At 71.9% G+C, this 230,686-nt stretch carries 171 protein-coding genes and 5 pseudogenes (2 of these 176 cut by a window edge); 80 read left to right on the top strand and 96 right to left on the bottom strand.

From position 1 onward, the window contains the following. The 6 genes from A4E84_RS31045 to A4E84_RS31020 form a co-directional block, all read left to right on the top strand. Nucleotides 1–797: the 3' portion of a SulP family inorganic anion transporter gene (locus A4E84_RS31045; RefSeq protein WP_062929712.1), read on the top strand. Its footprint begins 685 nt before the window's first position; 797 of the gene's 1,482 nt are visible here — the last part of the coding sequence; the start codon falls outside the window, past its left edge; its stop codon occupies nt 795–797. Nucleotides 798–965: 168 nt separating this feature from the next. Continuing rightward, nucleotides 966–1,850, top strand: coding sequence for a slipin family protein (locus A4E84_RS31040; RefSeq protein ID WP_062929711.1), 885 nt, complete (start codon nt 966–968; stop codon nt 1,848–1,850). A gap of 90 nt (nt 1,851–1,940) precedes the next feature. After that, complete coding sequence (locus A4E84_RS31035; RefSeq protein WP_062929710.1) at nt 1,941–3,323, top strand: alkaline phosphatase PhoX; 1,383 nt, start codon at nt 1,941–1,943, stop codon at nt 3,321–3,323. Nucleotides 3,324–3,409: 86 nt separating this feature from the next. Beyond that, nucleotides 3,410–4,267 (top strand): PPK2 family polyphosphate kinase, encoded by an 858-nt coding sequence (locus A4E84_RS31030; protein WP_062929709.1) that lies wholly within the window; start codon nt 3,410–3,412, stop codon nt 4,265–4,267. A 128-nt stretch (nt 4,268–4,395) separates the two neighbouring features. Then, nucleotides 4,396–5,913 (top strand): FAD-dependent oxidoreductase, encoded by a 1,518-nt coding sequence (locus A4E84_RS31025; RefSeq protein WP_062929708.1) that lies wholly within the window; start codon nt 4,396–4,398, stop codon nt 5,911–5,913. 28 nt (nt 5,914–5,941) lie between these two features. Next, nucleotides 5,942–6,121, top strand: coding sequence for a hypothetical protein (locus A4E84_RS31020; RefSeq protein ID WP_062929707.1), 180 nt, complete (start codon nt 5,942–5,944; stop codon nt 6,119–6,121). Here the strand turns inward: A4E84_RS31020 and A4E84_RS31015 are convergent. Beyond that, complete coding sequence (locus A4E84_RS31015) at nt 6,113–6,784, bottom strand: hypothetical protein (protein ID WP_062929706.1); 672 nt, start codon at nt 6,782–6,784, stop codon at nt 6,113–6,115. The two genes, A4E84_RS31020 and A4E84_RS31015, sit on opposite strands and share 9 nt — an antisense overlap. After that, complete coding sequence (locus A4E84_RS31010; protein WP_062929705.1) at nt 6,781–7,653, bottom strand: ABC transporter ATP-binding protein; 873 nt, start codon at nt 7,651–7,653, stop codon at nt 6,781–6,783. Before A4E84_RS31010 ends, A4E84_RS31015 begins: the two co-directional genes overlap by 4 nt. A 42-nt stretch (nt 7,654–7,695) precedes the next feature. Here A4E84_RS31010 and A4E84_RS31005 point away from each other — a divergent pair, with 42 nt between their 5' ends. Both A4E84_RS31005 and A4E84_RS31000 read left to right on the top strand, forming a co-directional pair. Continuing rightward, nucleotides 7,696–8,457 carry an aminoacyl-tRNA hydrolase gene (locus A4E84_RS31005; RefSeq protein ID WP_062929704.1) on the top strand — a complete coding sequence of 254 codons (762 nt, stop codon included), beginning with the start codon at nt 7,696–7,698 and terminating at the stop codon, nt 8,455–8,457. A 33-nt stretch (nt 8,458–8,490) separates the two neighbouring features. Further along, nucleotides 8,491–8,988: a DUF7144 family membrane protein gene (locus tag A4E84_RS31000; RefSeq protein WP_063827524.1), complete on the top strand. Its 498-nt coding sequence runs from the start codon at nt 8,491–8,493 to the stop codon at nt 8,986–8,988. A gap of 14 nt (nt 8,989–9,002) precedes the next feature. On the opposite strand, the gene A4E84_RS30995 is transcribed toward A4E84_RS31000, so the two are convergent. Beyond that, on the bottom strand, nt 9,003–9,575 hold the full coding sequence (locus A4E84_RS30995) for a potassium channel family protein (RefSeq protein ID WP_079129182.1): 573 nt from the start codon (nt 9,573–9,575) through the stop codon (nt 9,003–9,005). 181 nt (nt 9,576–9,756) lie between these two features. Here A4E84_RS30995 and A4E84_RS30990 point away from each other — a divergent pair, with 181 nt between their 5' ends. Further along, nucleotides 9,757–11,268, top strand: coding sequence for an MbnB/TglH/ChrH family RiPP precursor modification enzyme (locus tag A4E84_RS30990; protein ID WP_062929703.1), 1,512 nt, complete (start codon nt 9,757–9,759; stop codon nt 11,266–11,268). A 21-nt stretch (nt 11,269–11,289) separates the two neighbouring features. Here A4E84_RS30990 and A4E84_RS30985 read toward each other — a convergent pair whose 3' ends face one another. The 3 genes from A4E84_RS30985 to A4E84_RS30975 form a co-directional block, all read right to left on the bottom strand. Further along, a complete protein-coding gene (locus A4E84_RS30985) occupies nt 11,290–11,721 on the bottom strand; it encodes a hypothetical protein (RefSeq protein ID WP_062929702.1) in 432 nt (143 codons plus the stop codon). A gap of 171 nt (nt 11,722–11,892) precedes the next feature. After that, nucleotides 11,893–13,449 (bottom strand): GMC family oxidoreductase, encoded by a 1,557-nt coding sequence (locus tag A4E84_RS30980; RefSeq protein WP_062929701.1) that lies wholly within the window; start codon nt 13,447–13,449, stop codon nt 11,893–11,895. A 37-nt stretch (nt 13,450–13,486) separates the two neighbouring features. Then, nucleotides 13,487–14,953 (bottom strand): aldehyde dehydrogenase family protein, encoded by a 1,467-nt coding sequence (locus A4E84_RS30975; protein WP_062929700.1) that lies wholly within the window; start codon nt 14,951–14,953, stop codon nt 13,487–13,489. Between the two features lie 268 nt (nt 14,954–15,221). On the opposite strand from A4E84_RS30975, the gene A4E84_RS30970 reads away from it, so the two are divergent. Both A4E84_RS30970 and A4E84_RS30965 read left to right on the top strand, forming a co-directional pair. Beyond that, on the top strand, nt 15,222–15,992 hold the full coding sequence (locus A4E84_RS30970; RefSeq protein ID WP_062929699.1) for a TIGR04222 domain-containing membrane protein: 771 nt from the start codon (nt 15,222–15,224) through the stop codon (nt 15,990–15,992). 114 nt (nt 15,993–16,106) lie between these two features. Then, nucleotides 16,107–17,717, top strand: a complete 1,611-nt coding sequence (locus A4E84_RS30965) for an alpha/beta hydrolase (RefSeq protein ID WP_062929698.1) — start codon at nt 16,107–16,109, stop codon at nt 17,715–17,717. Here A4E84_RS30965 and hemQ read toward each other — a convergent pair whose 3' ends face one another. Continuing rightward, on the bottom strand, nt 17,718–18,449 hold the full coding sequence (gene hemQ / locus A4E84_RS30960) for a hydrogen peroxide-dependent heme synthase (RefSeq protein ID WP_062929697.1): 732 nt from the start codon (nt 18,447–18,449) through the stop codon (nt 17,718–17,720). It abuts the gene before it with no gap. A 4-nt stretch (nt 18,450–18,453) separates the two neighbouring features. Next, complete coding sequence (gene hemG / locus A4E84_RS30955; protein ID WP_062929696.1) at nt 18,454–19,899, bottom strand: protoporphyrinogen oxidase; 1,446 nt, start codon at nt 19,897–19,899, stop codon at nt 18,454–18,456. A gap of 157 nt (nt 19,900–20,056) precedes the next feature. Here hemG and A4E84_RS30950 point away from each other — a divergent pair, with 157 nt between their 5' ends. Then, the gene (locus tag A4E84_RS30950) at nt 20,057–21,049 is read left to right on the top strand and encodes a DUF4349 domain-containing protein (protein ID WP_062929695.1); all 993 of its coding nucleotides are present in this window, start codon (nt 20,057–20,059) and stop codon (nt 21,047–21,049) included. Nucleotides 21,050–21,107: 58 nt separating this feature from the next. Beyond that, the gene (locus A4E84_RS30945; RefSeq protein ID WP_062929694.1) at nt 21,108–22,496 is read left to right on the top strand and encodes an FAD-dependent oxidoreductase; all 1,389 of its coding nucleotides are present in this window, start codon (nt 21,108–21,110) and stop codon (nt 22,494–22,496) included. Nucleotides 22,497–22,594: 98 nt separating this feature from the next. On the opposite strand, the gene A4E84_RS30940 is transcribed toward A4E84_RS30945, so the two are convergent. Next, a complete protein-coding gene (locus A4E84_RS30940) occupies nt 22,595–22,927 on the bottom strand; it encodes a hypothetical protein (protein ID WP_078625166.1) in 333 nt (110 codons plus the stop codon). Nucleotides 22,928–23,232: 305 nt separating this feature from the next. On the opposite strand from A4E84_RS30940, the gene A4E84_RS30935 reads away from it, so the two are divergent. Together A4E84_RS30935 and A4E84_RS30930 are read left to right on the top strand one after the other, a co-directional pair. Then, nucleotides 23,233–24,819, top strand: a complete 1,587-nt coding sequence (locus tag A4E84_RS30935) for an MFS transporter (protein ID WP_079129181.1) — start codon at nt 23,233–23,235, stop codon at nt 24,817–24,819. An 82-nt stretch (nt 24,820–24,901) separates the two neighbouring features. After that, nucleotides 24,902–25,876, top strand: coding sequence for an Lrp/AsnC family transcriptional regulator (locus A4E84_RS30930; RefSeq protein ID WP_062929693.1), 975 nt, complete (start codon nt 24,902–24,904; stop codon nt 25,874–25,876). Nucleotides 25,877–25,904: 28 nt separating this feature from the next. On the opposite strand, the gene hemE is transcribed toward A4E84_RS30930, so the two are convergent. Next, nucleotides 25,905–26,972, bottom strand: a complete 1,068-nt coding sequence (gene hemE / locus A4E84_RS30925; protein ID WP_062929692.1) for a uroporphyrinogen decarboxylase — start codon at nt 26,970–26,972, stop codon at nt 25,905–25,907. 102 nt (nt 26,973–27,074) lie between these two features. On the opposite strand from hemE, the gene A4E84_RS30920 reads away from it, so the two are divergent. From A4E84_RS30920 to A4E84_RS30910, 3 genes are all read left to right on the top strand, one after another. Next, a complete protein-coding gene (locus A4E84_RS30920) occupies nt 27,075–27,749 on the top strand; it encodes a DUF3000 domain-containing protein (RefSeq protein WP_079129180.1) in 675 nt (224 codons plus the stop codon). Between the two features lie 345 nt (nt 27,750–28,094). Further along, nucleotides 28,095–28,757, top strand: coding sequence for a response regulator transcription factor (locus tag A4E84_RS30915; RefSeq protein ID WP_003993737.1), 663 nt, complete (start codon nt 28,095–28,097; stop codon nt 28,755–28,757). Between the two features lie 186 nt (nt 28,758–28,943). Then, nucleotides 28,944–30,233, top strand: a complete 1,290-nt coding sequence (locus tag A4E84_RS30910; protein ID WP_079129179.1) for a ribonuclease D — start codon at nt 28,944–28,946, stop codon at nt 30,231–30,233. Between the two features lie 100 nt (nt 30,234–30,333). On the opposite strand, the gene A4E84_RS30905 is transcribed toward A4E84_RS30910, so the two are convergent. From A4E84_RS30905 to A4E84_RS30895, 3 genes are read right to left on the bottom strand one after another with little or no spacing between them, the layout of a single operon-like run. Beyond that, complete coding sequence (locus A4E84_RS30905) at nt 30,334–31,164, bottom strand: carbohydrate ABC transporter permease (RefSeq protein WP_062929689.1); 831 nt, start codon at nt 31,162–31,164, stop codon at nt 30,334–30,336. Then, entirely contained in the window at nt 31,161–32,111 is a 951-nt protein-coding gene (locus A4E84_RS30900; protein ID WP_062929688.1) for a carbohydrate ABC transporter permease, read from the bottom strand. Before A4E84_RS30900 ends, A4E84_RS30905 begins: the two co-directional genes overlap by 4 nt. Then, entirely contained in the window at nt 32,111–33,424 is a 1,314-nt protein-coding gene (locus tag A4E84_RS30895) for an ABC transporter substrate-binding protein (RefSeq protein ID WP_062931668.1), read from the bottom strand. Before A4E84_RS30895 ends, A4E84_RS30900 begins: the two co-directional genes overlap by 1 nt. Before the next feature lie 163 nt (nt 33,425–33,587). Here A4E84_RS30895 and A4E84_RS30890 point away from each other — a divergent pair, with 163 nt between their 5' ends. From A4E84_RS30890 to A4E84_RS30865, 6 genes are all read left to right on the top strand, one after another. Then, on the top strand, nt 33,588–35,957 hold the full coding sequence (locus A4E84_RS30890; protein WP_062929687.1) for a glycoside hydrolase family 2 protein: 2,370 nt from the start codon (nt 33,588–33,590) through the stop codon (nt 35,955–35,957). Further along, on the top strand, nt 35,954–36,988 hold the full coding sequence (locus tag A4E84_RS30885; protein WP_062929686.1) for a LacI family DNA-binding transcriptional regulator: 1,035 nt from the start codon (nt 35,954–35,956) through the stop codon (nt 36,986–36,988). The genes A4E84_RS30890 and A4E84_RS30885 overlap by 4 nt, the downstream gene beginning before the upstream one ends. 130 nt (nt 36,989–37,118) lie before the next feature. After that, nucleotides 37,119–38,336 (top strand): thiolase family protein, encoded by a 1,218-nt coding sequence (locus A4E84_RS30880; RefSeq protein ID WP_062929685.1) that lies wholly within the window; start codon nt 37,119–37,121, stop codon nt 38,334–38,336. After that, nucleotides 38,333–40,462, top strand: coding sequence for a 3-hydroxyacyl-CoA dehydrogenase NAD-binding domain-containing protein (locus A4E84_RS30875; protein ID WP_062929684.1), 2,130 nt, complete (start codon nt 38,333–38,335; stop codon nt 40,460–40,462). Before A4E84_RS30880 ends, A4E84_RS30875 begins: the two co-directional genes overlap by 4 nt. A 162-nt stretch (nt 40,463–40,624) precedes the next feature. Beyond that, complete coding sequence (locus A4E84_RS30870; RefSeq protein WP_062929683.1) at nt 40,625–42,064, top strand: cellulose binding domain-containing protein; 1,440 nt, start codon at nt 40,625–40,627, stop codon at nt 42,062–42,064. 59 nt (nt 42,065–42,123) lie between these two features. Continuing rightward, nucleotides 42,124–43,548: a polysaccharide deacetylase family protein gene (locus tag A4E84_RS30865; protein ID WP_237305021.1), complete on the top strand. Its 1,425-nt coding sequence runs from the start codon at nt 42,124–42,126 to the stop codon at nt 43,546–43,548. A gap of 84 nt (nt 43,549–43,632) precedes the next feature. Here A4E84_RS30865 and A4E84_RS30860 read toward each other — a convergent pair whose 3' ends face one another. The 3 genes from A4E84_RS30860 to A4E84_RS30850 all read right to left on the bottom strand — a co-directional run bounded on the left by A4E84_RS30860 (nt 43,633) and on the right by A4E84_RS30850 (nt 47,904). Then, entirely contained in the window at nt 43,633–45,387 is a 1,755-nt protein-coding gene (locus A4E84_RS30860) for a glycosyltransferase (protein ID WP_062929681.1), read from the bottom strand. Further along, complete coding sequence (locus A4E84_RS30855; RefSeq protein WP_062929680.1) at nt 45,384–46,655, bottom strand: nucleotide sugar dehydrogenase; 1,272 nt, start codon at nt 46,653–46,655, stop codon at nt 45,384–45,386. The genes A4E84_RS30860 and A4E84_RS30855 overlap by 4 nt, the downstream gene beginning before the upstream one ends. A gap of 229 nt (nt 46,656–46,884) precedes the next feature. Continuing rightward, nucleotides 46,885–47,904: a PLL family lectin gene (locus A4E84_RS30850; RefSeq protein ID WP_062929679.1), complete on the bottom strand. Its 1,020-nt coding sequence runs from the start codon at nt 47,902–47,904 to the stop codon at nt 46,885–46,887. A gap of 81 nt (nt 47,905–47,985) precedes the next feature. Here A4E84_RS30850 and A4E84_RS30845 point away from each other — a divergent pair, with 81 nt between their 5' ends. After that, nucleotides 47,986–48,357, top strand: a complete 372-nt coding sequence (locus A4E84_RS30845) for a PIN domain-containing protein (RefSeq protein WP_062929678.1) — start codon at nt 47,986–47,988, stop codon at nt 48,355–48,357. A 362-nt stretch (nt 48,358–48,719) separates the two neighbouring features. Here A4E84_RS30845 and A4E84_RS30840 read toward each other — a convergent pair whose 3' ends face one another. The 9 genes from A4E84_RS30840 to ngcE form a co-directional block, all read right to left on the bottom strand. Beyond that, nucleotides 48,720–50,234, bottom strand: a complete 1,515-nt coding sequence (locus A4E84_RS30840) for an amino acid permease (protein ID WP_062929677.1) — start codon at nt 50,232–50,234, stop codon at nt 48,720–48,722. A gap of 137 nt (nt 50,235–50,371) precedes the next feature. After that, complete coding sequence (dxs, locus tag A4E84_RS30835; protein ID WP_062929676.1) at nt 50,372–52,294, bottom strand: 1-deoxy-D-xylulose-5-phosphate synthase; 1,923 nt, start codon at nt 52,292–52,294, stop codon at nt 50,372–50,374. 180 nt (nt 52,295–52,474) lie between these two features. Then, nucleotides 52,475–53,767, bottom strand: coding sequence for a sugar ABC transporter permease (locus A4E84_RS30830; RefSeq protein ID WP_062929675.1), 1,293 nt, complete (start codon nt 53,765–53,767; stop codon nt 52,475–52,477). Further along, nucleotides 53,764–54,555, bottom strand: coding sequence for an ATP-binding cassette domain-containing protein (locus A4E84_RS30825; protein ID WP_010033972.1), 792 nt, complete (start codon nt 54,553–54,555; stop codon nt 53,764–53,766). Before A4E84_RS30825 ends, A4E84_RS30830 begins: the two co-directional genes overlap by 4 nt. A 189-nt stretch (nt 54,556–54,744) precedes the next feature. After that, on the bottom strand, nt 54,745–55,845 hold the full coding sequence (locus tag A4E84_RS30820; RefSeq protein WP_062929674.1) for an ABC transporter substrate-binding protein: 1,101 nt from the start codon (nt 55,843–55,845) through the stop codon (nt 54,745–54,747). A 133-nt stretch (nt 55,846–55,978) separates the two neighbouring features. Continuing rightward, complete coding sequence (locus A4E84_RS30815; RefSeq protein ID WP_062929673.1) at nt 55,979–57,190, bottom strand: ROK family transcriptional regulator; 1,212 nt, start codon at nt 57,188–57,190, stop codon at nt 55,979–55,981. A gap of 495 nt (nt 57,191–57,685) precedes the next feature. Next, entirely contained in the window at nt 57,686–58,609 is a 924-nt protein-coding gene (locus A4E84_RS30810) for a carbohydrate ABC transporter permease (RefSeq protein WP_062929672.1), read from the bottom strand. A 3-nt stretch (nt 58,610–58,612) separates the two neighbouring features. Beyond that, nucleotides 58,613–59,539, bottom strand: a complete 927-nt coding sequence (locus A4E84_RS30805; RefSeq protein WP_062929671.1) for a carbohydrate ABC transporter permease — start codon at nt 59,537–59,539, stop codon at nt 58,613–58,615. Nucleotides 59,540–59,583: 44 nt separating this feature from the next. Further along, the gene (gene ngcE, locus A4E84_RS30800; RefSeq protein ID WP_062929670.1) at nt 59,584–61,038 is read right to left on the bottom strand and encodes an N-acetylglucosamine/diacetylchitobiose ABC transporter substrate-binding protein; all 1,455 of its coding nucleotides are present in this window, start codon (nt 61,036–61,038) and stop codon (nt 59,584–59,586) included. A gap of 382 nt (nt 61,039–61,420) precedes the next feature. Here ngcE and A4E84_RS30795 point away from each other — a divergent pair, with 382 nt between their 5' ends. After that, on the top strand, nt 61,421–65,218 hold the full coding sequence (locus tag A4E84_RS30795; protein ID WP_079129178.1) for a GH92 family glycosyl hydrolase: 3,798 nt from the start codon (nt 61,421–61,423) through the stop codon (nt 65,216–65,218). Between the two features lie 20 nt (nt 65,219–65,238). Next, nucleotides 65,239–67,230: an alpha-glucuronidase gene (locus A4E84_RS30790; protein WP_062929669.1), complete on the top strand. Its 1,992-nt coding sequence runs from the start codon at nt 65,239–65,241 to the stop codon at nt 67,228–67,230. A 96-nt stretch (nt 67,231–67,326) separates the two neighbouring features. Here A4E84_RS30790 and A4E84_RS30785 read toward each other — a convergent pair whose 3' ends face one another. The 4 genes from A4E84_RS30785 to A4E84_RS30770 are packed head-to-tail and all read right to left on the bottom strand — an operon-like array spanning nt 67,327 to nt 71,616. Further along, the gene (locus A4E84_RS30785; RefSeq protein ID WP_062929668.1) at nt 67,327–68,010 is read right to left on the bottom strand and encodes a hypothetical protein; all 684 of its coding nucleotides are present in this window, start codon (nt 68,008–68,010) and stop codon (nt 67,327–67,329) included. A 37-nt stretch (nt 68,011–68,047) separates the two neighbouring features. Next, nucleotides 68,048–69,703 (bottom strand): ABC transporter substrate-binding protein, encoded by a 1,656-nt coding sequence (locus A4E84_RS30780; RefSeq protein ID WP_062929667.1) that lies wholly within the window; start codon nt 69,701–69,703, stop codon nt 68,048–68,050. 54 nt (nt 69,704–69,757) lie between these two features. Next, nucleotides 69,758–70,630, bottom strand: a complete 873-nt coding sequence (locus A4E84_RS30775) for a carbohydrate ABC transporter permease (RefSeq protein WP_062929666.1) — start codon at nt 70,628–70,630, stop codon at nt 69,758–69,760. After that, entirely contained in the window at nt 70,624–71,616 is a 993-nt protein-coding gene (locus tag A4E84_RS30770) for an ABC transporter permease (RefSeq protein WP_062929665.1), read from the bottom strand. Before A4E84_RS30770 ends, A4E84_RS30775 begins: the two co-directional genes overlap by 7 nt. 232 nt (nt 71,617–71,848) lie before the next feature. Between A4E84_RS30770 and A4E84_RS30765 the strand changes: the two genes are divergently transcribed. Continuing rightward, nucleotides 71,849–72,847 carry an acetylxylan esterase gene (locus tag A4E84_RS30765; protein ID WP_062929664.1) on the top strand — a complete coding sequence of 333 codons (999 nt, stop codon included), beginning with the start codon at nt 71,849–71,851 and terminating at the stop codon, nt 72,845–72,847. A 112-nt stretch (nt 72,848–72,959) separates the two neighbouring features. Here the strand turns inward: A4E84_RS30765 and A4E84_RS30760 are convergent, their stop codons facing one another. Together A4E84_RS30760 and A4E84_RS30755 are read right to left on the bottom strand one after the other, a co-directional pair. Beyond that, the gene (locus tag A4E84_RS30760) at nt 72,960–73,370 is read right to left on the bottom strand and encodes an MmpS family transport accessory protein (protein WP_062929663.1); all 411 of its coding nucleotides are present in this window, start codon (nt 73,368–73,370) and stop codon (nt 72,960–72,962) included. Nucleotides 73,371–73,503: 133 nt separating this feature from the next. Further along, nucleotides 73,504–73,782 (bottom strand): hypothetical protein, encoded by a 279-nt coding sequence (locus A4E84_RS30755; RefSeq protein WP_062929662.1) that lies wholly within the window; start codon nt 73,780–73,782, stop codon nt 73,504–73,506. 322 nt (nt 73,783–74,104) lie between these two features. On the opposite strand from A4E84_RS30755, the gene A4E84_RS30750 reads away from it, so the two are divergent. From A4E84_RS30750 to A4E84_RS30725, 6 genes and pseudogenes are all read left to right on the top strand, one after another. Further along, on the top strand, nt 74,105–75,196 hold the full coding sequence (locus A4E84_RS30750) for a lytic polysaccharide monooxygenase auxiliary activity family 9 protein (RefSeq protein ID WP_418082228.1): 1,092 nt from the start codon (nt 74,105–74,107) through the stop codon (nt 75,194–75,196). A gap of 353 nt (nt 75,197–75,549) precedes the next feature. After that, nucleotides 75,550–78,117: pseudogene (locus A4E84_RS30745) on the top strand (SpoIIE family protein phosphatase); the annotation flags it as partial. A gap of 599 nt (nt 78,118–78,716) precedes the next feature. Further along, complete coding sequence (locus tag A4E84_RS30740) at nt 78,717–79,799, top strand: substrate-binding domain-containing protein (protein ID WP_062929660.1); 1,083 nt, start codon at nt 78,717–78,719, stop codon at nt 79,797–79,799. 15 nt (nt 79,800–79,814) lie between these two features. Continuing rightward, nucleotides 79,815–80,594, top strand: coding sequence for an ATP-binding cassette domain-containing protein (locus tag A4E84_RS30735; RefSeq protein WP_062929659.1), 780 nt, complete (start codon nt 79,815–79,817; stop codon nt 80,592–80,594). Then, complete coding sequence (locus A4E84_RS30730) at nt 80,585–81,886, top strand: sugar ABC transporter permease (protein WP_062929658.1); 1,302 nt, start codon at nt 80,585–80,587, stop codon at nt 81,884–81,886. The genes A4E84_RS30735 and A4E84_RS30730 overlap by 10 nt, the downstream gene beginning before the upstream one ends. Before the next feature lie 93 nt (nt 81,887–81,979). Continuing rightward, nucleotides 81,980–83,335: an ABC transporter substrate-binding protein gene (locus A4E84_RS30725; protein ID WP_062929657.1), complete on the top strand. Its 1,356-nt coding sequence runs from the start codon at nt 81,980–81,982 to the stop codon at nt 83,333–83,335. Nucleotides 83,336–83,433: 98 nt separating this feature from the next. Here the strand turns inward: A4E84_RS30725 and A4E84_RS30720 are convergent, their stop codons facing one another. Beyond that, nucleotides 83,434–86,235, bottom strand: coding sequence for an aconitate hydratase (locus tag A4E84_RS30720; protein WP_062929656.1), 2,802 nt, complete (start codon nt 86,233–86,235; stop codon nt 83,434–83,436). Nucleotides 86,236–86,540: 305 nt separating this feature from the next. Between A4E84_RS30720 and A4E84_RS30715 the strand changes: the two genes are divergently transcribed. The 3 genes and pseudogenes from A4E84_RS30715 to A4E84_RS41405 form a co-directional block, all read left to right on the top strand. Beyond that, nucleotides 86,541–87,293: a TnsA-like heteromeric transposase endonuclease subunit gene (locus tag A4E84_RS30715; protein WP_062929655.1), complete on the top strand. Its 753-nt coding sequence runs from the start codon at nt 86,541–86,543 to the stop codon at nt 87,291–87,293. Nucleotides 87,294–87,655: 362 nt separating this feature from the next. Then, entirely contained in the window at nt 87,656–89,173 is a 1,518-nt protein-coding gene (locus A4E84_RS30710) for a transposase family protein (protein ID WP_237305155.1), read from the top strand. Further along, nucleotides 89,170–89,940, top strand: a pseudogene (locus A4E84_RS41405) (ATP-binding protein); the annotation flags it as partial. The gene A4E84_RS30710 and the pseudogene A4E84_RS41405, both read left to right, overlap by 4 nt. 58 nt (nt 89,941–89,998) lie before the next feature. Here A4E84_RS41405 and A4E84_RS30705 read toward each other — a convergent pair. Beyond that, complete coding sequence (locus A4E84_RS30705) at nt 89,999–90,889, bottom strand: aminoglycoside phosphotransferase family protein (protein ID WP_062929653.1); 891 nt, start codon at nt 90,887–90,889, stop codon at nt 89,999–90,001. Between the two features lie 379 nt (nt 90,890–91,268). Between A4E84_RS30705 and A4E84_RS41400 the strand changes: the two genes are divergently transcribed. From A4E84_RS41400 to A4E84_RS30695, 3 genes are all read left to right on the top strand, one after another. Further along, nucleotides 91,269–91,469, top strand: a complete 201-nt coding sequence (locus A4E84_RS41400) for a DUF4236 domain-containing protein (protein ID WP_078899171.1) — start codon at nt 91,269–91,271, stop codon at nt 91,467–91,469. An 85-nt stretch (nt 91,470–91,554) separates the two neighbouring features. Next, nucleotides 91,555–93,084 carry a helix-turn-helix domain-containing protein gene (locus A4E84_RS30700; protein WP_062929652.1) on the top strand — a complete coding sequence of 510 codons (1,530 nt, stop codon included), beginning with the start codon at nt 91,555–91,557 and terminating at the stop codon, nt 93,082–93,084. Between the two features lie 52 nt (nt 93,085–93,136). After that, nucleotides 93,137–93,682 (top strand): DUF488 domain-containing protein, encoded by a 546-nt coding sequence (locus A4E84_RS30695; protein ID WP_062929651.1) that lies wholly within the window; start codon nt 93,137–93,139, stop codon nt 93,680–93,682. 5 nt (nt 93,683–93,687) lie between these two features. Here A4E84_RS30695 and A4E84_RS30690 read toward each other — a convergent pair whose 3' ends face one another. Further along, the gene (locus tag A4E84_RS30690) at nt 93,688–94,338 is read right to left on the bottom strand and encodes a hypothetical protein (RefSeq protein WP_062929650.1); all 651 of its coding nucleotides are present in this window, start codon (nt 94,336–94,338) and stop codon (nt 93,688–93,690) included. A 127-nt stretch (nt 94,339–94,465) separates the two neighbouring features. Next, nucleotides 94,466–95,539: a type I phosphomannose isomerase catalytic subunit gene (locus A4E84_RS30685; protein WP_062929649.1), complete on the bottom strand. Its 1,074-nt coding sequence runs from the start codon at nt 95,537–95,539 to the stop codon at nt 94,466–94,468. Nucleotides 95,540–95,835: 296 nt separating this feature from the next. Here A4E84_RS30685 and A4E84_RS30680 point away from each other — a divergent pair, with 296 nt between their 5' ends. The 6 genes from A4E84_RS30680 to A4E84_RS30655 all read left to right on the top strand — a co-directional run bounded on the left by A4E84_RS30680 (nt 95,836) and on the right by A4E84_RS30655 (nt 101,549). Next, nucleotides 95,836–97,302 carry an alanine racemase gene (locus A4E84_RS30680; RefSeq protein WP_062929648.1) on the top strand — a complete coding sequence of 489 codons (1,467 nt, stop codon included), beginning with the start codon at nt 95,836–95,838 and terminating at the stop codon, nt 97,300–97,302. Next, nucleotides 97,299–98,618: a pyridoxal-phosphate dependent enzyme gene (locus tag A4E84_RS30675; protein ID WP_062929647.1), complete on the top strand. Its 1,320-nt coding sequence runs from the start codon at nt 97,299–97,301 to the stop codon at nt 98,616–98,618. The genes A4E84_RS30680 and A4E84_RS30675 overlap by 4 nt, the downstream gene beginning before the upstream one ends. Before the next feature lie 5 nt (nt 98,619–98,623). Further along, nucleotides 98,624–99,820 carry an aminotransferase class V-fold PLP-dependent enzyme gene (locus A4E84_RS30670; protein ID WP_062929646.1) on the top strand — a complete coding sequence of 399 codons (1,197 nt, stop codon included), beginning with the start codon at nt 98,624–98,626 and terminating at the stop codon, nt 99,818–99,820. A 90-nt stretch (nt 99,821–99,910) separates the two neighbouring features. Further along, on the top strand, nt 99,911–100,675 hold the full coding sequence (locus A4E84_RS30665) for a class I SAM-dependent methyltransferase (RefSeq protein ID WP_062929645.1): 765 nt from the start codon (nt 99,911–99,913) through the stop codon (nt 100,673–100,675). Between the two features lie 199 nt (nt 100,676–100,874). Next, entirely contained in the window at nt 100,875–101,174 is a 300-nt protein-coding gene (locus A4E84_RS30660) for a hypothetical protein (RefSeq protein WP_062929644.1), read from the top strand. 63 nt (nt 101,175–101,237) lie between these two features. Then, on the top strand, nt 101,238–101,549 hold the full coding sequence (locus A4E84_RS30655) for an ArsR/SmtB family transcription factor (protein WP_062929643.1): 312 nt from the start codon (nt 101,238–101,240) through the stop codon (nt 101,547–101,549). A 4-nt stretch (nt 101,550–101,553) separates the two neighbouring features. Here the strand turns inward: A4E84_RS30655 and A4E84_RS30650 are convergent, their stop codons facing one another. The 6 genes from A4E84_RS30650 to A4E84_RS30625 all read right to left on the bottom strand — a co-directional run bounded on the left by A4E84_RS30650 (nt 101,554) and on the right by A4E84_RS30625 (nt 107,206). Next, on the bottom strand, nt 101,554–102,207 hold the full coding sequence (locus tag A4E84_RS30650; protein WP_062929642.1) for an ABC transporter ATP-binding protein: 654 nt from the start codon (nt 102,205–102,207) through the stop codon (nt 101,554–101,556). After that, complete coding sequence (locus A4E84_RS30645) at nt 102,200–103,177, bottom strand: ABC transporter ATP-binding protein (protein ID WP_079129177.1); 978 nt, start codon at nt 103,175–103,177, stop codon at nt 102,200–102,202. Before A4E84_RS30645 ends, A4E84_RS30650 begins: the two co-directional genes overlap by 8 nt. Before the next feature lie 8 nt (nt 103,178–103,185). Beyond that, nucleotides 103,186–104,085, bottom strand: coding sequence for an ABC transporter permease (locus tag A4E84_RS30640; RefSeq protein ID WP_062929640.1), 900 nt, complete (start codon nt 104,083–104,085; stop codon nt 103,186–103,188). Then, entirely contained in the window at nt 104,075–105,043 is a 969-nt protein-coding gene (locus A4E84_RS30635; protein ID WP_062929639.1) for an ABC transporter permease, read from the bottom strand. The genes A4E84_RS30640 and A4E84_RS30635 overlap by 11 nt, the downstream gene beginning before the upstream one ends. A gap of 20 nt (nt 105,044–105,063) precedes the next feature. After that, nucleotides 105,064–106,653, bottom strand: coding sequence for an ABC transporter substrate-binding protein (locus A4E84_RS30630; protein ID WP_062929638.1), 1,590 nt, complete (start codon nt 106,651–106,653; stop codon nt 105,064–105,066). A gap of 112 nt (nt 106,654–106,765) precedes the next feature. Then, nucleotides 106,766–107,206: a DUF6299 family protein gene (locus A4E84_RS30625; RefSeq protein ID WP_062929637.1), complete on the bottom strand. Its 441-nt coding sequence runs from the start codon at nt 107,204–107,206 to the stop codon at nt 106,766–106,768. 243 nt (nt 107,207–107,449) lie between these two features. On the opposite strand from A4E84_RS30625, the gene A4E84_RS30620 reads away from it, so the two are divergent. After that, nucleotides 107,450–107,644 (top strand): DUF5999 family protein, encoded by a 195-nt coding sequence (locus A4E84_RS30620; protein ID WP_062929636.1) that lies wholly within the window; start codon nt 107,450–107,452, stop codon nt 107,642–107,644. Nucleotides 107,645–107,672: 28 nt separating this feature from the next. On the opposite strand, the gene A4E84_RS30615 is transcribed toward A4E84_RS30620, so the two are convergent. Both A4E84_RS30615 and A4E84_RS41395 read right to left on the bottom strand, forming a co-directional pair. Beyond that, entirely contained in the window at nt 107,673–108,071 is a 399-nt protein-coding gene (locus tag A4E84_RS30615) for a RidA family protein (protein WP_062929635.1), read from the bottom strand. After that, a complete protein-coding gene (locus tag A4E84_RS41395) occupies nt 108,068–109,486 on the bottom strand; it encodes an acyl-CoA dehydrogenase family protein (RefSeq protein ID WP_062931666.1) in 1,419 nt (472 codons plus the stop codon). Before A4E84_RS41395 ends, A4E84_RS30615 begins: the two co-directional genes overlap by 4 nt. A 127-nt stretch (nt 109,487–109,613) precedes the next feature. Between A4E84_RS41395 and A4E84_RS30605 the strand changes: the two genes are divergently transcribed. The 6 genes from A4E84_RS30605 (at nt 109,614) to A4E84_RS30580 (ending at nt 115,873) form a co-directional block, all read left to right on the top strand. Further along, nucleotides 109,614–111,224 carry an AMP-binding protein gene (locus A4E84_RS30605; RefSeq protein ID WP_062929634.1) on the top strand — a complete coding sequence of 537 codons (1,611 nt, stop codon included), beginning with the start codon at nt 109,614–109,616 and terminating at the stop codon, nt 111,222–111,224. Between the two features lie 15 nt (nt 111,225–111,239). Continuing rightward, entirely contained in the window at nt 111,240–112,052 is an 813-nt protein-coding gene (locus A4E84_RS30600) for a PaaX family transcriptional regulator (protein WP_062929633.1), read from the top strand. A 153-nt stretch (nt 112,053–112,205) separates the two neighbouring features. Next, on the top strand, nt 112,206–112,994 hold the full coding sequence (locus tag A4E84_RS30595) for a ribonuclease BN (protein ID WP_062929632.1): 789 nt from the start codon (nt 112,206–112,208) through the stop codon (nt 112,992–112,994). A gap of 145 nt (nt 112,995–113,139) precedes the next feature. Then, nucleotides 113,140–113,955 carry a molybdate ABC transporter substrate-binding protein gene (gene modA, locus A4E84_RS30590; RefSeq protein ID WP_062929631.1) on the top strand — a complete coding sequence of 272 codons (816 nt, stop codon included), beginning with the start codon at nt 113,140–113,142 and terminating at the stop codon, nt 113,953–113,955. Then, nucleotides 113,952–114,803: an ABC transporter permease gene (locus A4E84_RS30585; protein WP_062929630.1), complete on the top strand. Its 852-nt coding sequence runs from the start codon at nt 113,952–113,954 to the stop codon at nt 114,801–114,803. The genes modA and A4E84_RS30585 overlap by 4 nt, the downstream gene beginning before the upstream one ends. Beyond that, nucleotides 114,800–115,873 (top strand): ABC transporter ATP-binding protein, encoded by a 1,074-nt coding sequence (locus A4E84_RS30580; RefSeq protein WP_062929629.1) that lies wholly within the window; start codon nt 114,800–114,802, stop codon nt 115,871–115,873. Before A4E84_RS30585 ends, A4E84_RS30580 begins: the two co-directional genes overlap by 4 nt. A 21-nt stretch (nt 115,874–115,894) precedes the next feature. On the opposite strand, the gene A4E84_RS30575 is transcribed toward A4E84_RS30580, so the two are convergent. The 4 genes from A4E84_RS30575 to A4E84_RS30560 form a co-directional block, all read right to left on the bottom strand. Then, complete coding sequence (locus A4E84_RS30575) at nt 115,895–117,103, bottom strand: NAD(P)/FAD-dependent oxidoreductase (RefSeq protein WP_062929628.1); 1,209 nt, start codon at nt 117,101–117,103, stop codon at nt 115,895–115,897. 115 nt (nt 117,104–117,218) lie between these two features. Further along, the gene (gene sigJ / locus A4E84_RS30570; RefSeq protein WP_062929627.1) at nt 117,219–118,169 is read right to left on the bottom strand and encodes an RNA polymerase sigma factor SigJ; all 951 of its coding nucleotides are present in this window, start codon (nt 118,167–118,169) and stop codon (nt 117,219–117,221) included. Nucleotides 118,170–118,179: 10 nt separating this feature from the next. Then, the gene (locus tag A4E84_RS30565) at nt 118,180–120,555 is read right to left on the bottom strand and encodes a bifunctional salicylyl-CoA 5-hydroxylase/oxidoreductase (protein ID WP_062929626.1); all 2,376 of its coding nucleotides are present in this window, start codon (nt 120,553–120,555) and stop codon (nt 118,180–118,182) included. After that, complete coding sequence (locus A4E84_RS30560) at nt 120,540–121,367, bottom strand: enoyl-CoA hydratase family protein (protein WP_062929625.1); 828 nt, start codon at nt 121,365–121,367, stop codon at nt 120,540–120,542. The genes A4E84_RS30565 and A4E84_RS30560 overlap by 16 nt, the downstream gene beginning before the upstream one ends. Nucleotides 121,368–121,675: 308 nt before the next feature. Between A4E84_RS30560 and A4E84_RS30555 the strand changes: the two genes are divergently transcribed. After that, nucleotides 121,676–122,143: an ATP-binding protein gene (locus A4E84_RS30555; RefSeq protein ID WP_062929624.1), complete on the top strand. Its 468-nt coding sequence runs from the start codon at nt 121,676–121,678 to the stop codon at nt 122,141–122,143. Here A4E84_RS30555 and A4E84_RS30550 read toward each other — a convergent pair. From A4E84_RS30550 to A4E84_RS30490, 13 genes are all read right to left on the bottom strand, one after another. After that, complete coding sequence (locus A4E84_RS30550; RefSeq protein ID WP_062929623.1) at nt 122,100–123,530, bottom strand: amino acid permease; 1,431 nt, start codon at nt 123,528–123,530, stop codon at nt 122,100–122,102. The genes A4E84_RS30555 and A4E84_RS30550 overlap by 44 nt on opposite strands. A 102-nt stretch (nt 123,531–123,632) precedes the next feature. After that, nucleotides 123,633–124,640, bottom strand: a complete 1,008-nt coding sequence (gene argF, locus A4E84_RS30545; protein WP_062929622.1) for an ornithine carbamoyltransferase — start codon at nt 124,638–124,640, stop codon at nt 123,633–123,635. 109 nt (nt 124,641–124,749) lie between these two features. Beyond that, nucleotides 124,750–125,976 (bottom strand): arginine deiminase, encoded by a 1,227-nt coding sequence (locus A4E84_RS30540; RefSeq protein WP_062929621.1) that lies wholly within the window; start codon nt 125,974–125,976, stop codon nt 124,750–124,752. A gap of 100 nt (nt 125,977–126,076) precedes the next feature. Beyond that, nucleotides 126,077–127,819, bottom strand: a complete 1,743-nt coding sequence (locus A4E84_RS30535; RefSeq protein WP_062929620.1) for an HEXXH motif domain-containing protein — start codon at nt 127,817–127,819, stop codon at nt 126,077–126,079. A gap of 96 nt (nt 127,820–127,915) precedes the next feature. Continuing rightward, nucleotides 127,916–128,149: a hypothetical protein gene (locus A4E84_RS30530; protein WP_062929619.1), complete on the bottom strand. Its 234-nt coding sequence runs from the start codon at nt 128,147–128,149 to the stop codon at nt 127,916–127,918. Between the two features lie 100 nt (nt 128,150–128,249). Beyond that, complete coding sequence (locus A4E84_RS30525) at nt 128,250–129,377, bottom strand: effector-associated domain 2-containing protein (RefSeq protein ID WP_062929618.1); 1,128 nt, start codon at nt 129,375–129,377, stop codon at nt 128,250–128,252. Next, on the bottom strand, nt 129,374–130,549 hold the full coding sequence (locus A4E84_RS30520; RefSeq protein WP_062929617.1) for a hypothetical protein: 1,176 nt from the start codon (nt 130,547–130,549) through the stop codon (nt 129,374–129,376). Before A4E84_RS30520 ends, A4E84_RS30525 begins: the two co-directional genes overlap by 4 nt. 66 nt (nt 130,550–130,615) lie before the next feature. Next, the gene (fxsT, locus tag A4E84_RS30515; protein ID WP_470661527.1) at nt 130,616–135,049 is read right to left on the bottom strand and encodes an FxSxx-COOH system tetratricopeptide repeat protein; all 4,434 of its coding nucleotides are present in this window, start codon (nt 135,047–135,049) and stop codon (nt 130,616–130,618) included. Between the two features lie 68 nt (nt 135,050–135,117). After that, nucleotides 135,118–136,209: an AAA family ATPase gene (locus A4E84_RS30510; protein ID WP_062929615.1), complete on the bottom strand. Its 1,092-nt coding sequence runs from the start codon at nt 136,207–136,209 to the stop codon at nt 135,118–135,120. Nucleotides 136,210–136,225: 16 nt separating this feature from the next. Continuing rightward, nucleotides 136,226–137,743, bottom strand: a complete 1,518-nt coding sequence (locus A4E84_RS30505) for a VMAP-C domain-containing protein (protein ID WP_062929614.1) — start codon at nt 137,741–137,743, stop codon at nt 136,226–136,228. A 157-nt stretch (nt 137,744–137,900) separates the two neighbouring features. Continuing rightward, nucleotides 137,901–140,444: a polynucleotide kinase-phosphatase gene (locus A4E84_RS30500; RefSeq protein WP_062929613.1), complete on the bottom strand. Its 2,544-nt coding sequence runs from the start codon at nt 140,442–140,444 to the stop codon at nt 137,901–137,903. Further along, on the bottom strand, nt 140,441–141,904 hold the full coding sequence (locus A4E84_RS30495; RefSeq protein WP_062929612.1) for a 3' terminal RNA ribose 2'-O-methyltransferase Hen1: 1,464 nt from the start codon (nt 141,902–141,904) through the stop codon (nt 140,441–140,443). The genes A4E84_RS30500 and A4E84_RS30495 overlap by 4 nt, the downstream gene beginning before the upstream one ends. A 155-nt stretch (nt 141,905–142,059) precedes the next feature. Next, a complete protein-coding gene (locus A4E84_RS30490) occupies nt 142,060–142,983 on the bottom strand; it encodes an LLM class F420-dependent oxidoreductase (RefSeq protein ID WP_062929611.1) in 924 nt (307 codons plus the stop codon). A gap of 238 nt (nt 142,984–143,221) precedes the next feature. Between A4E84_RS30490 and A4E84_RS43555 the strand changes: the two genes are divergently transcribed. Then, nucleotides 143,222–143,395, top strand: a complete 174-nt coding sequence (locus tag A4E84_RS43555) for a hypothetical protein (RefSeq protein WP_167455423.1) — start codon at nt 143,222–143,224, stop codon at nt 143,393–143,395. Nucleotides 143,396–143,415: 20 nt separating this feature from the next. Here the strand turns inward: A4E84_RS43555 and A4E84_RS30485 are convergent, their stop codons facing one another. The 4 genes from A4E84_RS30485 to A4E84_RS30470 all read right to left on the bottom strand — a co-directional run bounded on the left by A4E84_RS30485 (nt 143,416) and on the right by A4E84_RS30470 (nt 146,017). After that, a complete protein-coding gene (locus A4E84_RS30485) occupies nt 143,416–143,886 on the bottom strand; it encodes a DUF6099 family protein (protein ID WP_062929610.1) in 471 nt (156 codons plus the stop codon). Between the two features lie 198 nt (nt 143,887–144,084). Next, the gene (locus A4E84_RS30480) at nt 144,085–144,408 is read right to left on the bottom strand and encodes a nucleotide pyrophosphohydrolase (protein ID WP_062929609.1); all 324 of its coding nucleotides are present in this window, start codon (nt 144,406–144,408) and stop codon (nt 144,085–144,087) included. Next, entirely contained in the window at nt 144,401–145,537 is a 1,137-nt protein-coding gene (locus A4E84_RS30475; protein ID WP_062929608.1) for an AAA family ATPase, read from the bottom strand. Before A4E84_RS30475 ends, A4E84_RS30480 begins: the two co-directional genes overlap by 8 nt. Nucleotides 145,538–145,621: 84 nt before the next feature. Continuing rightward, a complete protein-coding gene (locus A4E84_RS30470) occupies nt 145,622–146,017 on the bottom strand; it encodes a cell division protein SepF (RefSeq protein WP_031134653.1) in 396 nt (131 codons plus the stop codon). Nucleotides 146,018–146,211: 194 nt separating this feature from the next. Between A4E84_RS30470 and A4E84_RS30465 the strand changes: the two genes are divergently transcribed. Together A4E84_RS30465 and A4E84_RS30460 are read left to right on the top strand one after the other, a co-directional pair. Next, the gene (locus A4E84_RS30465) at nt 146,212–150,243 is read left to right on the top strand and encodes a bifunctional nitrate reductase/sulfite reductase flavoprotein subunit alpha (RefSeq protein WP_062929607.1); all 4,032 of its coding nucleotides are present in this window, start codon (nt 146,212–146,214) and stop codon (nt 150,241–150,243) included. Between the two features lie 277 nt (nt 150,244–150,520). Then, nucleotides 150,521–152,215 carry a hypothetical protein gene (locus A4E84_RS30460; RefSeq protein ID WP_174569523.1) on the top strand — a complete coding sequence of 565 codons (1,695 nt, stop codon included), beginning with the start codon at nt 150,521–150,523 and terminating at the stop codon, nt 152,213–152,215. Nucleotides 152,216–152,223: 8 nt separating this feature from the next. Here A4E84_RS30460 and A4E84_RS30455 read toward each other — a convergent pair whose 3' ends face one another. Next, nucleotides 152,224–152,739 (bottom strand): YceI family protein, encoded by a 516-nt coding sequence (locus tag A4E84_RS30455; RefSeq protein ID WP_062929605.1) that lies wholly within the window; start codon nt 152,737–152,739, stop codon nt 152,224–152,226. 116 nt (nt 152,740–152,855) lie between these two features. Between A4E84_RS30455 and A4E84_RS30450 the strand changes: the two genes are divergently transcribed. From A4E84_RS30450 to A4E84_RS30435, 4 genes are all read left to right on the top strand, one after another. Beyond that, nucleotides 152,856–153,359: a MarR family winged helix-turn-helix transcriptional regulator gene (locus tag A4E84_RS30450; protein ID WP_062929604.1), complete on the top strand. Its 504-nt coding sequence runs from the start codon at nt 152,856–152,858 to the stop codon at nt 153,357–153,359. Nucleotides 153,360–153,548: 189 nt separating this feature from the next. Further along, a complete protein-coding gene (locus tag A4E84_RS30445; protein ID WP_062929603.1) occupies nt 153,549–154,892 on the top strand; it encodes a hemolysin family protein in 1,344 nt (447 codons plus the stop codon). Next, a complete protein-coding gene (locus A4E84_RS30440; protein WP_062929602.1) occupies nt 154,889–155,911 on the top strand; it encodes a hemolysin family protein in 1,023 nt (340 codons plus the stop codon). The genes A4E84_RS30445 and A4E84_RS30440 overlap by 4 nt, the downstream gene beginning before the upstream one ends. Before the next feature lie 387 nt (nt 155,912–156,298). After that, a complete protein-coding gene (locus A4E84_RS30435) occupies nt 156,299–156,529 on the top strand; it encodes a hypothetical protein (protein WP_062929601.1) in 231 nt (76 codons plus the stop codon). Nucleotides 156,530–156,779: 250 nt separating this feature from the next. On the opposite strand, the gene A4E84_RS41390 is transcribed toward A4E84_RS30435, so the two are convergent. From A4E84_RS41390 to A4E84_RS30365, 15 genes are all read right to left on the bottom strand, one after another. Then, the gene (locus A4E84_RS41390) at nt 156,780–157,103 is read right to left on the bottom strand and encodes a DUF3140 domain-containing protein (protein ID WP_079129176.1); all 324 of its coding nucleotides are present in this window, start codon (nt 157,101–157,103) and stop codon (nt 156,780–156,782) included. Nucleotides 157,104–157,109: 6 nt separating this feature from the next. Next, nucleotides 157,110–157,337 carry a hypervirulence associated TUDOR domain-containing protein gene (locus A4E84_RS30425; protein WP_062929600.1) on the bottom strand — a complete coding sequence of 76 codons (228 nt, stop codon included), beginning with the start codon at nt 157,335–157,337 and terminating at the stop codon, nt 157,110–157,112. Nucleotides 157,338–157,393: 56 nt separating this feature from the next. Then, complete coding sequence (locus A4E84_RS30420; protein WP_062929599.1) at nt 157,394–158,515, bottom strand: acyltransferase family protein; 1,122 nt, start codon at nt 158,513–158,515, stop codon at nt 157,394–157,396. A gap of 194 nt (nt 158,516–158,709) precedes the next feature. Beyond that, nucleotides 158,710–159,771: a peptidoglycan recognition protein family protein gene (locus tag A4E84_RS30415; RefSeq protein WP_062929598.1), complete on the bottom strand. Its 1,062-nt coding sequence runs from the start codon at nt 159,769–159,771 to the stop codon at nt 158,710–158,712. A gap of 218 nt (nt 159,772–159,989) precedes the next feature. Beyond that, the gene (locus A4E84_RS45520) at nt 159,990–160,295 is read right to left on the bottom strand and encodes a hypothetical protein (protein ID WP_079129175.1); all 306 of its coding nucleotides are present in this window, start codon (nt 160,293–160,295) and stop codon (nt 159,990–159,992) included. A gap of 3 nt (nt 160,296–160,298) precedes the next feature. Continuing rightward, entirely contained in the window at nt 160,299–160,652 is a 354-nt protein-coding gene (locus tag A4E84_RS45515) for a hypothetical protein (RefSeq protein ID WP_335340840.1), read from the bottom strand. 90 nt (nt 160,653–160,742) lie between these two features. Continuing rightward, nucleotides 160,743–161,780 carry a hypothetical protein gene (locus A4E84_RS30405; protein ID WP_062929597.1) on the bottom strand — a complete coding sequence of 346 codons (1,038 nt, stop codon included), beginning with the start codon at nt 161,778–161,780 and terminating at the stop codon, nt 160,743–160,745. Beyond that, entirely contained in the window at nt 161,773–162,300 is a 528-nt protein-coding gene (locus A4E84_RS30400) for a hypothetical protein (protein ID WP_062929596.1), read from the bottom strand. Before A4E84_RS30400 ends, A4E84_RS30405 begins: the two co-directional genes overlap by 8 nt. A 130-nt stretch (nt 162,301–162,430) precedes the next feature. Continuing rightward, a complete protein-coding gene (locus A4E84_RS30395; RefSeq protein ID WP_062929595.1) occupies nt 162,431–162,928 on the bottom strand; it encodes a pyridoxamine 5'-phosphate oxidase family protein in 498 nt (165 codons plus the stop codon). 120 nt (nt 162,929–163,048) lie between these two features. Next, a complete protein-coding gene (locus A4E84_RS30390; RefSeq protein ID WP_418082269.1) occupies nt 163,049–169,549 on the bottom strand; it encodes a type I polyketide synthase in 6,501 nt (2,166 codons plus the stop codon). Nucleotides 169,550–169,641: 92 nt separating this feature from the next. Continuing rightward, nucleotides 169,642–172,938: a type I polyketide synthase gene (locus tag A4E84_RS30385; protein WP_418082267.1), complete on the bottom strand. Its 3,297-nt coding sequence runs from the start codon at nt 172,936–172,938 to the stop codon at nt 169,642–169,644. 84 nt (nt 172,939–173,022) lie between these two features. Further along, nucleotides 173,023–186,702, bottom strand: coding sequence for a type I polyketide synthase (locus A4E84_RS30380; protein WP_062929592.1), 13,680 nt, complete (start codon nt 186,700–186,702; stop codon nt 173,023–173,025). Nucleotides 186,703–186,926: 224 nt separating this feature from the next. Continuing rightward, entirely contained in the window at nt 186,927–188,348 is a 1,422-nt protein-coding gene (locus A4E84_RS30375) for a flavin monoamine oxidase family protein (protein ID WP_062929591.1), read from the bottom strand. 205 nt (nt 188,349–188,553) lie between these two features. After that, nucleotides 188,554–189,441, bottom strand: coding sequence for an NAD(P)-dependent oxidoreductase (locus tag A4E84_RS30370; protein WP_062929590.1), 888 nt, complete (start codon nt 189,439–189,441; stop codon nt 188,554–188,556). A gap of 87 nt (nt 189,442–189,528) precedes the next feature. Continuing rightward, a complete protein-coding gene (locus A4E84_RS30365) occupies nt 189,529–190,704 on the bottom strand; it encodes an acyl-CoA dehydrogenase family protein (protein WP_062929589.1) in 1,176 nt (391 codons plus the stop codon). Between the two features lie 247 nt (nt 190,705–190,951). On the opposite strand from A4E84_RS30365, the gene A4E84_RS30360 reads away from it, so the two are divergent. The 5 genes from A4E84_RS30360 (at nt 190,952) to A4E84_RS30340 (ending at nt 195,477) form a co-directional block, all read left to right on the top strand. Further along, nucleotides 190,952–191,539, top strand: a complete 588-nt coding sequence (locus A4E84_RS30360; RefSeq protein ID WP_062929588.1) for a maleylpyruvate isomerase N-terminal domain-containing protein — start codon at nt 190,952–190,954, stop codon at nt 191,537–191,539. Between the two features lie 270 nt (nt 191,540–191,809). Beyond that, a complete protein-coding gene (locus A4E84_RS30355) occupies nt 191,810–192,190 on the top strand; it encodes a YybH family protein (RefSeq protein WP_062929587.1) in 381 nt (126 codons plus the stop codon). Nucleotides 192,191–192,297: 107 nt separating this feature from the next. Continuing rightward, the gene (locus A4E84_RS30350) at nt 192,298–193,722 is read left to right on the top strand and encodes a flavin monoamine oxidase family protein (RefSeq protein ID WP_063827523.1); all 1,425 of its coding nucleotides are present in this window, start codon (nt 192,298–192,300) and stop codon (nt 193,720–193,722) included. A 47-nt stretch (nt 193,723–193,769) separates the two neighbouring features. Further along, entirely contained in the window at nt 193,770–194,219 is a 450-nt protein-coding gene (locus A4E84_RS30345; RefSeq protein WP_062929585.1) for a YybH family protein, read from the top strand. Nucleotides 194,220–194,274: 55 nt separating this feature from the next. Then, on the top strand, nt 194,275–195,477 hold the full coding sequence (locus A4E84_RS30340; RefSeq protein WP_062929584.1) for an acyl-CoA dehydrogenase family protein: 1,203 nt from the start codon (nt 194,275–194,277) through the stop codon (nt 195,475–195,477). Between the two features lie 193 nt (nt 195,478–195,670). Here A4E84_RS30340 and A4E84_RS30335 read toward each other — a convergent pair whose 3' ends face one another. After that, nucleotides 195,671–196,216 carry a flavin reductase family protein gene (locus A4E84_RS30335; RefSeq protein WP_062929583.1) on the bottom strand — a complete coding sequence of 182 codons (546 nt, stop codon included), beginning with the start codon at nt 196,214–196,216 and terminating at the stop codon, nt 195,671–195,673. 188 nt (nt 196,217–196,404) lie between these two features. Here A4E84_RS30335 and A4E84_RS30330 point away from each other — a divergent pair, with 188 nt between their 5' ends. Continuing rightward, nucleotides 196,405–198,006 carry an aspartate aminotransferase family protein gene (locus A4E84_RS30330; protein ID WP_062929582.1) on the top strand — a complete coding sequence of 534 codons (1,602 nt, stop codon included), beginning with the start codon at nt 196,405–196,407 and terminating at the stop codon, nt 198,004–198,006. A gap of 189 nt (nt 198,007–198,195) precedes the next feature. After that, nucleotides 198,196–200,946: a BTAD domain-containing putative transcriptional regulator gene (locus A4E84_RS42520; RefSeq protein ID WP_107308398.1), complete on the top strand. Its 2,751-nt coding sequence runs from the start codon at nt 198,196–198,198 to the stop codon at nt 200,944–200,946. On the opposite strand, the gene A4E84_RS42515 is transcribed toward A4E84_RS42520, so the two are convergent. The 4 genes from A4E84_RS42515 to A4E84_RS30305 form a co-directional block, all read right to left on the bottom strand. Next, complete coding sequence (locus A4E84_RS42515) at nt 200,899–201,492, bottom strand: hypothetical protein (protein ID WP_159029638.1); 594 nt, start codon at nt 201,490–201,492, stop codon at nt 200,899–200,901. The two genes, A4E84_RS42520 and A4E84_RS42515, sit on opposite strands and share 48 nt — an antisense overlap. A 352-nt stretch (nt 201,493–201,844) precedes the next feature. After that, complete coding sequence (locus A4E84_RS30315) at nt 201,845–204,610, bottom strand: BTAD domain-containing putative transcriptional regulator (RefSeq protein WP_062929579.1); 2,766 nt, start codon at nt 204,608–204,610, stop codon at nt 201,845–201,847. A 2-nt stretch (nt 204,611–204,612) separates the two neighbouring features. Continuing rightward, nucleotides 204,613–205,416, bottom strand: a complete 804-nt coding sequence (locus A4E84_RS30310) for a thioesterase II family protein (RefSeq protein WP_062929578.1) — start codon at nt 205,414–205,416, stop codon at nt 204,613–204,615. Further along, complete coding sequence (locus A4E84_RS30305) at nt 205,359–206,033, bottom strand: NADPH-dependent FMN reductase (protein WP_062929577.1); 675 nt, start codon at nt 206,031–206,033, stop codon at nt 205,359–205,361. The genes A4E84_RS30310 and A4E84_RS30305 overlap by 58 nt, the downstream gene beginning before the upstream one ends. A gap of 174 nt (nt 206,034–206,207) precedes the next feature. Here A4E84_RS30305 and A4E84_RS30300 point away from each other — a divergent pair, with 174 nt between their 5' ends. The 3 genes from A4E84_RS30300 (at nt 206,208) to A4E84_RS30290 (ending at nt 213,053) form a co-directional block, all read left to right on the top strand. Then, a complete protein-coding gene (locus A4E84_RS30300; protein ID WP_062929576.1) occupies nt 206,208–209,444 on the top strand; it encodes an AfsR/SARP family transcriptional regulator in 3,237 nt (1,078 codons plus the stop codon). Nucleotides 209,445–209,578: 134 nt separating this feature from the next. Next, nucleotides 209,579–209,854 carry a DUF3253 domain-containing protein gene (locus A4E84_RS30295; protein ID WP_079129172.1) on the top strand — a complete coding sequence of 92 codons (276 nt, stop codon included), beginning with the start codon at nt 209,579–209,581 and terminating at the stop codon, nt 209,852–209,854. A gap of 640 nt (nt 209,855–210,494) precedes the next feature. Further along, complete coding sequence (locus tag A4E84_RS30290) at nt 210,495–213,053, top strand: glycoside hydrolase family 32 protein (protein ID WP_062929575.1); 2,559 nt, start codon at nt 210,495–210,497, stop codon at nt 213,051–213,053. Between the two features lie 186 nt (nt 213,054–213,239). On the opposite strand, the gene A4E84_RS30285 is transcribed toward A4E84_RS30290, so the two are convergent. After that, a complete protein-coding gene (locus A4E84_RS30285; RefSeq protein ID WP_062929574.1) occupies nt 213,240–213,539 on the bottom strand; it encodes a putative quinol monooxygenase in 300 nt (99 codons plus the stop codon). A gap of 41 nt (nt 213,540–213,580) precedes the next feature. Next, nucleotides 213,581–214,567 carry a carbohydrate kinase family protein gene (locus A4E84_RS30280; RefSeq protein ID WP_062929573.1) on the bottom strand — a complete coding sequence of 329 codons (987 nt, stop codon included), beginning with the start codon at nt 214,565–214,567 and terminating at the stop codon, nt 213,581–213,583. Nucleotides 214,568–214,828: 261 nt separating this feature from the next. Here A4E84_RS30280 and A4E84_RS30275 point away from each other — a divergent pair, with 261 nt between their 5' ends. From A4E84_RS30275 to A4E84_RS30260, 4 genes are all read left to right on the top strand, one after another. Then, nucleotides 214,829–215,845: a sugar ABC transporter substrate-binding protein gene (locus A4E84_RS30275; protein WP_062929572.1), complete on the top strand. Its 1,017-nt coding sequence runs from the start codon at nt 214,829–214,831 to the stop codon at nt 215,843–215,845. 155 nt (nt 215,846–216,000) lie between these two features. Then, nucleotides 216,001–217,014 (top strand): ABC transporter permease, encoded by a 1,014-nt coding sequence (locus tag A4E84_RS30270; protein WP_062929571.1) that lies wholly within the window; start codon nt 216,001–216,003, stop codon nt 217,012–217,014. Beyond that, a complete protein-coding gene (locus A4E84_RS30265; protein ID WP_062929570.1) occupies nt 217,011–217,844 on the top strand; it encodes an ATP-binding cassette domain-containing protein in 834 nt (277 codons plus the stop codon). The genes A4E84_RS30270 and A4E84_RS30265 overlap by 4 nt, the downstream gene beginning before the upstream one ends. Before the next feature lie 77 nt (nt 217,845–217,921). Next, entirely contained in the window at nt 217,922–218,953 is a 1,032-nt protein-coding gene (locus A4E84_RS30260) for a LacI family DNA-binding transcriptional regulator (protein ID WP_062929569.1), read from the top strand. Nucleotides 218,954–219,081: 128 nt separating this feature from the next. Here A4E84_RS30260 and A4E84_RS30255 read toward each other — a convergent pair whose 3' ends face one another. Then, nucleotides 219,082–219,465 carry a DUF6223 family protein gene (locus A4E84_RS30255; RefSeq protein WP_062929568.1) on the bottom strand — a complete coding sequence of 128 codons (384 nt, stop codon included), beginning with the start codon at nt 219,463–219,465 and terminating at the stop codon, nt 219,082–219,084. A gap of 270 nt (nt 219,466–219,735) precedes the next feature. Here A4E84_RS30255 and A4E84_RS30250 point away from each other — a divergent pair, with 270 nt between their 5' ends. After that, nucleotides 219,736–220,863 carry a sensor histidine kinase gene (locus tag A4E84_RS30250; protein ID WP_062929567.1) on the top strand — a complete coding sequence of 376 codons (1,128 nt, stop codon included), beginning with the start codon at nt 219,736–219,738 and terminating at the stop codon, nt 220,861–220,863. Beyond that, nucleotides 220,860–221,519, top strand: coding sequence for a response regulator (locus A4E84_RS30245; protein WP_062929566.1), 660 nt, complete (start codon nt 220,860–220,862; stop codon nt 221,517–221,519). The genes A4E84_RS30250 and A4E84_RS30245 overlap by 4 nt, the downstream gene beginning before the upstream one ends. Before the next feature lie 237 nt (nt 221,520–221,756). On the opposite strand, the gene A4E84_RS30240 is transcribed toward A4E84_RS30245, so the two are convergent. Then, nucleotides 221,757–222,548: a hypothetical protein gene (locus A4E84_RS30240; protein ID WP_062929565.1), complete on the bottom strand. Its 792-nt coding sequence runs from the start codon at nt 222,546–222,548 to the stop codon at nt 221,757–221,759. Beyond that, a complete protein-coding gene (locus A4E84_RS30235; RefSeq protein ID WP_237305020.1) occupies nt 222,545–223,180 on the bottom strand; it encodes an ABC transporter ATP-binding protein in 636 nt (211 codons plus the stop codon). Before A4E84_RS30235 ends, A4E84_RS30240 begins: the two co-directional genes overlap by 4 nt. Nucleotides 223,181–223,488: 308 nt before the next feature. On the opposite strand from A4E84_RS30235, the gene A4E84_RS30230 reads away from it, so the two are divergent. Next, on the top strand, nt 223,489–224,718 hold the full coding sequence (locus A4E84_RS30230; RefSeq protein WP_062929564.1) for a flavin-containing monooxygenase: 1,230 nt from the start codon (nt 223,489–223,491) through the stop codon (nt 224,716–224,718). 56 nt (nt 224,719–224,774) lie between these two features. Here the strand turns inward: A4E84_RS30230 and A4E84_RS30225 are convergent. From A4E84_RS30225 to A4E84_RS41365, 3 genes and pseudogenes are all read right to left on the bottom strand, one after another. Further along, nucleotides 224,775–225,859 (bottom strand): annotated as a pseudogene (locus A4E84_RS30225) (S-(hydroxymethyl)mycothiol dehydrogenase). A gap of 4 nt (nt 225,860–225,863) precedes the next feature. Next, nucleotides 225,864–226,736 carry a 3-hydroxybutyryl-CoA dehydrogenase gene (locus A4E84_RS30220; RefSeq protein WP_062929563.1) on the bottom strand — a complete coding sequence of 291 codons (873 nt, stop codon included), beginning with the start codon at nt 226,734–226,736 and terminating at the stop codon, nt 225,864–225,866. Further along, nucleotides 226,733–226,933: pseudogene (locus A4E84_RS41365) on the bottom strand (acyl-CoA dehydrogenase family protein); the annotation flags it as partial. The gene A4E84_RS30220 and the pseudogene A4E84_RS41365, both read right to left, overlap by 4 nt. 187 nt (nt 226,934–227,120) lie before the next feature. Here A4E84_RS41365 and A4E84_RS30215 point away from each other — a divergent pair. Both A4E84_RS30215 and A4E84_RS44790 read left to right on the top strand, forming a co-directional pair. Next, nucleotides 227,121–227,879 (top strand): hypothetical protein, encoded by a 759-nt coding sequence (locus tag A4E84_RS30215; RefSeq protein WP_062929562.1) that lies wholly within the window; start codon nt 227,121–227,123, stop codon nt 227,877–227,879. A 240-nt stretch (nt 227,880–228,119) separates the two neighbouring features. Then, nucleotides 228,120–228,675, top strand: a pseudogene (locus tag A4E84_RS44790) (IS5 family transposase); the annotation flags it as partial. 168 nt (nt 228,676–228,843) lie between these two features. Here the strand turns inward: A4E84_RS44790 and A4E84_RS30205 are convergent. The 3 genes from A4E84_RS30205 to A4E84_RS30195 form a co-directional block, all read right to left on the bottom strand. Continuing rightward, nucleotides 228,844–229,542, bottom strand: coding sequence for a nitroreductase (locus A4E84_RS30205; RefSeq protein ID WP_062929561.1), 699 nt, complete (start codon nt 229,540–229,542; stop codon nt 228,844–228,846). A 271-nt stretch (nt 229,543–229,813) separates the two neighbouring features. Next, nucleotides 229,814–230,548 (bottom strand): NADPH-dependent F420 reductase, encoded by a 735-nt coding sequence (locus A4E84_RS30200; protein ID WP_062929560.1) that lies wholly within the window; start codon nt 230,546–230,548, stop codon nt 229,814–229,816. 106 nt (nt 230,549–230,654) lie between these two features. Then, nucleotides 230,655–230,686: the 3' end of a TetR/AcrR family transcriptional regulator gene (locus A4E84_RS30195; RefSeq protein WP_062929559.1), read on the bottom strand. It continues 562 nt past the right edge of the window; the window shows 32 of its 594 coding nt (coding positions 563–594); its start codon lies off the right edge, out of view; it ends in the stop codon at nt 230,655–230,657.

Below are 230,686 nucleotides of genomic sequence, written 5' to 3'. Positions count from 1 at the left end.
CCTTCGGCGGTGTGGGCGTCGGCATCATCGGCACGATCGTCGCCTTCACCCTGATCGCCTCCGCCGAGAGCCTGTTCAGCGCCGCCGCGGTGGACCGGCTGCACGACGGTCCGCGCACGCAGTACGACAAGGAGCTGATGGCGCAGGGCGCGGGCAACACGATCTGCGGTGTGCTCGGCGCACTGCCGATGACCGCGGTCATCGTCCGCAGCTCCGCCAACGTCAGCGCGGGTGCCAGGACCAAGGCGTCCCGGGTGATGCACGGTGTGTGGCTGCTGCTGTTCGCCGCGCTGCTGCCCTCCACGCTGGCCCTGATCCCGCTGCCCGCCCTCGCCGGCATCCTGGTCCACGCGGGCTGGAAGCTGATCCCGTTCGCCAAGATCGTGCCGCTGTGGAAGGAGCACCGCGGTGAGGCGCTCATCCTGGTCGTCACCGCCGTGTCGATCGTCGCGGTGAACATGTTCGAGGGCGTGCTCATCGGTCTGGCCCTGTCGGTCGTCAAGACCGCCTGGGAGGCCTCGCACCTCAAGATGGAGATCATCGACAAGGGCGCCGGCCCGATCCAGGCGTACCTGTCCGGCAACGCGACCTTCCTGCGCCTGCCGAAGATCCTCGACAGCCTGGAGAGCCTGCCGCAGGACCGCCCGGTCGAGCTGGACCTCTCCGGCCTGCACCACCTCGACCACGCCTGCCGTACGGCCCTGGAGAACTGGGCCGCGCGCCACAGCGCGACGGGCACGGAGCCGGTGAAGGTCACGGAGCCCGAGGTGGCCCCGGCGGAGAAGGTCACCGCCTAGCCGCCGGTCCCGGTCGCCCGGGCCCTGGTCCGGGGTGCGCACCCGCGCCCCCCGGACCACGTGCGTCCGCCCCCGTTCCGGCCGGGATCCAGGGGCATGGCCCCACGCCCCATTTCGGGCATATCGTTATGAGCAGACGGATTCGGACCTCTGAACAGGGAGGTCGGCATGGTCGAAGAGCTGGTCGGTGTGGTGGCCGCCGTCGGGGCCGGCGCGCTGGTGTACGTGGCCTCCGCGGCGCGGGTCGTCAAGCAGTACGAGCGCGGGGTCGTCTTCCGGCTCGGGCGCCTGCACGGGGACGTGCGGCGGCCCGGGTTCAATCTCGTGGTCCCCGCGGTGGACCGGATGCGCAAGGTCAACCTGCAGATCGTGACCATGCCGATCCCCGCCCAGGAGGGCATCACCCGCGACAACGTGACGGTACGGGTCGACGCGGTGGTGTACTTCAAGGTCGTGGACCCGGCGGCCGCGATCGTCAACGTCGAGGACTACCGCTTCGCCGTCTCACAGATGGCCCAGACCTCCCTGCGCTCGATCATCGGCAAGAGCGAGCTGGACGATCTGCTGTCCAACCGGGAGAAGCTCAACCAGGGTCTGGAGCTGATGATCGACAGCCCGGCCGTGGAGTGGGGCGTGACCATCGACCGCGTGGAGATCAAGGACGTCTCCCTGCCGGACACCATGAAGCGCTCCATGGCCCGCCAGGCCGAGGCCGACCGCGAGCGGCGGGCCCGGCTGATCAACGCCGACGCCGAGTACCAGGCCTCGAAGAAGCTGTCCCAGGCCGCCCAGCAGATGGCCGACACGCCCTCGGCGCTCCAGCTCCGGCTGCTCCAGACCGTCATGGCGGTGGCGGCGGAGAAGAACTCCACACTGGTCCTGCCCATCCCGGTGGAGCTCCTGCGGTTCCTGGAGCGAGGACAGCAGCCCGCAGCGCAGGCCCCGGGACACGCCGGGGCGGCGGAACAGGCGGAGCTCGCTGAGGGCGCCGTCGACCGCACGGAACAGGCCGAAGAGGCCATGGAGCAGCTGCGGCGCGCCGTAGAGCAGTGACCCGTGCTACGCGCGTGGTTCCCGCCGCCCGCACCAGGTGATAGACACAGCGGGATCACAGTTCCTGTCCGCCAGCAGGAAGGTTTCCCCATGACCGCATCCGGTCGCTCCGCCACACGACGTCAGATGCTCGCCGGAACGGGCGCCCTGGGCGTCGGGATCGCGTTCTCCGGCGCCCTGTCCGAACTCTTCACCGGCACCGCCGCCGCGCAGGGCCTCGGCCGCACCGGCTACGGACCGCTCGTCCCCGACCCGAAGGGCGTTCTCGACCTGCCGAAAGGTTTCGGTTACCGGATCCTCTCCCGCGAGGGAGACGAACTCCGCTCCGGGGAGGGCCGGGTTCCCTCCAACCACGACGGCATGGCGGCCTTCGGAGGCAGAGGCGGCCGGGTCCACCTGGTCCGCAACCACGAGAACCGCGCCGACGGCAAGGTCCCGGTCCCGGCCGTCGAGGGCCTCACCTACGACCCGGCCGGCAAGGGCGGCTGCACGGCACTGACGCTGGACTCCCGCAACAGGGTGCAGTCGGAGCGCGTCGCGATCGCCGGTACGGCCGTGAACTGCGCGGGCGGCCCCACCCCTTGGGATACCTGGCTGACCTGCGAGGAGACCGAGGACAGGGCCGGGACCAACGGCTACACCAAGGACCACGGCTTCATCTTCGAGGTCGACCCGGCCGACCCGCACCGCACCGGGGCCGTGCCGCTGACCGCGATGGGCCGCTTCGCGCACGAGGCGATCGCCGTCGATCCCCGCCGGGGCGTGGTCTACGAGACCGAGGACGCCTTCGAGAAGCCCTTCGGCCTCTTCTACCGCTTCCTTCCGGACCGGCCGCTGGGCGGCAGGGGTTCCCTGCGCGCGGGCGGCCGGCTCCAGGCCATGCGGGTGCCCGGGGTGCCGGACCTGTCGTCCATCCAGGACGTCGGCGCCGAGTTCGACCGCGTCGAGTGGGCCGACGTCCCGGACCCGCAGGCCGCGCAGACGCCGATCCGGTTCCAGGACTTCGGCCGCAAGGGCATCACGCACGCGCAGAAGCTGGAGGGCTGCTACTGGGGCGGCCGTTCGGTGTACTTCGTGTCGTCCTTCGCGCGCCGGTCGGACGGTTCGGCCGCCGACCACTTCGGGCAGGTCTGGCGCTACGACCCGGAACGCCGCCGGCTCACCCTCGTGATCGTCTTCGGCCCGGACACCGATGTGCAACTGCCGGGCGAGTCGCCGGACAACATCTGCCTGGCGGCCGGCGGCGGCCTCATGGTCTGCGAGGACGGCGACGGCGCCCAGCACGTCTACGGGGTCACCCGGCGCGGCGAGGTCTACGCGATGGCGCGCAACCGGCAGAACATCGGCACCGAGCAGGAGCCCGAGTGGGGCGAGTTCGCCGGGGTGACCTTCTCACCCGACGGCGACACGATGTACGTCAACTGCTACCGGCCCGGCACCACGTTCGCGGTGACGGGCCCCTGGCGCCGCTAGCCGGCGCTCCGCCCGGCCGGGGCGGCGGGTGCGACGCCCGGCGCCCCGCCCGGACCATCGAGGCACACGACCGCAAGGGGGCCCCGGTGACACACGAACGCAGCACCTCACTGCGGGACCGGCTGCGCCTGCCCATCGGCGAGCCGGTCGACCTGGCCCGCCACGACGCCGCCGGCACCCCCGCCGGCCCCGACGGCAAGGAGGCCGGCAAGGCCGCCACCGCCCGGACCGGCGAGCGCCTCGCCGTCCTCCAGGAACGCCTGTGGGCGGCCAGCACCAAGGGAGACCGGCGCCGCGTGCTGCTGGTCCTGCAGGGCATGGACACCAGCGGCAAGGGCGGCACGGTCAAGCACGTCATCGGCCTGCTCAATCCCTCCGGCTGCCGGATCACGGCGTTCAAGGCACCCACCGCCGAGGAGCGCGCGCACCCCTTCCTGTGGCGGGTCGAGCAGGCGCTCCCGGTCCGCGGCGAACTGGGCATCTTCGACCGCTCCCACTACGAGGACGTGCTGATCGCCCGCGTCCGGGAGCTCGCCCCCGCCCCCGAGATCGCCCGGCGCTACGAGCAGATCAACCGTTTCGAGCGGTCCCTCGCCGACGACGGCATGACCCTGGTCAAGTGCTTCCTGCACCTGTCCCCCGACGAGCAGCGCCGCCGGCTGCTCAAGCGCCTCGACAAGCCGGAGAAGCGCTGGAAGTTCGCCGCTTCCGACATCGACGACCGCGCCCTGTGGCCCGCGTTCCAGGAGGCCTACGAGATCGCCCTGGAGCGCTGCGGCACCTCCTACGCCCCCTGGTACCTGATCCCGGCCGACCACAAGTGGTACCGCAACTGGGCTGTCAGCACGCTGCTCCTGGAGCACTTCGAGGAGCTGGATCCGCGGTACCCGAAGGCGGACTTCGACGTGGCCGAGTTGCGCAAGCGGTTGCTGGAGCAGCCCTGATCCGTCCGGTCAGGGGGTTCAGGGGCCTCACCACCGACGCGACCCCGCCCCGTCTGTGAAGGGACCCGGCCGATCTGTGGAGCGAACCGCCCGACACTGAAGCGCACGGACCGGGGTACTCGGCGGTCATGAGCGAGAAGCAGCAGGTCAGCAGCTCGTACTGGCTGGAGACGGCCCCGGACGGCCGCCATCCGGCCCTCACGGAGGACCTGGACGTCGACGTGGCGGTGATCGGCGCCGGGATCGCCGGGCTGTCCACGGCGTGGGAGCTGGCGCGGGCCGGGCGGAGCGTGGCCGTGCTGGAGGCCGGGCGGGTCGCGGCCGGCGTCACCGGGCACACCACCGCCAAGGTCACCGCGCTGCACACGCTCGTCTACGACAAGCTGCGGCGCACCCGCGGCCCCGAGGGCGCGCGGCTGTACGCGCGTTCGCAGTCGGAGGCGATCGAGCACGCGGCCCGGATCGCCCGGGAGCTGGGCGTCGACTGCGAATGGGAGACCAGGAGCGCCTACACCTACGCCGTCGGCGCGAGCCGCGTGGAGGAGCTGCGCGCCGAGGCACGGGCCGCGGCCGAGGCCGGGCTGCCCGCCTCGTTCGTCACGGAGACCGGGCTGCCCTTCGAGGTGGCGGGCGCCGTCGAGGTCACCGGGCAGGCCCAGTTCCACCCGCGCAAGTACCTACTGGCCCTCGCCGCCGACCTCGTCGAACGCGGCGGGCGGATCTACGAGGACACCACCGTCCTCGGCCTGGACGAGGGCGAGCCGTGCAGGCTGTCGACCACGACCGGGGCGACGGTCCGGGCCCGGGACGTCGTCGTCGCGACGCACTACCCGATCTTCGACCGGGCCCTGCTCTTCGCCCGTCTCTCCACGCGCCGCGAGCTGGTCGTCGCCGGGACGATCCCCGCGGACCAGGACCCGGGCGGCATGTTCATCACGCCCGACGAGGACACCCGCTCGGTGCGCACCGCGCCCCACGAGGGCGACCGGCGGCTGCTCATCGTCACCGGTGAGCACTTCACTCCGGGCACGAGCGACCCGCGGGCCCGTTTCGAGCGCCTCACCGCCTGGGCGACCGGCCATTTCCCGGACCTGGAGGTCACCCACCGTTGGGCCACCCAGGACACGGAGCCCACGGACACCGTGCCGATGGTCGGCCCGCTGCACGCGGGCACCCGGCACGCCTACGTGGCCACCGGCTTCGGCGGCTGGGGCATGACCGGTGGCATCATGGCGGGCCGGCTGCTGACCGCGCAGATCACGGGCGAGGAGTGCGAGTGGAGCGGGCTGTACGATCCGCGCCGCGTGAAGCCCGCGCTGCGGGAGGCGCCGACGTTCCTCAAGACGCAGGCCAAGGTCGCGGGGCACTTCGTGGGCGACCGGCTGCGGCCTTCGCCGCCCGTGGAGTCCCTGCCACCCGGCGAGGGTGCGGTGGTCCGGGCCGACGGCCACCGTGTCGCGGTGTACCGGGACGACGACGGCGGGCTGCACGCCGTCTCCGCCCGCTGCACCCACCTGGGCTGCCTGGTCGACTTCAACGCCGCCGAGCGCGCCTGGGAGTGCCCCTGCCACGGCTCCCGTTTCGACACGGATGGCAAGGTGATCCAGGGCCCGGCGACAAAGCCCCTGGAACAGAGGGACCTCTGAGGGCTCGCCCCGGGCCTACGCTGGACGTATGAGCGAGGACGACTACTGCCTGATCGACGCGACCAGGCCGCCCCGGGCGGACGGACCGCCGTACGCGGAGTGCGTGCTGTGCCGGGAGCCGACGGAGTACCCCGAGTCGTACAAGGGCATCACGCTCTGCCCCGCCTGCGAGTGGCAGGAGGCGCAGCGCACCGCCTGCTCAGGGTGATCTGCGGGAGGCCAGCGCTCCGGCCAGGGCCAGTGCCGCGGCCGTGAGCAGTGCCGCCGCGGCCAGGGGCAGCAGCGGCAGCGGGACCTCGCCCTGCCGCGATCCGGTCACCAGGCCCTGTACGGCCGCCTGGGCGGGTGAGCCGGTGGCGACCAGGGAGAGCAGCGCCGCGAGCAGCAGGGCGGGGACGGCCCGGCCCGGCGACCGCAGCAGGGGCCTGCTGGTGAGCGCGCCGACGGCCGTGCCGAGCAGGGCACAGGCCAGGGCGGCGAGCAGCCCGGCCCCGCAGGCGGCGGCGAGCGGCACCCGGGTGCGGTGGTCGGAGGCGACCGGGTCACTGAGCAGCGTCACGGCGAGGATCGCGAGCGTGCCGAGCGCCGTCGCACCGGCCAGGGCCACGAGCAGACAGGCCACATGAGCCCGCGCGGGCCCGGCGGCCGCCGCCACACAGCCGCGAGCGGCGTCGGGTTCGCCCGTGACGCAGATCCGCGCCAGCCAGGCGGCGACGGGCAGCAGGGCGGCGGCCGTGTACCCGAGCGAGTCGAGCACCGGCTGCCCGGCCTGGATGCTGATCGCGAGGAAGGCCGCGTACAGCAGGAACGGAGGCAGCCAGCGCTGCGACCGCACCAGCAGAGCGGCGTGGTAGCGCATCAGGGCGGTCATCGCTGTCTCTGTGGAGCCGGCGTCCGCGGGGTCACGCTCACCACGTGCCAGGGCGGACGGGCCGTCAGCAGGGTGCGGAGCAGCACGTCGGAGTGCGGGGCGGGCACGCAGAGGCGGTAGCCGCCCGGCCCGGTCTCCTCGGCCGAGGTGGCCGTCCGGCGCACGTCCTCGGGCAGCCGCCCGTCCGGCGGGCCCTGCACCTCGACGAGCACGTGCGGACCGGACGTGTCCGGAACCTGTGAGGGCTCCTGCCGGACGATGCCCGCGTCGCGCACGGCGTACGTCGCGTCGGGCAGGCCCGCGAGGCGGCGCGGGTCGTGGTCGACGAACACCACGGATCCGCCTGCCGCCGTGCGCTCGGCGACCGCGCGCTCCAACTCGGCGCGGGCCTCGGTGTCCAGGCCGGTCCACGCCTCGTCCAGCACCAGCAGCTCGGGTTCCGCCAGGAGGGCCTGTGCGACCGCGACCTTCTGGCTGCTGCCCTTCGACAGCCGGGCCATCGGCGTCTCGGCGTACGCGGCGGCACCCAGGCGCTCCAACCACTCCCCGGCGGCCCGGGCGGCCGCCTCCCGGGCCAGGCCGTGCACGGTGCCGAGGTGCCTGAGGTAGCCGGCGGCGGTGAAGGGCAGGGCCGGCGGGAACCGCTCCGGGACGTACGCCGTGCGCGCCGGCCGGGCGGTGATCCGGCCCTCGCTCGGCGCGTCGATGCCGGCGACCAGCCGCAACAGCGTGGACTTGCCGCTGCCGTTGGCACCCTCGACGCGGACGAGCCGGCCCGGAGCCACCGCCAGGTCGACACCGCGCAGTACCCAGGGGCCCCGCAGACCGTAACGGCGGCCCGCGTTCCGCAGGCACAGGTCGGGTCGCATGCGGCCATCCTGCACTATCTTCCGGCTGGCACACTGGGATTCGTGAGCGAAGACCCGACGCCCGTGAGCGACAGTCCCTTCCGGTCCGAGCCCTCGGCTCGTGACGAGGCACCGCAGTTCGTGCTGCCGCTCGTCGTGCGGATCGAGAAGGCGGAGCCGCCGGCCCGCACGGACGCGCTGGAGACGGCCGCGCGGGCCGTGCTGACGATCCTGGCCGACGAGCGGTCGGCCGGTGCGGGCGAGTGGGCCGGGGTGATGCGGGACTGGCAGGACGCCCGGATCCGCAAGGTGGTGCGGCGGGCGCGTGGCGCCGAGTGGCGGCGGGCCGAGGCGCTGCCCGGCATCACGGTCACCGGCAAGTCGGCCGAGGTGCGGGTCTTCCCGCCCGTCCCGCTGGACGGCTGGCCCAAGGACCTGGCCAGGCTCCAGGTGTCCGGCACCGACCTGAACGACCCGGAGCCGCCGGTGGACGCGGACCCGGCCGCGCCCGTGCTGTGGCTGAACCCGGACCTCGGCATGTCGGCCGGCAAGGCGATGGCCCAGGCGGGCCACGCCGCCCAACTGGCCTGGTGGGAGCTGTCCGACGAGGAGCGGGCCGCCTGGCACGACGCGGGCTTCCCGCTCGCCGCCCGCACGGCCGATCCGGCCCGCTGGTCCGGACTGACCGGCGCCGGGCTGCCGTTGGTGCGCGACGCGGGCTTCACGGAGATCGCGCCCGGCTCGTGCACGGTGGTCGCGGACCACCCGGCGCTGCGCCGGGAGCCGCACGGGCCCGGCCCCGCGGCGTCCACCCGTTCGGAGTAGCCACAGGCGCGCCGGTCCCGGACGAATGCTCCAGTGGGGTTACCAGCCGAACCGACCCCCGGAGGCAGCCATGACCAGCGCCGCGCCCCCTCCCCCCGCCCCGCCCCCCCCGATGACCGGACGCCCGGCGGCTCCGGCCCGGGCGGTTCCGGTGACCCGCTGGCGGCCGGGGGGATCGCCCTCGGCGGCATCCTGATGGTCGTCTACGGCCTGTTCGCGGTGCTCCAGGGCGTCGCGGCGATCGCCGGCGACGAGGTGTACACGAGCTTCGGCCAGTACTCGTTCGAGTTCGACCTGACCGCGTGGGGGTGGATCCACGTGATCGTCGGCGCGCTCGTGGTGGTGGCCGGGCTCGGCCTGTTCACCGGGGCCGCCTGGGCGCGGGTCGTGAGCGCGGTCGTGGTCGGCCTGGCGCTGATCGCGAACTTCCTCTGGCTGCCGTACCAGCCGTTCTGGTCGATCATCATGATCGTGACCGGTCTGTTCGTCCTCTGGTCGGTGTTCAACTACCGCCCGGCCCGCATGATGTAGGGCACGCCCCTCGGTCAGGGCGGCGGCGGGCGCCGCTCGCGCTCCGCGACCACCGCGTGCATCCGCCGGGACAGCGCGGTGGCCGCCGCCGTGAGGAAGACGAACGTGTACAGGATCTGGGCGACGGCCACCAGCCGGGCCTCCTGCCCGCGCGGGGCGATGTCGCCGTAGCCGACGGTCGCGAGGGTGACGACCGTGAAGTACAGCGCGTCGACCCGGGTGCGCAGGCCGGTGAACTGTCCCGGCTGCTGCGCGAGGGCGTAGTACCCGGACGAGAAGACCAGCACGGCCAGGCACATCAGCAGCGAGATCATGATGCCCGACCGGGCTTGCGGCTTCTCCAGCACGATGTCGCGCACATGGCGCAGCAGCAGCGCGGCCACGAGCGCCAGGCACAGTACGAACAGCGGCCAGCCCAGCCAGGGGCGGTCGGCACCGAGACCCTCCAGCGGCAACAGGAAGTAGGCCGTGACGCCTGCCGCGAGCAGGGCTCCGGCCGCGATCCGCAGCCGGCGGACGGCGGCCGCCCGGGATTCCGGTTCCCGCTCGCGCGCGGCGCGGTGCGGCTGCTCGCTGCCTCCGGACATAGGTCCGGTCTACGGCGTATCGGGCCAGGGCGCGAGTCTTGCGCCTCCGTCGGTGAGGGCGGGGGGCGGGACCGCAAACCTCAAATGTTGCTCTGAAGGAGGGCGGTGCGCGGTTCGGGGGCCGGCGGCTGGGCCATACCCCCCTCACGTTCGAGGAACGGGCCGGGTGGAGGAGGGGACGATGGAGCGACTGGGGACGGGCATCGGGTGGCGGCCGGAGATCGCGGACGCCGTGGAGCGGATGCCGGGGATCGACTGGGTCGAGGCGGTGGCCGAGAACGTCTGCCCCGGACACCTGCCCGACTCGCTGCGGCGGCTGCGCGAGCGCGGCGTCACCGTGGTGCCGCACGGCGTCTCGCTCGGCCTCGGGGGCGCGGACCGGCCCGACGCGGGCCGGCTGACCGCACTGGCCGAGCGCGCTGAGGCGCTGGGTTCCCCACTGGTCACCGAGCACATCGCGTTCGTACGGGCGGGCGGGCCGCTGACGGCGTCCCCGCACCTGGAGGCCGGCCACCTGCTGCCCGTCCCCCGCACCCGGGACGCCCTGGACGTCCTGTGCGAGAACATACGCATCGCGCAGGACGCACTGCCGGTGCCGCTGGCCGTCGAGAACATCGCCGCGCTGATCGGCTGGCCGGGCGAGGAGATGACGGAGGGCCAGTTCCTGTACGAGCTCGCCGACCGCACGGGCGTCCGCCTCCTCATCGACGTGGCCAACCTGCACACCAACCACGTCAACCGCGGCGAGGACCCCTCCAAGGCCCTCGCCGAGCTGCCCCTGGAGGCCATCGCGTACGTCCACGTCGCCGGTGGCTTCGAGCGCGACGGCGTCTGGCACGACAGCCACGCCCACCCGGTCCCCCGGCCGGTCCTCGACATCCTCACCGACCTCGCCTCCCGCGTCCGCCCGCCGGGCGTCCTGCTGGAACGGGACGAGAACTTCCCGGCACCGACGGAGCTGGAGCACGAGCTGAGCACGATCCGCCGGGCGCTGGAGGCGGGCGCTGTCGAACGCGTGAAGGCGGAACTCCGTGCGGCGGCCGGAGCGGCCCCGGAGGGCCGCGGCGATGAGCTGTTCCCGGCTGCCGGGACCGGACGGCGGGAAGCGGCCGGGGATGTCGGCGGCGGGCTGCTCGTGGAGGCCGGCACCGCGCGCCAGGAGGGTGCCCGAGGCGTCACCGGCGGGCCCGGGGCCGGGGCGGTACGGCGGGGCGATGAGACCGGGGCGGCCGAGGCGACACGGGGCGCCTTCGGCCGGCCCCACCAAGAGGACGTCGACGGTGCCCGGCAGCGGCTCGCGCTGGCCCAGGCGGCGCTGCTGTCGGCGCTGGTGGCGGGGACGCCCGTGCCCGAGGGGTTCGACCGGGTGCGGATCGGCGTACAGGCGAGGGCGCTCGCCGCGAAGCGGGCGGACGTCGTGGCGAAGGTCGCCCCCGAACTGCCGGTGATCCTCGGCGACGGGTACCGCACGGCGTTCCTCGGCTACGCCCAGACGCACCCCATGACCTCCGGCTACCGGCGTGACGCCCTGACCTTCGCCGAGCACCTGCTGTCCACCGGGCGCCCGGGGGACGCGGGGGCGCGGCGGGAGCTCCGGCAGTGGTGGCTGGAACGGTCGGGTCCGGCGCCGCGCTCCCGGCGGCCCGCCCACCGGCTCGCCCGCGTCACGCGCAGGGTGTTGTCACGGCGTTGAGGGGTGAGGGGCACGGGCCCCTCACCCCTGCCCCGGAGAGCCGGTCTTGTCCGGCAGGGCGTCCCCCGCGGGGGCGTCGCCGCGGCCGTAGTGGTGCGTGGTGAACATGTGGAGCAGGCCGGTGCCCAGCACGATCGCACCGCACAGCAGCACGATCCAGTTCTCCCACCAGGGCTTCTCCGGGGTGCGGGCCCAGCAGATGTTGACGATGGCGAAGATGCCGTAGGCCAGCGCCCGGATGTTCACCGCGAGGCCCGTCGGCCCAGGGTGACTCTCCCGTCGGACCCCTTGAGCCGGGCGGGCAGTGCCGGCCAGGACCACCGTCTGGAACGAGCCGTAGACGCCGAGGATCGCGAGCGAGACGATGTTGGTGAGGGCGTCCTCGGAGGCCGGTGAGGCGAAGGCGATGAGCAGCGGCACCACCGCGGAGACGAACAGGGCCCAGCTCCGCACCGCACGGGCGTGGACAAGGGCTTTTCGGCAACGCGGCGAGGTGCGGTGCCAGGCCGCGCGCCCCGGACGGGCAGAGTGAAAGGACCCCTCAGGGGCCCATGTCCTTGCGGAACTCGGAGCCCGGCTCGCCGCCGGGGACGCCGGACGCCGGTGCGGGAGGCCGCGTACCGGTCACCTCTGCGCCGCCCGTTCCGCCCGGATCAGGTCCGCGGCCCGTTCGGCGGCGAGCAGCACGGTCACCATCGGGTTGATGGTGGGCATCGTCGGGAACACCGACGCGTCGACGATCCGCACGCCCTCGAAGCCCCGCAGTCTCAGGTCGGGGTCGCAGACGGCCGCCGGGTCGTCAGCTGCGCCCATGCGGCAGGTGCCGGCCGGGTGGTAGACGGTGTGGGCCGCGCGGCGTCCGTACTCCGACAGGTCGGCGTCGGAGACGACGTCCGGGCCGGGCGCGACCTCGCGGACGAGCCAGTCGCGCAGCGGCTCGGTCGCGGCGACCTCGCGGGCCACCTTCAGCCCGTCCACGAGGGTGCGCTCGTCGTGGCCCTCGGGGTCGGTGAAGTACCGGAAGTCCAGGGCGGGATGCTCGGCCGGGTTGTTGCTGCGCAGCCACATGCGGCCGGTGGAGCGGGCCCGCGGCACGTTCGGCGTCATGCACACCCCGTGCCGCGGGACGGGGTAGCCCAGGCGTTCGGTGTTGACGGTGAACGGCACCTGGTAGAAGTGGAACATCAGGTCGGGGCGCGGCTGGCCCTGGTCGCGGCGCAGGAACAGACCGGCGTCGGAGTCCATCGCCGAGTTGGGCGGCAGCGGTCCCGCGGTCTCCCAGACGATCACGGACTCGGGGTGGTCCAGCAGGTTCTCCCCGACGCCGGGCAGGTCGGCCCGTACTTTGATGCCCAGGGCGCGCAGGTCGTCGGCCGGGCCGATGCCGGAGAGCAGCAGCAGGCGCGGGGTGTCGATGGCCCCGGCGCACAGCAGGAGTTCGCGCTCGGCGCGCACGGTCGCGGGTTCGCCGTCGGCGCCCCGGACCGCGACCCGGGTCAGCCGGCCCGACTCGTCGGGGATCAGCCGGTGCGCCCAGGTCTCCAGCTTGAGCGTGAGGTTGGGCCGGTCCAGCACCGGGTGGAGGTAGGCGACGGACGCGGAGGAGCGCAGGTTGCCCTCCGGCTGGTAGGCCAGGGAGAAGAATCCGGCACCGTCGGCGAAGGGTTCGGCGTTGAAGTCGTCGACGACGGGGACGCCGAGGGCGCGGGAGGCCGCGGTGACGAAGTCCCTGGCGATGGGATTGCGGTCGGCCTCGGCCACCGGGACGATCTGCGTGAGCAGCCGGTCGCGGTAGGGCAGGATCGTCGCCGGGTCCCAGCCGGCGCAGCCCTGGCTCACCCAGTCGTCGAGGTCCTGCGGCAGCGGCAGGAAGCTGATCAGCGTGTTGTGCGAGGAGCAGCCGCCGAGCACACGGGCCCGTGAGTGCAGGATGTGCGAGTTGCCGCGCGGCTGCTCGACGGTGGTGTAGCCGTAGTCGAACTCCGAGCCGAGCAGGTTGATCCAGTTGCGCAGGCGCAGGATGCGCTCGTCGCCGACGTCGCTGGGGCCGCCCTCGATGACGCACACGCGGCAGTCGGGGTCCTCGCTCAGCCGGGCGGCGAGTACGCAGCCGGCGGTGCCGCCGCCGACGATGACGTAGTCGTAGGCGGACTCGGCGCCGTGCGCGGGGGTGGTGGCCATGCCGTGCCTTTCCTGGTGGTGAGGTGTGGCGTGCGGGTCAGCCCTTGAACCAGCCGGAGGGGGCGGGGGCGAGGTTCTGGTAGATGTGCTTGGCCTCCTGGTACTCGCGCAGCCCTGTCGGGCCGAGCTCGCGTCCGACGCCGGAGCGGCCGAAGCCGCCCCACTCGGCCTGCGGCACGTAGGGGTGGAAGTCGTTGATCCACACGGTGCCGTGCCGCAGCCGCTGGGCGACGCGCTGGGCGCGGCTCGCGTCGGAGGTCCACACGCCGCCGGCGAGGCCGTAGCGGGTGTCGTTGGCCAGCTCCACCGCCTCGTCCTCGGTGCGGAAGCGCTCGACGGTGACGACCGGGCCGAAGACCTCCTCCTGGACGATGCGCATGGACCGGTCGCAGTCGGCGAAGATCGTCGGCAGCAGGAAGAACCCGCGGCTGAGGGCCGGGTCGTCGGGCCGGGCGCCGCCGGTGACGAGCCGGGCGCCCTCCTCCCGGGCGACGGCGATGTAGCCCTCGACCTTCTCGCGGTGCTCGGCGGAGCTGAGCGGGCCGCTCTCGGTGCCCTCCTCCAGGCCGTTGCCGAGCCGGATCGCCCGGGCGCGCTCGGCGTAGGCCTCGACGAACCGGTCGTGCAGGGAGTCCTCGACGAGCAGGCGTGAACCGGCCGAGCAGACCTGCCCGGAGTGCAGGAAGGCGGCGTCCAGGGCGTAGTCGACGGCGGCCTCGAAGTCGGCGTCGGCGAAGACGATGTTGGGGTTCTTGCCGCCCAGTTCCAGGGCGATGTTCCGCGGCCCGTCGGCGGCACTGGCCATGATGGCCCGTCCGGTGTTCAGGCCGCCGGTGAAGGAGACCAGGTCGACGTCGGGGTGGCCGGTCAGGGCCGCGCCGACACTCGCCCCGGAGCCGAGCACCAGGTTGGCGACGCCGGGCGGGGCGCCGGCCTCCTCGATGAGCCGGATCATGGCGATCGTGGTGAGCGGGGTGGTCTCGCTGGGCTTGAGGACGAAGGTGTTGCCGGCGGCGAGCGCGGGCGCGACCTTCCAGGAGGCCTGCAACAGCGGGTAGTTCCAGGGGGCGATGAGCGCGCACACGCCGACGGGCTGGTAGACGACGCGGCTGAGGACGTCCGGGCCGACGTCGACGACCCGGCCGCCGTCCTTGCCCGCGAGTTCGGCGAAGTAGCGGAAGGCGTTCGCCACGTCCTCCACGTCGATGCGGGCCTCGGTGAGTGTCTTGCCGGTGTCGAGCGTCTCGGTGCGCGCGATGTCCTCCCGGTCGCGCAGCAGCAGGTCGTGCACGCGCAGCAGGAGGTCGGCCCGGCGGCGCGAGGGGGCGTTCGCCCAGTCCTCCTCGGCGAAGGCGCGCCGGGCGGCGCGCACCGCGCGGTCGACGTCGGTGGCGTCGGCCTCGTCGACGGTGGTGACGACCGAGGCGTCATAGGGGTTGATCACGTCCCGGCGCCCGCCGGCCGCCGCCTGTGTCCACTCGCCGTCGATGTACAGCTCACCCACCGCGGGGCCTCCTTCGCGTCCGTCCGGAGCCCGATCGGCTCGACGGTCAGCAACATGGCCCATCGGAGGGGTGGCGGCCACGGGGCACACCGTCGCGACGACGTCCGGACGGCCCAGAGGACCCGGCTGGGCTAGTCGCCCGGCGCACGGCGCCGGCCGTCTACGGACCGCCACCGGAGAGAAACGGAACGTCACATACCGACAACACTGCGTCCGGATCGTGAACGAGGCATGGTGTTTTCGGGATCGTGTCACATACAAACAACATATGCTCTGGGTTCTTTTCCTGCTGGCGGCCTGGGCCGTGGCCGGCACCGCGTGTACGCGCCTGTGTCTGGCCGCCGTTCGGGCCGCGGCCGTGGACGCGGACACCGGCCGGGGTCGTGAACTCACGCTGTACGAGGCGGCGTTCCTCTCCGGCGGCCCCCGGCGGGTCGCCGACGTGACCCTGGTCGCCATGGCGCGCCAGCGCCGTCTGCTGCTGGCCCACACCGGCTGGGCCACGGTCGTCGACCCGCGTGGGCGGGATGAGATGGAGCGCTCGGTGATAGGGGCCATAGGCCCCGAAGGGCAGTCCCGTATCGCGCCGGTGCGGGCCACGGCCGCCACGGCGGAGGCGGTGCGCGGGATCGCCGAGGGGCTGGTCCGCGCGGGGCTCGCGGTGCCGGACAGCGCCCGTACGACGGTCACGGCGGCCGTACGGCAGGTGCGGGTCGCGGCCGTCGCCGTCCTCGGGCTGGGAGTGGCCGCGTTGCTGACGCCCGCTCCGCCGGACATGCCGCGGCACCTGGTCGCCCTGTGGTTCGCGCTGCCCCTGGCCCTGACCCTGAGCTGCCTGACCGTCGCGCGGGTCGAGATCCACCCCTACTCGCGCTGGGCCTCCCCGGCCGGACAGCGGCTGCTCGGCGGGCTGACCCGGACCGCTGACGGCGCCGCCGACGACCGCACGTACCTCACGTCGGTGGCCGTGCGGGGCGTCGGCGCGATCGGCGAACCGGATCTGCGGGCCGCGTTCACGCACCGCGAGTCGCACGACTGACGGACCGGGGGCGCACAGAGGCATCGGGCCCGACACCGGCCGACGGTGCTTGCCTTCCCCCCGCGCCGGACGAAACATCCCTTTCGTCGCCACCGTGCACCGAAGGGATACGCGATGAGAGCCGCCCTCCTCTACTCGGCCGCCGGGTCGTTGCTGCTGAGCACCCTCACCGCGGCGCCGGACACCGAGGACCGCACGGGGGCGGCCGAGCGACGCGGCACCGCCGTGGCCGCCGCGCGCGCGAAGGCGGCCGGTGTCGCCTTCGGCCCGTGCCCCGACGCGCAGGACCTGCCGGGCAGCATGCAGTGCGGCACGGTGAGCGTCCCGCTGGACTACGCCCGCCCCGACGGCCGGCAGATCGAACTCTCCGTCAGCAGGGCCCGGGCCACACAGAAGGACCCCCACAACAGCAAGCACAAGGTCCCCCGGCAGGGCGCCCTCGTCCACAACCCGGGCGGTCCCGGCGCCACCGGCCTGTACTTCCCGCTCATCGGCCTGCTCCCCGGGTGGAAGCGGATCGCGGCCGCCTACGACCTCGTCGGCTACGCCCCGCGCGGCGTCGGCCGTTCGGCGCCGCTGTCGTGCAAGGACCCGAAGCAGTTCTTCGGCGGGCCCTCGCAGGCGCCGTCCCACCCCTCGGAGTCGTACAAGCGGGGACGCATCGCGCAGGCGCGGGCGTACGCGCGCGGCTGCGCCGAGCGGACCGGCGAGGCGCTGCGGCACTACCACTCGCTGAACAACGCCCGTGACCTCGACGTGTTGCGCGCCGCGCTCGGCGAGCAGCGGCTGACCTTCATGGGCTCGTCGTACGGCACCTACTTCGGTGCCCTGTACGCGACGCTGTTCCCCGCGCACGTACGGCGGATGGTGTTCGACTCGGTGGTCCACCCCGGCCCCGGGCGGATCTGGTACCGCAACAACCTCGCGCAGTCGGCGGCGTTCGAGCGCCGCTGGGCGGACTTCCGGGCCTGGATCGCCCGGCACGACGACGTCTACGGGCTGGGCAGGACCGCGCGGGAGGTGCTGCGCAGCTACGAGCGGGCGAGCGCGAGGCTGGCCGCGGAGCCGGCCGGCGGGAAGGTCGGACCGGGACAGTTGCAGGGGGCGTTCCTGCAGGCCGGGTACTACGACGACCAGTGGCCGCACCGCGCGCACGCGCTGTCGGCGTACCTCAGGGGCGACCCCAAGCCGCTGGTCGAGCAGGCGGAGCAGCATCCGGAGGCGGCGGCCGAGGCGGAGAACTCACGCGCGGTCTACCTGGCCGTCGAGTGCAACGACGCCCCCTGGCCGACGGACTGGCGGGTGTGGGACCGGGACAACACCCGGCTCGCGCGGGTGGCGCCCTTCGAGACCTGGGACAACGTGTGGACGAACCTGCCGTGCGCCTACTGGAGGGCGCCCCGGCAGCGGCCGCTCGACGTCGGCACCGGGCCGGGCGAGCTGCCGCCGACGCTGATCCTGGCCGCCGAGCGGGACGCCGCCACGCCGTACGACGGCGCCCTCGAACTGCGCGACCGCCTCGCCGGCTCGGTGCTGGTGACGGAGCGGGACGCCGGCGCCCACGGGCTGGCGGGCGGGCCGAACGCCTGCGTCAACGGCCACATGGAGGCGTATCTGCTGGAGGGCCGGCTGCCGGGACGGCGCGCGGAGTGCGCCCCGCACGCCGAGCCGAAGCCGAAGCCGACGGTCCCGGAGCGGGCCGGGGCCGTCGAACGCATCCGCTGATCAGGCCAGAGAGGCGACCAGCTCGGCGATGTCCTTGCGGCGGCCCGTGTAGAACGGCACCTCCTCGCGGACATGCATACGGGCCTCCGAGGCGCGCAGATGACGCATGAGGTCGACGATGCGGTACAGCTCGTCGGCCTCGAAGGCGAGGATCCACTCGTAGTCGCCGAGGGAGAACGAGGCGACGGTGTTGGCGCGCACGTCCGGGTAGCCGCGGGCCATCTTGCCGTGGTCGGCGAGCATGCGGCGGCGGTCCTCGTCCGGCAGCAGGTACCAGTCGTAGGAGCGCACGAAGGGGTAGACGCTCACGTAATCGCGGGGCGTCTCGTCGGCGAGGAACGCCGGGATGTGCGCGCGGTTGAACTCGGCGGGGCGGTGCAGCGCCATGTTCGACCAGACGGGCTCCAGGGCGCGGCCCAGCTTCGTCCGGCGGAAGAGGTTGTACGCCTCCTGCAGCGCGTCGCTGGTCTCCGCGTGCCACCAGATCATGAGGTCGGCGTCGGCGCGCAGGCCCGAGACGTCGTACGTGCCGCGGATGGTCACGTCCTTGGCGGCGAGCTGGTCGAACAGCTCCTGAACCTCGCCGGCGTACCCGGCGCGGTCCTCGGGGAGCACGTCCTTCAGCTTGAAGACGGACCAGAGCGTATAGCGGATGACCTCGTTGAGGTCCTTGGCCAGCTTGCCCTTGTTCGGGATCCTGCCGGACTCGGGGGAGGGGGCGTCGTTGCTCATGGCCTCATTCTCCTGCTCCGCCGTGCAGACTCTGCACCGGGTGGGCGGTGAGCTCCTGCACACCGCGCAGGTCGCCCCGGATCTGGTCCACGGCCGCGTAGGCGCTCGCGATGCAGGCCGGGATGCCGACGCCGTCGTAGGGGGCGCCGCAGACCGCGAGGCCGGGGAGCCGGGCGATGTGCTCGCGGACGCGGGCCACGCGCGCGTGGTGGCCGACGGGGTACTGGGGCAGGCCGTCGTCCCAGCGGGTGACGCGGGTCGCGACGGGTGTGGCGTCGAGGCCGGTCGCCGCCTTCAGGTCCTGCCGGGAGACGTCGACCAGTTCGGTGTCGTCGCGCTGGAGGATCTCCGTCTCGCCGTACCGTCCGACGGAGGTGCGCAGGACGACGAGGTCCGGGTTCTCGTCGGCGATCCAGCCCCATTTCTGCGAGGCGAAGGTGGACGCCTTGATGGTGCGCCCGTCGACCGGCGGCACGAGGAAGCCGCTGCCGTCGGGCAGGGCCGTCCCGGAGCGGCGGTAGGCGAGGGTGATCAGGGCCATGGAGGCGTACTCGACGCCGTCGAGCTCGGCGGCGGCCGCCGGGTTCTCGGCGCGCAGCAGCCGGGCGGCGGCGGGGGCCGGGGCGGCGAGGACCACGGCGTCCGCGAGCCACTCCCGCTCCCCGGAGCGGACCTGCCAGCCGCCTTCGGGGGTGCGGCGCAGCTCCGTCACCGGCGTCCGGGTCAGGATCTCGCCCCCGCGCGCGCGGACCGACTCGGCGACGGCGAGCGGCAGGGTGCCGATGCCGCCGCGGATGCCCATGAACACCGGGCCGGTCTGCCGATCCGCGGCGGCCCTGGCCTGGAGCTCGCGGACCCCTTCCGTCAGGGAGGTGTGGGTCCGGGCCACCTGGAAGAGCTGCGGGACGGCCGAGCGCATGGAGATGCGGTACGCGTCACCCGCGTACACCCCGCCCAGCATGGGCTCCAGCAGGCGGTCGACGACCTCGCGGCCGAGGCGCTGCGCCACGTACTCCCCCACCGCCACGTCGTCGCCGACCTCGGTGCGGGGCAGCTCGGCGTCCCGCCCGATGCGGGCGAGACCCTCCTCGGAGACCACGCCGGCCAGGGCGGACGCGGTGCCCGGCACGCCCATCACATGGCCCTTGGGGAAGGGGCGCAGGGCGCCGCGGGTCCAGAGCGAGGCGGTCGCCGTGGCCGGGGGCCGGAGGCGGTCGGCGAGGCCCACCTCGCGCGCGAGCGCCACCGCCTCGGGGCGGCGGGCCAGCATCGACTCGGCGCCGAGGTCCACGCGCGCACCCGCGACCTCCCCGGGCAGCAGCTTGCCGCCGACCCGGCCGGAGGCCTCCAGCACGGTCACCCGCGCCCCGCGCTCCAGCAGCCGGTGTGCGGCTGCCAGCCCGGCGATGCCCGCCCCGATGACGACGACCTGCCCTTGAACTTCGCGCATGGCCCCAGCCTCTCAGACCCCACCGACAGCGCCGCCGCGCCCCGGTGTCCTTCACGAGTCCCGACCGTGACCGCATCGGAACCGTCCCGGGCCAAACGTCCGGCCCCGTCCGGGCGTCGAAGAAGCGTCAGCACAATCGACCCTCGGGGGATGCCGCATGCGCACACGACGATCCGTACGACGCCCCGCCCCGGCCCTGGCCGCGCTCCTGCTGGCCGCCGCTCTCGCGGTCACCGGGTGCAGCGCCCAGGACGACGACGGCGGCAGCGGTTCCGCCGCCGACCGCGGGGTCGCCGCGTCCCGGGCGGACGACAAGGCCGGCTCGGCGGAGGCGGCCCCCGAGGGCGCCAAGAGCGGCGCCGGGGCCCCGGCGCCGCCGAAGGTCATCGCGAGCCACATCATCCGCACGGCCTCCCTGACCGTGCAGGTCAAGGACGTCCCCAAGGCCCTGGAGCAGGCCCGCACCGGCACCGAGAACGCGGGCGGCTACGTCGGCAACGAGACCACCACCCGGGACGCCGAGGGCCGCGAGCGCACCCAGGTCGTGCTGCGCGTGCCCGTCGAGAAGTACGACGAGGTCCTCGCCGAACTGGAGGGCACCGGCAAACTCCTCGACCGCAGCGCGAAGGCCGAGGACGTCACCGACCAGGTCGTGGACGTGGAGAGCCGCATCAAGACCCAGCGCGCCAGCGTGGCCCGGATCCGCGAACTGATGGACCGGGCCGGCAAGCTCAGCGACGTGGTGACCCTGGAGGGCGAGCTGAGCACCCGCCAGGCCGACCTGGAGGCGCTGCTCGCCCGTCAGGAGTCCCTGAAGGACCGCACCAGCCTGGCCACCATCACCCTGTCGCTGTCCGAGACCCCGGTGCAGAAGGAGACCAAGGACGACGACCCGGGGTTCGTCGACGCGCTCGCGGGCGGCTGGAACGCGTTCGTGACGATGCTGCGCTGGCTCGCGGTGGCCTTCGGCGCCGTGCTGCCGTTCGCGGCGGTGGCCGCGCTGATCGTCCTGCTCTGGGTGAGGGTCGTACGCCCCCGCCTGCCGCGGCGTCCCGCGCCCGCGCCCGCGACGACCGCCCTGGGCCCGCTGCCGACGGCCCGGCCGGCGCCGGAGGCCGCGCGGCCCCGGACCCCGGACGAGCAGGACTGAGGCAGGTCAGGACTGAGGCGAGCAGGAATGAAATGCCGGTCTCCCGTAGCGTGTTCGCATGAACATGAGCCGTGCACGGGAGCGACTGGTCGTCATCGGCGGCGACGCCGCGGGCATGTCCGCGGCGTCGCAGGCGCGCCGTCTGAAGGGCCCCGACGAGCTGGAGATCGTGGCGTTCGAACGGGGCCACTTCACGTCGTACTCGGCGTGCGGCATCCCCTACTGGGTCGGCGGCGACGTCACCGACCGGGACCGGCTCATCGCCCGCACCCCCGAGGAGCACCGCGCCCGGGACATCGGCCTGCGGCTGCGCACCGAGGTGACGGAACTGGACCTCGACGGGCAGCGGGTACGCGCGCGTGACGTCGACACCGGCGAGGAGTCCTGGACGTCGTACGACCAGCTCGTGATCGCGACCGGCGCCCGGCCGATCCGGCCCGACATGCCCGGGGCCGACGCGGCCGGGGTGCACGGCGTGCAGACGCTGGACGACGGCCAGGCGCTCCTCGACACGCTGGAGGGCACGCGGGGCCGCCGCGCGGTGGTCGTCGGGGCCGGCTACATCGGGGTGGAGATGGCCGAGGCCCTCATCAACCGCGGCTACGACGTGACGGTCGTCAACCGCGGCAGCGAACCCATGTCGACCCTCGACCCCGACATGGGCTGCCTGGTGCACGAGGCCATGGAGGGCCTGGGCATCACGATGGTGAACGACGCCGAGGTCACGAAGATCCTGACGAGCGAGGACGGACGCGTCCGGGCGGTGGTCACCCAGGACCGGGAGTTCCCGGCGGACGTCGTCGTGCTCGGCATCGGCGTCCGCCCCGAGACGGCCCTGGCGCAGGCCGCCGGGCTCCCCCTGGGCCCGCACGGCGGTCTCCTCACGGACCGCTCGATGCGGGTGCGCGGCCACGAGAACATCTGGGCGGGCGGCGACTGCGTCGAGGTCCTCGACCTGGTCTCCGGCCAGGACCGGCACATCCCGCTGGGCACCCACGCCAACAAGCACGGCCAGGTCATCGGCACCAACATCGGCGGCGGCTACGCCACCTTCCCGGGCGTGGTCGGCACGGCGGTCAGCAAGGTCTGCGACCTGGAGATCGCCCGCACGGGCCTGCGCGAGAAGGACGCCCACCGGGTGGGCCTGCGCTTCGAGTCGGTCACCATCGAGTCGACCAGCCGCGCCGGCTACTACCCGAACGCCTCCCCCATGACGGTCAAGATGCTCGCCGAGCACCGCACGGGCCGCCTGCTCGGCGTCCAGATCGTCGGCCGGGAGGGCGCGGGCAAGCGGGTCGACATCGCGGCGGTCGCCCTCACCGCGGGCATGACGGCGGAACAGATGACGACCCTGGATCTCGGCTACGCCCCGCCGTTCTCCCCGGTCTGGGACCCGGTCCTGGTGGCGGCCCGCAAGGCGGCGGCGAAAGTGCTGGGTTCCCTGTGAGACGGGGTGGGTTCGTTGCCCCGGGGCGCGGGGAACTGCGCGAAGGCCACAGCGCACCCGCACCCGGCAACGAACGCCGCACCCCCGGGGCGACCGGCCTACGCGGTCCCGGCCGTACCGGTGATCCGGTCGATCGCCTGCCGCGCCTGCTCCGCCGGCGGCCGTGACGGCAGCGAGGACACGGAAGCCGGCGCAGCCGTCACCGCCGGCGGCTGCTCCCCCGCCGGCTTCGCGTGCGAGGCCACCCGGGTCGACCGCAGCCGATGACTCACCGCCTCCTCCAGCGTCACGGGCCGCCGCATCTGGGTCGCCAGCCGCCCGGCCTCCTGGCCGAGGCGTGCCACGTCCTCCCAGGGCAGCCGCACCACCAGCGTCAGCTCCGCCTCGCCGTCGGGCAGTGCGTGCATCGCGGGAGTAACTCGGTCGTTCATCGCCTGTTCCTCACGTCGGCCCCGCGACCCGCCTTCCCCGCGCCGCGGGCGGTTGCCGAGACATACGCACGCCTGGACGACTGCGTTCACCCACTCGCTCCGGCAGCGCGCAGGTGTCGGAAATCCTTCGGATCCAGCTCCTGGATGTCGATTCCCCGGGCTCCGCGGGCTGTGGCTGGCCCCTGACGTGGACTGGCTGAAAAGTGACACCGTGCCGGCGCCCCCGCCGCACCGGAACGGAGCAACTCGTGAACGTCGGAACAACGGCGACCGGACCACGGCAGAGTCCGAGAGCCACGCTGATCATGGCTTGTGCCGGGGGGTTCGTCGCCTATCTGCCGGTCACCAGCGTCTCGGTGAGTCTTCCTGCCATCCAGCGGGCCCTGCACGCCTCGACCTCGCAACTGTCATGGATATCCGACGCCTTCGTTCTGCCCATGGCGGCCCTCATCATGACCGCCGGTGTCTTCGGAGACGTGCACGGCCGCAAGAAGGTCTTCCAGGCGGGCCTGTTGTCCGCCGCCGTCGGGGCGACCGTGGCGCTGTGCGCGCAGTCGGTCCACGTGCTGTGGGTGGGGCAGGCACTGGCCGGGCTGGGTGCGGCCGCGCTGCTGCCCACGACGCTGGCGCTGATCAGCCACGCGGTGCCCGACCCGCACGAGCGGGCCAAGTTCGTCGGCCTGTGGGCCGCCTCCCTGATGGCGGCACTGGCCGTCGGCCCCCTCCTGGCGGGCGTGATCCTCGACCACGCCGCCTGGCGGTGGATCTACCTGCCGGCCATACCGGTGGCCGTCCTCACCATGGCGGTGGCGGCGCCCCTGGTGGCCGACTCCCGGGCGCCCGGCTCCCGTCGGCTCGACTGGCCCGGCCAGATCACCGCCGCCCTGACGATCACCTCGCTCGTCTACGGCGTGATCGAAGGCGGCGCCGGCTCCTTCTCCGAGCCCAAGGTCGTCGTCGCCCTCGTGCTGGCCGCCGTCGGCGCCCTCGCGTTCGTCCTGGCCGAGCGGCGCAGCGCCAGCCCCATGCTGGACCTGACGCTCTTCCGCAGCCCGGCGTTCAGCGCCACCACGCTGATCGCGATGATCACCTTCCTGGGCCTGATCGGCTTCTTCTTCGTCCTCAGCCTCTACTTCGGCATCGTGCAGCGGCTCGACACACTCGACGCGGGGTACCGGCTGCTGGCCGTGACGGCGGTGTGCCTGCTCGTCGGGGTCGTGGCAGGGCCGTTGATGCGGCACATCCCGGTACGCGTCCTGCTCCCCTCCGGTCTGCTCGTCATGACAGGGGCCCTGCTGTCCCTGACCGCAGTCGACGCCGGGACGCCGTTCGGCGCGCTGGCCTGGCGGCTGGCCCTGCTCGGCCTCGGTCTGGGCCTGGTCGTCACGCCCATGACCGCCACCGCCGTCGCCTCCGTGCCACATCACCTGGCGGGCATGGCGGCAGCGGGCAACAACGCCTTCCGGCAGGTCGGCGGGGCCCTCGGCCCGGCCGTGCTGGGCGTGCTGCTGACCACCAGGGCCACGGACACGCTGCCCGGTCACCTCGCGGACGCCGGCGTGGACGGCGTCACGGCGCAGCGGATCATCGCGGCCGTGGACGCCGGCGGGCTGGGCGTGGTGGCCCGGATGGACCTGGGAGCGGAGACCGGCAGGGCCCTGCGTGCCCTGTCCGACTCGTTCCTCGACGGCCTCTACCTGTGCCTCGTCATGGCCGCCGCGCTCACGCTGCTGGCCGCGGTCGTCGGGATGCTGCTGCTGCGCACCCCGCGGGCCTCGGCCCACGCGGCCCCCGGGAAGGCGAAGCCGCAGCGCGAACGCGAGCCGGAACCGGTGCTCGCGGGTGCGCCCGGCGGTCACGGTGCCGCCCCGGCCCCGCACCGGGGCCGGTGATACTGGGGCCCGGGGCAGTCGGATCCGGTGCGGCGCACGGTCGCGGGAGCGGGGCCCCAGCCGCAGGAGCAGGAGGAACCCGGTGCAGCCCCAGGCACTCGATCCACTCGACCGGAAGCTGCTGCAGGCGCTGCAGCTCGACGGCCGGGCGCCGTTCAACCGGATCGCGGACGTCCTGGGAGTGTCCGACCAGACCGTCGCACGCCGCTTCCGGCGGCTGCGCAGCAGCCTCCAGCTGCGGGTGCTCGGCATCACCGACGAAAGCCGGCTCGGCGGCAACACCTGGCTGCTGCGCCTGGGCTGTACCCCGGACACCGCCGAACAACTGGCGAGCGCACTCGCCCGGCGTCCGGACACCTCCCACATCAGCGTGATCTCGGGCGGCACCGAAGTGATGTGCGCCATGAAACCCCGCACGCGGCAGGCGAGGGACGACCTGCTCCTCGACCGCCTCCAGCGCAGCCCGCGCGTCACGTCGGTCAGCGCGCACTGCCTGCTGCACCGCTTCTACGGAGGCCCGCTCGGCTGGCTCAGCAAGATCAACGCCCTGTCCCCCGACGAGCGGGCCGCCCTGAGCCCGCCGCCCGTCGGTCCGGGCACGCACGGCGTCGTGCTGGACGATGCCGACGAGGCGCTGCTCGCCGTCCTCGCCCGGGACGGACGGGCCCCGCTCACCGAACTCCAGGCGAGCACCGGCCTGTCGGAATCCGCAGTGCGGCGCCGCCTGGACCGGCTGCGCTCCACCGGGGTCCTCTACCTGGCCGTGCAGTTCGACAACGAACACTTCGGCAACGACGTCGTCGCCATGCTGTGGCTCACCGTCGCCCCGGCGGCCCTGGCCGAGGTCGGCCGTGCCCTCGCCTCGCACGTCGAGGTGAGTTTCGCGGCGGCCACCACCGGCCAGGCCAACATCGTCGCCGCCACCCTGCATCCCAGCACCGGCGACCTCTACACCTACCTCAGCGACACCGTCGGAGCCCTGGACGGGGTCCGCTCCGCCGAGACCACCCTCACGCTGCGCCAGGTCAAGCAGCTCGCTTACGAGCCCGGTCGCTGACGGACGGCGAGGGCGACGGGGATGGTCGTCAGCGGGCCGTGCGCGTGTGGACGTACTCCACCAGCCGGGTCAGCGCGTCCGGGTCGGTGGACGGCATGACGCCGTGGCCGAGGTTGAAGACGTGGCCCTCCAGGTCCTTCGCCGAGTCCAGGACCTCGCGGGTCTTGGCCTCGACGGCCTCCGTCGGGGCGAACAGCACGGTCGGGTCGAGGTTGCCCTGGAGCGCCTTGCCGGGGCCGATGCGGCGGGCGGCCTCGTCCATCGGGACGCGCCAGTCGACGCCGACGACGTCCGCGCCGGCCTCGCTCATGAGCGGGAGCAGCTCGCCGGTGCCGACCCCGAAGTGGATGCGCGGGACGCCGTAGCCGGCCACGGCCTCGAAGACCTTCGCCGACGCGGGCAGCACCGAGCGGCGGTAGTCGACGGGGGCCAGCGCGCCGGCCCAGGAGTCGAACAGCTGCACCGCCGAGGCGCCCGCCTCGATCTGCACCTTCAGGAACGCGGCGGTGATGTCCGCGAGGCGGTCGAGCAGGTCGGCCCACAGCTCCGGGTCGCCGTACATCATCGCCTTGGCGTTCTCGTAGGTGCGGGACGGGCCGCCCTCGACGAGGTAGCTGGCGAGGGTGAAGGGGGCGCCGGCGAAGCCGATGAGGGGCGTGGCACCGAGCTCGCGGGTGAGCAGACCGATGGCCTCGGTGACGTAGGAGACGTCCTCGGGGGTCAGGTCGCGCAGCTGGGCGAGGTCGGCGCGGGTGCGGATCGGGTGCTCGACGACCGGGCCGACGCCGGGCTTGATGTCGAGGTCGACGCCGATGGCCTTGAGCGGGACGACGATGTCGCTGAAGTAGATCGCCGCGTCCACGCCGTGCCGGCGCACCGGCTGGAGGGTGATCTCGGTGACCAGTTCGGGCCGCATGCAGGATTCGAGCATGCCGATGCCCTCGCGCACTTTGCGGTACTCCGGCAGTGAGCGCCCGGCCTGCCGCATGAACCACACCGGCGTGTGCGGCACGGGCTCGCGCCGGCAGGCCTTGAGGAAGGCGGAGTCGTATGCGGCGGACGGCTGCTGGGCCCTGGGGGCGTCGTTGGCACTCACGGGGCCAAGTTTCGCACGCCGCCGAACAGCACTATTCAGCCCCTGGAGAGGCGCGGGGTGTCTAGCCCCGCACCCGGGCTCCGGTCCCCGTAATCTTCCCGCATGGCTGCGGCTCAGGGACGACTGTCGGACGGCGCTGGCGGTATGGACGAAGCGAAGGACACCGAGAACGACCGGCGGGAGGCGGACTCCGCCCCGCTGCCCTTCCGGGCCGCCGTCGACGCGCTGAGGGCGGCGCGGCTGCGGCCCCAGATCGAGGTCGAGCCGACGCCCGCGCCGAAGCGGCTCGCCCCGTACTCCTACGCGCTGGAGGCGGCGGTCGTCGACGGCGACCAGGACCTGGCCGACGGCCGGCTGGTGCTGCTGCACGACCCGGCCGGGCACGACGCGTGGCGGGGCACGTTCCGGCTGGTGACGCTGGTGCGCGCGGAACTGGAGCCGGAGATGGCGGCGGATCCGCTGCTGCCGGAGGTGTGCTGGTCCTGGCTGACCGGTGCGCTGCAGACGCGCGGGCTGACGTACGGGGAGCCGAGCGGCACCGTCACACGCGCGAGCTCCCACTACTTCGGCGGGCTGTCCGCGCGCCCGGCCGCCTCGCAGATCGAGATCCGCGCGTCGTGGACGCCGCGCGAGGGCCTGGGCGGAGCCCCGGACACGGCGGCGCACCTGGCGTCCTGGTGCGATCTGCTCGCCCAGCTCGCGGGGCTGCCCCCGGCCGGTCCGGGCGACGCGTCCGTGGTGACGCTGCCCCAGCGGCGAGGGCCGCAGTCCCGCTGACCGACCCCTGGAACAACCCCTGATCGACCCTTGACCGCCCCGCACTGATCGACCTTGTGCGGGGCGGTCAACCATGTCATGCCGACGATCACACCTGAGTACCCCTCTTGGCCGAATCACTTTGTCGATACGGCCACTTTCGACCGCGTACCGACGCAGACCGAAACCGTTCCACCTTCGAATGATCGACCGCGTGTCCGAATTGCACGGATTGTTATCACTGAATCGTGATCATTCTCTAAAGGCGGACGGGTTCGGTGCCGAAGACGACTGTGACCTTGAAAGCACGGTTCGTCCCGGCTTCACCCCCACGAGCCGGCCCCGTCCCGCACCCCAGGAGGCCTGGTGTCCGTTCTCCTCGAGCAGCCCGCAAGCCTGGTCGCCTACCGCCCGAACAAGCCGACCGCCATGGTGGTCGTGGCCGACCCGCGCGTCCGCTCCACCGTCACCCGCCACCTGTGGGCGCTCGGTGTGCGCGACGTCATCGAGGCCTCGTCCATCGCGGAGGCTCGTCCCCGCATCGGCAACCCCCGCGACATCTGTGTCGCCGACGTCCACCTGCCGGACGGTTCCGGCCTCACCCTCCTGTCGGAGACCCGCGCCGCGGGCTGGCCCAACGGGCTCGCCCTCTCCGCCGCCGACGACATCGGCGCCGTGCGCAACGCACTCGCCGGCGGGGTGAAGGGGTACGTCGTCACCGGCACCCGTACCAACGTCGGGCTCCCCACCCGGCCGGGCGCCGCCCCCATCGGCGCCGCCGCCGCACGACTGCACCGCCGCCCTCCGGGTGCCCCGAGCCACCCGGGCGGCTACCGCGAACTGTCCGGCCGCGAGGTCGAGGTGCTGCGGCTGGTCGCGGAAGGCCAGTCGAACAAGGCGATCGGCGTCTCGATGGGCCTGTCCGCCCTGACCGTCAAGAGCCACCTCGCCCGTATCGCCCGCAAGCTCGGCACGGGTGACCGGGCCGGCATGGTCGCGGTGGCGCTGCGGACCGGGATCATCCACTGAACCGCTCCGCCGTGACCCTTCGTGATCCTTCCTTCACGTGAACGGGACCGGCCGTCGGCCCCGTTCACGTCACGCACGGTTCGCGAACCCGCCGCTTCCCCGACATGACTGGTTTGCGACCCTCGGGCGCCCGCCGACGGAACGTTCCGTCGGCGGGCGCTGTCCATACATGGATACCCTTGACAGGTGACCGACGCCCACGACACCGCAGCAGACAGCTCACTGCGAACCACCGGAGGCGCTCCTCCGGACGACGGCGGATCTTCTGCTACGGAGGCGCCGATCCCTTTGCTGGAGCCACGTGAGGGCATTCCGCCCGTCATCGCGGACGAGACCGCCCTGGCCCGGGTGATCGCCGCCTTCGAGGCGGGATCCGGGCCCGTCGCCGTCGACGCCGAGCGCGCGTCCGGCTACCGCTACGGGCAGCGCGCCTACCTCGTGCAGCTGCGCCGCGAGGGCGCCGGAACGGCCCTGATCGACCCCGTGGCCTGCCCCGACCTGTCCGCCCTCGGTGACGCCCTGTCCGGCGTCGAGTGGGTGCTGCACGCCGCCACCCAGGACCTGCCCTGCCTGCGCGAGATAGGCATGGTGCCGACGCGGCTGTTCGACACGGAGCTGGCCGGGCGGCTCGCCGGGTTCCCCCGGGTCGGCCTCGGCGCGATGGTCGAGAGCGTGCTGGGCTTCGTCCTGGAGAAGGGACACTCCGCCGTCGACTGGTCGACCCGGCCGCTGCCCGAGCCCTGGCTGCGCTACGCGGCGCTGGACGTCGAGCTGCTCGTCGACCTGCGCGACGCGCTGGAGAAGGAGCTGGACCGGCAGGGCAAGCTGGAGTGGGCCCACCAGGAGTTCGACGCGATCGCCTCGGCTCCCCCTCCGGAGCCCCGCAAGGACCCGTGGCGGCGTACGTCCGGCATGCACAAGGTGCGCCGCCGGCGGCAGCTGGCCGTCGTACGGGAGCTGTGGCAGACCCGGGACCGGATCGCCCAGCGGCGGGACGTGTCGCCGGGCAAGGTGCTCGGGGACGCGGCCATCGTGGAGGCGGCGCTGGCTCTCCCGGTCAATGTGCACGCACTGGCCGCGCTGAACGGTTTCGGACACCGCGTGGGCAAGCGGCAGCTGGAGCAGTGGCAGGCGGCGGTGGACCGGGCGAAGGCGCTGAGCGAGGCCCAGCTGCCGCAGCCGGGGCAGCCGGTGACCGGGCCTCCGCCGCCGCGCGCCTGGGCCGACAAGGACCCCGCCGCCGCCGCACGGCTGTCCGCCGCCCGGGCCGGGGTGTCGGCGCTGGCCGAGCAGGTCGGCATGCCGCAGGAGAACCTGATCGCCCCGGACACGGTGCGGCGGGTGTGCTGGGAGCCGCCGGCGGTGGTGGACGCGGAGTCCGTCGCGGCGGCGCTGGCCGGTCATGGGGCGCGGCCGTGGCAGGTGGAGCAGGTGACGCCGGTGCTGGTGACCGCGTTGTCCGCCACGGCGCCATGAGGGGCCTTGGCGCGCGGCGGCCGCGAGTGTCCGTGGTGGTACGCGCCCACGCGGCGGAGCCCCACGTCGACACAGCCCCGGGCCCCCAGGCCCAGGGCGTCTACTTCGTGGCGCCCCGGGTGAAGCCGTTGTAGATGAACCGCTGGAGGAACAGGAAGACGACCAGCGTGGGGACGATGACGAGGATCGCTCCCGCCGAGATCGTCTCCCAGTGGGCGCCGAACGGGCCCTTGAAGCGGAACAGCGACGTCGAGATCACGCCAAGATCTTCGGAGGGCATGTAGAGGAACGGGATGTAGAAGTCGTTGTAGACGGTGATCCCCTTCACGATCACGACCGTCGCGATCGCCGGTTTCAGCAGCGGGAAGATGACCTTGCGGTAGACGGTGAAGGCGTTGGCGCCGTCGATGCGGGCCGACTCGTCCAGGGAGACCGGGATCGAGCGGACGAACTGCAGGAAGATGTAGATCGAGACGATGTCGGTGCCCATGTAGAGGGCGATCGGCGCCCAGAGGCTGTCGAACAGGCCGAAGCTGTTGACGATCTGGAAGGTGGCCACCTGGGTGGTCACCCCGGGGACCAGCGCGGCGATCAGGAACAGGGCCAGGACCCACGCGCGGAAACGGAACCGGAAGCGGTCGATGGCGTAGGCCGTCATGGAGCCGATCAGGACCGTGCCGCCGATGGCGACGACCAGGATGACGGCCGTGTTGCCGAAGGCCGACAGCATCCGGCCGTCCTCGAACGCCGTGACGTAGTTGTCGAGGTTGAACGGGTCGTCCGGCAGCGCGAGCGCGCCACTGCCGTCCGCCATCTCCTTCTCCGACTTCAGGGACGTCAGGAACACCGCTGCCAGCGGGAGCAGCACCAGCGCGGTCGCGGCGGTCAGCGACAGGTACACGAGGACGCGGGTCACCGCGCGGCGCGTCATACGAGGTCCACCTTGTCGTCGGGGGCGAGGCGCCGCTGCACCCAGGTCACCGCGAGGACGATCAGCAGCAGTACGACCGCGGCCGCCGAGGCGAGCCCCGTCTTGTTGAACTGGAAGGCCAGCTTCACGGTCTGGATCACGAACGTCTCGGTGCCGGTCGCGCCGCCGGTCATGATGTACGGGATCTCGAAGACCGAGAGCGAACCGGAGATCGAGAGGATCACCGTCAGGCTCAGGACCGGTTTGATGCCCGGCGCGATGATGAAACGGAACTGGTGCCAGCGGTTCGCGCCGTCCAGTTCGGCCGCCTCGTACAGCTCCCCGGGGATCGACTGGATCGCGCCGAGGAAGAGCACGAAGTTCAGGCCCAGGTAGCGCCAGACGGAGACGGCGGCGAGGGAGGTGTTCGCCGACGTCGGAGTGCCGAGCCAGGCGCGGTCCGTCTCCACGCCCAGCAGGCTCAGCACCGAGTCGAGGGTGCCGCCGTCCTGGAAGAAGTAGAGGAAGACGAACCCGATCGCCACGCCGTTGATCAGGTACGGGAAGAACAGCACGCCCTTGAAGAAGTTCCGGAAGCGGACGTTGAAGCTGAGGATGGTGGCGAAGTAGAGCGCGGCCACGATCTGGATCACGGACGCCGCCAGGTAGTAGCCGCTGACCCAGAAGACCTCGAACAGCTCGGAGCGGGTGAAGAGTTCGGCGTAGTTCTCGGAGCCCGTGTAGTGCAGTTCGGGGCTCACTCCGTCCCAGTCGGTGAAGCTGTACGCGACCATGTTGGCGATCGGCGCGTAGGTGAAGACGATCAGGAGGGCGAGCGGGGCGAGCAGGAAGAGCCAGGGGGTGGCCCCGCGCCACAGGCGTGCCGGGCGCGGGGCGGGGGCCGGGGCGGGGGCGGCGGCCGCCCCCGCGGCGGTCTTGACGGCCGCCGTTTCGGTCGTGCCCGTCATCAGTACCCCAGCGACTTCTGGGTCTCGGTCCACTTCTCACCGAGGCCGTCCAGGTAGTCGTCCGGGTTGCCCTTCCTGGCGCCGCGGGCCATGTCGACGAGTTCCTGGCGGTAGTCGGGCTTGTTGATGCCGACCTCGGACTGGTTCTCGATGGTCTTCACCTCGGCGCCCTTGCGGTCGTCGAGTTCGAGGAGCTTGACGCCCGCCTCCTCGTACGGCTTCAGGATGTCGGGCAGCGGGGCGTCCTTGAGCGGGGACAGTGCCAGGTTGTCCTGCGCGTAGCCGGACTTCTCGGTGAACCAGTCGATCCAGGCCCGGGCGGCCTCCTTGTGCTCGGAGTGGATGTTGACGGCCTGGTTGTAGTCGGGCGACGTCACCGCGCAGAAGGTGCCGTCCTTCTGCGCGGGGAAGGGCATGAACCCGATGTCGTCAGGGTTGGCACCGGCCTGCTTCGCCGCGCCCTGCATCTGGATGACCGCCCAGGAGCCGAGCCACATGGTGGCGATCTCGCCCTTGGCCAGCTTGGGCTTGGACGCCTCCCAGTTGGTGGTCGTGGGGTCCTTCTCGATGAGCCCCTCGTGCACGATGTCGTACAGCAGGGTGTCCGCCACCCGCAGATCGGCGCCCTCGGCCCAGGGGTTGCCCTCGGCCAGTCTGGTGGTGGCCTGCTCGTCGCAGCTGACCGAGCCGTTGACCCCCGTCCACTGGCTGAGCGGCCACTTGTCCTTGAAGTTGGTGTAGTAGGGGATCGCGTCGGTCTTCGACTTGATCGCCTTGAGGCCGGCGAGGAACTCGGCCGGTGTCGTGGGCCAGTCGGTGATCCCGGCCTCGGTCCACACCTTCTTGTTGTAGATGAACCCGGGGAGCGCGCCGAGCGGGCTCTGGCCGTAGGCCTTGCCGCCGACGGCGGTGAAGTCGGTGAAGCGGTACTTCTTGCTCCGCTCCTCCTGGCTGCCCAACGAGGCAAAGAACTTCGGGTAGTCCTTCTTCTCGATCACCGCGGGGATCATGAGGACGTCGCCGTAGTTCTCCGTGTTCATACGGATCTTGACTTCGCCCTCATAGTCGGTGATGCCGTCGAACTCGACCTTGACCTTCGGGTACGTCTTGTTGAACTCGGCGGCGTACTTCTTCATCGTCCCGTCCTGCACGAGGTCGGTCCGGTGGGTGAGGACGGTGATGGTCCCGCTGACCTTGGCGGGATCGTCGGGCGCCTCGGCGTCGGCACCCTTCGAGGAGCCTCCCGTGCCGGTGCAGCCGGAGGCCAGCAGGGCGGCCCCTGCTGCCAGGGCGAGGAGGGTACGGCGGTTCATGTGCATCAGCTCCGTTCGCGGAGGGGAACTCGGGACGGACGAGCACGTGCGGTATGGCTGGTTCGGAACTCTGACAGCGCGCACTCAACCGGTAAAGTCCCAATCCCGCCAACGATGCGAAACCGACACACGACTCTTCACTGAACCGGTTAAGGGAGTGCGCATGCTGGAGGCGACACCGCTCGGCGAGGGATGGATCCTGCGGCACGACTCGGACACGCTGCCGGCCGCCGTGCCCGGCTGCGTGCACACCGACCTGATGGCGGCCGGGCTCGTCCCGGACCCGTTCCTCGGCCGGAACGAGACCGAGGTGGCGTGGGTGGGGCGCCGGGACTGGACGTACGAGCGGGAGATCGGCGGCTCGTGGGGGCAGGAGCAGACCGACCTGGTCTTCGAGGGGCTCGACACCGTCGCCGAGATCTCCCTGGACGGGCGGCTGCTGGGGAAGGTGCGCAACATGCACCGCTCGTACCGGTTCGACGTGACGGGCCTGTCCGGGCGGCTGTCCGTGCGGTTCGTCTCCGCCTACGCCGAGGCGGAGGCCGTGCGGGGCCGGGTGGGCGAGCGGCCCGCCGCCTACGCCGAGCCGTACCAGTACCTGCGCAAGATGGCCTGCTCCTTCGGCTGGGACTGGGGGCCGACCCTGGTGACGGCCGGGATCTGGCGGCCGGTGCGCCTGGAGCACTGGTCGACGGCCCGGATCGCCCGGGTGCGGCCGCTGGTCACCGTCGAGGAGGGCACGGGCGTCGTCGAGCTGGCCGTCGACGTCGAGCGGACCCGGGTCGAGGCGCCGCTCGCCGTGGAGGCGACCGTCGCTGGGGTGCGGGCGCGGGCCGAGATCGAGGGGTCAGGCGGGGTCGTACGGCTGCGGGTGCCGGACGCGCGGCTGTGGTGGCCGCGCGGGTACGGCGAACAGCCGCTCTACGACGTGGAGCTGAAGCTGCTGCACGGCGAGGAGGCACTGGACGTGTGGCGGCGGCGGGTCGGCTTCCGGACGGTGGAGCTGGACCGGGGGCCCGACGCGCACGGCACCGGCTTCACCCTCGTCGTCAACGGCGAGCGGCTCTTCGCGCGGGGCGTCAACTGGATCCCCGACGACGTCTTCCCGTCCCGGATCACCCGCGAGCGCTACCGGGAGCGGCTGGAGCAGGCGGCCGGCGCGGGCGTGGACCTCGTGCGGATCTGGGGCGGCGGGATCTACGAGAGCGCGGACTTCTACGACGCCTGCGACGAACTGGGGCTGCTGGTCTGGCAGGACTTCCCGTTCGCGTGCGCGGCCTACCCGGAGGAGCAGCCGCTGCGCGGCGAGGTGGAGGCCGAGGCGCGGGAGAACGTCGTGCGGCTGATGCCGCACCCGTCGCTCGTGCTGTGGAACGGCAACAACGAGAACCTGTGGGGCTTCCGGGACTGGGAGTGGGAGCCGCGGCTGGCCGGGGATTCCTGGGGCGAGGGCTACTACCTGGGCGTACTGCCGCGTGCGGTGGCCGAGTTGGACCCGACCCGGCCGTACACCGCGGGCAGCCCCTGGTCCGGATCCTGGGACCACCACCCGAACGACCCGGCGCACGGCACCCACCACTCGTGGGAGGTGTGGAACCGGCAGGACTACGCGGACTACCGGCTGAGCGTGCCGCGTTTCGTCGCCGAATTCGGCTGGCAGGCGCCGCCCGCGTACAGCACGCTGCGCCGGGCGCTGCCCGGGGAGGAGCTCGCGCCGGACTCGCCCGGCATGCTGCACCACCAGAAGGCCGACGACGGCAACGGCAAGCTGGAGCGGGGGCTCCGGCGGCATTTCGCCGTGCCGGACGGGGACTTCGACCGCTGGCACTACCTCATGCAGCTGAACCAGGCGCGGGCGGTCGCGGCCGGGATCGAGCACTGGCGCTCCCACTGGCCGGTGTGCGCGGGCACGGTCGTCTGGCAGCTCAACGACTGCTGGCCCGTGACGTCCTGGGCGGCGATCGACGGGGACGGCCGCGAGAAGCCGCTCTACCACGAGCTGAAACGGCTGTACGCGGACCGGTTGCCGACGTTCCAGATGCGGGACGGCGCGTTGGTGCTGGCCGCCGTCAACCAGGGGCCGGAGGAGTGGCGGGGGACGCTGACCCTGCGGCGGTTGTCCGTCGAGGGCGAGGTGCTGGGCCGGAAGGACGTCGACCTGGCGGCCGGGAGGCGGGCCGTGGCCCGTGTCGGCGTGCCGCGGGAGCTGCTGCCCGCCGGGCCCGGGGAGTTCCTGGTCGCGGACGTGGACGGGCTGCGGGCGCTGCACTTCCCGGTGCCCGACCGCGAAGTGCCCTACCCCGCTCCGGAGTTCGACGTCGGGCTCGCGCCGGGCGGCATCACGGTGACCGCCCGCACCCTCGTGCGGGACCTGCTGCTCCAGGCCGACCGGCTCGACCCCGGGGCGCGGGCCGACCGGGGGCTGGTCACGCTGCTGCCGGGCGAAGAGGTGACCATCGGGGTGCGCGGCTGGAAGACTCCCGACGCGAAGACCGCCCGTTCGGCCCTGTACTGCGTGGAGCCCACCCGATGACGGCAACGCCGACCCCTCGCGTCACCATCAAGGACGTCGCCGCGCGCGCCGGTGTGTCCAAGGGCGCGGTGTCCCTCGCGTTCAACCACAAGCCGGGACTGTCGGAGGCCACCCGGGACCGGATCTTCCTCGCGGCACGGGAGCTGGGCTGGTCGCCGAGCCTCACGGCGCGGACGCTGGCCGGATCGCGCGTGGACGTGGTCGGGCTGGCCGTGTGCCGGCCGGCGCGGGTGCTCGGTCTTGAGCCCTGGTACATGGAGTTCGTCTCGGGCGTGCAGAGCGTGCTGACCGAGCACTCCAGCTCGCTGCTGCTGAGGCTCGTACGGAACATGGACGAGGAGGTGGGCGTCCAGGAGACGTGGTGGCGGGGGCGGCAGATCGGTGGGTCGATCCTCGTCGACTTCCGGGCGGACGATCCGCGGGTGGCCATGACGGAGCGGCTCGGGATGCCGGTGGTCGCCGTCGGGCACCCCTCGCTGACCGGGAGGCTCACGTCGGTGTGGACGGACGACGCCACGGCTGTGGCGGAGGCGGTACGGTACCTGGCCGCGCTGGGGCACCGGCGGATCGCCCGGGTGGGCGGGGCGGCGGACCTCGGGCACACGGCGATCCGGACGGCGGCGTTCGACGAGACGGCGGGGGCGCTGGCGCTAGCCGGGGCCTGGCAGGTCGCGACGGACTTCTCGGGGGACGCGGGGGCCCGGGCGACACGGTCGCTGCTGACGGCGGCGCCGGCCGACCGGCCGACCGCGATCGTGTACGACAACGACATCATGGCGGTGGCGGGGCTGTCGGTGGCGGCCGAGATGGGCCTGCGGGTGCCGGAGGACGTGTCGCTGCTGGCGTGGGACGACTCGCAGCTGTGCCGGCTGACGCATCCGACCCTGTCGGCGATGAGCCATGACGTGCACGGGTTCGGGGCGGAGGTGGCTCGGACGTTGTTCTCGGTGATCACCGGGCGAGGGGGTGAGTCGCATCCCGTGCCGACTCCCGTGCTGACGCCTCGGGGGTCCACTGCGCCGCCTCGGTGAGGGGTGTGACCTTCACCGCTCCCCCCGCCAGGACTGTGCTGCTACGTTACTCATAAGTAGCATGGGGCCTGAGCGCGCGCTCAGCGCATCGCAGCAGCAATGCAGATCCTGACCCTGGAGGAGAGCCATCGTGCCTCGTACCGTCAGGGACGTCGTCTTCGTCGACGGCGTCCGCACCCCGTTCGGCAAGGCGGGCCCGAAGGGCATCTACCACGAGACCCGTGCCGACGACCTCGTCGTGAAGGCGATCCGGGAGCTGCTGCGCCGCAACCCCGGACTCGACCCGAAGAAGATCGACGAGGTCGCCATCGCCGCGACCACGCAGATCGGTGACCAGGGCCTGACCATCGGCCGCACCGCCGGGATCCTCGCCGGTCTCCCGCAGTCCGTGCCGGGCTACTCCATCGACCGCATGTGCGCCGGCGCCCTGACCGCCGTCACCGCGGTCGCCGGTTCCGTCGCCTTCGGCGCCTACGACGTCGCCGTCGCGGGCGGTGTCGAGCACATGGGCCGTCACCCCATGGGCGAGGGCGTGGACCCGAACCCGCGGTTCGTCTCCGAGAAGCTGGTCGACGAGTCGGCCCTGTTCATGGGCATGACCGCGGAGAACCTGCACGACCGCTACCCGCAGATCACCAAGCTGCGCGCCGACGAGTACGCCGTGCGCTCCCAGGAGAAGGCCGCCAAGGCGTACGCCAACGGCAAGATCCAGGCCGACCTGGTGCCGGTCTCGGTCCGCCGCACCTCCCCCGAGGCCGGTGAGACGGGCTGGGGCCTGGTCACCGCCGACGAGCCGATGCGCCCGGGCACGACCCTGGAGAACCTCCAGGGCCTGAAGACCCCGTTCCGTGTGCACGGCCGGGTCACCGCCGGCAACGCGGCCGGTCTGAACGACGGCGCCACCGCCTCGCTCATCGCCTCCGAGGAGTTCGCGCGGGAGCACGACCTCCCCGTGAAGATGCGCCTGGTCTCCTACTCCTTCGCGGGCGTCGAGCCGGAGGTCATGGGCTACGGCCCGATCCCGGCGACGGAGAAGGCGCTGGCCCAGGCCGGCCTGTCGATCTCCGACATCGGCCTGTTCGAGATCAACGAGGCCTTCGCCGTCCAGGTGCTGGCCTTCCTCGACCACTACGGCATCGCCGACGACGACGAGCGCGTCAACCAGTACGGCGGCGCCATCGCCTTCGGCCACCCGCTGGCCTCCTCCGGCGTCCGCCTGATGACGCAGCTGGCGCGCCAGTTCGAGGAGCAGCCGCACGTCCGCTACGGCCTGACCACCATGTGTGTCGGCTTCGGCATGGGCGCGACGGTCATCTGGGAGAACCCGCACTTCGAGGGGGACAAGTGAGCACCACCGCCGAGCTTTTGAAGCAGGCTTCCGAGCTGTTCCCGGACGAGGTCGTCACGAGTGCGCACGTACGCCACTTCGACCTCCCCCTGGGCGCTGGCCGCTTCGCCCTGATCACCCTGGACAACGGCCACGACCACACCAAGCCGACCACCTTCGGCCCGGCCTCGCTGGCGAACCTGAACACCGCCATCGACCAGGTCGAGAAGGAGGCGGCGGACGGCGAGATCATCGGCGTCGGCATCACCGGCAAGCCGTTCATCTTCGCGGTCGGCGCCGACCTCAAGGGCGTGGAGATCCTCAAGGAGCACGAGCACGCCCTCGCCATCGGCAAGGGCGGCCACGAGGTCTTCAAGCGGCTGTCGAAGCTGGCCGTGCCGACCTTCGCGTACTACAACGGCGCCGCGATGGGCGGCGGTGTCGAGGTCGGTCTGCACTGCACCTACCGCACCGTCTCCGCGGCCCTCCCGGCGTTCTCCCTGCCCGAGGTGTTCCTCGGCCTCGTCCCGGGCTGGGGCGGCTGCACGCTGCTGCCGAACCTGATCGGCCCCGAGAAGGCCGTCTCGGTGATCATCGAGAACAGCCTCAACCAGAACAAGCAGCTCAAGGGCAAGCAGGTCTACGACCTCGGGATCGCCGACGCGATCTTCGAGGGCGCGGACTTCCTGGAGCAGTCGCTGATCTGGACCGCGGCCGTCCTCAAGGGCGAGCTGGAGATCGAGCGCCCGGTGATCGACCGCGGCGAGGCCTGGGACCAGGCCGTCGCCAAGGGCCGCTTCATCGCGGACTCCAAGGTGCACGGCGCCGCCCCGGCCGCCTACCGCGCCCTGGACATCATCGCCGCCGCCAAGAACGGCGACCTCCAGCAGGGTTACGACGCCGAGGACAAGGCCCTCGCCGACCTCATCATGGGCGGCGAACTGCGCTCCGGCATCTACGCCTTCAACCTGGTGCAGAAGCGCGGCAAGCGCCCGGCCGGCGCCCCGGACAAGTCCCTGGCCCGCCCGGTCACCAAGGTCGGTGTCGTCGGCGCCGGTCTGATGGCCAGCCAGCTCGCGCTGCTGTTCCTGCGCCGCCTGGAGGTGCCGGTCGTGCTGACCGACATCGACCAGGAGCGCGTCGACAAGGGTGTGGGCTACGTCCACGCCGAGATCGACAAGCTGCTCGGCAAGGGCCGCATCAACCAGGACAAGGCCAACCGCCTCAAGGCGCTGGTCTCCGGTGTGCTGGACAAGGCCGAGGGCTTCGCGGACGCGGACTTCGTCATCGAGGCCGTGTTCGAGGAGATCGGCGTCAAGCAGCAGGTGTTCGCGGAGGTCGAGGCGGTCGCCCCGGCGCACGCCATCTTCGCGACGAACACCTCCTCCCTCTCCGTCTCGGAGATGGCGTCGAAGCTGCAGCACCCCGAGCGGGTCGTCGGCTTCCACTTCTTCAACCCGGTCGCGGTCCTGCCGCTGCTGGAGATCGTGCGCGGCGAGAAGACCGACGACGCCTCCCTGGCCACGGCCTTCGCCGTCGCCAAGAAGCTGAAGAAGACCGCGGTCCTCACCAAGGACGCTCCGGCGTTCGTCGTGAACCGCATCCTGACCCGCTTCATGGGCGAGATCCAGAACGTCATCGACGAGGGCACGCCGGTCGAGGTCGCCGAGAAGGCCGTCGAGCCGCTCGGTCTGCCGATGTCGCCGCTGGTCCTGCTGGAGCTGGTCGGCCCGGCGATCGGCCTGCACGTCTCCGAAACGCTCAACCGGGCGTTCCCGGAGCGCTTCACGGTCTCCCCGAACCTCGCGGCCGTCGTCAAGGCGGGCAAGCGCGGCTTCTACGTCTACGACAGCGGCAAGCCGGAGCTGGACCCCGAGGTCGCCGCGCTGCTCAAGCAGGGCGACAGCGTCCTGACGGAGGAGCAGGTCCGCGACCGCGTCCTGGACGCGGTCGCGCAGGAGATCGGCATCATGCTCGACGAGGGTGTCGTCGCCGAGGCACAGGACATCGACCTCTGCCTCATCACGGGCGCCGGCTGGCCCTTCCACCTGGGCGGCATCACGCCGTACCTGGACCGCGAGGGTGTCTCCGAGCGCGTGAACGGCAAGCGGTTCCTCGCGCAGGGCGTCGCGAGCGTCCCGGCGTAACGCGTTACCCCTGAGGGGGGTGGGGCGTACGGTAACAATCCGTGCACCCGCCCCCCTCTCCGCATGCCGCCACAGATAGGATCCTCACACAATCCGACCATTGTTTACCTGACTCTGACGGTCTCCACCCCAGACCGCCGGGTGTCCTCGAAGGAGTCCTGCGTGGCGTCCCCTCGTCGCCGAACACCCCGACGCCGGGTCTGGCCCAAGATCAGGCTCCTGCTCCTCGTGGTGGTGGTCGCCGCAGGCGGCACGGCGCTGTATCCCGTGTGGAAGGCCGCCAACCCGGACCCGCCCGAGCTGAAGGTCCGCTACCGGACCGACACCCCGGCGACGGCGCCGGCGGCCAAGCCGTCGCTGGAGGTCTTCAACGACACGGACAAGCCACTGCCGTTGAGCGATGTGACGCTCCGGTACTGGTTCACCGCCGACGGTTCCGCGTCCTACGCCTTCAACTGTGTCAACGCCGTGTTCGGCTGTTCCAACGTCGCCGGTCGGATCGTCGCGATGGACAAGCCCACGGACACCGCCGACCACTATCTGGAGGTCCGGTTCACGGCCGCCGCGGGTGACCTCAAGCCCGGCGCCAACAGCAAGGGCATCGACCTCCAGCTCTTCCGCACCGACCACAAGAAGCTCAAGCAGTCCGACGACCGCTCCTTCGACGCTGAGATGACCAGCTACAAGGAGGCGGAGAAGGTCACCGCCTACAAGCGGGGCGTCCTCGCCTGGGGAGAGGAGCCGGACGGCACCAAGGCGAGCGACGAGAAGAAGACGGCGGCGAAGTCCACGCCCGGGCCGCTGCCCGCCCCGCCCGCCGGGGTGCTGTTCGACGACTTCACCTATCAGGGCCCCAAGGACCCGGCCCTGTTCAAGCACGGCTGGCTGGTCCGCACCAGCAAGGGCGGCCCGGGCGTCGAGAACACCTGGTCGGCGAAGGGTGTCAGCTTCCCCACCGCCGAGGGCGCGCACGCCGGCGGCCAGGTCCTGAACCTGCGGGCGAGCACGGACGGCACCAAGGCCGGGACGCGGCAGGCGAGCCTCGGCACCGCCGCGAGCAAGTTCCGCGACGGCACCTACGCGGCCCGGATCCACTTCAGCGACGAGCCGACCACCGGCGACGCCGGCGACCACGTCAACCAGACCTTCTACACCATCGGCGGCACCGGCTCGAAGTACAGCGAGCTGGACAACGAGTACATGCCGAACGGCGGCTGGGGCCGGCCCGGCCCCAAGCTCGACACCGTGACCTGGTACGACCACAAGACGAACGACCGGGTCTACGAGACCACGAACAAGAGCCTCGACAGCTGGCACACCGTGCTGATCAGGGTGAAGGACGGCGTCGTCGCCTACTGGCTCGACGGCGAGAAGCTCTTCCTCAGCAACGGCAAGTACGCCCCGCGCGCGGACATGTCCGTGAACTTCAACCACTGGTTCATCGATCTGCCGTTCAAGGGCGAGCGCGCCTGGGACATGAAGGTGGACTGGCTCTACTACAACGCGAACGACACCCTGTCGGCGAAGCAAGTGCAGTCCGCTGTCGAGGACTTCACCGACGAGGGTGTGAACTACTTCGACACGGTTCGGGAGTCCCGGTGAGGAACAGTCGGTCCGGTGCCCACAGGCACGCTGCCGAGGCAACGGAGAACAAGCCGGTGGTGAGCAGGCGCTCCGCGCTGCTGATGGGCGGTACAGGAGGCGTCGCCATGGCCGGCGGCGGCGCGTGGCTGGGCAAGGTGGTGGCGCAGCCCGCCGCCGCCCCGGCCGCCGGAGCCGGCATCGGAGGCCTCACCACGCCTCCCCTCTACGCCCCCTCCGGCCGCCGCCCCAAGTACCGCCGGGCCAGCTGGTCCCAGCAGTTCCAGTCGGGCCACGGCTGGACGCCCGGGGGCGCGGGCACCGCGTCGGCCGAGGCGAACGACAAGTCCGCCTTCGTCCGCGGCACCCAGTCGGTCCGGGTGACGACGAACGGCACCGGCAAGCAGAGTTACGTCCGCAAGACGGGCCTGCCGGCGATGAGCCTGACGGGCAAGATGATCCGGCTGGTCTTCCGCGTCGACGACGTGACGAACCTGGCCAAGTGCGTCTTCTACCTGGGCAGCGGTTCCCTCGCGAACCACTTCGCCTGGACGCACCACCTCCACTCCAAGACCTCGGCGAACTACGTCCAGTCCGGGGAGTGGGTGACCGTCCACCTCCAGTGGGCGGACGTCAACGCGGCGGCGGGCACGTACTCCATCGGCGCCAGTGGCAAGCCCTCCACGAAGACCGGCTTCACCGACATGTCGTTCGCCGTGTACGACAACGCGGGCGGTCCGGTGACCTACCGGCTCCAGGCCGTCGAGCTGATACCGGACACCGTCTCGGTGTTCCCCAAGGGCGTCGTCTCCATCACCTTCGACGACTCACACAAGTCGATCCACGACCTGGCGCGTCCGGTCATGGACCGCTTCGGCTTCCCCGGCACGGTCTACAACATCGCCGACGCCATCGGCACCGGCAGCTTCCTGACGCTCGACCAGATGCGGTCGATGCAGGACTTCTCCGGCTGGGAGATGGGCGGCCACTCGTACGCGAACGCCGTCCACACGGCCAGCTACCCCAAGCTCACCGCCGAGCAGGCCGACGACGACTTCCGCAAGCTGCGCGAGTGGCTGGTCTCCAACGGCTTCACCAGCGAGCACTTCGCCTATCCGCACGGCGCGTTCCAGAAGACCTCCGACGGGGTCCCGGTCGACCAGATCGCGAGCCGGCACTTCACCACGGCCCGGTCGATCATCTCCGAGACCATCGAGTCGTTCGCCCCGGCGATGCCCTACCGTCTCAAGGCGCTGACGGGCATCAACGACGGCACGGGCATCGGCGGTACGGCCCTGTCGAAGCTGACGGGCGCGGGCGGCAAGCTGGACCGGTGCGTGAACAGCGGCGACTGGCTGATCCTGTGTCTGCACAAGGTCGTCGACGGCGCTCCCAAGACGAGCACCGAGATCGGCACCGCGGGCCTGGAGGCGCTGATGAAGGCGATCGAGGAACGGGACATCCCGGTGCTGACGGTCGAGGAGGCCATGGCCTCCTACACCTGAGGCCCGAGGCCCGCACGCCCAACGCCCGAACGCACAAGAGAGGGGCGGCCCCCCGGCCGCCCCTCTCTCCGTTCCTCCGCTGCTCTACCAGCCGCCCTGGCCCTGTCCCCGGCCCTGCTGCCAGGACGGGTCCTGCGGCGGATACCCGCCCTGCTGCGGGCCGTGGCCCTGCCCCGGGTACGGCTGCTGCTGGTACGGGTCGTGGTGGCCGGGGTACTCGCCCTGCCACTGCTGCCGGCCGGCCGGCTCCGGCGCCCCCCAGCTGACGCGCTGCTGCGGAACGCCGGCGTGCTGCTCCTCGTCGTAGCCGGGGATCGGCTGCGGCTGGGAGGGGATGCCGCCCGCCGGGCGCGGCCGGGTGCGCAGCGCCACGCCCTCCAGACGCATCAGCTGGAGCGTCTCGGTGACCTTCTTGTCGGAGTACGGGTCCTCTTCCTCGAAGATCTCCGTCACATCGCTCTCGTGGTCCCCGGCCACCGACACCTCGACACCGCCCTGGCGGGTGCCCCAGCTGCCCTTGTGGAGTGTGAACAGGGCGTAGAAGCGCAGCGGGGTCAGCAGCGTCAGCTGGATCACGCCGTAGATCGGCGCGAGCAGGAACATGCCGAAGCGCTTGATGAAGCCCATGCCGCGGCGCGGGAAGTCGAGGTAGCGCACGTTGCGCAGGTAGCCCATCAGGACCATGAAGACCAGGTAGTCACCGATGTGGTTGACGAACTGCTGCGGCTTGATGATGGGCAGGATGACCATCGAGTAGAACATCGCCGAGCCGAAGACCAGCCACAGGGCGAGTTCCATGCAGGTCAGCCAGAAGGCCGGCCGGTACTTCTTCTGGTGCCGGAACGCCCAGAGCGACTCGCGGAAGAAGGACTTGTTCCAGCGGACCTGCTGGCGCAGGAAGTGCGGCAGCTTCTCGGGGACGGCCGTGTAACCGACGGCGGTCTCCTGGAAGACGACCTGGCCCTCCATCAGGCAGTAGTTGGTCATACGGCGGTCGTCGCCGAAGACGGCAGGCTTGCCCAGGAACTGCTGGTTGAGGAAGTCCGGCAGGTACTTGCGCACCAGCGTGCCGCGGTACGCGGAGAGCGCGCCGCAGCAGCACAGGACCGACTTCAGCCGCGAGTAGGCGGCCCGTTCGAAGAGGAACGAGTTGCCGTAGCGCAGGTCCTGCAGGCGCGTGAAGATGTTGCTGTCGTGGTTGAGCGCCAGCACCATGCCGGTGGAGGCCATGATCTTCTCGTCGGCGAGCGGCAGCAACAGCTCGCGCACGGTGTCCCGGGACAACACGGTGTCCGAGTCGACGCAGAGGAAGATGTCGGAGTAGGGCGCGGCCTCGAAGCCCAGCGCCAGCGCCTCGCGCTTGCCCTTGTTCTCGGGCTGGACGCTGACGGTGTACTTGACGCCCTTGGCCTCGAACTCGCGGCGCATCTTCTTCGCCGCGCGGATGCCGGAGTCGTTGGCGCTCGCGTCGTCGATGATGTGGATCTCGTTGGGCAGGCGGCTCTGCGCGAGGAGGCTGCGCATGCCCTGCTCGAACATCACCGGGTCCTCGTTGTAGATCGGGATGACCGCGGTGACCCAGGTGTTCTCCAGGTACTCCAGCTCCTCCCGCCCGGCCTTGGCCGGACGGTAGAAGAGGGCGCCGAACATCTTCAGGGCCAGCAGGCCCATGGCGCCCATCGAGTACAGGTGCAGCGAACCGGCGTCGAGCCGGGTGGCGATCAGCGCGGCCAGGCCCAGGAAGACGAAGTACGAGACCTTCAGATGCCGCCGCTTCCGGTGCGCACGACGCCCACCGGAGTCGACGGCACCGGGTATGAACGTATCTTCGGAAGTCACAGCTTGACCACCCGCGGGTGGTCGGCGGATTTGCCCCGGGTGTCGAAGAGCGCCCGGGCACGGTCGGCCAGCTCGTCGAGGTCTATCTCGCGGTGCGGCTGGAGCAGGATCGTGAGGTCCGCGGCCTCGGCGGCGGCGAGGTAGTCCCCGGCCCGCTCGACGGGGTCACCGCCGACGCGCCAGTCCTCGACGCGCGGGTCGAAGTAGACGAGTTCGGCACCCCGCGCGAGGAGGTTCTCCGCGACGGCCAGGGCCGGGCTCTCGCGCTGGTCGGAGATGTCCGGCTTGTAGGTCACGCCGAGCAGCAGGATCCGGGAGCCGCGCACGGCCTTGCCCTGGTCGTTGAGCAGATCGGCGGCGCGGTTGACCACGTGCACGGGCATGCGCTGGTTGATCTCCTGCGCCAGCTCCACGAACCGGAACGGGATGCCCAGCGAACGCACCTTGTACGACAGGTAGTTGGGGTCGATCGGGATGCAGTGCCCGCCGACGCCGGGGCCAGGGTAGAACGGGGCGAACCCGAACGGCTTGGTGGACGCGCACCGGATCGCGTCCCACAGGTCGACGCCGATCTCGCGGCAGAACATCGACATCTCGTTGACGAGGGCGATGTTGACGTGCCGGTAGGTGTTCTCCAGCAGCTTGGCCATCTCGGCCTCGCGGGTGCCCTTGGCCTCGACGACCCGGTTCACGAAACGCTCGTAGAGGGCGCGGGCGGCCTTGGTGCAGTCGGCCGTGATGCCGCCGACGACCTTCGGTGTGTTCTCCAGGCCGAAGGAGGGGTTGCCCGGGTCGATGCGCTCCGGGGAGAAGGCGAGGTGGAAGTCGATGCCGACCCGCAGGCCCCCGGCCTCCAGACGCGGCCGGACGACCTCGTCGGTCGTGCCCGGGTACGTCGTCGACTCCAGGACCACGAGCGTGCCGGCGGTGAGGTGGGCGGCGATGTCGTCGACGGCGGCGTGCACCGCGCCGAGGTCCGGGGCTCCGTGCTCGGTGAGCGGCGTGGGAACACACACGACGACCGCGGCGGCGCCGGCGATCACGTCCGCCCGGTCGACGGCCTCGAAGCCCTGCTCCAGCATGGCGCGCACTTCGGCGTCGGTGATGTCGTCGACGTGTGAACAACCGGCGTTCAATCCGTCGACCACCCGTCGGCTGCGGTCGAGACCGACCACCTTCAGGCCCGCGGCGGCGGCGGACCTGGCCAACGGCAGCCCCACGTAACCGAGTCCGACAACGACAAGATCCACCGTGGAGGATCTGCTCACGACATCATTCCCCAACCCCGTTGCAACGGCGTCGGCCAGACGCAGCTGCAACCGGCCCCCCGAGCAAATCGAACAAGTCCGAGGAGGTTAACAAGACCTTCACTTTTTGACCACGTTCACCCGAGGTGCGCCTTGTCACGCACACATCTGTACAACCCTTGACACGCCTCGTGTGTCTGGTGCGTCAAGAGTCTCAAAAGGAAGTGATCCGTTCCGGGTCTGACGGGGGTCAGATCTCTCGCCAGGCCTCCAGCGCGAGCCCCGGCTCGTCCTTGCGCCGGGTGAGCAGCACGGTGCCCGTGGAGGGCGACTGGGAGGCCGCGACGACTTCCCCGTGCTCGTCGAGCGCCACCGACACCACGGCGTCGGCGGGCAGCTGGGGTCCGGACTCCGTCCACCAGGCACCGGCCGACTCCTGCTCGGTGGGATACGCGGCGAAGGCGACCCTGCCGCTCGCCGACCGCTGCGCGAGCACGGTGCAGTCGTGCCCCCCGATCTCACACCGTACGGCGGAGACCGGGCCGGGGCCGGCGGACGTGAGGAGGGCCGCCGGCTTCTCACCGGGGCGCCATGCGTACAGGTCGCCCGATGTGTCGGTGAAGAAGAGGGTGGTGTGCTCGGCGGACGTGGCGAGGGCGCGCAGGGTCCCCGGGCGCACGGGTGCGTCGACGCCCTCGGTCCGCACCGGCCTCTTCCCGTCCCCCTCCTGCCGCCAGTGCAGGATTCCGCCGGGGACGGCGGCGTACATCTCCACCAGCCCCGACTCCCCCGTCACGGCGGCCAGTTCGCCCTCGACGTCATGCCCTTCGAGGTTCTGCCAGGAGCTCCAGCCGCCCTTGACCTTCTGGTTGCGCAGGCTGACCCCGCCGTTCGCGTTCCGGACGAAGACATAGCCGCGCCCCGCGCCGTCGACGGCGACGGCAGGCGGGCCCGTCCGGTCGCCCTTCTGGTCCGGGTGCCCGATCGGGACCCAGTCCAGGGCCGCGAGCCCGGGCCGGAAGTGCGTGGAGTGCACGAGCCCCGACTCCCCCGGCACGGTGGGCCGCCAGGCGGCCAGATGGGCGTACCCGTCCCGGCCCTGGCCGACCGCCGCGCCCGGGTGCAGCTTCTGGCTGCCGCCGACGGTGCGGGGGGCGTCCTCCCAGGGGCCGGCGGGGCCGCGTTCCGCACGGCACAGGACGGCGTCGCCGGAGGGCAGGTAGACGGTGAGGCGGCCGTCGCGGCCGCGGATGAGCCAGTCGCCGTTCACCTGTTCACTTTATGCGGAGGGCGGGGCCCGACGCGCCGCCCGGCCCCGCCGGGCGGCCATCTGCCGTGCGACCCTGGCCACATGAACGCCAACACGCCTGTCCTGGTCGTCGTCGACGCGGCGAACGTCGTCGGGTCGGTGCCGGACGGCTGGTGGCGGGACCGCCGCGGCGCGGCGGAACGGCTGCGGGACCGGTTGGCGTCGCAGGGGGTCCCCGCCGTCTCCGGCCCGGTGGAGATCGTCCTCGTGGTGGAGGGGGCGGCGCGGGGTGTGGAGTCCGTGCCCGGGGTACGGGTGTCGTCCGCCGCCGGCAGCGGAGACGACCACATCGTCGAGGTGGTGGCCTCGGCCGGTGACCGCGCCGTCCTGGTGATCACGGCGGACCGCGAGCTGCGGAGGCGGGTCGGTGAGCTGGGGGCGGAGGTGGCGGGGCCGCGGTCTGTTCGTCCGTAGGCGCTCGGCGCCGGGGCTGAGGCCGGGGTGTTGCGCAACTCGGCGCGACGAGGTGCCTCCCCCAAGCTCTTCGGGCAGGGGGTACCTCCAGCGCCCACCCTCCCCCAAGCTCTCGGCTTCGCTCGAGCACGGGGGCCCCAGCGCCCGCAGCGGCACGCATGCCCGCAGCGGGGGCAGAGCGCGCCCGCACCCGCAGTCGTAGGCAAGGGGTCGTGTCGGGGGGTGACCGCCGCCCGCAGCGGTTGGCGCGTCAACGGACAGTCAGTCGGTATGACACCCCATCGCGCCGTTCCGAGGACGGACCCCCCCCGCGCGGCCCCGACCCACCACCGGCGAGAAGGCGAAGCCGCAGTCGCAGCCGCTTACGGCGTGCCACCACCCACGCTCGGCTGCTCCTCTCCCGACTCGCGGCGTGCGAGGCGGCTGTGGGTGCGTCCGTACAGGAAGTAGACGAGGAAGCCGGCGGCCATCCAGATGGCGAAGCGGACCCACGTCTCGGCGGGAAGGTTGATCATCAGCCACAGGGACGCGCAGACCGACAGGATCGGGATCACCGGCACCCACGGGGTGCGGAAGGCCCGGGGCAGGTCGGGGCGGGACTTGCGGAGGATGATCACGCCGATGGCGACGACCACGAAGGCGAACAGCGTGCCGATGTTGACCAGGGCGGCGAGCTCGGTCAGCGGCGTGAACCCGGCGAGGACGGCGATGATCACGCCGAGCAGGATGGTCGGCCGGTGCGGCGTCTTGAACCGCGGGTGGACGCGCGAGAAGAACCGCGGCAGCAGTCCGTCCCGGCTCATCGCGAAGAACACCCGGGTCTGGCCGAGCAGCAGGATCATGCAGACCGTCGTCAGGCCGACCGCGGCGCCGAAGCTGATGAAGCCGGCGAACCACGGATGCCCGGTCGCCTTGAAGGCGTCGGCCAGCGGCGCGTCGACGGACAACTGGCTGTAGTGCTGCATGCCGGTGACGACGATCGACACGAGGACGTACAGCGTCGTGCAGATCAGGAGGGAGCCGAGGATGCCGCGCGGCATGTCGCGCTGCGGGTTCTTGGTCTCCTCCGCGGCCGTGGCCACGACGTCGAAGCCGATGAAGGCGAAGAACACGACCGAGGCGGCGGTGAAGATGCCCATCACGCCGAAGTTGGAGGGCGCCCAGCCGAACATGAGCTGGATCAGCGGGGAGTCGAGACTTGCCCCGGCCTCCACAGGCTGCTCCTTCGGAATGAACGGGTCGTAGTTGTCACCCTTGATGAGGAACGCGCCCGCGATGATCACGACGAGGACGACCGTCACCTTGATGGCGACGACGATCGACGTGATCCGCGCGGACAGCTTCATGCCGAGCACGAGGATGCCGGTCAGAACGAGGACGAGCGCGGCGGCGAGGATGTCGAAGCCGAAGGCGTCGGCGCCCTCGCGGCTGCCCAGGCCCGCGGGCATCGTCCAGCCCGCGTTGTCCATGAGCGACTGGATGTAGCCCGACCAGCCGACGGCCACCACCGCCGTACCGAGCGCGAATTCCAGGACGAGGTCCCAGCCGATGATCCAGGCTGGCAGTTCACCGAGGGAGGCGTACGAGAACGTGTAGGCGGACCCGGCGACCGGGACCGTGGACGCGAACTCGGCGTAGCAGAGGGCGGCCAGGGCGCAGGCGATGCCGGACGCCACGAACGCCAGGGCCGTCGCGGGCCCGGCGTTGTCCTTGGCGACTGTGCCGGTGAGTACGAAGATGCCGGTACCGATGATCACACCGACGCCGAAGACGGTCAGATCCAGCGCTGACAGGGACTTCTTGAGCGCGTGCTCTGGCTCCTCGGTGTCGAGGATGGACTGCTCGACCTTCTTCGTCCGGAAGAGGGTACTGCTCACGGGGGTACCTCCCACGCTTGTCGTCCTCGACATGATCGAGAGGGGGCACCATGCGTATGCCCCAGCGGGGGAGGATTCACGCCAATGGGCCGGTTTCACCACCCTTCACGGTGGTGGAACCGGCCCATTCAGCGGTGTCAGTCGCGCGCGGATTCCACGGCGTCCGCGGCGGAGCGCTCGTAGCGGCCGTCGAGCCGGGCGACCAGCCCGGTCACCTGCCGGGCGATGTCCGGTGCGGTGAGCCCGATCTCGGCCAGGACCTCGGCGCGGGAGGCGTGGTCGAGGAAACGCGGTGGGATGCCGAAGTCCCGCAGCGGCACGTCGACTCCGGCGTCGCGCAGCGCCTGGGCGATCGCCGAGCCGACGCCGCCGACCCGGCTGTTGTCCTCGACGGTGACGACGACCCGGTGCTGCTCGGCGAGCGGGGCCATCGCCTCGTCGACGGGCTTGACCCAGCGCGGGTCCACGACCGTCGTGGAGATGCCCTGCTTGTCGAGCAGGCCGGCGATCTCCAGGCACATCGGCGCGAGGGCACCGACGGAGACCAGCAGGACGTCCGGCCGGTCGGTGCCGGGCTCGCGCAGGACGTCCATGCCGCCGACGCGGCGCACGGCCGGGACGGCGGGGCCGACGGCGCCCTTGGAGAAGCGGACGACGGTCGGCGCGTCGTCTACGGCGACGGCCTCGCGCAGCTGGGCGCGCACCTGGTCGGCGTCGCGCGGCGCGGCCAGCCGCAGGCCCGGGACGACCTGAAGGATCGACATGTCCCACATGCCGTTGTGGGAAGCCCCGTCGGTGCCCGTGACACCGGCCCGGTCGAGGACGAAGGTGACGCCGCACTTGTGCAGGGCCACGTCCATCAGCACCTGGTCGAAGGCGCGGTTGAGGAACGTGGCGTACACGGCGAACACCGGGTGCACGCCGCCGGTGGCCAGGCCGGCCGCGGAGACGGCGCCGTGCTGCTCGGCGATGCCGACGTCGTAGACCCGCTTGGGGAAGCGTTTGGCGAACTTGTCCAGGCCGACCGGCTGGAGCATGGCGGCCGTGATGGCGACGATGTCCTCGCGCTCCTCGCCGAGCTTGACCATCTCCTCGCCGAAGACGGACGTCCAGTCGGCGCCGGAGCTGGCGATCGGCAGGCCCGTGTCGGGGTGGATCTTGCCGACGGCGTGGAAGCGGTCCGCCTCGTCCTGGAGGGCCGGCTGGTAGCCGCGGCCCTTCTCGGTCAGGCAGTGCACGATGACCGGCCCGCCGAACCGCTTGGCCTTGGCGAGCGCGGACTCCAGGGCCTCCAGGTCGTGTCCGTCGATCGGCCCGACGTACTTCAGGCCGAGGTCCTCGAACATGCCCTGCGGGGCGATGAAGTCCTTCAGCCCCTTCTTCGCGCCGTGCAGGGTGTCGTAGAGCGCCTGTCCGACGACGGGGGTGCGCTCCAGCACCTCCTTGGTGCGGGCGAGGAAGCGCTCGTAGCCGTCGGTGGTGCGCAGGGTCGCCAGGTGGTTGGCGAGGCCGCCGATGGTCGGCGCGTAGGACCGCTCGTTGTCGTTGACGACGATGACGAGCGGGCGGTCCTTGGCGTCGGCGATGTTGTTCAGCGCCTCCCAGGCCATGCCGCCGGTCAGCGCGCCGTCACCGATCACGGCCACGACGTGGTCGTCGCGTTCGAGGATCTGGTTGGCCTTGGCGATGCCGTCGGCCCAGCCGAGGACGGTCGAGGCGTGCGAGTTCTCGATGACGTCGTGCTCGGACTCGGCCTGTGAGGGGTAACCGGACAGGCCGCCCTTCATCTTCAGCTTCGAGAAGTCCTGGCGGCCGGTGAGCAGCTTGTGGACATAGGACTGGTGGCCGGTGTCCCAGAGCACCTTGTCCCGGGGCGAGTCGAAGACCCGGTGCAGGGCGATGGTGAGCTCCACCACGCCGAGGTTGGGGCCGAGGTGACCGCCGGTCTTGGAGACCGCTTCGACGAGGAAGCTGCGGATCTCCTCCGCCAGCTGGTTCAGCTCCTCCAGGTTGAGCCGGTCCAGATCGCGCGGTCCCCTGATACGGGTCAGCAGCGGCACCCGTGCCTCCTTGCAGTAGAGCTGTTGCCGGGCTTGTCGAGTCTAATGTTCCGCCCTTGCGGGCGGCGCCGAGGCTGTGCGTCGTACGTCACGCGTTCGGCTCTACCCATGGTGCGCCACCTCTACGACACAGCTGTGCCCGGTACCGGGGAGGTACCGGGCACAGGTGGGTGGTCGGCGCTAGGCGCGCCCTGCGGTCTTCTGCGTCTTACGGGTGACGGCGTCGATGACGACCGTGGCCAACAGCACACCACCGGTGATCATGTACTGCACCGGGGAGGCGATGCCCTCCAGGGCGAGGCCGTACTGGATCGACACGATCACCAGGACACCGAGCAGCGCGTTCCAGGTGCGTCCACGGCCGCCGAACAGCGACGTGCCGCCGATGACCGCCGCGGCGATCGCGTTCATCAGCAGGTCACCGCCGCCGGCGCCCTGGTTGGCCGCGGCGATCTTCGAGGCGATGAACAGACCGCCCACCGCCGCGAAGGTGCCGGAGATCGCGAACACCGAGATCCGGACCATCTCCACGTTGATGCCGGCCCGGCGGGACGCCTCGACGCTGCCGCCGAGCGCGAACACCTTCCGGCCGTACGCCGTGCGGCGCAGCACGAAGTCCGTGACCAGCAGCACCGCGATGAAGATCACCACGGCGAGCGGCAGGCCCTTGTACTGGTTGAAGACGATGGCGGCGGTGAAGGCGAGCACCGCCAGCAGCACGGTCCGCACGATGGTGTCGCTCAGCGGCCGCGACGGCACACCCGCCGCCTCGCGCCGCCGGTTACCGAGGAAGGAGCTGAGGAAGAACCCGGCGGTCACCACCACGGCCAGACCGTACGCGGCGGCCACGTCGGAGAAGTAATAGCTGGTCAGCTGGGCCACGACCCCGTCCGGGTCGAGGTTGATGGTGCCGTTGCTGCCCAGGATCTGGAGCATGAAGCCGTTCCAGAACAGCAGACCGGCCAGCGTGACGGCGAAGGCGGGCACGCCGATCTTCGCGAAGAAGAAGCCGTGCAGCGCACCGGCGACCGTGCCGGTGAGGATGGCCAGCACGAAGGCGAGCCACTCGTTCATGCCGTTGGTGACGTTCAGCACCGCGAAACTCGCGCCCGCCACACCGGAGACCGAGCCGACGGACAGGTCGATCTCGCCGAGCAGCAGCACGAACACGATGCCGACGGCGATCATGCCCGTGCCGACCATGGCGACGGACATGTCGGACAGGTTGCCCGCGGTGAGGAAGTTGGAGTTCAGGCTCGTGAAGATGATCCAGATGATCGCCAGGCCGATGACGACCGGGATGGAGCCCAGGTCACCGGACTTCATCTTCCGCTTGAACTCGCTGACGTAGCCCTTGAGGCCCTGCTCGCGCACCAGCAGCCGGGGGTCGACCACCGTGACGGCGGCCTTGGCCGCCTCGGGGTTCTCCACGACGTGGTCGTCCGGAGCCGCGGAGGTCTTGTCGATGCTCACTTGGAAACCTCCCCGTTCGTGCGCGCCGCACGGCGGGTCACGGCGTTGTCGGTGGCGCCGGTGATGGCGGAGATGATCTCTTCCTGCGAGGTCGACTTGACCTCGAAGACGCCGTTGTTGCGGCCGAGGCGCAGCACGGCGACCTTGTCCGCGACGGCCTTCACGTCGGCCATGTTGTGGCTGATGAGGATCACGGCGTGGCCGCGCTCGCGCAGCCGCTCGACCAGGTCGAGGACCTGTGCGGTCTGCTCGACGCCGAGGGCGGCGGTGGGCTCGTCGAGGATGACCAGCTTGGGCTCGCCGAGCATGGAACGGGCGATGGCCACGGTCTGGCGCTGACCGCCGGAGAGCGAGGCGATCGGGATGCGCACGCTGGGGATACGGATCGACAGCGTGTCGAGCAGCTCCCGGGAGCGGCGCTCCATCTCCACCTCGTCCAGGACGCCGCGCTTGCGGATCTCCCGGCCCAGGTAGAGGTTGCCGACGACGTCGATGTTGTCGCAGAGCGCGAGGTCCTGGTAGACGGTCGCGATGCCCAGGTTCTGGGCGTCGTGCGGCTTGTTGATCTGGACGGACCTGCCGTCCCATTCGATGACACCCTCATCGATGGGGTGCACGCCGGCGATCGTCTTGACCAGCGTGGACTTTCCGGCTCCGTTGTCGCCGACCAGGGCGACCACCTCACCGGCGTGGACCTCAAGCTCTACGTCGGTGAGCGCCTGAACGGCACCGAACCGCTTGGAGACCCCGCGCAACGCCAGCACGGGCGTAGCGGACACGTGAACCATCTCCTTCGCCGCCTGACCCGGCGGGAGGTTGTGCAGAAGGGTGGGAGGAGTGATCCGTCCGGCGCCCCGCGTAGCTTGCGGGGCTGATGTGGCGGGGCGCCGGAGGAACTCGGGGGCGAACCGGTCCCCGCATGGAGTCACGGGAGTCCGGTTCGGACTCCCGCGCTCCGCAGGGGACGTGGCGGTTGCCTAGTTGAGGCCGATCTTGTCGCAGGCGGCCTTGTACTTGCCCGTGCAGATCTCGTTCACGGTGTAGATGCCGTCCTTGATGACGGTGTCCTTGATGTTGTCCTTGGTCAGCGAGACGACCGGGACGAGGACGGAGGGGATGGCCTTGGTGGTCGGGCTGTCGACCTTGTCCTTGGCGATCGAGTCGAGCGACTTGCCCTGGGCGAGGGCGACGGCCATCTCGGCCGCGACGTCCGCCTCCTGCGGGTAGGGCTTGTAGACGCTCATGTACTGCTCACCGGTGACGATGCGCTGCACGCCCGCGAGTTCGGCGTCCTGGCCGGTGACCGGGATGTCGGCGATGCCGGCGGCCTTCAGGGCCGTGATGATGCCGCCCGCCATGCCGTCGTTGGCGGAGTACACGCCGACGATCTTGTCCTTGCCGAGGGCGGAGATGGCGCCCTCCATGTTGGAGTTGGCGTTCTCCGGCTTCCACTCCTTGGTGTCGTACTCGCGGCCGATCTTCACCTTGCCGTCGAGCACGGAGTGCGCGCCCTTCTTGAACTGGGCGGCGTTCGGGTCGGTGGAGGACCCGTTCATCATGACGATCTGGCCGTCCTTGGCCTTGTCACCCAGGGCCTTCAGCAGGGCCTCGCCCTGGGTCTTGCCGACGGTCTCGTTGTCGAACGAGGTGTAGGCGTCGATCGGGCCCTCGGCCAGGCGGTCGTAGGCGACGACGGGGATGCCCGCGTCCTTGGCCTTCTTCACCGAGCCGGCGATCGCCTTGGAGTCGACAGCGTCCACGATCAGCACGTCGACCTTGTTGGTCACCATCGTGTCGACCTGCTGGTTCTGCGTGCTGGCGTCCTGCTTGGCGTTGGCGTAGACGACCTCGCCCTTGCCGTTGGTGAGCTCCTTGACCTTCTCCTCGATGAGGGGACGGTCGAACTTCTCGTAACGGGCGGTCGCGTTCTCGGGAAGGAGCAGGCCGACCTTGATGTCGTCGCCCTTCTTGGCGGACCCGGTGGAGTCGGCGTTGTCGCCCGACTCCTTGGCGCTGCCACAGGCAGCAAGCGAAACAGCCATCGCACCGGCGGCAATAGCGACAGCGGCGCGACGCATACGCGTGTTCACTTCAGAAACCTCCCTGACGAGGCCGCGACATTGCGGCCGAGGTGGCTGGAAGTCAACTCGGCCACACGTGCGACGTCAAGAAGTAAATCCTTAACGAGATGGCAACGGTGCCATCCGTTCTCTAAGTGAAGGCAGGGGCCACTGCCTGCAGTGCACCCGGAGCCGTCCCGTCCAAAAGGGTCGAATCGCCCATCTCGCTGAGGGCTAGAGCGAGCGCTCCGAGCACTTCCGCACGGCCTCCGAGGGCGCCGGGGAGAACGGACAACTGGCGTGCCGCACTGGGGATGGCGTAGCGGCCGACGGACTCCCGGATCGGCCCGAGCACCAGCTCACCGGCCTCGGCGAGATCACCGCCGAGGACCACGCGGCTCGGGTTCAGCAGGTTGCAGAGATTGGCCACTCCACTGCCGATGTGGCGGCCGACGTCGGCGATCACCCGACGGCAGCCCGGGTCTCCGTCCCGCGCCAGCCGTACGACGCCCTCCATGGTCAGATCGGTGCCGTGACTGGACTGGAGGAGCGGGAGCACGTAGCGCGCGGCCGCGAAGGTCTCCAGGCAGCCGCGGTTGCCGCAACGGCAGACGGGGCCGGACTCGTCGAGTGTAATATGCCCGATTTCTCCTGCGGTGCCGCCGGGGCCGCGGTAGATCTTGCCGCTGATCACCAGGCCGGCGCCGACGCCGCTGGCGACCTTGATGTAGGCCAGGTCGCGGACACCCCGGCCGCTGCCCCAGACCATCTCGCCGAGGGCGCCGAGGTTGGCGTCGTTGTCCACGTGCACGGGGACGCCGAGGCGGCCGCGGAGCTCCTCGGCGGGCTTGGTGCCGGTCCAGCCGGGGAGGATGGCCGTCGAGCCGAGGGTGCCGGATTCGACGTCGATGGGGCCGGGGACGCCGAGGCCGACGCCGGCGATCTTGGAGCGGTCGACGCCGGTGGCTTCGATCAGGCGGGTGACCAGCTGTTCCGCGCGGTCGAAGCCCTGGGTGGACGAGGCGTCCACGTCCAGCGGCTCGGACTCCTCCGCCAGGACCTGGTGGGCGAGGTTGCCGATCGCGACACGGAGGTGGGTGTGGCCGAAGTCGACGCCGATGACGATGCCGGCGTCGCCGCTCAGCGACACGCTGCGGGCCCTGCGGCCGCCGGCGGAGGTCGGTGTGACCTCGACGGTGCCGCCTTCCTTCAACTCCCGGACGATGTTGGACACCGTCGCCGCGGACAGACCTGTCGTCCGCGCGATCTCGGCCTGGGTGAGGGAGCCCGCCAGGCGCACGGCTCGTACGACCCGCTCCAGGTTGGCTCGGTGCAGCGATGACTGCGACCCCGGAGTCTCCACGACGACCTCCTGCGCACGGGGCCGCTTCGATGAGACCCCGTCTATGTCCAACTAGTGAACTCTAAGCTGAGCCGTTCGGGTTGCCTCCCGTCAAGAGGTTGAACTGATTCCGCGGTGTGTGCGGGCGGTCGCGGAGCGCTATGTGGGGGTACGCGCTTTCTGCCTGCGGCGGCCTGTGTGGCTGTTGGGGGGGTACGCGCTTTCGCCTTCCGCCGGTGGGTGAGTCGGGGCCGCGCCGGGGCGTCCGTCCTCGGAACGGCGCGATGGGGTCGGACGCCGACCGGCTCCCCGTTGACGCGCCAACCGCTGCGGGCGGACACCCCCCGACACGTCCCCTTGCGCCGTCCGGCGGGTGCGGGTCCGCTCAGCCTGCGGGCATGCGTGCCGCTGGGGGCGTGGGGGTCCCCCCTGCTCGAGCGAAGCCGAGAGCTTGGGGGAGGCACCCCGCGCCGCCGGGTTGCGGACCCATCCTGCAGTTGCTCAACCGGCCCGGGCTTACTTCAGCGCACCAGCCGTGAGCCCCTGCACCACCTGCCGCTGGAAGACGATGTACGCGGCGAGCACCGGCAGCATCGCCATGACCAGACCCGCGAACAGGCCCGACCAGTCGCCCTTGTACCCCTGGCTGACCGCCAGCTGCACCAGACCCTGCGTGAGGACCCGCTTGTCGGGGTCGGTGTTGAGGACCGTCGGCAGCATGTACTGGTTCCACTGCCCCAGGAAGTTGAAGATGCCGACGCTGATCAGGCCCGGCTTGGCCATGGGCAGCATGATCTGGAAGAACGTGCGGCTGTGGGAGGCCCCGTCGACGAACGCCGCCTCGGCGATCGACGTCGGCAGCGTGCGGAAGAACGCCGTCAGGAAGAACACGGTGAACGGCAGCGAGTAGGCGATGTAGACCAGGATCAGGCCGTGAATGGTGTTCAACAGGCCCATGTTGTTCACGACGTAGAACAGCGGGACCAGCGCGAGCATGATCGGGAAGCTCATGCCGCCGATGAACAGGTAGTAGATGAAACGGTTGCCCGGGAAGTCGAAGCGGGCCAGGACGTAGGCCGCCATGGAGCCGAGGACCAGGGTGCCGATGAGTGAGCCGCCCACCACGAGGACCGTGTTGAGGAAGTAGTCGCTCATGTTGGCCTGGGTCCACGCCCGCGACCAGTTGTCGAAGTGCAGGGAGTCCGGGAGCGACCAGGGGGAGCTGAAGATCGAGCGGTCGTCCTTGAAGGACGTCATGACCGCCCAGAGCAGCGGCATGACCACCATGAACGCCCAGATGACCAGGACGCCGTGGGAGAAGACGTTGAGGACCGTGCCCTCCTTCTTCTCCTTCACGGGGGGCGGCGGCCGGACGTCCGTCTTGGTGACCGGGGCTCCGGACTCGGCCGGGAGCGGCGCGGGGGTTTCGGTCGTCTTCATCGGTCAGTACTCCAGCCGCTCGCGACGGCCCAGCCGCATCACCACGGCGGCGAAGGCCAGCGTGACGACGAGCAGGGCGACACCGATGGTGGTGGCGTAGGCGGCCTGCCCGTCACGGAACGCCTTCTGGTACACGTACAGGACCATGACGGTGGTCGAGTAGTCGGGACCGCCCGGCCCGGTCGTCATGATCTGCACGACCGCGAACGACTCGGCGCCCAGGGCGAGGATGCCCATGTAGACCCAGCCGGACTGCACCGTGTCCCAGAGGAGGGGCAGGGTGACCCGGAAGAACGTGGTGACGCGGTTCGCGCCGTCCAGGAGCGCGGCCTCGTACATCTCCGCCGGGATGGAGGCCATGCCCGCGGAGAAGAGGACGACGAAGAAGCCGACCGTCGACCAGACGAGGACCGCCATCACCGCCCAGAGGGCCAGATCGGGGTCGCCCAGCCACAGGGGCTGGACGTGGTCCAGGCCGATGCCGCGCAGGAGCGAGTTGAGCGCGCCGCTGTCCGGGTTGTACGCGAACGCGAACAGCAGCGCGACGATGGCGATCGAGAGGACCTGCGGGAAGAAGTAGACGATCTTGTAGAAGGAGGAGCCGCGGACACCGGTGATCACCGGGCCGTTCTTTCTCTTTCTGCCGCCCACGTTGATCATGAAGGCGAAGAACAGCGCGAGGCCGATCGTCACCACCGGCAGCAGGAGGGCGAACAGCAGGCTGTGCTGCAACGACTTCCAGAAGATGTCGTCGTCGAGCATCCGGCTGTAGTTGTCGAAACCGACCATCTTGAATTCGGGGCTCAGGCCGGTCCAGTCCGTGAACGAGTAATAGATGGACTGGATGAACGGCCAGATCACGAAGAGCGCGTACAGTCCCAGGGGCAACGCCAGGAAGCCCACGATGAACCGGTACTTGCCGTGCTGCATCGCCACTCCGGTGCCGTGTGCGGAATTTGGGTTTTCCAGTGCCGTTACTGGTGCTTGTAGTGCTTGATGGAGTCGTCCTTGGCGGTTTCGTCGGCGAAGGCCTGGATCTTCTTGATGGCCTCGGCCGGGGTCAGGCGGCCGGCCATCATCTCGCCCAGGCCGGAGACGCCGATCTTCTCCTTCTGCAACTGCACATACCAGTCCTGCAGACGGGGATTCACCACGTTCTCGCCGGCCTTGTCCAGCGCCGCGACGCCGGATTTCAGTCCGGGGGTGAGGGCGATGCCGTCGGTGCCGCCGTTGTACGCGGTCAGCGACTTCACCTTTCCGGTGAAGTTCTTGGAGGAGGCCTCGCTGAGCATGATGCGCAGCTGCTCCATGCCGCCGGCGGCGTTCTTGGCCTTGGCCGGGACGATGAAGGGCTCGCCGCCGGAGGCCCAGATGGTGCCGAAGGGCATCTTGTCGGAGGAGTCGAGGCCGGTGGGCGCGGAGACGGCCAGGTCGAAGCCGTCGGGGATGACGTTGGCCGACTCGTTCTCCACCCAGGAGCCGTTCGGGATGAACAGCGCCTTGCCCTCGGCCCACGCGGTCTGTGACTGGATGTGGTCCAGGCCCGGGGTGCCCTTGAGGACGTAACCCTTCTTGTAGAGCTCGTAGTACGCGTCGAAGCAGGCCTTGACGGCCGGGTGCTTCCAGGCGTTCGGCTCCAGGTTGTCGATCGCGTCGAGGACCTCCCGGCCGCCGACCTTGCCGATCATCGGGTAGAGCGAGAAGGGGAGGTAGTACGGGTACTTGCCCGCGTACGTCCAGCCCGCCATACCCTTCTTCTTGGCCTTCGCGCAGACGGCGAGCATCTGGTCCCAGGTCTCGGGGTACTGCTCGTCGAGCGAGTCCAGGGCCTTCTGCGAGTACCAGACGCCGTAGACCGTGTAGGCGTAGTAGAGGATCCAGACCTTCTCGCCGTCGAACTGGCCCATCTCCACGATGCCGGGGCGCAGCGTGTCGCGGACCTTCTTGTCCGGGTCGTCGTAGGAGGGCGCGTCCAGCAGCGGGGTGAGGTCGGTGAGCTGGTTCTTGCCGACCAGGACGCCCATGTCCATCTGCTCGGCGCCGGAGTTGTCGATGAGGTCCGGCGGGGTGCCCTGGTTGAAGCGGGGCTGGAGGGTGGACTGGATCTTCTGGGTGGCGGAGAACTTCACCTTCACCTGGGGGAAGTTCTTCTCGTAGATCTTCACGGCGTCCTCGGCGTACTCCTTGCCGAAGCCGCCGTCGAACAGGACGAATTCCATACCGGCCGTGTCGTTGACGGCGAGCGGGTTCTTCGCGGTCTTCTTGCCGGCCTTGGCCTTGTCCCCGCTGTCGTCGCCGCCGCTGCTGGCGCACGCGGACAGGAAGCTCATGGTGGGTACGGAGATCAGCCCGAGCGCGGCAGACCGTTTGATCAGATCACGGCGGCCGACACCCTCGGTGCCGTGGTTCTCGGCGGAAGTGGATCCCATGCTCAAGTCCTCGCCTTCTCCAGGACTCAGGCGGTGAACCGGATCCTCCCCGGCACCGCGATCGGGTCAAGCTGGGTCGTGCAGGAAAGTGCGGGTGGTGACGTGCAGGCGCTGAAGTGCGGATCGTGTGAAGCGTCCGACAGGTATAGTCCACTTCCCGCCGGCGGATCAAGATCGAACGCAAGGTTGGCCGTGGGTCTTATCCGAGTTGAGACCTCGCGGAAGTATGAGTGACCTGTGGGCGCTCCGCCGGAAATATCCCGGTCACCACGCCCGAATGCCACAGGCAACACCCTTGACACTCCCCGCCACTTGGGCAACTACTGGTCCTTGCGCATTGATGGTGACAACGTTGTCCACTGCGCAGGGAGGGTACCCGTTGATGCAGCGGAAAGCTCGGCACAGATGGGGTTCGGTGGTCGTGTCGGCGACCGCCTTTGCTTTGGCCCTGGGTTCGCAGGGCGTTGTGGTCGCACTGCCGCAGGCCCCCGGGAAACCCGATCGGGGGTTCGCGTCCTCGTTCGAGGCGGACGACCCTGTTCCGGACTGGTCGAACACCGTCGACACCGGCCCCGACGGGGGCAAGCGCGCCTCGGGCGTGGACGGCGGCTACAGCAGCGGCATACCGGGCAACGTGACCGACCAGGTCACCGATGTCCGGGCCAGTGCCGAGAACACGGGCGGCGGTGAGGTGAAGGAGAACCTCGTCGACGGTGAACCGAGCACCAAGTGGCTCACCTTCCAGCCCACCGGCTGGGCCGAGTTCGACCTGGACAAACCCATCAGACTGGCGCGTTACGCACTGACGTCGGCCAACGACCACGACGAGCGCGACCCGAAGGACTGGACCCTGAAGGGCTCCGCCGACGGCAAGGACTGGAAGACCCTGGACGCCCGCTCCGGCGAGTCCTTCTCCGAGCGGTTCCGGACGACGACGTACGAGCTCGCCGAACCCGGCGAGTACCGGCACTTCCGGCTGGACGTCACCCGGAACAACGGCGGCGGCATCCTCCAGCTCGCCGACCTCCAGCTGTCCACGGGCGGCGGCGAAGGGCCGGTCCCGCAGGACATGCTCTCCCTGGTCGACCGCGGCCCGAGCGGCTCCCCCACCGCCAAGGCGGGCGCCGGGTTCACCGGGAAACGGGCCCTGCGTTACGCCGGCCGGCACACCGCCGACGGGCGGGCGTACTCGTACAACAAGGTCTTCGACGTGAACGTGGCCGTCGGCCGGAACACGCGGCTGGCCTACCGGATCTTCCCGTCGATGGCGGACGGCGACCTCGACTACGACGCCACGAACGTCTCCGTCGACCTCGCCTTCACCGACGGCACCCACCTGAGCGACCTGCGCGCCACCGACCAGCACGGCTTCCCGCTCACCCCGCAGGGGCAGGGCGCTGCGAAGATCCTCTACGTCAACCAGTGGAACGACGTGGCCTCGCGGATCGGGTCGGTCGCGGCCGGGAAGACCGTGGACCGGATCCTGATCGCGTACGACTCCCCCGAGGGCCCGGCGAAGTTCCGGGGCTGGCTGGACGACGTGACCATCGAGTCCGTCACCCCCGAGCGGCCGAAGGCGCATCTGTCGGACTACGCGGTGACGACCCGGGGCACCAACTCCAGCGGCGGCTTCTCACGCGGCAACAACTTCCCGGCGACGGCGGTGCCGCACGGCTTCAACTTCTGGACGCCGGTGACCAACGCGGGCTCGCTGAGCTGGCTGTACGACTACGCGCGAGCCAACAATTCCGACAACCTGCCGACGATCCAGGCGTTCAGCGCGAGCCATGAGCCGAGTCCCTGGATGGGCGACCGGCAGACCTTCCAGGTGATGCCGTCCATCGCCTCCGGAACTCCGGACCTCGGCCGGGAGGCCCGGGAGCTGGCCTTCAAGCACGAGAACGAGACGGCCCGGCCGTACTACTACGGGGTGCGGTTCGAGAACGGGCTGAAGGCCGAGATGGCGCCGACGGACCACGCGGCGGCGCTGCGCTTCACCTACCCCGGCGACGACGCGAGCGTCCTCTTCGACAACGTGACGGACCAGGCGGGGCTCACCCTCGACGAGGAGAACGGGGTCGTCACCGGCTACTCGGACGTGAAGTCCGGGCTGTCGACGGGTGCGACCCGGCTGTTCGTGTACGGCGAGTTCGACAAGCCGGTGAGTGAGGGTTCGTCGGCCGGGGTGAAGGGCCATCTGCGCTTCGAGGCCGACGACCGGACCGTCACCCTGCGTCTGGCGACCTCGCTGATCAGCCTCGACCAGGCCAGGGACAACCTGCGCCAGGAGATTCCGGAGGGCAGGTCCTTCGAGGCGGTGAAGAAGAGCGCCCAGCGGCAGTGGGACCGGCTGCTCGGCAAGGTGGAGGTCGAGGGTGCGACGCCCGACCAGCTGACGACGCTGTACTCCGGCCTGTACCGGCTGTACCTGTACCCGAACTCCGGGTTCGAGAAGGTCGGGGGCACGTACCAGTACGCCTCGCCCTTCTCCTCCATGCCGAAGCCGGACACCCCGACGCACACCGGCGCGAAGATCGTCGACGGCAAGGTGTACGTCAACAACGGCTTCTGGGACACGTACCGGACGACCTGGCCCGCGTACTCGTTGCTGACCCCGTCCCGGGCGGGTGAGCTGGCCGACGGGTTCGTGCAGCAGTACAAGGACGGCGGCTGGACCTCCCGCTGGTCCTCCCCCGGCTACGCGGACCTCATGACGGGAACGTCGTCGGACGTGGCGTTCGCGGACGCGTACGTCAAGGGCGTCGACTTCGACGCGAAGGCGGCGTACGAGGCGGCGGTGAAGAACGCGACGGTCGTACCGCCGAACCCGGGCGTCGGCCGCAAGGGCATGGCCACCTCGCCGTTCCTCGGCTACACGGGCACCGAGACGCACGAGGGCCTGTCCTGGGCGCTGGAGGGCTACCTCAACGACTACGGCATCTCCCGCATGGGCCGCAAGCTCTACGAGGAGACCGGCGAGCGGCGCTACAAGGAGGAGTCGGAGTACTTCCTGGACCGCGCCCAGGACTATGTGAACCTCTTCGACGCGAAGGCCGGCTTCTTCCAGGGCCGGAACGCGAAGGGCGACTGGCGGGTGGAGTCCTCGAAGTACGACCCCCGGGTGTGGGGCCACGACTACACCGAGACCAACGGCTGGGGGTACGCCTTCACCGCGCCGCAGGACAGCCGGGGCCTGGCGAACCTCTACGGCGGGCGCAAGGGCCTCGCCGACAAGCTCGACGCGTACCTCTCCACCCCCGAGACGGCCTCCCCCGAGTTCGTCGGTTCCTACGGCGGTGTCATCCACGAGATGACCGAGGCGCGGGACGTGCGGATGGGCATGTACGGGCACTCCAACCAGGTCGCCCACCACGCCCTGTACATGTACGACGCGGCCGGGCAGCCCTGGAAGACGCAGAAGAACGTCCGCGAGGTGCTGTCCCGGCTGTACACCGGCAGCGAGATCGGGCAGGGCTACCACGGTGACGAGGACAACGGCGAGCAGTCCGCCTGGTACCTGTTCTCGGCGCTCGGCTTCTACCCGCTGGTGATGGGCAGCGGCGAGTACGCCATCGGCTCGCCCTTGTTCACGAAGGCGACCGTGCATCTGGAGAACGGGCGCGAGCTGGTGGTGAAGGCCCCGCGCAACAGCGCGAGGAACGTCTACGTACAGGGGCTGAAGGTCAACGGCCGGACCTGGTCGAAGACCTCCTTGCCGCACGCGCTGGTCGCCAAGGGCGGTGTCCTTGAGTTCGACATGGGCCCGCGGCCGTCGTCCTGGGGCACGGGCGGGCGTGCCGCGCCCGTGTCGATCACCCGGGACGACGAGGTGCCGACGCCCCGCGCGGACGTGCTGGAGGGCGACGGTGCCCTGTTCGACGACACGTCGGCGACGGACGCGGCGGTGACCTCCGTGGACCTGCCGGTCCAGAAGGGCGCCCAGGCGGTCCAGTACACGCTGACGTCGTCGGCGGACCGGGCGGAGGCACCGGACGGCTGGACGCTCCAGGGCTCCTCCGACGGCACCACCTGGCGGACGCTGGACCGGCGCTCCGGTGAGTCCTTCGCCTGGGACCGGCAGACCCGCGCGTTCACCGTGAGATCGCCGGGTACGTACGAGAGGTACCGCCTGGTCCTCGACGCCGAGGCCACCCTGGCGGAGGTCGAACTGCTTTCCTGAGCAGCCGAGTCGGGGGTCCCATGCCGCTTCCTCTACCCGTCCTGCCCGAGGGTGTCGACCCGGCCTGGCTGCCGCCCGCCGCCTTCCGCGCGGTCGGCAGCCGGAGGACGCTGATCCGCGGATCGGCTCCGCTGGTGGAGACGGTGCACGGGGAGGTGGCTCAGGCCTGCCGGAGGTTCGGGGGCCGGGTCGTGCGGGGCGTCGTGCCGGACGACGCGTACGACCTGGTCCTCGACCTCGGTACCGAGGGTCAGGAGTCCCTCGCCGACGAGGGCTTCACCTGCGCTCGGGAGCGCGGTACGACGACCGTCACCGCCTCCGGCGGACGCGGACTGCTGTACGGGCTGTTCCATGTCGTACGCCTGGGGGACGCGGCCTTCACCGGCGAACGGGCGAGGGAGACCCACCGTCCCGCACTCGCCCTGCGCATGCTCGACCACTGGGACAACGTGGCCGTGCACCCCGTCATGGGCCAGGTGGAGCGCGGGTACGCGGGCGGCTCGCTGTTCTGGCGGGACGGCAGGGCGCGGGGCGAACTCGACCGCGTGCGGGCGTACGGCAGGCTGCTGGCGGCGTGCGGGATCAACGCGGTCTCCGTCAACAACGTCAATGTGCACGCGGCCGAGGCGCGCCTGCTGACCGACCGCATCGGCGAAGTGGCCGACATCGCCGGGGCGTTGCGGCCCTACGGCATCCGCACCCACCTGTCGGTCTCCTTCGCCGCGCCGATCACACTGGGCGGGCTGTCCACCGCCGATCCGCTGGACGAGGCGGTGCGCGGCTGGTGGGCCGAGGCGACACGGCGGGTGTACGAGGCGATACCCGACTTCGGCGGGTACGTGGTGAAGGCCGACTCGGAGGGGCAGCCGGGGCCGTTCGCGTACGGCCGCAGTCACGCCGAGGGCGCGAACCTGCTGGCGGCGGCACTGGAGCCGTTCGGCGGCACGGTGCACTGGCGGGCGTTCGTCTACGACCACCGCCAGGACTGGCGGGACCGCACGACCGACCGGGCCCGGGCCGCCTACGACCATTTCGTGCCGCTGGACGGGGAGTTCGCCAAAAGCGCCGTGCTCCAGGTGAAGCACGGGCCGATGGACTTCCAGGTGCGGGAGCCGGTCTCGCCGCTGATCGGTGCGATGCCGCGGACCCGGCTGGCGGTGGAGCTGCAGGCCACCCAGGAGTACACCGGGCAGCAGCGGCATGTGTGCTGGCTGGGGCCGATGTGGAGTGAGGTGCTGCGGTTCCGGCACGAACACGACCAGTCGGTCGGCGAGTTGGCCCGGGGCGGGCTCGTCGCGGTGTCGAACGCCGGTGACGACCCCTTCTGGACCGGGCATCCGCTGGCGCAGGCCAACCTGTACTCCTTCGGGCGGCTGGCCTGGCGGCCGGACGCCGAGCCGCGCGCGGTGCTCGACGAGTGGATCGGGCTGAGCTTCCCCGACGCGCCCCCGCAGGTGGCCGACGGGCTGCACGCCGTGCTCGACGGCTCCTGGCGGACGTACGAGAAGTACACCGCTCCCCTGGGCGTGGGCTTCATGGTGCAGCCGGGGCACCACTACGGACCGAGTGTGGACGGGTACGAGTACAGCCCGTGGGGGACCTACCACTTCGCCGACCGGGACGGGATCGGCGTCGACCGCGGTGTGAAGAGTGGAACGGGCTTCGCCGGGCAGTACGGCGAACCGTGGGCCGGGCTCTACGCATCGCCGGACACCTGTCCGGACGAGCTGCTGCTGTTCTTCCACCACGTGCCGTACGGGCATGTGCTGAAGAGCGGGAAGACCGTGATCCAGCACATCTACGACACGCACTTCGAGGGTGTCGAGGAGGTCGAGGAGGCCCGGTCGGTGTGGGCGTCCCTGGCCGGGCAGGTGGACCCGGCGCGCCACGCGCGGGTGGCGGAGCGCTACGAGGAGCAGCTCCGCGGCGCCCGCGAGTGGCGCGACCAGGTCAACAGCTACTTCTTCCGCAAGTCCGGGGTGCCGGACGGGCGGGGGCGGCGGATCTACTGAAGGATCGCCACGCCGAAGGGGCCGAGGACCAGAGGTTCGCCCTGGTCCAGCCGCTTGCCGGTGAGCAGTAGTCGCCGCCGTAGCGGATCTTGTGGGTCATGCGGTGAAGTCCTTCCGCGTCTCGGCGATCACCCGGCGGCTGCCGTGCAGCAGGGACAGCAGCAGCGGGGCGGCCAGCAGGGCGGGCAGGGCCTCGGTCAGCAGGCGGGCCGAGGCGGCCGTCAGGACCAGCAGGGAGGCGGCGGCGAGGGTGGCGCGGCCCTGCCGGAACAGGAAGTACGCGGCGAGGCGGGCGGTGTCCCTGGCGCGGAAGGCGAAGAGCGAGGTGAGGACGAGGGCGTGTGCGCCCCACAGGAGGAAGCCGGCGCCGATCGCCGCGAGCAGCAGCGCCCACCAGCCGGGCAGGCCGGTGGCGGAGAAGTGCGTGAGAGTGAAGGCGATGACCGTCAGCCAGACCAGCAGGGGGGTCCACAGCTTCAGTGCCGGTACGGCGTTGAGCCGCAGGCCGCGCAGGTAGGCGCGGGCCGGGTGCAGTTCGGTGAGGTCGAGGCTGCGGTGGTGGAGGGCGTAGAGCGCGGCGGACAGGGCGGGCCCCAGGGGCAGCAGGCACAGGGCCGCGAGAGGGAGGTTGGCGGGGTCGGGGTCGAGCAGCAGCAGTGCGGCCAGCCCCGGGGAGGCGGTGAGGAGGAGCAGCGCCTCGACGGTCAGCAGGGTGTGGAGGAGGGCGGAGGCGCGGGAGAGGGTCCCGGTGCCGAAGTCGGAGGCGCGTACGGTGCTCATGCCGCGGCTCCCCGGCAGGGCACGTCGGGGACGCCGATCACCCGTTCTCCTTCCTGAACCGCTCGTACGCCTTGTTGTGCAGGTCGACGAGTTGCTGCATGTTCTTCGACTTCAGCTCGGCGAGGTAGGCGTCCCACTGGGACAGCGGGCGCTTGCCGAGGACGAACCGGAGGGTGTTCTGGATGACGGTGTCCTTCAGCGGGGTGTCCCAGAGGGTCGCCTGTTCCTGCTCGAACGACTGGAGCGGGTGAGCGGGGTCGATGGGCAGTTGCTCGCGCCGGGCCATGGCGGCCTGGAACCTCTGCTCGTCCGGGCCGAACATCGAGGAGACGAGTTCCCAGCTGCCGCCGTAGGCGAAGACGCCGTTGTAGAAGCCGTAGTCCTTCTGCATGTCCTTCGGGGCGTGGGGGGCGGAGCCCATGAGGCTGATGCCGGGCTTCAGCCTGTACTGGCTTCCCGAGCGGGTGTGGGTGACGCCCTCCACGCCCCAGCGGGCCAGTCGCTGGCCCTCGTCCGAGTACCAGAGCCAGTCCACGAACTGCATCATGGCGACGAAGCTGTCGCTCTTCAGCGCCTTGCTGGAGATCATCACGCCGTTCTCCAGGCGGCTGCCGCCCAGCACCACGGGTCCGGCCGGTCCGAGCGGCACCGGGACCATCTCGATCTTCGCGCCCTTGACCTGCCTCTCCAGGTTGTAGCGGTAGTTCTGCACCAGTTCCTGGGGGTTGGCGCTCATCGCGTAGCACTTCTCGGCGAGGAGTTTCTGCACGGCCTGGTCGTCGGTCTGGCTGAAGCTCTCGGGGTCCATGAGCTTCTCGGCGACGAGTCTGCGCAGGTACTCGACCATCTGGCGGTAGCTGTCCTGGGCGCCGGTGAAGACGTACTTCTGCGCCTTGTGGTCGAAGCTGATGTTGTCGTACGTCCAGCCTGCTCTGACACCGAAGGCCTGACCGAGGTAGCCGAACAGGGCGCCGCAGGGGAACGGGGTGTTGGTGCTCCAGCGGTCGGAGAAGGGGTACGTGCCGGGGTGTTCCTCCCTGAGCGCCTTGAGGACGTCGTACACCTCGTCCCAGGTGGTGGGCAGGGTGAGGCCGTGCTTGTCCAGGACGTCCGTGCGGAAGGACAGCGAGTAGCCGGCCTTGGCCTTCTCGTGCAGGCCGGGCAGCAGGTAGTACTTGCCGTCGGACTGGCGGATGGAGTCGAGCTCGGGCTCCAGCTTCCACTTGCGCACCTTGTCGCGGAAGTTGGGCATCAGCTTGACGTAGTCGCTGACCGGCAGGACGGCGCCCGAGGAGACGAAGGCGACCTCGGAGGGGTGGTACGTCTTCGGGATGAGGAACGGGGCGTCCCCGGCCCCGATGAGGACGCTGCGCTTCTTCTCGTAGTCGGCGAGCGGGACGTCGACGGGCTTGAGGGTCACGCCGGTACGCTCGGTGAGCTCCTTCCAGAACAACCAGCCGTCCTTCATGGGGTAGACCGGGTTGTTGTTGTGCAGCACCGAGAAGGACAGCGGCTCGGCGGCTTTGAACTGCTGTCCCGCCCGGTAGTTCTTCATGGCGCCGTGTCGCTTCTTCGACAGGTCCTTGCCGTCCCCGCCGTCGTCCCCGCTGCCGCAGCCGGTGACCGTGGCGAGGCCGATGAACCCGGCGGCGGCGAGGATCTGACGCCGCGAGAGCTGTCCTGCGTTCTGCACGGAGACTCCTTTGTTCCGTAGGCGAGCCGTAGGCGAGTCGGTGAGGCGGCGGCGTCAGCCCTTGACCGCGCCGAGCATCACGCCCGAGACGAAGTAGCGCTGGACGAACGGGTACACGCACAGGATCGGCAGGGCGGTGAGCACGATGGTCACGGACTGGATGTTCGCGCCGACCTGGCTGAGCTGCTCGGTGCCCGCGCCCGCGTTGCCGCCGCCCGTGGCACCCTGGATGAGGTTGCGGAGGTAGACGGTGACCGGCATCAGATCGGTCCGGTCCATGTAGAGGAACGCGCTGAACCAGGAGTTCCAGAAGGACACCGAGTAGAAGAGCACCATCGTCGCCACGACCGCCTTGGACAGCGGCAGGACGATCCTGAGCAGGACGCCGTACGTGCTCAGGCCGTCGATCTGCGCGGCCTCCTCCAGTTCGGCTGGCAGGTTCTCGAAGAAGGCCTTCATCACCAGCAGGTTGAAGACGCTGATCGCGTTCGGCAGGGCGATCGCCCAGACGCTGTTCTTCAGGCCGAGGCTGGTGACCAGGATGTAGTTCGGGATGAGGCCGCCGGTGAAGAACATCGTGAACACGGCGATGCCGACCAGCACGCCACGGCCCTTGAGGTGCTTCTTCGACAGCACGTAGGCGTAGCACGTCGTCAGGACCATGGCCACGGCCGTCGCCACGACCGTGTACAGCACGGTGTTGCCGTAGTTCCGCCAGAACATCGAGTCCTGGAACACGATCTCGTAGGTGGTGAGGTTGAACCCCTTGGGCAGCAGGGCCACCTCACCGGCCCGGATCTGCCGCTCCCCGCTGAAGGAGCGCGCGAGGATGTTGGCGAAGGGATACAGGGTCACCAGCACGACGAGGGTGAGGATCACCCCGTTGACGCCCTGGAAGACCCGGTAGGAACGACTCGGCTTCACCACAGGCTCGTCCCCACAGTGCGACGCGAGAGCTGGTTGGCGGACGTGATGAGGAACAGGCCGATGACCGCCTCGAACAGTCCGATGGCGGCGGCGTAGCTGAAGCTGTTGGACTCCACGCCGGCCCGGTAGACGTACGTCGAGATCACGTCGGCGGTCGGGTACGTCAGCGGGTTGTACAGCAGCAGGACCTTCTCGAAGCCGACCGCCATGAACGTGCCGATGTTGAGGATCAGCAGCGTGACCATGGTGGGCCGGATGCCGGGCAGGGTGACGTGCCAGATCTGCTGCCAGCGGTTGGCACCGTCGATCCGCGCCGCCTCGTACAGGTCCTCGTCGATCGTGGTGAGCGCGGCGAGGTAGAGGATCGTGCCCCAGCCGGCGGTCTGCCAGATCTCCGAGCCCACGTAGATCGCGCGGAACCACTCGGGTTCCTGGATGAAGCGGATCGGTTCGTGGCCCAGCCGGCCGAGGACGTGGTTGACGGGTCCGTCGCCGGCGAGCATCTGCATCGTGATGCCCGCGACGATCACGATCGACAGGAAGTGCGGAAGGTACGACACCGACTGCACGAACCGCTTCAAGGAGCGCCGACGCACCTCGTTCAGCAGCAGCGCCAGCACGATCGGGACCGGGAAGCAGAACAGCAGCGTGAGCCCGCCGATCCACAGGGTGTTGCGGAACACCTGCCAGAAGGTGGGGTCGTCGAGGAACATCTGCACATAGCGCAGCCCCACCCACTCCTCGCCGAAGATCGACCCTCCCGGTTCGAAGCGCCGGAAGGCGATCACGTTGCCGATCATCGGCAGATAGCGGAAGACGAGGAAGAACAGCAGCGGCAGGATCGCGAGCGAGTACAACTGCCAGTCGCGGCGCAGCGCCCGCCGCCAGCCGGTCCGGGCGGGCGTCCGTCTGCCGCGGCGGGGTGCGGCTCGGGCCGCAGGCGGGTCCTGGGTGCCCGGCGGGGCCGGTGTGGTGGACGTGCTCATTGCTCGGGCCTCCCGTGGGCATGGGACGCGGAACCGAAACTTTCGAGCTTCTACCGGTAACTTCGCGGCAACTTATGGGCAGCAGAAAGCGCTGTCAATGGGTGCTGCGGCACTCCGATGGGACACCTGAGACGCGTTGGAACACCGTCGAAGCCGGGTAGACCCCTGAGGCCGACCGCCCCGTCCTCGTCGCAAGTTTCCGGATGACCACCGACTCCTGCGAGGTGCCGCCGTGCCCGCCTTCGACCTGCCCGTGACCGAACTGGAGCGCCACCGCCCGGACATCGAGGAGCCCGCCGACTTCGACGCGTTCTGGACGAGCACGCTGAAGGAGGCCGGACAGACCAACGCTCTGGTGTCGGTGCGGCCGGTGGAGACGGGACTGCGGCTGACGCGGACCTGGGACGTGACGTTCCGGGGTTTCGCGGGCGACCCGGTGCGGGCGTGGTTCAGCCGGCCTGCAGAAGCCGGCGAACTGCTGCCGGCCGTCGTCGAGTTCGCCGGGTACGGGCGCGGACGGGGCCTGCCCCACGAACGCCTCACCTGGGTCAACGCCGGGTACGCGCACCTGCTCATGGACAACCGCGGCCAGGGCGGCCAGTACGGGTGCGGCGGTGACACGCCCGACCCGCACGCCCTCGCGCCGGGCGGGCCCGGGCCGGCGGTGCGCGGGCTGCTCTCCGCCGCGGACTACCACTACCGGCGTCTGATCACGGACGCGGTGCGGGCGGTCGCGGCGGTGCGGGGGCTGCCCGGCGTCGATCCGGCGCGGACCGTGGCGGTCGGCAACAGCCAGGGCGGAGGGCTGGCCCTGGCGGTGGCTGGACTCGTCCCGGACCTGGCGGCCGTACTGGTCACCGCCCCGCTCCTGTGCGGCATCCGCCGCGCCCTCGACCTCACCGACGCGGGCCCGTACGGCGAGATCGCCGCGTACCTGTCCGTCCACCGGGGTGCCGAGCACGCCGCCTATCGCACCCTGTCCTACGTCGAGGGCGTCTCCTTCGCCCGCCGCGCGCAGGCTCCGGCTCATTTCGGGGTGGGACTGCGGGACACGGTGTGCCCGCCGAGCGGGACGTACGCCGCCTTCAACCGGTATGCCGAGCTGACGGGGACGGACCCGCGCAAGGAGATCCACGCGTATCCGTTCAACGGCCACGAGGGAGGCGATGCGGTGCAGGTGCGGCGTCAACTGGACTGGCTGGAAGCGCTGCTGGACGGCCGACGCCGGTGATGGCGGCAAACGGCCGGAAGACCACACGGGCGCCACCGACGGCGCCGGTTCAGCCGGCACAGCGGAGAGGCGCAGCCCGCAGGCTGCGCCTCTCCGCCGGTCCTGCCTCGGTTCATCCCGTGATCGGGGACTCCGCGGTGCAGCCGCCGGCGGTCACCAGGCCGTCGGCGCTCTGCTCCTCAAGCACCTTGCCCTTGTGGATGATCTTGCAGGTGACCTGGGAACCGTCGGGGTCCGCGGCCACCGGCATGACCGCCGCGGGCATGATGCCGCGCAGCGTGACCGTCTTCTTCCACGGCAGCTCGGGCTTCGACACCGACTCGATCTTCGGCTCCATGGCCTTGCCACCGCCGCCGTGGAATTCGATCGAGTCGATGTTCTTCCCCGTGACCTCGTAGGTGACCTCGTACGTCTCGTCCACGGCCTTGTCGACCTGGTCGACCGCCTCGGAGCAGGAGCTGAGGCCGAACGCGAGACCGGTGACCGCGACGGAGCAGACGGCTGCGCGGATGGTGCGGTTCAAAGGGATCCCCCCGGATCTTGATGGTCGATTCCGCAGCCAACCCCAAAGGGAAGGTAAAGTCAATTTCCGCTGTACGGCGGTCTCGTGGGCCGAACGGGGCGGTTGAAGCCTCGCCACCCGGCCTTCAGGGTCCTTACTCCAGCAGCTCTTCCCAGTGCAGGCATTCGGTGTAGTCGAAGTTCCACTTGAGGCAGATCCGCGCCCTGACCACCGACTCACGGTCCTTGAATTCGGTGATGATGCTGTCGCCGTCGACCCGGGAGACGCCGACCTTCTCACTGAAGTCGATCTTCATCCGGTTCTCCAGGGCCAGGCTGGACAGCGCGTACTTGCCCTGCGCCTCGGGGTACCTACGGAAGACCTCCTTGATCGCGTCGTGGAACTCGACGTCCTCAGTCGGCATGCACGTCATGACCGCCTCCTGCTCTCCACTTGCCGGGCCGTGCGCTTATCCGCAGTCTGCGAGCAGCGCGACGGAAGCGCGCGCCGTCCATCACCCAAACGGACTTTCGCGCCGTTCTGGCCGCCGTACCGCCCAGAGACATGGGGCTTGCAACGACGCGCTTCGGCGAGGGCCGTTTACATCTGGGCCGCTGGACGCTAACTTCCGCAACAGGCGGGGTGGGAGCGCTCCCATGTCGGTGGACCGGAACCCGCCCTCGAGTGGCTCCCGCCCCGCGCACCGGCGCACATACATCCGCAGGTCCGTACCCCCACGAACGGACGGTGCTGTCATGATCCTGACAAGAAAGCCGGGAGGATCCACGATGCCCCGCTTATCACTTCCCGCCCGGACCAGAGCCCTCTTCCTCGTGCTGCTCTCCCTCCTCGTCACCGTCCCGGCCGTCGGCCTGGTCATGACGGCCGGGGGCGAGGCGGAGGCGCACGGCACACCCATGAAGCCCGGCAGCCGCACGTTCCTGTGCTGGCAGGACGGGCTGACCGACACCGGTGAGATCAAGCCGGTGAACCCCGCGTGCCGGGGGGCCCAGCAGGTCAGCGGCACCACGCCGTTCTACAACTGGTTCTCGGTGCTGCGCTCGGACGGCGCCGGCCGCACCAAGGGCTTCGTACCGGACGGCGAGCTGTGCAGCGGCGGCAACACCAACTTCACCGGGTTCAACACGCCCAGCAAGGACTGGCCGCTCACCCATCTCACCTCGGGCGCGACGGTCGACTTCTCGTACAACGCCTGGGCGGCGCACCCGGGCTGGTTCTACGTCTACATCACCAAGGACGGCTTCGACCCGACGAAGACGCTCACCTGGAACGACATGGAGGCCCAGCCCTTCCTCTCCGTCGACCACCCGCCGCTGAACGGCTCCCCGGGCACGGTCGAGGCCAACTACTCCTGGACGGGCAAGCTCCCCGACAACAAGTCGGGCCGGCACATCATCTACATGGTCTGGCAGCGCTCCGACAGCCAGGAGACCTTCTACTCCTGCTCCGATGTCGTCTTCGACGGCGGCAACGGTGAGGTGACCGGCATCAAGGAGCCGGGCAACCCGACCGAGCCGGTGCCCGGCACCTGCACGGCCACCCGCAAGACCACGGGCACCTGGAACGGCGGCTACCAGTCCGAGGTGACCGTCACCAACACCGGCACGGTCCCGATGCTCGGCTGGATGGTCGACTGGAGGCTCCCGGCGGGCCAGAAGGTCGAGAGCCTGTGGAGCGGCAGCGCGACCTACAACGGCCAGGCGGTGATGGTCCACAACGCCAACTGGAACGGCTCCCTGGCCCCGGGCAAGAGCACGACCTTCGGGTACGTCGTCTCCGGGTCCGGCGGTGACAGCACGAGCGGCTTGCCCTGCCGGGTGGGCTGAGAGGCCGGACGGGGCGGGTCCGGTGACCGGGGAGTCCGGTGACCGGACCCGCTGTGGCATCCGCCAGGTCCCGGCGGGCCGCACCAGGGTGGGCGAGGGGCGTTTCGGGGTCGCGAGCGTGCGATCGGAACCCGCCGGACATTCCGACCAAGCCCATCCAGTCGCCCCATATGTCGCTGCTATCCAAGTATGCGATTCTGTTGTGTGGGTGCCCTGCCGCTCATGAGCGGCGTGGATCCGCCATGGGAGGCGCGACCCCGCGCCGCCGGTCCCGTGCCCGCGTCGTCGTCGCCTGAGTCCCGGGGACTCCCACCTGCCGGTGGCTGCGGCATGGACGGGAGGTGGATGCGGACATGCCCCGTTACGGCGATGCCCGGGCCGCGGTCCCCGGTCTCCGGGCGCCGGGGAACGGGGGCACCGGTCCGCCTCCTCCCGCTCCGGAACCGGCCGCCCGGGCGCGGCTTCTGGCGTTCGCGGGGGTGGCGCTGGCGGCGGTGTACGTGCGCAGTGAGGACGGGGCGGAGCTCCGCCTGGTGGAGTCGGCAGGGGCCGAGTCCGAGCAGCGGTACCGGCTGCCGGGGCGGGTGGCGGTCCCGACCGGGTCCGCGGCCACGGAGGCGAGCGCCTCCCCCGGGCCGTCATCACCTGCCGCCTCCCACGGCTTGCCCGCTCCGGTACCTCCGGGGGAGGCCGGCGCCCGGGGCGGTTGCCCCGCCGTCGCCGAGGCGTATCAGCGGGGGCGGGCCGTGTGGCTCGCGAGTGTGATGCTCGGGCGTGAGGAAGGCGCAGCCGCCTCCGCCCCGCTCGGGGCGTTGCCGCTGGGGGCCGCGGGCGGGTGGCTGGGATGCCTGGTCGTGGTGGGCGAGGCCGGGGAGGGGTTCGGGGCCGAGCAGGGGGAGTTCCTGGAGCGGTACGCCGAGGCCGTCGCCGAGCGGCTGCGGGGCGAGGCGGACCGGTCTGCGCCCTCACCGCTGCTGGATTCGGCCCTGCGTGCCATGGGGGTCGGGTCCTTCGCCCTGTCGCCCGGCACCGGGCTGGTCGAGACGGACCCGGCGCTGCTCGAACTCGTCGGCATCTCCGAGGGCGGTTTCGACGGCAAGACCGACACACTGCTCTCGTACAGCGTCCCGGAGGACGTCCCCGCTCTGATGTCGGTCATCGAGCCGTCCGCGCAGACCCCCGGCCGGCGTGAGCTGGAGTTCCGTATCCGACGGCCCACCGGTGAGCTGCGCTGGCTGCGGCTGAGCTGCCGGGTGCTGAAGGGGCCCGAAGGCGCCCCGGAGCGCGTGCTGGGCGTGGTGAGCGCGGCGACCGTGCTGCGCCGCAGTGCCAGCGACGTCGCCCGGATCCAGTGGCTGACGGCCGCGCTCGACGACGCCACGACCGTCCGGGACGTCAGCCGTGTGGTGGTCGCCGCGCTCCGCGAGCCGCTGGGTGCGGACCGGGTGGCGCTCGCCGAGCTGCTGGAGGACCGGCTGGCGGTCACCGTGCTCGATCCGCCGCGTGCGGGTGCCTGGCCGGAGCTATGGCGACGCGAGTGGCGCTCGGAGTGGCCGGACGCGCCGGTCACCGCGCTGCCCACGCTCCAGGCGGCACTGCGGGACGGCCGGGTGAGCCTGTGGCCGGTCGGTTCCGTGCTGGAACCTGGGCTCGCGGGGATCGGCTCCGGCGGGCTCGCGGTGCTGCCGCTGCCGGCCAAGAACGGTGTGGCCGGGGTCTGCCTGGTCGGCTGGGACGCCCCGCACGAGTTCGCCCCCGAGGAGCGGGCCCTGCTGACCGCCACCGCGGGCCTGGTCGGGCAGGCCCTGAAGCGCGCGCACGCCTACGACGCCGAGCAGGAACTCGCGACGTTGCTCCAGCGCAGCCTGCTGCCGCGCCGGCTCCCCAAGCTGCCCGGGGGCATTGCCGTGGCCCGCTATCTGCCCGCCCGGCGCGGTCTCCAGGTGGGCGGCGACTGGTACGACGTGATCGCGCTGTCGGAGAACAAGGTGGCGCTGGTCATCGGGGACGTGCAGGGGCACAGCGCCGGGGCCGCGACGATCATGGGCCAGATGCGTACGGCGGTCCGGGCCTACGCCGTGGAGGGGCATCCGCCGGACGTGGTCGTCGCGCACGCCAACCGGCTGCTCGTCGGCATGGAGACGGACCTCTTCGCCACCTGCTGCTATGTCGAGCTGGACCTGGAGGAGGGCAACGCGCTGTTCGTGCGGGCCGGGCATCTGGCGCCGCTGGTGCGGCATCCCGACGGTGGCACCGCGGAGATCGCGGTCGAGGGCGGGCCCCCGCTGGGCGTCCTCGCGGACGCGGAGTTCCCCCTCACCGCGCTCGCGCTCGCCCCTGGCTCGGTGCTCGCGCTGGTCACGGACGGCCTGGTCGAGTCGGCTGCTCTGCAGCTGGACGAGGGGATGCGGCTCGTACGCCGGGCACTCGCCGCGGCCGATCCCGCCGATCCGGGGCGTATGGCCGACGAGCTGCTCGGCGAGGACGGACGCCGTGAGGACGACGTGGCGGTGCTGCTGCTGCGCTACGACGGGATGCGGGTACGGCCCGTGCGGGCGGGCTGGGTGGTGTGGCGGCTGCCGGACGCGGTGATGCACGCCCGCCGGTTCAGTGCGCGCACGCTGCGTTCGTGGGGCATCTCGGCCGAGGCCGACACCGTCCTGCTGGTGGTGTCGGAGCTGGTCACCAACGCGCTGGTGCACACCCAGGGCGCGGTCCGGGTGGAGCTGACCCTGGCGGCGGACCGGCTGCGGGTGACCGTGAGCGACTCCTCGCCCCGGGCGCCGGCCAAGCCGGTCGTCGTGGACTGGGAGTCGACGGGCGGCCGGGGGCTCTTCCTGGTGGAGGCCGTGTCGGCGGCCTGGGGTTCGGTGCCGATGGGCGGCGGCAAGCAGGTCTGGAGCGAGATCGTCGTCACCCGTCCGGAAGAGGACACCGAACGCGGCGGGGAGCCGGACGAGGAACCGGAGGCGGAGCCGGAGGAGGAGCGGAAGCCGGGCCGCGGCTGGGGCCTGGGCCGGGACCGCGGCTGGGGCCTGGGCCGGAACCGGGACCGGGACCGCGACCGCCGCAAGTCGCGCGACCAGGGCCGGCGCCGCGGCGACGGCCGGGCGGCGGTCGGTCACGACGACCGTGCCGCGGCACGCGACGGCGAGCGGACGACAGACCGCAACGGCAAGCAGGCCACCGACCGCAACGAGGCCGACCAGGCCACCGACCGCGCCCCGAACCGACACGGCAAGCGGACGACAGACCACAACGGCAAGCAGGCCACCGACCACCACGCCGCCGACCAGGCCACCGACCGCCCCAGCGACCGCGCCCCAAACCGCCAGGACGACCGCCACGACGAGCAGGCGGCAGGCCGCAAGGGCGAGCAGGCCGTGGGCCGCAAGGGCGAGCAGGCCGTGGGCCGCAAGGGCGAGCAGGCCGTGGGCCTCGACCGGGCCATGGAGCACATCGGCGACGGCGTCGCAGACCCGCCCCCGCACCGGAACCGGCCCCACGAGGGAGGTCCCTGATGCGTGGCCTCGCTCTGCGCGGCGCCGCCGGGCTGCTGGCGCTCCTCCTGGCCGTGACCCTCGCCGGGTGTACCGACAGCGGCGGGGAGGGCGAGGGCGGGCTGACCATCGGGCTGCTGTTGCCGAGCCGGGCCGTGCCCCGCTGGGAGAAGTCCGACAAGCCCCTGATCGAGAAGCGTCTGAAGGAGCTGTGCCCCGACTGCACGTTCGTGTACGCCAACGCCGAGAACGACGCGGCGAGCCAGCGACAGCAGATGAACTCCATGATCACCCGGGGGGTGTCGGCGCTGATCCTGGACGTCGTCGACCCCAAGGCCCTGCGCTCGTCGGTGCGCGCCGCGGAGCGCGGGGGCATCCCGGTCGTCGCCTACGACCGGCTCGCCGAGGGCCCGATCTCGGGCTTCGTCAGTTTCGACGGCGCCCAGGTCGGCAGACTCCAGGGCCAGGCGCTCCTGGAGGGCATGGGTGCCAGGGCCGACGGCGGCGGTGTCGTCATGGTGAACGGCGACCCGTCCAGCCCCAACGCCGCCTGGTACGAGGGCGGTTCGCTGGCCGTCCTCCGGAACGAGGTGCGGATCCTGAAGTCGTACGACACCATCGGGTGGCGTACGGAGAACGCGCACGACCACATGTCCGCCGCGATCAGCGCCCTCGGCCCGAGCCGGATCGACGGGGTGCTCGCCGCCAACGACTCGATCGCGGCCGGTGTCATCTCCGCACTGAAGAGCGCCCGCGTCTCGCCGCTGCCCCCGGTCACCGGCCAGGACGCCGACCTGGAGGCGGTGCAGCGGATCGTCAAGGGCGAGCAGTACATGACCGTCTACAAGCCGTTCCGGCTGGAGACCGAGGCGGCCGCCGCGATGGCCGTCGCCCTGGCGCGCGGCAACGACCTCGGCGCCCTGGTCTCGGCGCAGGTGGACAGCCCTACGACCGAGGACATCCCGGCGGTCCTGCTCGACCCGACCGCCGTGACGCGCGAGACGATCGGCCGGACGCTCGTCCGGGACGGTGTCTACACGATCGACCAGATCTGCACCCCGGAGCTCCGCTCGGCCTGCGCCCGGGCCGGGCTCACCGGGTGAGCGAGGTGGTTTCCCGTGGTCCATCCCCCCGTCCTGGCGTTGCGCGGCATCACCAAGCGGTTCGGCGGCGTGCATGCGCTCGTCGACGTCGACCTGCAGGTCCGGGCCGGTGAGGTCGTGGCCCTGGCGGGCGACAACGGAGCGGGCAAGTCCACGCTGATCAAGGTGATCTCCGGGGTCAGCCCCGCCGACCGGGGCGTCATCGAGTGGGAGGGGCGCCTCGTGCAGATCAAACGCCCGCACGACGCCCACGCGCTCGGCATCGCGACCGTGTACCAGGACCTCGCCATGTGCGACAACCTGGACGTCGTCGGCAATCTCTTCCTCGGCCGCGAGATCGACCGGGTGGGCATCCTCGACGAGGTCGAGATGGAGCGCCGGGCCCGTGATCTGATGCGCACCCTGTCGATCCGCATCCCCGACGTGCGGGTGCCGGTCGCCGCGCTGTCGGCCGGGCAGCGGCAGGCCGTGGCGATCTCCCGCTCGCTCATGGGCGCGCCCAAGGTGCTGCTGCTCGACGAGCCCACCGCCGCCCTGGGCGTGGAGCAGACCAGCCATCTGCTCGATCTGATCGAGGAGGTGCGCGACCGCGGGATGGCGATCATCCTCATCAGTCACAACATGGGCGACATCAAGGCCGTCGCGGACCGGGTGGCCGTGCTGCGGCTGGGCCGCAACAACGGACTGTTCGACGTGAGCACAGTGGCCCAGGAGCAGATCATCTCCTCCGTCACGGGGGCGGCGGACAACGCCGTGGCTCACCGCTCGAAGGGCGACGAGGAGGCGTGGCCGTGAGCCGCGGCGGGCCGCACCGGGGCGGCGGGCCGGCCGGGCCGGACAGCGCCGGACCGGTCACCACCGGTGGCGAGCAGCGCACCCGTGGATGGCAGGACAACCTGCGGGAGTACGCCCTGGACGTCCGCGCCGGCGTGCGCGACGGGGAGCGGGGGCCGCTCCTGGTCATCGCCGGGCTCATCGTGATCTGGATCGTCTTCCAGGCGCTGGACGACAAGTTCCTCTCGCCGCGCAACCTGTCCAACCTCAGCGTGGACATCGTCGGGACCGGGCTGGTCGCCGTCGGCATCGTCTTCGTCCTGCTGATCCGGGAGATCGATCTGTCGGTCGGCTCGGTCAGCGGCCTGGCGGGGGCGGCGTTCGCCGTGCTGAACGTGAACCACGGGGTGCCGGAGTGGCTGGCGGTGATCGTGGCGGTGGCCGTGGGGACGGCCGTGGGCGCCTTCCACGGGGTCTTCCACGCCTGGCTCGGCGTGCCCGCGTTCGTGGTGACGCTGGCCGGGCTGCTGATCTGGAACGGCCTGACGCTCTACCTGCTGGGAGCCAGCGGCACGATCAACATCGACGAGGAGGGCCTGGTCGCCTCGCTGACCAGCCACCACTTCGGCGACGACCTGGCGGCGTACACGGTCGCGGCGCTCGGCACGGCGGGGTACGCCCTGGCCGCCCGCCGCCGCCGGAGCCGTCACCGGGCGGCCGGGATGCCCTACCGGTCCGAGAGCGAGATCTGGCTGCGCACGGGGCTCCTCGCGGTGGTGGCCTTCGCCGCGGCCGGCACCCTCAACCGGTTCCAGGGGCTGCCGCTCGCCCTGCTGATCTTCCTGGTGGTCCTGGTCGTCTCGGACTACGTCCTGCGCCGCACCCGCTACGGGCGGCGGGTGTACGCCCTCGGCGGCGGGGTCGAGGCAGCGCGTCGGGCCGGCATCGGGGTGGAGCGGGTGCGGGTCGCGATGTTCATGGTGTCGGGGACGCTGGCCGCGGTCGGCGGGCTGTTCGTGGCGTCGGGGCTGACCTCGGCCAGCCCCACGACGGCGCGTGCCGCCGGTTCCGGGATGCTGCTCATCAACGCGATCGCGGCGGCCGTCATCGGCGGGACGAGTCTGTTCGGCGGGCGGGGCTCGCCCTGGTCGGTGCTGCTCGGTGTGGTGGTGATCCAGTCGATCGCCTCGGGCATGGGGCTGCTGGGGGTCCAGGACGCCGTGCAGTTCATGATCACCGGCGGGGTGCTGCTGGCCGCCGTCGCGGCCGACGCGCTGTCCAGACGCGCCCAGGCCAGACGCGGCCGGCCGTGACCGCACGGTCCTCGAAGTCGGCACCCGAGAGCCATTAATCGTTTCATACGAAATGCCTAGTATTTGGCAAAGATGGGTAAGGGCCGAGATGTCATGAAACGCAGCCGCCTCACCCAGGCGGCCGTGGCCGGCGCGGTCGCCGCCGGTCTGGTCCTCGCCGGATGCGGTGACACCGATCTGCCCGCCGGCGAGGAGCAGGCCGACCTCAGCGTGCTCGCGACGGACGTGCCACAGATCCAGACCCTGAAGAAGCTCACCAAGAAGCACTTCACCGCGCAGACCGGCATCACCGTCGAGTACACCGTGCTCCCGGAGAACGAGGCGCGGGAGGAGATGAACCGCGAGTTCGCGACCCAGGCCGGCCGCCACGACGTGGCGAGCGTCAGCGCGTACGAGGTGCCGATCTACGCGGCCAACGGCTGGCTCGCCCCGCTGGACTCCTATGTGAAGGCCGACGAGGACTTCGACCAGGACGACGTCTTCCCGAACCTGGCGTCCTCGCTGACCGGGGAGGACGGCAAGCTCTACGCCGAGCCCTTCTACGGCGAGGGGTCCTTCCTGATGTACCGCAAGGACCTGTTCCGCAAGGACGGGCTGACGATGCCGCCGGACCCGACCTGGCAGCAGGTCGCCGACCTCGCCGCCCGGGTCGACGGGACCGACGGCGCGAGCGGCATCTGCCTGCGCGGCCTGCCCGGCTGGGGCCAGAACCTCGCCCCGATCAACACCGTCGTCAACACCTTCGGCGGCCACTGGTACGACATGGACTGGAACGCCCGCCTGACCTCACCGGAGTTCAGGAAGGCCGTCGGGTTCTACGTCGGCCTGCTCCGCTCCCACGGCCAGCCCGGCGCCGAGCGGATGGGCGTGCTGGAGATCCTGGACCGTTTCGTCCAGGGCAAGTGCGCCATGATGTACGACGCCACGTCGCTCGCCTCGTCGATCGAGGCCGACAGTTCCGCGGTCAAGGGCAAGGTCGGCTACGTCCCGGCCCCGCACGAGAGGACCGAGAAGGCCGGCTGGCTGTGGACCTGGGCGTGGGGCATCCAGCAGGCGGCCGAGAACAAGGACGCCGCCTGGGAGTTCATCTCCTGGGCCTCCTCCAAGGAGTACCAGGAGCTGGTCGGCCGGGAGGTGGGCTGGACCTCGGCCCCCGCCGGGAACCGCAAGTCGCTCTACGAGAAGCCGGAGTACCAGCAGGCGGCCGGCGCCTGGTACCGGCAGGAGTACACGGCGGCGACGGACTCCGCCGACCCGAAGGACCCCGGCGTCGGTCCCCGCCCCTACGACGGCATCGGCTTCCTGGGCATCCCCGAGTTCGCCGTGCTGGGTACGGCGGTCTCGGAGCAGATCGCCGCGGCCATCGCCGGGCGGCAGTCGGTGGACACGGCCCTGGACAAGGCGCAGGACCTCGCCCAGGCCGCGGCGGCGAAGTACCGCGGCGAGTGACCCGCCCGCGCCGCGAGAAGGCGAGGGCCGCGTGAACGGCGAGGGCCGCGCCCCCGGTCACCCGGGGACGCGGCCCTCGATCTGCCGTGGCGGCCCGCCTACTTGCGGATCAGGCTGCGCAGCACGTACTGCATGATGCCGCCGTTGCGGTAGTAGTCCGCCTCGCCGGGGGTGTCGATGCGGACGACCGCGTCGAACTCGACGCCGGTGTCGGTGGTGACCTTCACCGTGCGCGGGGTGGTGCCGTTGTTGAGCTCCTCGACGCCGGTGAAGTCGAAGGTCTCCTCACCGGTGAGGCCGAGGGACGCGGCCGACTGGCCCTCCGGGAACTGCAGCGGCAGCACGCCCATGCCGATGAGGTTCGAGCGGTGGATGCGCTCGTAGGACTCGGCGATGACGGCCTTGACGCCGAGGAGCGCGGTGCCCTTGGCGGCCCAGTCGCGGGACGAGCCGGAGCCGTACTCCTTGCCGGCCAGGACGACCAGCGGGATGCCGGCGGCCTGGTAGTTCTGCGAGGCGTCGTAGATGAACGACACCGGCGCGTCGGCCTGGGTGAAGTCGCGGGTGTAGCCGCCCTCGGTGCCCGGCGCGATCTGGTTGCGCAGGCGGATGTTGGCGAACGTACCGCGGATCATGACCTCGTGGTTGCCGCGGCGGGAGCCGTAGCTGTTGAAGTCGCGGCGCTCCACACCGTGCTCGGTGAGGTACTTGCCCGCCGGGGTGTCGGCCTTGATGGCGCCGGCCGGGGAGATGTGGTCGGTGGTGACCGAGTCGCCCAGCTTGGCCAGCACCCGGGCGCCGGAGATGTTCTCCACCGGGGCCGGCTCGTGGGCCATGCCCTCGAAGTACGGGGGCTTGCGGACGTAGGTGGACTCGGCGTCCCACTCGAAGGTGTTGCCGGTCGGGATCGGCAGCGCCTGCCACTGGGCGTCGCCCGCGAAGACGTCGCTGTAGGACTTGGCGAACATGTCCTCGCCGATGGCGCTGGCGACGACCTCGTTGACCTCGGCCTCGGTCGGCCAGATGTCCTTGAGGAAGACCGGGTTGCCGTCCTGGTCGGCGCCCAGGGCGTCCCGGGTGATGTCGACCTTCATGGAGCCGGCGAGCGCGTAGGCCACGACCAGCGGCGGGGACGCCAGGTAGTTCATCTTGACGTCGGGGTTGATGCGGCCCTCGAAGTTCCGGTTGCCGGAGAGGACCGAGGTGACCGCGAGGTCGTGGTCGTTGACGGCCTTGGAGACCTCCTCCGGCAGCGGGCCGGAGTTGCCGATGCAGGTGGTGCAGCCGTAGCCGACGAGGTTGAAGCCGACCTTGTCGAGGTAGGGGGTCAGGCCCGCCTTCTCGAAGTAGTCGGTGACGACCTTGGAGCCGGGGGCGAGGGTGGTCTTGACCCACGGCTTGCGGGTCAGGCCCTTCTCGACCGCCTTCTTGGCCACCAGCGCGGCGGCGACCATGACGTACGGGTTGGAGGTGTTGGTGCAGGACGTGATGGCCGCGACCGTCACCGCGCCGTGGTCGATCTCGTAGGTCGAGCCGTCGGGGGCGGTGACGGTGACCGGGCTCGACGGAACGACGGCACCGGTGCCGTCGGCGTGCTGCGGCGCGCCGGCGCCGTTCTCCTGGCTGCCGTAGGCCGGGGCGTCGGAGGCCGGGAAGGACTCGGCGCTCGCCTCGTCGACCGGGGAGGCGGACGCGCCGGGCTGCTGCTGCGCGACCGGGGCCTCGACGTAGTTGAGGACGTCCTTGGCGAACTGCTGGGCGGCCTCGGCGAGGACGATGCGGTCCTGCGGGCGCTTCGGGCCGGCGATGGAGGGGACGACCGTGGCGAGGTCGAGCTCCAGCTTCTCGGAGAAGTCGGGCTCGGCGGCCGGGTCGAGCCAGAGGCCCTGCTCCTTGGCGTACGCCTCGACCAGGGCGAGCTGCTGCTCGCTGCGGCCGGTGAGCCGCATGTAGTTGATGGTCTCGTCGTCGATCGGGAAGATCGCGGCGGTGGAGCCGAACTCCGGCGACATGTTGCCGATGGTGGCGCGGTTGGCCAGCGAGGTGGCGGCGACGCCCTCGCCGTAGAACTCGACGAACTTGCCGACGACGCCGTGCTTGCGCAGCATCTCGGTGATGGTCAGCACGAGGTCGGTGGCGGTGGTGCCCGGGGTGAGCTCACCGGTCAGCTTGAAGCCGACGACGCGCGGGATCAGCATGGAGACCGGCTGGCCGAGCATGGCGGCCTCGGCCTCGATGCCGCCGACGCCCCAGCCGAGCACGCCGAGGCCGTTGACCATGGTGGTGTGCGAGTCGGTGCCGACCAGGGTGTCCGGGTAGGCCTTGCCCTCGCGGACCATGACGACCCGGGCCAGGTGCTCGATGTTCACCTGGTGGACGATGCCGGTGCCGGGCGGGACGACCTTGAACTCGTCGAAGGCGGTCTGGCCCCAGCGCAGGAACTGGTAGCGCTCCTTGTTGCGGCCGTACTCCAGGTCGACGTTCTGCTTGAAGGCGTCGTTCGTGCCGAACTTGTCGGCGATGACGGAGTGGTCGATGACCAGCTCGGCCGGGGCGAGGGGGTTGATCTTCGCCGGGTCGCCGCCCAGCTCCTTCACGGCCTCACGCATGGTCGCGAGGTCCACGACACAGGGAACGCCGGTGAAGTCCTGCATGATCACGCGGGCCGGCGTGAACTGGATCTCCTGGCTGGGCTGGGCCTGCGAGTCCCATCCGCCGAGGGCACGGATGTGGTCGGCGGTGATGTTCGCGCCGTCCTCCGTGCGGAGCAGGTTCTCCAGCAGGACCTTGAGGCTGTAGGGCAGGCGAGCCGAGCCCTCCACCTTGTCCAGCCGGAAGATCTCGTACGACTCGTCGCCCACCTGCAGCGTGCTGCGGGCGTCGAAGCTGTTCGCCGACACGACAGTCTCCTTCATTGATGTGCGCGTACCACCACGATCCTGCCGCCACGGCATCTTGGCCGATCCGCTAAGGTAAGGCTAAGTTAGGTAACCCTTACCGCCGGACTCGATGGCGGCGTGCGGCTGCGGTGCTCTCTCGGCAGATATCTCGATGTCGAGATAACTCTAGTACACGAGCGCCGAATGGTCATGCCCGGCACCCGTGTCCGCTGTTATCCAATCGAGGCGTTTGACAGCGAACCCAGTCGTTTCGGGTTCCTTGCCAGCGAACCTAGTCGTACGAGGGGACGTACTGGGGGTGCTGGATGGCTGTACCGGCCGGGGTGGATCTTGCGGAGCCGTACGTCGAGCTGTCGTACGTGGATGCGGCACGGGAGTGTCGTCGGCGTCCGCTGCTGGACTGTGTGACGGCTCGGTTCGAGGATGTGACCGCGGTACGGCCGTTTCGCTGGTCGCGTGGTGAGCGTCACTTCTCGGGCTTGTACTGGGCGGCGACGACCGGGCGGCATGTCGGTTTCGAGTCGTGGCTGGAGCGGGACCGGCTTGTGCTGATGGACTTCGATCCCGGGGTGGTGGGGATCGCCTCGCAGCCGTTCTGGCTGCACTGGCACGACGGCGAGCGGGAGCGTCGGCATGCTCCGGACTACTTCGTACGCCGCGCGGACGGCTCTGCGGTGGTCGTGGATGTCCGCGCCGATGAACGGATCGAGGCGAGGGACGCGGAGGCGTTCGAGGTGACGCGCCGGGCCTGCCGTCAGGCCGGGTGGGGCTTCGAGCGGGTCGGGGTTCCGGAGGAAGTGCTGCTGGCGAACGTGCGGTGGCTGTCGCGCTACCGGCATCCCCGGTGCCGGCGCGGGCCGGTCGTGGACCGGCTCCGGGAGGTCTTCGCGACACCGGTCCCGTTGATGGCCGGCGCGGATGCGGCCGGTGACCGGCTTGAGACGCTCCCCGTTCTGTTCCATCTCCTCTGGTTGCGCGAGTTGGCCGCCGACGGGCTCGCGGTCGGGTTGCTGAGGCCGTCCACCATCGTGCGCCTGGCGGACGGAAGCGTTCGGTGACGGGGGGCGGGAAAGAACGGCGGGTGCCTCCGTCGGCCAGGATCGCGGAGTTCCCGAAGACCGCTGCGGAACAGGCCCGTTGGTGGGAGAGGCACATTCTGGAGGTGCTGGACGGCTTGCCGCCGGATGCTCCAGAGGGCACGGTGCCCCGGCCGGAGTTCGACCCGGAACGGAACTCGCTGGCTCAGCGGGAGCGGGCCAAGGCTGCCGAGTTGACGGCGGCCGGGCATGCGATGACGGCCAGCGGGGTCAAGCAGCGGCGCCAGCGCTATCAGCGGGACGGGCTGGTCGGACTGGCCGACGGCCGGTCGGCGAAGCAGATGCCGTCCTTCGGCCGGGTGGCCCCGGCGGTGGTGGAGGCGATGCGGCAGGCGATCGGTGAGACGGCCGAGGCGTCGTCGAAGACGATCGGCTTCGTGGTCTGGCGGGCGACGCAGATCCTGGCCGCCCGCGAGGATGTCAAGGACATCGAGGTGCCCTCACAGCGCACGCTCTACCGGCTGTTCGACAAGCTGGCCGTCGGCACTCACGCGACGGGCTCGGCGACCACACGCCGTTCGGCGAACGCGCGTCCGGCCGGGCCGTTCGGGGAAGTGCCGGCCTGCGCACCGGGCGAGTGGATGCAGATCGATTCCACACCGCTGGATGTCCTGGTCCGTCTTGACGAGGGCATTGCGGAGAAGGTCGAGCTGACCGCCATGATCGACCTGGCCACCAGGTCACTGACCGCCGCGGTCCTGCGGCCGACGACGAAAGCGGCCGACGCGTCCGCGCTGCTGGCCCGGAGCATCACCCCCGAGATGATGCGTCCTGGCTGGTCGGACGCACTTCGGATGTCGAGATCCGTGCTGCCGCACCGGCGGCTGATGTCCCTGGACGAGCGGCTGGAACACGCGGCTGCGAGGCCGGTGATCGTGCCGGACACGATCGTCTGCGACCACGGCAAGGTCTTCATCTCGAACAACTTCCGTGCATCCTGCCGCTACTTGGGCATCAGCCTCCAGCCGACACACAAGGCGTCGCCCTTCGAGAAGGGTGCGATCGAGAAGACGCTGGGTTCAGTGGCCACTTTGTTCGCGCAATTCGTCGCGGGTTACACCGGCCGGTCGGTGGACCGCCGGGGCCGGGGCCTGGAGGACGGACCGCTGTGGTCCCTGCCCGAACTCCAGGGCCTACTGGACGAGTGGATCGTCATCTGGCAGAACCGCCCGCACGACGCACTGCGGGACCCGGACTCACCGAAGCGCGCGTTCACGCCGAACGAAAAGTACGCGACGCTGTTGGAGTCGTGCGGCTACGTTCCGGCCCCGTTCAGCGGCGAGGACTACGTCGAGTTGCTGCCCGAGCGCTGGCAGGCGATCAACGCCTACGGCATCCGGATCAACCACGGCACCTACGACGACGTCGAGCTGACCCCGTTGCGCCGCCAGCACTCAGGGGTGACGGAGAAGAAGGGGCTGTGGGAGATCCACTACGACCCCTACGACGTCTCCCGTGTCTGGGTACGCGACCGCCGCAGCGAGCCAGCCCGCTGGATCACAGTGTTCTGGAAGCACCTGCACCGCGTCGGCGTCCCCTTCGGCGAAATGGCCTGGGACCACGCCCGCGAACAGGTCCCGGGAGGGACCGAGGAGCAGATCGCCGATGCCGCCGCTGACCTGCTGCGGCGGACGCACGACGGACCTGCCCAGCTGAAGGGCCGTGCAGCAAAACGATCCCGGCGCGTCGCCGCGCGGACCCGGGCCACTGCCTCCGACCGGCCGGTCCCCGATCCGACCACCGCCGAAGCGGTTCAGGACGACCAGGCGGACACCGAGTCCGCGAAGGTCATCCCGCTGGGTCTGTTCGACCCGCTCGCCAACCCCTGGAGGCGTCCGTGACCATCTCCGAACCAGCGATCGGACGCACATCGCTGCAAGAAGCCGATGCCGAGGCCAACCGGCAGCTGACCACCCTGGAGGGATGGCGGAGGTTCGCCGCCGGCCCACCCAGTCCTCCTGTTCTGTTGACCGCGGCCGAGCTGGACGATCTGTCTCCGGTCGAGCGGGCGCTCTACGACGAGGACCGGCTCGACCACCACGCCCGCATGCTCGTGGTCGCCACCTCGTTCGTCGAGAAGACCGTGGTCTGCGGCCGTCGGCTGGTCCTGCTCAACCGGCACGCGATCAGCGCCCGCCGCGGCCTGATGGTCTCCGGACCGCCCGGCACCGGCAAGACCAGCGCCCTCACTCAGCTCGGACTCGCCCACGAACTCCTCGACCGGGCCCGCCATCCAAACGTCGCCGACCGCATTCCGGTGCTCTACATCACCGTCCCGCCCGCGGCGACCGCGCGCATGATCGCCGCCGAGTTCGCGCGTTTCCTGGGTCTGCCGGTGAGGGCCAGATCGAATATGACCGACATCATCGAAGCGGTGGTCGGCGTCTGCACGGACACCCGCACCGGCCTGGTCCTGGTCGACGAGATTCACAACGTTTCGCAGGTCATACGGGCCGGCGCCGAGGTCTCTGACACCCTGAAGTACTTCTCGGAACGCCTCCCCGCGACGTTCGTCTACGCGGGCATCAACCTCGAAACCAGCGAACTGCTGGCCGGCACCCGCGGTGCCCAGAGATGTCCCGTCTCAGCCGATCGGTTCATGTTGGTGCTGTGTCGGTGGGGACGGCACGCGATCGTCTCTGTCACGGCTTACGATGCGGGCGACATCATGTCGTCGACTCCAGAATGCGGTCGAGCGTCTGGCGCCCCATTCTGCTCATCGTCGGATTGCTCTCGACGTAGTACCAGACAAGACCCATCGCCTGTTCGAAGGCCCATGCCTTGCCACGCTCCCACTCCAGATCGTCGCAGGCCAGTGTCCGCCGGAGCACTTCCCGCGGACCCGGTTGCAACAGGTGCCAGGCGCTGACCAGATCCAGCGCGGGGTCGGCCGGACCGAAGCCGCCGGTGTCGAGCACGCCGCTGAGCCGGTCTCCTGTGACCAGTACGTTGCCGGGAATCAGGTCACCGTGGCTCATCACGTCGGCACTCGTGCGCGGCAACTCCCGGTAGTGGCTCCACAGTCGGCGCAGCCGGGGCACGTCGAGCAGCCCCTGGCTCGCCTCGAAGCACTTCTCCATCCAGGCGTCGTGGTGAGCGAGAACGCCGCCGCGATTGTCGCCGCTGAAAAGCCGACCCCGCGTCTCGGCTTCCCGCAGGGCCGCGATGAAGGCGGCAAGGTCCTCGGCGAAAGCGTCCGACCCACTCGGGTCGGCATCGAAGGCGACGCTTCCCGGCAGCCACGTCTGGACCGACCACGGCATGGGATAACCCGCTCCAGGCTTTCCCAGGGCGACGGGTTCCGGAACGGGAAACCGAGACACCTGTGCCAGCTCCGCGCTCGCCTGGGCTTCCCGTTCCAGAACCGCCAGCGCCTCCGCGGCATCGGTCAGACGCAGCGGGAAGCGCGCGGAGAGGTCGTCCCCGATGCGGAAGATGGCGTGGACCGTCCCGGTCGACGACAGGAGCCGGATCGCCTTGCCGCTCCACTGAGGGAACTGTTCTTGGATCAAGGTCGCAACGATGTCGGTGGTCATGTCCACTTGGTCATCGTGCATGGTCAATCTCGCAGGCCCTTCGACTAGTCCAGTTCGAAACGACGGAAGCAGTCCAGATCAACTGAGACGACAGCCAGTATTCAGACGCCAGGTTCCAGATCAACTGAGATTTTTTCGGCCACCCAGGTGGCTCAACTGTTCCGGTCGCCCCAGGTCACAGCTGCGGCTTCGCACCAGATCACCTGAGACGGGACACGAGAGGCATCGACGGAGAGCGATCGTTTGCCATCGAACCTAGTCGCTCAAGGTCAGGGCATCGCAACCGACTAACTTCGCTGTCAAAGGACAACCCGCCATGCGGTCATGTGCGCCCTTTTCCCGGGTATCCGAACCAGGTATCCGAACCGGATTCCCCCGCACAACGGAGGAGGAGGCAGGCATGCCGCTCACGTTCCGCAAGAGTTTCCGGATCCTTCCGGGGGTGCGCCTGAACATCAACAAGCGCTCCTGGTCCATCACCACCGGCGGCGGAAAGAACGGCCCGCGCCACACCCGCAGCAGCACAGGACGTCGTACGACATCGATGGATCTGCCCGGACCTTTCGGGTGGCGGCGCACCACGAGGGCGCGCCGACACTGAGGGACCCGGGCGGGACTGACGTCCCGTCACCCGTTCGGACCCCCCGGGTCGGGCGTCATCTCATATCTGAGATAACCTCAGCCCCATGGCAGACGACTACCTCGTACGCATCGGCAAGCTCATCCGTGATGCCCGGCAACACCGGGGCTGGACGCAGTCGCAGCTTGCCGAGGCGCTCGGCACCAGCCAGAGCGCCGTCAACCGGATCGAGCGCGGCAACCAGAACATCAGCCTTGAGATGATCGCGCGCATCGGGGAGGCTCTCGACAGCGAGATCGTGTCGCTCGGGTACGCCGGTCCGATGCATCTGCGGGTGGTCGGCGGGCGCCGGCTGTCCGGTGCCATCGACGTGAAGACGAGCAAGAACGCGTGCGTGGCGCTGCTGTGCGCCTCACTGCTCAACGAGGGGCGCACGGTGCTGCGCCGCGTCGCCCGCATCGAGGAGGTGTACCGCCTCCTGGAGGTGCTCGGCTCCATCGGCGCGCGCACCCGGTGGATCAACGACGGCGTAGACCTGGAGATCGTGCCGTCGGCCGAGCTGAACCTGGAGGCGATCGACGCGGACGCGGCCCGCCGCACCCGCTCCATCATCATGTTCCTCGGCCCGCTGCTCCACCGCATGGACTCGTTCAAACTGCCGTACGCCGGCGGCTGCGACCTCGGTACGCGCACGGTCGAGCCGCACATGATCGCGCTGCGCCGCTTCGGCCTGGACATCGCCGCCACCGAGGGCCAGTACCACGCCCGGGTGGACCGTACCGTCAGCCCCGACCGCCCGATCGTCCTGACCGAGCGCGGCGACACGGTGACGGAGAACGCGCTGCTCGCCGCCGCCCGGCACGACGGCATCACCGTCATCCGCAACGCCTCGTCCAACTACATGGTCCAGGACCTGTGCTTCTTCCTGGAGGCGCTCGGTGTCAAGGTCGACGGCATCGGCACGACAACGCTCACCGTGCACGGCGTGCCGACCATCGACGTCGACGTGGACTACTCCCCCTCCGAGGACCCGGTCGAGGCGATGAGCCTGGTCGCGGCGGCCGTCGTCACCGAGTCGGAGCTGACGGTGCGCCGGGTGCCGATCGAGTTCCTGGAGATCGAGCTGGCGGTCCTGGAGGAGATGGGCCTCGACCACGACCGCACGCCGGAGTACTTCGCCGACAACGGCCGCACCCGGCTGGTCGACCTCACCGTCCGGCCCTCCAAGCTGGAGGCGCCGATCGACAAGATCCACCCCATGCCGTTCCCCGGCCTGAACATCGACAACGTCCCCTTCTTCGCGGCCATCGCGGCGGTCGCCCAGGGCCAGACCCTCATCCACGACTGGGTCTACGACAACCGCGCGATCTACCTGACCGACCTGAACCGCCTCGGCGGCCGCCTCCAGCTCCTCGACCCGCACCGCGTCCTGGTGGAGGGCCCGACCCGCTGGCGCGCCGCCGAGATGATGTGCCCGCCGGCCCTGCGCCCCGCGGTGGTCGTCCTGCTGGCGATGATGGCCGCCGAGGGCACGTCGGTGCTGCGCAACGTGTACGTCATCAACCGGGGGTACGAGGACCTGGCGGAGCGGCTGAACTCGGTGGGGGCGCAGATCGAGACGTTCCGGGACATCTGACCGGGAGCGCGTCCGCAGGTGTGGGCCCGCCGGAACGGGAAAGTCCGCCCCTGTGGACGCGCTTCTGCTGACGTTCGGGCATAGCACCGCCGGGCGGGACCGGATCGGTGAGCTGCTGCGTGGTGCCGGGGTGTCGGCCGTCGTGGACGTGCGGACGGCTCCCGGCAGCCGCCGGGATCCCGACCTGCTGCGGGAGCGGCTCGCCGCGTGGTTGCCGGGTGCCGGGATCGGCTACCGGTGGGAACCCGCGCTCGGCGGGTTCCGCCCCCTGCCCGCGGACAGTCCGGACGTGGTGTGGCGCAACGCGTCCTTCCGCGGCTACGCCGCCCACACCCGCTCCCCCGAGTTCGTCACCGCGATGGACCGCCTGTTGCACGAGGCGGCGGGCGCCCGCACGGCCGTGATGTGCAGCGAGGCCGTCTGGTGGCGCTGCCACCGACGATTGATCGCCGACTTCGCGGTGCTGGCCCGCGGCGTACCGGCCCACCACCTCATGCACGACGGCCGCCTGAGCGCCCATACGCCGACACCGGGAGCCCGTCTGCGCGACGACGGGCTCCTCGTGTACGACGCCCCCACCGAGCCGTCCCGGGGCTGAGTCCGTCAGTACAGCTTGTTCACCGCCGTGACCGTCGTGGCCTTGAAGTCCGCGACCTGCGCGTGCTGGAAGGTGCCCATCTGGCTCCAGCGGACGACGGTGACGGTCGTGCCGTCGCGGCCGACCGAGAAGAGGCCGATGTCGGAGGAGCCCCAGGCGGAGGCGGTGTGGATGCCGTAGACGTCGGCACCCTCCTCGACGTTCAGCCGGCCGTAGTACTTCTGCGTCGCCGTGATGTCCGGGTCCTGCTGCATCAGCTTCTTCGCACAGCCGGCGAGGTCCTTGCGCAGCAGTGCCGCGAAGTCCTTCGCCCGCTGTTCGCTGCGCTCCACGACCGTGATCTGCTGGGCGCTCGTGTCGTACTCCGTCCAGTAGTCCCGGTGCGTGGCGATGGACGGCAGCGCGTCGCCCACGCAGATCGGCAGCGGGTCGGGCTGACCGGCGGTGACCGGACCGGCGTACCAGGGCGAGGTCGGGTGCGGCGGCAGTTCGGCCGGCTCCAGGAACCGGGGCGTGTCGGAGGCCGGTGCGGTGGCGGCGGCGGCCGGGACGGCGGCTGCCGCGACACCGGCGACGGCCGCCAGCGCGGCCACGGTGGTGCGGATGCCTCGGTTCTGGCGCGTTCCTCGGGCACGGATCTTCATGGTCTCCCCCATTGGCTTCCCCCGGTTCCCCCGGTTCGAGTGCTCGGGCGTCTGCCCTTGCTCCCTGTACGACCCGTCACCGGCCGCATGCGTTGCCCTGCCGGCCTGCTACGGATCCGTCCCGAATGTCACCGGTCTGCTACCGGGGATCGAGTCCCTCACCGAGGGCGGCGACGGCGGCCGGTCCGTGGCCTGCGGCGAGGAGCGGGGCGCGGATGTCGTGCTCCAGCTCGGGGACGTAGCCGATCAGGACGTCGGCGGGGCCCTGGATGCGGACCTCGCCGAGAACGGCGGGGAGGAGGAGGGTGCGGGCGCGCTCCAGCAGACCGGTCCAGGGGCCGGCGGTGACGGTGACGGGGGCGCCCGCGTTGGTGAGGATCCGCACGGTGGAGAAGCGGTAGGACAAGGGCATCTCCGGACCGGCGGACCAGCGTTCGAGGGCGAAGTGCGGGCCGGCGCAGAGCACGGTGCGTACGACGCCGTCGCCCGAGGGAACGCTCAGGCCGGGGTGGAACTCGGGCCGGGGGCCGGGGCGCCACTCGTCGAGCAGACGGTCGAGGTTGGCGTGCCACTCGTGGTCGGGGACGGGCGAGCCGTCCTCCATGCGGCGGCGCATGGCGTGCTGCTGGATGTCGGACGTCTGCTCGATCTCGTGGACGAGGGTGCCCGGGCCGAAGCTGTGCAGGGTGCCGCCGGGGACGTAGGCGGTCTGTCCCGCGCGGACCGGCAGGCGGCGCATGACCGCGTCGAAGTCCTGGGCCAGCAGCGCCCGGTGCAGGGTGTCGCGGTCCACGCCGGACCGCACGCCGACCAGGGCGGTGGCTCCCGGTGCGGCGTCCAGGACGTGCCAGGCCTCCGTCTTGCCGTTGGGTTCGCCCTCCAGGCGCCGGGCGGTGGCGTCGTCGGCGTGCAGATGCACCGGGAGGGCGCCCCGGCCGTCGATGAACTTGGTGAGCAGCGGGAAACGGGGGCCCGACGGGAGCCGGGGGCCCAGCAGTTCGTCGGGGTGCTCGGCCGTGATCTGCCGCAGGGTGCGCCCGGCGAGGGGGCCGTCCAGGACGGTCGAGGCATCCCCCTCGACGTCGCTGACCTCCCATGTCTCGGCGACCGGCCCGTCGGGCAGGCCGCTGCGGCCCAGCCGCTCGGCGATGGCCCGGCCGCCGAAGACGTGCTGCTTGACGGGGGTGGTGAGCCGCAGCGGGTGCCAGTCCACGTCCCTCCTCGGACGGTTCGGTGCCGGTCTGCGGCCGGGGTACCCCCGGGGCCTCAGGAGCATGCGTGCCGCACGGGGCGTGCCCGGGACGAGCCGCTGAACGCGGATGCCGCCGCCTCGCGCCCGGCGCGCGCCGCAGACCGGCCAGTGATCCGCTTCACACCGGCCAAGGCCCGGGCCCAGGCCTTACGGGGCGTAAAGCGACCGAAGAATGGATATGGGCTATACGGCGATACGCGGGGAGTGTCCGACGTGCCCGGATGACGGGTGCGGCGGCCTCAGGAGGGGGAGCGCGCATGGACGGCCGGCCCTTGTATCTCGAACCGCGGCTGGAGCCACGGCTGAGGTCGCTCGTGGCGGCGCACGGCACGCTGCACTCCCTCGTCGACGCACTCGGCTCACCCCTGCACGTCGTGGTGCCGGACCAGATCGCCGAGAACCTGGAGCGGTTCCGGTCGGTGTACCGCTCGTACCACCTGTCGGGCCAGGTCTTCTACGCCCACAAGGCCAACCGGTCCAGCGCGCTGCTGCGACGGCTCGCCGCGACGGACGCGGGTGTGGACGTCGCGTCGCTGGGCGAGTTGCAGCACGCGCTGGGTGCCGGGTTCAGTGCCGGCCGGATCACGGCCACGGGGCCGAAGAACCCGGAGTTCCTGTGGCTGGCGGCCCGTGCGGGTGTCACGGTCAGCGTCGATGCCGTCGCCGAACTGGACCAGCTCGCCGCCCTGGTGCGCAAGCACACGCTCGCCCCGGTACGGGTGCTGCTCCGGCTGTCGGGCTTCGAGACGTCGGGTGTGAAGGTGCTGAGCCGGCGCAGCCGTTTCGGCACGCCCGTAAGGGAGTTGGAGCTGCTGCTGGAGGCGGTCGAGCGGCATGCCGACGCGGTCGATCCGGCGGGGGTGGCCTTCCATCTGGACACGACGAGCGTCGCGGAGAAGGCGATCGCCCTCGAAGGGAGTCTGGCCGCGCTGGAGTTGTGCCGGAGCCGGGGGCTGCGGCCGCGGGCCGTGGACATCGGCGGCGGGTTCGGCATCGGCTATCTCGCCGAGCGCGAGCAGTGGGAGGCGTACACGACCGCGCTGACCGCGGCCGTCCTCGGCCGGCGTCCGCCCCTGACGTGGGGCGGGCACGGCTACGGGCTGCGCAACGAGTCCGGCACCCTGCGCGGCACGCTCGGTCTGTACCCCGCGCACCGGTCCGTCGCCGGCGCCGCCTACCTGGACGAGCTGCTGTCCCAGCCCGCCGCCTCGCTGGGCGGGCGCCCGCTGGCCGCGCTGCTGCTGGAGCACCTGTACGACCTGCACACCGAGCCCGGCCGGGCGCTGCTGGACCAGTGCGGACTCACGCTGGCGCGTGTCCTGGAGGTCCGCACCCAGGAGGCCGGCGGGGAACTGCTCGTACGGCTGGCCGCGAAGGCGGACGACATCGCGCTGGAGGACCACGGAGTGCTGATGGACCCCGTGGTCATTCCCCGGGGCGGAGCCGGGCCGGGGGACGAGCCTGTCGCCGTGCACCTCTTCGGCAGCCTCTGTCTGGAGACCGACCTGATCACCCGGCGCACGGTGTTCCTGCCGCGCCGCCCGGAAGCCGGTGACGTGCTGGCCTTCGCCAACACCGCCGGCTACGCCATGGACTTCCACGCCACCCGCGCCCAGCACCAGCCCGCCGCCGGCAAGGTCGCCGCATGGCAGGACGGCGATGCCTGGCGCTGGTGCCTCGACGACCAGTTCTGGCCGATCACGCCCGCGAGGGGAGTTCAGTGAGGTACGACAGCATCACCGAGGCGATAGGCAACACCCCTCTGGTGCGGATAGACCCGGCGGTGCACGGCCTGCGCACCATCGATCTGTACGCGAAGCTCGAAATGCTCAACCCCTTCGGCTCGGTCAAGGACCGGGCCGCCTGGAGCATGGCGGGGCCCCTGCTGACCGGGGCGGTCGAACACGGCAGTCAGGTGGTCGAGTTGTCCAGCGGCAACACGGCCAAGGCCCTCGCGGTCATCGCGGGCATGCACGGCCTGGGCTTCAAGAGTGTCACCAACCGGATGCGGGTCCCGGAGATCAAGGATCTCCTGCTGCTGCTCGGCGCTGAGATCGAGGAGCTGCCGGGGCAGAGCGAGTGCCTGGACCCCACCGCCACGGACGATCCGCTGACCCTGTTCCACCGCACGCTCGCCGCCTCGGGCAGTGCCTATCTGCACACCGACCAGTACTTCAACCCGCGCAACACCGAGGCCCATCTCACCGGCACCGGACCGGAGATCGTCAAGGACCTGGACGGCCGGGTCCCGGACTGGTTCGTCGCCTGCGTGGGCACGGCCGGTTCCTCCACGGGAGTCGCCCGCGCCCTGCGGGAGGAGGACCCGTCCGTGCGGGTGGTCGGACTGGTCGCCGCCAAGTCCGACTTCATCCCGGGGATCCGCACCATCGACGAGGTGCAGGAGGTCGGCCTGTTCGACCCGGAGACCTACGACACGATGGAGTCGGTCAGCGCCGACGAGGCGATCGAGGGGATGCTGACCCTGAACCGCCGCTGCGGCATCCTGGGCGGGCCCACCGGAGGGGCGGCCTACTTCGGCGCCGTCCGCCATCTGCGGGCGCTGGACGAGGAGTCGGAGGAGCGGCGGACCGCCGTGTTCATCGTCTGCGACCGGGTGGAGAGCTATCTGAGCTACGTCCGGCAGCGGCGGCCCGATCTGCTGGGCCGCCCGCCCCGGAAGAACTCGCCGGCCGACCTGTCCGACGCCGAGGTCGGCGGGGCGCCGTCGGTCACCGTGGCCGAGGCCCGGCGCTGGATCGAGACCGACCGGCCGCTCGTGGTCGACCTGCGCAGCCCGTACGCGTACGCGGCGCTGCACATCGACGGTTCGGTCAACATCGTCGACGAGCTGTTCGCGGAACTCGTGCGGGGCGGCCTGCCGTTCAGCCGCCGTCAACCGGTGCTGCTGGCCTGCCCGGTCGGTGAGCAGTCCGCCCGGTACGCGGCGCTGCTGACCCGGATGGGCCACCCGGACGTGCGCAGCCTGGCCGGCGGCATCATCGCCTGGCGGGACGCGGGCGCGCCCCTGGTGCGGGACTGACCGGCATGAGCACACCGAGCGGCCGCGAGGAGCAGGAGCGGTGGCAGCGGGCGCTGCGCGCCCAGTTCCCCATCGTCACCGGGCATCCGGAGCTGGCGTACCTGGACAGCGCGGCCACGGCGCAGAAGCCGCAGGCCGTCCTGGACGCCGTGCAGACGTATTTGACCACGTCCAACGCCAACTCCGCCCGCGGCACCTACACCTGGGCCAACCGGACCACGGAGCTGGTCGAGCGGACCCGCGGGCGTGTCGCCCGGTTCCTCGGGGACGACCGGCCCGAGCGCTCCGCCGTCCACTTCACCGGCGGCACCACCGAGGGGCTGCGCACCATCGCCCGCGACTGGCTGCCGGGCTTCCTGCGCGACGGTGACGAGATCGTCGCGCCGGACGCCGATCACCAGGCGAACATCGTGCCCTGGCTGGAGGCGCAGCAGTCGCTGGCGCGGCAGGGGGTGCACGTCCGGGTGGTGCCGATGCCGTACCAGAGCGGCTCGGGGGACTACGACCACCGGGCGCTGGCGGAACGGGCCGGGCCGCGCACCCGGTTCGTGGCCACCACCCATGTGCACCACGTCTACGGCGGCGACATGAACGTGCACCGCATCCGTGAGGCCGTCGGTCCGGACGCGGTCATCTGCCTGGACGCGGCGCAGAGTGTGGGTCATCTGCCGGTGTCCGTGGCGGAGCTGGACGTCGACTTCGTGGTGTTCTCCGGGCACAAGGCGCTGGCCCTGCCCGGTTCCGGGGCGGTGTGGGCCCGGCAGGCGCGCGGGCCGGAGTTCGTGCCCGGCGGGTGGAGCGGCACCCCGAACACGGTGGGCATCGCCTCGCTCGAAGCGGCCCTGGACTGGCTGGAGGCGGCCGGTGTCGACCGGATCGAGCGCTGGACGGCCGACCTGGCGGTCCGGCTCACGGAGGGGCTGCGCCGGCTGGACGCCTACGAGATCCTCGGCTGCCCGCTCAGTCTCGCCGCCGACTCGACCGTGCAGCGCCGCCAGGGCATCGTGACGCTGCGGCACCGGGCCATCGACTCGGGCGATCTGGGGTTCATCCTGTTCAGCCACGGGTTCATGGTGCGCTCCGACCATCACTGCCAGGGCGACGCGGGTGAGAAGACCGGTTCGGTGCGGGTGAGTCTGCATGTGTACAACACGGTGGAGGAGGTCGACCGGCTGCTGTCCGTTCTCACCTCACTCCCGTGACACCGCCAACTAGGCATAATGGGAACCGTTTCCACCTGTAGGCTCGGGTCGTAACGAGTCAGGTGCGAGACGGCGAGGTGGCGCGACCGGATGGGGCTGAGTCTGGCGACGGCGGAGCGATGGGTGGAGCGCTGGGAGCTCCAGCAGCAGCGGTACGCCGTCGACCGCGAGGAGCGGTTCACGGTGATCGCCGATGTCGTCGAGCACGTCACGGCGGGGCACGCGACCCCGCCTCTCGTGGTGGACCTGGGCTGCGGGCCGGGCTCGCTGGCGGCCCGGCTGATCCGGCGGCTGCCGGACGCCGAGATCGTGGCCGTGGACCGGGACCCCGTCCTGCTGGAGCTGGGCCGCACCCACCACCCGGACGCGGCCCGCTACGTCGACGTAGAGATCGGAGCGCCGGGCTGGGTGCGGGCCCTGGATCTGGACCGGCCTCTGGACGCGGCGGTCTCCACGACGGCCCTGCACTACCTGGACCGCGACACGCTGCTGGGCACCTACCGGCAGCTCGCCGGGCTGCTGCGGCCCGGAGGCGTCCTCGTCAACGGCGACCACCTCCCCCAGGGCGAGACGGGCCCGGCGGGGATCGCCGCCCATGTCGGGCGGTGCCGGGCCGACCGGCAGCGCGTGTTCACGCACGAGGACTGGGGCTCCTGGTGGGCGGCGGCCGGCGACGACCCGGAGCTGACCGACCTCCTCACCGAGCGCCGGCGCCGCGAAGCCCCCCTGGGCACGGCGCGCCCCGCCGAACTCCCCCTCCCCGCCCACCTGGAGCTCCTCCGGCAGTCCGGCTTCGCCCAGGCCGGCCCGGTGTGGCAGTACGGCGACAGCTGCGTGGTCGTGGCGGTGCGCTAGGAGGGTGCTGAAGATCTTGGCCGGGCCAAGATCTTCAGCACCCTCCCAGACCGGCGATTCACCCGTGCGCCCCGCTCGGCTGGCGGGTCGCGGCGGGTCCTCGGACAATACATGCAGGAATCGCTATATGTTAATGTCGCCATGTCCGGCCCAGGGAGACACGTCACGGCCGGCACCAGCACACGCAAGGAGCTCCACGATGACCACCGCCCAGCACATCACCCACGAGGACCACGCGCACGCCCACGGCGACGACTGCGGCCACCTCGCCTTCACCCACGGCGACCACACCGACTACGCCCACGACGGCCACATCCATCGGGCGCACGACGGCCACACCGACGAGTGCGCGACCGACGGCCACGCGGTGCACCAGAACCACGACCACGAGCACGGCGACGACTGCGGCCACCTGGCCGTGCGGCACGGCGACCACACGGACTACGTGCACGACGGCCACCGGCACGCCGCCCACGAGGGACACTGGGACGACCACTGACCGCAGCCACCCCGGGCCGGGCGAGGCAAACTGGGAATCGTTGTCATATGCTAATGTATGCATATGACAACGACGCCCTCTCCCCCGGCGGACGAGCCGGATCCGACCCTGCAGGCGGCCGGCGACCTGCTGCGCGCCTTGGCCTCGCCCGTACGGCTGGGCATCGTGCGGGAGCTGTCCGGCGGCGGGAAGTACGTCCATGAACTGGTGGCCGCCCTGGGCGTCAGCCAGCCGCTGGTCTCCCAGCACCTGAGGGTGCTGCGCACCTCCCGGATCGTCACCGCCCGGCGTCAGGCCCGCGAGACGCGGTACACCCTCACCGACGACCATGTGGCGCACATCGTGCTGGACGCCATCCGGCACGTGCAGGAGTAGTGCCTCAGGTCAGGCTGTCCCACTGGACGGTGCGGTCGCACCAGCGCCGGAGCAGGGTGCGGTCGTGGCCGACGGCCAGCAGGGCGGCGCCCGTCGCGGCCCGGTAGTCCTCGACGGCCGCAACGAGGGCGGCGGCCGTCGAGGCGTCGAGCATCGCGGTCATCTCGTCGCACACCAGCAGACGCGGGCGCAGCACCAACGCCCGGCCGAGGCAGGCGCGTTGCAGCTGCCCGTCGCTGACCTCGTGCGGCCGCCGGGTCAGCAGGTCCGGGGTGAGGCCGACGACGGGGGCCAACTCGGCGATGCGGCCCGCGACTTCCGCCCCGCGGCCGGTGGCGCGCAACGGCTCGGCGATCAGGTCGGCGAGCGGCAGCCGGGGGTCCGCGGAGAGCCTGGCCTGCTGGAAGACGACCCCGAAGGTGGTGCGCTTCTCGCGTGGGGCGCGGTGGCGCCAGTGCCGCACGGGCTCGCCGTCGAGGAGCAGGGTGCCGGAGTCGGGGCGGTGCAGCAGGGCCGCGACCCGCGCGAGGGTGGACTTGCCGCAGCCGCTCGGGCCGAGCAGGCCGACGGACTCGCCCGGCGCGACGGTCAGGGACACGTCCCGGACCACCGGGGTGTTCCGGGCGTATCCGGCGGTGATGGAGCGCAGTTCAAGCACGGACGTCCTCCGGCACGTGCGGGTGGTGGCAGGCGACCGTGCCGGAGGGCGGCTCGGTGGCGCAGGTTTCGGTGGCCCGGTCGCAGCGGGCGGCGAAGGCACAGCCGGCTGGGAGGTCGCCGAGTTCGGGCGGCATGCCGGGGATGGGGGTGAAGGCGCGGTCGGGCAGGGCCTGGAGCAGGCCGCGGCTGTAGGGGTGGCGGGGCCCGGGTGAGCCGAAGAAGGCCGCGGCGTCGGCGAGTTCGACGATCCGTCCGGCGTACATGACCGCGACCCGGTCCGCGATGCGTTCGGCGGCCGCCAGATCGTGGGTGATCATCAGCAGGGCGCGGCCGCGGCCGCCCTCGCCCGGGTCGTCGACGTGCCGCCGCAGCTCGTCGGCCGTACGGTCCACCAGGTCGCGGTCGAGTCCGGTGGTGGGTTCGTCGGCGAGCAGCAGGGGTGCGTCGCCGACCAGGGCGAGGGCGGTGGCGGCGCGCTGGGCGAGACCGCCGGACAGCTGGTGGGGGTGGCGGTCGAGATGGTCCGCGGGGAACGCGGCCCGTTCGGCGGCGGCCTCGGCGGCGGCCCGCAGAGCGGCGCGCCCCCGGGTCGCGGTCAACGCGGCGACCGTCTCCTCCAGTTGGGAGCGGACGGTGCGGACCGGGGTGAGGTGGGCGGCCGGGCTCTGCGGTACGAGGCCGATGAGCCGCCCTCGTACGGTGCGGGCGAGGGTCCGCTCGCCGGCCGTGAGCAGGTCCAGGTCACCGAGGAGGGCCGAACCTGCGGTCCGGGCGTTGCCGGGGAGCAGTCCGAGCAGGGCGGAGGCCAGCACGGACTTGCCGCAGCCGCTCTCCCCGATCAGGGCCAGGCACTCGCCGGGCGCCACGTCGAACCGCGCGTCGGTGACGGCGGCGACGCGGCGCCCGCCGGGCATGAGGAACCGCACGGACAGTCCGCGCACCGACAGCACGGGGGTCATGGGCTCCATACCGGCGCTCACAGCATCAGCTCCGATCGGTGACGGGGGTTGATCCGCTCCCGCCAGGCCCCGGCGAGTCCGGCGATGGCGAGGGTGGGGACGATGAGGAAGAGACCCGGGAAGAGGGTCGGCCACCACTGGCCGGCGAGGAGGGAACCGCGGGCGCTCTGGATCAGGGTGCCGAGGCTCGCCGTGTGCGTGGGCAGCCCGAGTCCGAGGAAGGACAGGGCCGACTCGTGCCACATGGCGTGCGGCACCATCAGCACCGCGGCGAGCGCGGCCTGGGGAAGGACGGCGGGCAACAGGTGCCGTACGGTCACCCGCCACCGGGACGCCCCACCGGAGACGGCCGCGTCGATGTACGGCCTGGACCGCAGCGACAGCACCTCGGCGCGCACGATCCGGGCCGTGGACAGCCAGTGGGTCAGCGCGACCGAGATGACCACCGGCCACACCCCGGGGCGGAACATGGCGACGATGAAGATGCCGAGCAGCAGATGCGGTACGGACGAGAAGGTGTCGACCACCCGCATCAGGGCCCGGTCGGCCCAGCCGCCCAGCGCCCCGGCCGCGGCGCCCACGGCCGTGCCGACCACGGTCGCGGTCAGCGCCGCCGCCACCCCGACGAGCAGCGAGACGCGCAGGCCGTAGACGCAGCGCAGCAGCAGGTCGCGGCCGACGTCGTCGGTGCCGAACGGGTGGGCCCAGGAGGGCGGTCGCAGTTTGGCGGCGAGGTCGACGGCCTGCTGGTCGAGCTGGACCAGCGGCGGCACGAGCAGCACGGCGAGGACGGTCGCGGCCACCAGCACGGCGGAGGTGCGCACGCGCAGGGTGCGGGTGGAGCGGCGCTCGGGCCCGTGCGAGCGCCACTCGGTCCGCTCCGGGGCGGCGGCGGGCGGCGGGGCGTCACATGTCACTGAGCTTCACCCTCGGGTCGAACAGTCCGTAGAGCAGGTCGGCGAGCAGGTTCCCGGCGAGCACCGCTGCGGTGGCCAGGGTCGTCAGGGCGGCGAGCAGCGGGAAGTCGACGGCGGTGGCCGCCTCGACGGTGGCCGCGGCGATGCCCGGCCAGCTGAAGACGCTCTCCACCAGCAGCGCCCCGGTGATGAGCTCGGGCACGCGGGAGCCGATGAGCGTGAGCACCGGAAGGAGCCCGGAGCGCAGGGCGTGGCCGAGCAGGACGGTGCCTTCGCTCAGGCCGCGGGCGCGGGCGCCGCGTACGGGGTCCTCCGCCAGCGCGTCGCCGACGCCCTGGCGTACGTACAGGGTGAACCACGGCAGCTGGGACACGGCGAGGACCCCGGCGGGCAGGAGGAGATGGCTCGTGACCTGTCCTGGCGTGACCTGTTCGCTGCCGGTGTCGGTCAGGCCGCCCGCCGGGAGGACGTCCCACTGGAGGGCGAACAGCCAGATGGCGAGCAGCGCGATCCAGAAGACCGGTGCCGCCTCCAGCGTGTAGGCGAGGGAGGTGACGGTCCGGTCGACGAGCGAGCCGGGGCGGCGGGCGGCGAGCACGCCGAGGACCGTGCCCACCAGCACGGCGGCGGCGAAGGCGACCGCGCAGAGCAGCGCGGACCACACGAGCCGTTCGCCGATGACCTCGGCGACCGGCTGCCGCATGACGCTGGAGTGGCCGAGGTCGCCGGTGAGGGCGGAGGTCAGCCAGTGCCACCAGCGGGCGGCGAAGGGCCGGTCCACGCCGAGGTTCTCGCGCAGCCGGTCCAGGGTCTGCTGGTCGGCGCCGAGCGCGGCGGTGCCGGCGTACGCCTTGACGGGGTCGAACGGGGAGGCGGCGGCGATGGCGAACACACCGAAGGTGACGACGAGCAGGACGGGGACGGCGAACAGGGACCGCCGTCCCGCCAGTCGTGCCATCGCTCCCCAGGGGAGACGGGTCACTTCTTCGGCTGCCAGTCCTCGATGTTCCACCAGGGGCCGCTGGCGAAGCCGTGCTCGTGCGGCTCCAGCTGGGTGTTCAGGTTCTCCCAGCGGTCGGCCAGCACGTAGAGGTGGTCGATGTGGGTGAGGAAGGTGTAGCCGGGGTCCTGCACCAGGGCGCGCTGGAGCTTGTCGTAGGCGGACGTGCGCTCGGCCGGGTCCTGGCTGCGGCGGCCGTCGTCGAGAGCGCGGTCCACGGCCGGGTTGTCGTAGCGGGCCATGTTGTTGAAGCCGTCGCCGGCGAGGGAGGAGTGCAGCAGGGTGTAGAGGCCGAAGTCGGGGTCGCCGGTGCTGCCGAAGCCCGCGAGGACGGCGTCGTCCTTCATGCGGGGCTCGATGACCTCCCAGGTGGCGCTCTCCACCTTCACCTCGATGCCGGCCTTCTTGGCGTCGGAGGCGTAGGCGAGGGCGTGGTCCTGGCGGACCTTGTCGCCGGAGGGGTAGAGCAGGGTGAAGGCCGCCCGCTGTCCGTCCCTGGTGCGGATGCCGCCCTCGCCGGGCTTCCAGCCGGCCTCGTCGAGGATCTTGTCGGCCTTGCCGAGGTCCTGGGTGCGCTCGATGCCCTCGGTGAAGGCCGGGTCGTCGACGGGCAGCGGTCCGTAGGCCGGGCGGCCGGCGCCGTCGAGGACCTTGTCGACCATGGCCTCGCGGTCCACGGCGGCGTCGAGGGCCCGGCGGATCGCGCGGTCGCCGGTGACCTTGTTCGCGGTGGGGAGGGTGACGGCCCGGAAGTCGTAGGACCGGGCCTCGTAGGTGCGCCTGGCGTCGTCGGCCTTGAACGTGGCGGCGAGGTTGGGCGGGAGGACCGCGCCGTCGAGGTCGCCGGAGCGCAGGCGGGTGGCGCGCACGTTGTCGTCGCCGATGACCGCCATGGTGAAGGTCTTCACCTGCGGCTCGCCGCCCCAGTGGCGGGGGTTGGCCTTGAAGGTGAGCTTCTCGCCCTTGCTCCACTTGGCGAGCACGTACGGCCCGGTGCCGACCGGCTTCGTGTTGAAGGAGCCGGTGTTGGGGTCCTGCTCCCCCGCTATGTGCTCGGGGACGATGGGCAGGACGGTGCGGGCGGCGAAGGCGGCGTAGGGGTACTTGAGCGTGAAGACGACCTTGTCGTCGCCGCTCGCCTCGACCTCCTCGACGGCGTCCAGCTCGCTCTTGAAGGTGTTGTTGGTCTTCGGGTCGGTGGCCGTCCGGTACGTGTAGACGACGTCGGCGGCCGTCAGCGGTTCGCCGTCGCTGAACTCGACCCCCTCGCGCAGGGTGTAGGTGTACGTGCGGCCGCCGTCGGTGACCTTCGGCAGTGCGGCCGCCAGCGCGGGCTTCAGCTTCAGGTCGGCGTCGCGGGCGAGAAGCCCGTCGAAGATCTTGGAATTCCCGTCCTTGCCGTAGCCGAGCAGCGGGCTGAGGGTGTCGGGCTCGGAGGCCACGCCGAGTACGACGGATCCCCCGGACTTGCCGTCGCCCGAGCCGCCGCCGCTGGGGGCAGAGCAGGCGGTGACCGCCGCGGCCAGCGCCGCCGTGACGGCGGCCCCTCGTATCCGACGGGTCGACATGTGACCTCACACCCTTGTTGCTCTCGTAAGGCTGTTGCAAAGACATCGCAATTAAACAGGATCGGCGGACGCCCCGGACCCGGGCCGCCCGCCGAACCGTTCACCGCCGTGGTCAGGCCTGGCTCAGGGTGATGTCCTGCCCCTGGACGGCGTGGAAGCTGGGCAGCGGCAGACCGCTGAAGGTGCGCAGCTCCATCAGGGTGGCCTCGACGTGGGCCGCCCCGGCCACGAGCGCGCCGGGCAGGGTCCGGCCCGTGTTCACCCAGCGGTGCTCCGCTCCGTCGCACACGGCCCGGGTGCCGCCGATGCCGTGACGGGTCGTGGAGAGTCCCTGACTGACGGAGGAACTGACGAAGACGGGGCCGCTGGAGCTCGCGCAGCGGTAGGTGCCGGACAGGGTGACGGTGCCGTCGGCGGCGATCCGGCCCACCGCGTCGACCGTCACACTGCCGGTCGGGGCGAGGACCGACGCGGTGGCGGGTGCCGCGCCGGCACCGGTGAGCAGGAGCAGCGCGGCACCGGCGGCCGCGCCGAGAAGAGGACGTACACGCATGTGGGGCCTCCCGAAATGAGTGGAATTGCGGCTCCCACTCGTACCGGCCCTCCGGGCCGGCGCCCGTGACCCTCACCCCTTCGGTGGCGAGTCCGCGCCGGCCGTCGTGGAACCGTCCTGGGAATGTCCTGGGCGTGTCACGCTTCCCGTCGGGCCGTTCCGATGAGTCCGGCGCGGGAGGATGGTCTGTCTGTACGAGTCGCCCGAACCCTTCGGACGGCCCTACCGACGTGGAGGTGCGCCATGTGTGCCCACCAGCCCCTGTGCCCCGCGACCGACTCCCCCGCCGCGCACGTCGTCGCGGCCCGCCCCGAACAGGGCTGGAGCCTGCTGTGCGACGGGACGGTCGTCTTCGACGACACCGGCGAACTGCTGCCGGACGGCCGCGTGGTGCAGCCGCGCCGGATGACCGCCGCGGGCCTGGCCGTCGCGGCCTGACGAGGGCGGCCTGACCGGGGCGGCGCCCCTAGGGCAGGACCGCGAAGCCGTCCAGTTCCACCATCGCCTCCGCGTCCCACAGCCGGACGACCTCGACGACCGCCATGGCCGGATAGTCGCGGCCGGCCAACTTGCGCCAGGTGCGGCCCAGTTCGGGCGCGTGCGTACGGTACGCCTCGACATCCGTGGCGTAGACGGTGACGCGTGCCAGGTCGCAGGGCGTGCCACCGGCCGCCGCGAGGGCGGCCAGCAGGTTGGTGAGGGCCCTGTCGAACTGCTCGGGCAGGGTACGGCCGACCACCTTGCCGTCGGTGTCCAGGGCGGTCTGTCCCGCGAGGAACACCACCCGCGAGCCGGACGCCACGACGGCGTGGGAGAAGCCGGCCGGCGGGGACAGCTCGGGCGGGTTGACGCGCTCGGTGCTCACCGGGCCTCCTGACGGGCGTACAGCTCCTTGGCGATGATGCTGCGCTGCACCTCACTGGCCCCCTCGTAGATGCGCGGGGCGCGCACCTCGCGGTAGAGGTGTTCGAGCAGATGGCCGCGTTGCAGGGCCCGGGCGCCGTGCAGCTGGACGGCAGCGTCGACGACGTACTGCGCGGTCTCGGTGGCGAGCAGTTTCGCCATGGCGGAGCGCCGGGGCACGTCCGGGGAGTCCGCGTCGTACGCCGATGCCGCCGCGTGGACCATCAGGCGGGCCGCCTCCGTGCGCAGGGCCATCTCGGCGACTTGGTGCGAGACGGCCTGCAGGTCCCGCAGCTTGCCCCCGAAGGCGTCCCGCCCGGCGGTGTGGGCGAGGGCCGCGTCGAGGGCGGCCTGGGCCATGCCGACCGCGAAGGCGCCGACGCTGGGGCGGAACAGGTTGAGCGTCCCCATGGCGACCCGGAAGCCGCGGTCGGCCTCGCCGAGCACGTCGTCGGCCGTCACGGGCACGGCGTCGAAGTCGAGGGCGCCGATGGGGTGCGGCGAGAGCATGTCGAGCCCGCGGCCGGTCAGGCCCGGGCGGTCGGCCGGGACGAGGAAGGCGGTGATGCCGCGGGCCCCGGCACCCGGGGCGGTCCGGGCGAAGACGGTGTAGAAGTCGGCCTCGGGGGCGTTGGAGATCCAGCACTTCTCGCCGGTGAGACGCCAGCGGGCGGGGCCGTCGGGGGCGGCGGTGAGCGCCGGGTCGGCCGTGCGTCCCGGCTCCGCCGTGGGCGCCGTGGCGGCGGTGGGCGCCGTGGCGGCGGTGGGCGCCGTGAGGGCGGTGGGCGCCGAGTTCGTCGCCGGCGCCGGGTCGGCGGTGGGCGCCGGGTCGGCGGCGGGCGCCGTGCCGAGGGCGGGCGCCGAGTCCGCCGACAGCGCCAGGCCGGGAGCGGCCTCCGGGTCCGGCGCGAACGCCGTGCCGGCGGTGGGTGCCGCGGCGGCCGAGGCCCGGTCCTCCCGCGTGGCGGCCTCCCGCTCCGCACGCAACTCCAGCGCCGCCGCGTCCGATCCCGCCCCCGGCTCGCTCAGCGCGAAGGCCGCGATCGCGGTGCCGTCGGCCACCCGGGGGAGCCAGCGGGCGCGTTGCTCCCGGGTGCCGTGCGCGTGGACGGGGTGGGCGCCGAGGCCCTGGAGGGCCAGGGCCGTCTCGGCCTCCGTGCAGGCGTAGGCCAGGGACTCACGCATCAGGCACAGGTCGAGCGCCCCCGAGGTGAACAGGCGCCCGAGCAGCCCGAGGCGGCCGAGTTCGGCGACCAGGGCCCGGTTCACATGTCCCGGTTCGCCCTTGTCTGCCAGCGGGCGGAGCCGTTCCGCGGCCAGGGTGCGCAGCTCGGCACACCAGGCGAGTTGTGCCGGTTCGAGCGAGAATGCGGTCATCGCCGGTCCCTTCTCCGCCACCCCGCCTTCCGGCCGGGCCACTCCGAGGCTATCGCGGACCGTTGACTGTCGTCACCAACACGATACGCTCCAGGGGCGAGCCCACCACGCCAAGGGGGCGAACCGTATGAATCCACGGGGCACGGCCCACGTCGACACCTTCGCCCGGGACCATCTGCCACCCCGGGACCAATGGCCCGAGCTCCGCTTCGATCTGCCGGAGCTGCAGTACCCCGAACGGCTCAACTGCGCCGCCGAGCTGCTGCACGGCCCGCCCGACGACCGCCCCGCGTTCCTGACACCCACCGGCGAGCCGTGGACGTACGGCGATCTGCGCGCCCGCGTGGACCGCGTCGCACACCTGCTCACCGGTGACCTCGGCGTCGTACCCGGCAACCGGGTGCTGCTGCGCGGACCCACCACCCCCTGGCTCGCGGCCTGCTGGCTGGCGGTGCTGAAGGCGGGGGCCGTGGCGGTCACGGTGCTCGCCCAGCAGCGCCCGCACGAGCTGAGCACGATGTGCGAGATCGCGCGGGTGCGGCACGCGCTGTGCGACATCCGGGCCGTCGACGACCTCGCCAAGGCCGAGGTCCCCGGCCTGCGGATCGCGACCTACGGCGGTGACGCCCCGGACGACCTCCTCAACCGCCCGGCGCCCGCGGCCCCGTACGAGGCCGTCGCGACGGCGGCCGACGACGTGGCACTGATCGCGTTCACTTCCGGCACCACCGGCCGTCCCAAGGGCTGTATGCACCTGCACCGGGACGTCCTGGCGATCGCCGACACCTTCTCCCGGCACGTCCTGAAGCCCGACGCGGACGACGTGTTCACCGGCAGCCCTCCCCTGGGCTTCACCTTCGGTCTCGGCGGGCTGGTGGTCTTCCCGCTGCGGGCCGGCGCGCGTGCGCTGCTGCTCGAACAGGCGGGCCCCCGGCAGCTGCTGCCCGCCATCGCCCGGCACCGGGTCTCCGTGTTGTTCACCGCCCCGACGGCGTACCGCGCGATGCTCGACGAGCTCGACGGGCACGACGTCTCCTCCCTGCGCCGCTGCGTCTCGGCCGGCGAGAACCTGCCCGCGGCCACCTGGCAGGCCTGGCACGAGCGCACCGGCCTGCGCGTCATCAACGGCATCGGCGCCACCGAGCTGCTGCACATCTTCATCTCCGCGGCCGACGACCGGATCCGGCCCGGGACCACGGGCGTTCCCGTGCCGGGCTGGCACGCGCGCGTGCAGGACACCGACGGCCGGCCCGTGCCCGACGGACAGCCGGGGCTGCTCGCCGTACGCGGGCCGGTCGGCTGCCGCTATCTGGCCGACCCGCGGCAGCGGGACTATGTGCGCGGCGGCTGGAACGTCACCGGCGACACCTACGTCCGCGACCCCGACGGTTACTTCCGCTACGTCGCGCGCGCCGACGACATGATCATCTCTGCCGGGTACAACATCGCCGGTCCCGAGGTGGAGGACGCGCTGCTGCGGCACCCGGACGTGGTGGAGGCGGCGGTCGTGGGACGGCCCGACGAGGCCCGCGGGCAGGTTGTACTGGCCTTCGCCGTCCTCAAGGAGGGCGCGGAGCGGGACGCCGATGCGCTGCGCGCCTTCGTCAAGAGCGAGCTGGCGCCGTACAAGTGCCCGCGCGAGATCGTCTTCCTGGACGCGCTGCCGCGCACGGCGACCGGCAAGCTCCAGCGGTTCAGACTGCGCGCCGACGGGGTACCGGGGGGCGACCAGGAGTGATCCGTACGACCTAAGATGATCAACGTGTCCGACCAGCATGCACCACGGTCTCTCATCGTCACGCTCTACGGCGCGTACGGCCGCTTCGTGCCGGGCCCCGTGCCGGTAGCCGAACTGATCCGGCTGCTGGCCGCGGCCGGTGTGGACGCCCCGTCCGTCCGCTCCTCGGTGTCGCGGCTCAAGAGACGCGGACTGCTCGTGCCGGCCCGCACCGCCCAGGGTGCGGCCGGCTACGAACTGTCCCCGGACGCCCGTCAGTTGCTCGACGACGGCGACCGCCGCATCTACGCCTCCGCCCCGCCCGAGGACGAGGGCTGGGTGCTCGCGGTGTTCTCCGTGCCGGAGTCGGAACGGCAGAAGCGGCACGTGCTGCGCTCCCGGCTGGCCGGGCTCGGTTTCGGCACGGCCGCTCCGGGCGTGTGGATCGCGCCCGCGCGGCTGTACGAGGAGACCCGGCACACGCTCCAGCGGCTGCGGCTCGACGCGTACGTCGACTTCTTCCGCGGCGACCACCTCGGCTTCGCCCCGACCGCCGAGGCCGTCGCCCGGTGGTGGGACCTGGCGACCATCGCCAAGGAGCACGAGGCGTTCCTCGACCGCCACGCGGGCGTGCTGCACGACTGGGAGAAGCGCGAGGACACCCCGGCCGAGGAGGCCTACCGGGACTACCTCCTCGCCCTGGACTCCTGGCGCCACCTCCCCTACACCGACCCGGGCCTGCCGTCCGAGCTGCTTCCCGCGGACTGGCCGGGGGTGCGCTCGGCGGCGGTGTTCCGGGGGCTGCACGAGCGGCTGCGGGACGCGGGGGCGGGGTTCGTGGGGCTCTGACCCCACGGGCGCCGCCCGGTGTGCGGCGTTTGCGTCGGCTGCGGAACGGTCAACGATGTCCGCGAGTGGACGGAGCGCGTACCAGGAGGCGGACCGAGGGATGACCGTCACCACATCACCGGGCACGGCGGGCACCCGAGCGGACCGGCTGCCGTGAGGCGGTGGGGGCGCTCGGCGCGCGACGGGTGGGAGCGGGCCGGTGCGCACACCCTCGTCCGGCAGGGCCGCGACGTGGAGCTGCTGCACCGGGCCATGGGGTTCGCCACGCTCGCGCTGGTCACACTGGCACCGCTGCTGATCGTGGTCGCCGCCGCCGACCCGCTGGGACGGGGCGGCTTCGCGTCGTGGCTGGCCGACGGCATGGGGCTGTCCGGGCGGTCCGCGCGGTTGCTCACCGACATCATCAGCCCACCGCGCAAGGTCATCGGCACCACGAGCGTGCTCGGCGGGGTCGCGCTCGCCGTCTTCGGTGTCGCGTTCGGCGGCAGCGTGCAGAACGGCTACGAGCGGATCTGGGGGCTGCTCTCCGGCCCCTGGCACCGGGTCTGGCGGCAGGCGGTGTGGATGATCGCGATGACCGCGTACCTGTACCAGGAGGTGCAGACCCGGAGCCTCACCTCGGGAGCCGAGCGGATCGCGCTGAGCTCGGCGTCCGGGGTGCTGTTCTTCTGGTGGGGGCAGCACTTCCTGCTGGGCGGTCAGGTCCGCTGGCGCTATCTGCTCCCCGGGGCGGTGGCCACCATGGCGGGGCTGGGCGGCCTGCGCATGTTCTCCTACTTCGTCTTCAGTCCCCTCATCGTCACCAACGCCATCAGCTACGGAGCAGTCGGCGTCGTCCTCGTCGTGGAGTCCTGGCTGATCGGCGTGGGCTACGTCGTCTACGGCGGGGCACTGCTCGGCCGCTGGGTCCAGGAGCACCACGGATTCCGGTACGGCCGGTAGCCCCGGGCCCGCCGCCCCTTCCGTACGAACGCACATGCCACCCTCAGGGAATCCGACCCCGGCTCATGCGAACTCACAGGGGGTCTCCCCCTGGCATCTGCGGCATTATCATCGGCGGATACCCGGCAGAGGGAGCAGACCCGTCATGACCCGTACCGTGCGCCGCATCCGCCGCCCGCTCCAGGGGGCCGCGGTGGGAGCCGTCGCCCTGCTGGCCCTGAGCGCCTGCTCGTCGTCCGGCCCGGACTCCTCGGCGAAGCCGGACTCCTCCGGGTCGGGCAAGCTGTCCGGGGAGGTGACCGTGTTCGCCGCGGCCTCGCTGAAGGAGAGCTTCACGACGCTGGGCAAGCAGTTCGAGAAGGAGCACCCCGGCACGAAGGTCACCTTCAGCTTCGGCGGCAGCGACTCCCTCGCCGCGAGCATCACCGGCGGCGCTCCGGCGGACGTCTTCGCCTCGGCCAGCCCCAGGACGATGAAGATCGTCACGGACGCCGGGGACGCCTCGGGCGCCCCCGTGACCTTCGTCCGCAACGAGCTGGAGATCGCCACCCTGCCCGGCAACCCGGCGAAGATCTCCTCGCTCAAGGACCTCACCGAGGCGGGCCTGAAGGTCGTGCTCTGCGACAAGGAGGTGCCGTGCGGCGCCGCCGCGCAGAAGGCCCTCGACGCGAGCGGGCTGAAGCTCACCCCCGTCTCCTACGAGCAGGACGTCAAGGCCGCGCTCACCAAGGTCGAGCTGAAGGAGGCCGACGCCGCCGTCGTCTACAAGACGGACGTGCGCGCGGCGGGTGACAAGGTGGAGGGCGTGCCGTTCCCCGAGTCCGCCGACGCCGTCAACGACTACCCGATCACCCTGCTCAAGGACGCGCCCAACACCGAGGCCGCCGAGGCGTTCATCGCGCTGGTGCGGTCCGCCGAGGGCCAGGAGGTCCTGAGCGGGGCCGGGTTCCTCAAGCCGTGACACCCCCGACCGACAAGCCCCGCGCGGCGGCCGACACCCTCCGGGGCGGCCCGCGGCGCCGGCGCGTCCGGACGGGCGTCCCGCTGCCCCTGCTGATCCCCGCGCTGACCGGCCTGGCCTTTCTGATCGTGCCGCTGATCGCCCTGCTGGTGCGGACCCCGTGGCACAGCCTGCCCGAGCAGCTGACCAGCGCGGATGTCTGGCAGGCCCTCAGGCTGTCCCTGGTCAGCGCCACGGCGGCCACCGCCGTGTGCCTGGTCCTCGGCGTACCGCTGGCCTGGCTGCTGGCCCGCGTCGACTTCCCCGGCCGCGGCCTCGTGCGCGCCCTCGTCACCCTGCCCCTCGTCCTGCCTCCGGTCGTGGGCGGTGTGGCGCTGCTGATGGCGCTCGGCCGCAACGGCATCGTCGGGCAGTGGCTCGACGCGTGGTTCGGGATCACGCTGCCCTTCACCACCGCCGGGGTCGTGATCGCGGAGGCGTTCGTGGCGATGCCGTTCCTGGTCATCAGCGTCGAGGGCACCCTGCGGGCCGCCGACCGCCGCTACGAGGAGGCGGCCGCCACCCTGGGCGCGTCCCGCTTCACCGCGTTCCGCCGGGTCACGCTGCCGCTGATCGCGCCGGGCATCGCGGCGGGCGCGGTCCTCGCCTGGGCGCGCGCGCTCGGCGAGTTCGGCGCGACGATCACCTTCGCCGGCAACTTCCCCGGCCGCACCCAGACCATGCCCCTGGCCGTCTACCTGGCCCTGCAGAGCGACCCGGAGGCCGCGATCGCCCTCAGCCTGGTGCTGCTGGCGGTGTCGATCGCGGTGCTCGCCGGGTTGCGCGACCGATGGATGAGCGCCGGATGACCCAGACCCACGCCGTCACCGGCACCTTCAGGGACGGACTCGACGCCCATCTCGTCGTGGACCGGGGCGGCTTCCGCCTCGACGTGGCACTGACCGTCGCGCCCGGCGAGGTCGTCGCCCTGCTCGGGCCGAACGGGGCCGGCAAGACCACCGCGCTGCGCGCCCTCGCCGGACTGACCCCGCTCTCCGGCGGCCATCTGCGGCTGGACGGCACCGAGCTGGACCGTACGCCGCCGGAGGCCCGTCCCGTCGGTGTCGTCTTCCAGGACTACCTGCTCTTCCCTCACCTCACGGCCCTCGACAACGTCGCCTTCGGTCCCCGCTGCCAGGGCGCGAGCAAGGCCGAGGCGCGTGCGCAGGCGGCCGAGTGGCTCGACCGCCTCGGCCTCGCGGCGCACAGCGGCGCCAAGCCGCGCCGGCTCTCCGGCGGCCAGGCCCAGCGCGTCGCCCTCGCCCGCGCCCTGGCCACCCGCCCCCGGCTGCTGCTGCTCGACGAGCCGCTGGCGGCGCTGGACGCCCGCACCCGCCTGGAGGTACGCGCCCGGCTCCGGCGGCATCTGGCCGAGTTCGAGGCGGTCGCCGTGCTCGTCACCCACGATCCGCTCGACGCCATGGTGCTGGCCGACCGGCTGGTGGTCGTGGAGCACGGCCGGGTCGTCCAGGAGGGCACCCCGGCCGGCATCGCCCGCCACCCGCGGACGGACTACATCGCGCGGCTGGTCGGCCTGAACCTGTACCGGGGAGAGGCGGACGGCCACACCGTCCGTCTGGCCGACGGGCCGCCCCTCACCACCACGGAGGTCCTGTCCGGCCCGGTCTTCGTGGCGTTCCCGCCGAGCGCGGTCACCCTCCACCGCGACCGGCCCTCCGGCTCCAGCGCCCGCAACCTGTGGCGCTGCGAGGTGGCCGGTCTGGAGACCCACGGCGACCAGATCCGCGCCGACCTCACCGGTGAACTCCCCCTCGCCGCCGACCTCACGACGGTCGCCGCGGCGGAGCTCGGCCTCCACCCGGGCGCGGAGGTCTGGGCGACGGTGAAGGCGGCGCAGACCCACGCCTACCCGGTCTGAGCCGGCCGGCGCCCCCACGGGTCAGGCCGCCGTCCTGACCGGCGAGCCCTCCGGGACGACGGCCTCGCGCACGACGCGGCGGCGCCGGGCCGGCACGAGCAGCGGGTGGGCGACGCCCCAGGCCGCGCCCTTGCAGATGATCTCCTTGTAGAGCGCGGCGAGCCGGCCGGTCAGGGCCGACGACACGGCACGGTCGTCCGCGGTGACGTACTGGATCAGACCGTCCCTGCGGCCCAGTGAGATGCACTGGTTGAAGTAGCGCACGGACACGGTCGGGACCTTGCTTCCGGTCAGCCGGGCCGCGATGGCGTCGGCGGCCTGCCACGCGCCGGGGACGCCCGAGGCGCAGGACATCCGCAGGGGCTTGTCCCCGGGGCCCATGGCCAGGGCCGCGTCGCCGACGGCGTACACGTCCGGGTGCGACACCGAGCGCATGGTCCGGTCGACGACGATCTGGCCGGTGCCGGTGACCTCCAGGCTGGTCGCCCGGGCGATCGGGTGGACGGCGAAGCCGGTGGTCCACACGGTGACCGCGGCCGGGACGGCCGTGCCGTCGGCGGTGGTGACGCGGTCCGCCTCGACGGCGGTGACGGCGGTGTGCTCGTGGACTGTGATGCCCAGCCCGTCGAAGACCTTCCGCAGGTGCCCGGCGCCCTTCTCCGAGAGCCAGTCCCCGAGGCCGCCGCGGGCGGCGAGGGCGACGTCGAGGTCCGGGCGGGCCTCGGCGATCTCGGTCGCCGCCTCGATGCCGGTGAGACCGCCCCCGACCACGACCACGGACTCTCCGGCGGCCAGGCCGGCCAGGCGCTCGCGCAGCCGGAGCGCTCCGGGGCGGCCGGCGATCTCGTGGGCGTGCTCGGCGGTACCGGGGACCCCCTGGTCGTTCCAGCCGCTGCCGAGGGCGTACACGAGGGTGTCGTACGGCAGGACCTCGTCGGCCCGCTCCCCCGCACCTTCCGGGGCGACGGTGACGGTCCTGCGGTCCACGTCGACGGCGGTGACCTTGCCCTGCTTCAGTGCGACGCCGGTGCCCTCGAACATCTCGTCGAAGGGCCGGGGCGCGAGGTCCTGGCCGACGGCGAGCTGGTGCATCCGGACGCGCTCGACGAAGTCGGGCTCGGCGTTGACGAGGGTGATGGCGACGTCGTCGCGGTGCAGTCGCTTGGCGAGGCGCCCGGCGGCGGTGGCTCCGGTGTAGCCGGCTCCGAGGACGACGATGCGGTGCTGCATGGCGTGGCTCCTGTCATGACGGCTGTCTTCAGCGGGTTCGCCTCTTGAACCGGGCGGCCCACCGTTTCCTGACAGGAACCCAATGTGATCCACGTCACATCACGGGAGGTCGGGGTCAGAAGACCGTGAGCAGGGGTTCTCCGTGGTCGCCGGCGGCCCACAGCCGGGTCACGCGTTCGAGCTTGTCGGGGTTGACCTGGTTGCGGAAGGCGGCGATGCCGTCCGCGGCGACCTCCAGGCACATGACGCCGACGACCCGGCCGTCGACGACCACCACGAGGGCGGGGTCGCCGTTGACGGTCCAGGCGTAGACGTCGGCCGAGCCGCCGACCAGGGCGCGCTTGGCCGCGCTGGGCTTGAACAGGCCCCGCATGAACTTGGCGACCGCGAGGGCACCCTCGAACGCCCTGGCGCGGGCCGGGACCTTCCCACCGCCGTCGCCGACCGCGATGGCGTCGCCGGTGAGCAGCTGCACGAGCGGCTCGGTCCGGCCGCTGGCGGCGGCCGCGAGGAACTCGTCGATGATGCGCCGCGCGGCGGCCTCGTCGATCTCGGTACGGGTGCGGGCCCTGCCGTCCGCGACGTGCTTCTTCGCGCGGTGGAAGATCTGCTGGCTGGAGGCCTCGGTGATGTCCAGGATCTCGGCGATCTCGCGGTGCGGGTAGTCGAAGGCCTCCCGCAGGATGTACACGGCCCGCTCGTTCGGGGAGAGCCGCTCCAGCAGGACCAGCACCGCGTACGAGACGGACTCGCGCTGTTCGGCGGTGTCGGCGGGCCCCAGCATCGGGTCCCCGGCGAGCAGCGGCTCGGGCAGCCACTGGCCCACATAGGTCTCACGCCGCGCGCGGGCCGAGGTGAGCTGGTTGAGGCACAGGTTGGTGAGCACCTTCGTCAGCCATGCCTCTGGAACGTCGATGCGGCCGGTGTCGGCGCCCTGCCAGCGCAGGAACGTCTCCTGCACGGCGTCCTCGGCCTCGCTCGCCGAACCGAGCAGCCGGTAGGCGACGGCCTCCAGGCGCGGTCGGAAGGCTTCGAACCGGTCCACGTCGTCCATGGTCATGACCATGCCCCGGATCCTAACCTCCGTGGGCGTCACCGCTTCCGAGACTCAGCCGCGGTTTCGGGGCGTCCGTGCGGCCCGTCTGGGGGCGGCGGCTGCCCGCGCGGTACGGGGCCGGCCAGGTCGCGCCCGGGCCCGTGTAGCCCTGCTCGGCCGCCGCATGCAGGGTCCAGTGGGGGTCGTAGAGGTGCGGGCGGGCGAGGGCGCACAGATCGGTGCGGCCCGCGAGGATCAGGGAGTTGACGTCGTCCCAGGAGGAGATCGCACCGACGGCGATCACCGGGATGCCGGTGGTGTGGCGGATCCGGTCCGCGAACGGCGTCTGGTACGACCGTCCGAACTCCGGCTGCTCGTCCGCCACGACCTGGCCCGTCGACACGTCGATCGCGTCGGCGCCGTGCGCGGCGAAGGCCCGGGCGATCTCGACGGCGTCCTCGGCACTCGTCCCGCCCTCGGCCCAGTCGGTCGCGGAGATGCGGACGGTCATGGGCCGCTCCCCCGGCCACACGTTCCGTACGGCGTCGAAGACCTCCAGCGGGAAGCGCAGCCGTTTCTCCAGAGAGCCGCCGTAGGCGTCGGTGCGCCGGTTGGTCAGCGGGGAGAGGAACCCGGACAGCAGGTAGCCGTGCGCGCAGTGCAGTTCGAGCAGGTCGAAGCCGGCCCGGGCCGCACGCACCGCGGATGCCGCGAACTGCTCCCGGATGTCGGTGAGCTGGGCCCGCGACAGCTCGCGGGGTGTCTGGCTGAACTCCTTGTACGGGAGCGCCGAGGGGGCCACGAGCGGCCAGTTGCCCTCCTCCAGCGGCTCGTCCATGCCCTCCCACATCCGTCTCGTGGAGCCCTTGCGGCCGCTGTGGCCGAGCTGCACGCCGATCGCGGTGCCGGGGGCCCGGTCGTGCACGAAGTTCGTGATCCGTTTCCAGGCCTCGGCCTGCCGGCCGGTGTAGAGGCCGGCGCAGCCGGGCGTGATCCGGCCCTCCTCGCTGACGCACACCATCTCGGTCATCACCAGCCCGGCCCCGCCCAGCGCCCGCGCGCCCAGATGGACGAGGTGGAAGTCGCCGGGGACGCCGTCGACGGCCGAGTACATGTCCATGGGGGAGACGACGACCCGGTTGCGCAGGGTCAGGCCGCGCAGCCGGAACGGGGTGAACATCGGGGGCGTGCCGGGCGGGCAGCCGAACTCGCGCTCCACCGTCTCCGTGAAGCGGGCGTCGCGCAGCCGCAGGTTGTCGTGGGTGACGCGGCGGCTGCGGGTGAGCAGGTTGAAGGCGAACTGGCGGGGCGGCTGGCCCAGGTAGAGGGCGATGTTCTCGAACCACTCCAGGCTGGCCCGGGCCGCGCGCTGAGTGGAGGCGACGACGGGTCGCCGCTCCGCCTCGTAGGCGGCCAGGGCCTCGGGCAGGGTGTCCCGCTCCTCCAGACAGGCGGCCAGGGCGAGCGCGTCCTCGACGGCGAGCTTGGTGCCGGAGCCGATCGAGAAGTGGGCGGTGTGGGCGGCGTCCCCGAGCAGGACGACGTTGCCGTGCGACCAGCGGTCGTTGACGACCGTGCGGAACGTCGTCCACGTGGAGTTGTTCGACTTCAGGGGGCGGCCGCGGAGCGCTTCCGCGAAGATCTTGGCGCAGCGCTCGATCGACTCGGCTTCGTCGAGCTCGTCGAAACCGGCCGCGCGCCAGACCTCGTCGCGCATCTCGACGATCACCGTCGAGGCGTCGGGGGCGTAGGGGTAGCCGTGGAGCTGCATCACGCCGTGCTCGGTTTCGGCGATCTCGAAGCGGAAGGAGTCGAAGGGGAAGTCGGCGGCGAGCCAGATGTAACGGCAGCGGTGGATCGTCACCCGGGGGCGGAAGACGTCCGCGTGCCTCGCGCGGGTGGTGCTGTGGATGCCGTCCGCGGCGATGACCAGGTCGTGGGTGCGGGGCAGGTCTTCCGGGGCCTCGGCGCGGAAGCGGAGGTCGACACCGAGGTCGCGGCAGCGGGTGTGGAGGATCTCCAGGAGACGTCGGCGGCCGAGGGCCGCGAATCCGTGGCCCGAGGAGGTGTGGTGGGTGTCGCGGTGGACGATGTCGATGTCGTCCCAGCGGGTGAAGTGCCGCTGGAGTGCCTCGTAGACCTCCGGGTCGGCGTGCTCTATGCCGCCGAGGGTTTCGTCGGAGAGGACCACGCCGAAGCCGAAGGTGTCGTCGGGCGCGTTGCGTTCCCAGACGGTGATCTGCCGTGCGGGGTCGAGGCGTTTGAGAAGGGCGGCGGCGTAGAGGCCGCCGGGGCCGCCGCCGATGATCGCGACGCGTAGGGGGTGGTTCGGCCCGGTAGACGGCTGCGGGTCGTGGGCGGCTTGTCGCGCAGTTCCCCGCGCCCCTTTGGGGACATCCACTATCGTCCGCTCCATTTCGGGGGGCGCTTCTCCGTGAACGCGGCGTGGAACTCGGCGTAGTCCTCTCCCGTCATCAGGAGGGCCTGGGTCGAGGCGTCCAGTTCGATCGAGGCCGCCAGGGGCATGTCCAGTTCGGACGTGAGCAGCGCCTTGGTCTGGGCGTATGCCAGGGCCGGACCCTCTGCCAGGCGGTGGGCCAGTCGTTGCGCGGCCTCGTCGGCGGCGCCCTCCTCCGTCAGCTCGCTGATCAGGCCGATGCGCTCCGCCTCCAGGGCCCGGACCGGGTCGCCCAGCATCAGCAGGCGGGTCGCGTGGCCCAGTCCGACGACCCGGGGCAGCAGGTAGGCCGCGCCCATGTCGCCGCCGGAAAGGCCGACGCGGGTGAAGAGGAAGGCGAAGCGGGCGGTGGGGTCGGCGACGCGGAAGTCCGCGGCGAGGGCCAGGACCGCTCCGGCGCCCGCCGCCACGCCGTGCAGCGACGCGACGACGGGGAACGGGCACTCCCGGATCGCCCGGACCACCTGGCCGGTCATCCGGTTGAAGTCCAGGAGCTGGGCGGTGTCCATGCCGAGGGTCGCGCCGATGATCTCGTCGACGTCACCGCCGGAACAGAAGCCGCGGCCCTCGCCGGCCAGCACCAGGGCCCGTACGGACCGCTCCCGGGACAGCTCGGCGAGCAGGTCGCGCAGGTCGGCGTAGGCGCCGAAGGTGAGCGCGTTGAGCTTCTCGGGGCGGGCCAGGGTGACGGTCGCGACGCCGTCGGCGACGTCGACGCGCAGATGCTCCCAGCCGGGGGTGCGGGCGGCGGAGCCGGTGAAGGGACTCATCACGTGCGGCCTCCTCGGGCGGGCACTGCCTCACTGAGCTCTACCCTCCGAAGCTATCACTCATCCGTGACTGTCGTCATGAGTGCGCGATAGACCGTCCGGGTAGGACTTCGGTGTGGGCCCGGCATGCCCCGGGCCGGTCACATCCGTCACAGATCGTCCACATCGGCGTAACGGCGGGATCAGCTGTGCGCGGCGCCGCGTTCACCTGGGTAAGCCGTCGGCAGGGAGGCAAGGGCGCCTCCCGACGGTGCCCCTCGGACGTCCCCGGAGAGCGGCGCCGTACCATTCATCAGGTTGAAAGCAGGATGTCCTGCTCCATGAACGGACCCGCCGTGTACGAACTCCCCTCAGCCCCCGCCTCCTGGCGCATCGCGCTGCCGCACACCGCAGCGGCGGTGCCCGTGGCCCGCGCCCTGGTCCGTACGGCGCTGGCCGAGCTGGAACACGGCGCGGACTGTGACACCGCGGAGCTGCTCACGGCGGAGCTGGTGGCCAACGCGGTGGAGCACACCACGGGCGAGTCGCCGATACAGCTGGTCGTGGAGCTGCTGCCGTCGGGCTGCCAGGTCGAGGTCCACGACGGTGACCCGGCCCCGCCCGGCGACCTCACCCGTCCGGCCGGCGGGCCGCCCGACCCCTGGCAGGAGCACGGGCGCGGGCTGCTGCTGATCCGCGCCCTGAGCTCCTCCTGCGGGCACCGGCCGACCGAGTCCGGCAAGGCCGTCTGGTTCAGACTGCCTCTCGTACCGGCTCAGCGGCGTCCGTCGGTGTGACCGCGGCCAGCCGGGAGCTCCGGCGCCCGTAGAGCAGGTACAGGGCGATCCCGACCGCGAGGAACCCGGCGAACTGGATCCAGGTCGTCGCGCCCGTCTCGTACATCAGGTACAGGCAGAAGCCGACGCCCAGCAGCGGGGTGACGGGGTAGAGCGGCACGCGGAAGGTGCGGGCGAGGCCCGGCTCGCGGCGGCGCAGGGCGATGACCGTGATGTTGACGACGGCCATGGTGGCGAGGGTGCCGATGGTGCACAGGTTGACCACCGCGTCCAGCGGGGCGAAGGCCGCGGGGAGCGCGAAGACGACCGCCACGATCAGCGTGCCGGCGACGGGCGTGGAGGTCTTCGGCGAGACCTTCTCGAAGACCCGCGGGATCAGCCCGTCGCGGGACATGGACATCAGGATCCGGGTCTGGCCGTACATCACGGCGAGGACCACCGAGGCGATGGCGACGACCGCGCCGAAGGCGATCACCCCGCCGCCGACGGTGGAGCCGGTGACCTGGTTGACGACGTAGGAGAGTGCCGCCGGGCGGCCGCCGACCGCGTCACCGCCGATGGCGCCGATCGCGGCGAGCGCGACGGCGCAGTAGAGCAGCGTGACCAGGCCGATGCAGACGAGGATCGCCACGGGGATGTCCCGGCGGGGGTTCTTGGCCTCCTCACCGGCGGTGGTGATCGCGTCGAAGCCGATGTACGAGAAGAAGGCGGCGGTCGTGCCCGCCCCGATGCCGGCCAGGCCCGTCGGCGAGAACGGCGTGAGGTTGCCGTCCTCGAACGCGGTGAAGCCGATCGCGATGAAGGCCACCAGGACGGCGAGCTTCAGCACGGCCATCGCCGCCGTGGCCCGGGCGCTCTCGCGCACCCCGCGGACCAGCAGGACGGCGGCCATGGCGATGACGATCACGGCCGGGAGGTTCACCACGCCGCCCTCGCCCGGACCGGCCGACAGGGCCGTGGGCAGGTGCAGTCCGACGAGGCTGTCCAGGAGCTCGTTGACGTACTGGCTCCAGCCGACGGCCACCGCGGACACCGAGACGCCGTACTCCAGCAGCAGGCACCAGCCGACGAGGAAGGCCGTGCCCTCGCCGAGACCGGCGTAGGCGAAGGAGTACGAGGAGCCGGAGACCGGGATCGCGCCGCCCAGCTCGGCGAAGGCGAACGCGGTGAAGACGCAGGTGGCCGCGGCGAGCAGGAAGGAGACGACGACGCCCGGGCCGGCCTGGGCGACCGAATCGGACAGTCCGACGAAGATGCCGGTGCCGACGATGGCACCGACGCCGAAGCAGACGAGCTGGAAGAGGCCCATCGTGCGCCGGAGGCCGTGGCCTTCGCGGTCGGCGCCGGACTCGGCCACCAGGAGATGGGACGACTTGAAGCGGGGCATGCGGGTGGTGCTCGTTTCTGGTGGTGCGGGATGCGACGGGTTCGTCGCGCGGTGGCCGCGGAGAAGGGGTGGTTCCGGGCCGCCGGTCAGCATAAGGCCTGTTCAGGCCAGGGTTGCCACCAAGACCGCCTTGATCGTGTGCATCCGGTTCTCCGCCTCGTCGAAGACGACCGAGTGCGCCGACTCGAAGACCTCGTCGGAGACCTCCAGGTACTCCAGGTCGTGGGCCGCGTGGATCTCCTGGCCCACCTTGGTGCCGAGGTCGTGGAAGGCGGGCAGGCAGTGCAGGAACTTCACGTCCGGGTTGCCGGTGGCGCGCAGGACGTCCATGGTCACGGCGTACGGGGCGAGGGCGGCGATGCGCTCGGCCCAGACCTCCTTCGGCTCGCCCATGGAGACCCAGACGTCCGTGGCGACGAAGTCGGCGCCGCGCACGCCGTCGTCCACCGTCTCGGTGAGCGTGATGCGGGCGCCGCTGCCGACGGCGAGGGCACGGGCCCGGTCGACGACCTCCTCGGCAGGCCAGTACTCCTTCGGCGCGACGAGACGGACGTCCATGCCGAGCAGGGCACCGGTGACCAGGTAGGAGTTGCCCATGTTGAAGCGGGCGTCGCCCAGGTAGGCGAAGGCGACCTCGGTCAGCGGCTTGGCGCAGTGCTCGGTCATGGTCAGCACGTCGGCGAGCATCTGGGTGGGGTGCCAGTCGTCGGTGAGCCCGTTGTAGACGGGGACACCGGCGTGCGCCGCCAGCTCCTCCACCTTCTGCTGGCTGTCGCCCCGGTACTCGATCGCGTCGTACATCCGGCCCAGCACCCGCGCGGTGTCCTTGACCGACTCCTTGTGCCCGATCTGCGAGCCGGAGGGGTCGAGGTACGTGGTCGAGGCGCCCTGGTCGGCGGCCGCGACCTCGAAGGCGCAGCGGGTGCGGGTGGAGGTCTTCTCGAAGATCAGCGCGATGTTCCGGCCCCGCAGGTGCTGGGTCTCGGCCCCGGCCTTCTTGGCGGCCTTCAGCTCGGCGGCCAGCTCGACCAGACCGCGGAACTCGTCCTCGGTGAGGTCCAGCTCCTTGAGGAGGTGGCGGCCGGCGAGGGCGGTCGGGACAGTCGCCATGAGGGCGCTCCAAGAATACGGGGACACAGACTTTTGGAATACTATACGAAAGCCAGCATGCCTATACAGATGCTGCGGGGAACTCGAAGCCCGGGGAACCCCAGAGGCCCTACCGCACCGGATCCCGTTCGACCGGGCAGCTCATACACCGCGGCCCGCCCCTCCCCCGGCCCAGCTCGCTGCCCGGGATCTCTATCACCTCGATGCCCTGCTTGCGCAGATGGGTGTTGGTGGTGGAGTTCCGCTCGTAGGCGACCACGACCCCGGGTTCGACGGCGAGGACGTTGCACCCGTCGTCCCACTGCTCGCGCTCGGCCGCGTGCACGTCCTGGGTGGCGGTCAGCACACGGATCTCGTTCAGGCCGAGGGCGGCCGCGATCGCGCGGTGCATGTGCTCCGGCGGATGGTCGGTGACCTTCAGCTCCTTCTCGCCGACGCCCGGTTCGATGGTGTACGAGCGGAGCATGCCGAGGCCCGCGTACTGGGTGAAGGTGTCGCCGTCGACCATCGTCATCACGGTGTCGAGGTGCATGAAGGCACGCCGCTTGGGCATGTCGAGGGCCACGATCGTCTCGGCGGACCCGGCGGCGAACAGCTTGTGCGCGAGCATCTCCACGGCCTGCGGAGTGGTGCGTTCGCTCATGCCGATGAGCACCGCCCCGTTGCCGATGACCAGCACGTCCCCGCCCTCGATGGTGGAGGGGTAGTCGGTCTGCCCCTCCGACCACTCGTGGAACGTCTCGTCGCGGAACAGCGGGTGGTGCCGGTAGATCGCCTCGAAGTGCACGGTCTCGCGCTGCCGGGCGGGCCAGCGCATGGCGTTGATGGACACGCCGTCGTAGATCCAGGCGGAGGTGTCGCGGGTGAAGAGGTGGTTGGGCAGCGGGCCCAGCAGGAAATCGTCCAGCTCCATGACGTGGAAGCGCACCGAGGTCGGCTCCGGGTGCACGTCGAGGAACTCGCGTTTCGTCATGCCGCCGATCAGGACCTCGGCCAGCTCCCGCGCGGGCAGGTTCTCGAAGGCGGCTCTGAGCGGGTCGGTGGCCAGCGGGCCGTACTCCTTCTCGTCGAAGACCCGCTCCAGGACGAGGGATCTGGCCGCCGGGACCTCAAGGGTCTCGGCCAGCAGGTCGCCGAAGAGGTGGACGGCGACGCCCCGGTCGCGCAGCACATCGGCGAACCCGTCGTGCTCGGCGCGGGCCCTGCGCACCCACAGCACGTCGTCGAAGAGCAGCGAGGTCTTGTTGCTGGGGGTGAGCCTTTTGAGCTCGAGATCGGGCCGGTGCAGGATGACGCGGCGCAGCCGCCCGGCCTCGGAGTGGACGTGGTATGCCATGCCTCCATCCTGACCATCGAAGGGCGTATTGACGCGCTCCTCGACCGTTTCCGTGACCGCCAGTTCTCGTCGCAGCGACGACAAGCGGGGCAGGGCCGGCTCACACCCGCGGCGACGGCTCCAGCAGTTCCTCGGGCCGGGCCAGCATCCGGCGGGCGGCCCGGCCGGGTTCGAGGATCGTCCGGGCGACGATCCAGCCCGCGAGGGCATGCGGCTCGGCCGGAGCGTCGGCCAGGACATCGGCGTACCGGACGAGCGCGGCGGCCGCGTCACCGGCGGCGAGGTGCTCGTCGGCGGTGCGCGGCACGGTGGGACGCGCGGCGAAGCCCTGGGTGCGTGTGTCCGGCCAGGACGTGCGGTCGGGGCGGAAGCGGAGGGCCGACGGCGCGGCGGCCGGGGCGGGCGTGACGTTGCGCAGCCGCCACTCGGTGCGGTGCAGGGCGGCGGCGGTGCGGGCCCGGCCCAGTGCGGCCGGCGGAACGTCCTCCCGCAGCCAGCCGTCCAGGGTGCGAGCGAGCCCCGACACCAGGGCGCGGCCCTGAACGGTCAGCCGGCCGCTGGTGAGCAGGGTGCGCACGGCCAGGCGGCTCTGCAGGCGGCGCAGGGCGAAGAAGTAGCCGGCCCGCTCGACCGCCTCGGCGCTCCGTGCGTTGACGCTCGGTGCGTTGACGCTCGGCGCATCGACGCTCTGCGCATCGGCCAGCCGGTCCCGCCAGAAGCCCGCGACGCCCGTGAAGGCGTACGCGCCGTGCAGCAGCCCGGTCAGGTGCCGGGGGTCGGTGCGCCAGGGGGCGTAGTAGCGCTCGGCCCGGTCGTCCTCCAGCAGCGGGAACAGGTGCAGCAGGGCCGCCAGTTTGCTGTGCTGGAGCTCGTGCACCAGTGTTTCGGCGAGGGCGAGCGCCGAGGCCGGGCGGACGATGAGCATGCCGCCGAAGGAGTCGCCGCTGGAGGCCGACACCTGCACGAAGGGCAGCGGGGGCGGACTGACGCCGGTGCGTCCGAACGGCACGATCGCCCGGATCATGGCGGGGTCGACCCGCCCGGGGCCCGGTCTGCCCGGGCGGGCGAGGATCCGCGCGGCCTCGCCGAACAGCCGCTGCCACTCCCGCGCCTCGTCCTCGTCGAGCCGGGCGGGGGGCAGGTGGTCGTCGAGATCGCGGTAGGGGTCGAGGTCTTCGAGCACCACGATGCCCGGGGCCGCACCGCCGGTGCCGGTGTGGGTCAGGGTGCGCAGCGGGAGCCAGGTGTCCCCGCCGGTGCCGGCGCGCTGCCGCAGCGGACGGCAGAGCACCCGCACCGAGCCGTTCGTGCGCCCCGGCCCCTCGACCGTCAGCTCTCCCCCGGCCGTCGTGGCCCGGCCGACCGCCAAACCCTCTCCGGCGTCGGGGAGTCGGACCATCCCGAGGCCGGGCAGCGGCAGCCGTCCGTCGGTGAGCGGAACGTCGAAGGCCGTCTCCGTGCCCGCGTGCAGGGACGCCGAGATGGCCAGCGCGCTCAGGTGGCCCGCCTCCGCCCACAGCGGCGGCCCGGTCGCGGTGCCGTGGACCCGGCGCAGCATGTGGGAGATCCAGCCGCCGGTCGGCGGGGCCAGCAGCAGGCGTTCGACCGGCTCGGGGGACTTCTCGGCCGCCTCCTTGAGCACCCGCCAGGCCTCGGCGACGGGTGTGAGGGGCGTGGGCAGGGCGTCGAGGTGGCCGAGGAGGGTGCGCAGGAGCAGCAACCGCCGCGCCCGTTCTGCCCGTTCGAGGAAGGCGACGGCCGCTGCCGAGCCGCCTCCGGCGGCCAGCTCCGCGAAGAGCCGGTCCGGCATGCGGAAGGGAGCGAGGTGCTGCTCGCTGGTCATCGTCGCGGACCTCCGGTCGGGTTGGCGGACATGCGCGGACCCCGGTGCGCGTACGGGTGTCGCACCGGGGCTCTGCCGTCGGGACGCGGTCGGCGGCTAGTCGGCTCGGGCGCCCCCCGGCCCTTCGCCGCTCCTCATGCTGCTGCGGGCACGCAGCACCTCGGTCAGCAGGCGCGTGGTGGGAGGAAGGGCGGGGAGACCGTCCACGGCGCTCAGGGGCAGCGCCGCGAGGTCCGCCAGATCGGATTCCCAGACATCGGCCCCCGCGGTGGCGACGACCGGTTCAGGTGCGGCGGCTCCAGTGCGGTGCAGAGCGGGCGGCTGGTCCAAGATGCTCCCCCTTCTCGCACGGTGGCACGCGATGCCCCGTGTCCTTCCATCATGGCCAATACCCCCCGGGGGGAAAACCGTACGATCACGCCACTGATCATCACCGGTCCTGTCGACGCGGCGACGTAGACGCCAACTCACCGATGGCGGCGCCCAGTTTCTCCTTCAGTTCCGGATCGTCGTCGACGGACACCACGGCGTCGAACAGGTCCCACAACGCCTCCGGGTTCCGGCGGACGAGCCCGCCGAGGATGTTGACCACGTCGGTGCGCGCACTGCTGTGGCGGCGGAGTACGCCTGTGACACGGGGGTTCAGCATTGCCACGACCGTCTGCCGTTCACCCGGGTCGTGCATCAGGGGGTAGGCGAGGAGTGCCTCCACGGCGCGGTGCAGCGCCGCGAGGGGGCGCGTCGGAGCGGGCGGTCCGGCCGGCGGCAGGGTTTCGCCGCGGTCGGGGCCCTGGAGCCGGATCTCGGGATGCTGAAGGGTACGGCCCTCTTCCCTGAGGGCCGCGATGCGCGCCCGAACGGCCGGAAACAGTTCCTCCGGATCAGGCGGCGCGGGCAGCCCGGCCCGGTCGGCCAGCAGACCGAGCAGGACGTCGGAGAACAGACCGGTGGCGCGGACGGGGTCGTTGGCGGCCGCCCTGCCCCGGCCGGCGGCCCGCAGCACGGTCTGCCGGTGCACATGGTTGGGCCGGCCGAGGGGCAGGGCGTCGGCGGGCAGCGCCTCCTGGAAGGCGAGGTCCTCTTCGAACGTCTCGCAGGCGTCCACGATCCACATCTGCTCGCGCAGACCGGGCACGGCGTCTCCCGCGTACCGGGCGAGCGCGGAGTCCAGGTCGATGCCCACCTTGTCGGCGATGCCGGCATCCGCGCAGAACAGCCGGAGCCGACCGGCCCGGTCCAGCACGCCGTGCCCGCCCCACCACACCCACAGCACGTCGCCCTGGGCCGCGGACAGTTCGCGTACGAGTACCCGGCGCAGGGTCGCCCGGTCCGCACGCGCGTAGGGGACGTGCGGGTCGTAGGGCGGCAGTGGGCTGAGGTGCAGCCGCAGTTGGGACTCGGGGACCCCGGCGTCCCGCAGCAGCCGCCAGAACCGGACGGCGTCCCGGGCGGGACCGGGCAGCCGCCAGGGGTCGCCGGCCTCGTACGCCTCGATCCCGACGACGAGGGCGTGCACCCGGACGGGGTCCACGGACGGCACGGGCCCGGCCCCGGTCACGGCAGTCGGTCCGCGATGTGGCGGTACACGGCCGGGTTCGTCCAGTAGGCGCTGTGCGCGGCGGGGAACGGCTGGCCGCTGTCGACGGCCACGTCGGTGACGCGGTCCGGGAAGAGTCCCGCACCGACGTGGCCGAGCAGATCGCGCGGGTCGTACAGGTTCAGCCAGGCGGGGACGTGCGGCGGCAGCGGCGCGGGGTGTTCGAGGGATGGCAGGGACCCCGACTCGTAGAGGAAGGGCCCTTGGGAGCCCGCAGTCACCAGGAGCCGGACCTGGGGCAGCGGGGCGGAGATCAGCGTGTCGAGGGCGATGATGCCGCCGAGGCTGTGACCGACCAGGGCGACGGGCGGCTCCAGTCCGGTGACGAGGGTGCGCAGGCCGTCCCGGCAGGCCGCACCCCGGCTCAGATAGCGCAGGATGTCGCCGGCGGCGGGATGGGCGGCCTCGGTGAGGGCACGCCGACGGCGCTCGACGGCGCGCGCGGCCACCGCTCCGGCCGTCCGCAGCAGGGTGGAGCGCAGCCCGCGCTCCGTACCCCGGGGCGGTGCGCCGAGGGCCTCGGCGATCCGGCCGGCGACGGCGTCCCGCGTCTCGGCGACGGGTATGAGCGGGGAGTCGGCGTCGAGGGCGTCGGCGACGAGGCGGGCGGTCAGGCAGCGCGCGGCGAGGACCGCGAGGCCCGCCGGGTCGAGGGCGTCGGCGGCAGGGCCGAGCAGGGGATGGGCGGCCAGATCGGTGGCGGCGCGGGCCAGACCGGGGCCCGCCTCGGCTCCTGGTTCGTCGCCTCGGGCGGCGAGTGCGGTGAGCTGCGCACGGATGCGCTGCTGCGGCGGTACGGTGCCGGGCGGGCGCTCGACGGGCGGGCCGGATCCGGCGGCGGCCAAGGCCAGTTCGGCCAGCGGGTCGGCGTAGAGGGCGGCCCATGCCGCGGCCGTCTCGTCACCGGGGGGCGGTCCTGGCGGGCCTTCGCCGATGCCGCGTGCGGTGCCGGACCGGGGCGGCAGGCTCGCCCCGCCGGCCGCGAGCGTGGCACCGTGTGCCGCTCCCCAGGCGTAGGGAACGACCCGAAGGCGGTCGCGCTGTTCGGTCAGTCCGGCCGTCACCCGGGCGACCAGCGCGGAGAGGCCCGGCTCGCGGACCCCGGTCCCATGGACGAACACGACCGTCGTCATGCGCCCCCCGTGACACGACTTTCCTGTGGCACCAACTTACCAGTACCACAGGAAAGTTGACCGTCGTCACATGGGCATGGGAGCGATGTCGCACTCGATGCGGCGGCGCTGGCGGGCGGCCTGGAGCCAGGGGTGGTCGGTGCGCAGCACTCCGGCGAAGCCCTCCACCGCCTTGCGCTGGAGTACGTCCGCCTCGTCGCCGCGCCCGAGCCCCCGCAGATCGAGTGCGAGGTTGGAGAGGCAGGAGAGGGTGAGCGGATGGTCCCCGCCCGCCACCTCGGTCAGCAACGGCAGGTTGGCCGAGTCGATCGAGTGCGCCCGCTCGAAGTCGAGTCGCGCGTAGGCGGTGTTGGCCTGGCCGATGCCGACGGTGAGGGTGATGACGTGCTGCTCTCCGACCGTGTCGCTCAGCCGGCGCACCACGTCGTCCTCCAGCTCCTGCGCGGCGTCCAGGGAACCCAGGGCCCGTTCGGTGGCGGCCAGGTTCGCCCTGGTCACCAGGGTGTGCGCGTGGTTCTGCCCGAGGCGCCGCACCAGCCTGGCCGCGGTGGACTCCGCGAGGCGCTGCGAGCCTTCCAGGTCCCCGGCCAGACGCCGGTCGACGCAGACGTTGGTCGCCGTGGTCAGCGAGTCCAGGTGCTCGTCGCCGTAGCGGGACTTGAAGTTGCGCAGGGTCTCCTCGGCCAGCTTGGCGCCCTCGGCGAGGTCTCCGTCCCTGCGGCGGCAGACTCCGAGGTCGCGGGCGATGCGCAAGGTCAGGGGGTGCTTCTCACCGAGGGCCGCGAGAGCCCGGCGGTAGACGTCCTCCTGCAGTTCGCGGGCCTTGGGGTACTGGCCCGCCTCCCGGGTGTCGATGCCGACGCAGTGGAGGGTGTTGAGCGTGAAGAAGCTGGCGTCACCGAACAGGATGTCACGCTGACGAGCGGTCTCCGTGTCCAGCGTCAGCGCTTCCTTGTACTGCCCGCACAGCCGTAGGTCGACGCCCCAGCTGTGCGCCCCGCGCAGGGTGGCCTGGTCCTCGGAACCGAACTGTGAACGGGCCAGTTCGGTGGCCTCCTTGCCCAGGTCCCGCGCCTGCTGGAACCGGCCCTGGTACCGGTGGGCGTCGGACATCTCGCACAGGGAGTCGATGAGTTCCTCCGGCTCGACCTGCACCCGGCGGGAGACCTCGAGGGCCTTCTCGGTGAGCGGGATCGACTCGGCGATCTGGCCGACCTGACGCAAGAGAAAGCCCAGGCCCTTGGTCATGCGGATGACATAGATGTCCTCCTCGCCGGAGGCGGCGAGCCAGGCGCTCCATGCCTGCCGGCCGAACACCGCGGCGCCCTCGTGGTCACCCCAGTAGTAGAGGAACCACATGGTGTCGTAGACCAGGTCGCGCACATAGGGGTCGGTGCTGGTCACCGCCTGGGAGGCGAGGACGTGGGGCAGCAGCGCCTGGTAGTCGCGCCACTCCTGGGAGGAGCCGTAAGGCCCCCGGTTGGCGGCGGACAGCAGCTGGTGCGCGGCGTCCCGCATCCGCTCGCGTTCCTCTTCGCTCAGCTTGGCGAGGAGCACGGTCTGGAGCAGGCGGTGCATCTGCAGGGTGCCGGCCCGCGGATCGACCCTGATCAGGGAGAACTGGCTGAGGTCGCGGATGGCCCGGTTCAGTTTGATCGGCTCGCGCAGCATCGGGTCGATCTCCGGTGTGATGTTCACGCCCCTGCTGCTGCGCAGGATGGACCGCGGGATCGGCTCGGGGGCCATGCTGGCGCAGATGTCGAGCAGCTGCCGGGCTCCGGGATTGTTCTCCCTGATGCGCTCCAGGGAGATGTCCCAGGCGGCGGCGACGGAGACCGGGTAATCGGGGCTCCGCTCGATCTCCAGGATCTCCGGGCTGCGCTGGGCCAGCAGTTCGAGGTACTCGTCCACCTCCATGCCGGTGACGCCGAGCCAGGCGCCCGACTGCTCCACGGCCAGCGGGAGGTCGCCGAGCGCTTCGGCGAGCCGGTCGGCGTCCTCCCGGGGCAGGTCCTTGGCGCGCTTCTGGAGCAGCTCGATGGACTCGTCGCGTTCGAAGACGTTCACCGGCAGGGAGGTGGCCACCCGTTCCCAGCCTCGGTTCCGGGAGGTGACGATGACCTTGCCCGGCCCGTTGTGCGGGAAGTAGCCGCGCACCGCCTCGATGTCCTCTGCGTTGTCGAAGACCAGCAGCCAGTTGTCGTACGGCGTCCCCGTGCGCAGCGCCTCCAGTACGGCGGGCACGGCGGTGTTGGCGGCGGCGGCACCCAGGCTGTCCTGGCCGGAGGGGGCGACGCCCAGCTGGGAGGCGAGGGAGGAGAGCGCGGCCAGGATGAGGCTCTCGCGTTCGGCGGGGATCCAGCAGATGATCCGGTAGTCACGCTGGTGGGTGTAGATGTACTCCAGCGCCAGCTGGGACTTGCCGACGCCGCCCAGGCCGTGCAGGGCGTTGGGCAGCACGGCCGCGGTGTCCTGGGCGGCGAGTTGCTCCTCCACGGCCCTCAGCAGCGCCTGCCGGCCGACGAACGAGGTGTTGCGCATGGGCACGTTCACCAGTAGGGCCGGCGTTGCGGTCGTGGTGCGCTGCATGAGCGGCTCTGCCTCCGGGGTCTGTTGTCGGTGCGCGCCGGCCGTCGAAGACGGCGCGGATTCTCCAGTCAGATCGGAAATTCCCGAATTCGGGTCACTGCCCGCTGGGCTGGATGGAGTCGGATCACCCGGTTTATTCACCTTTGGGGGTGGATGCGCGGGCCTGGTGCTGCCCTCCGGTACGGCCGCGGGAGGCGTGTACCTGGACAGGTTCGGTTCAATGCGTTTGGCCCGCTCGGAGTAGGGTCCCGACAGGGCTCGCATCACGGCCAGTTCGCTGCGCGCCCAGCCGGGCTCGGCCGGGTCGGGCAGCATGGTCCGCAGCGGGTCGTGCAGCGCGGCGCGCAGGGCGACGCCGCGCTCCCCCGCGGCAGGCAGCTCGCCCACCACGCTGACGGTCTGGGCGAGTTGACTACGGGTGGTGGTGGCGAGCAGCGCCTCGCGCACGCCCTCGGCGAACTCGGGGCGCCCCTGCTCCCCGCCCTCCCAGTCGATCAGCCCGCCCATGAGGATCTCGGCCAGATGGTCGGGGCCGGTCTCCGGCATGACGCGCCTGCGCAGCTGCTCCACGAGGTCGAAGTCGAAGGGGATGGCCGCCAGTTGGGTGGCGAGCCGGCGGGCCGATGGGGTGGCGAGGCTGAAGAAGCGCCGTACGGCGGCGCCGGCGGCGCGGGGCAGGCGCGGGGCGCGCAGACCGGGGGCCGGGGCGCCCTTGCTCAGGGCACCTGCCAGCACCACGGGCAGCGAACGCCGTACGCCGCGGCCGCCGGTGACCAGGTCGGACCAGGCGGCGAGGGAGGCGGGCTTCAGGGAGAGCACCGGGACTGCGACGGAGCCGTCGCCCGCTTCGGGCAGCGGCCGCATCGGATCGGGCCCGCCGGGCGGAGCCCAGTGCCCGAGGCCGTCGTTGGGGGCTCCGAACCCCCCGGCCTCCAGGACGGCCGGGTACGGGTAGAGCGAGGACCGGTGGCGCAGGTGCGGCGGCAGCAGGTGGACGAGCGCGGTGGGGCCGGCGTGGGCGAGGCGGCCGAGGAGTTCGTCGGCGGCGGTGGCGGCCCAGCCGTGGGCCAGTCCGTCGGTGACGACGAGGAAGATCCGGCTGCCCCGGCCGTCGAGCAGTTCGGCCGGGTCGGCGACGGCCCGGCCCGTGGGCCAGCGCAGGGTGGCGGTGCCGGTGCGGGGCACGGTCGCCCTGATCGTGCGCACGCTCCGGAAGGCGCCGCTGTGCTCGGCGGCCCGGGCCAGGCGTGCGGCGCTCTCCTCCCAGATGCGCATCGTGGGGGCGTCGTCGAACAGCAGCACCAGGTCGAAGGCGGAGACCCGGGCGGGCCGCAGGAACGGCATCCACAGCCCGTCGGCGAGGCCCTGTTCGGCGGTGGTCTCCTCGTCCAGCTCCAGGCTGCTGCGGGACGGGATGCGGCGGGCCAGGTGGTGCAGGGCGCGCGCGAGCAGCGCCGTGACGCGTCCGGGCCCGGACGGGTCGGGTTCGGGCCGGGGCAGCAGCGGCGGCCCGAGGTGCAGGGTGAAGGGGCCGTCGGGGTGCGGTAAGAAGCGGCCGTCGGGCCGGGAGACGGCCCGGTCGGCGGGAGGGAGCGAGACGGGGGTGCGGCGGGCCGGCGGGGGCCCGGGGGGAGCGTCGTCCTCGTCGGCCGCCGTGGGCCCGGCGGCGCGTGCGTCGTCGCCGGCCGCAGGCGGGGACGGCTGTCCCGTCCCGGAGTCCTGCGGGCGGACGACTTCCTCTTCCCGGGCCGGGGCGGGCGCCTCCTGGGCCGTGCCGCCGGGTACGCCGTACCGGCTCCAGTGCGCGGCCAGCCACACGGCGTCGGCGAACTCCTGCCAGCGCGGTACGAAGTGATCGGGAGCGGCAGGGACCCGGTCCCCCCGCTCGCCCGCGGGCGGCTCGGGGTACACCGAAGGAGGCGGCGACGATCCCGATGCGGGATCCCCGTCGCCGGGTCCGGATGCGCGCTCCCGGGTCATCAGCGGCCCTTCGCGAGGTCGCGGAGCAGCAGTTCGACGAGCTTACGCCCGTCACCGTCAGCCTGAAAACCACCCGCAGTAGTCATCTGGACAGCGTTCAGCAACTGGTCGAGGGAGTGGACGCCCCCCGCCTGGACCCGCTGAACGAACAGGTCGACGAGGTCTTCGGTGCCCTGCGGACGGAGCCCGAGGTGGCCCTCGACCATGGCCAGGAGTTGCTCCCGGGTCGGGGTGTGCATCTCCATGGGCAGGCAGCGGCGACGGAAGGCGGCGGGGAATTCCCGCTCCCCGTTGCTGGTGATCACCACGACCGGGAACTCCCGGCATTCGACCCGTCCGCCCCGCACCACGGCCCGGCTGCCCGGGTCGCCGGTGTGCACGCTCGCCGCGTCGGAGGCGTCGCGCACCAGCTCCGGAACCTCATAACTTCCATTCTCCAGAACGTGCAGCAGGTCGTTCGGCAGGTCGATGTCGCTTTTGTCGAGTTCGTCGACGAGAAGCACCCGGGGCCGGTCGTAGGGCAGCAGGGCGGTGCCCAGGGGCCCCAGTGTAATGAACTCGCCTATAACCGGCGCAAGTTGACGATCTTTTGACATGACCGATGAGTTGACGGTCTGTTCGGCGTCTTCGAACACCGGCTCCGCCCGTGCCGTCTCGCGCAGTCCGGCCTGCCAGGCGGCGATGGCCTGGGCGCGGCCCATGGCGTCGTGGACGTACAAGCCGTCCCGCAGGCTGGTCCGGCTCACGACGTTCCACTCCAGTACCCGGCCGAGCCCCAGCTCACGCGAGATCAGGTAGGCGAGCGTCGACTTGCCGACGCCCGGCGGGCCGGTGATCAGCAGCGGGCGGCGCAGCAGCAGGGCGGCGTTGACCGTCTCTATCTGCTCCTCGTCGAGTTGCGGGGTGAGACCGCCGGGGCCCAGGCGGCGCAGCGCGGCCTCGGCGTCGTCCGGGGGCGGGGCCTCGGCCGGGCCCCCGCGGAACCTCCGCCAGGGCGGCGGATCGGGCAGCGCGGGTGGGGCGTCCTGCGGGCGTCCGGTGGCGTGGAAGACACGCCAGTCGTCCGCGGCCGTCCGTTCCTGTGCGCTCATGCCGAAGCCTCCTAGCTCAGCTGGCGAGATCGCCGGGGTCGGTGGCCTGGAGGTCGACGACGCGTGTGGGGTCGTCCCACAGGAATCCGACGTTCCGGGCCAGGTACTGGACCGCGTCCTCCGCGCCGCTCTCGGCGTTCAGACGCATGCGGTGAATGACGGAAGGAAGCTGCACGGGCATCGTGACGGCCGCGAAGACCGCAGTCACCACCTCACGCCTCTCCTCGATGAACACACCTCGGCGGTCCCAGACGGCCAGCCCGATCCCCTCCGCGATCGCCGCTTTGAGTGCCTCCAGGGCCGGGGCCCCGGTCGGCGCGTCCAACAGCACTGCCGTCCTTGTGGATTCCCCGGCGAGCGCGATCTGCCACGCGCGCTGCCGCCGGGCGTCCGCTTCCCGCCAGGCGTGCACCGTGATCCCGTGCTGCTTCAGCGCCGCCCAACGCCGCTGCCACTGCTGCCGGACCACGGCGTTGTCCGTACGCATGCGTTCCAGGCTGCGTAGATGGACCCCGTACCGCAGGCTGAGCGGAATGGGCTCCCCGTCGCCGACGGCGAACGTCAACCCCGCCACATCGTGGTTCATCAGATCGTACGGAAGGAGGAACTCTACGTACGCAGGCGGCTCCTGGAGTCCGCGCGGCTCCGGTTCGCGTGGGACCAGCCACAGTCGGGTGCCGCGCCGGAGCGCCTCGTCAACGGCTCGGCCGAGGTCGTCCAGGGCGGTCGTCTCGGGTTCGCCGGGGCGGGGGTCCCAGCGCCCGGGGGTCGCGTTGGTCCAGGTCCGCACGACCACGTCCGTGCTGCCGTCCCGGGCCGGTTCGACGGCGATGACGAGGGTGCGGGGGATGTCGGGCGACCACACCACCGCCGCGCGTCTCTGCCGGCGTCTGCCCAACTCCGCGGTCAGGCCCGCGCGTGAAGTCCAGTCGTCGACCCAGCCGGTGAGCGCGAGGCGGTGCTCGACGGTTCCGGCGAGACGGGCGGCGTGGTCGAGGAGCAGGACGACGGGCGGCAGGCCGTCGTCCTGCGCGTTCCATTCGAGGAGGTGCGTGAAGAGCTGTTCGGGGGTGAGCCCGTCGGGGAGGTCCAGGCCGGCGAGTTCCTCGGCCAGACCGTCCCGTAACCGTGCGGCGGGCAGGTCTCCGCGGGAGAGCGCCACGCGTGCGCTCTTCTCGTCCTCCTTGGACAGTGGTCCGGCCAGGGCGGGGGCAGGAGCGATCAGCCGGTCGAGTTCGTCCCCGGCCGGGGCTCCTTCGAGGATGCGGACCACCCCGACCAGTACGTGCTCGCCGCCCGCCACGCTCAGCGCGGCGGTCACCAGACTCACCACGTCTTCACGGAGTCTGACGCCGCGGATGTCCACGGGCCGGTGGAGCTGGCTCCCCAGGAGACCGGCGAACTGCACCCGGCTCGGTGCGTCCTCCACGCAGCCCAGCTCGCAGAGGACGTCCGTGAGCCGTAAGAGCAGCTCTAAATCCGGCTGATGTCCGGACGTGCCGCCGAACTCGCCGGGCACCGTACCTGTCCGCACCGACTTTCCCCCTGAGTCGGTTCACCTGTCTGGGCAGACCAGCGAAGTTAGCACGGCAACCAGCGGTTAACCAGGGACGAATGGGACCGCAAGGGCGACGCCCGGCCAGGAGCGTCCCAGGCGGGACAAGCCTGGCCGGAATCGCGTGGCCTCCGGTTCACAGCCTCGGGTCGACCGGCTCCGACTCCAGGGCCAGCACCCCGAACACCGCCTCGTGCACCCGCCACAGCGGCTCGCCCTCGGCCAGCCGGTCCAGGGCCTCCAGGCCCAGGGCGTACTCGCGGATCGCCAGGGACCGCTTGTGGTTGAGGAACCGCGAGCGCAGCCGGGCGAGGTTCTCCGGGCGGGTGTACTCCGGGCCGTAGATGATCCGCAGGTACTCGCGGCCGCGGCACTTGATGCCGGGCTGCACCAAGCGGCCCCGGCCGTCGCGGACGACCGCGCCGACCGGCTTGACGACCATGCCCTCGCCGCCTCGGCCGGTCATCTCCAGCCACCAGTCGACGCCGGCCCGCACCGACTCCGGGTCGGCGGTGTCGACGTAGAGCCGCCGGGTGGTCTGGAGCAGGCCGCTGCCGTCGTGCTCGACGAGCCGGTCGAGCAGGGCGAGCTGCTCGTCGTGCGGCAGGCCGGCGAGGCTGCGTCCCTGGACCGCGAGGATCTGGAACGGTGCCAGGCGCACGCCGTCCAGGCCGTCGGTGGTCCAGCAGTAGCGGCGGTACGCCTCGGTGAACGCGGCGGCGTCGGTGGCGCGTTCGCCGGTGCGGGTCAGCAGGCCCGCCACGTCGACGCCGCGCGCCGCCGCGCCCCGGAGGGCGCTCAGGGCCTGCGGGAGCACCGCGCCGGAAGCGGCGCCCACGGCGGCGTACTGCGAGCGCAGCAGCCCGGACGCCTTCAGCGACCAGGGCATCAGCTCGGCGTCCAGCAGCAGCCAGTCCGTCTCCAGCTCGTCCCAGAGGCCGGCCTCGCCGGCCGCCGTGCGCACCCGGTCGAGGATCTCCTCGGTGAGGGCCTCGTCGTCGAGGAAGGGGCGGCCGGTGCGGGTGTAGAGGGACCCGCTGGGGCCTCCCCCAACGCCGAAGCGCTTGCGGGCCGCCTCCGCGTCGCGGCACACCAGGGCCACCGCCCGTGAGCCCATGTGCTTCTCCTCGCACACGACCCGCGCGACACCGTCGTCCTTGTACTGGGCGAAGGCCTCCTCGGGGTGCTCCAGGTAGCCCTCGACACGACTCGTGGCCGTCGGGGCCATGGTCGGCGGGAGGTACGGCAGCAGCCGCGGGTCCACCGCGAAGCGGCTCATGACCTCCAGGGCCGCCGCCGCGTTCTCCTCGCGGATCGAGACGCGGCCCTGGTGCCGGGTCTCGACGACCCTGCGGCCGCGCACGTCCGCAAGGTCCAGCGGACGGCCGTCCTGCCCGCCGGGGGCCTCGCTGCGCAGCGGCTTCGCCGGCTCGTACCAGACCTGCTCCGCCGGGACGTCGGCCAGCTCGCGCTCCGGCCAGCGCAGCGCGGTGAGCTTGCCGCCGAAGACCGCGCCGGTGTCCAGGCAGATGGTGTTGTTGAGCCAGGTGGCCTCCGGCACCGGGGTGTGGCCGTAGACGACGGCGGCCCGGCCCCGGTAGTCCTCCGCCCACGGGTAGCGCACGGGCAGGCCGAACTCGTCGGTCTCCCCGGTGGTGTCGCCGTACAGGGCGTGGCTGCGGACGCGGCCGGAGGTGCGGCCGTGGTACTTCTCGGGCAGACCGGCGTGGCAGACGACGAGCCGGCCGCCGTCGAGGACGTAGTGGCTGACGAGGCCGCCGAGGAACTCCCGTACCTCGGCGAGGAACTCCTCGCTCTCGCCGGCCATCTGCTCGATGGTCTCGGCGAGGCCGTGGGTGTGCTGGACCTTGCGGCCGCGCAGGTAACGGCCGTACTTGTTCTCGTGGTTGCCGGGGACGCACAGGGCGTTGCCGGACTTCACCATCGCCATCACGCGGCGCAGCACTCCGGGGCTGTCCGGGCCGCGGTCGACCAGGTCGCCGACGAAGACGGCCGTGCGGCCCTCGGGGTGCACCCCGTCGACGTAGCCCAGCTTGCCGAGCAGCGCCTCCAGTTCGGCGGCGCAGCCGTGGATGTCGCCGATGATGTCGAACGGGCCGGTCAGGTGGGTGAGGTCGTTGAAGCGTTTCTCGGTGACGACCGTGGCGTGCTCGACCTCCTGCACGCCGCGCAGGATGTGCACCTTGCGGAAACCCTCGCGCTCCAGGTGCCTGAGGGAGCGGCGTAGTTCGCGGGTGTGGCGGGTGATGACCCGGCGGGGCATGTCGGCGCGGTCGGTGCGGGCCGCGTTGCGCTCGGCGCACACCTCCTCGGGCACGTCGAGCACGATGGCGATCGGCAGCACGTCGTACTGCTTCGCCAGGTCGATCAGCCGGCGGCGGGCGTCGGACTGCACGCTGGTCGCGTCCACGACCGTGCGGCGGCCGGCGGCCAGGCGCTTGCCGGCGATGTAGTGCAGGACGTCGAAGGCGTCGGTGGTGGCGCTCTGGTCGTTCTCGTCGTCCGAGACCAGGCCGCGGCAGAAGTCGGACGAGATGACCTCGGTGGGCTTGAAGTGCCTGCGGGCGAAGGTGGACTTGCCGGAGCCGGTGGCTCCGACCAGCACCACCAGGGACAGGTCGGTGACGGGCAGCACGCGCCCCTGCTGTACGTCGGTCATGCCGCCTTCGCCTCCTTCGGCGTGGTCAGGGTGAATACGGCCATCTGGGTGGGCGGCCCCACCTCCGGGTCGTCGGGGCCCACGGGTTCGAACCCGACGCCGTAGCCGTGCCGTTCGGCGACCGCCTCGGCCCAGGCCCGGAACTCCGAGCGGGTCCACTCGAAGCGGTGGTCGCCGTGCCGGACGTGTCCGGCCGGGAGGGACTCCCAGCGCACGTTGTACTCGACGTTGGGGGTGGTCACGAGGACCGTCTTCGGGCGCGCCGAGCCGAACACCGCGTACTCCAGGGCGGGCAGCCGGGGCAGGTCGAGGTGCTCGATGACCTCGCTGAGCACGGCGGCGTCGTAGCCCTTGAGCCGGACGTCGGTGTACGCGAGGGAGCCCTGGAGGAGCTGGACGCGGGAGGCCTGCCGCTCGCCCATGCGGTCCAGCTTCAGCCGCCGGGAGGCGATGGTGAGGGCGCGCATCGACACGTCCACGCCCACGATCTCGGTGAACGCCGGGTCCTTGAGCAGTGTCTGCACCAACTGGCCCTGTCCGCAGCCGAGATCGAGGACCCGGGCGGCTTTGGACTGCCGGAGCGCCGTGACGATCGCCTCGCGGCGCTGCACGGCCAGCGGGGTCGGCTTCTCCTCGGTCTCGGTCTCCGCCTCGACTGCGTTGTCGATCTCCTCGACCTCGCTGTCGTCGGTCTCGGCCAGCCGCACCAGTTCCAGGCGCTCGGTGGCCTGCCGGGTCAGCGACCAGCGGCGTGAGAGGTAGCGGCTGGTGATCAGCCGCTGCTCCGGGTGCGCGGGCAGCCAGCCCTCGCCGACGCGCAGCAGCTTGTCGACCTCGTCGGGGGCGACCCAGTAGTGCTTGGCGTCGTCGAGGACGGGGAGCAGGACGTAGAGGTGGCGCAGGGCCTCGGCGAGGGTGAGCGCGTCCGATTCCAGGACCAGGCTCACGTACCGCGAGTCGCCCCAGTCGGGGAACTCCGTGTCCAGCGGCACGGGCTCGGCGGTGACGGTCCAGCCGAGCGGCTCGAAGAGCTTCCGTACGAGGTCGGGGCCGCCCCGGGCGGGCAGTGCGGGCACCTCGACGCGCAGCGGCCTGGCCTGGCCGGGCAGCTCCGGCCTGGCGTTGCAGACGCCCTTCATCGCGCTGGAGAAGACGCTGCTCAGCGCCACGGCGAGCAGGGAGGAGGCCGCGTAGGGGCGGTCGTTGACGTACTGCGCGAGTGCCGCGTCGGGGGCGCCGCCGCGGCCCTTGCCCTTGCCGCGCCTGACCAGTGCCACCGCGTCGACCTCCAGCAGCAGCGCCGCCGTGCAGCGCTGGGCTTCCGCCTCGGGGTAGAGGACGTGGGCCGTGCCGTAGGAGGTGGAGAACGCCTGCGCCTTGTCGGGATGCTTGTGCAGCAGGTAGCCGAGGTCGGTGGCGGGGCGCTCCGGCGTGCCGGTGGTAGTGATCGTCAGGAACATGCGGAGGGCCTCTCCGGCTGGGTGGATGCTTCGGTGCCGTACGTGCGCGAGCCCCCAGGATGGTGATCCTGGGGGCTCGGCAGGACGACGTCCACAGCTTCGCACACCTGTGCCCACCAGCGCCTTCGTTTATCGAGGCGGCTCGGCGGGCCCGGCTACGACAGCTGCGACTGCACCTGCGCGGAGATCAGCTCCAGGTGGTCGAGGTCGTCGAGGTCGAGGATCTGGAGGTAGATGCGTCGGGAGCCGATCCCGGCATAGCGGCCGATCTTGTCGACGACCTCGGCCGGGGAGCCGGCCAGGCCGTTGAGCTTCAGCTCGTCCACCTCGCGGCCGATCGCGGCGGCCCGGCGGGCGACCTCCGCGTCGTCCCGGCCGACGCAGACGACGAGGGCGTTGGAGTACGTCAGCTCGTCGCCGCCGCGGCCCGCTTCCTCGGCTGCTGCGCGGACCCGGCCGAACTGGCGCTCGCTGTCCTCGACCGAGGCGAAGGGCATGTTGAACTCGTCGGCGTACCTGGCGGCCAGCCGCGGGGTGCGGGAGGGGCCGTGGCCGCCGACGAGCACGGGGATCTTCCGCTGCGCGGGCTTGGGCAGGGCGGGAGAGTCCGCGAGGTCGTAGTACGTGCCGTGGAAGTCGAAGGTCTTGCCGGGCTCCGTCGCCCACAGGCCGGTGACGATCTCCAGTTGTTCTTCCAGGCGGGCGAACTTCTCCTTGGGGAAGGGGATGCCGTAAGCCTTGTGCTCCTCCTCGAACCAGCCCGCGCCGAGGCCGAGTTCGACCCGTCCGCCGGACATCTGGTCGACCTGCGCGACCTGGATGGCGAGCACGCCGGGCAGCCGGAAGGTGCCGGCGGTCATGAGGGTGCCGAGCCGGATGCGCTTGGTCTCACGGGCGAGTCCGGCCAGGGTGATCCAGGCGTCGGTCGGGCCGGGCAGGCCGTCCATGGTGCCCATGCGGAGGTAGTGGTCGGAACGGAAGAAGGCGTCGAAGCCGAGGTCCTCGGTGGCCTTGGCGACGGCGAGCAGAGTGTCGTAGGTGGCCCCCTGCTGGGGCTCGGTGAAGATGCGAAGATCCATGCTTCCATCCTGCACGCCGGCGTGCGCGATCACGGGATCGGTCCCCCGTCCACGCCGGTCCCCGGTCGGGTGAAATTACGTCAATACGGCAATCGCCGCCCGGCCCGGCCAGTGACCGGCCCCGGTGGTGATCGTTTGCTCGGGCGGAGCCGGAGCCACCGGCTTCCGCGCCGGGGGTGGACCGCCGGGGCGTCACCCGTGTCGGCCTCCCCGGGGGCCGGGGGCCGAGGAGGCCGTCATGTCCGAAGAGACCGTGCCGCAGCAGGGCGGGAGCGGGCAGCCGAAAGGGCTGTTGCAGCAGATGGAGGAGCTGATGGCGGCGCTGAACGCGGACCTTTCGGCGTTGGACGCGGACCTTCAGGCTGCGGGGGATGCCGAGCGCAGAGTCGTCGAGGAGGGGCAGGCGGGTTAGGGGACTCTCCCCGCCCCGCCTCACCCCGCCTCCCGCTCCGGCAGGGTCAGTTCCCGGTCCGCGAGTCTGCGGAGCATCTCCAGGACGCGGTCGCGGGACTCGTCCGCCGCGTCGATGGCCTCCATGCACTGCCAGTACGTGCCCTCGTCGTCCGCGGAGCTGGCCAGGGCGACGAGGGCGATGCCGACCTCGCCGAGGAGACCGCCGAGATACATCAGGGTGTGGCGGGCGTCGCCCAACTCGGTGAGCTGGCCCGCCCGCAGCTCACCGGGAGCCAGTTCCGGCGGGTCGAGGACGCCGCAGCCCCGGCCCGCCAGCTCCGTCAACCCCATTGCCTCGCCGCGCAGTTCGGGCGGTCCGGCGACCGCGAGGCGGCTGCCTATGGCTTGCGCGAGGGCCTGCGCCTGCCACACCTCGGCCAGGGTCTCCCGCGCGCCGCCGCCCGCCGCGAGGGACCGCCTGCTCGTCACGATGAGCCGCACCGCGTCCATGCGCTGCCCCCGTCTTGTCCGACGCGCTGCGCGCGTCCGTCTGCCCGCACTCCCTTGTTCACTACCCAGAGTGAAGGGGTGTGAGACGAAAAGCCAGAGGAAGGTGGAAAATTGCGGACAACGATTCGGATTCGAGCCGCGATTTGATTACGCAGTGTACAAGCGGACTTCTTCGTTCTGGAGGTTGGGACGGTGCCGCTAGATCGGGAACCTCCGCTCGTTCCGGTCGATCTTCGCGTCCAGCGCCGTCAGCGGGTCGATACCGAGCACCTCGCACAGCTGGAGCAGATACGCGAGCACGTCGGCGACCTCGTCGGTGACGCGGTGCGCGGTGTCCGGGTCCGCCATGACCCGGGCCGACTCCTCGGGCGTCAGCCACTGGAAGATCTCGACCAGTTCGGAGGCCTCGACACTGAGTGCGGCGGCCAGGTTCTTGGGGGTGTGGTACTGCTGCCAGTTCCGCGCGGCCGCGAAATCGGCCAGGCGACGTTGCAGTCCGGCCACGTCCAGGGGATCAGTCACGGTCCAGGTGTACCACCGTGGCTCCCTCCGTCCCGGTGGCCCAGGAGCCGTCGCTGACCGCGCCGACCAGCCGGATGTGCCCCCGCCCGCACATCCGGGCCGCCAGCCGCAGCAGTTCCAGCCGCTGCCGTCCGTCCAGGCCCCGGTCGAAGCCGTCGGCGAGGACGGTGAGCGTCTGGAGCGCGGCGGGCACCTCGCCGGCCGGGTCGACCTCCAGCACACCCGGTCCGGTGAGCAGAACCAGCGCGAGGGCCACGTAGCGCAGTTCGCCGTCGCCGAGCCGTCGCAGGTCCGTGCGGACGCCGTCGCCCCGGTCGAGTGCGGCGCTGATCGTTCCCGTGGCCTCCTCCGCCCGGGCGAGCACATCCGCCACCGGTCCCGCGCACCCCGCCCGCACCGCCGCCACGAACTGCGCGTGCCGCCGCCCGCACTCGGCGCGGGTCCGCCACAGCACGTCGGCGAGGTTGCCGCAACCGCCCAGCAGCCGGCCGGAGCCGGCCCTCACGGGGCCGCGCATGCGGGCGGGTTCGGGGTCGCAGGCGAAGGCGGAGCGCAGGGCGACGACCATCTGCTCGGCGGCCGCCAGCACCCTGCACTGCCCGGGTGTCTTGCCGGCCACGCGCAGCGGCAGCAGGGCGGTGCCGAGCCGGTCGTCCGGGAGCGGACCGCGGGTCACCGGTGTCGGTCCCGCCGTGTGCCAGGCCGCCTGCACGGCGCGCTTGCCCGGGTCACGCAGGGCGGTCTCCAGGAGGATCAGCCCGTCGGACGTCAACCGCTCGCCCACGACCCGCAGTTCGGGCTCGGCCTGCACGGCCACGTCGAGGCGGACCGGGCCTGCGGGGCCGTCGGCCGTGCAGCCGATCCGGAAACCGCGGCGGCGCTGGGCGTCGGGCCGGGCCCGTTCCGGGACGCAGGCGGTGGGGTCGGGGAACGCCTCGCCGAGCCGGGCGCCGCCCCCGAGCCGGGCGAGGGCCTCGTAAGCCCGCAGCGCGCTGGTCTTGCCGCTGCCGCTGGGACCGGCGAGGAGGGTGAGGGGCCCGAGCGGGAACGCGGCGCGGCGGTGGGCGGTGAAGGCGGCCAGGCGCAGTTCGGTGACGCGGGGGCGGCCGGGGAGGAAGGGCTGGGTCATGTCCGGACGGTAGGGCTCCGTCGGCAGGACGAACCGTTCCGTCTCCAGGGGCTTCCTACGATCGAGCTACGGCCGCGCCGGCGGTCACACCCCGGGGAGGCCCGCTCCCTCCATCAGCCCGGTCACCTCGGTCCCCGCCGGGGTCAGCAGGAACACGTTGCGGTCCACCCGGTGCATCCCGCTCGCCAGGCCGAAGACGACGCCGGTGCTGAAGTCGAGGACCCGCTTGGCGACCTCCGTCTCCGCGCCGGTGAGGTCGAGGAGGACGGGGACGCCCGCCATCAGCCGCTCGGCGACGTCACGGGCGTCGGCGAAGACGTTCACCCGCAGGACGACGAAACGACGGCGGGTCTCCGTCTCGGCCTCGGGTATGGAACGGTGGCCGACCGAGGACGGCCAGGCGTCCCGGCCTCGCAGCGGCACGACCTGAGCGAGCCCCTCCCACTGTTCGTCGGTGACATCGTGGCTGTTCACCGGCATGCTCCGTCCTGGCTCGCGCTCGCTGTCTGCATCGGGCAATTCTTGCGCAGAGTCACCCGTTCGGCCCAACAGCGACACGCTCCGCGACCTCAATGCACCTCACAACGGCCAAAAGGCGGCTGTGTGACGGGCGTAACTGCTCGTGATCAAGTGATGTGACACCTGCGTAACGGGATGTTCGTACCGTCGACGGCATGACCTCGACCCCCCGGCCGCAGCAGGAGACGCAGCAGGTGCGCACCGTCTGCTCGTACTGCGGTGTGGGCTGCGGCCTCGTGCTGGATGTCGGTGCGGGTCCGGACGGGCGGCGCAAGGTTCTGAAGGCGTCGGGTGACAAGGCTCACCCCGCGAACGCGGGGCGGCTGTGCACCAAGGGCGCGACCACCGCCGACATGCTCGCCGCGCCCGGGCGGCTGACCGGCGCGCTCGTGCGGGACGACCGGGGCGAGGAGGCGGTCCCGGCACCCGTGGCCGACGCGATCGCCGAGGCCGCCGCGCGGCTGCGGGCGATCGTCGACGAGCACGGGCCGGACGCGGTCGCCTTCTACGTCTCCGGGCAGCTGAGCCTGGAGGCGCAGTACCTGGCGAACAAGCTGGCCAAGGGGTTCGTCGGGACGAACCGGATCGAGTCGAACTCGCGGCTGTGCATGGCGAGCGCGGGCACCGGCTACAAGCTGTCGCTGGGGGCGGACGGGCCGCCCGGTTCGTACGAGGACTTCGACCGGGCGGACGCCTTCCTCGTCATCGGGTCGAACATGGCCGACTGCCATCCGATCCTGTTCCTGCGGATGATGGAGCGGGTCAAGGCGGGCGCCAAGCTGATCGTCGTCGACCCGAGGCGCACCGCGACCGCCGCGAAGGCCGATCTGTTCCTCCAGGTCAGGCCGGGTACCGACCTCGCACTGCTGAACGGCCTGCTGCACCTGCTGCTGGAGAACGGGCACACCGACCCGGAGTTCGTCGCGGACCACACCGAGGGCTGGGAGGAGCTGCCCGGGTTCCTCGCCGACTACCACCCCGCCGCGGTCGCCGCGATCACCGGCCTCGACGAGGACGGCCTGCGCGAGGCGGCCCGGATCATCGGCGAGGCGGGCAAGCAGTGGATGAGCTGCTGGACCATGGGGCTCAACCAGTCCACCCACGGCACCTGGAACACCAACGCCCTGGTCAACCTGCATCTGGCGACAGGAGCGATCTGCCGTCCGGGCGCCGGGCCGTTCTCCCTGACCGGGCAGCCCAACGCCATGGGCGGGCGCGAGATGGGCTACATGGGTCCGGGGCTGCCGGGGCAGCGGTCGGTGCTCGTCGCGGAGGAGCGGGCCTTCACCGAGGAGGTGTGGGAGCTGCCGCCCGGGACGCTGCGCGCCGACGGGGTCGGGCAGGGCACGGTCGAGATGTTCCGGCAGATGGCCGACGGGGAGATCAAGGCCTGCTGGATCATCTGCACCAACCCGGTCGCCTCGGTCGCCAACCGCCGCACCGTCATCGAGGGTCTTGAGGCCGCCGAGTTCGTCGTCACGCAGGACGTGTTCACGGACACCGAGACGAACGCGTACGCCGATGTCGTCCTGCCGGGCGCGATGTGGACCGAGGCCGAGGGCGTCTTCGTCAACAGCGAGCGCACCCTCACGCTGACCCGGCCGGCCGCGGACCCGCCCGGGGAGGCGATGGCCGACTGGCGGATCATCGCGGAGGTGGCGTGCGCGATGGGCTACGAGAAGGCGTTCTCGTACGACAGCGCCGAGCAGATCTTCGAGGAGATCAAGCGCTTTTGGAACCCGAAGACCGGGTGGGACCTGCGCGGGGTGTCCTACGAGCGGCTGCGCGAGACACCCGTGCAGTGGCCGGCCGCGCGGGAGGACGGGCCGGAGCGCAATCCGATCCGGTACGTGGGCGACGAGGGGCTGCGCTTCCCGACGGCTTCCGGGCGGGCCGCGTTCTTCGCGCGGCCGCATCTGCCCGCCGCCGAGTTGCCGGACGACGACTATCCGTTCGTGCTCAACACCGGGCGGGTGCAGCACCAGTGGCACACGCTCACCAAGACCGGGAAGGTCGCCAAGCTCACCAAGCTGAATCCGGGGCCGTTCGTGGAGCTCCACCCCGCGGACGCCACGGCGCTCGGCGTCGCCGACGGCGATCTCGTGGAGGTCGCCTCGCGGCGCGGGCGGGCGGTGCTGCCGGCGGTGGTGACGGACCGGGTGCGGCCCGGGTGCTGCTTCGCGCCGTTCCACTGGAACGACCTGTTCGGCGAGTACCTGAGCATCAACGCGGTGACCAGCGACGCGGTGGATCCGCTGTCGTTCCAGCCGGAGTTCAAGGTGTGTGCGGTCTCGCTCGCGAAGGTGGTGTCCCCGGCGCCCGCACCGGAGACACCGGCCCTGACGCCCACGGCCGTGACGCCGGGCGGCGCGAACCCCTTCGGCCTCGAACCCTCCCCTCCCCCGGTGCTCTCCGCCCAGGAGCGCCGGTACCTCACCGGCTTCCTCGCCGGGCTCGGCTCGGGTGCCCCCGGGGTGCCGGTGCTGCCGCCCGACGCGCCCTTCTCCCCCGAGCACGCGCTGTGGGTGAACGGGGTTCTCGCCGGCATGTACTCGCGGACCGGGGCCGCCGTGCCGCAGGAGCGGTCCGGGCGGGAGGTCGTCGTGCTCTGGGCCTCGCAGACCGGGAACGCGGAGGAGTTCGCCAACGCCACCGCCGAACGGCTGACCTCGACGGGACACCGTACGACCCTCGTCGGCATGGACGACGCCGATGTCGGGACGCTCACCCGCACCGCGGACCTGCTGTTCATCACCAGCACCTTCGGGGACGGCGACGCACCCGACAACGGCTCCGGCTTCTGGGACGCGCTCTCCGGCGAACAGGCACCTCGGCTGGACGGGGTGCGGTACGCCGTGCTGGCCTTCGGCGACTCCTCCTACGACGACTTCTGCGGGCACGGGCGGCGGCTGGACGCGCGGCTCGACGAGCTGGGCGGGGTGCGGCTGGCCCCGCGCACGGACTGCGAGCCGGACTTCGAGCCGTCCGCCGGGGAGTGGCTCGACCAGGTGCTGTCGGCGCTGGGCGGCACGGCCGCCGCCCCCGCCGCCGAGCCCAGGACGACGGCGAGGGCGAAGACCGTCACCACCGCCCGGCTGGTCGGCAACCGGCTGCTCAGCCGGGCGGGCGCGGGCAAGGAGGTCCGGCGGTTCACCTTCGACACGAGCGGGACGGACCTGGCGTACGAGGCCGGGGACGCGCTCGGGGTGCGGCCGGTCAACGCGCCCGCCCTGGTGGACGAGTGGCTGGCGGTGACCGGGGTGGACGCCGGGTCGGCCGTGGCGGTCGACGGTGTCGGCGAGGTGCCGTTCGGCGAGGCCCTGCACCGGCATCTCGACATCACCCGGATCACTCCCGACCTGCTCCGTTTCGTCGCCGAACGCGCCCGGGACAAGCACGAGCTGCGCAGGCTGCTGCGGCCCGACAACAAGGACGGGCTGGCACAGTGGAGCTGGGGACGGCAGGCCGTGGACGTGCTCGCCGAGTACGCGGTGCGGGCGAGCGCCGAGGAGTGGGCCGGGGTGCTGCGCAGGCTGCAGCCACGGCTGTACTCCATATCGTCCAGTCCGCTGGCCGATCCCCACCGGGTGTCGCTGACCGTGTCCGTGGTGCGGTACGAGAACCTGCACGGCCGGGCGCGCGGCGGGGTCTGCTCGCCGTACCTCGCGGACGCCGGACCGGACACGGAGGTGCCGGTGTTCGTGCAGCGCACGCCGCACTTCCGGCCCCCGGCCGACGCCTCGACGCCGATGGTCATGGTCGGCCCGGGCACCGGCGTGGCGCCCTTCGTCGGGTTCCTCCAGGAGCGGCGGGCGCTCGGCCACCGGGCCCCCAACTGGCTGTTCTTCGGGGAGCAGCACCGGGCGACGGACTTCTACTACGAGGACGAGCTGACGGCGCTGCGCGACGAGGGCACCCTCACCCGGCTGGACACCGCCTTCTCCCGGGACCAGCGCAACAAGGTGTACGTGCAGGACCGGATGCGCGAGCACGGGCCGGAGCTGTGGCACTGGCTGCACGACGGGGCCCGTCTCTACGTCTGCGGCGACGCCTCCCGGATGGCGAAGGACGTGGACCGGGCGCTGCGGGACATCGCGATGACGCACGGCGGACTGGGCGAGGCGGAGGCCGCCGCGTATCTGAAGCAGCTCGCGGCGGACAAGCGGTACGTGCGGGACGTGTACTGAGCCGGCGGGCCCGCTGGGGCCGCCGAGGGGCCCGCGGGGTCCTCAGGGGTCCTCAGGGGTCCTCAGGGGTCCTCAGGGGTCCTCAGGGGTCCTTTCACTATGCCCGTCCGGGTCGCGCGGCCTGATCGGACGCTCATAGTGAAAGGACCCCTTACCCGGATCACACCGGAATCCTCCCCTCCCTCCGGGTCCCGCTCACCGGCGGCGATTAGCGTCCTGCGGCGTGTACTCGGCAGAAACGACGCTGGTGGTGCCCGGTCCGCGCACCCAGTCGGCGGTGTCGGCGCCGCCGGCTCCCCCGGCCCAGTGGCACCGTGTCCTGACCCTGCTCGCCGACATCGGCCTGCTGATCGGCACCCGGGCTGTGTGGACGTCGGCGGCCGGTCACCGGCCGGCCGTGGCCGCGGTGATCTCGCTGTGCTACGCCTCGATCCTGGTGTGCGGCGTGCTGGCCCTGGTCGTCCGCCGGGCCCGGTCGCTGGCCCGGGTGGACAGGTGCGTGCTGGTGACGGGCGTGACGCTCACCCTGTGCGCGTGGATCATGCTCCACAACGGTTCCGACGAGGCCCTGCTCACCACCCAGGCGGCGCGGGAACTGGCCGCGGGGCACCCGGTGTACGGGCAGCCGTGGCCCTGGCTCTTCGGTCACGGCGTCGCCCTCACCCCGACGGTGACCGGCGGCTACGACCTGACGTACGGCTATCCGCCGCTGGCGCCGCTGCTGACGGTGCCGCTGCTGTGGCTGGGGCACGGCGGCACTCCGGCGACGGCGGTGAGCACGGGCGCGCTGATCACCGGAACGGTCACGCTGTGGCGGATGCTGCCGGCGCCGTGGCGGTCGGCGGCGACCCTGGTGTGCCTGGGCTTCGGGATGCTGCCGTCGTACGGGCGGCTCGGCTACCCGGCCATCGTGGCGCTGGCGCTGCTGGTGCCGGTGGTGGTGCGCTGGACACGGACCGGCGTGGGCGGACGGCTCGGGGCTGCGGGTCTGGCGCGAGCCGCGTGTCTGGGGCTGGCGTGCGCCGCGCAGCAACTCCCGTGGTTCCTGGCACCGTTCCTGCTGGCCGGGATCTACGCGGTGCGGCGCGGCGAGCTGGGCGGGCGGGCGGCGGCGCTGGTGGTGGCGCGGTTCGCCGGGGTCGCGGCCGGCGGGTGGCTGCTGGTCAACGCGTACTTCGTGGTGAGCGAGCCGGGGCGCTGGCTCACCGGGATCGCCCTGCCGCTCACGCAGGGGGCGGTGCTGCACGGCCAGGGCGTGGTCGGCGTCTCGCTGTATCTGACGGACGGCAGCGACCGGATCGACTGGTACTCCCGCGCGAGCCTGCTGTTGTTCGCCGGGCTGCTCGCGCTGTTCGTGCTGTTCGTCCGGCGCCTGGGGCCGGCGGCGACCGTGCTGCCCTGGTGCGCCTTCTATCTGGCGACCCGGTCGCAGGACGGCTACTACCTGCTCATGACGCCGCTGTGGCTGGCTGCGGCCGTGACCGCTCCGGCGTCGGCGTTCGCCGGGGCGTGGCAGCCGCGTCCGGGCCCGCTGCCGGGCCTGTGGTCGGGGCCGCGCCGCCGCCCGGCCCGCATCGCCGCGACGGTCCTGCTGCTGGCTCCGGCGCTGGCCGCGGCGGCGGTGGCGGCGACGGGCACACCGCCCCTGCGGATGCGGATCACGGCGGCCCGGCACCCCACCGCGGCGACCGTCTCGCGCCTCGCCCTCGAGGTCACCAATACCGGCGACGCGGCCCTCAGCCCGCACTTCACCCTGACCACCGGGCAGGGCATGGACCCGTACTGGCGGGTGGTCCGGGGCCCGCACACCCTGCCCGCGCACGGCACCGCCCGCTACGAACTCCGGCCGCCCGCGGGCCGCTTCACGCTGCCCCGGCCGGGCGTCCGGATCCGTCTGCGCGCGTTCACGGCGTCGCCGCAGACCCTGTCGAGCACGGATGTGCAGGAAGCCGTGCGCGGCGGGGCGGACTGACGGCTGTGTCAGGCCGCGGCCCGGATGAAGCGGAGGGTGGCGGCGACCGTGGCCCGGCCGCGGATCATGCCCAGCTGGTTCCAGCCCATGCCGAACTGCTCACGGTCCACGGTGAACTCGGTGTCCAGGGTGAGGCCACCGGCGTCCCGGTCCGTCACGCGGGCGTCCAGGGACAGCGGCCTGCTGATGCCGCGCACGGTGAGCTGCCCGATGACGTGCACCCGGTCCCCGTCGCGGAGCTCGGCGCTGCGGGCCGCGAAGGTGATCTCGGGGTGGTGGCCGGCGTCGAAGAAGTGCTCCGACCTCAGGTGGGTGTCGCGCTTGGCGTGCCCGGTGTCCAGGGAGGCGGCGTCGAAGGTCAGGGTGCCGGCGGCGGACCCGTCGGGGCGGACCTCGCCCGTGCCGCTGACGGCGCCGAACGTGCCCTTCACGGTGACCAGGCCCCACATGGTCTTGTGCCGGATGCCGACGGTCGAGGCGGTCGCGTCGAGCTGCCACTGTCCGGTTTCCACGGCGACGGTCATGGTCGTTCCCCTAGGTGTCGTTCAAATTTGGATGACTGCTGCACGGCACGCTAGCGGTTAATCCAAACTTGAACAACCATCTGCTCCAAATTTGGACGACAGGTAGACTCGACACCATGGCCGACCCCGAGGAGCACCCCGCCGATCTGCCCGCATGTCCGTCCCTCGGCGATGGCGGGCTGCTGCCCGCCGAACTGCGCGCCTGGATGCTGCTGCTGGCCGCGACGGGAGCGGTGGAGCAGCGGCTGCGCGCGGTCGTGAAGGAGAAGCTGGACGTCTCGCACGACGAGTTCCTGGTCCTGTGCCTGCTCGCGGAGCAGCCCGAGGGCGGTCTGCGCATGACGCGTGTCGCGGAGCTCCTGGGTCGCCCGAAGACCCGCCTGACCTACCAGATCGCCTGCCTCCAGCACGCCGGGCTCGTCACCCGCAGGTCGGTCTGCGGCGACAAGCGGGGCGTCGAGGTCACCCTCACGGACAAGGCGCGGGACCTGCTGAAAGAGGCCTCCGCCCCGCTCGCCGAGACGGTCACCGAGTCCCTGGCCCGCTTCATGGGCCCGGACCAGTGCGCGGCGATGCGGGGGCTGGTGCCGGATCTCACGGAGGAGTCCCGCCCGGAATGAGCCGGGCGGCTTGATCTACACGGTCGTAGAATCCGGGAACACCGGCGCGGTGACGCGCGTTGTACCGGAGACACACAACACCTGAAGGAGCACGTTCTTGTCCGCCAGACCGACGGACCCTCCGGGGCACAGTCCCCGACCATCCCGCCACGGCACCAGTGATCGCGGCACACGGCGGGGTGGTGTCGGATGAGTGCCGCTCAAGCCCTGCTGGGCCTGCTCGCCGTGTTCGTGCTCACCGCCGGCACCGGCTACTTCGTCGCCCAGGAGTTCGCCTACGTCTCCGCCGACCGCCTCACCCTCGCGCGCGAGGCAGAGGCCGGGGACCGCAGGGCGGCCCGCGCCCTCACGGTGCTGGAGCGGCTGTCGTTCATGCTGTCCGGCGCGCAGCTCGGCATCACCGTCACCGGGCTGGTGGTCGGCTTCATCGCCGAACCGTCGGTGTCCGCCCTGCTCAGGCCCGCCCTGTCGGGGCTCGGCCTGCCGGACGCCGCCGTGGGCGGCATCTCCGTCGTGCTCGCCTTCACGCTGGCCACGGTCGTGCAGATGGTCCTGGGCGAACTCGCCCCGAAGAACCTCGCGATCGCCGTGCCCGAGCGGCTGGCGAAGGCGCTGGCCCCGTCCACGCTGGCGTATCTGAAGGTCGTCGGCCCCGTGGTACGGATCTTCGACAGTGCGGCCAACCGGCTGCTGCGCAAGGCCGGGATCGAGCCCGTCGAGGAACTGCACCACGGCGCCACGCTGGAGGAGCTGGGCCATCTGATCGGCGAGTCCCACGAGCGGGGCGAGCTGCCCGAGGACACCGCCGCGCTGCTGGACCACGCGCTGGAGTTCTCCGAGCGCACCCTCGACGAGGTGATGGTGCCGCGCGCGGACGCCGTGTTCGTGCGCAAGGACGCCGGCGCCGAGGAGGCGGTCGGCCTGATCGCCCGGCACGGCCACTCCAACTACCCGGTGCTCGGCGACCACCCGGACGACGTCGCGGGCGTGCTGGGCGTGCGCGAGCTGATGGCGCTGCCCGCCGCCCGTCTGGCCGGCGCGCGGGCCGGTGAGGTGGCCCGGCGGCCGCTGCTGCTGCCGGACACCCTCGCGCTGCCCGACGCGGTGACGCGGATGCGGGAGCACGACGACGAGTTCGCGGTCGTCCTCGACGAGCACGGCGGGGTTGCGGGCATCGTCACGTACGAGGACATCGCCGAGGAGCTGGTCGGTGACATCGCCGACGAGTCCGACAAGGTCACCTTGCTCGCCGTCGCCGACGGCGACGGCTGGCTGGTGGACGCCGGCCGCCGGGTGGACGAGGTGGCCGAGGCCACCGGTGTCCGACTGCCGGAGGACGACGACTACGACACCGTGGCCGGCCTGGTCGTGGACCGGCTCGGCCGCTTCCCGACGGTCGGCGACCGGGTCACGGTCGGGCTGCCCGGCGGCGGCCGGGCCGTGATCGACGTCCGCACGCTGGACCGGCACGTGGCCGACCGGGTCCGGATCAGCCCGCTGGTGGAGGCCGTGGAAGCCGAGGAGATGGCGTGAGTTTCCCGATGGCGGTCTTCGTGACCGTGCTGCTGCTGATCGGCAGCGGTTTCTTCGTCGCGGCCGAGTTCGCCCTCGTCGCCGCCAAGCGCCACCGCATGGAGAAGGCGGCGGCCGACGGGCGGCGCGGTGCCGGAGCGGCCCTGGCCGGCATGCGCGAGCTGTCGCTGATGCTGGCCGGCGCCCAGCTGGGCATCACCGTGTGCACGCTGGGCCTGGGCTCGGTGTCCAAGCCGGCGATCTCGCACGAACTCGACCCGCTGCTGAACACGCTGGGCCTGCCCAGTGCCGTGAGCTACGGCGTGGCCTTCGCCGTGGCGATGGTCGTGGTGGTGTTCCTGCACATGGTGGTCGGCGAGATGGCGCCCAAGTCCTGGGCCATCGCCCACCCGGAGCGTTCGGCGATGCTGCTGTCGCCGCCCTTCCGGGCCGTGGTGCGGGCCGTGCGTCCGCTGATCCGGCTGCTCAACTCGGTGAGCAACGCCCTGGTGCGGCTGTGCCGGGTGGCCCCGCGCGACGAGCTGGCCTCGGTGCACAACCGGGAGCAGCTGACGCACCTGGTGGAGGAGTCGGAGCGGCTGGGCCTGATCAGCGCGACCGACTCGGAGCTGCTCACCCGCTCGCTGACCGAGCCGGAGACACCGGTCGCGGCGCTGCGCATCCCGGCCGCCGAGATCACCTGGGCCGAGGGAGGTGCGGACGTCGAGGCGCTGCTGCGCTTCGCCGCCGAGCACGACCGCACCCGGCTGCTGGTCCGGGAGAACGGCACCGTCCTCGGCTCGGTGCACGCCCGGGACGCCCTGGTGGCCCGGGCCCGGGGGCGGGCCACGACCGCGCGGGACCTCGCCCGGCCGGTGCCCGAGCTGGCGGAGACCGCCACGGTCGCCGAAGCGATCGAGCTGCTGCGCCGCCGCCGGTCGTCCCTGGCCGTGGTCCGTGACGACTCCGGCCGGCTCACCGGCCTGGTCACCCTGGACGACCTGCTGGCCCGCCTGATGCAGCCGGCCGCGGCGGCCTGACGGGGACCGGACCCGAACCTCCAGCACATCTGCACACCGCGGGCCGGGAGGCGGCGCGCCGCCCGGCCCGTCGGCGCATCCCGGCCCCGGCAGGGGGGCTTGGCGGCGAAGTGCCCGCTTCGGGAACGGGGGCGCAACACTCCCGCACCCGGCCGGGCGACGGGCTGTGTGAAGGAGTGGGCGCATCCGGTGACCCCGCGGTCACAGCGGTGAAGACGGCCGCCGGAAGGAACCGCGCATCGCCGCAGGGCGGTTGGCTCTCCTGTGCGGGGAGTGTTTTGATCCTGCGCACGGCGGGAGCAGCCGGGACGGGAGCTGGTCCCCGGATTCCGGCGTCACTCGCGCTCACCGCCATTGCGAGACATTCACGCGAAGGGAAACACCCCCATGAACCTCACCTCTCGGGTCGCCACCGCCGAGCTCTCCGACGCCGACCTGGACGCCGTCGCCGGCGGCAACGCGGGCGGCGTCGATGTCTCCGCGGGCCTCGTGGGCGGCCTCTCCGCCGGCCTGGTCGGCCCCCTGACCGGCGAGGCCTGCGCCGCCCTGCAGGCGACCCTGTCGCCGGCGGGTGCGGCTGCGGGCGCCGACGCGGGCGTCCACACCACGTCGCTCTGACGACCTGCACGCGCAAGGGCCCCGGGAAGCGTTTCCCGGGGCCCTTTCGCGTGCGGGCCGCGGCGGCCGGCCACGAATCGCAAACGTGAGGAATTTGCGAAGCACGTGACGGAAATCTGTACACCACGGGGGTGGGTAACGCGGTGAGGGGCGGTGACGCAGACTTACTCGGACCCCTCAGATCCCGGCTGCAAACCGATTGGAAGACCGCTGTGAAAACCGACTCGACCCGAACCGAAGAACTGCCGATCTACGCGAGCCTCATACGCGAACGGGGTGACGTCGTCGAAGAGGCCCGTGCCGTGGCCGAAGAGACCCAGCACCAGATGAGCCAGGCGCTGAACGGTGTCGCCGTGACCCCGCAGGAGAACGACGCGCACTGATCACGTGCCGAGCGGGTCTCGATCGCCGCGATCCGGCGGCCGGAGGCGTGCCCGGTGGACTCGCCGCCGTCCTGCTGTTGCCCGACGCTCTGTGAAGCGTCGGACTCCAGCCACTTCTCCAGGTCCGCCGGTGTCATGTTCACCAGCTCACGGAAGTCGTTCCAGGTCTCCTCGCGCTCCTCGTCGTCCACGCCGCCTCACTTCTTCTTGAGCGCGGACGGCTTGTGCACCGCGGTCCTGCCGGACTTGTCGCTGCGTACCTCGTACTGCGGGTCGTCCGGTGAGGCGTCGACCGTGCGGCCCGATGCCTCGGTCCGTTCGGTGATCTCCCTCTCCACCTCGCCCTCGGTGCGGCTGCCGTGACTGCTCCAGGTGACCTTGTCACCCTTCTTCGGCTTCCCGCCCTCGCTGCGGCCCTTCGCCATGCCGGTGCTCCCTCGCGGAAGAAGTGTGCTGTCTCTCCAGCGTGCGGGCTGTGCGGTCAGGGCGCAGCACGACGGGAACCGGTCCGGGTGGCGGCCGTGCCGCGGAAGGCCCACGCCATGCCGGGTTCCGTCACGGGGCGGAAGACCCGCCGTACGGACGGAGTGCACAGGGCGGTGACGACCACGCCCGCGACCAGGGTGGCGGCGACCACGCCGGCGGGCCCGCGGACCCAGGCCGGTTCGTACCAGCCCCAGTACTTCGCGGCCTGCGCGACGAACCCGTGCAGCAGGTAGCCGCACAGGGTGCCGGCGCCCAGCGCGGTGAACCACGTCCGGCGCCCGGGCACCCAGGCGAGGAAGCAGCCGACGAGGACGAGCGAGCAGCCGAAGGCGGCCAGGGTCATCACGGGCCCGTACCAGAGGGGGCCCCCCAGCTCCGGGGCGCTGTCGGCGTGGAAGAACCAGGCGTAGTCCATCCGCGGGACCGCCCAGTACGCCACGGCCAGGGCGCAGGCGGCCACCGGCACGGCGAGGATCCGCACGGCACGCCGTCGTACCAGCCGGAAGTGCTCCGGGCGCAGCAGCAGACCGAACACGAAGTAGGGCAGGAACTGCAGGGTCCGCTGCAGATCGAGGTCGTGGCCGATGGACGGTGCGGTCGTCGCCAGGATCGCGACGGCCAGGGCCAGCGGGAGCGGCCACCGCACCAGCTGCCACAGGGGCGTGGTCAGCCGCCAGACGAACAGCGCCGCGAGGAACCAGGTGAGGTACAGGGGGTCCAGCAGGCTGACCGGGCGGTCGGGGTCCTGGCTGGTCCAGCGGGTGAACAGGGTGTACGCCGTCTCGAACACCACGTACGGGACGACGACGCCGGTGAGCAGGCGCCTGAGCCGGGCCGGGCTGCCGTCGAAGGTGCGGGAGAAGTAGCCGGAGACGATGATGAACGCCGGCATGTGGAAGGCGTAGACGAGCATGTAGAGGGCGGTGACGGCCCTGCTGCCCTGGCGCAGTGGCTCCCAGGCGTGTCCCACGGCCACGAGGACGATCGCGAGGTACTTGGCGTTGTCGAAGAACGCGTCCCGCTGCCGGACCGGGCGGGGCGCCGCGTCCTGGTCCTTCGTCCCCGTCGCCCGTTTCACCGCGGCCCCGGGACGGGCCGCGGTCACCGTGTCACTCACGGGACCTCCCGAAGCGACGGGAGGCGAGGGTGCCTCTTGCGGCCAGGAGCGAAGGGGTGGGGTGCGCGCAGAACATCGCCCGCACCCTAATCACAGGGCCGTGCGTTCGTTCAACTCGTAATGGACAGGGCTCGCTTCGGTTCATGCCCGGGTGTACGTGCGGAGGCGGGCGTTCGTCTCCCGTGGGGCGGTGCTCAGGTCTCCTTCCAGACCAGCGCGGTCAGTACGGCGCTCACGACGGTGACGGGGACGGCGGCCTGGTTCAGCAGCCGTACGCGCATGCTGCGGCCCGGGGCGAGCCGCTTGGTCAGGGGGACGACCACGAAGGTGCCGCCGCCGGTCCCGGCGATCTCGTGGATCGGGTGGTCCGCCCGGAGCTCGTCGCCCTGGTACTCCGACATGCGCGCCTGCACGACCGCCCCCGCCGGCAGACCGTCGATGTGGAGGCTGACGGTGCCGCTGAAGCGGGCCGGGCCCCGGGCGAACACGCTGCCGCCGGTGGCGTGGTGGCCGGTCTCGTCGGTCCATTCCGCGGTGAACTCGACCGAGTCCCAGGCGCCGGGCCTGAGCTGGTACTCCCCGGCGACACCGAGGTTGACGTACTGGGGCATGGGGTCCTCTCCTTCCCACCGGCCCGCCGGGAGGGCCAGGGCGTCGGCGACGTCTCGGCGGAAGCCGGCCATGTCGAATCCGCGCGGGTCGACCTTCCAGTCGCTCCATTCCAGATGGCCGATGGCGCTCTTGTGGCCCCAGCCGTGCGCGCGGCAGATCGCGGCGGTGGCCTTGACCATCGCGAGGTACTGGGCGGGCGGCCACGGGTCCTTGCCGTCGCCCCTGTTCTCGCACTCCCAGCCGTAGAAGCGGGCGTTGCCGTCGACCGCGCCGGCCGAGCCGTCGTGCTCGTGCGTCGGGGGCGGATACGTGCCGTACGACTCGCCGATGACGGCGTCGAGCACGTCACGGTCACCGCCTCCGGCGTGGTTGGCCCGGCCGTTTCCGGTGAGGTGGACGACGCCGTCCTTGGTGATGCATCCCGTGGCGAGCGGGCCGGGCAGGGCACTGTGGCCGTGGAAGATCAGTCCGACGACGTCCGTGCCGGCGCCGGTGACGGTGTGGTGGATCATCGCGCCGTGCACTGGGCCCCAAGGGCCTTTGTGATTACGGTTGTTGGTGCGCCAGCCGGCGACTTCGCGAACGGCGCAGCCCTCGGCCTTCAGCGCGGCGACGAGCCGGGTGGCGGTGAGTGGGGTGGCCATGTGTCAGTCCTCCGTTCCGGCGCGTTCGTGCCGGTCTGAAGACGGTCCGATCACATCGGGGGAGCGTGCCTGATCTCGGAGCTCGCCCGGCGGCGGCGCGGGTTCGGCGGATCGTTTCGCCCGCGGGTTCCGGTGTGCCGCGCCAGGCCCTCACCATTCTCGCGCCGCTCGCCCCGTCGCTCACCTCGCCGTGGGCCACGTCCGCAAAATCGGCGCGATTACGACGCTGCCGCATCAGGGCGGTCCCGCAGCACGTCGTAGCCGACGAACTCGAACATGCGCAGTCCGGGGCGCAGCGGCCGGGGCGTGCCGGCGAACCGGTGCGCGCCCACTCCGCAGCCGGCGTCCGGCTCGGACAGCCACCGCGGTTCGAAGCCCTCCCTCTCGAACCGGCGGCAGATCAGCGGCACCCGGCCGGGCTCACCGCGGTGCCGGGCCCGGACGACGGCGCCGCCGGTCCCGCAGAGCTGGACGCAGGCGCCGACGGCCCGCTCGATGGCGGGGTCGGTGATGTTGCCGAACACCCCTCAGATGAGGACGAGATGCGCCGGGGCCAGGTCCTGGCACCGGTCGACGAGTGAGGCGCCACCGGTCACCACCTCGACCCCGTCCAGGTGCGCCCGGCGCGCCGCCTCCGAGGCCGCCTCGGCGTTACGGGCGTCCCGTTCGACCGGTCTCGCCCGCACGTCGTGGCGCCGGGGGTGTCCGGCGAGGACGTGGAGGAGGTCCCTGCCGTCCCCGGCGCTCAGGCTGATCACCTTCAGCGGCCCGGCCGGGGCGTCGTCGAGGGCCCGGCGGATCTGCTGCCGCACGGTCCGCAGCCGCCGTGCCGTCCAGGAGTCGGCCGTGTCGTACCCGCCGTGCCGGGCGCTCCAGTCCATGGCCGCACCCCAGGTCCGGCCGGCCGTCGCGGACGACCGGATTTCGACGGTCGTCCGCGGCTTCGACGGTCCTCCGCGGCGGGTCCGGGGTCAGGCCGGGTCCGTGGTGGGTTCCGCGCGGTAGGGGTCCAGGGCGGCGGCGCGTTCGTGGTACGGGATGCGGGAGAGCCGGGACACCATCGTCCACATGGCGCGTTCCGCGGCGAGAGTCTGTGGGAGGGCGAGGCCGAGGGAGGCCGCGAGGGGTTTGCGGCCGGTGTTGACCAGGGCGCGGACGGCGGCTGCCCACTCGTCGGTCGCTGTGACCGCCGACCGGTACCAGACCGGCACGAGCGCGGCGAGGACGCCGAGGGTGCCCAGAAGGGCGAGGCGGTCCGGCTTGTCACCGGCGGCGAGGGCGAGAGCCGCCGCCAGGGCGACGACGACATGGCCGGACAGCAGGGCGACGAAGAAGTCGACGCTGGCGCGGGCGAGTTCGCTCTGGCGGCGGATCTGGTCCGGGACGCAGCCGGTGAGTTCGTTCCACAACAGCTGGGTGTCGAGGCGGTAGCGGTCCCAGCCGTACTCCTCGAAACGGCGGATGGCGTTCCCGAGCCGGGTCGGGGCGATCTGGTCGTCGGCGATCGGGAACCGGGCGAACCGCTCCCGCAGCAGCCCGCGCTGGACGGCGGTCCGACGCCGGTCCCGCCCGGCGGCCCTTGCGAGGCGCGGGTCGGCGAGCAGCCTGGCGAGCTCCTCCTCGTCCTCGGTCCGCAGCGGCCCCTGCTCGGCCCGGCGGCGCTCCAGGCGGAGCACGGTCAGCCGGTCCGCGAGGAACGCCCTGCTGCGGCGACTGCGCCGGCAGCCCGCCTCGAAGGCCCGGGCGGGCCACAGCAGGTACCCCTCCAGGAGCCGGTAGAGCGCGTTCTGGCAGGCGTTGGCGACCAGGCCGAGCAACAGCGCTCCGGTCAGCAGGGTGAGGCCGGTGCCGAGTCCGCCCGCGCCGCGCAGCCGTTCGAGCGGGCCGAGGTCACGAAGGCTCGGGGCGACGGTGAGCAGGAAGACGGCCAGGTTCAGCGCGGTGGGCAGGATCCAGCCCACCAGCAGCGTCCAGGCCCCGCCCAGCACGCCCTTGGCGATGTCACCCATCGGCCGGGTCGGGCCATTCGTCGTCGTCGGAACCGGTGCTGGGGCCGGGCGGGGTGTGGCCCGCCGGTGGCCCGTACGCACCGGGACGCGCACGGCCGGAGGGCAGGGGCCGCATCGACGCCCGCTCTTCGGGTTCCGGATAGCTGAGGGTGCCCTCCACCAGGGCGAGCGACTGGACGAGACCGGCGACGGAGGCCAAGGGTGACAGGGCCGGTTGCGCTGCCTCCAGCCGGGTGCGGAGCCGGGCGACGAGACCCGGTGTGACGCGGCCTGTCCCCGAGATCTCCGCCATGGCCCCGTCCGACTCGTCCCGGAGCGCGGTGATCTCGTCCGTGCTCTGCAGGCGTTCGAGGTCGGATCGCACTTCCCGGAGCAGGGCGAGGAGTTCGGCGACGTGCCCGTCCGGGGACGGAGGCGGCACCGGGCCCCACCCGGCGCCGCCTCCGGTCGTGAAGTGGTGGGCATGCCCACTGGCGTGGCCCGCGGACGTGTTCTCCGTCCGCTCCCCCTCTGCCGCCATCAACTCTCCTCGGTCGCCCGCCTCGTTCAGCCGATGCGCTGATCCAACCGCACGGCGGGACGGCGGGGCAATCGGGCCGGGCGCGTCATCCGACGGCTCGAAGACCCGGCCGGAGGAGATCCGGCCGGGGTCAGGGGTGCGGCGGCGGGTCGGCCGCCCAGATGCGGCTGCTCAGGTCCGAGCCGCGCAGGACCTGGACACGCCAGGGGTCGATGCGCAGCAGGTGGTAGTCGGGGCTGTCGGGGCCGGCGCTCCAGTAGAGGTGCGGGTCGTAGCCGACGCCCGGGGGGCTGTTGCGGCGGTACAGCTCCCAGGCGCGCAGCTTGGTGTCCCGGTCGTGCACCCAGGCGGAGACGCTGTCGACGAAGACCGCGTCCTGGCGGGGGTGCCAGTAGGCGTACGTCGTGTGGGGGTTGCGCGCCAGGTGGGCGGCCTTCACCGGGGTGCGGAAGACGGCCAGCCACCCGACGGGGCGCTCCTCGACCGTCTCCCAGACGGGCTGGACGACACGGGCCCGGGGGCGGTTGTGCCGGTCGACGGTGACCATCGTGCAGTAGACGGTCTGCTGGACGTACTCGACGAAGGCGGCCTCGATCTCGGAGAACGAACGCACCCGTGCGGTGCCCATGGCGATACCTCGGATTCGCGGACGGAGGAGGGGCGGAGAGGGGACGGGACCGGCCGCCCGGCTGCTCAGGGTGAGCAGCCGGGCGGCCGGCCGGAGGTGTGCGGTGACGGACCTCACGGGTCAGGGGGCGGGCGGGAAGTGCCCTTCCTGGACGAAGAACTCCACGTACGTGGCGAAGAGTTCACGCGTCAGCGGCGGACAGGCGATGTCCGTGCCGGTGAGCGCCGCCTCGGTCTCGGCCGTGTCGATCGGCGGATAGAAGCCGTCGGTGTCGGACGTCATCATCTCGAACGCGTGCAGCAGCGGCAGCAGGGCGTTGTCCCGGTCGGACCGCACCGCGGCACTCCACCGCTCCCGGTCCGTCTCGTCGAGCCGGTACCCGAGTTCACGCAGGTACGACACGCAGTCCGCGAGGCTCAGGGAGCTGCGGTTGAACAGGTGGAAGGTGCCGCCGGCCGGTTCGCGCCGCGAGATGCCGACGATGGCGGCGCTGACGTAGTCCACGGGCAGCAGGTGGAAGCGGCCTGCGACACCGGCCGGCGCGGCCTGCGCCTGGAGGAGGCCCTTGAGGCTCAGCCAGACGAAATCGCGGGTCTGGCAGGCCCCGTTGCGGGTGTCGCCGGAGATGACGTCGACGCGGTGCACGGACACCGGCAGGCCCCGGTCCCGGGCGAGGCCGACGAGCTGCTCGGCCACCCACTTGGACTGGAGGTAGCCGCTGGGCAGGGCTTCGGCGGGGCCGGTCGGGTCGGTCACCTTCAGGGGGACGCCGGGCGTGACCGGGCCGTTGAAGACACCGACGGTGGAGATGTAGTGCACCGGGACCGTGCGGTGGCGGGCCGCCAGGCGCAGGATCTCCCGCGTGCCGTGGACGTTGGCCGCCCGCAGTGCCTCGTAGGGGTGGAGCCAGTGCACGGTGGCGCCCGCGTGGTAGACGGCGTCGACGGTGCGGGCGAGGCCGTCGAACTCCTCCTCGTTCAGGCCGAGTCGATCCTCCGCCAGGTCCCCCGCGCGGACGCGCAGCCGGCTCTCGTCGATCTCGTCCCAGACCCGGTACCAGGTGAGGCTGGAGCGCAGCCGCTCGTACGCCGCCGCGTCGTCGGCACCGCGCACCAGGCAGTGCAGGCGGGCGGTCGTGGTGCGCATCAGGTCGCGCACCAGGAACGCGCCGAGGAAGCCACTCGCTCCGGTGAGCAGGATGTCCGACGGGTCGGTGACGGTGCGGACGACCTCGTCGGCCGGTCGGATGTCGGCGGGCAGGTCGATGTCGGCGGCGTAGTCGACGGCCTGGTCCGGCTCGGCCGCGCCCTGGGGTGCGAGGAGTTCGTTGCGCAGGTGGGCCGCCAGGGCCCGGGGCGTCGGGTGGTCGAAGACCAGGGTGGCGGGCAGGCGCAGACCGGTGATCGCGGCGAGCCGGTTGCGCAGCTCGACGGAGGTGAGGGAGTCGAAACCGCTGCTCTGCAGGGGGCGTTCGGGGTCGACCGTGCCGGAGCGGCCGAGGACCCGGGTGATCTCGGACGACACGGCGTCGAGGACGAGCGTGTGCTGGGCGGCCTCGTCGAGTCCGGCGAGCCGGTCGGCGAGCGCGGGGCCCGCGTCGGCCGCGCCGTGCGCCGTGGCGCGCACCGGCACCCGCACCAGCGACCGCAGCAGCACCGGAACCTGCGGCTGGCTGCGCAGCACGGGGAGGTCGAGCGGGGTGGCCACGAGGTGGGGGCGGCCGGTGTCCAGGGCCAGGTCGAACAGGGCCGTGCCGAGTTCCTCGGGGACCGTGCGGAAGCCGCTGCGGGCGATCCGCTTCAGGTCCGTCTCGGTCAGCCCGCCCGTCAGCCCGGTCGCCTGCTCCCACAGGCCCCAGGCGATGGAGGTGGCCGGCAGTCCCGAAGCGGCGCGGTGCTGGGCGAGCGCGTCCAGGTGGGCGTTGGCCGCGGCGTAGATGGACTGGCCGGGGCCACCGACGGCGGCGGCCACGGACGAGAAGAGCACGAACGCCGTCAGGCCGGCGTCCCGGGTCAGCTCGTGCAGGGCCCAGGCCGCGTCCGCCTTGGGCCGGAGCACGGCGTCGAGCCGCCGCGGTGTCTGGGCGGCGATGACGCCGTCGTCGAGAACGCCCGCGGTGTGGACGACGCCGCGCAGCGGGTGCGCGGCCGGCACCGAGGCCAGGACGCCCGCGAGGGCGGTGCGGTCGGCGACGTCCGCGGCGGCCACGGCCACGGTCGCGCCCAGGGCCCGCAGTTCGGCGCACAGGCCGGCGGCGCCCGGGGAGTCCGGGCCGCGCCTGCTGACCAGCAGCAGGTGGCGGACGCCGTGGGCGGTGACCAGGTGGCGGGCGAAGTGGGCGCCGAGCGATCCGGTGCCGCCGGTGATCAGGACGGTGCCGTCGGGGTCCCACACCGCGCGGGCGCCCTCGGCCCCGGCATCGGGCACGGGGGTGCGCAGCAGGCGGGGCACATGGATCCGGAGAGCGCCGCCCGGTGCGGTGGCGCCGCGGATCGCGGCCTGCGGTTCGCCGGCGGCGACCACGGCGGACAGCGCGTCCGGACCGGGTTCGCCGTCCGCGTCCACCAGGACGATCCGTCCCGGCGTCTCCGACTGTGCCGAGCGCAGCAGACCCCAGGCGGCCGCGGCGGCGGGGTCGGTGACGTCCTCGTCGCCGGAGACGGCCACGGCGCCACAGGTCACGACGACCAGCGGCGTGGCGGCCAGGGCCTCCTCGGCGAGCCACTGCCGCGCCCAGGTCAGGGCGCGGCCCACGGTGTCCCTGACGGCGTCCTGCGCGGACTGCCCCGCGGGGGTGGTCAGATCGAGGCGTGCGGCCCCGATGCGCCGGCCTTCCACGGCGGCCCTGACGGCGGCCAGGTCGGGGTCCCCGGCGGAGCCGAGGGTGAGCCAGTTCCGGGAGGCGGCGGGCAGAGGCCGGGCGATCCACTCGACATGGTGCAGGGCGTCGCGGTGCCGGGAGCGGGCGGCCCGCAGCGCCGCGGCGGGCACGGGGCCGACGGTCACGGCGTCGGCCACCGCGACGACCTGCCCGGCCGGGTCGGTCAGGCGCACCGCATAGGTGTCGTCGGCGCCGGGGAGCGGGGTGAGGCGCACGCGCAGGGTGTCCGCGCCGACGGCGTGCAGACGCAGGCCGCGCCAGCGCAGGGCGGTGGACGGCAGGCCGGGCAGTCCGGCGGCGTACAGCGGTTGCAGGGCGGCCTCCAGCAGGACCGGGTGCAGCCCGAACCCCTCGGCGCGCGGGTCGGTGCCGGGGTCGAGGGCCACCTCGGCGAACAGTTCGCCGGAGCGCCGCCACATCCGGGTGAGCCCCCGGTAGGCGGTGCCGTAGTGCACCCCGGCGGCGGCGAAGCGGTCGTACAACTCGCCCGCGCGGTCCGGGACTTCGCCGCCGTTCGCGTCGGTGTCCGGGATCGGTTCGGCGCCGGCCGGCGGCCACGGTGTGGCCGGCTCGGTGTCCGCCGGCGGGGCGAGCGGTGTGTCGCTGAGCAGTCCGTGGGCGTGGCGCGTCCAGGACGCGTCGGGCTCGTCGGGCCGGGCGTGGACGGTGAGGACGCGACGGCCGGCGGTGTCCGGTTCGCCGACGCGGACCTGGAGGTGCAGGGCTCCTTCGCGGGGCAGCACCAGAGGCGTGTCGACGACGAGTTCGTCCACGGCCGTGCAGCCCGTCTCGTCTCCGGCGCGGACGGCCAGTTCGGCGAGGACCGTGCTGGGCACGACGGTCTCCCCGGCGACGGTGTGGGCGGCGAGGAGCTGGTCCGTGCGGGCGGACAGGCGGGTCGTGAACAGGGCCTCGTCGCGGTCGCCGGGGAACAGCGCGGCGCCGATGAGGGGGTGATCGGTGCTGTCGAGGCCGAAGCCGCCGGCGTCACGGCGGCCGGCCGCGAGGGCGTCGGTCCAGTACCGCTGGTGCTGGAAGGCGTAGGTGGGCAGCGGGACCCGCCGGGCCCCGGTGCCGGCGAAGAACGCCTCCCAGTCGACGGGGACGCCCCGGGCGTGCAGGGTGCCGATGCCGTCGGCCAGCGCGGCCGGTTCGGGCCGATCGGGCCGCTGGAGCGCCTGGACGGTGACGTCGTCCCGGTCCGCGAGGACGGTCTGCGCCAGGGCGGTCAGGACGCCGCCGGGGCCGACCTCGACGACGGTCCGCACCCCTTGGTCGTACAGGGTGGTGACGGCGTCGGCGTAACGGACGGCCTCCCGCACCTGCGTCACCCAATAATCCGCCGACCTCAGATCCTCACCCTCGGCCAACCGGCCGGTGACAGTCGAGACGACCGGGAAGCGGGGCGCCTCATACCGCACCTCCTTCGCCGCCGAACGGAACTCCTCCACCATCCCGTCCATCAACGGCGAATGAAACGCATGCGACACCTCAAGCCGCCGCGTACGCCGACCCGGCAGAGCAGCCAACACCACCTCCACCGCATCACCCGCACCCGAGATCACCACCGCCGACGGCCCGTTCACCGCCGCCACACCCACCACACCACCACGCTCACCGATCGCCGCCAGAACCTCACCCTCCGAGGCCTCCACCGCGACCATCATCACCCCCGCCGGCAACGCCTGCATCAACCCCGCACGCGCCGCCACCAACCGCGCAGCATCACCCAGACCCATCACCCCCGCCACATACGCAGCCACCAACTCCCCCACCGAATGACCCGCCACAACATCAGGCCGCACACCCCACGACTCCACCAACCGGAACAACGCCACCTCAAACGCGAACAACGCCGGCTGCGTCCACCCCGTCCGCGACAACAACGACCCCTCGACCGCGAACATCACCTCCCGCAAAGAACCGCCCAACAGCGGATCCAGCACACCGCACACCTCGTCCAACGCCCCCGCGAACACCGGAAACGCCCCATACAACTCACGGCCCATCCCCGCCCGCTGAGCACCCTGACCCGAGAACACCACCGCCAGAGCACCGGGACGCACCGGTGCCTCGAAGCTCGTGGGCGTCTGGGCGAGGTGCCGAAGGGCGTCGGACAGGTCGTCGCGGCCGGCTCCGGTCAGGACGGCACGGCGGTCGTGCAGAGCGCGGGTGGTGGCGAGGGAGTAGGCGAGGTCGGTGGCGGACTGCTCGGGGTGGGCGGTGACGTGCTCGTGGAGCCGCCGGGCCTGGGCGCGCAGGGCGTCCTCGTCCGGTGCGGACAGGAGCCAGGGCACGGCCGGGAGCGTCCGGGCCTGCTCGGGGGTGCCGTGCTCCGCCTCGGGGGCCTCTTCCAGGATGACGTGGGCGTTGGTGCCGCTCACACCGAAGGCGGAGACGGCGGCCCGGCGCGGGGCTGTTTCCCGGGCGGTCCACTCGCGTGCCTCGGTGAGCAGCTCGACCGCGCCGGAGCTCCAGTCGACCATGGGGGTGGGCCGGTCGACGTGCAGGGTCCGGGGCAGCAGCCCGTGCCGCATGGCCTGCACCATCTTGATGACACCGCCGACACCGGCGGCGGCGACGGTGTGGCCGATGTTGGACTTCAGCGAGCCGAGGAACAGGGGTCGTTCGCGGTCCTGGCCGTAGGTCGCCAGCAGGGCCTGGGCCTCGATCGGGTCGCCCAGTCGCGTGCCCGTACCGTGCGCCTCCACCGCGTCCACATCGGCCGGGGCCAGCCGGGCGTTCCGCAGGGCCTGCCGGATGACACGCTCCTGCGACGGACCGTTCGGCGCCGTCAGACCGTTCGACGCACCGTCCTGGTTCACCGCACTGCCCCGTACGACCGCCAGCACCCGGTGACCGTGGCGCACCGCGTCCGACAGGCGCTCCACCACCAGCAGGCCCACGCCCTCCGACCAGGAGGTGCCGTCGGCGGCGGCCGCGAACGACTTGATCCGTCCGTCGGGGGCGAGTCCGCCCTGGCGGGAGAAGTCGACGAACCCGCCCGGGGTCGCGGTGACCGTCGCGCCTCCGGCGAGCGCGAGGGTGGACTCGCCACGGCGGACCGACTCCACCGCGAGGTGGAGGGCGACCAGCGAGGAGGAGCAGGCGGTGTCGATGGAGACGGCCGGGCCTTCGAGGCCGAAGGTGTAGGAGATGCGTCCGGATGCCACGCTGCTGAGCTTGCCGGTCATGAGGTGGCCCTCCAGCTCGGCGGGCCCTTCGAGTCCGAGGTAACTCTGCTCGATCACGCCGGCGAACACGGCGGTGCGGCTCCCGCGCAGCGTGGCGGGGTCGATCCCGGCGTCCTCGAACGCCTCCCACGCGGTCTCCAGGAGGACGCGCTGCTGGGGGTCCATCGCGCGGGCCTCGCGGGGCGAGATGCCGAAGAAGTCCGCGTCGAACAGGGCGGCTCCGTCGAGGAATCCGCCCTCCCGGGTGTACGACGTGCCGGGCTCGTCGCGGTCCGTGCTGTACAGCGCGTCGAGGTCCCAGCCGCGGTCCGCGGGGAACGGGCTGATGGCGTCCCGGCCTTCGGCGGCGAGGCGCCACAGGTCGTCCGGTGACGTGACCCCGCCCGGGAAGCGGCATGCCATGCCCACGATGGCGACCGGTTCGGTGGCGGCCGACTCGAGCGTCTCGATGCGCTCGCGGGCCTTCTGCAGGTCGGCGGTGACCCACTTCAGGTAGTCGACGAGCTTCTGTTCCCTGGTCTGGGCCTGCTCCTGCGCGCGGGACACGTCAGCGGACATGCGGAATCAGTCTCTCCTCGGTACCGGAAGGGTGGTGGTGCGGGGGTGGTGGTGCGGGGGTGGCGGGGCGGCGGGCGGCGTCAGTCCGCGGCCCTGCCCAGCCGGCTGTCGATGAAGTCGAAGATCTCGTCCGCGGACGCGTCCGTGAGGTCCGTGGCATCGGCGTCGGCGGCCGGCTGGAACGGTGTGCCCGCCGGCCCCACGAGGCGGTCGGCCAGTGCCCGGAGCCGCGCGGACAGCGCCACGCGGGTCTCGTCCGGCTGCGTGCCGTCCGCTGCCAGGGCGTCCACGGACGCCTCCAGCCGGTCCAGTTCCTCGGTCGCGGAACCGCCCGGCCCGCGTCCGGAGGCGGCGGCCTGCTCCTGTACGTAGGCCGCCAGGGCGGCCGGTGTCGGATGGTCGAAGACGACGGTGGCGGGAAGGGAGAGACCGGTCTCGGCGCCCAGCCGGTTGCGCAGCTCGACGCCGGTCAGGGAGTCGAAGCCGAGCTCCTGGAAGGGGCGGTGGGGCACGACGGCAGTGGTGTCGGGGTGTTTGAGCACCTTCGCGACCAGCTCCGTGACCAGGGTGAGGAGGTACTGCTCCCGCTGTGCGTCGCCCAGCGGCGCGAGCCGCTCGGCCAGGGGCACGAGCCGGGCTGCCGGTGTCTCCTCCGGGATGTCCGGCGTGCCGCGCAGGACGGGGCCGGAGCCGTGGCTGCCGGCCGGGATTTCGTCGAGCCAGTACCGCTGGTGCTGGAAGGCGTAGGTGGGCAGCGGGACCCGCCGGGCCCCGGTGCCGGCGAAGAACACCTCCCAGTCGACGGCGACGCCCCGGGCGTGCAGCGTGCCGAGCGCTTCGGTCAGGGTCTCCGGCTCGGGGCGTCCCGCGCGGGTGGCGACCGTGGCGGTCAGGGCGTCGGGGTCGCGCACGGCCTGGGCGGCGAGGGCGGCGAGGACGCCGCCGGGACCGAGTTCGAGGAGGGTGGTGACGCCCTCCTTCTCCAGAGTGGTGACGGCGTCGGCGTAGCGGACGGCCTCCCGCACCTGCGTCACCCAATAATCCGCCGACCGCAGATCCTCACCCTCGGCCAACCGGCCGGTGACAGTCGAGACGACCGGGAAGCGGGGCGCCTCATACCGCACCTCCTTCGCCGCCGAACGGAACTCCTCCACCATCCCGTCCATCAACGGCGAATGAAACGCATGCGACACCTCAAGCCGCCGCGTACGCCGACCCGGCAGAGCAGCCAACACCACCTCCACCGCATCACCCGCACCCGAGATCACCACCGCCGACGGCCCGTTCACCGCCGCCACACCCACCACACCACCACGCTCACCGATCGCCGCCAGAACCTCACCCTCCGAGGCCTCCACCGCGACCATCACACCCCCCGCCGGCAACGCCTGCATCAACCCCGCACGCGCCGCCACCAACCGCGCAGCATCACCCAGACCCATCACCCCCGCCACATACGCAGCCACCAACTCCCCCACCGAATGACCCGCCACAACATCAGGCCGCACACCCCACGACTCCACCAACCGGAACAACGCCACCTCAAACGCGAACAACGCCGGCTGCGTCCACCCCGTCCGCGACAACAACGACCCCTCGACCGCGAACATCACCTCCCGCAAAGAACCGCCCAACAGCGGATCCAGCACACCGCACACCTCGTCCAACGCCCCCGCGAACACCGGAAACGCCCCATACAACTCACGGCCCATCCCCGCCCGCTGAGCACCCTGACCCGAGAACACCACCGCCAGAGCACCGCCCGAGGGGGCGACCGGGGTGAGGTGCCGGAGGGAGTCGAGGAGCTGGGCGGGCCCGCTGCCCACGGCCGCCGCCCGATGCGGGAGGGCGGCGCGGGTGGTGGCCAGGGAGTAGGCGATGTCGAGGGGGTCGGGGGCGCCGGGGGCCGAGGCGAAGGCGTGGAGCCGTTCGGCCTGGGCGGTGAGTGCCTGGGGGGTGCGCGCGGACAGGAGCCACGGCAGGGCGGGCAGGGTGCGCACGGAGGTGGTCTCGGCGGGCGGGACGGCCGGGGCCTCCTCGATGATCACGTGCGCGTTGGTGCCGCCAAATCCGAAGGAGGAGACACCCGCACGGCGCGGCGCGTCCTCACGCGCCGGCCACTCACGTGCCTCGGTCAGCAGCTCGACCGCACCCGCGTCCCACTCCACGAACGGCGACGGCTCGTCCACATGCAGCGTCCTCGGCAGCACACCGTGCCGCATCGCCTGCACCATCTTGATCACACCACCGACACCGGCCGCAGCCTGCGCATGCCCGATGTTCGACTTCAACGACCCCAGCAACAGCGGCTGTTCACGGTCCTGCCCATAGGTCGCCAGCAGGGCCTGCGCCTCGATCGGGTCACCCAGCCGCGTGCCCGTACCGTGCGCCTCCACCACGTCCACATCGGCGGCGGACAGGCCGGCCGAGGCCAGTGCCTGGCGGATGACACGCTCCTGCGACGGACCGTTCGGCGCCGTCAGACCGTTCGACGCACCGTCCTGGTTCACCGCGCTGCCCCGTACGACCGCCAGCACCCGGTGACCGTTGCGCAGGGCATCCGACAGGCGCTCGACGACGAGGACTCCGGCCCCCTCCGCCCACGCCACACCGTCGGCCCCGGCGGCGAAGGACTTGCAGCGGCCGTCGGGCGACAGGCCGCGCAGTCGGGAGAACTCCAGGAAGGCCACAGGGGTCGACATCACCGTGACTCCGCCGGCGAGGGCGAGCGAGCACTCGCCGCCTCGCAGCGCGTTCACCGCGAGGTGCAGGGCGACGAGCGAGGACGAGCAGGCCGTGTCGACGGAGACCGCCGGGCCCTCGAAGCCGTAGGTGTAGGAGAGCCGGCCGACGGCGATGCTGCCGGCACTGCCGCTGAACAGGTACCCCTCGAAGTCCTCCGGCGGCAGGTGAGGGCGTGAGCCGTAGTCGTTGTACATCTGGCCGGTGAACACGCCGGTGTCAGAGCCGCGCAGGGCGGTGGCGTCGATGCCGGCGTGCTCGAACGCCTCCCAGGCCGTCTCCAGCAGCAGCCGCTGCTGCGGGTCGATCGCCATGGCCTCGCGCGGCGACATCCCGAAGAAGGCCGGGTCGAACCGGTCGGCGTCGTAGAGGAATCCGCCTTCGCGGGCGTACGAGGTGCCCGTGCGGTCGGGGTCCGGGTCGTAGAGGCCGTCCACGTCCCAGCCGCGGTTGCCGGGGAAGCCGCCGACGGCGTCGGTGCCGTCGGCCACGAGGCGCCACAGGTCGTCGGGCGAGGAGACGCCGCCGGGGTAACGGCAGGCCATGCCCACGATCGCGATCGGCTCGCGTCGCCTGTCCTCCAGGTCGCGCAGCTGCCGGCGTGCCTCACGGGCATCGGCGACGGCCTTCTTCAGGTAGTCGCGGAGCTTGTCCTCGCCCGCCATGGTGTGTCAACTCCCGTGTGTCGTGTGGTGGTCGTCTGCCGAAGTGGCGGTGGCTCAGTTCAGCTCGTCGACGAGGGCGAACAGTTCGTCGTCGGTGGCCGAGTCCAGGTCGTCGTCCCGGTCGTCGTCCCGGTCCTGGGCGGGGGTCCCGGCCGCGTTGTCGGCTGCGTCCAGGAGCTCCCGCAGGCGGGCGGTGATCCGGCCGTGGGCGGAGGCGTCGGTGGCGGCCGCTTCGATGGCGGCTTCCAGCCGGGCCAGTTCCGCCAGGACCGGCTCGTCCGGCGCGGTCTCCTCGACGCTCAGCCGGTCGCCCAGATACGAGGCGAGCGCCCTGGGCGTGGGCTGGTCGAAGACCAGGGTGGTCGGCAGTCGCAGTCCCGTCTCGGCGGCGAGCTGGTTGCGCAGCTCGACGGCGGTCAGGGAGTCGAAGCCGAGTTCCTGGACCGGCCGGTCGGCGTCGATCGCGGTGTGGTCGGCGTGGCCGAGCACGGCGGCCACCCGGCCGCGGACGACGTCCACCAGGGTCCGTTCCCGCTCGGTCGCGGGCAGGGCGGCGAGCCTGTCGGCGAGGCCCTGGCCCTCGGGGCGGCCGGCGGGGGCGTCGCCCGCGGCAGCGGGGCGGCGGGCGCTGTTCCCGCGGACGAGTCCGGCGAGGAGGGGCGGCACCCGGTCGCCCAGGGCACGGATCGCCCGGGTGTCGAGCCGGGTGACGGCGAGTGCACTCTCGCCGGTGGCCGGGGCCTCGTCGAAGAGGGCCATCGCGTCGTCGGTGGCCAGCGGCAGCAGGCCGGAGCGGGCCAGGCGGCGCAGGTCCGCCTCGGCGAGGTGACCGGTGATGGTGCTGGTCTCCTCCCAGAGGCCCCAGGCGAGGGAGGTCGCCGGCAGACCGGCCGCCCGGCGATGCGCCGCCAGCGCGTCCAGGAACGCGTTGCCCGCCGCGTAGTTCGCCTGCCCCGCCGTACCGAGAAGCCCCGACACCGACGAATACAGAACGAACGCCCTCAGATCCATGTCCCGGGTCAGCTCGTGCAGATGCCACGCCGCATCCACCTTCGGACGCAACACGGAATGCAGCCGCTCGGGCGTCAGCCCCTCCACCGTCACGTCGTCCAGCACACCCGCCGTATGCACCACACCCGACAGCTCACCGACATCGGCCAGCAGTCCGGCCAGAGCCGACCGGTCGGTCACATCACAGGCCGCGAGCCTCACGACTGCACCCAGAGCCTCCAGCTCCGCCCGCAACTCGCCCGCGCCAGGAGCCGCCTCACCGCGCCGGCTCACCAGCACCAGTGAGCGGACCCCGTGAACCGTCACCAGATGCCGGGCCACCACGGCACCCAGACCACCGGTACCACCCGTCACCAACACCGGACCCTCGCCCCAGGCGACAGCACCACCGTCACCCGGCGCCGCCCGCCGCAGCCTCGGCACCACCAACCCGCCCGACCGCACCGCCACCTGCGCCTCACCCGAAGCGACAGCGGCCGTGAGGGCGGGTGTGCCCGCGGCGTCGAGGTCCAGGAGCTGGACGCGGCCGGGGCTCTCCGTCTGGGCGGTGCGCAGGAGGCCCCACAGCGGGGCGTGGGCCAGGTCGGTGACGTCCTCGTCGGCCGCGGTGGCCACGGCACCCCGGGTGGTGACCACGAGGCGGGCGTGCGCGAAACGGTCGTCCGCGAGCCACTCCTGCACCTGGACGAGCGCCTGGTGCGCTGCCTCCCGCGCGGTGCCCGGCAGCGTGTCGCCGGCGGGCGCGGAGAAGTGGGGAGCGAGGACGATCGCGGGCGCGGGTGCGCCCGTGTCGACGGCCCGTGCCAGTTCGCCGAGGTCGGCGTAGGAGCGGACGGTGCCGTCCGGCAGGCCGAGGTCCGGCACGGGGCCGAGGACCGCCCAGGTGGCGAGGTCTGCCGTCGCGTCCGTGATGGCCGGCCGGGTCCACTCGACCCTGAGCAGACCGTCGGCGGAGCCGGCGTCCGCGGTGCGCAGCGACTCGGCGGACAGGGGGCGCAGGGTCAGCTCCGCCACCTCGGCGACCGGTGCGCCCGACCCGTCGGCCACCGTGAGGGCGACCGTCGTGGAGCCGCCGCTCAGGGCCCCGGGTGCCGCTGCTCCGGCGAGCCGGACCCGCAGCACGGACGCGCCCGCGGCGGTCGCGCTCACTCCGGCCCAGGAGAACGGCAGCAGCGGGCGGCCCTCGTCGCCGGCGACGCCGGGAAGCAGCGGGTGCAGAGCGGCGTCGAGCAGTGCGGGGTGGAGGGTGAACCGGCGTGCCTCGGTGCGCTGGTCGTCGTCGAGGGCGACCTCGGCGCAGAGGTCGTCACCGGCCGTCCACAGCCGGCGCAGGTTGCGGAACGCGGGCCCGTAGGCGTAGCCCTGCTCGTCGAGGCGCTCGTAGGCGCCGGTGAGGTCGATCTCCCGGGCTCCGGCGGGGGGCCAGACGGTGAGCGTCTCGCCCGCCGGTGCGTCGGTGCCGGTGTTCAGGGTGCCGTAGGCGTGCAGGGTCCAGGTCCCGTCGTGGGCGGGGTCGCCGTGAGGACGGGCGTGGATGCGCACCGGTCGGGTGGCGTCGGTGTCCTCGGCGCCGACGGACACCTGGAGGTGCACGCCGCCGCGTTCGGGCAGTACCAGGGGGGCCGCCAGGGTGAGTTCGCCGACCGTGGTCGCGCCGAGCTGTTCGCCTGCCCGGAGGGCGAGTTCGAGCAGTCCGGTGCCGGGCACGAGCACGGTGCCGGCGACGGTGTGCTCCGTCAGCCAGGGGTGCGTGCCGCGGGCCAGGCGGCCGGTGAGGACGTGTTCGTCACGGTCGGCCAGCTGGACGGCCGCGCCGAGCAGCGGATGGTCGGCCGCGACGAGTCCGAAGCCCGCGGCGTCCGTGACGGTGGTGGGCGCGTCGAGCCAGTGGCGCTGCCGCTGGAAGGCGTAGAACGGCAGGTCGGTGCCGTGCGCGCCGGGGAACAAGGCGTCCCAGCTGATGTCGGCGCCGCGTGCGGCGAGCAGTCCGAGGGCGGCGGCGAACACCTCCGGCTCGGGACGGCCCCTGCGCAGGGCCGGGGTCACGACCCCGAGGGCCTGCTCCAGGGACTCGGCGACCAGGGCGCTCAGCACCCCTTCGGGGCCGAGTTCCAGCCACTCGGTGACCCCCGCCGCCTCCAGGAGGCGTACGCCGTCGAGGAAGCGGACGGTCTCGCGGATGTGGCGGGCCCAGTAGTCGGGCGAGGCGAGGTCCTCCGCCGTGGCCAGTGCGCCGGTGACGTTGGAGACGATGGGGATGCGCGGCTCATGGAAGGTGAGGTCCTCGGCGATCGCGCGGAACTCGTCCAGGACCTCGTCCATGTGCGGGGAGTGGAAGGCGTGGCTGACGGGGAGGCGCTTGACCCGTGCGCCCTCCTTCTTGAACCGGCCGGTGAGTTCGTCGACGGCGTCGGCGTCGCCGGAGATGACCGTGGCGCGGGGCCCGTTGACGCCGGCGACCGCGACCCGGTCGCCGTAGGGGGCGAGGGCGGCGCGTACCGCGTCCTCCCCGGCCTCGACGGCCGCCATGGCGCCGCCCTCCCGTGCGGCCTGCATCAGCCGGCCGCGCTCCGCCACGAGGACGCAGGCGTCGGGGAGGTCGAGGACGCCCGCGAGGTGGGCGGCGGTGACCTCGCCGATCGAGTGGCCGAGCAGGAAGTCGGGGGTGAGCCCGTGGTGTTCGGCGAGGCGGAACAGCGCGGTCTCCAGGGCGAACAGCGCGGTCTGGGTGAACGCCGTCTGGTCGAGCAGGGCGGCGTCCGCGCTGTCCTCGGCGGCGAAGAGCACCGACTTCAGCGGGCGCATGAGTTCGGGGTCCAGGTGGGCGCACACCTCGTCGAGGGCTGCCGCGAACACCGGGGAGGTTGCGTACAGTTCGCGGCCCATGCCGAGGCGCTGTGCGCCCTGCCCGGTCAGCAGGAAGGCGGTCTTGCCGCGCCGGGACGGGGAGGTGCGCAGCGCCGCCGGACCGGTCTCGCCACGGCTCAGCGCGGCGAGTCCGTCGAGCAGTCCGGCCCGCTGCCGGGCGACGACCACGGCCCCGCGGCTGTGCCGGGCCCGCCGGGTGCCGAGGGACCAGCCGAGGTCGGTGAGGGACTGCTCGGGGTGGCTGCCGAGGTGGTCGTGCAGGCGCTGGGCCTGGGCGCGCAGGGCCTGCTCGTCCCGCGCGGACAGCACGAACGGCACCGGCCCGGACGGCTCCGGCCGTTCGGCATCGTCCCGCGCGGTGACGAACTCCTCGACCACCACATGCGCGTTGGTCCCGCTGATGCCGAAGGAGGAGACACCCGCACGACGCGGCACACCGTCCCTCGCGGTCCACTCACGCGCCTCGGTCAGCAGCTCGACCGCACCCGCGTCCCACTCCACGAACGGCGACGGCTCGTCCACATGCAGCGTCCTCGGCAGCACACCGTGCCGCATCGCCTGCACCATCTTGATCACACCACCGACACCGGCCGCAGCCTGCGCATGCCCGATGTTCGACTTCAACGACCCCAGCAACAACGGCTGTTCACGGTCCTGCCCATAGGTCGCCAGCAGGGCCTGCGCCTCGATCGGGTCACCCAGCCGCGTGCCCGTACCGTGCGCCTCCACCACGTCCACATCGGCGGCGGACAGGCCGGCCGAGGCCAGTGCCTGGCGGATGACACGCTCCTGCGACGGACCGTTCGGCGCCGTCAGACCGTTCGACGCACCGTCCTGGTTCACCGCACTGCCCCGTACGACCGCCAGCACCTGATGACCGTTGCGCAGGGCATCCGACAGGCGCTCGACCACCAGCAGGCCCACGCCCTCCGACCAGGCCACGCCGTCGGCCGCCGCCGCGAAGGACTTGCAGCGACCGTCGGGCGACAGGCCCCGCTGGCGGGAGAACTCGACGAAGACGTGCGGTCCGGCCATGACGGTCACGCCACCGGCGAGGGCGAGGGAGCACTCGCCGCCCCGCAGCGCGTTCGCCGCCAGGTGCAGGGCGACCAGCGAGGACGAGCAGGCCGTGTCGACGGTGACGGCCGGGCCCTCGAAGCCGTAGGTGTAGGAGAGCCGGCCCGACACCACGCTGGAGAGGTTGCCCGCGAGCAGGAAGCCCTCGTACTCCTCGGGGCTCGCCGCGAGGCGGGAGGCGTAGTCGTCGTACATGGCGCCGGTGAACACGCCGGTGTCGGAGCCGTGCAGGCCGGTGGGGTCGATGCCGGCGTGCTCGAACGCCTCCCAGGCCGTCTCCAGCAGCAACCGGTGCTGCGGGTCCATGGCGGTGGCCTCACGCGGCGGGATACCGAAGAAGGCCGGGTCGAACCGGTCGGCGTCGTGCAGGAACCCGCCGTGCCGGACGTAGGAGGTGCCGGTGTGGGCGGGGTCCGGGTCGTAGAGGCCGTCCAGGTCCCAGCCCCGGTTGGCGGGGAACCCCGTAATGGCGTCCCCGCCCTCGGTGACCAGCCGCCAGAGGTCGTCGGGTGAGGCGACGCCGCCCGGGTAGCGGCAGGCCATGCCCACGATCGCGATCGGCTCGTCGTGGGCGGCGGCGGGCCGCGCGGTGCGGGCCGGTGCCGGGGCGGCGGTGTCCGCGATCCGGGTGAGCAGGTGGTCGGCGACCGCGTCGGGCGTGGGGTGGTCGAAGACGACGGTGGCGGGCAGCCGCAGTCCGGTGGCGTTGTTCAGGCGGTTGCGCAGTTCGACGCCGGCGAGGGAGTCGAAGCCGCTCTCCTTGAACGCGCGCTTGGGATCGAGGCGTTGCGGGTCGGTGTGGCCGAGGACGCCGGCCACGATGCCGCGGACGAGGTCGAGGACCGTCTCGCGGCGCCGCTCCTGCGGCAGGGCGGCGATCCGCTGCGCCCAGGTGGTGCCTTCGCCGCCCGCGTCGGCCCCGCGGACGGCGGTGCGCCGGGAGCGGGGTGCCGGGGCCAGGTCACGCAGCAGGGGCGAGGACTCGGCGCGCAGTGCCCGCGGTTCGAAGACGACGGGGACGCGCAGCGCGTCGTCGCCGGCCAGGGCCGCGTCGAAGAGGACCAGGGCATGGCCGGGGGTGAGGGTCCTGATGCCCTGGCGCGTCCAGCGGGCCAGGTCGGCGTCGCCGAGGGTGCCGCCCATGCCGTGGGTGCCGTCCCAGAGGCCCCAGGCGAGGGAGGTCGCGGGCAGACCGGCCGCCCGGCGATGCGCCGCCAGCGCGTCCAGGAACGCGTTGCCCGCCGCGTAGTTCGCCTGCCCCGCCGTACCGAGAAGCCCCGACACCGACGAATACAGAACGAACGCCCTCAGATCCATGTCCCGGGTCAGCTCGTGCAGATGCCACGCCGCATCCACCTTCGGACGCAACACCGAGTGCAACCGCTCGGGCGTCAGCCCCTCCACCGTCACGTCGTCCAGCACACCCGCCGTGTGCACGATGCCGGACAACATGCCCACGTCAGCGAGCAGTTCGGCCAAGGCGGACCGGTCGGTCACATCACAGGCCGCGAGCCTCACGACTGCACCCAGAGCCTCCAGCTCCGCCCGCAACTCGCCCGCGCCAGGAGCCGCCTCACCGCGCCGGCTCACCAGCACCAGTGAGCGGACCCCGTGAACCGTCACCAGATGCCGGGCCACCACGGCACCCAGACCACCGGTACCACCCGTCACCAACACCGGACCCTCGCCCCAGGCGACAGCACCACCGTCACCCGGCGCCGCCCGCCGCAGCCTCGGCACCACCAACCCGCCCGACCGCACCGCCACCTGCGCCTCACCCGAAGCGAGGGCGGCGGCCATGAGCAGGTCGTCGGCCAGGAGCAGGTCGTCGGTCGAGGTGTCGGCGTCGATCAGGACCACGCGGTCCGGATGCTCGGACTGCACGCTGCGCAGCAGGCCCCACAGGGGTGCCTGGGCCGGCTCGGGGACGCGGTCGCCGGGGGCGGCGGCCACAGCGCCCCGGGTGAGCACCGCGAGGCGCGCGTCGACCAGGCGCTCGTCGGCGAGGAAGTCCTGCACGAGGCGCAGGAACACGTCCGCCGTGTGGTGCGCACGGGCCGCCACATCGCCGTGTCCGTCACCGGCCGGGGCGCGTACGAGCACCACATCGGCCGTGCCGTCCACCTGCGTGAGGTCGGTCGCCTCCACAACACTCGGCGCATCGCCATCGGGCGTCGCGACCGGCGTCCACTCCACGGCGTACAGGGCGTCGAGGGGCCGCTGTTCGGAGCGGAGCCGGTCCTTGGCGACCGGGCGCAGGGCGAGGGACTCCACGCTCACGACGGGCGCGCCGACGGCGTCCGCGGCGTGCAGCGCGTAGGTGCCGGACCCGCCGGGCTCGATCCGCACCCGCAGGGTGTCGGCGCCCGCGGCGTGCAGGGTCGCGCCGGACCAGGCGAACGGCAGCCGGATGGTGTCCGCGGGGGTCTCGTCCCCGGCGGCGTGCAGCACGACCGGGTGCAGGAGCGCGTCGAAGAGGGCGGGGTGCAGTCCGAACCGGTCGGCGCCGTCCCGGTGGGCGTCGGGCAGGGCGACTTCGGCGTAGAGGGCGTCGGTCGCGTGCCACAGGCGTGTCAGGCCCTGGAAGGCGGGGCCGTAGGTGTAGCCGAGCGTGGTGAGGCGCTCGTACGCGTCGTCCAGAGGGACCTCGGCGGCGCCGGTGGGCGGCCACTGGCTCAGGTCCGGTCCGGTCGCCGGGGTGCCGCCGAGGGTGCCGGAGGCGTGTCGCGTCCACAGCTGCCCGGTGTCCGCGCGGCCGTCCGGACAGGCGTGGATCTCGACGGGCCGGCTGCCGGAGGCGTCCGGTGCGCCGACGGCGACCTGGACACGGACGGAGCCCTGCTCGGGCAGTTCGAGGGGGGCCTCCAGGGTCAGTTCGCCGACCTGGTCGATGCCGTACCGACCCGCCGCGGCCAGGGCCAGCTCCAGGAAGGCGGTGGCGGGCACGAGGACGGTGCCGGCGATGGCGTGGTCGGCGAGCCAGAGCTGGTCGGCGACGGCGAGGCGGCCGGTGAGCACCAGCCCGTCGCTCCCCGCCAGTTCCATCGAGGCGTGCAGGAGCGGGTGCCCGGCCGGGTCGAGGCCCAGGCCCCGGGCGTCGAGTGGCCGTTCGGGCGTGAGCCAGTAGCGCTCCCGCTGGAAGGGGTACGTCGGCAGGTCGACGAGGCGGGCGCCGGGGTGGAAGGTCTCGGCGGCGAGCGGCGCGCCGCCCGCCCAGGCCGCGGCGATCCCGGCGAGGAAGGTCTCGCCCTCGGGGCGCCCGGCGCGCAGCAGCGGGACGACGACCGCGTCGGTGTCGGCCAGCGCGGCACGGGTCAGCGGGGCGAGCACGGCGTCGGGTCCGGTCTCGACGAACACGGTGGTGCCGTTCCGGTGCAGGGCCCGGGCGGCGTCGACGAACCGTACGGGCCGGCGGATCTGCCGCACCCAGTAGTCGGGCGAGGTCAGCTCGTCCGGACCGGCGGGTTCGCCGGTGACCGTGGAGACGATCGGGATGCGCGGCGCGTGGAAGGTGAGGTTCTCGGCGACGGTACGGAACTCGTCCAGGACGTCGTCCATGTGCGACGAGTGGAAGGCGTGGCTGACCGTGAGGCGGCGGGTGCGTCGGCCCCGGGCGCGCCACAGTGCGGCCAGTTCCTCCGCCGCGTCCTCGTCGCCCGAGACCACCAGGGAGTCGGGGGCGTTGACGGCGGCGAGGTCGAGCCGGCCCGCCGCCTTCTCCAGGTCGGCGGCGATCTCGGCTTCGGTGGCCTCCAGGGCGATCATGGCGCCGCCCGCGCGTGCCGCTTCCATGAGCCGGCCCCGGGCCGCGACCAGCCGGGCCGCGTCGGCGAGGGACAGCACGCCCGCGACGTGGGCGGCGGCGAGTTCGCCGATGGAGTGTCCGGCGAGCAGGTCCGGTGTGGTGCCGTGGTGGGCGAGGAGACGGAACAGGGCGACCTCGACGGCGAACAGGGCGGGCTGTGTGTAGGCGGTGCGGTGCAGCAGACGGCCGGGCTCGCTGTCGGCATCGGCGAACATCACCGTGCGCAGGGGCGGTTCGAGGTGCTCGTCGAGGGCCGCGCACACCTCGTCGAGGGCCGCCGCGAACACCGGTGAGGAGGCGTACAGTTCGCGGCCCATGCCGGCGTGCTGGGCGCCCTGCCCGGTGAACAGGAAGGCGGTACGGCCCGCCCCGGCGGCGCTGCCGGTGACGACCTGGGCGTTCTCCTCGCCCCGGGCCAGGGCGGCGAGCCCGGCCAGCAGGGTGCCGGTGTCCGTCGCGGTGACCACGGCACGCTGCGGCAGCGCGGTGCGGGTGACGGCGAGGGACGCCCCGAGGTCGGCGGGGTGCGTGCCGCTCCCGGTGACGACGTCGTGCAGGCGCTGGGCCTGGGCGCGCAGGGCCTGCTCGTCCCGCGCGGACAGCACGAACGGCACCGGCCCGGACGGCTCCGGCCGTTCGGCATCGTCCCGCGCGGTGACGAACTCCTCGACCACCACATGCGCGTTGGTCCCGCTGATGCCGAAGGAGGAGACACCCGCACGGCGCGGCGCGTCCTCACGCGCCGGCCACTCACGTGCCTCGGTCAGCAGCTCGACCGCACCCGCGTCCCACTCCACGAACGGCGACGGCTCGTCCACATGCAGCGTCCTCGGCAGCACACCGTGCCGCATCGCCTGCACCATCTTGATCACACCACCGACACCGGCCGCAGCCTGCGCATGCCCGATGTTCGACTTCAACGACCCCAGCAACAGCGGCTGTTCACGGTTCTGGCCATAGGTCGCCAGCAGGGCCTGCGCCTCGATCGGGTCACCCAGCCGCGTGCCCGTACCGTGCGCCTCCACCACGTCCACATCGGCCGGCGCGAGACGGGCGTCGTTCAGGGCGTCGCGGATGACGCGCTGCTGGGAGGGGCCGACCGGGGCGGTCAGGCCGTTGCCCGTGCCGTCCTGGTTGATCGCGCTGCCCCGTACGACCGCCAGCACCCGGTGCCCGTTGCGGATCGCGTCGGACAGGCGCTCGACGACCAGGAGGCCGACGCCCTCGGCCCAGGAGGTGCCGTCGGCGGACGCGGCGAAGGACTTGGAGCGCCCGTCGGCGGCCAGGCCGCGCTGGCGGGAGAACTCCACGAACATGCCGGGCGACGACATGACGGTCGCGCCGCCCGCGATGGCCAGGTTGGTCTCGCCCGTGCGCAGCGAGCGCACCGCCATGTGCAGGGCGACCAGGGAGGACGAGCAGGCGGTGTCGACGGTGACGGCCGGGCCGAGCAGCCCGAGCTGGTAGGCGATGCGGCCGGACATGACGCTCGGCGTGGTGCCCGTGAGGAGGTGCCCCTCGACGGTGTCGGGGGCCTCGTGCATCCGGGGCCCGTAGTCGAGGGTGGTGGCGCCCACGAACACGCCGGTGCGGCTGCCCTTGAGGGCGGCGGCGTCCAGGCCGGCCCGTTCGACGGCCTCCCAGGCGGTCTCCAGGAGGAGGCGCTGCTGCGGGTCCATCGCGAGGGCCTCGCGGGGCGAGATCCCGAAGAACTCGTTGTCGAACAGGGCCGCGTCGTGCAGGAAGCCGCCTTCGCGGACCGTGCTGTGACCGCCGTGCGTGGGGTCGGCGTCGTACAGGTCCGCGTCCCAGCCGCGGTCGCCGGGGAAGCCGGTGATGGCGTCCCGGCCGTCGGCGACCAGGTTCCACAGCTCCTCGGGAGAGGTGACGCCGCCCGGGTAGCGGCAGGCCATGCCGACGATGGCGATGGGTTCGTGCGCCGTGTCGGGCCGGCCGGCCGGGCGGGCCTCGGGGTGGGCGGCGGGGTCCGCCCCCGCGAGGACGGTGGTGAGGTGGGAGATGAGGGCGGCCGGGGTGGGGTGGTCGAACAGCAGGCCGCTGGGCAGCGTCAGGCCGGTGGCGGCGGCGAGGGCGTCGCGCAGCTCGACCGTCATCAGGGAGTCTAAGCCGAGGTCCCTGAACGCGGCGTGCGGGTCGACGCGCCCGACGTCGGTGAGTTCCAGGACGGCGGCGACCTGCTCCAGCACCAGGGCGGTGGCGTCGGGGGCCGGGACGGCCGGGGCTGTGGTGACCTCGGCTTCCGGCAGGACCGGTTCCGGTGCCTGCGCGGCGGGGGCGGCCGGGCCGTCGATCCAGTGGCGCTCGCGCTGGAAGGCGTAGGTGGGCAGCGGGACGCGGCGGCCCGGGCCGCCGGCGTGCACGGCCGCCCAGTCGACGGGCGTGCCGCGGACGAACGCGGCGGCGACGCCGGTGAGCAGGGAGCGGACCTCGGGGCGTCCGGCGCGGAGCGTGGCGACGGGGGCGGTGGTCTCGCTGTCACCGGCGCTCGCGGCGGCCAGCGCGGTCAGGACGCCGTCGGGGCCGAGCTCCAGCAGGGTGGCGGCGCTCAGGTTCTCCAGGGTGCGTACGGCGTCGAGGAAGCGGACCGGGCGGCGTACCTGCTCGACCCAGTAGGCGGGCGAGGTCCACTGGCCCGGTTCCACGGCGGTACCGGTGACCGTGGACACGGCGGGGATCCGCGGCTCGTGGAACGTCAGCTCCTCCACCACGGCGCGGAACGGCTCCAGCATCGGGTCCATGAGCGGCGAGTGGAAGGCGTGGCTGACCGTGAGGCGGCGGGTCCTGCGGCCCTGCGCGGCGAGCTGCTCCGCCACGGCCGTGACGCTGTCGTGCGCGCCGGAGAGCACCACCGCCCGCGGCCCGTTGACGGCGGCGACCGCCACCGGCCCGTCCTGCGCCGCGAGCAGGGGCAGCAGCTCGTCCTCGGCGGCCTCGACGGCGACCATGGCGCCGCCCGCCGGGAGGTCCTGCATCAGGCGGCCCCGGGCGGCGACGAGCCGGGCGGCGTCGTCGAGGGACAGCACGCCCGCGACATGGGCGGCGGCGATCTCCCCGATGGAGTGCCCGGCCACGTGGCCGGGGGTGATGCCCCAGGAGGTGACGAGGCGGTAGAGGGCGACCTCGACGGCGAACAGCGCGGGTTGGGTCCAGGCGGTGTCGTCCAGGCCGTCCCCGGAGTCCACCACCTCGGCGAGGGGCCGGTCGAGCAGCGGGGCGAACGCCCGGCACACCTCGTCGAAGGCGGCCCGGAACGCCGGGAAGGCGTCGCGCAGTTCCCGTCCCATGGCGGCGCGCTGGGCGCCCTGCCCGGTGAACAGGAAGGCCGTCGTGCCCGGGCGGACGGCACCCGTGACGACCTGCGCCGCGGCCCGCCCCTCGGCCAGGGCGGTCAGGCCGGTGACCATGCCGGCCCGGTCGTCGGCGAGGACGACGGCCCGGTGGTCGAAGACGGTGCGGGTGGTGGCCAGGGAGCGGCCGATGTCCTCGGGGCGGGGCGCGGGTTTGGCGGTCGCGGCGGCGCGCAGCCTGTCCGCCTGTGCGGCGAGGGCGGCGGCGTCACGCCCGGAGACGACCCAGGGCAGCAGGACACCGTCCCTGTCCGATGCCCCGTCCGGGGCCGGTGTGGCCGGCCCCTCCCCCAGCACCACGTGGGCGTTGGTGCCGCCCATGCCGAAGGAGGAGACGCCGGCGATCAGCGGCCGGTGGGGGGCGGGCCAGTCACCGGTCTCGCGCTGCACCTCCAGGCCGAGTTCGGCCAGCGGGATCACCGGGTTCGGGGTGTCGAAGTTGAGGCTGGCGGGCAGGCGGCGGTGGCGCAGTGCCAGCAGGGTCTTGATCAGGCCGACGATGCCCGCCGCGCCCTCCAGGTGGCCCACGTTGGTCTTCGCCGACCCGACCCGCAGCGGGCCGGCGCCGGAGCGGGCCGTACCGAGCACCGCGCCCAGTGCGGCGGCCTCGACGGGATCGCCGACCGGCGTGCCGGTGCCGTGCAGTTCGACGTACTGGACGGCGTCGGGGTCGAGGCCGCCGCGTTCGTACGCCTCGCGCAGCACCCGTTCCTGGGTCTCCTGCCCAGGCACGGTCAGTCCGGGGGTGGCGCCGTCGTTGTTGACCGCGCTGGCGTGGATGACGCCGAGGACGTCGTCGCCGTCCGCGAGGGCCCGGGACAGCGGCTTGAGGACGACGGCGCCGCCGCCTTCGCCGCGTACGAAGCCGTTGGCGCGGGCGTCGAAGGTGTAGGTGGTGCCGTCGGGAGAGAGGCCGCCGAAGCGCTCCCCGGCGACCGCGGCCTCGGCGAGGATGTTGAGGTTGACGCCGGCGACGATGGCGGCGTCGGACTCGCCGGCGCGCAGCGACTCGCACGCCAGGTGCACGGCGACCAGCGAGGAGGACTGGGCCGAGTCGACGGTGAGGCTGGGGCCGCGCAGACCGAGGTGGTACGAGACCCGGTTGGCGATCACGCCGCGGTTGACGCCGGTCATGGTGTGCTGGGTGACGCTGCGGGCGCCGTGCTGGTAGAGCAGCGCGGCGTAGTCGTCGCGCAGGGTGCCGACGAAGACGGCGGTGCGGCTGCCGCGCAGGGTGGCCGGGACGATCCCGGCGTTCTCCAGCGCCTCCCAGGCCAGTTCGAGTACGAGGCGCTGCTGCGGGTCCATGACGCGCGCCTCGCGCGGGGCTATGCCGAAGAAGCCGGCGTCGAAGGTGTCGACGCTTTCCAGGAAGCCGCCGTGGCGCAGGCCGGGTGCGGTGCCCGCGGGTGCCGCCTCGCCGGACGCGGGCCGCAGACGGTCCGCCGGGACGGGAGTGATGGCGCAGGTGCCGGTGCTGAGCAGTTCCCAGAAGGCCTCGGGATTTCCCGCTCCGGGCAGGCGGCAGGAAAGGCCGACGACCGCGATGTCCTCGCTCCGTGAACGGCGCGTACCGATCGATTCGGACTGGTGCTGATTCGTCATCGCGCTCGACTGCCCTTTCGGCCGAATTACCGCAAGACTTCTGAGTGGGGGAATGTTCGGCCCGATCGTAGGCAGCGGGTCTCTCCCTCTCCTCAGTCCCCGTCCTCACTCCGGTAATTCGGCCGGGACGAAAGGAGGGGGAAAAGAAGAAGGCGCCATGACCGGGCGGTGGACGAGAACCGCACTTCCCGTTCTCCACCGCCCGGTCATGGCGCTGCCGTCGGTCAGCCCGCGAGGGTCGCGGCCTGGTCCGCGGCACGGAAGCCGGACTCCAGGGCGCCTTCGACGAAGGCCCCGTTCCAGCCGCTCGCTATGTCACCGCCCGCGAAGACGATGCGCCCGAACGGCTGCTGGATGTCCGGCAGCTGACGCAGGAGCTGCCCCGGCCTGCGCAGGCCCCAGCCGCCCCGCGCGTACGGGTCCTTGTGCCATTCCTTCGCCCGGTACTCGGCGACCCTGGCCTCCGGCAGCAGCCCGCGCACCGCGGCGCGCACCGCCTGCGGGTCGGACACGTCGAGGGCGGGTCCGGTGAAGGCCACGAAGATGCGGCCGTCGGGCAGCTGCTTCTGCGGGATGAGCAGCAGGATGGGGGCGCCCTCCGGGGCCTGGGCCGAGACCGCCTCGGAGGTGCCCTTCACCCGCAGCCACAGCTTGGTGGCGTGCGGGACGCCGAGGCCCTCGCGGGCGGCGTCGGTGTACACCTTGGGCAGGCCCGGCTCGAAGGTGAGCGTCGACCACATGTTGACGGGCGTGGCGAGCACCACGACCGGCGCCTTGTGCACCCGGCCGCCGCGGACCTCGACGTGGGTGAGGCCGCCGCGCTCGCGGATCGCCGTGACCGGCGAGTTGAGGCTGACGGTCGCGCCGGACTCGCGCAGCATCCGCTCCAGGATGGAGATCATGCCGCCCTGCGGCAGCTCGCTCATCACCGAGAGGAACTTGTCGTAGGTGCCGCCGGCGAGCTGGTACCACTGGGCGAGGCCGGTCAGGGAGCCGGTCTTGTTGCCGCCGGCGAAGACCGAGGTGGCGCCGCTCACCCAGTCGTGGTCGACGCCGGTCAGCTGGAGCTGTGCGATGCGGTCGGCGAGCGAGAGGCGGTCCACGGACGCCAGCAGGTCCTTGCGGTGCAGCGGCTCGTAGGGCCGCTCGAAGTACTGCTCGGACCCGGCGTAGAAGTCCGCGAACAGGCTGTTGAGCCGGGCGCCGGCCTCCTGCGGGGAGTGGCTGGCGTAACCGTTCGGGCCGGGCATCACCATGCGGGTGGCGTGCACGTCCTCGGTGGTGGTCAGCGAGTAGCGCTTCAGTTCGCGGGCCACGAGGTCCTGGCCGGGGCCGAACCAGCCGCCGCCCAGTTCGACGTGGTGCCCGGCCAGCGTGCCCGGCTCGATGCGGCCGCCGATCCGGCCGCGGGCCTCCAGGACCAGGACCCGCATACCGCGGGCGCCCAGCTCGCGGGCGACGGTGCCGCCCGCGTATCCGGCGCCTACGACGATGGCGTCGTAGGGCTTGTCGTCGGCCGCGGCGGGGGACGCCGTCGCGGCGACGGCGCCGGCGGTGAGCGCGGTGGCGCCCGCCGCCTTCAGCAGCGTTCTTCTGGTGACGCGTCCGTGGGCGCGAGGGGTCGTGCTGTCGCCGTTCTCGGTCATGGAACACACCTTTCGCGAAGAGCGGGAATTGCGGGTCGGAAACCGCACGGAATCGACGGGCGGAAACGACGGGCGGAAACGACGGTGAAAAGGCGCTTCCGATTCGGGTGCGCCGGTGTGCGGGCACGGGGAAGGGGCCGGTTCCGACGGGGGATTCGGAACCGGCCCCTTCGTCAGGGGGTGAAGCGAATACCGGGCCCGGTGCTCACTGGTTCGGGCGGCGGTACGCCTTCACGACGCTGGCGTAGCTGTTCTTGGCGTGGCCCTGGGCGATGATGCCCTCCATCAGCGCCTCGGAGTACTTGGGCAGTTCGGTGTCGACGCCGAGCGCCTCGGACTCCTCGACGAGGTGCTTGAGCGCGCCCAGGTGCGTCTCCAGGGTGGCGTCGTTGGCCGGGAACTTCTCGTCGCCGGCGTCGATCTGCGCGGCGTAGTCGGCCGTGAACATCTTGATGGCGTCGAGCCACATGTGCGCCCACGGCAGGAACTCCTGCGCCTTGACGCCGCCGGTCTCCACGATGGCCACACCGTGCAGGAAGCTGTTGAGGGCGCCCCACATCAGGCCGAGCAGCGACACGTCGAACAGGGCGGGCTTGCCGTGGTCGGTGCCGAGGTAGGTGGTGCCGCCGCCGAGGAGCTTCAGCACGGGCTCGTGCGCGTCGAAGACGGCCTGGTCACCGGCGTAGAAGAGGACGGAGGTGGCGGCGCCGATGCCGGGCGGGGTGATCATGATGGCGCCGTCGAGGTACTTGGCGCCGTTCTTCTCCGCCCACTCGGCGGTCTGCCGGGCCTGCTCGGAGGAGCCGGTGGTCAGGTTGACGACGGTCTTGCCGCGCAGGGCGTCGCCGAGCGAGCCGATGACGTCGTGCACCACGTCGTACGTCGACACGCACACGACCACGAGGTCGCTCGCGGCGACGGCGTCGGCGGGGTTCGCGGCGAGGACCGCGCCGTCCTTGACGAGGCCGTCGGCCTTGTCCGCCGAACGGTTCCACACGGTGGTGGCGTGGCCCGCCTTCAGGAAGGCGGCGGCCAGGGCCTGCCCCATCAGGCCGAGGCCGAGCACCGACACCGAGGTGTGGTTGTCACCCATGAATGTGTTCCTCCAGTACGAAGTGGTGTGCTGTACGGTCCGGCACGCGGGGCGCGCCGGTGAAACGGGACGGTCCGGGGCGTCGACTCAGAGGAAGACGGTGCCGGGCTCCAGGCCGACCAGGACGCGGCCCTGGAGTTCGAGGTTGACGTCGGCGTTGGCGAGGGCGTGCAGCGAGAAGCCCTGGATATCGCGGTGGAAGCGCTGCAGGTGGACGTCGCGCCGGATGACGGAGCCGCCGCTGGCGTTGTGGAGGATCTCCACGGCTTCCTTGGCCAGTTGGGCGGCGAAGCCGGTCTGGCCGCGCACGATCGCCTTCTCCTCGTCGGTGGGCTGCTCGCCGGCGTCGGCGCGCTCCTGGAGGAGGGTGAGCCAGCGGGCCGACAGCGCCTCGGCGGCGTCGATCTTGTTGGCGGCCGTGGCGACCTGGATCTGGGTGAGCGGGTGCAGCTTCTGGTCGGTCCAGTCGGTGTAGGTGATGCCGCGGCCGGGGAGGCGCTCCAGGAACAGTTCGTAGGCGCCGCGGGCGATGCCGATGAACACGGCGGCGCACTCGGCCATGACGAAGCTGAGCAGGCCGTAGTTGCGGCCGGTGGCGCCCGTGTTGGAGCGGTCGCCGGTGGCGCTGACCATGACCTCCTCGAAGGACACGGCGTGGTGGGCCGGCACGAAGACGTCCTCGGCGACCGCGGTGGCACTGCCGGTGGCGGCCCCGGCCGAGACGTCCCAGTCGTCGACGATCTTGAGGTCGGACATGGGGACGAGGGCCATGATCTCGCCCTCGGTGCCGTCCGGGTTGCGCACCATCGCGGCGGTGAAGTCCCAGTCGGCGCCCTTGCAGCCGGTGTTGAACTTCCAGGTGCCGTTGAGGAGGTAGCCGCCCTCGGTGGGGACGGCGACACCGGTCGGCGCGAACGCGCTGGAGATCTTGACGGAGCCGGACGCGAAGACCTCCTCCTGGGCCCGGTCGGGGTAGAGCGTCGCCGTCCAGGTGCTCGTCACCCACACCATCGTCACCCAGGCGGCGGCCGGGCAGCCGCGGCCGATCTCGGTGATGACCCGGGCCTGGTCGGCGAGCGGCAGGTCGAGCCCGCCGAACCGGCGCGGCACGGCCATGCGGAACACCCCGGCCTTCTCCAGGAGTTCGATGCTCTCGTCCAGCAGCCAGCCGCGGTCCTCGGCGGCGCGGCCGTTCTCGCGCAGGGTCGGGACGATGCTGTCCACGGCTTCCAGTACGGCTGCCAGGTCGTCGTTCGTGGCCATTTCCGGCTCCTCGATTGTGATTCCTACTGCCGGTCGAGAGGCGCGAGAACCCAACGCTCCCCGGCAGTTCGAAACCTTACTGAAGGGGTCGGAGAAATGAGTAAGAGCACACCCATCGCCCGGTCATCACCCCCACACCACCGGAAAAGAACAGGGGACTTGACGCACCATTACCGGGCAATTACCGGGCACTGACCGGGAAATGGTCGGGCGGTGCTCGGAGCGGCCCGTGTGGGAACATCCCAGCATGACTCTTTCATGGCCCGAACTCGTACGGACTGCGGCCGAGGACACCACCTCCGCACTGGAAAAGGGAGCCGATCAGAACTGGCGCGGAAAGGCGGGTGATCTGGACTGGAGCTGTCGTGAAACCCTGTCGCACATCGCGCTCGGGGTCGTGGGCTACGCCGGCCTGCTGATCGCCCGCCCCACCGACCGCTACATCACCCTGTTCTCCTCGATCGACGGTCACGCTCCGGTGCCGGCCGCCCTTGAGGGCATTCGGATCGCCGGCGCCCTGCTCGCCGGCACCGTCCGCGACACTCCGCCGGAGGTCCGCGCCTGGCACCCGTACGGGCACTCCGACGCGGCCGGCTTCGCCGCGATGGGCGTGCTCGAACTCGTCGTCCACGGGCGGGACATCGCGCAGGCGGTAGGCGTGGACTACACGCCCTCGGACGCCCTGGCGGCGCCCGTGGTCGAGCGGCTGTTCCCCGACGCGCCCACCGGCCACTCCCCCGCCGACACCCTGCTGTGGTGCACGGGACGCAGCACACTGCCCGGGCTGCCCCGCCGCGGCGCCTGGCGCTGGGACGGCCGGGTGCGCCAGGCCTGAGGCCGCTCCCGCACTCCCCCGCTCACCGGACCACCTGCCGCCGGGCGACTCCATCCAGTCGCCCGGCGGCATTGTCATGTCGCGCCCTGCCCGGCGGAGACCACGGCATTACCGCAGCGTGGCTGGAACGTTGAACCGGCCCGAATAGTGTCGGCCACGGAATGCACGAGCACCCGCACTGGTCGTGCAGACACCCGCATGGAACGTTCCTTTCTCCTGAACGTTCCCCTCAAACGTCTCTCCAGCCAAGAAGGCAGGTTGATTTCCGCCATGTCCGAGCTCGTCGCGGAACTGGAAAACCACACCGCCCGCTATGTCGAGGCCGTCAACGCCGGCGACTTCGAGACGGTCGAGAAGTTCTACACCGCCGACGCGGTCGCCGTCTGGGAACCGGGCAAGCCGCTCACCGGTGACGAACGCCGGAAGTACCAGCGGGAATTCCTTCAGGCCCGGCCGCGGATGGCGGCCAAGCCCCGCCAGGTGTTCGCGACCGGCGAGACCGCGCTGATGATCGTCGACTGGACGATCGACATCACCGGCGCCGACGGCACCACCGAACACCTGGCCGGCGTCGGGGTGGACGTGCTGACCCGGGGCGAGGACGGGGTGTGGCGCTACGCCATCGACGACCCGTTCGGCCAGGCGAGCTGACCGGCGCGAGCGCCGCCGCACGCACAACTGAAAGCACCTGGCCCATGAGTGACATGCCGGTTCCGCACGGCGGGCCCGCACCGAGTACACGGGGGACACACAGCACCATGCACACCACCGGACCCATCAGCGGGCGGCGGCCGACGCGCCGCACCCTGCTCAAGGCGGCCGGGGCGGCCGCCGTCGCGACAGCCGCCCTCGCCCCGGTCGCCCCGGCGGCCTCCGCCGCCACCGGCGGCGCCGCGGCGGACTGGGACGTCATCGTCATCGGCGCGGGTTTCGCCGGCATCACCGCGGCCCGCGAACTGCGCGCCCGCGGCAAGCGGGTGCTCGTCCTGGAGGCCCGCGACCGCATCGGCGGCCGCACCTGGACGGACACCTACGGCGGCCAGTTGATCGAGCGGGGCGGCACCTGGGTCGAGCCGACCCAGCCCTACCTCGGCGCCGAACTCACGCGCTACAAGCTGGCGCTGGAGGAGGACGAGCCGATCTCGACCACGTGGCTGCCGACGCCGAACGGCCCGCGGCAGTTCACGCCCGAGGACGGGTTCGGCCGGATGGGCACCGTATTCGAGCGCATGTTCGATGGCACGCGGACGTACTTCGAGAAGCCGTTCCAGCCCCTGCACCGGGCCGACCTGCTGCAGAGCCTGGACAAGCTGACGCTGCGCGACCGCCTGACCCAGCTCGCCCTCACGCCCGAGGAGGAACTCCTCGTCAACGGGCAGACGGCGGTCTACGCCGGCGGCGCGAGCACGGCCGGCGCCTTCACGATGTTCGCCCACTGGTGGGCCCTGGCCGGCCACACCAACGCGGGCTGGAACGACACCATGCGCTGGCGCATCGCCAAGGGCACCCAGGCGCTGCTCCAGGCGATGGTCAACGAGGCCAAACCGACGATCAAGCTCAGCTCGCCGGTCGCCTCGGTGAACGACACCGGATCCCTGGTGTACGTCACCACCACCTCCGGCACCGTCTACAACGCCACCGCGGTCGTGGTCGCGATGCCGGTCAACGCCCTGAGCACGGTCAAGTTCAGCCCGTCCCTGCCCCCGGCGCTCACCACCGCGACGAGCCAGGGCATCGCCGTGAAGAACGCGGTCAAGCTGTGGATCCACGCCCGAAAGGGAGCCGGCCGCGTCTACGGCCAGGGCGCCGAGGGCGGCTCGCCGATCCCCATGCTGCTGCCGTTCAAGGAAACCTCCGAAGGCATGCTCTACGTCGCCTTCAGCACCGATCCCGGGCTCGATCCGACGAACGCCGCCCAGGTGAAGAAGGCCGTGCAGCAGCTCGGCGTGAAATTGGACGTCATCGGCGTCAAGGCCCACGACTGGGGCCGCGACCCCTACGCGCGCGGCGGCTGGGCGTTCCGCAAGCCGCGGCAGCTCACCACGCTCTACCCGGAGGTCACCTTCACCAGCGGGCGGCTCTCCTTCGCCAGCGGCGACATAGCCAACGGCTGGAGCGGCTACATCGACGGCGCCATCGAGTCCGGTCTGCGTGCCGCCCGGCAGGCAGCGGGCGAGGAATGACCACCCAGGCATCACCCACCCCCCCCCCGGAAGGGAACCGCATCCCCATGTCAGCAACGCCGGCCACGTCCGCCACGTCCTTCACCGTCCCCTTCGACCCGGAACGGCCCGACCTCACCGCCGACACCGACATCCAGAACGAGATCTTCATCCAGGTCTTCAACTCCGGTGACGGCGAGCTGTTCAACCGCCTCTACCTCGGCGACTCGATATCGAACTTCTCCGGCGAGCCCCTCACGGGCGCCGACCGGCTGGCGTTCTTCAAGGAGTTCCTGGCGTCGAAGCCGACCCTGGAGGCGCGCGTCACCCACTCGTACGTCGCCGGGGACGTGGCGCTGATCGGCGTCGAGTACGCCATCGACAGCACGGGCCCGGACGGTGAGCCGGTCCGGCTGGAGGGCGTCTGCACCGATGTGCTCCGCAAGACCGAGGACGGCCGCTGGCTGATGGCCATCGACCGCCCGGTGGCCGCGACCGGTCTCGTCGCCGACCAGTGAGCCCCGCGAGCCCCCCTGGCGCGCCAGGGGGGCTCCGCCGTGCAGGACACCCCAGATGGCCCGACGAAACGACGGAGAGACAGTGACCGACCAGGAAGCCCTGGCGTCCGTGCTGGACGCCGTACGCGATGCCGTCCCCACCCTGCGCGCGAACGGCGCGGAGGCGGAGGAACGGCGTTGGATCCCCGAGGAGAACATCCAGCTGCTGGACAAGGCCGGGGTGTTCCGCGCCGCGGTGCCCCGCGCCCACGGCGGGCTCGACCTCGGCGTCGCCGACCAGTTCAAGGTCATCGCCGAGGTCGCGCGCGGCTGCCCGTCCACCGGCTGGCTGACCATGGTGTGGCTCACCAGCACCTGGTGCGCCTCCCTCTACCCCGACCGGGCGCAGCAGGAGGTGTTCGACAGCGGCAGCACCCGGGTGTCCATCGTCTTCGCCCCGACCGGCACCCTCGCCCCCGTCGACGGCGGCTACCGCCTCAACGGCACCTGGCGCTACAACTCCGGTGTGCTGGGCGCCGACTGGGATCTGCTCGCCGCGATGGTGGAGCGTCCCGACGGGACCACGGAGGAGCTCGTCGCGCTGGTGCCGGTCTCCGAGCTGGAGGTCACCGACGACTGGCACGTCAGCGCGGGAGCCGCCACCGGCAGCTGCACCACCACCGCCGAGGACGTGTTCGTGCCCGCGCACCGCGTGGTCTCCCTGGAGGAGGCCATGGTCAGCGCGACGGGCGACCGTGCGAACTCCGGCGCCACCGGCCGCAACTACGGTCTCCTCGGCTACGTCCTGTCCGGCGTGACGGCGGCGTTCACCGGCATCGCCCGCGGCGCGTACGAGCTGTTCCTGGAGCGCCTGCCGGGCCGGGGGATCACGTACACCGACTGGACCGACCAGAAGCTGCACCCGCTCACCCAGATCCAGGTCGCCACGGCCGCCAACAGGATCGACGCCGCCGAGGGTCTGGCGGACCTGTGTCTGGAGGTCCTGCAGACCCGGGCCGACGCCGGTGAGCAGCCCACCGACGAGGAGAAGGCCGTGATCCGCGGCCGGACGGCGTACGCGGCGCAGCTCGCCAAGGAGGCCGTGGAGCTGCTGTACGGGGCGAGTGGCGGCTCGGTCATCCGGCGCGAGGTCGCCCTGCAACGGTTCCACCGCGACATCCAGGGCTTCTCGCTGCACGCCCTGGTCCAGCGGGACGCCAACCTGGAGGTCCAGGGGCGGGTCCTGGTCGGCATGGACCCGGGCACGTACTTCCTGTGACGGCGGGCCTCCCGCGGCGGCGGGAGGCCGTGACACGCACAAGGGCGGCACCACCGGAGGGTGGTGCCGCCCTTCCGCGTCCGCCGGACCCGGCCTCGGTCAGCGGGCCGTGCCGGTCAGGGGGTCGTACGACCGGTCAGGGGGTCGTACGACCGGTCAGGGGGCCATGCCGGCCGTCAGGGAGCCGTGCCGGTCAGGAGGTGGTGGCGGGCTTCCCGAAGCGGCCGTTGACGAAGAGCAGCCCGTCGCTGGTCGCGCCCTCGCCCGCCGCCAGCACGGTGCCGATGAAGATGGTGTGGTCACCGAACGCGTGCGACTCGGTCAGCTCGCACTCCAGCCACGCCACCGAGTCGTCGAGCAGCGGCGCTCCCGTGTGCTCGCCCGCACGCCAGTCGACGCGCTCGAACTGGGCGGCACCCAGCGTGCGGCTCTTGTCGGCGAAGTGCCGGGCGAGCGGCTCCTGGTGGGCGCCGAGTATGTTCACGGCGAAGCGCCCGGCCCCCGTGAGGGCACCGTGCATGACGGCGCTGTGTCCGACGCTGCACAGCACCGACGGGGGGTCGAGGGAGACCGAGCTGAAGGCGTTCGCCGTCATGGCGTGCAGGTGCTCCCCGCCGACGGTGAGGACCGTGACTCCGGTGGCGAAGCGGGACATCACCCCGCGCAACCGGTCCGGGCGGACCGGCGGGTGACCGGCACGCACGGCAGCGTGATCGAGTTCGGCGGACGCGGAATTCATGCCACTCTCCGATGGGTCACGGGACACGACTGGGCCGTCCGCACGGAAGGGGCAGCCGGCGCAATCAACGTAACCGCGGCGTCTCGCGGTTCCTTCATGCCCGGGTAACCGGTGGGCCTTCTGTGACCAGGCGTCACCGATGACCTTTCAATGACCGGATGTTTACCCGGTCATCGGATTCTGATGACATGACTCAGACCTCCGCCGCAGCCGCGGAACGCGAACTCGCCGAGCCCTATCTGCGCCAGGTACTCGACACCGCGGGGCTGGCGGTGGAATACGTGCGCGCCGAAGGAAACACCCTGTACGTACGGGACGACGACGGCGCCGAGTTCCCGGTGGCCGACTTCGCCGGCGGTTACGGCTCGGTGCTGCTCGGTCACCACCACCCCGAGATCACCGCGTACGCCCGGCAGTTGCTCGCCGAACATACACCGATCCACGCCCAGTTCTCGCGCCACCCGTACGCCAACCGGCTGGCCGCCGAACTGAACCGCATCATCGCGCGTGAACTCGCTGAGGACGAGCCTTATTACGCCATCTTCGGCAACAGTGGCGCGGAAGCGGTGGAAGCCGCCGTGAAACACGCCGAGTTGGACCGGGGCATGCGCGTGGCCGAACTGCTCGGCTCCGTCGACGCCGGACTCGCCGCGGCACGCGCCGCGGTGGCCGACGGGTCCGCCACCGTCCACGGAGAGGCAGCCGCCCGTCTCGGGGTCGCCCTCGCCGCCGACGGCAACGAGGCCGTCCGTCTGCTGGAGGCGGCGATCAGGCGCCACAACGACGAGACCGCCGCGTCCCCGCCGCTGTTCCTCGCCCTGGAGGGCGGCTTCCACGGCAAGCTCGCCGGCAGCGTGCAGCTCACCCACAACGAGGGCTACCGGCTGCCCTTCAAGTCGCTCGCCGCGCAGGCGCGGTTCGTCCCGCACGACAGCCCCGAGGATCTGAACGCCGTCTACGCGCGTGAACGCCGGGTCCTGCTGGGCCTGACGGCGGAGGAGGGCAGGATCACGGTGACGGAGCACGCGTTCCCCGTGTTCTGCGCCTTCCTCGTCGAGCCCATTCAGGGAGAGGGCGGAATCCGCGTGCTGTCCCGCGCGTTCGCCCGGGAGATCCAGGAGTTCTGCGCCCGGATCGACTGCCCCGTAGTCGTCGACGAGATCCAGAGCGGAATGGGCCGCACCGGCGCGCTGCTCGCCAGTTCCCGGATCGGTCTGCGCGGTGACTACTACACCCTGGCCAAAACACTCGGCGGGGGCATCGCGAAGGCGTCCGTCATGCTGGTGCGCGAGAAGCGCTACCGCCGGGATTTCGAAATTGTGCACAGTTCAACTTTTGCCAAGGACAGCTTCTCCTCCCACATCGCCCTGAAGGTTCTCGAACTGCTGGAGCGGGACGGCGGCGCGGCCTACCGCCGGGCAGAGGAACGCGGAGCGGCACTGCGCGCGAAACTCGACGCGCTGCGGGCGGAATTCCCCGACGTGGTGGCGGACGTGCGCGGGCACGGGCTGATGCAGGGGCTGGAATTCCACGACCAGTCCGAGGCCTCCTCGCCGGAACTGCGTCAGATCGCGGCGAGCGGCCTCTTCGGCTACTTCCTGGCAGGCCATCTGCTGCGCCGGCACCGGGTGCGGACGTTCCCGACGGCCAGCGCGGTCGGCACGTTGCGCTTCGAACCCTCGATTTATGTCACAGACGCCGAACTCGGTCAGTTGTACGCCGGACTGCATGACGTGTGCACACTGTTGCGCAAGCAGGCCGGCGACGAACTCACCGCCGCGGGCCGCTGATCCATCCCTGGATCCGCCGCCTCCCCCCACCGGCGGACTCCCAGGGGCCTTCCGGTGAGGCGCCGGCCATGACCGGGCCGGCGCCCCGGCCGGACGCAGTACGGGCAGCAGACCGCGATGACATCCCGTCAGGCGGCACGCCGGTCCCGGGAAACGCAGCACGCCGGAGCAAGTGAGACGGGGGAGTTCATGCAGTTCCGCTTACTGGGGCCACTGGAAGTCGAGCCGGCGGGGGGACCGCCGGGCAGCCTGGTGGACCTGGGCGGGCACCGGCAGCGCGCCGTGCTGGCGTATCTCCTGCTGCACGCGAACCAGGTGGTGTCCACCAGCCAGATGCTGTCCGCCCTGTGGGCCGACGACAACGCGCCCATGACCGCCCGCAAGATCCTGCAGAACGCCGTCTGGAAGCTGCGCGGCGTCCTGTCGCGGCCGCCCCGGACCGAGCAGAGCCCCGAGCTGCTGACCCGAGCACCCGGCTATCTGCTGCGTGTGCCCCAGCAGCGCGTCGACCTGCTCGACTACGAACAGCGGGTGTCGACGGGCCGTGCCGCCCTGGCGGCGGGCGAGGTGGAACGGGCCCGCCGCTCCCTCGGCGCGGCCCTGGCGTTGTGGCGCGGGCCCGTCCTCTCCGACCTGGTGGAGGAAGGTGTCTGCTGGCCGGAGCTGACGGCCCTGCAGAACCGCCGGCTCGACGTCATGGAGGACCACTTCGAGGCCGCTCTCGCCTGCGGCCGGCACCAGCTGGTCCTGCCCGACCTGGAGAGTCTGGTGGCCGCCGAGCCGCTGCGCGAACGCGCCTCGGGGCAGCTGATGGTGGCTCTGTACCGCTGCGGACGGCAGGCCGAGGCGCTGGCGGTGTTCGGCCGGGTGCGCACCGCGCTCGTGGAGGGGCTCGGGCTGGAGCCGGGACGCGAACTGCACCGGCTGCAGCAGGCGATCCTGACTCAGGACCCGACGCTGGAAGCGCCTCGCACGGCGGGCGACCAAGAGCCGAAGCACCACGCCCCGGCTCCCCGGCCCGCACCGTCCCGGCCCCTGCCCGCCGCGGCCCTCGCGGCGGCGGCCTCCACAGCCGCTTCCGAACCCGGGCCCGCACCCCCGGCTACGGCGACGGCGTCCCCGGGGCCGGCCGCGCCTGCCGTACCGACCGTACGCAGGGGGCCGGGCGCCCGCACCGCACCGACCGCACCCAGCGAACCTGGCGCCCCCGCCACAGCGCCCACACCCACGGAACCAAGGACTCCCGTCACACCGGCCGCCCTGACAGAACCGGCCACACCCACAGATCCGACCGCACCCAGGGATCCGGCCACACCCACGGATCCAGGCGCACCCACGGATCCAGGCGCACCCACGGATCCGGGCGCACCCACGATTCCGGGTGCACCCACGATTCCGGGTGCACCCAGGGATCCGGGCGCACCCACAGAGCCAAGTGCACGCGCGGAGCCGGGTGCACGCTCGGAGCCGGGTGCACTCACCGCACCGGCCGCACCGGCCGCACCGGCGGCACCGGCGGCACCGGCGGCACCGGCCGCACGCGCGATGCGGGCCGCATGCTCCGATCCGCCCGCGCGCGGCGGGCCGGCCGTCCCCAGCGCCCCTGCTGTCCCCGCCGCCAAGGTCTCCTCCCCCGGAAGCCGGGAATCCCGTACCGCCAGCGTGGTCATGTTCCGCTTCGGGCTCGGCGCGGACCTGGGCCGGGTGCTGGCCGAGGACCGGGACCGGGTGGTCGACGCGCTGACCCAGATCGCCCGGGAGAAGACCGAACTCCACGGCGGCCGGGTCACGGCCGTACTCGGCTCGACGGTGCTCTCCGTCTTCGCCGAGGGGACCGACCCGGCCGACAGCGCCGAGCGCGCGGTCCGTACCGCGGCCGCCGTCCGCGACAGCCTCAGCGTCCCGACCGGCACGCTCGCACCGCCGCAGGCCGCCGTGCGCGGCCTCACCGTCCACGCGGCCGTGGCGTCCGGGGAGGCACTGCTGCCCCGGACGCCGTCGGACGACCCGCCGCCGCTGTGGAGCGGCGGGAGGCTCGTCGACACCTGCCGGACGATGCTGGCGCACGTACAGGCCGGGGAGATCCACGTCTGCGAGGAGACCCACCGGCAGGTCGAGCGGGCGGCGACGTTCCGGCGGGCCTGCGCGTCGGCCCTCGCCCCGTGGGAACTGCACGCCCTGCACGACGACGTCACGGACCTGGCGTGGGCGCCGCCCGGCGGCGGTGCCCACGTCGGCGAGCTGGAGCTGATGCAGCACACCCTGCTGCGCTCCCGGCAGCGCTCGACGGCACATCTGATCACCCTCATCGAAGGGTCCGGCCGGGCCAGGACGCGCCTGCTGATGGAGTTCCAGCGCCGGGTCGAGGAGAGCCACGGCGGCCCCGTACGGGTGCTGGCCGGCACGGTTCCGGCGCCGCACACCGCCTCCGCGCTGTCGGTGCCGGCGGAGATCCTGGCCGCCTACTGCGGCATCGACCCCAGCACCCCGGAGCCCTACGCCCTGGCGCGGCTGCGGGCCACGCTGAACCGTTTCGGCGGTGGCGTGGCGGCCGGAGCGGATCTGTACGCGCCCCTGGCCCGGCTGCTGTCACCGCAACGGGCGGCGCACGAGCGCGAGCAGCCCGGTGAGTTGCTCCGGGCCTGGGGCACGTTCCTGGCGCGGGCGGCGCGCGAGCAGCCGCTGGTGCTGATCTGGGACGACCTCCAGCACGCCGACGACGCGCTGCTGGACATGGTGGAGCGGCTGACGCAGACCCATGCGGGACTGCCGCTGCTCATCGTCGTCGGCGCGGACTCCCGGCTGCCGGACCGGCGGCCGGGATGGGCCACCGCGCATCCGCGCACGGTGACCCTCAGTCTCAGCCCGGAGACGGGCGACGCCCTGGACCGGCTACTGGAGTCTCTGCTTCCGCCGGTCCGGGAGTCCGAGGTCGCCTGAGCGCGTCCCGCCCGTGCCGGTGAGGCGTATGGCACGGGCGAGGGCGCCCAGGGCCCGGGTGGCGTCCGCGGAGTCCTCGGGCAGGACCTCCGCGGCCGATTCGACCAGCAGGGGCCCCGCCAGTGCCGCCCAGGGGGCCGCCACTCCCCCGCCGACCGGGCCGGCGGGCCCGGCCACGCCGAGGACCCGCCGCGCCCACGCGGTCATCCGGGCCCGTTCCGCCGCGGTGACGCCCGGGACGGCCCGGAGCCCGGTGCCGAAGCGGGCGAGTATCTCCCCGGCGTGCTCGGCGAGCAGGGCGTCCTGCGGCGCCGCCGTGCGCCCGGGCGGGCGGGCCAGGGGCTGGGAGTCGTCCGGCCGTGCGGGCCGGGCGTCCCGGGGGCGGCCGGCCCGGCTCAGCCCTTCGTGCAGGGCCGCGGCGAACTGGGTGCCGACGAAGACGGCCAGCGGGGTGTCCATCTCTCCGGGGGCGGATACGTGCCCGGGGCGGGGCGAGGGGTGCGCGGGGCGGCGAGTGCGTGGGGTGCGTGGGGCTGCGATGTCCATGCGGACAGCACATCAAGCCCCGTCCACGAGCCACCCATTCGCGACTCCTCGCCCCGGTCATCACCCGGCCCGGCCGAAACGGCACCGGCCCGGAAGTCACACGACCCACCACGCCCCGACGCGACCCCGACCGACCGGCCACCCCACAGCCCACCAGACCAAGACGCCCACAGACCGGCCCGGTCGTCACGCCATCCAACACACCAGGACGCCCCCGACCGACCGGCCACCCCACAGCCCACCACGCGAAGACGCCCCCGGCCGACCGTGTCGTCACGCCACCCAACACACCAAGACGCCCGACCAACCGGCCACCCCACCACACCAAGACGCCCACAGACCGGCCCGGTCGTCACACCGCCCGGCGCCCGGGGCGGGCCTCGACCGGCTCGGCGCCCTTGCCCCGGAACCCGGCGTGGATCCGGCCGGACGGCCTCGCCCGCTCCTCCTGCCGGCGCGGGCGGCAGTCCGGGAAGGGCAGCGTGCGCCGCGGCAGCGGAGCGGCGGCCGGCTCACGCAGGTGCGACAGGGTCAGCCGGCCGGCGTGCTCGCAGCCGCTGCCCCAGATGGGCCGGCGGCGCAGCAGGTCGGAGTGGCCGCACGCGACGACCAGCAGGGCCCCGGTGCCGGCGCCGCCCAGGCTCTCCGCCCAGTCCAGCACCACGTCGTCGGCGAGGTGCAGGTCGTCCAGGCACAGGACCACGGGGCGGTGGTGTGCCTCGTGCTCGATCACCTCGCCCCAAGCGGCGAGGAGGTCGGCCCCGGTCCCGGGCAGCCCGGGAGGGGGCGCGGGGCACAGCACGCGCAGCAGCCGCGCGGCGTCCACGTCGGAGTCGACGGCGGAGCGGACCACGGCTCTGAGCCGCTGCTCGGGCGGGTCGTGCCGCGCTCCGTGCGGCGGTGCCCAGGCGTCCAGCAGTGCGGCCGCGACGGCGACGGCGTCCTGGCCGCCCTGCGGGGGGCGCGGCCGCAGGACCCGCACCGCGTCGGTGTCCCCCACGACACGGCGCTCGAACTGGGCGAGCAGGTGGGTCTTGCCGACCCCGTGATCGCCGAGCACCGTCAGCATGGAGGGCACGTCGTGGTGGCGGGAGTACTCCAGCAGGTTCTCCAGCAGGGCGAGTTCGGGCCGGCGCCCGGGGTCGGTGCGATGCCCGGCTGGTTCCTCCGTGCGCAGGGTTCGGGCCCTGCGGATGCCGAGGGCGCCGTCGGCGGCGTGGACGGTCTCGTCGTAGCCCACCCACGCGCCGGTGTCGCCGGCCACGTCGTCGCTCACGAACAACTCGCCCTCCGGAACGCCGGAGAGCAGTCCGTGCGCCTTGTCGAGCAGGGTGCCCACCACCGAGACGGCGGCAGTCGGGTCGTGCGGGTCGTGCCGCACGATCGCCTTGCCGGAGATCACCACGGCGCGCATCACCATGCCCGCCCGCGTGGCCAGGCGTTCACGGGCCTCGAAGGCCGCGCGCACCGCGTTCAGCGATGCCTCGGGGCGCTCGGACCGCAGCCCGAACAGGGCGGCGCACAGCCCTCCCATGGAGCCGACGACCGTCCCCGAGCGGCTCTCGACGCTCTCGGTGAGCACGGTGACCGCGTCGTGCAGGGAGGTGTCCAGCTGTTCGCTCCCCATGGCCGCCGCGTCCCCGGCGGACTCGGTGCACACCACGAGCACGCACACGTCCCGCCGCTCGGCGACGGTGCCTCCGTCGGCGACGCCGAAGCCCGTTGCCCCGCCCGGCCGTTCATGACTCTCCACGACGCCGTACGAGGCCCCGTTGCCCACGCCCGAGGCGGCCCCGGCGATCGACGCCGAGGAAGCCCCCGCGATCGCTGCCCCGCGCGACCGGTCGCCGCCCTCGGGGACGCCGTACGAGGACACCACGGCCGAACGGCCGCCCCCGCCCGCGAGTCCGTACGAGGGCGCGCCACTCGAACCGCCGCCCCCCGCCGCGACACCGTACGAGGACGCCCCGCCCGGACGGCCGTCTCCGTCCGCAGCGCCGAAGGACGCCCGGCCGCTCAGCCGACCGCCCCCCTCGGCGTTCCCGGAGGACGCCCCCGCATGCGACCGGTCGGCACCCTCCGCGCCACCGGCGGACAGCGGCATGCGCAGCCGGTCACCGGCCTGCGCGCCACCGGAGCTCAACGGCAGGCGCGTCCGGTCACCGGCCCCCGCGAGCGCGGGCGCACGCAAGGGTTCCGGTGCTGCCGTGCCATCCGGCCCGGCCGGCCCGGCGGGCCCCGGGTGGGCGGTGATCCTGGCCGGTGCCCGCACGGGGTCCGCCTCCGCGACCCCGTGCCACCGCGGTGCGCCCGCTTCGGAGGCTCCCGGTTCCGCCCGGGCCTCCGTGGGGCAGGCCAGCGCCTGGTCGTGGCGCAGGATGCGGTGTTGCAGGGTCTGCAGGGCGGCGGACGGTTCCAGGCCGTACTCCTCGACCAGGGCCTGTCGCACCCTGCTGAACACGCTCAGGGCCTCCGCCTGCCGACCGCAGCGGTACAGGGCGAGCATCAGCTGCCCGCAGAGCCGCTCCCGCAGGGGCTCGGCCTCGGCCAGCGAGGTGAGTTCACCCAGCACGGCATGGTGCCGTCCGCACGCCAGCTCCGCCTCGAAGCGGTCCTCCATGGCGTCCAGCCGCAGCTGCCGCAGCGCCGTGAGCTCGGCCCACTCCACTCCCTGTTCGGCCAGGTCCGACAGGGCCGAGCCGCGCCACTCCCCGAGGGCCTCCCCCAGCAACTCGGCGGCCTCGGCCGCCTCATGGGCGTCCAGGCGCGCCCGGCCCGCGGCGACGGCGCGTTCGAAGCGGGTCGCATCCAGCTGCTCGGGATCGACGCGCAGGATGTAGCCCGGCGCCCGGGTGAGCAGCTGCGGCGGCTCGTGCCCTTCGCCGTCGCCGCTCTCCAGCAGGGCGCGCAGACCCCATACGGCGTTCTGCACCATCTTGCGTGCCGTGACCGGCCGCGCGTCCTCGGGCCACAGGGCCTCGAGGAGCTGACTGGTGGCGACCACCTGGTTCGCGTGGAGGAGCAGCAGCCCGAGCACCGCCCGCTGCTTGACGCCGCCCAGCGGCAGACTCCGCCCGCCGCTCACCACCTCCAGCGGCCCGAGAACCTTGAACTCCACGCCTACCCCCGTACGTCGGACACCGGTGTTCGGTCATGGCAGGCGCCATTGCCCGCCCGCGCGGCGCTCACCGAGCGGACGCCGCGCAGTACCACCTCGGCCACGTCATCGAGCCGCTGGTCCCCATAGAAGTGACCGCCGGGAAAGACCCGCACCTCGCTCTCGGCGCGGGTGAACGCACGCCAGCCGGCCGCCTCCTCGACGGAGACGACCGGGTCGGCGTCGCCGCACAGCACGGTGACCGGCGTGTGCAGCGGCTCCCGGGGTGTCCAGGAGTACGCGGCGAGTGCCGCGTAGTCGGCTCGCAGAGCGGGCAGCACCATTGCCACCAGCTCGGGGTCGTCGAACAGGGCCACGCCGGTCCCGCCGAGCCGGCGTACGGCGGCCAGGATCGCTTCGTCGTCCGGCAGCACGTCGTGCGGACCGGGCCGCGGCCCGGGCGCTCCCCTGGCCGACAGGAAGAGCCGCCCGGGTGCCCGGTCCCCGCGCTCCTCCAGGAGCCGGGCGGTCTCGTACGCCACCAGCGCGCCCATGCTGTGACCGAAGAACGCGAAGGGCGCTGCCGTTTCCCCGTCCGTCAGCTTCCCGGCGATGACGGCGGCGAGTTCCCCGATGTCCGTCACCGGGGTCTCCAGCCGGCGGTCCTGCCGGCCGGGGTACTGCACGGCCAGTACCTCGACGTGCGGTCGGAGCCGCCGGGACAGCGGCTGGTACGCGCTGGCCGCGCCCCCGGCGTGCGGGAAGCAGATCAGTTTGAGAGCGTCGGGCTCGGGATCGCCGAAACGTCGGAACCACTGGCCGTCCATGGCGCGTTGCGCTCCTGTCTGTTCGTCTGAGGTACGGGGTAGCCGCGTTCCGCCCGGGCCCGGTGCAGTACACCGGCCCACCAGCTGAGGCGGTCGAACATCAGCCGGGCCGACACGTGCCAGTCGTCGGAGGCGGCGAGGGTGCCGTCGGGCCCGAGCCGCTCCCAGTAGTTGTGGAAGCTCACGGTCTCGTTCACCGGGACGGCGTGGACCTCACCGAAGACCTGGCGCAGGGCCGCCACCGCGCACAGCCCGCTGGAGGCGCCGCCGTAGGAGAGGAATCCGACGGGCTTGGCGTGCCACTCCTCGTCGTACCAGTCGATCGCGTTCTTCAGGGACGCCGGGAACGTCTGGTTGTGCTCGGGGGTGACCACCACGAAGGCGTCGGCCGCCTCCAGCCAGGGCGCGAGGTCCTTGACGGCCTGGGGGCGGGGCGCCGTGGGGTCGGCGGACATCACGTCGGGCAGCCAGGCCGTGGCGAGGTCTATGACGTCGACGTCGAAGTCGGGCCGCAGCCGGGCCCGGGAGGCCAGCCATTCCGCCGCGACGTGCCCGAACCGGCCCTTCCTGATGCTGCCGATGATGATCGCCAGCCGCAGTCGCTCATTCTCGGCCACCTGCCCCCGCCCTCCGCGCCCCACCGAAACCGCATTCCTCGGGGAACCCTGGCATATGCCCCTTCGGATTCGCTTCGGACGGCTTCGGAAGCGCTTCGGAGGGGCCCTTCACAGGGGTGGCCGAGCCCTTTTCGTCGCACGTCGCGCCCGTCGTCGGCCGGTTACGCTGAGATCATGGAATTCGGGGTGCTGGGGCCGCTGGAGGTGCGCACGGACGAGGGTCGTGTCGTGCGGGTACCCGAAGTCAAGGTGCGGATGCTCCTCGCCGATCTGCTCGCCCACCACGGGCAGGTCGTCCCGGCGGCACGGCTCATCGAGGACCTGTGGGGCGGCTCGACGTTCACGGCCCGGCCGACGGCGTCGCTCCAGGCCAAAGTCTCCCAGTTACGGCGCGCGTTGGAGGACGCGGAGACGGGCGGCCGCGAACTGATCGCGCACCGGCCGCCCGGTTACGTCCTGGACGTCCCGGCCGGAGCGCTCGACGCCGGGCGGTTCCGTGAACTGGTCGCCCGGGCCCGCTCCGGTGCGGACCCGGTGACGCGGGCTGCGCTCTACACCGAGGCGCTGGCGCTGTGGCGCGGCCCCGCCTTCGCCGAGTTCGCGGACCAGCCGTCCGTGCTGCCGACGGCGGCGAGCCTGGAGGAGGAGCGGCTGACGGCGGTGGAGGAACACGCCGCCGTGCGGCTGGAGTTGGGCGAGCACAGTCTGCTGGTGGGCGAGCTGACGGAGCTGGTGGCGCAGCATCCGCTGCGCGAGGGTCTGCGGGGCGCGCTGATGTGGGCGCTGTACCAGGCGGGGCGCTCCTCCGACGCGCTCGACTGCTTCAACGACCTGCGGCGTCGGCTGGACGAGGAGGTGGGGCTGACTCCCGGGCCGTCCCTGGAGGCCCTGCAGCAGGCCATCCTGCGCCACGATCCGGTTCTGGCCCGGCCGGAGCCGCCCGCGCCGCCCGCCGTGGGGGTGCCGGCGGGGCCGGGGCCGGCCGGGTCGGCCTCGCCCCTGGTGGGCCGCGAGCAGGACGTGCGGGCGATCCGGACCCTGCTCTCACAGCGCCGCCTGGTGACGCTCACCGGGCCGGGCGGGGTCGGCAAGACCCGCCTCGCCCAGGCCACGGCGGAGTCTCTGGCGGGGGCGTTCGGGGACGGCACCTGGCTGGTGGAACTCGCGGACGCCACAGGCCTGGAGCGGTTCGCCGGCGCGGAGGCGCTGGCGGAGCAGGTCATGGCGACGCTGGGGATCCGGGAGAGCACCTCCGACGACGACGCCAAGGGCCCCACGGACCGCCTGGCGAACGCTCTGGCCGGCAGGAGACTGCTGCTCGTGCTGGACAACTGCGAGCACGTCGTGGAGGCCGTCGCACAACTGGCCGGTCTGCTGCTGAACCGGGCCCCGCAGCTGCGCATCCTGGCGACGAGCCAGGAGCCGCTGCGCACCCGTGACGAGACGGTGTATCCGGTGGCGCCCCTGTCCCTGCCGCCGGAGGACGGCCCGGACCTCGACGCCCTGACGAGCGCGGGGGCCGTACGCCTCTTCGTCGACCGGACCAGGGCGACGGATCCGGAGTTCGTGCTCGACGCCACCACCGCCCCGCTGGTCGCCGATGTGTGCCGGCGTCTCGACGGCATCCCGCTCGCCCTGGAACTGGCCGCCACGCGCGTGAGATCGCTGGGCATCAGGGAACTGCACGACCGGCTCGACGACCGTTTCAAAGTGCTCAACAGCGGCTACCGGGACGCCCCTTCACGCCACCGGACGCTGCAGGCCACACTCGACTGGAGCTGGGGCCTGCTCGACGACCGGGAACGGACCGTGCTGCGCCGGCTGTCGGTGTTCGGCGAGGGGTGCGGACTGCGGGCCGCCGAGGACGTGTGCTCCGGCGGCGGTGTGTCCCCCGCCGACGTCCTCGACGCGCTGAGCCTGCTCGTGGAACGCTCGCTGGCCGTCCGCACCGAGGGACCGCAGGGCCCGCGCTACCGACTGCTGGAGTCGGTAGCGGTCTACGCGCGTGACAAGCTCGCCGAGTCCGGTGAGCACGCCGGGACCGCCGCCCGGCATCTGCGCCACTGCGTCCGGCTCGCCGAGCGGGCCCGGCCGCATCTGCACGAGCGGGAGCAGTCGCGCTGGTTCCAGTACCTGGACCTGGAGGCGGCCAATGTGCAGCGCGCGCTGGCCGAGGCCGACCGGGCCGGAGCCGCGCAGGAAGCACTGCGCCTGGTCAACTCTCTGACCTGGTACTGGTACGTCCGCGGCCGGCTGGGCGAGGCCCGCAGGGCGCTGGCGACGGCCCTGGACACGCCGGGTGAGGCCGCGCCCGAGGAGCGCGTGGAGGCGGTGTTCTGGTACACGGGCATCCGGCTGCTGCTCGGCGAGCACGACCGGGAGTGCGACGCCCTGGAGGAGTACCCGCCGGAGTCCACCCTGGAGTCGACCAGGGCCCAGTGGTTCCTGGCGCACGCGCAGTGGACGGTGGGGGCGCTCGTCAAGGGCGAGCAGCGGGTCGAGCGCGTCCTGGTGCGCTTCCGCACCCTGCGGGACGCGTGGGGCACCGCCGCCGCGCTGACCACGCGCGCGTGCTTCGCCCTGGCCCGCGGGGACCTGGAGTCGCTGCGCGGCAACGCCGAGGAAGCCCGCGCCCACTTCGCTGAACTGGGCGACCTGTGGGGCCGGCTGAAGACGACGGACGTGCTGGGCAGGCTGGCCGAGATCAACGGTGACTACGACCTCGCCGCCCAGCTGCACCGGGAGAGCCTGCGCATCGCCCAGGCCCTGGAGACCTGGCCAGAGATGTCCACGAAGCTGTCGGGTCTCGGCCGGATCGCCCTGCTCACCCAGCGCTACGACGAGGCCGACGACCTGCACACACGCGCCCTGCGGATCGCGGAGGGGCAGGGCAACCAGCCGGCGGAGCAGTTCGCCGCGCTGGGCCTCGCCCTGAGCGCCCGCCGCCAGGGCCGCCTCGACGCCGCCGAGGAGTGGCTGCGGCCCTGGCTCGCCTGGAACCGCCGCCGCGGTGACGGCCCGGGACTGGCCCTGGTCCTGGCCGAGTTGGGGTTCATCGCCGAGCAGCGCGGCGACGCCGACCGTGCCCTGGCCTGTCATCGGGACGGCCTCGCAGCCGCCGCCACGACCAAGGACCCCCGCTCGGTCGCCCTGGCCCTGGAAGGCCTGGCAGGCGCCTACTCCCTGGCAGGAGCCCCGCACCGCGCGACCCGCCTCCTCGGTACGGCGGCGGCGGCCCGGGAACGGGCCGGCGCCCCGCACCCCCAGGCGGAGCGGGGGGACGTGGAGCGCATCGCGGCCCGTCTGCGCGCCGCGCTGGACGAGAAGACGTACACGAGCGAGTTCACGGCGGGCACCCGACGCACCCATGAGGCGGAGGTCCTGGCGGAGGCCCACCCGCGGACGACGTGAGCCGGTCGTGGACCGCCCTGCGTGTGACCTGGACGTGCACCGGGCCATCGTCTCGCCGCCGCCCTCGCCGAACGCCGGGCCAGGTCTGCTCGGTGGGATCGTCCACCCCCGCGAACGGTGCCACACTGGATGGCGTGGCGGAGACGGATCGGCAGCTCACTGAGCGGCTGGAGCAGGTCATCATGGACCTGCTGGAGCGACGTGCAGCCACTGCTTCGATCTGTCCGTCCGACGCCGCGCGCGAGCTCTACGAGGGCGACGACGGCGGCTGGCGGGCTCTGATGGAACCGGCCCGGCGAGCGGCCTGGCGTCTGGTGGCGGCCGGCAGGGTCGAGGTGACCCAGGCCGGCCGGCCCGTCGCGGAGACCGAAGCCCGGGGCCCCATCCGCATCCGTCGCGCGCATCGGTAACGGCCCGGCCGCGCATGCCCCGGGTCACCTGTGGCGGCTGCCCCCTCGGCTTCGTACGTCGGCGGAGTGAACGGCCAGGAGCAGGACGATGCGTACGCGCGGCTGTCTGCCTGGGAGAGTCTCTGCGCGCTCAGGTTCCACCACGACGCCGCGGACCTGACTTTCGCGGTACGCGATCCCACCCGGACTGGGTCGCGGTGCTGACGGCGACCGATACCGATGCCGGCCACGGCGGTCGCGGGGAGCCGAACCCCTCCTTGACACCTTCTTGACGATGGCCACGGGCCGAAGCTCGCCTCGCCTGCATCGTCCTCTTGAGAGTTTACTGCCGGAACCACTGTCGAAACCGGTTCCGGAACCGCTCTTCGAAGCATGCCGAGGCACACCCACGCCGCCCACCTCGAACCGCGACGCCCGGCGAACTGCCCTTCATATCCAAGCAATCACGCCCGGACCGTTGACGCGGCAGCCGGATGGGGCTTCATAATCGGGCACTCGCTGTCATCGATGACACATGTCAACGATGACACCCCGGGGCGACGGCACGGACAGCCGGCACCGGCCCGGGGTGCCTTTTTCGGTCCGTCGCGCAGAAGCCGCAGTCACCACTGCGCCGGCGGCCGCGGGACAAGGAGACACCATGAGCCCTGCACGCGTATCCCGGCATGCCCGCACACGGATGATGGCGGCGGTGGCGACCGTCTGTGCCCTGTCGGCAGCCCCGCTCGCTCCCCATGCCGTCGCAGCCGACACCCCGCCGTACACCGAGACCTACCGACCCCAGTTCCACTTCACTCCGGAGAAGAACTGGATGAACGACCCCAACGGCCTGGTGTACTACAAGGGCGAGTACCACCTCTTCTACCAGTACAACCCCAACGGCAACTCGTGGGGCGACATGTCCTGGGGGCACGCGGTGAGCAAGGACCTCGTGCACTGGGAGGAGTTGCCGCTCGCCCTGTCGCACGACGACGAGGAGATGGTCTTCTCCGGTGGTGCGGTCGTCGACTGGAACAACACCACCGGGTTCGGCACGAAGAAGAACCCGCCCATGGTGGCGATCTACACCAGCGCCTACAACAACGGCGGCAAGCAGGCCCAGTCGCTCGCCTACAGCACCGACCGGGGCCGCACCTGGACCAAGTACGAGGGCAATCCCGTCATCGACATCGGCTCCACCAACTTCCGTGACCCCAAGGTCCAGTGGTACGAGCCGACCAAGAGCTGGCTGATGACGGTGTCTCTGTCCGCTGAGCACAAAGTGCGGTTCTACTCGTCCAAGAACCTCAAGGACTGGGAGTTGCAGAGCGAGTTCGGGCCGCAGGGCGCGACGGGCGGCGTGTGGGAGTGCCCCGACCTGTTCCCCCTCGCCGTCGACGGGGACAAGAAGAACATCAAGTGGGTCCTGGTCGTCAACATCAACCCCGGGGGCATCGCGGGAGGTTCGGCCGCCCAGTACTTCGTCGGCGACTTCGACGGCAAGAAGTTCACCCCCGACGACAAGGGCACCTACACCCCGCCCACGGGCACGGTCGTGCAGGACTTCGAAGGCGCCGGCTTCGGTGACTGGACGGCGACCGGGGCCGCGTTCGGCCCGGGGCCGGCAGCGGGCGCGGTGGACGGTCAGGGGACCGTCTCGGGCTTCGACGGCAAGGGTCTCGCCAACAGCTTCCACGGCGGTGACGGTGCCACCGGCACCCTCACCTCACCCGAATTCACCGTGGACAGCCCCTACCTGAACTTCAGGATCGGCGGCGGGCGGCATCCGCACGAGGCCGGAACCGTCATGGACAGAACTCCGCCCGAGGGCACGGTCCTCGCCGACTTCGAAGGCGGCACCTACGGCGACTGGACGAAGACCGGAGACGCTTTCGGCACCGCACCGGCCGCCGGTACGCTCCCCGGCCAGCAACAGGTCTCCGGCTTCCTCGGAGACGGGCTGGCCAACACCTTCCTGAACGGCGACTCCACCACCGGCACCCTCACCTCGCCCGAGTTCACCGTCGACAAGAAGCACATCAACTTCCTCATCGGCGGCGGCAATCACCCCGCCGGCTCCGCCGACCCCACCGCCGTCGAGCTCCTCGTGGACGGCCGGGTCGTCCGCAGCGCCACCGGAAAGGACGCCGAGGCACTCAACTGGGCTTCGTGGGACGTCAGCGACCTCGCCGGCAAGCAGGCGCGGATCAGGATCGTCGACGACAACACCGGCGGCTGGGGCCACGTCAACGTCGACCACATCATGCTGTCCGACAGCCAGGCACAGCGCGTCTCCCAGGAAACCTCCGTCAACCTGATCGTCGACGGCAAGGTCGTCCGCAGCGCCACCGGCGCCGACAGCGAGACCCTGGACTGGGCGTCCTTCGACCTGCGCCCCTACGTCGGCAAGAAGGCGCAGATCCAGGTCGTGGACATGAACACGGCCGGCTGGGGCCACGTCATGGCCGACCAGTTCACCGCCGCCGGGAAGCCCGCCAAGTCCGTCGTGCAGCGCGCCGACTGGGCCGACTACGGCAAGGACTACTACGCGGCGGTGTCCTGGGAGAACGCACCGGGCGGCAAGCGCTACATGATCGGCTGGATGAACAACTGGGACTACGGCCAGTCCGTCCCCACCTCCCCCTGGCGCGGCGCACAGAGCATTCCGAGGGAGATGGCCCTGCGCACCGTCGACGGCCGAACGCGGCTGACCAGCAAGCCGGTGGGCAGCCTGGAGTCCCTCCGCCAAAAGCGCCCGGCAACAGCGTCCGGCGTCACCCTCAAGAGCACATCGAAGCCCCTGACCGGCCCCGGGGCCAAGGGCAAGGCGCTGGACATCGAGGCCACCTTCTCCCTCAAGGACGCCGACCGCTTCGGCCTGAAGGTGCGTACCGGAGCGGGCGGCGAGGAGACCGTCATCGGCTACGACACCACCACCCAGGAGCTGTACGTCGACCGCACCCGCTCCGGCACCGGGGACTTCCACAGCACCTTCCCCGGCGTGCAGACCGCGCCCCTGAAGGCCGAGAACGGCAAGGTCAAGCTGCGTGTCCTCGTCGACTGGTCGTCCGTCGAGGTCTTCGGCGGCGACGGCGAGGCCGTGATCACCGACCAGATCTTCCCCGACCCCTCCAGCACCGGCGTCGAGGTGTTCGCCGAAGGCGGCACCGCCACCCTCGACGCCCTGCGCGCGTGGCAGCTGGGGTCCGTCTGGCGGTGACGCGGCGGAGGCCGTGCGCCGGTCGGCCGGGAGCGGCTTGTGGCGCACGGCCTCCGACGAGGCAGGCGTTCAGGGAAGCGACGCGAAGCAGGGGGCCCGGTCGGAAGTGGGTGGTGATCCCGAACGCCTGCCGGAGCCGGGCCCTGTCGTGGCGTCAGCGGTGATCACGTGGACGGGCGAGTGGATTCATGCGCGGTCGATCTCATCGAGGAACGTGAGCACGGAGGCGTCCTCCTCGATCAGCGGCATGAGGGCGGCGTTGAACGGGGCGCCATACGGGGCGTTCAGGTGTGCCTGGAAGGCGTCCTCGTCCCGGTAGACCTCGAAGATCCAGTAGGCGCGGGGGATGGCCGCCTTGGTGTACACGTCGAACGCCAGGTTGCCTTCCTCCTCGCGCACCTTCAGGGCGTACTCCCGGATCAGGCGGGTGACCTCGTCCTCCGCTCCCTCTCGGGCGGTGAATTCGGCGAGCAGGGTTTTCGTCATGTTTTTCCGTCCTTGTCCTTGTCTGTTCGCGTCCGGGGGATTCAGGGGGTGGCGTCCAGGTGCCGCACGGCGGAGGCGTCCGTCGTGAGCGGCGCCAACCGGTCCTGCCAGGGCGGGTTGGGTCCGGCCACCGAGCAGGTCAGGGCGGCGACCTGCACGGCGAACAGGCAGGCCGCCTCGACGTCGCCGAGACTCAGGTCCGTCAGCCTGCCGCCGAGAAGTCCGTGGGCGCCGAGGTGGTGCAGCAGACCGGCGGTGAAGGAGTCCCCCGCGCCGACCGTGTCGACGACCGGCGTCGCCACCGCCGGCACCTGGACCCGCTCCCCGTCCAGTGAGGCCAGGGCGCCGTCGGCACCGCGGGTGATCACGACGAGCCGCGCCCCCGCCGCGTGCCAGGTGTCGCACGCCTCCTCGGGCGGTGTTCCGGGCAGGAGGAGATCCAGGTCGTCCTCGCTCAGCCGCAGCACGTCCGCGAGGCCGCACCAGTGCGCCAGCCGGGCGCGGTAGACCTCGGGATGCACCAGGAGCGGACGGACGTTGGGGTCGATGCTGATGGTGGCCCGGGGGGCGGCCGCCGCCAGGAAGTCCTCCACCACCGCCGCTCCGGGTTCCCTGACCAGGGCCAGCGACCCGGTGTGCACACAGGCGGTGTGGGCCAGGTCCACCCCGGCCAGCTCCGCGCCGGTCCACTGCCAGTCGGCGGTGGCCTGGGCGTGGAAGGAGAACGCGGCCTGGCCCCGGTCGTCCAGTTCGGCGACTGCGAGCGTGCTGGGCTCTGCGGCCTCCACGGCGTGCGAGAGGTCCACGCCGGATGCCGCGAGGTGGGCCCGGAAGAGGCGGCCGAACACATCGCCGGACAGCCGCGCGAGGAAGCGGGCCGGAGTGCCGAGCCTGGCCAGGGCCACCGCCGTGTTGGCGGGTCCGCCACCCGGCAGCACGCGGAGGGCGAGTTCGTTCCGGGCGGGCGCGGGTTCGGTGAACGCGTCGGCGACGCATTCGCCCAGGACGGTGATCTGGCGCGGGCTCATGGGCTGCTCTTCTCTGGGAACGCGCGGAGCGGAAAGCGGAGCGCAATCGGGCACGACCCGGGCATGCCGACGAACGACTTCGGGCGGGCGGCCGCCGAGAGGCGTTGCCGATTTGTGACGAGTGCAAGGCATTGACGTTGCCGGGGAACGGAGTCCATCATCCTCGCCAAGCAGTGTCAACGATGACATCAGTCAACGTTGACATCGCGGGACGGCAGGCCCCACTGCCGACCACCCGCCCGACATCCGCAGGAGTCGTTCATGTCACGCACCTCTCGTCTGCCCTCCTCCTTGCTCAGAGCCGCTGCGTGCACGGGTGTCGCAGCGCTCGCCCTGACCGCCTGTGGATCCGGATCGGGATCGGGCAGCACGAGCACCGGCTCGGGCGAGGTCAAGGTCGGCCTCATCACCAAGACCGACACCAACCCGTTCTTCGTCAAGATGAAGGAGGGCGCTGAGAAGACCGCGAAGGCCGAGGGCGTCAAGCTCATGACGGCGGCCGGCAAGTTCGACGGAGACAACGCAGGGCAGGTGACCGCCATGGAGAACATGGTCGCCTCGGGCGTGAAGGGCATCCTGATCACCCCCAGCGACTCCAAGGCGATCGTGCCCGCGATCGAGAAGGCCAAGGCCAAGGGCGTTCTGGTCATCGCCCTGGACACCCCCACCGAGCCGCAGAGCGCGGTCGACGCCCTCTTCGCCACTGACAACCTCAAGGCCGGCGAGCTGATCGGCGAGTACGCCAAGGCCGCGATGAAGGGCAAGACGGCGAAGATAGCCGCCCTCGACCTCGCGCCGGGCGTCTCCGTCGGCATTCAGCGCCACGACGGATTCCTCAAGGGCTTCGGCGCCACCGACAAGGACGTCGCCTGCGCTCAGGACACGGGCGGCGACCAGTCCAAGGGCCAGACGGCGATGGAGAACTGCCTTCAGAAGGAACCCGGCATCAACGTCGTCTACACCATCAACGAGCCCGCCGCGCTGGGCGCGTACACCGCCCTCAAGGCCAAGGGCCGGGAGAAGGACGTCCTGATCGTCTCCGTCGACGGCGGCTGCACCGGCACCCAGGCGGTGAAGGACGGCAAGATCGCCGCGACGTCGCAGCAGTACCCGCTGAAGATGGCCGCCGAGGGCGTCAAGGCCGTCGTGACGTACGCCAAGGACGGTAAGAAGGCGTCGGGTTACACCGACACCGGCGTCACTCTCGTCACCGACAAGGCGCAGGACGGGGTCGCTTCCAAGGACACCGCCTACGGCCTGGAGAACTGCTGGGGCTGAGCCACCGCCCCCGGCTGCCCCTGTGGCCGCCACCGTTCGACACCCCTCAGCGAGGCGGCCGGACCCACCTCCCCGACCGGGGACGGCCGCCCCCTCGTCCTCCTGCCGCCCGACAAGGACGGACAAGGACTTCTGTCTTCCGACAAGGACCTCGCATGACTGCCACGTCCACGCCGCCCTCCACGTCCACGCCGTACGCGGAGCTCAAAGCGCCGACCGCGGCCCGCAGACTGCTCACGCAACCGACCACGGGCCCGCTGGTCGCCCTCCTTCTGGCCTGTGTCTTCTTCTCCGTCTCGACCGACCAGTTCCTCACCGGCGGGAACTTCTCGCTGATCGTGCAGCAGGTCATGGTCGTCGGCACGCTGGCCATCGGCCAGACCCTGATCATCCTCACCGCCGGCATCGACCTGTCCTGCGGCGCGGTGATGGCCTTCGGCAGCATCGTGATCGCCAAGATGGCCGCCGAGGGCTCTCTGCCACCGCTCGCCGCCATCGCGCTGGGGCTGGCCGTCTGCGGCGGCTTCGGCCTGCTCAACGGGGCACTGGTGCAGAAGATCCCGCTGCCGCCGTTCATCGTCACGCTCGGCATGCTCAACGTGGCGTTCGCGCTGACCCACATCTACTCCGAGGAGCAGACGGTCACCAGCCTGCCCGGCCCGCTGACGGCACTGGGGCAGACCTTCCCGCTCGGCAAGACCGACATCACCTACGGCTCGCTGGTCACCATCGCCCTGTTCCTCCTCCTCGCCTACGCGCTGAGCAGCACCAGCTGGGGCCGGCACGTCTACGCCCTGGGCAACAGCCCCGAAGCGGCGCGGCTGAACGGCATCCGCACCTCCCGGCTGACCATCGGCGTCTACACCACGGCCGGTGTCCTCTACGGCATCGCCGCCCTGCTGCTCATCTCCCGCACCGGGGTCGGCGACCCGCAGGCCGGGCAGACCGACAACCTCGACAGCATCACCGCCGTGGTCCTCGGCGGCACCAGCCTCTTCGGCGGACGCGGGTCGGTCCTGGGCACGTTCATCGGCGTCCTCATCGTCGGCGTGTTCCGCAACGGACTTCAGCTGATGGGTGTCGCCTCGATCTACCAGACCCTGATCACCGGTGTCCTGGTGATCCTCGCGGTGACCGTCGACCAGATCTCCCGGAGGAAGGCCCGATGACGACCACCACCGAGACCCCCGTTCTGCAGGCGCGCGGTCTGGTCAAGCGCTACGGCCAGGTCACCGCCATCGACGGCGCCGACTTCGACCTGCTGCCCGGCGAGGTCCTCGCCGTGATCGGCGACAACGGCGCCGGCAAGACCAGCCTCATCAAGGCCCTCACCGGCGCGCTGGTGCCGGACGAGGGCGAGATACGCCTGGGCGGTGAGCCGATCCAGTTCTCCGGCCCGCAGAGCGCACGCGCCCACGGCATCGAGACGGTCTACCAGGACCTCGCCGTGGCAGCCTCCATGGACATCGCCTCGAACATGTTCCTCGGCCGCGAGCTGCGCCGCCCGGGCATCCTCGGCAGCGCCTTCCGCATGCTCGACAAGAAGCGCATGCGCCAGGAGGCCGCCGAGCACATGGCCGACCTGAAGATCGGCCTGCGCTCGCTGACCCAGTCGGTCGAGACGCTCTCCGGCGGACAGCGCCAAGCCGTCGCGGTCGCCCGTGCCGTCGCCTGGGCCCGCAGCGTCGTCGTCATGGACGAACCCACCGCCGCCCTCGGCGTCAAGGAGTCCGGCCAGGTCCTCGACCTCATCCGCCGCGTCCGCGACAAGGGCATGCCGGTCGTCCTGATCAGCCACAACATGCCCCACGTCTTCGAGATCGCCGACCGCATCCACGTCCACCGGCTGGGCCGACGCGCCGCCGTGATCAAGCCCTCCGACTACTCCATGGCCGAGGTCGTCGCCATCATGACCGGCGCGCTCAGCGTCGACGAGTCTGGAGATACTGTCGTAGCGGATTCCGAGGCCGCCAAGGCCGCCGGAGTACAGGCCACCTGACAGCGCAACCCGCTCTCGCATGTTCCGGCCGAGGCCGCGGCCCGGAACCCGGGAGCATCCAGGAGACGGTTTCCTCCATGGCAGCGAGCCGCCGCCCCACCTTGGCCGACGTCGCCCGAGAAGTAGGTGTCAGCGCCAAGACGGTCTCCCGAGTCCTCAACGGGGACGGGCCCGTCTCGGCGCGGACGCGGGAACAGGTACTCGCCGCGGTGGCCGAGTTGGGCTTCCAGCCGAACCTCATGGCCCGCAACATCCGCGTCGGCGGTCCGGACACGACCATAGGACTGGTCGTCCCGGATCTGGCAAACCCCTTCTTCGGAGCCGTGGCCCGCGGTATCGAGGAGACCGTCCGGGACCGTGGGCTGACGCTGCTCATGGGCTCGTCCGCGGACGATCCGGAGCGCGAACGCGCCCTGACGGCCCAGTTCCTCGCCCGGCGCGTCAGCATCCTGATCGTCGTGCCGTCCGTCGGCGCCGACCACTGCGACCTCAAGTCGCACCGTACGGCGGGGCTGCCCATCGTCTTCCTCGACCGGCCAGGGGTCGGCCTGTCCACGGACAGCATCGTCAGCTCCAACCGCGCGGGCGCCCAGGGGGGCGTCGCCCACCTGATCGCCCACGGCCACCGCCGCATCGGCTTCGTCGGCGACCTCCCCACCAAGCTCTACACCCGCCGCGAACGCCTCGCCGGATACCGGTCGGCCCTGCAAGAAGCGGACGTCCCCTACGACCGCTCGCTGGTCGCCAACGCCCACGACCAGTCGGGCGCCGAGGCCGCGACCTCCCAACTCCTCGCACTGGCCGATCCCCCCACGGCCCTGTTCGCCGGGAACAACATCATGGCGCTGGGCATCGTCGCCGAACTCGCCCGCAGCAAACGCAAGGACGTGGCCCTCGTGGCCTTCGACGACGTTGCCCTCGCCGAAGCGCTGGAGCCTGCCCTGACCGTCGTCGCCCAGGATCCCGAAGGAATCGGTCGCACCGCAGCGGCCACCGCCCTCGCCCGCCTCGACGGCGACCGCTCCCGTGCCCGCACCATCACCGTTCCCACCCAACTGATCGTCCGGGGCTCGGGGGAGCAACCTGCGCCCCACCCCAACTCCCGCTGACCGGCGAGGCTTCGGTAAGGGCGCCCGGCCCGGTCCAGCCCTCCCGGGGGCGGCGAGGAGGGCGCGATCGCCTGGCGGGCACGCACCACGCTGGGGGCCGGCCCACCGGTAGGCGGCTGGGGAACCGGTCACCTCCTTGAGCCGGCAACGGGTTCGGAGTTCCCTTCCGCCGCACGTGAGCGGGTGAGTGCCCGCCGCCCCATTGCCATGGCGATCAGCCCCAAGGGGACGGCCACAACGGCTCCCACCCTCCCGTTGCCGGTGCCGGGACCGCCACTGGAAGTGGCCAGATGCAGCACCGCGAGGGCCGTGCCGACCAGGCCCGCCGCCATGGCCGACCTGGCCCCGGTGCGTGCGTTGCCGGTACCGGTACGGCCGGTTGCACGGCCGAGGGCCGGCCAGCCGATGATCACGCCGATCAGCCCCATCCCGAGGGCCAGGTTGGCCCCCGTACGCCCGTCGCCGATGACGCCGCCCTCGGCTGCCACCGTCAGAACGTCTGCTGCACTCATGCCGCTCTCCTCACTCCGTGGACGGCCGCGGTCGGCCGTGCTCGGCGCATCCTTCGTGCGTGGGAACGCCCGGGATGCGCTGTACTTGGAGCGTGCCTGCCGACCGCACTGCCGGTCGTCCGGCAGGTGCGGTCTCTTCGGCCTGCCGCCTCCGCGGCAGGCGACTGCCGCGAAGGCGGCAGTCGGCGGGCTGCTACCGCGGGTGCGGTAGCAGCCCGCTCGTTCGCTGGTGGGACGCGCCCGCGTCGACGTCCCGGCTAGGGTGCGCGCATGGACACAGGGCGTTTTCGTGTCCCGGCCGGTGCCATGGACTGGGCGATCGCCGTCAGTGTGGCGGCACTGCTGCTGGGCACCGGGTTGTCCGGGTCGCACCCGGCCGGAGAGCGCGCGCTGCTGGGCTCCGTGCTGCTGGCGGCCGGCGGCCTGACGCTGATCGCGCGCCGCAGGGCTCCGATCGCCGTGCTGGCCGTCACCGGCCTGTGCGCGGTGGGCTACGAGGCAGCCGGGTTCGAGGTGCTCGCCGTGCCGTACCTGGTCGCGGTGTACGGGGCCGTGCGGGCCGGGCACCGGACCCTGACGGTGGTGGCGTCGGTGTCCCTGCTCCTCGTCCTCCCCCTCTCGGCTCTGGTCTTCGGCGAAGGGTCGGCACGCGATGCGTTCGCGCAGGCCCGGAACGTACTCGAAATCGCCTGGTTGATCGCCGCGTTCGCAGCCGGGGAGGCCCTGCGGCAGGCCGAGCGGCGGGCGGACGAGGCCGAGCGGACCCGGGAGGAGACCGCGCGGCGCCGTGCCGACGGGGAGCGGCTGCACATCGCGAGGGAGCTGCACGATTCGCTCACCCACCAGATCTCGATCATCAAGGTGCAGGCCGAGGTCGCCGTCCACGTGGCCCGCAGGCGAGGCGAGGAGGTGCCCGGGACGCTGCTGGCGATCCGGACGGCCGGGCGTGAGGCGACCCGGGAGCTGCGCGCGACCCTGGAGGCGCTGCGTGACGACGACACGACCCCACCACAGGGACTCGAACACCTACCCCAACTGGTGGAGCGCGCCCGTTCGATGGGCCTGGACGCGACGCTGACGGTCGTAGGGCAGCGGCACGACGTGCCGGCCGCGGTGGGCCGGACCGCCTACCGCATCGTTCAGGAGGCACTGACCAACACCGCCCGGCACGCCTGTGCCACCACCGCGGCAGTCCGGATCGAGTACGGGCCCGAGACGCTGTCCGTCCGGGTCGACGACGACGGCAAGGCCGCCCCCGACGACGCCCCTGCCCCCGGCCTCGGGCTGCTCGGCATGCGCGAACGCGTCACCGTCCTCGGCGGCCGGCTGCGCGCCGAGCCGCGAACCGGGCACGGCTTCACCGTCCAGGCGGAGCTCCCCGTGGGACGAGCGTCATGATCCGTGTCCTGCTGGCAGACGACCAGCCGCTCATCCGCAGCGGCTTCCGGGCGCTGCTCGATCTCGAGGACGACATCGAGGTGGTGGCCGAAGCCGCCGACGGCAGGCAGGCCGTGGCTCTCGCCGAGGAGCGTTTGCCCGATGTCGCGCTCATCGACATCCAGATGCCGGTCATGGACGGCATCGAGGCGACCCGGCGCATCGCCTCCGACCCGGCGCTGACCGGCGTGCACGTCGTCATGCTGACCAATTACGGCATGGACGAGTACGTCTTCGAGGCGTTGCGCGCCGGCGCCGCCGGGTTCCTCGTCAAGGACATCGTGCCCGAGGACCTCCTGCACGCCGTACGGGTCGCCGCCCGCGGCGACGCCCTGCTCGCCCCGTCCATCACCCGCAAGCTGATCCACCGGTACGTCGCCCAGCCCCTCCCCGCCGCCGGCGCCGCGCTCGCGGAGTTGACCGGCCGCGAGCGCGAAGCGGTCGCCCTGGCCGCTCAGGGCCTGTCGAACGACCAGATCGCCGACCGCATGGTGATCAGCCCGATGACCGCGAAGACCCACATCAACCGGGCCATGACCAAACTCCATGCCCGCGACCGGGCCCAACTCGTGGTCCTGGCCTATGAGTCCGGTCTGGTCACCCCGCGCAACGGCTGAAGTCGGGGCAACGCGCTCATGACGGGGCAGCTCAGTCATGCTCCTGAGCGCGCGCGAGCACGGTGCCGAGTTCACCGGCGCGGTCGCCGCTCGCAGCCGTCTGGTCACCCACCTCTCCCACCGCTGAGCGGCAGGGGTTACCGGGGAACCACCGCTGCACCGGTGCTTCGAGGTCCGCAGTCGCTTCCCCCGACGAGCAGGCCGCGCCGACGTGCGGTCATCGCAGCACGACGGCGATCACCCTGCCCGGACCCCCGCCCTGCGGGACAACGGGGAGCGGGAAGGGCGGTGGGTATGCAGAACGAGCAGGGCCAGGGCGCCGGTCGCCGCGGACCAGGTGAGGGAGAGCACGCCGTGGGGCCAGGGAATGTGCGCGGTGAGGGCTGAGCTCAGCGCCAGCTGGGTCACGCCGTACAGAGGAAGGGCGGACACGCCTGCCACATCCATGAGTGTGTTGAAGACGGGGTTCTGCAGTCCGGTGTCGACCAGGCTGAGCATGATGATGAGGAAGAAGCCCTCCAGCTCGCCGCGGACCAGAGAGCCGAGCAGAAGGCCGATGCCGCCGTAGGCGAGGCCCGCGCCCGCAAGGGCCAGCGCCAGGGGGACCGTGTGGCGCACGGGCAGGGAGATCCACAGCAGGCTCGTGGTGTAGAGGGCCAGCAGGGCGGCGGTGAGGGCGACGGCGGCGAGCTTCGCCAGCAGCATCGGCAGTCTGGGGTAGCCGGCCAGCAGCAGACGGCGGTCCATCTGCCGCGACTGGAAGGTCTCCGTGAAGGTGATGAAGCCGGCGACCATGGTGATGGCGCCCAGAGCGCTGGCCACCTGGCCCACCTGGCCGGCCGGGGCGGAGACGGAGGCGCTGATGGCATCCAGCCGGATGCGGATCATTTCGTCGGAGGTGCACAGGCGGGCCACGGCGATCCAGATGGGGATGAACGCGACCGCCAGAACCAAGGCCAGCCGGTGACGCAGGTGGCCCAGCAGAGTGCAGCGCAGCAGCTCGGTGAATGCCGTCCAGGAGAGCCTCAACGGTTGGTCTCCTCGAAGTGCAGACGGCCCTGGCGCAGGTGAGCGATCGCGTCGAAGTGGTTCAGTTCGTGCAGCAGGTGCGAGACCACGATGATCGACCGGCCCTGATCACGCAGGTCGGCGGCCAGGGTCCAGAACCGTTGATGGGTGTCCCAGTCGAAGCCCTGGTAGGGCTCGTCCAGGACCAGCAACTGCGGATCGTGCATGAGAGCGACCAGCAGGTTCAGCTTCTGTCGCGTTCCGCCACTGAGCTCGCCGACCTGCTGTCGCCGGCAACCGGTCAGTGCCAGCACCTCCATCAGCTCGTCGGCGCGCTCCAGCGTCGGCAGCCGGTAGGCCATCTGGAACAACCGCAGGTGCTGTCCGACGGTGAACGCGTCGTTCAGTACGGCCTGTTGTGGGCAGTACCCCACCGCCCCGGTACGTGTCACCGTTCCGCGGTCGGGCGCCAGGTGTCCCACGGCGATCTGCAGCAGAGTGCTCTTGCCCGCCCCGTTCTCGCCGACGACTCCCACCAGCGTCCCGGCCGGTACGTCAAGATCGACGTCCTGCAGTACCTGCCTGCCGCCGTACGCCTTGCGGACTCCGCTGATCCGCAGCCTTGGCCGGTGGCACGCCGTTGCTGCCTGCACATGAGCCCCTCAAGAAGATCGGACAGGTGTAGCGGGCCGGCCCGGAGCCCGCCGCAGAGGCCGGAGCCGCGCAGGCTCATGTCCCCTGACCTGTCCGGCTCATGGCCGCTCATGGGCCGGACGACCCGGGCCCGGGGCGGCCGCCCCCTGTGCGAGGCGGCGCGCTGCTGCCCGGTGTTCAACGATTCCGTACCGCCGGTGTAACGGCAGCCACCCGCGGTTCCGGCGAACGGTCGGCATCGCCGCTCCGGAGGCCGTGCCTTCCCGTCGAGCGTGACGTGAGCCGCCGTCCGCCGTTGTAGAAGCCGATGCCCCCGACACCACAGCCAGACCTCAGCGCTCCCACGATCGTGATCGGAGCCGGTCCCCACGGCCTGGCGGTCGCCGCGCTACTGCGCCGCTCCGGAGTACCGGCCGTGATCCTGGAACGGTCGGACCGAATCGGAGCGAGCTGGGCGCAGCGCTATGACCATCTGCGCCTGCACACCACACCCGGCACCTCGAAACTCCCCGGCCTGCCGGTGCCGCGGAAGGCAGGCCCGTGGGTGAGCCGGGACGACTACGTGCGCTACCTGGAGCGCTACGTCACCCATCACCGACTCGACGTCCGGGTGAGCACCCCGGTGCGGCGCATCGTACGGGCCGAGCCCGGTTCGGGAGCTCAGTGGCTGGTCCACACCCCGGAGGGCCTGGTGCGCACTGGTGCGGTCGTGGTGGCCACCGGCCGCTGCCACACCCCGAACGTTCCCCACTGGCCCGGGCGTTCGACCTTCACCGGCACTCTGCTGCACTCGGCCCACTACCGTTCTCCGGCCCCCTACCGCGGGCGGGACGTCCTGGTGGCCGGCGCCGGTAACAGCGGTACCGAGATCGCCGGTGCCCTGGCCGGGGCCGGAGCCGAGCGGGTACGGATCGCCGTGCGCACCCCGCCCAACATCCTGCCCCGCTCCAGCGCCCGATGGCATGCGGTCGGCCGGCTGACGGAGGCCCTCCCCCTCGCATGGCGCGACCGCACCTCCCTGCTCACCCAACGTCTGGCGGTGCCCGACCTGACCTCCCGGGGACTGCCCCGGCCCCGCACCGGCCTGTACACCCGCAATGCCCGCGAAGGGGTCAACCCGGTGCTCGACCACGGCTTCGTGGACGCCGTCCGGTCCGGTCGGGTCGAACCAGTCGCGGCCGTCCAGGCGTTCGACGGCCCCGACGTGATTCTGGACGACGGCACCCGGCTGCGACCCGACACGGTCATCGCCGCCACCGGGTACCGGCCCGGCCTGCATGACCTGGTCGGGTCCCTGGGCGTCCTCGACCAGGCTGGGCGACCCCTCGCCGCAGGGGCACAGACCCATCCCGAAGCCGCACGCCTCTACTTCGCCGGATACACCAATCCCCTCACGGGTGTCCTTCGTCAGGCGGGCATCGAAGCGCGCGCCATCGCCCACGCGTTGCGACGCGAGACGGCGCGGGTCCCCCTTCCCTCTCCCCGCGTCGGCGACCGCACGGCCGACACATCCCACAGCGGGCACGCGCCGAGCTGACGAGGTCTCGAAAACCGAACCGCCCGGAGGTGACGAGGCACTCGATGTGGCGACCCTCAGAGCAGCACCACCGAGCGCAGGACATCGCCGTGCTGCATGCGCTCGAACGCCTTCTCCACCTCATCGAGTTCGATCGTCTCGGTCACGAATGCCCCCAGGTCCAAGCGGCCTTGCAGGTGCAGGTCGATCAGCATGGGGAAGTCACGTGAGGGCGGGCAGTCGCCGTACCAGGACGACTTCAGCGACCCGCCCCGGCCGAAAACGTCCGGCAGGGGCAGTTCCAGCTTCATCTCCGGGGTCGGAACCCCGACCAGGACGACCGTGCCGTTGAGGTCGCGGGCGTAGAACGCCTGCCGGTATGTCTCCGGACGGCCCACGGCCTCGATGACCACGTCCGCGCCGAAGCCACCGGTCAGCTCGCGGATCGCCTCGACCGCCTCCAAGCGGCGGGAGTTGACTGTGTGGGTGGCGCCCATCTCACGGGCCTTGGCCAGCTTGTTGTCGTCGATGTCCACCGCGATGATCTTCGCAGCGCCGGCCAGCCGGGAGCCCGCCACGGCCGCATCGCCCACCCCGCCGCAGCCGATGACGGCGACCGTGTCGCCCCGGCCCACCGTGCCGGTGTTGATCGCCGCGCCGATGCCGGCCATCACCCCGCAGCCGAGCAGCCCGGCCACTTGCGGCGCCACCGACGGGTCGACCTTGGTGCACTGCCCGGCCGCCACCAGGGTCTTCTCCGCGAAGGAGCCGATGCCCAGCGCCGGCGACTCCTGGCCGGTCGAGGCGACGGAATCTTCTGCCGTGCGTTGTGGGTGTTGAAGCAGTACCAGGGCCGCCCGCGCAGACAGGATCGGCAATGTCCGCACACTGCCCGCCAGTTGAGGATGACGAAGTCCCCGGGCACCACATCGGTGACGTCCGCGCCGACCGACTCCACCACGCCCGCGGCCTCGTGGCCCAGCAGGAACGGGAAGTCGTCGCTGATGCCGCCTTGCTTGTAGTGCAGGTCGGTGTGGCACACCCCGCATGCCTGCACGCGGACCACAGCCTCTCCGGGGCCCGGGTCGGGGACGACGATCGTCTCCACCCGCACCGGATCGCCCTTGCCCGGAGCGATCACGCCCTGTACTTCCTGCGCCATGAGGTCAGTCGCCCTTCTCGGAGTAGTCGTGGAAACCGCGGCCGGACTTCCGGCCGAGCAGGCCGGCCTCCACCATGCGCAGCAGCAGGGGTGGCGGGGCGTGCTGTGGGTCCTTGAAGTCGGCGTACATCGCCTCGGCGATGGCCGTGAAGGTGTCCAGGCCGATCAGGTCGGCCAGGCTCAGCGGGCCCATGGGGTGGGCGCAGCCGAGGACCATGCCGGTGTCGATGTCGCCGGCGGAGGCGTGCCCCGACTCCAGCATGCGGATCGCCGAGAGGAGATAGGGGACGAGCAGGGCGTTCACCACGAACCCGGCCCGGTCCTGGGCGCGGATCACCTTCTTGCCCAGGATGCCCGTGATGAAGCCCTCTGCACGCGACTGTGTCCGAGGTGCCATCAGCAGTGAGGGCACGATCTCGACCAGCTCCAACACCGGCACGGGGTTGAAGAAGTGCACCCCGATCACCTGCTGCGGGCGGGTGGTGGCGGTGCCCAGTTTCATGATGGGCAGGGAAGAGGTGTTCGTGGCCAGGAGGGCGTCTTCCCGGGTGACGATCCGGTCGAGTTCGGCGAACAGTTCGACCTTGACCTTTTCGTCCTCCGTGGCCGCCTCCACGACCAGGTCCCGGTCGGCCAGCTCCGTGAGGTGCGTGGTGACCCGGACCAGGTCAAGGGCGGCGTCACGTTCCGCGCCGCTCAGCTTTCCGCGCCGCACGCCCCGGTCGAGCGAGGCGGTGATCCGGGCGCGGCCGGCCTCGGCCGCGCCCGGACTCACCTCGTGGACGACAACGTCCAGGCCGCCCCGGGCGCAGACCTCGGCGATGCCCGCGCCCATCAGACCGCAGCCGACCACGCCGACCCGTGAGAGATCACTCACCGGAACGCCGCCTGCCCCGTCAGCGCCTGGCCGATCACGAGGGTGTGCATCTCCGCCGTACCTTCGTAGGTGAGGATCGACTCCAGGTTGTTGGCGTGCCGGATGACCGGGTACTCCAGCTAGATGCCGTTGGCGCCCAGCACGGTCCGCGCGGTGCGGCAGATCTCCAGCGCCGCCCGGGTGTTGTTGAGCTTGCCGCCCAGGGCCAGGCCATCACGGCGTACGGACCGTGGGGCATCAAGGGCGACTCCGGAGCCACGGCGCTCGGCGGGAAACCAACGGACCCCAGTGCGCCGGTAACGCACGAGGACATCGTGAACGGCAGGATTCCCGCCAAGGACGGCCGCTTCCAGCCTCCGGCGGTACAGATCAGATGAGGCAGTGATGACGACGAAACTGAAGTTCGACGGCGGCTGGTCCGCGACGGTGACGGACGAGCCGCTCGACCTCGTTCCCCGTCTCCTCGGTACTTTCCTGATCGTTTCCCCCTATGCGGACCGGGTGGAACGGGAGAAGTTCCTCGCGGACACGTTCGGCAGCCAGGACCTGCTGTGGGACCTCCCCGACGTTTTCCGCTTCGCCCCGAGCGACCGACAGATGGTCGGGGCTGAATTCCGAATTCCGGAAGAGTCCGCCTCAGCCGAGGACTCGGCCCGCCTTCCCGTCCCGCCCGAAGTACGCCCGGGCGGGCTCCGCGCGGACGAGGTCAAGGACTTCCGGCACGAGATGTGCACGGTGCTGTGCCGCGCTCCCGGCGATGCCGTGCTGACCTGCCTGCGCGACCTCGACGTCCTCGACGAACCGCTGGAAGCCGGCATCGGCATCGCCCCCGACGTGGCACTCCTCGTCCAGCACGGCACCGTCGTCGGCTGGAGCCTCACGAACCCCGCGCGCTACCTGACCACCAGCTTCGCCACCCCCGACCCTGCTCCCCCCGCCCCGGCCACCCGCCGCCTGCTCACCGAATGCCTGGACCTGGTCACCACGCCGGTGGTCGACGACCTGGTCGACGGTGAACCGGCCGCCCTGGCCCGCCTCCAGGCCGCCTACAAGGCCCTCCGCGAGCAACGCGAGGACCGGCACCGGGCCGACGCCCTGCTCGAGCTGATCGCCACCTACGTGGAGGACTACGGGAACTGGTGAACGAGGACGAAGACCAAGGAACCGGGGGGGATGGGTGCGGCGGTCTGTGCGGATCGACGGGCGGGCGCCGACCATGGCACTGCGGCAAGGTCCTGACGGCGTACGACCCGTCGGGCACGAGGAGTAACTCTGGCGCCACGGCGCTGGGCAGCCTCCCCACCGCTCCCCATTCCGGCTTAGAGGTCCTAACAGAAGCCGTTGATCATGTGACTGTCGGTTTGGTTGCTCGTTGGTCTGGTCGTGGGGAAGAGGCAGTCGCGTCCGTGGATTGTCTCGGACGAACTGTGGTCGCTGATCGAGCCGTTGCTGCCCAAGCCGGGTCCGAAGCTGGTCGAGGGCAGGCCGCGGGTCCCGGACCGGCAGGCCTTGTGCGGGATCCCGTTCGTGCTGCACACCGGCATCCAGTGGGAGTACCTGCCGCAGGAGCTGGGCTTTGGCTCGGGGATGACGTGCTGGCGGCGCCTGGCCGCCTTGAACGAGGCCGGCGTCTGGGACGAACTGCACCTGGTGCTGCTGAAGAAGCTGCGGGCGGCGAAGAAGCTGGACTGGTCGCGGGCGGTGATCGATTCCTCTCATGTCCGGGCGGCCCGCAGAGGCCCAAAGCGGTCCCAGCCCGGTCGACCGCGCACGTCCGGGCAGCAAGCATCACGTCCTCACCGACGGCCAGGGCATCCCGCTTGCGGTGTCGCTGACCGGCGGCAACCGCAACGACGTCACCCAGCTGCTGCCCTTGCTCGACAAGGTCCCGGCAGTCGCCGGTGTCGTCGGCCGCCCGCGCCGGCGCCCTGATGCCCTGCTGCTCCAGACTGAGCGATGAAAAGCGGAGAACACCTCCACTTGTTTTCTCGAGGGCGGAGGCATCTCCGGGGTAGTCAGAGGCCGTGCGGATGCCAGGGTTTGGGGCCGGCCGAGTGTCGGCCCCAAACCCAGGCACGGCACCGGATGGTTCCTGCGGGCGGAGGAGCTACGGCCTGTCGAGGACTCCGGGTGTGTCGTGCAGGACCACGCTCCGCTGCAGCGGAACCCGCTCTGTGCGGAGCGTGTTCACGGGTGCCGCCGGGTCAGCCATGCCGAAGGAGATGCCGAACAGCAGCTTGAGCTCCGCGGGGACACCCAGGAACTCGCGGACGGTGTCGGCGTAGACGCCGAGTACGGTCTGCGGGATGCCGGCCAGTCCCCGGGCCGCCAGCGAGAGCAGGAAGTTCTGCGCGTACATGCCGATGTCGCCGGCCGTCCGTACCCCGTCGCCGAGTGCCGGCATGAACAGGAAGGCGGCATGGGGAGCGCCGTAGAACTCCAGGTTCTCACGTACCGCCGCCCTCCTGCCGTCCCGGTCCGAGCGCTCGACGCCTCGGGTCCGGTAGACACTCGCGCCCAGGGCCCGCGACCGCTCGAGGTAGAGGCCGTCGCCGTAGCCGTCGGTGAAATCCGGGGAGGTCCACCCCTCCTCCTCGGCCCGGAGCAGCTCTTTGGCCAGGGCGTCCCGCGCCGCACCTGAGACGACGTGCACCGACCACGGCTGGGTGTTGCTGTTCGAGGGCGCCGTCTGCGCGTCTTCCAGCACGCCGCGGATGTCCGAAGGGGACAGGGCGGTGGGCAGGAAGTGCCGGGGGGAGCGTCGGGAGCGTGCGATCTCGGTGAAAGCTGATGTGGTGCCGGGCAAGGCGATTCCTCTCCATGGCGCGCAGTCGCCGCCACTGCGGCCGCGGCACAGCGCAGTACGGCAGGCCATGCGAGGCGGTAGCCGAAGTAAGGGCCGGACGCGAGATGCACTTTTGCGGGTACCTGCAGGCTTGCGGATGTTCGCAGGCAGCGGGGTGCCGAGGCTGCAGCGTGGGGGGACTGTGCGCTCTTCGTGTTCGTTATTGTGTGTTCGTGGCGCCCAGCGCTGCCGCCCTCGTGCCGTTGGGTGCACGAGAGCCGCGTCGGGTGTCTCAGCGGTGGGCGGCGCGGTTCATCTCGACGACGTCGTCGACGGTGGGGTTGGCCGGGAGGGCGGCGAAGCGTTCCGGGAGGCTGTCGCGGATGGCCGCGTCCTTGACGCGGTCGGCCGCGGCCAGGGCCGCCGGCAGCTCGTCGAAGCTCAGCTCGGTGCAGTAGGCGGGGCTGTTCGGCTGCTGGCGCCAGGAGTCGGCCAGCGTGCCGGCGTCGTAGGGGTCGAAGCCGGTGTCGTCCACGAGCCGCATGGCCACACGCCGCGCCTCCTCGGAGTCGCCGGCGACGGGGATGGCGAGGCGGCCGGGCGTTCCGGCCGGAACACCCTTGGTCCGCTGGGTCTCGGCCAGGGCGGCGTTCCATGCCTTGACCACGGGGCGCCCCAGCTGCTCGGCGTTCCACACGCTCTCGACCTCGCCGTTGTCCACGGCCTCGATCTGCCCGCTGAGGTGCGGATAGTAGTTCGAGGTGTCGATGACCACCGTCTCGGCGGGGACCGAGGCGAACAGGCCGGCCAGCTTCCCCGCCACCCCGAAGGGGGTGGCCAGGACGATGACGTCCCGGCCCTGGACGGCGTCGGCGAGCTCCGCCGCGCGGGCCCCGGACTCCAGCGCCTCCGCCCGGACGGCCTCGGGGCCGCGGGCGTCGGCCACCTGGACGTCGTGACCGGCCGTGCTGAGCTTGGCAGCGAGGTTCCCGCCGATGGCACCGGCGCCTATGACAGTAATTTTCATGATTTGTTCCTTGGAAGGTTGTGCCGCCCCTGAGGACAGCGCGATGTGATGGCCGTGTGCTGGTGCCACCTGGCCTTGCGGGGGGCGAGGCGCGGTGTCTGGCGGTTTACGCCTGGGTGTCCCGCTGGCGGTAGCCGC

The organism is Streptomyces qaidamensis, assembly GCF_001611795.1.
GTDB classification, from domain to species: domain Bacteria; phylum Actinomycetota; class Actinomycetes; order Streptomycetales; family Streptomycetaceae; genus Streptomyces; species Streptomyces qaidamensis.
This window is presented reverse-complemented; position numbering and strand designations above follow the sequence as displayed.

What these genes read in the sequence shown, in the direction of transcription:
- A4E84_RS31040 (WP_062929711.1), top strand. Translation starts at nt 966, where the DNA reads ATGGTCGAAGAGCTGGTCGGTGTGGTGGCCGCCGTCGGGGCCGGCGCG.
- A4E84_RS31035 (WP_062929710.1), top strand. Translation starts at nt 1,941, where the DNA reads ATGACCGCATCCGGTCGCTCCGCCACACGACGTCAGATGCTCGCCGGA.
- A4E84_RS31025 (WP_062929708.1), top strand. Translation starts at nt 4,396, where the DNA reads ATGAGCGAGAAGCAGCAGGTCAGCAGCTCGTACTGGCTGGAGACGGCC.
- A4E84_RS31020 (WP_062929707.1), top strand. Translation starts at nt 5,942, where the DNA reads ATGAGCGAGGACGACTACTGCCTGATCGACGCGACCAGGCCGCCCCGG.
- A4E84_RS31015 (WP_062929706.1), bottom strand. Translation starts at nt 6,784, where the DNA reads ATGACCGCCCTGATGCGCTACCACGCCGCTCTGCTGGTGCGGTCGCAG.
- A4E84_RS31010 (WP_062929705.1), bottom strand. Translation starts at nt 7,653, where the DNA reads ATGCGACCCGACCTGTGCCTGCGGAACGCGGGCCGCCGTTACGGTCTG.
- A4E84_RS30995 (WP_079129182.1), bottom strand. Translation starts at nt 9,575, where the DNA reads ATGTCCGGAGGCAGCGAGCAGCCGCACCGCGCCGCGCGCGAGCGGGAA.
- A4E84_RS30990 (WP_062929703.1), top strand. Translation starts at nt 9,757, where the DNA reads ATGGAGCGACTGGGGACGGGCATCGGGTGGCGGCCGGAGATCGCGGAC.
- A4E84_RS30980 (WP_062929701.1), bottom strand. Translation starts at nt 13,449, where the DNA reads ATGGCCACCACCCCCGCGCACGGCGCCGAGTCCGCCTACGACTACGTC.
- A4E84_RS30970 (WP_062929699.1), top strand. Translation starts at nt 15,222, where the DNA reads ATGCTCTGGGTTCTTTTCCTGCTGGCGGCCTGGGCCGTGGCCGGCACC.
- A4E84_RS30965 (WP_062929698.1), top strand. Translation starts at nt 16,107, where the DNA reads ATGAGAGCCGCCCTCCTCTACTCGGCCGCCGGGTCGTTGCTGCTGAGC.
- hemQ (WP_062929697.1), bottom strand. Translation starts at nt 18,449, where the DNA reads ATGAGCAACGACGCCCCCTCCCCCGAGTCCGGCAGGATCCCGAACAAG.
- hemG (WP_062929696.1), bottom strand. Translation starts at nt 19,899, where the DNA reads ATGCGCGAAGTTCAAGGGCAGGTCGTCGTCATCGGGGCGGGCATCGCC.
- A4E84_RS30950 (WP_062929695.1), top strand. Translation starts at nt 20,057, where the DNA reads ATGCGCACACGACGATCCGTACGACGCCCCGCCCCGGCCCTGGCCGCG.
- A4E84_RS30945 (WP_062929694.1), top strand. Translation starts at nt 21,108, where the DNA reads ATGAACATGAGCCGTGCACGGGAGCGACTGGTCGTCATCGGCGGCGAC.
- A4E84_RS30940 (WP_078625166.1), bottom strand. Translation starts at nt 22,927, where the DNA reads ATGAACGACCGAGTTACTCCCGCGATGCACGCACTGCCCGACGGCGAG.
- A4E84_RS30935 (WP_079129181.1), top strand. Translation starts at nt 23,233, where the DNA reads ATGGCTTGTGCCGGGGGGTTCGTCGCCTATCTGCCGGTCACCAGCGTC.
- A4E84_RS30920 (WP_079129180.1), top strand. Translation starts at nt 27,075, where the DNA reads ATGGCTGCGGCTCAGGGACGACTGTCGGACGGCGCTGGCGGTATGGAC.
- A4E84_RS30905 (WP_062929689.1), bottom strand. Translation starts at nt 31,164, where the DNA reads ATGACGCGCCGCGCGGTGACCCGCGTCCTCGTGTACCTGTCGCTGACC.
- A4E84_RS30900 (WP_062929688.1), bottom strand. Translation starts at nt 32,111, where the DNA reads ATGACGGGCACGACCGAAACGGCGGCCGTCAAGACCGCCGCGGGGGCG.
- A4E84_RS30895 (WP_062931668.1), bottom strand. Translation starts at nt 33,424, where the DNA reads ATGAACCGCCGTACCCTCCTCGCCCTGGCAGCAGGGGCCGCCCTGCTG.
- A4E84_RS30890 (WP_062929687.1), top strand. Translation starts at nt 33,588, where the DNA reads ATGCTGGAGGCGACACCGCTCGGCGAGGGATGGATCCTGCGGCACGAC.
- A4E84_RS30885 (WP_062929686.1), top strand. Translation starts at nt 35,954, where the DNA reads ATGACGGCAACGCCGACCCCTCGCGTCACCATCAAGGACGTCGCCGCG.
- A4E84_RS30845 (WP_062929678.1), top strand. Translation starts at nt 47,986, where the DNA reads ATGAACGCCAACACGCCTGTCCTGGTCGTCGTCGACGCGGCGAACGTC.
- A4E84_RS30825 (WP_010033972.1), bottom strand. Translation starts at nt 54,555, where the DNA reads ATGGTTCACGTGTCCGCTACGCCCGTGCTGGCGTTGCGCGGGGTCTCC.
- A4E84_RS30820 (WP_062929674.1), bottom strand. Translation starts at nt 55,845, where the DNA reads ATGCGTCGCGCCGCTGTCGCTATTGCCGCCGGTGCGATGGCTGTTTCG.
- A4E84_RS30810 (WP_062929672.1), bottom strand. Translation starts at nt 58,609, where the DNA reads ATGAAGACGACCGAAACCCCCGCGCCGCTCCCGGCCGAGTCCGGAGCC.
- A4E84_RS30805 (WP_062929671.1), bottom strand. Translation starts at nt 59,539, where the DNA reads ATGCAGCACGGCAAGTACCGGTTCATCGTGGGCTTCCTGGCGTTGCCC.
- ngcE (WP_062929670.1), bottom strand. Translation starts at nt 61,038, where the DNA reads ATGGGATCCACTTCCGCCGAGAACCACGGCACCGAGGGTGTCGGCCGC.
- A4E84_RS30795 (WP_079129178.1), top strand. Translation starts at nt 61,421, where the DNA reads ATGCAGCGGAAAGCTCGGCACAGATGGGGTTCGGTGGTCGTGTCGGCG.
- A4E84_RS30790 (WP_062929669.1), top strand. Translation starts at nt 65,239, where the DNA reads ATGCCGCTTCCTCTACCCGTCCTGCCCGAGGGTGTCGACCCGGCCTGG.
- A4E84_RS30785 (WP_062929668.1), bottom strand. Translation starts at nt 68,010, where the DNA reads ATGAGCACCGTACGCGCCTCCGACTTCGGCACCGGGACCCTCTCCCGC.
- A4E84_RS30770 (WP_062929665.1), bottom strand. Translation starts at nt 71,616, where the DNA reads ATGAGCACGTCCACCACACCGGCCCCGCCGGGCACCCAGGACCCGCCT.
- A4E84_RS30755 (WP_062929662.1), bottom strand. Translation starts at nt 73,782, where the DNA reads ATGACGTGCATGCCGACTGAGGACGTCGAGTTCCACGACGCGATCAAG.
- A4E84_RS30750 (WP_418082228.1), top strand. Translation starts at nt 74,105, where the DNA reads ATGATCCTGACAAGAAAGCCGGGAGGATCCACGATGCCCCGCTTATCA.
- A4E84_RS30740 (WP_062929660.1), top strand. Translation starts at nt 78,717, where the DNA reads ATGCGTGGCCTCGCTCTGCGCGGCGCCGCCGGGCTGCTGGCGCTCCTC.
- A4E84_RS30725 (WP_062929657.1), top strand. Translation starts at nt 81,980, where the DNA reads ATGAAACGCAGCCGCCTCACCCAGGCGGCCGTGGCCGGCGCGGTCGCC.
- A4E84_RS30715 (WP_062929655.1), top strand. Translation starts at nt 86,541, where the DNA reads ATGGCTGTACCGGCCGGGGTGGATCTTGCGGAGCCGTACGTCGAGCTG.
- A4E84_RS30710 (WP_237305155.1), top strand. Translation starts at nt 87,656, where the DNA reads ATGCGGCAGGCGATCGGTGAGACGGCCGAGGCGTCGTCGAAGACGATC.
- A4E84_RS30705 (WP_062929653.1), bottom strand. Translation starts at nt 90,889, where the DNA reads ATGCACGATGACCAAGTGGACATGACCACCGACATCGTTGCGACCTTG.
- A4E84_RS41400 (WP_078899171.1), top strand. Translation starts at nt 91,269, where the DNA reads ATGCCGCTCACGTTCCGCAAGAGTTTCCGGATCCTTCCGGGGGTGCGC.
- A4E84_RS30700 (WP_062929652.1), top strand. Translation starts at nt 91,555, where the DNA reads ATGGCAGACGACTACCTCGTACGCATCGGCAAGCTCATCCGTGATGCC.
- A4E84_RS30690 (WP_062929650.1), bottom strand. Translation starts at nt 94,338, where the DNA reads ATGGGGGAGACCATGAAGATCCGTGCCCGAGGAACGCGCCAGAACCGA.
- A4E84_RS30680 (WP_062929648.1), top strand. Translation starts at nt 95,836, where the DNA reads ATGGACGGCCGGCCCTTGTATCTCGAACCGCGGCTGGAGCCACGGCTG.
- A4E84_RS30670 (WP_062929646.1), top strand. Translation starts at nt 98,624, where the DNA reads ATGAGCACACCGAGCGGCCGCGAGGAGCAGGAGCGGTGGCAGCGGGCG.
- A4E84_RS30665 (WP_062929645.1), top strand. Translation starts at nt 99,911, where the DNA reads ATGGGGCTGAGTCTGGCGACGGCGGAGCGATGGGTGGAGCGCTGGGAG.
- A4E84_RS30660 (WP_062929644.1), top strand. Translation starts at nt 100,875, where the DNA reads ATGACCACCGCCCAGCACATCACCCACGAGGACCACGCGCACGCCCAC.
- A4E84_RS30655 (WP_062929643.1), top strand. Translation starts at nt 101,238, where the DNA reads ATGACAACGACGCCCTCTCCCCCGGCGGACGAGCCGGATCCGACCCTG.
- A4E84_RS30645 (WP_079129177.1), bottom strand. Translation starts at nt 103,177, where the DNA reads ATGGAGCCCATGACCCCCGTGCTGTCGGTGCGCGGACTGTCCGTGCGG.
- A4E84_RS30635 (WP_062929639.1), bottom strand. Translation starts at nt 105,043, where the DNA reads ATGGCACGACTGGCGGGACGGCGGTCCCTGTTCGCCGTCCCCGTCCTG.
- A4E84_RS30630 (WP_062929638.1), bottom strand. Translation starts at nt 106,653, where the DNA reads ATGTCGACCCGTCGGATACGAGGGGCCGCCGTCACGGCGGCGCTGGCC.
- A4E84_RS30625 (WP_062929637.1), bottom strand. Translation starts at nt 107,206, where the DNA reads ATGCGTGTACGTCCTCTTCTCGGCGCGGCCGCCGGTGCCGCGCTGCTC.
- A4E84_RS30620 (WP_062929636.1), top strand. Translation starts at nt 107,450, where the DNA reads ATGTGTGCCCACCAGCCCCTGTGCCCCGCGACCGACTCCCCCGCCGCG.
- A4E84_RS41395 (WP_062931666.1), bottom strand. Translation starts at nt 109,486, where the DNA reads ATGACCGCATTCTCGCTCGAACCGGCACAACTCGCCTGGTGTGCCGAG.
- A4E84_RS30605 (WP_062929634.1), top strand. Translation starts at nt 109,614, where the DNA reads ATGAATCCACGGGGCACGGCCCACGTCGACACCTTCGCCCGGGACCAT.
- A4E84_RS30600 (WP_062929633.1), top strand. Translation starts at nt 111,240, where the DNA reads ATGATCAACGTGTCCGACCAGCATGCACCACGGTCTCTCATCGTCACG.
- modA (WP_062929631.1), top strand. Translation starts at nt 113,140, where the DNA reads ATGACCCGTACCGTGCGCCGCATCCGCCGCCCGCTCCAGGGGGCCGCG.
- A4E84_RS30580 (WP_062929629.1), top strand. Translation starts at nt 114,800, where the DNA reads ATGACCCAGACCCACGCCGTCACCGGCACCTTCAGGGACGGACTCGAC.
- A4E84_RS30575 (WP_062929628.1), bottom strand. Translation starts at nt 117,103, where the DNA reads ATGCAGCACCGCATCGTCGTCCTCGGAGCCGGCTACACCGGAGCCACC.
- sigJ (WP_062929627.1), bottom strand. Translation starts at nt 118,169, where the DNA reads ATGGTCATGACCATGGACGACGTGGACCGGTTCGAAGCCTTCCGACCG.
- A4E84_RS30565 (WP_062929626.1), bottom strand. Translation starts at nt 120,555, where the DNA reads ATGGAGCGGACGATAGTGGATGTCCCCAAAGGGGCGCGGGGAACTGCG.
- A4E84_RS30560 (WP_062929625.1), bottom strand. Translation starts at nt 121,367, where the DNA reads ATGAGTCCCTTCACCGGCTCCGCCGCCCGCACCCCCGGCTGGGAGCAT.
- A4E84_RS30555 (WP_062929624.1), top strand. Translation starts at nt 121,676, where the DNA reads ATGTCCTGCTCCATGAACGGACCCGCCGTGTACGAACTCCCCTCAGCC.
- A4E84_RS30550 (WP_062929623.1), bottom strand. Translation starts at nt 123,530, where the DNA reads ATGCCCCGCTTCAAGTCGTCCCATCTCCTGGTGGCCGAGTCCGGCGCC.
- argF (WP_062929622.1), bottom strand. Translation starts at nt 124,640, where the DNA reads ATGGCGACTGTCCCGACCGCCCTCGCCGGCCGCCACCTCCTCAAGGAG.
- A4E84_RS30540 (WP_062929621.1), bottom strand. Translation starts at nt 125,976, where the DNA reads ATGGCATACCACGTCCACTCCGAGGCCGGGCGGCTGCGCCGCGTCATC.
- A4E84_RS30535 (WP_062929620.1), bottom strand. Translation starts at nt 127,819, where the DNA reads ATGACCAGCGAGCAGCACCTCGCTCCCTTCCGCATGCCGGACCGGCTC.
- A4E84_RS30520 (WP_062929617.1), bottom strand. Translation starts at nt 130,549, where the DNA reads ATGACGACGGTCGTGTTCGTCCATGGGACCGGGGTCCGCGAGCCGGGC.
- A4E84_RS30510 (WP_062929615.1), bottom strand. Translation starts at nt 136,209, where the DNA reads ATGAGCGCACAGGAACGGACGGCCGCGGACGACTGGCGTGTCTTCCAC.
- A4E84_RS30500 (WP_062929613.1), bottom strand. Translation starts at nt 140,444, where the DNA reads ATGACCGACGTACAGCAGGGGCGCGTGCTGCCCGTCACCGACCTGTCC.
- A4E84_RS30495 (WP_062929612.1), bottom strand. Translation starts at nt 141,904, where the DNA reads ATGTTCCTGACGATCACTACCACCGGCACGCCGGAGCGCCCCGCCACC.
- A4E84_RS30490 (WP_062929611.1), bottom strand. Translation starts at nt 142,983, where the DNA reads ATGGATCTTCGCATCTTCACCGAGCCCCAGCAGGGGGCCACCTACGAC.
- A4E84_RS43555 (WP_167455423.1), top strand. Translation starts at nt 143,222, where the DNA reads ATGTCCGAAGAGACCGTGCCGCAGCAGGGCGGGAGCGGGCAGCCGAAA.
- A4E84_RS30485 (WP_062929610.1), bottom strand. Translation starts at nt 143,886, where the DNA reads ATGGACGCGGTGCGGCTCATCGTGACGAGCAGGCGGTCCCTCGCGGCG.
- A4E84_RS30475 (WP_062929608.1), bottom strand. Translation starts at nt 145,537, where the DNA reads ATGACCCAGCCCTTCCTCCCCGGCCGCCCCCGCGTCACCGAACTGCGC.
- A4E84_RS30470 (WP_031134653.1), bottom strand. Translation starts at nt 146,017, where the DNA reads ATGCCGGTGAACAGCCACGATGTCACCGACGAACAGTGGGAGGGGCTC.
- A4E84_RS30465 (WP_062929607.1), top strand. Translation starts at nt 146,212, where the DNA reads ATGACCTCGACCCCCCGGCCGCAGCAGGAGACGCAGCAGGTGCGCACC.
- A4E84_RS30455 (WP_062929605.1), bottom strand. Translation starts at nt 152,739, where the DNA reads ATGACCGTCGCCGTGGAAACCGGACAGTGGCAGCTCGACGCGACCGCC.
- A4E84_RS30450 (WP_062929604.1), top strand. Translation starts at nt 152,856, where the DNA reads ATGGCCGACCCCGAGGAGCACCCCGCCGATCTGCCCGCATGTCCGTCC.
- A4E84_RS30445 (WP_062929603.1), top strand. Translation starts at nt 153,549, where the DNA reads ATGAGTGCCGCTCAAGCCCTGCTGGGCCTGCTCGCCGTGTTCGTGCTC.
- A4E84_RS30435 (WP_062929601.1), top strand. Translation starts at nt 156,299, where the DNA reads ATGAACCTCACCTCTCGGGTCGCCACCGCCGAGCTCTCCGACGCCGAC.
- A4E84_RS30425 (WP_062929600.1), bottom strand. Translation starts at nt 157,337, where the DNA reads ATGGCGAAGGGCCGCAGCGAGGGCGGGAAGCCGAAGAAGGGTGACAAG.
- A4E84_RS30415 (WP_062929598.1), bottom strand. Translation starts at nt 159,771, where the DNA reads ATGGCCACCCCACTCACCGCCACCCGGCTCGTCGCCGCGCTGAAGGCC.
- A4E84_RS45515 (WP_335340840.1), bottom strand. Translation starts at nt 160,652, where the DNA reads ATGGACTGGAGCGCCCGGCACGGCGGGTACGACACGGCCGACTCCTGG.
- A4E84_RS30405 (WP_062929597.1), bottom strand. Translation starts at nt 161,780, where the DNA reads ATGGGTGACATCGCCAAGGGCGTGCTGGGCGGGGCCTGGACGCTGCTG.
- A4E84_RS30400 (WP_062929596.1), bottom strand. Translation starts at nt 162,300, where the DNA reads ATGGCGGCAGAGGGGGAGCGGACGGAGAACACGTCCGCGGGCCACGCC.
- A4E84_RS30395 (WP_062929595.1), bottom strand. Translation starts at nt 162,928, where the DNA reads ATGGGCACCGCACGGGTGCGTTCGTTCTCCGAGATCGAGGCCGCCTTC.
- A4E84_RS30380 (WP_062929592.1), bottom strand. Translation starts at nt 186,702, where the DNA reads ATGACGAATCAGCACCAGTCCGAATCGATCGGTACGCGCCGTTCACGG.
- A4E84_RS30375 (WP_062929591.1), bottom strand. Translation starts at nt 188,348, where the DNA reads ATGACCGAGAACGGCGACAGCACGACCCCTCGCGCCCACGGACGCGTC.
- A4E84_RS30370 (WP_062929590.1), bottom strand. Translation starts at nt 189,441, where the DNA reads ATGGGTGACAACCACACCTCGGTGTCGGTGCTCGGCCTCGGCCTGATG.
- A4E84_RS30365 (WP_062929589.1), bottom strand. Translation starts at nt 190,704, where the DNA reads ATGGCCACGAACGACGACCTGGCAGCCGTACTGGAAGCCGTGGACAGC.
- A4E84_RS30360 (WP_062929588.1), top strand. Translation starts at nt 190,952, where the DNA reads ATGACTCTTTCATGGCCCGAACTCGTACGGACTGCGGCCGAGGACACC.
- A4E84_RS30355 (WP_062929587.1), top strand. Translation starts at nt 191,810, where the DNA reads ATGTCCGAGCTCGTCGCGGAACTGGAAAACCACACCGCCCGCTATGTC.
- A4E84_RS30350 (WP_063827523.1), top strand. Translation starts at nt 192,298, where the DNA reads ATGCACACCACCGGACCCATCAGCGGGCGGCGGCCGACGCGCCGCACC.
- A4E84_RS30345 (WP_062929585.1), top strand. Translation starts at nt 193,770, where the DNA reads ATGTCAGCAACGCCGGCCACGTCCGCCACGTCCTTCACCGTCCCCTTC.
- A4E84_RS30340 (WP_062929584.1), top strand. Translation starts at nt 194,275, where the DNA reads ATGGCCCGACGAAACGACGGAGAGACAGTGACCGACCAGGAAGCCCTG.
- A4E84_RS30335 (WP_062929583.1), bottom strand. Translation starts at nt 196,216, where the DNA reads ATGAATTCCGCGTCCGCCGAACTCGATCACGCTGCCGTGCGTGCCGGT.
- A4E84_RS30330 (WP_062929582.1), top strand. Translation starts at nt 196,405, where the DNA reads ATGACTCAGACCTCCGCCGCAGCCGCGGAACGCGAACTCGCCGAGCCC.
- A4E84_RS42520 (WP_107308398.1), top strand. Translation starts at nt 198,196, where the DNA reads ATGCAGTTCCGCTTACTGGGGCCACTGGAAGTCGAGCCGGCGGGGGGA.
- A4E84_RS42515 (WP_159029638.1), bottom strand. Translation starts at nt 201,492, where the DNA reads ATGGACATCGCAGCCCCACGCACCCCACGCACTCGCCGCCCCGCGCAC.
- A4E84_RS30310 (WP_062929578.1), bottom strand. Translation starts at nt 205,416, where the DNA reads ATGGACGGCCAGTGGTTCCGACGTTTCGGCGATCCCGAGCCCGACGCT.
- A4E84_RS30300 (WP_062929576.1), top strand. Translation starts at nt 206,208, where the DNA reads ATGGAATTCGGGGTGCTGGGGCCGCTGGAGGTGCGCACGGACGAGGGT.
- A4E84_RS30290 (WP_062929575.1), top strand. Translation starts at nt 210,495, where the DNA reads ATGAGCCCTGCACGCGTATCCCGGCATGCCCGCACACGGATGATGGCG.
- A4E84_RS30285 (WP_062929574.1), bottom strand. Translation starts at nt 213,539, where the DNA reads ATGACGAAAACCCTGCTCGCCGAATTCACCGCCCGAGAGGGAGCGGAG.
- A4E84_RS30280 (WP_062929573.1), bottom strand. Translation starts at nt 214,567, where the DNA reads ATGAGCCCGCGCCAGATCACCGTCCTGGGCGAATGCGTCGCCGACGCG.
- A4E84_RS30275 (WP_062929572.1), top strand. Translation starts at nt 214,829, where the DNA reads ATGTCACGCACCTCTCGTCTGCCCTCCTCCTTGCTCAGAGCCGCTGCG.
- A4E84_RS30270 (WP_062929571.1), top strand. Translation starts at nt 216,001, where the DNA reads ATGACTGCCACGTCCACGCCGCCCTCCACGTCCACGCCGTACGCGGAG.
- A4E84_RS30265 (WP_062929570.1), top strand. Translation starts at nt 217,011, where the DNA reads ATGACGACCACCACCGAGACCCCCGTTCTGCAGGCGCGCGGTCTGGTC.
- A4E84_RS30260 (WP_062929569.1), top strand. Translation starts at nt 217,922, where the DNA reads ATGGCAGCGAGCCGCCGCCCCACCTTGGCCGACGTCGCCCGAGAAGTA.
- A4E84_RS30255 (WP_062929568.1), bottom strand. Translation starts at nt 219,465, where the DNA reads ATGAGTGCAGCAGACGTTCTGACGGTGGCAGCCGAGGGCGGCGTCATC.
- A4E84_RS30250 (WP_062929567.1), top strand. Translation starts at nt 219,736, where the DNA reads ATGGACACAGGGCGTTTTCGTGTCCCGGCCGGTGCCATGGACTGGGCG.
- A4E84_RS30245 (WP_062929566.1), top strand. Translation starts at nt 220,860, where the DNA reads ATGATCCGTGTCCTGCTGGCAGACGACCAGCCGCTCATCCGCAGCGGC.
- A4E84_RS30230 (WP_062929564.1), top strand. Translation starts at nt 223,489, where the DNA reads ATGCCCCCGACACCACAGCCAGACCTCAGCGCTCCCACGATCGTGATC.
- A4E84_RS30215 (WP_062929562.1), top strand. Translation starts at nt 227,121, where the DNA reads ATGACGACGAAACTGAAGTTCGACGGCGGCTGGTCCGCGACGGTGACG.
- A4E84_RS30200 (WP_062929560.1), bottom strand. Translation starts at nt 230,548, where the DNA reads ATGAAAATTACTGTCATAGGCGCCGGTGCCATCGGCGGGAACCTCGCT.